Here is a 227,886-nt window from a genome sequence, read left to right as displayed (position 1 = left end):
ACGCGGCCGATCCCGGCCAGCACGTCCGGCCCCGGCTCGACCACGCGCGTCACCGTCTCCGGCCAGCGCTGCCGCACCAGCTCCACCGCGTGCGCGTCGGACGCGAACCGCACCATCCCCGCGCCGCCGCGCACCGCGCCGCCCGCCGCGAGCACCGCCGCGCCCGGGAACGTGCCGCTGCCCGCGATGACGCCGACGACGCCGCGCCGGTACTTGTCGGACTCGGGTCCCGGCTCGGGCGGCCGGACGTCGTCGGGCCGCGCCGCCACCACGTCCGGGTCGGGCAGGTCCGCGCCGAGCCCGATGTCGACCAGCTCCACGACGCCGCAGTGCGCCGCGCCCGGGTCGATGATCAGGCCGGGCTTGTGCGTGCCGAACGTGACGGTCACGTCCGCGTGGACGGCCGTGCCCGCGACCGCGCCGGTGCTGGCGTCCACGCCGCTCGGGACGTCGCAGGCCACGAGCGTCGCGGGCGCCGCCGACGCGCGCCGGGCCAGCGTCGCGTGCGGCTCGCGCAGCCCGCCGGACCCGCCGATGCCGGTCAGCCCGTCGATCACGAGGTCGGCGGTGTCGATCTCGCCGAGCGCGTCGGGGGGCAGGAGCCGTCCGCCCGCCGCGCGCAGCGCCGCCGCCCCGCCCTCGTGCACCGACGACCCCGCCCGCAGCGCCACCACCCGCGCGCCGCGCCGCGCCAGCAGCGCGCCCGCGTAGAGCGTGTCGCCGCCGTTGGCGCCGCCGCCGACGAGCAGCACCACCCGCGCGCCGTAGACCCGCGGCAGCAGCCGGGCGCACACCGCCGCGAGGCCCGCCGCCGCGCGCGCCATCAGCGTGCCGTCCGGCAGCCGCGCCATCAGGGCCTGCTCCGCCGCGCGGACCTTGTCCACCTCGTGCGCGTACCGCATCGCCTACCCCGCTCCCTGTTCCCGCGCCTCGGCGATCACGACCGCCGTGGCGATGCCGCCGTCGTGGCTGAGCGAGACGTGCCAGTCCGTCACGCCGCGTTCGGCCGCCGCCGCCGCGACCGTGCCGGTGACGCGCAGGACGGGCCGGCCGCCGGCCTCCCTGCGGATCTCGGCGTCGGTCCAGCGCAGCCCGCCGGGCGCGCCGAGGGCCTTGGCGAGCGCCTCCTTCGCGGCGAACCTGGCGGCCAGCGACCGGACCGGCAGCACGCGCTCGTCCGCGGTGAACAGGCGCGCGAGCAGGCCGGGCGTCCGCCGCACGGACGCCTCGAACCGCGCGATGTCCGCCACGTCGATGCCCACTCCCACGATCACATACCCAGGGTGCCACGATGATCACGTCCGCCACGGGGTTACTCGGGCGTCACGGTCATCGAGACCGTTCCCGGACGGTCCCGGACGCGCACTGGCCGCGTACCCGCCGGTGCGCTACGGTCGATTTCGCCTGCAATTTTCACCGCAGAGATCGGCAGCGATGAGTTCGTCCCGCGGTCCCACCGTCCGCCAACGGCGGCTCGGCATCGAGCTGCGGCGGTTGCGGGAGGCGCGCTCGCTCACCGGGGACGAGGTCGCCGTCCGGCTGTCGTGGTCGACGGCGAAGGTGAGCCGGCTGGAGAACGCCCGCACCGGGGCGCGCGTCGGGGACGTCGCCGCGCTGCTGGAGCTGTACGGCGTCGCGGGCGCGCAGCGGGACGAGCTGATGACGCTCGCCGAGGACGCCGCCGAGAAGGGCTGGTGGGAGGACTTCCCGTCCATCGGCGCCGACTACGCCCAGCTCATCGCGCTGGAGGCGGACGCGAGCCGGGCGTACTGCTGGGAGAACCTCGTCGTCCCCGGCCTGCTGCAGACCGAGGCGTACGCCCGCGCGGTGATCCGGGGCTGGGAGGTCGTCGCGACGATCCCGCCCGCCGAGCTGGAACGGCTCACACAGGTGCGGATGCTGCGCCAGCAGGTGCTGCGCGGGCCGCGCCCGCTCGCGCTGGACGTCGTGCTGGACGAGTCGGTGCTGCGCCGCCGCATCCACGGGCCCGCGGTGATGGCCGAGCAGATCGAGCACCTGGCGCGGGCCGCGCGCGAGCGGCACGTGTCGCTGCGGGTGCTGCCGCTGGACCGCGACCACCGCATCCTCGGCTCGTCGTTCACGCTCCTGGAATTCGCGGACCAGTATTATGTTCCGTTCCCCGACGTGGTCCACACCGAAAGTCTCACGTTCAGTTACCTGACGAGTGAGGCCGAGACCCATCGTTACCGGCTCGCTTACGAACGCATGAGCGCCGAGGCGCTCGACGCGCGGGACTCGCTCGAAGTGCTGGCCGAAATGACGGAATGGTGGCGCCGGGCGGACTGAGCGGCACAGCTCACATCTTGCCCGCGCAGCGCGGAAGACCTGCGGTCGCCTGATAAAGTTCAAGCACCTAATCCGCCTTTTGGATGTTCCGTTTGCGGGAACGTCCGGCCCGGAATTGAGAATTTCAGCGCGCTGCGCTGTGGCGGATAAATCAGACAAAACCGACGGAGTACTCTCATGGCCCAGACGACCACACAGACGACCATCTGGCGTAAGAGCGTCCGCTGCGGCGGCAGCGCGACCTGTGTCGAGGTGGCCGCCCTCGGCGCCGGCCTGGTCGGCGCGCGCGACAGCAAGCGGGGACCGGACGCGCCGGCCCTCGCGGTGCGGCCCGCGGGCTGGGCGTCCTTCGTGTCCAGCGTCCGCGCGGGCGCCTTCGACCTCTGATCCCGTGCCATCGGACGTCCGGGTGACGACCTCGCCGGGACGCTCCGCCGGGCCCTCGTCCCGCCGCGCCACGAGCCGCGGCGCCCGAGGCCCCGACATTTCAGATCAACCGCATTGATTTCCACTGAACACGGGTACAACCTCCTCCGGCAATGACGCCGCCTTCTTTCGCGCCGAACCGAACGAGGAGATGGGATGCGCGAAGAACAGCCGTCCCCGGTCCGTTGGCTCACGAGCAGTCGTTGTGGGGCAAGTCACACTTGTGTCGCCGTAGCGCGACTTTTTCCTATCCCCGGCGTGGGCGTCCGTGATACGGCGGAGACAGAAACCGCGACGGCCCTCTTCCTCACCCCGAACACCTGGAATACGTTCCTGACCAGCGTCAGGAACGGCGACTACGACCACCGGGCGTAAAAAAGCAGCGCTCCTGTTCCGGCGGCCGTACCACCGGAACAGGAGCGTCCGTCCTATTCGACCGTGACCGACTTCGCCAGGTTGCGGGGCTGGTCCACGTCGTGGCCCTTCGCGGTGGCCAGCTCGCACGCGAACACCTGCAGCGGCACCGTCGTCACGAGCGGCTGCAGCAGCGTCGGCACCGCCGGGACGCTGATCAGCGTGTCGGCGTAGGGCAGCACCGAGTCGTCGCCCTCCTCGGCGATCACGATCGTCCGGGCGCCCCGGGCGCGGATCTCCTGGATGTTCGACACGATCTTGTCGTGCAGCACCTCGCGGGCGCGGGGCGGCACCACCACCACGACCGGCAGGTCCTGCTCGATCAGCGCGATCGGCCCGTGCTTCAGCTCGCCCGCCGCGAAGCCCTCCGCGTGCATGTACGCCAGCTCCTTGAGCTTCAGCGCGCCCTCCATCGCGACCGGGAACCCGACGTGCCGCCCGAGGAACAGGACGCAGTGCTGGTCCGCCAGGGACCGTGCCAGCGCCCGCACCGGCTCCATCGTCTCCAGCACCTTGTCCACCTTGTCCGGCATCTCCGCCAGCAGGTGGACCATGTCGGTGACCTCGTCGCCCCACTTCGTCCCCCGGACCTGCCCGAGGTACAGCGCGATGAGGTAGACCGCGACGAGCTGCGTCAGGAACGCCTTCGTGGACGCCACCGCGATCTCCGGCCCGGCGTGCGTGTACAGCACCCCGTCGCACTCGCGCGGCAGCGTCGACCCGTTCACATTGCAGATTCCGAGCACCCGCGCCCGCTGCTCCCGTGCGTGCCGGACGGCCATCAGCGTGTCCATCGTCTCGCCCGACTGGGAGATCGCGATGACGAGCGTCGACCGGCTGAGGATCGGGTCGCGGTAGCGGAACTCGTGCGCCAGCTCCACCTCGCACGGCAGCCCCGCCCAGTGCTCGATCGCGTACTTGGCGATCAGGCCCGCGTGGTAGGCCGTTCCGCACGCCACGATCACGACCTTGTCGATGTCGCGGAGCGCGGCGTCGGGGATGCGCATCTCGTCCAGCGACAGCCGGCCGCCCGCGCCGATCCGGCCGAGCAGCGTGTCGGCGACCGCGCGCGGCTGCTCGGCGATCTCCTTGAGCATGAAGTAGTCGTAGCCGCCCTTCTCGGCGGCCGACACGTCCCAGTCGACGTGGTACTCGGTGACCTCGGCGGGACGGCCGTCGAAGTCGGTGACCGTCACGCCGTCCGCGCGCAGCTCCACGACCTGGTCCTGGCCCAGCTCGATCGCGTCGCGGGTGTGGGCGATGAACGCGGCCACGTCGCTGGCGAGGAAGTTCTCGCCCTGCCCGACGCCGACGACCAGCGGCGAGTTGCGGCGCGCCCCGACGACCAGGTCCGGCTCGTCGGCCGACATCACGACCAGCGTGAACGCGCCGTCCAGCCGGCGGCACACGGTGCGCAGCGCGGCGGCCAGGCCCGCGCCGGACTTCAGCTCGTCCTCCAGCAGGTGCGCGACGGCCTCGGTGTCGGTCTCGGACCGCAGCTTGTGCCCGGCCTCCTCCAGCTCCGCCCGCAGCGCCGCGAAGTTCTCGATGATGCCGTTGTGGATGACCGCGACGCGCCCCGAGCAGTCGGTGTGGGGGTGCGCGTTGTGGTCGTTCGGCGCACCGTGCGTCGCCCACCGCGTGTGCCCCATCCCGACCGTCCCCGCGGGCGGCGGTTCCTCCTCCAGCGCCTTCCGCAGGTTGACGAGCTTGCCCGCCCGCTTCGCCGTCGCCAGCCCCCCGCCGGTGAGCAGCGCCACGCCGGCCGAGTCGTACCCCCGGTACTCCAGCCGCGCCAGGCCCTCGACCACGACGTCCAGTGCCGGCTGCCCGCCGACGTAGCCCACGATTCCGCACATGACGGCCAGCCTATGCAATCTCCCCGCCACCACCAACGCCCGCCCCCGTCCGGTGCCGGACGGGGACGGCGCCCGCGTCAAGCCAAGGTGAACGGCGGGAAGCGGCCGGGTGAAGCGGGCGTCACTCGGCGCCGGTGATGGTCAGGGAGCGGAGGCGGGTGATGCCGAGGGCCGCGCCGCCGAGGGCGGCGGCGAGCAGGAGCGGGACGGCGGCGGCGAGCTTCACCGTCGCGTCCACCTGGGACGCCGAGGTCAGCGCGTCCGCCACGGCCAGCGCCCACTGCTGCACGGAGGCGGCGCCCGCGCCGGGGGCGAAGTTGCCGAGCAGCGATTCCCAGATCAGTGCGTAGAGCAGGCCGATCGTCACGGCGTTGCGGCTGAAGACCGCCAGTGCCGTGAAGACCGGTGTGTAGGCGCACGCGCCGACCAGCAGGGCCGCGCCGAACGCGGGGGCGACGTTCGCGGTCGTTCCGGTGAGGATCAGGCCCGCCAGCAGGCCCGGGACCACCGCGAACGCCAGGACGAGCGACAGCGCCACGGCCAGTTTGGTGAGCAGGACCGTCCGGCGCGGGATCGGCTTGGTCAGGACGTACATGATCTGCCCGTCGTCGATCTCCGGGCCGATCACGCCGGTGCCCGCGATCAGGGCCAGCAGCGGCAGGATCGTCCCCACCGCGAGCTTCTCCAGCACCTGGACGGACGTGTCCAGATCGTCCCCGCCCGTGGCCCGCAGCACCACCGCGAGGACGAGCAGCAGCAGCGGCAGGGCGAGCAGCAGCAGGGCCCGCCGCCGCCCCAGCATCGCGCGGTACGTCATGGCCGCGATCGTCGCGTTCATCGCTTTTCCACCAGGTAGGAGAAGACGCTTTCGAGGGATTCGTCGGACGGGGCGACCTCCCACAGCCGGACGCCCGCGTCGCGGGCCACCCGGGGCAGGAGCCAGGTGAAGCGGGCGAAGTCGACCGCCTCGACCTCCAGGCCCTCCTTGCCGAGCCGGACGCTGCGGGCCGCGCCGTCGCCGATGATCGACGCCGCGAGCGCCCGGTCGTCCGACGACCGGACGAGGAACAGGTGCGGCCGGTCGGTCATCAGCCGCCGGATCTCGCGGAAGTCCCCGGACGCCGCGTGCCGCCCGGAGACGATCACCTCGATGTGCCCGGCGAGCCGTTCGACCTCCTCCAGGATGTGGGACGAGAACAGGATCGTCCGGCCCTCGGCGGCCATCGCGCGGATGAGGTCCATGAGCTGGAGCCGCTGGCGCGGGTCCATGCCGTTGAACGGCTCGTCCAGCAGCAGCACCGGCGGGTCGTGGACGAGCGCCGACGCCATCTTGATCCGCTGCTTCATGCCCTTGGAATAGGTGCCGATCGCGCGGTCGGCGGCGGGCGCCATCTCCACCCGGCCGAGCGCCCGCTCCGCCGCCGCGCGCGGGTCGGGCAGCTTGTGCAGCTTGGCCATCGCGAGGACGAACTGCCGCCCGGTGAGGAAGTCGTACGCCGTCTCGGGCTCGGGGACGAGCCCGAGCTTGCGGTACACGCCCTGGTTGTGCCAGATCGGCTCGCCGTCCAGCAGGACCGTCCCCGACGACGGCGCGAGGAACCCGCCCATCATGTGGATGAGCGTGGACTTGCCCGCCCCGTTCGGCCCGAGCAGCCCGGTCACCCCCGGCCCGATCGTCATCGTCACGCCGTTGACCGCGACGACGTTCCCGTACCACCGGGAAACACCCGTCAGTTCCAAGACGCTCATGAGAGCCCCGCCTTCCGGAAGCGGCGGTACAGGACGGCGACGGCGCCCCCCACCAGGGCCGCGCAGAGGAGCAGGGCGAGGACGCCGGAGATGAAGCCGTCCGGCACGGCCTCGGCCGTCCGTTCCGCGCCGAGCAGCCGCACCTGCACGATGTCGACCAGGTTGAAGGGGGCGAAGTACCCGGCGTTGCCCGCGAGCGAGAAGTTCGTCCGGAACTCGGCGATGTTCTGCACCAGCAGCACGACCGCGCTGGACAGCAGGAACACCGCGATCACCGCCGCCACCCCGAACCCGCGACGCGGCGTCAGCACCGCCACCGCCATCCCGAGCGCCCCGATGACCAGCGCGAACAGCGCGCAGCCGACCAGCGCCAGCAGGAACTCGCGCAGGTGCGTCAGCGGATGCGGCACCTTCGCGATGAGACCGCCGACGTACAGGACGACCACCGGTACGGCCGTCATCGTCAGCAGCGCCGTGACCATCGCCGCGAACTTGGCGAGGACGAACGGCAGCGGCGCGATCGGCCGCGAGAAGTACAGCGGCACCACATGGAACCGCAGCTCCCGCGACGCGAGCACCGGCGCCTGCGACGCCACGAAGATCGACACGACGACCTGGAGGTAGATCGCGTAGGCGGAGTAGCGCATCAGCACCTCCGCCCGGTCCGTGAGCAGGACGGCCCCGACGTCCATGAACGCGGGCGCGACCATCACCGCCGCGAGCAGGAACGGCATGACCTTCGCCCGCGCGGGCCGCCCGAGCCCCCACACGGCGCGCACATTGTGGACGTACAGGGACCGGACGAGATAACCGCGCCCCAGCCGGGGCCCGTCGTACCGCCGGTACCCGATGTCATGGATCGTGCTGGTGCTCATGAGGTGAACACGTCCTCGATGTGGTGGCGGCGCTGCTCCAGCCGGACGAGGTGCAGCCCGAGGTCGGCGACGCCGTCGCGGATCAGGTCGTAGGTCCGCTCGCCCGCGATGTCCACGACGAGCACCCGCCCCTCCGGACGGACCGCGACGCCCTGCGCGTGCAGGTGCTCGCCGAGCGCGTCCCGGCCGTCCTGCACCTCGACGGTCAGGACGCCGCTCACGGCGGTGAACGACTCCACGGCCTGCGACCGCAGCAGCTTGCCGCCGTCGATGATCACGACGTGGTCGCAGACGCGCTCCAGCTCGCCGAGCAGGTGCGACGTGACGAGCACGCTGATGCCGAACTCCGACCCGATCCGCCGGATCAGCGCGAGCATCTCGTCGCGGCCGGCCGGGTCCAGCCCGTTGGTGGGCTCGTCCAGGAACACGAGCTGCGGGTCGTGCACGAGCGCCTGCGCCAGCTTGACCTTCTGCTTCATGCCGGTCGAGTAGCCGCCGATCGGCCGGTACCGCTCCTCGTACAGCCCGACGTGCCGCAGAACGTCGGCGGCGCGCTCGCGGGCGGCGGGCGGCGGCAGCCCGCACATCCGGGCCATGTGGACGACGAACTCGGTCGCGGACACGTCCGGCGGCAGGCAGTCGTACTCGGGCATGAACCCGACGCGCTCGCGGATGGCCGCGCCCTCGCGGGCGATGTCGAGGCCGAGCACCGACGCCCGGCCCTCGGTCGGCGGCAGCAGCCCGAGCAGGATCTTGATGAGCGTGGACTTGCCCGCGCCGTTGGCCCCGACCAGCCCGACGACGCCCGCCTCGACGGACACGTCGAGACGGTCCAGCGCGGTCACCCGGGGGAACCGCATCGTCAGGCCCTGCGCGGCGATGATCGGCATGGCTCGAACCTAACGCCTCGCACGGCCCCGCTGCGTCCCCCGTTCGGCGGAACGCGGGGTCGCCCGCACGGATGACCGTCCTGCGCCTTCCGGCTGACCCGCGCCGCCCACCGCGCGCCGGGGATACGGCAGGGTATCCCGTGCGCCACGACGTTCTCCGGCGTCTCATGACGCGCCCCGCCCCCGGGAACGCATTCCTCTAATCGAAGGTGGTGAGCATGGCGACGGAAACGCTCAAACGCGGCACGATCGCCGCGGTGGCCGCGGTGACCGCGCTGGCGGCGGGCTGTACCAACGGTTCGGGCACCGGCGAGCCGGCGGCACGCGGCGGCACGCCGTCCGCGTCGTCGGACTGGAAGCCCTCGAAGAGCCAGGTCACGGACGCCGAGGCCAAGCTGAAGGGTCTGAAGATCAAGCCGCAGGGCGGCCACGACGGCTACTCGCGCGCCAAGTTCGGGATCCGCTGGAAGGACACCGACCACAACGGCTGCGACCAGCGCAACGACGTCCTCGCCCGGGACCTGACGAACGTCAAGCGCGACGGGTCGTGCAAGGTGCTGTCGGGACGCCTCAAGGACCCCTACAGCGGCCGGACGATCGAGTTCACCAAGGCCAAGGCGTCCGAGGTGCAGATCGACCACGTCTACCCGCTCGCGCTGGCCTGGCGGATGGGCGCCTCGGGCTGGCCCGCCGACCGGCGGCAGGAGTACGCCAACGACCCGAGCAACCTCCTGGCCGTCTGGGGTCCACCGAACCGGGACAAGAGCGACAAGGGCCCCGGCGAGTGGAAGCCGCAGCAGGCGTACCAGTGCATGTACGGCGTCAAGTACGTCGGCATCGCCGACAAGTACGGCCTGCCCGTCACCCAGGCCGACCACGACGCCCTCAAGGGGTTCCTCGACCGCTGCTGACCCTCACTAGGGTGGAGGTCATGAGCGAGAACGCGGAAGGTCAGGACGAGGAGCGGCCGGCGGTCCGCACGGAGCGGGCCGTCGGCGCGCGCGCCACGGGCGCCGAGGTGACCGGCGCGACCGCGACCGGGGTGGCGCTGCGCGTCGGCACCGGCCTCGGCTCCCTCGCGATCGGCTCGCTGGTGCTCGGCGCGGTCGCGTTCGGCGCGGTCGCGATCGGGCGGCTGACCGTCCGGCGCGCCGTGGTCGGCGCGCTGGAGGCCGGCACCGTCGAGATCGAGCACCTGCGCATCGGCAAACTGGAGATCACCGAACGCTGACGCGGCGGCCGTCAGCCGAGCGCGGCCCGGACCTCTCCGGCCAGCCGCTCGGCGACGTCGCGCGCCTGGTCCTGCGACGGCGCCTCGACCATCACCCGCACCATCGGCTCGGTGCCGCTCGGCCGGATGAGCACGCGCCCGCCGCCGGCCAGCTCGGTCTCGGCCGCGCCCACGGCGGCGGCCAGTTCCGGGGACGTCTTGGCCCGCGCCTTGTCGACGTCCCGCACGTTGACGAGCACCTGCGGCAGCCGCGTCATGACCTTGACCAGCTCGTCCAGCGGACGCCCGCGCCGCGCCACCGCCGACAGCAGGTGCAGCCCGGTGAGGACGCCGTCGCCGGTCGTCGCGTGGTCCAGCATGATCACGTGGCCGGACTGCTCGCCGCCGAACCCGAACCCGCCGTCCTTCATGGCCTCCAAGACGTACCGGTCGCCGACGGCCGTCTCCACGACCGCGATGCCCGCCTCGCGCATCGCGTTCTTGAACCCGAGGTTCGACATGACGGTCGCGACGACCGTGTCGGACTTGAGCCGTCCGGCGTCGCGCAGCTCCAGCGCGAGGACGGCCATGATCTGGTCGCCGTCCACCTCCTCGCCGGACGCGGTCACGGCCAGGCAGCGGTCGGCGTCGCCGTCGTGCGCGATGCCCGCGTCCGCGCCGTGCGCGAGGACGGCCGCCCGCAGCGCCTCCAGGTGCGTGGAGCCGCAGCCCTCGTTGATGTTGAGGCCGTCGGGGGCGGTGCCGATCGTGATGACGTCGGCGCCCGCGCGGCGCAGCGCCTCGGGCGCGACCTCCGACGCGGCGCCGTGCGCGCAGTCCACGACGACGCGCAGCCCGCGCAGCGACACCGGCACGGTCGAGATCAGGTGGGCGACGTATTGTTCGACCGCTCCATGCGCGTCCCGGACGCGTCCGACACCGGCCCCGGTCGGCGGCTCCCACGCCTGGTCCAGGACGGCCTCGACGCGGTCCTCCATCTCGTCGGCGAGCTTGTAGCCGCTGCGGTCGAAGAACTTGATGCCGTTGTCGGGCGCCGGATTGTGCGAGGCCGACAGCATGACGCCGAGGTCGGCGTCCAGCGCGCTCGTGAGGTAGGCGACGGCGGGCGTCGGCAGGACGCCGAGCCGCAGCACGTCCACCCCGGCGGACGCGAGCCCGGCGACGACGGCCGCCTCCAGGAACTCGCCGGACGCGCGGGGGTCGCGCCCCACCACGGCGGTCGGCCGGTGCCCCTCGAACGCGCCCGCCTCCGCCAGGACCCGCGCCGCCGCGACGGACAGGTTCATGGCCAGCGGGGCGGTCAGGTCGCGGTTGGCCAGCCCGCGTACGCCATCGGTCCCGAACAGACGACCCACGATTCAACTCCCGGTGAGACGAAAAGACCGCGCGGGGCCGCCGGAGTCGTACTCCGGCAGCCCCGCGCGATCGAATCCACTGCGCAAGGGTAGTGGTTAGCGCTTGCTGTACTGGGGAGCCTTGCGGGCCTTCTTGAGACCGGCCTTCTTCCGCTCGGGAACGCGCGCGTCCCGGGTGAGGAAGCCGGCCTTCTTCAGCGCCGGGCGGTAGTCGATGTTCGAGAACTGCAGCGCGCGCGAGATGCCGAGGCGCAGCGCGCCGGCCTGGCCGGTGGTGCCGCCGCCGGAGACGCGGACGAGGACGTCGAACTGGTCCTCGAGGCCGAGCAGGACGAACGGCTCGTTCACGATCTGCTGGTGGACCTTGTTCGGGAAGTACTGGTCCAGCGTGCGGCCGTTGATGGTCCACTTGCCGGTGCCCGGCACGATCCGGACGCGGGCGATGGCCTGCTTGCGGCGGCCCGTGCCGGCGGCGGGGCCGGTCGCGACGGGCTGGCCGAGGAGGCCGGAGTCGCCGGTCTCGGGGGTCTCGGTGGTGTACTCCGAGGGGGCTTCCTCGTAGCTGTCGAGGTCGGCGCCCTCGGGCGTTTCGATGCCGGACTGCTCGGTCACGTGCTCTCCTGTTACTGGTCTTCTGGCCGGGGCGGCGGACCCGTGTTCGGGTGCCCCGGCGGCCGCTTTTTCTGTTGTGCTCGGACTGCTAGTGGGCGATCTGCTTGACCTGCGAGATCTCGAAGGGAACGGGCTGCTGGGCCTGGTGCGGGTGCTCCGGGCCGGCGTAGACCTTCACCTTGCGGAACATCTGGCGGCCGAGCGTGTTCTTCGGCAGCATTCCCTTGATCGCCTTTTCGACGGCCTTGCGCGGGTCCTTGTCCAGCAGGTCGCCGTAGGAGATGGACCGCAGGCCGCCCGGGTAGCCCGAGTGGCGGTAGGCGCGCTTCTGCTCGCGCTTGTTCCCCGACAGCGCCACCTTGTCGGCGTTGATGATGACGACGAAGTCGCCGGTGTCCAGGTGCGGCGCGTAGATCGGCTTGTGCTTGCCCCGCAGGAGCTGCGCGGCCTGGCTCGCGAGCCGCCCGAGGACGACGTCGGTGGCGTCGATGACGTGCCACTGACGCTGCACGTCGGCGGGCTTAGGGGTGTACGTGCGCACGGTCGTAGACCTTCGTTTCGTTTGTCGGCTTGCCTTCGATCCTCCGCCCACCCCTTCGCGTGACGGGTGAACGCCTTGCGGCGGCAGTGCCCGCCAGGCCGACCGGTTGCGGAAACCCGGCGAGGCGCGCGCGAGGCCGGACGCCGGAGTGCTGAGGATCATGCGGTGTACCGGCACCGGCCGCGCTTCTTCACCGGTCCTGCGGACAGGCGTCGACACATACCACGGCCTCCCAGGGTATCGGGGGCGCCGGAGAGCGTCAAAACGCACGGCCGCCGTGCAAGAACGGACTTCCCCGACAAAACACCTGACTTTCCTCCGAACTTCGCGGTAGAGTCCCGCCGAACCCTCGGCTGCCGCGGCGCTCCGCCCGGCCCGCCCCCCGGGAGCCTCCGCTGACCTCCTCCCGCCCCCGGACCGGAGTGATCGCCGCGTCCGTCACCAGCGCGGGCCTGGCGCTCGCCGCCGGCGTCGCGCTCGACCGCGTCGTGCTCGCGCCCTCGCCCCGCCCGACCCCCGTGGCGGCCGTGGCGTCCCGGCAGCCGGAGACCCCCGCCGCGCCCGACACGGCCCGTCCGGCGCCGTCCCGCACCGCGCGCCGCGACCTCGGCGAGAACGCTCCCCCGCTGAAGCGGCTGCGGCCGTCGGCGTCGGCCTCCCCCTCGCGCGCGGCCCGTCCGGGCGGCGCCCCGACGCGTCCCGCCGCGCCCAACGCCCGATCGGTCGAAGCGCTCGTGGTCACGCTGACGAACCGGGAACGGGCCAAGGTCGGCTGCCAGGCGCTGCGCCCGGACCCGCACCTCAGGAAGGCCGCCCGCGCGCATTCCGCCGAGATGGCCGCGAACAACTACTTCGACCACGCGTCCCGCAACGGCGACTCGCCGTGGGACCGGATGCGCGAGGCCGGTTACGGCGCGCCGGGCGCGGAGAACATCGCCCGCGGGTACGCCACGGCCGAGGCCGTCGTGCGGGGCTGGATGGGGAGCCCCGGACACCGCGCGAACATCGTCAACTGCGGGCTCCGCGCGATCGGCGTCGGCTTCGCCCCCGGGCCGGGCGGGCCGTGGTGGACGCAGGATTTCGGCTGGTCATGACGGGTGGCAAAGGTCATGTCCCCGGCGTTCGCCCCCGGGTGACGGCGCACGTCGAGTAGGGTCACCGGCATGGGTTACCCGGGTGATCACGGCGTTCCCGGCGGCCGGACGACGGACCGCGGGACGCCCGCGGGGGCGCACGAGTCCGGTCCGCACGGGCCGGAGCAGGCCCCCTTCTTCGGCGCCGGCGACGAGCCGTGGCGTCCGCAGCAGTCCCCCGCGCAGGGCGCGCCGTGGGACGGCGGCGGCACGCCCCCGCTGGGCGCGCCGCCCGTCGCCGACGACCTCGGCACCCCCGTCGCGGGGCAGGCCACGCGGACGTTCACGGCGCCGTCCGGCGGGTTCGCCGGGGGCGTGCCGGAGGCTCCGCAGCCGCCGTCGTACGAGCAGCCGTACCAGCCGTACGAATCCCAGCCGTACGGGCAGGGCGCGTTCGGTCACCCGTCGGACGAGCCCGTCCGCCCCGCGCCGCCGAGCGGCGGCGGGAAGGGCCGGACGCCGCTGGTCGTCGGCGCGTCGGCCGCCGCGTGCCTGGTGCTCGTCGGGGTCGGCTACTTCGGGTCGTCGCTGCTGAAGGACGACAAGAAGCCCACCGTCGAGAAGTCGCCGCAGGCCGCGCCGACCCGCCGGGTGAAGGTCACGCCGCCCGTCCCGCCGCTGGACCCGGTCAAGCTCCGCAGTCGCGCCACCGACCCCAAGCCGCTGACGCTGCGCGAGGTCTTCGCCAAGCGGACGTTCACCGCGGGCGGCCAGAAGTACACCCGGACCGCCTGGACCGCGGGCAAGTGCGCCACGGCCGTCGGCGGCCCCGCGTTCGCCGCCGCGCTGAAGAAGGCGGGGTGCTCGCAGGCGCTCCGCGCGACGTTCACCCGCAAGGACGGCAAGCTCATCGGCACCGTCGGCATCCTCAACCTGCGCACCGAGAAGGCCGCCAGGTACGCCGAGCGGGCGTCCGCCGTGAAGGCCGCGCACCTGGTGGCGCTGCCCGGCGCGGGCCCGACCGCCAAGATCGGCAAGGGCGAGGCGCTCGGAAGCGCGCAGGTCAAGGGCCACTACCTGGTGCTGACCTGGGTGCAGCGGCCCGACGGGAAGAAAATCCCCACAACGTACAACAAAGTCGTCACGACGTTCGGCCAGCAGGTCATCAAGGGCAGTAACCTCGGCTTCGCCCTCGCCTACCGGGAGACCGAAGGCAGACCCTTCAGGAACTGAGCGTTATGAATACCCTTGCTGGCCATGTCTGGATCTGACGACGGACGGAACCCCGCCCGGCCCGACGTCCCGGCCAAGGAACCGGCGGACGGCGCCGGGCCGTCGGCGCCGCCGAGCTTCGGCGCGGCTCCCCCCGCCGACCCGGCCCGGAGCGCCCCGACGTTCAAGCTCGACAAGCCCTGGTGGGCGTCCGACGACACGACCGCCGACGAGCCCGAACCGTCCGCCTTCCCCCCGGCCGCCGAACCGCCGAGCGAGCCCGACGACACCGAACCGCTGCCCGCACAGCAGCCCGTCCGCCCGACCGAGGCCACCGGCCCCCTACGCCTGCCGGACGCCCCCGAACCGCCTCGCCCGCTCGGTGCCACCGGCCCTCAGCGCCCCCAAGAGCCCGAGGACGCCGACGAGCCCTCCCGCCCGACCGAAGCCCCGGGCCGGCTCGGGGCCGCCGGCCCGCTGAGCGCCCAAGAGCCCGCGCGCGACACCGACGCGACATCAGGTTCGGCCGAAAGCACAGGCCCGTTCGGCACCCCCGGAACCGGCCGCCCAACGCGTGACGTCGACGAGCCGCCGCGTCCGGCCGAGGGCACGGGACCGCTGAGCATCCCCAGAACCGGCCAGCCCTCGCGCGACGCCGACGAGCCCGCCCGCGAGATCGGCGAACCGCCGCGCCCCGCCGAGGGCACGGGACCGCTGAGCACCCCCGGCACCGGGCCGCTGCGGGCGTATCAGCCCGCGCGGGACACCGGGGAAAGCCCGTTCAACCGGCCGCCGCGTGCGGGCGAGGGCACCGGGCCGCTGCGGGCGGCCGATCCGCCCGGTGTGACGCTGGCGGCGGCTGCGGCCAAGCCCGTGGTCCCGCCGTCCGGCCAGGACGCGCCGGACGGTCCCGGCGGGCTGCCCCTTCCCGGGCTTCAGCCGGACGACGGGCCGCCCGTCCATCCCGCCGGGCCGATGGCGGCCGGGCCGAAGGGTCCCCGGCGGCGTGGCGCGCTGATCGGGGCGGGCGCCGTCGCGGCCGTGCTCGTCCTCGGCGCCGCCGGATACGCGCTGGCCGGCGGCGACGACGCGAAGAAGGCCGCGCCGACGCCGACCCGTCCGGCGCCCGCCGCGTCGCGCACGCACCACGGCCAGCCGCCGCTGAGCCCGACCGCGCCCGCCGCGCCGTCCCGGATCGACAACGAGCGCACCGACCCCGGCCCGCTGGCGCTCACCGCCGTGTTCCCCACGGCGACCGTGACGCTCGGCGGACGCGGGTACGTCCGCGACCGCTCGTCCGTCAACCACGAGTGCGCGCTGACGGCGCGCGGCGCGATGGCCGCGACGCTCGTCAAGGAGAAGTGCCGGGCGGTCGTGCGGGTCACGTTCGTCGACCGGGCGAAGACGGTGGCGATCACCGCCGGGGTGGCCGTCCTGCCGTCCAAGGCCGCCGCGCTGCGCACCGGACGGGCCGGCGACCCGAGCCGCTACGAGTGGTTCCGCGGGATGCAGGGCAAACGGTCCGGCCAGATCGACCGGGCCGGGGGCTACGCCGCCGCGACGATCCGCGGACGGTACGTCATCTACGCCTACGCGCAGTACCTGAAGGGGCGTCCGGCGTCCGGCGGGCCGAACCTGAAGACCGTGGCGCGGCAGTTCATCGACTACACCGTCCGGCCGGTCGTCGCCCGCGCCTAGCTCAGGCGTCGGCGGCGAGCGTCCGGACCCGGCGGGTCTGCCGCGCCCGCAGCGCGAGCCCGGCCGCGTCCGGGTAGCGGACCTCCTCCAGCGTGAGTCCGTGCGCGGGCGCGACGTTCACCGCCGAGTCCCGGACGCGCGCCGCGAGCACCTGCGCGGGCCAGCCGGTGTCGCGGCGCCCGTCCCCGACCATGAGCAGCGCGCCGACCAGCGCGCGGACCATCGAGTGGCAGAACGCGTCCGCCTCGACGGTCGCGACCGCATATCCCGACGCGTCCCGCTCCCACGCCAGCCGCAGCAGCTCCCGGATCGTCGTCGCGCCCTCGCGGCGGCGGCAGAACGCGGCGAAGTCGTGCTCGCCGCGCAGCAGCGCCGCCGCCTCGTCCATGCGGGCGATGTCCAGCGGACGCTGATGCCACAGGACGTCGTGGCGGCGCAGCGGGTCCACGCCCATCGGGTTGTCGCAGACGCGGTAGGCGTAGCGGCGCGACAGGGCGGAGAACCGCGCGTCGAACCCGTCCGGCGCCGGGGCGACGCGCCAGATCCGCACGTCGGACGGCAGCAGCCCCGCGAGCCGACGCGGCAGCGCGTCGCCGAGCCGCGCGTAAAGGTCCGCGGCCAGGTCGACGTGCGCGACCTGCCCGCGCGCGTGGACGCCCGCGTCGGTGCGTCCCGCGACCGTGAGCGACGGCGGCGGATCGAGGCGCAGCGCGCGTCCCAGCGCCTCCTCGATGACGCCCTGGACCGTCCGCTGCGCGGGCTGACGCGCCCAGCCCGCGAACCCGGCCCCGTCGTACCCGAGGTCGAGCCGCAGCCGCACCGGCGTCCCGTCGTCCATACAAGCCCCTCGAACGGCCAGGCCCGCCGCCCCGGATCGGGACGGCGGGCCTGGCGGCGTCACGTCGCTCAGCTCTGCTCCGCCTTCGGAGCCTCCTCCTCGTCGGTGGCCTCGGGGGCCTCCGACTCGGCGGTGACCGGCGTGGTCTCCTCGACGGCCTCGGGCTCGGCGGGCTTCGTCGCCGTCGCGGCGGCGAGCTGCTCCTGCACCAGCTCGATCACGGCCATCGGGGCGTTGTCGCCCTTGCGCGGCCCGATCTTGGTGATGCGGGTGTAGCCGCCCGGACGGTTCTCGAACCGCGGCGCGATCTCGGTGAACAGCTCGTGCACCACGCCCTTGTCGCGGATGACCTTGGCCACCTGGCGACGGTTGTGCAGGTCGCCCTTCTTGGCCTTGGTGATCAGCCGCTCGGCCAGCGGACGCACCCGGCGAGCCTTGGCCTCGGTCGTGGTGATGCGGCCGTGCTCGAACAGCGCCGTCGCCAGGTTGGCGAGGATGAGCCGCTGGTGCGCGGCGCCGCCGCCGAGGCGGGCGCCCTTGGTGGGCTGAGGCATGGTGTTCCCTTTCTGCACCGGCCGTGTCAGGTACCGGTGTCAGCCGAACCCCCGGGACCGGACGGCCCCGGGGGTGTGCGTTCTCAGTACTGCTCGGTCTCCGCGTACCCGCCGTCGTCGTCGCCGTAGGAGTCGGCGGCGGCCGACGGGTCGAACCCGGGCGGCGAGTCCTTCAGCGAGAGGCCCATGTCGTTGAGCTTCTGCTTGACCTCTTCGATCGACTTGGCGCCGAAATTCCTTATATCGAGAAGGTCCTGCTCGCTGCGGGCCACCAGCTCGCCCACCGAGTGGATGCCCTCGCGCTTCAGGCAGTTGTAGGAGCGGACCGTGAGGTTCAGCTCCTCGATCGGCAGCGCCAGGTCGGCGGCGAGCGCGGCGTCCGTCGGGGACGGCCCCATGTCGATGCCCTCGGCCTCGACGTTCAGCTCGCGCGCGAGCCCGAACAGCTCGACCAGCGTCTTGCCGGCGGACGCGACGGCGTCGCGCGGCAGCAGGGACTGCTTGGTCTCGACGTCCAGGATCAGGCGGTCGAAGTCGGTGCGCTGCTCGACGCGCGTCGCCTCGACCTTGTAGACGACCTTGAGCACCGGCGAGTAGATGGAGTCGATCGGGATGCGGCCGATCTCCTGGCCGGGCTGCTTGTTCTGCACCGAGGAGACGTAGCCGCGACCGCGCTCGACGGTCAGCTCCATCTCCAGCTTCGCCTTGTTGTTCAGCGTGGCGATGTGCAGGTCGGGGTTGTGCACCTCGACGCCCGCGGGCGGCGCGATGTCGGCCGCGGTGACCTCGCCGGGACCCTGCTTGCGCAGGTACATGACGACCGGCTCGTCGTGCTCGGACGAGACGACCAGCTCCTTGAGGTTCAGGATGATGTCGGTGACATCCTCCTTGACCCCCGGGACGGTCGAGAACTCGTGCAGCACGCCCTCGATGCGGATGCTGGTGACCGCCGCGCCCGGGATGGACGACAGCAGCGTGCGCCGCAGCGAGTTGCCGATGGTGTAGCCGAAGCCCGGCTCCAGCGGCTCGATGGTGAACCGGGACCGGTACTCGTCCACCTGCTCTTCGGTGAGGGTGGGACGCTGAGCGATGAGCATGAATGCTCCTTGTTCCCGCGGTGCCCGCTATTTGACGACCGCGTTCGGTGTGAGTTACTGCGTTCCCGCCGGGGCCGGCACGGAACCGGCCCCGGCGGGGAAAACCCCTACTTGGAGTACAGCTCGACGATCAGCTGCTCCTGGACGGGGGCGTCGATCTGCTGCCGCACGGGCAGCGAGTGGACGAGGATCCGCATGCGCTCGGCGTCCTGGCCCAGCCACGCCGGGACGGGACGCTCGCCCGCCTCGGCCTTGGCGACCTGGAACGGCGTGCTCTCCAGGGACTTGGCCTTGACGTCGATGATGTCGGCCTCGTTCACGAGGTAGGACGGGATGTCCACCTTCTTGCCGTTGACCCGGATGTGGCCGTGGCGGATGAGCTGCCGGGCCATGTCGCGGGACTTGGCGAACCCGCCGCGGTACACGACGTTGTCCAGCCGGCGCTCCAGCAGCGACAGCAGGTTCTCACCCGTCTTGCCGCCCTGGCGGTTCGCCTCGACGTAGTAGTTGCTGAACTGCCGCTCCAGCACGCCGTAGATGCGCTTGGCCTTCTGCTTCTCGCGGAGCTGCAGCAGGTACTCGGTCTCCTTGGGACGACCGCGGCCGTGCTCACCCGGCGGGTAGGGCCGGATCTCGATGGGGCACTTCGGCCCCACGCACTTGCTGCCCTTGAGGAACAGCTTCATCTTCTCCCGACGGCACAGCTTGCAGTCGGCACCGGTGTAACGAGCCATGATTCCTAGATCTCCCCTGGCCTCAGACGCGCCGGCGCTTGGGCGGGCGGCAGCCGTTGTGCGGGACGGGCGTGACGTCCTGGATCGAGCCCACCTCCAGGCCGGTCGCCGACAGCGACCGGATGGCGGTCTCGCGGCCCGAGCCCGGGCCCTTGACGAAGACGTCGACCTTGCGCATGCCGTGCTCCATCGCGCGCCGGGCGGCGGCCTCGGCGGCCTGCTGGGCGGCGAACGGCGTGGACTTGCGCGAGCCCTTGAACCCGACGTGGCCGGAGGAGGCCCAGGAGATCACGTTCCCGTTGGGGTCGGTGATCGAGACGATCGTGTTGTTGAACGTGCTCTTGATGTGGGCGTGCCCGTGAGCGACGTTCTTCTTCTCCTTGCGGCGCACCTTCTTGGCGCCGACACGGCTCTTGGGAGGCATCTGCTCTCTCTACGGTTGAGGTCGTCGATCCGGCGGACCCGAATCGGTCCGGGCGGACTACTTCTTGCCGGCCTTCTTCTTCCCGGCCACGGTCTTCTTCTTGCCCTTGCGGGTGCGCGCGTTGGTCTGGGTGCGCTGACCGTGGACGGGCAGGCCGCGCCGGTGCCGGATGCCCTGGTAGCAGCCGATCTCGATCTTGCGGCGGATGTCGGCCTGGACCTCGCGGCGCAGGTCGCCCTCGGTCTTGTAGTTGGCCTCGATCCAGTCGCGGAGCTTCACCAGGTCGTCGTCGGTGAGCTGGTGGACCCGCAGGTCGCCGCTGACCCCGGTGCCCGCGAGCGTCTCGTGCGCCCGCGTGCGGCCGATGCCGAAGATGTAGGTGAGAGCGATCTCCAGCCGCTTGTCGCGCGGGAGATCGACGCCGAGGAGGCGTGCCATCGTGGGCAGTTCCCTTCATTTGCGGAGGTATCTGGCGCATCGCGTCCGCACACACCCTGCCCGGGTGGCGGCCCCGGCCTCCGTCGCCGAGGGTGGTCCCTTCACACGGCCGTGCCGTACGACCTACGGGCCGTACGGCGGACGGGTGAAGACTGCGATGCGTGGTACGTGCGCCGGGGCGATCAGCCCTGGCGCTGCTTGTGGCGCGGGTCGGTGCAGATGACCATGACCCGGCCGTGCCGCCGGATGATCCGGCAGTTCTTGCAGATCTTCTTGACGCTCGGCTTGACCTTCACTGGGTCTCCTCGGAAGTCAGGGTCACCCCCGCGCCGCCACGCGCGGGGAAGGCAACCCCAGTGGGTTCTACTTGTAGCGGTAGACGATGCGACCGCGCGTGAGGTCGTAGGGGCTCAACTCCACGACGACGCGGTCGTCCGGCAGGATCCGGATGTAGTGCATCCGCATCTTGCCGCTGATGTGGGCGAGTACCTTGTGCCCGTTGTCGAGTTCCACCCGGAACATGGCGTTCGGGAGGGACTCGATGACACTGCCCTCGATCTCGATGGCACCTTCTTTTTTCGCCATGTCCTCCGCGCTTCGCTGATCGGCTCTTGGGACGCCGGTCCGACCGCCCGCGACGGGCCCGGACGGGCGTGCGTCGAGGGAAGGGCCGCGACCTGGAGGCGCACCGACGAAGGCGCGGAAACGAAGGAAGGCGGCCGAAAACGAACCGGCACAGGAGTGTACGTCACCGGGCCACCGATTGCGAAACCGACACATGACCCGGCGGCGGAGACCGCTCCCGATACCAGCATACCTCGCTCGCGCGTTGTACCTTTCCAGGAGAGACACGTCCAAGGAGGATCGGCATGCCGAGCTATGACTTCGCGCTGATCCTCAGCCGTCCGTTCTACGAGGAGGAGCTGGACCCCCTCTTCGACCGCACGCGCGGCGACGTCACCGTCTCCATCGTGACCGAGGCGCAGCACGCGGACCGTCCGGGCAACGCCTCGTGCTCCTGGTCGGCCCGGACGCTCGCCGCGGCGATCATGGACGTGGTCGCGCACGTCGAGGAGAGCGCGCCGGGGGTCCGGGTCCTGCGGGTGGAGGCGGACCCGCTGCTGACCATGCGGGACATCGCCGACCGCACGGGACGCTCCATCGACTCGGTACGGCTGTCGATCACCGGGGCGCGCGGGTCCGCGCGCGGCCTCGGCCGGAGCCCGGACGAGCGGTTCCCCGCCGCCGAGATGTCCACCGGCGGGCACCGGCTGTGGCGCTGGTCGAAGGTCGCCGCCTGGTACGGCGTCGAGGACCCGGTGCTGCGCGAGGCCCGGCCGACGGCCCGCGCGATCAACGGCTGGCTGGCGCTGCGGGACGTCGTCCCGGACATCGCGCCCGCCGCCGACGACGTCACGACGGCGCTGTCCGCGGTCGTCCACGTCGCCTGAACCCCGGTCCCCTGAACCCCGGTCGCCTGACCTCGGGTCGCCCGAACCCGGGTCGCCTGACACCGGTTTCAGAGCGCGGCGAGGTCGGCGAGGCGGTAGGCCACGTTGAGCACCGCGTAGACGATCACGCGGGCCGGGTGGCTGCCCGCGGCGGCGTCGTAGCGGCCCGTCCCGGCGATGAGCCGCAGCTCGGGCTCCTCGACCGGGCCGTGGACGCGCGCCTCGGGGTACTCCTCCCACGGCACGCTCTCGGCCTCGGTCACGCGGAACACCGCGACGGTGTCGTCCGCCCGGACGATCCCGACGATGTCGCCGCGCGTCAGCTCGCCGAGCCGCGCGAAGCCCCGGTCGGGCGTGCCGAGCGGGTTCCCGACGATGACGGCGGCGCCGGGACGGCCGGGCGTCGGTCCGGCCGCGTACCAGCCCGCGAGGCCCTGCTCGTCGGCGGGCGGCGCCGCGATGACGCCGCCCGCGCCGCGGCCGACCCCCGCGAGCGGGGCCGACACGCCGATCGCGGGGATCGCGATCGTGCAGGGCAGCGCGTCGCCGAGGGCGCCGGTCAGCGGGACGGGCGCCGTCCGGTCGGCGTGGCCGCCCGTCAGATCGGCGGCCATCGCCGGGAGCAGCGTCTCGCGGCCGAGACGGCAGCCGGGCGGTCCGTGCGGGACGGGCGGGGCGCACCGATCGCGCCCGGTGGGACGGCGGCGCCCCCACGGGCAGCGCCTAGCCACGGAGCCCGCCCCGTGATGTCCGCCCCCGTGATGTCCGACACGGTCTCGTTCCCGCCGGTCGCGCCGGAAGCGGGCCGGTCGCCGTCCAGTGACGCAGCATGTTCCCCCCACCCGGGCGCGGTCGGACGCTCCCGGTCTCCTTCTTGTCCCCGGGGCGAGTCGACAGCCCGGCCAATCGGGGTTAAAGATCGTTCCAGCGCTCCCGCCGGCGACGCCCCCACCCCAGCCGGACTGCACCCGCCGCGGGAACGCCCGACTAGGGGGGTTCTTGATCAATGGCGATCATCGCGCAGCTCAGCGACATCCATCTGGCCGCGGGCCGGGACGGGACCGTGGACGACGGCTCGGGGCCCGTCCGGGCGCTGCGCGCCGCCGTGTCCAGCCTGCTGTCGCTGCCGGCCCGTCCCGACGCGGTCGTTCTCACCGGCGACCTGGCGGACGCGGGACTGCCCGCCGAGTACGCGCGGCTGCACGCGCTGCTGTCGCCGCTGCCGATGCCCGTCTATCCGCTCGCGGGCAACCACGACGTGGTGGACGCGCTGCGGGCCGCGTTCGACGAGCGTCCGGCGGTGGTGGCGAGCGGGTCGCGTCCGGGGGCGCCGCTGCAGTACGCGGTGGACGTGGCGGGCGTCCGGCTGGTGTGCTGCGACACGAGCGTGCAGGGCGGGGCGTCGGGGTGCATGGACGACGAGCGGCTGGAGTGGCTGGACGCGGCGCTCGCCGAGGCGCCCGAAGTGCCGACGATCGTCGCGACGCACCATCCGCCGTATCCGATCGGTATCCGGTTCATCGACGCGATGCGGTTCGAGAACCACGACGTGTTCGCCAAGATCGTGTCGGGGCATCCGCAGGTCGTGCGGGTGATGAGCGGGAACGTTCACCGGGGGTCCGCGGGGTCGTTCGGCGGGGTGGTCTGCACGACGTGCCCGAGCACGTACCGGCAGTTGTTCCTGGACCTGACCCAGCCGGGGCACGCGGCGGTGACCGGGGAGCCCGCAGGGTTCGCGGTGCACCTGATCATGACGGATCCACCGGGCACCGCAACCACGCATTTCGTACCAACCGGGAGCTATCGCCCGTTGATGGACGTTGAATGATCTATCCGCTTTTTAATGTTCACCGTGGAACGCATGACTTTCAGCGGATAATGGCAAGGAATTGGTGATGCGGATGGTCCCGGGCACGATTCCTGAGTAGCTTTGTGCCAGGCAATCGAGACCCCCCGGAGATCGCCGTGGCACTGATGCGTGCGACATTCGAGACCCTGCACGTCTTCGAGGACGAGGAAGCCGGTGACACCCGCATCGGCCTGTACGCGACGGTGCGCGACGCGACCGGAACGACCCTCGCCGAATTCCGCTGGAACCATCGCAACGGTCCCATCGAGGACAACTTCTCCTACGCCCTGGACGGCGATCTGGCCTTACCGAGCGTCGTCCCGTTCGACCTGACCGGGCTCGGGTCGATCACCGTCAAGGCGTACACCGACAACGACGAACAGTGGCCCGACGAAGGGCACCACGAGAACTTCCTCGGCGAGGCGACGCTCTCGATCGACAGCCGCGAGGCCAGTTCGCTCGGGCAGCTCGTGTTCGGCCCGACCACCACCGACAACGGCCACACCGGCATCGTCGTCGTCGCGACCGTGGAACTGGTGCCGACCGCGAATCGCGCGCACGTGCGGCTCGTCTTCAAGGATCTGCTGATCTTCGACGACGAGGAGAGCGACTTCACGCACATGGCCGTCTACGTCCGGGCGTCCGCGCCCGCGCAGAACGGCGCGCCCGCGATCGACACCGAGCTGCTGCGCTGGAACAACAACGGCGACCGCATCTTCGACGAGGCGCTGTTCTCGCTCTCGGTCGGCACCCCGACGACCGTCTTCGACCTGGACCTCGGCGGGCCGACGTCGATCTTCATCGAGGCCTACAGCCACGACGACGACCCGTGGCCGAGCGCCGACAACTACGAGAACTTCCTCGGGCGCGTCCTGGCCGTCGTGGACCCGGCCGACGACACGACGCTCGGCAGCCTGCGCTACGGCCCCACCCAGACCGACGAGACCCACAACGGGTACCTGGTCACGCTCAGCGCCGAGGCGCTGCCGCCGACCGCCGCGCCCGACCTCCAGATCACCGGCGTCGAGGTCACCCAGGTGGTGCAGGCGTTCGACATGCAGGAGATCCCGGACAACGGGCTGCCGCTCATCGCCGGGAAGGCCACGCTGGTCCGCGCCTACATCGACTCCGGGATCGAGCCGGACGAGGCCGGCGGCGGCGCCGTGGCCGGGGTCGACGGGACGCTCACGATGAACGACGGCGCGTTCACGGCCATGGCCGTCGAGAACATCACGGCCCGTCCCATCGCCCAGGTGGACCGCGGCAACATCCACGACACGCTCAACTTCCAGATCCCGGCGAACAAGGTCGTCGCGGGGAAGGCCACGTTCGTCGTGCAGGCGACCGTCGGGACCAACGTGAGCAACCCGTTCCGGCTGGAGGTCGACTTCATCCCGACCGACGTGCTGAACATCTTCGTCATGCGCGTGGCCGTCGGGACGATCGCCGCCCCCACCGCGCAGCAGTACTTCGCCACGATCAACACGCTGCCGCTGCGCTACCCGATCGCCGACGACACGTCCACGAGCATCCTGTTCTGGACCGTCAACGGCGGCCGTCCGCTCAGCGTCAACTACGACCTCAGCAAGGAGAAGGGCCAGAACCAGCTCCTCGACGACCTGCACGACACCTACGAGGACTACGCGTCCCGGGAGAGCCAGCGCCTGTACGCGATGGTCGACGCGACGGTGCCGCTCGGCAACATCGCCGGCGCCTCCCGTCCCGCGCAGAACGTCGGCTTCGGCGCCCAGAACCTGCGGGCCACCTGCGCCCACGAACTCGGCCACCTGTACGGGCTGCGCCACGCCCCGTGCGGCAGTCCGGCCGACGTCGACGGCGACTACCGCCCGACGAACGGGTCGATCGGGCAGGTCGGCGTCGACCCGCGCGGCACGATGCCCACCGCGTTCCGCGCCACCACCGGCGACCTCATGAGCTACTGCGGCGGCGAGGGCCGGTGGCTCGGCTACTACCACTGGCGCAAGCTGTTCGAGGCGATCCGCGACGCGTCCGCGGCGGGCGCGGCGCTCGGGCCGCTCACGGTCCCGCCGCCGCACCCCGAGCACGTGCCCGTCTCCCGTCCGTTCCCCGGGCCGTACGTGCGGATCCGCGGCGCCCTGAAGCGGGACGGCACCGTCCGCTGGGACCCGGCGCTGCGCACGATGACCCCGCCGTCCGCCCCGCCGGCGAACACGCCCTTCACGGTCTCGCTGGAGACCCTGGACGGCCGGGCCCTCGTGAGCGCGCCCGTGACGGCGCAGTTCCCGTTCGACGACTCCGCCGAGGCGCCGTTCGGCACCCGGCTGCCCTACCAGGAGGACGCCCGGCGCCTGGTGCTCCGCCGCGACGGCACCGAGGTCGGCGCGCTGACGGTGCCCCCGCACGCGCCGCACGTCGTCCTGCTGACCCCGAACGACCGCGCCCAGATCGACACGGCCGGCGTGATGCACCTGCGCTGGCGCCAGATCGGCGGCGACCACGACGCCGACCCGGCCGCGACGTACTTCGTCCGCTTCACCAACGCCGACGGCACGGTGCCCGCCCGCCCCGGCGTCAACCTCACCGGCGACTCCTTCGACCTGGACCTGCGCGACCTGCCGGGCCACGAGAACTGCTTCGTCCAGGTGATCGCGACGAACGGCTACCACACGTCCTACATCCAGACGGGCGCGTTCCCGCTTCCCCTGCGTCCCCCGAACATCCTTCCGATCGCCACGGACGGGCCGCTCCTCGTCGTCCAAGGCGACTCGCCCCAGCACGGCCCGCTCACCGGCTCGGCCATCACCTGGACCGTGGACGGATCCCCCTCCCCGTCCACGGGAGGCTCCTTCGACGTCCGGTCACTGGGCCCGGGAATCCACACCATCGACGTCCACGTCACCGACCCCGACGCCCAGACCACCACGCTGCCCCTGGGCACCTACGACGGCGAGACAGGCCAGCACACCCCGCCCCCGCCCGGCCACTGACCCCCAGGCGCGCCGCCCAACGAGCAACAACCCCGACGATCCGTCGGCCGGTCCGCCCCGGGACCGGCCGACGACCGAACTCCGACCGGGCACGACGGCCACGCCGGTGCCGCAGAACCGACGCCGAAGCGGCGCACGGAAGCCGACGAACCGAAGGGATCAGCGGCGCCGCGCCACCGTCGACAGCAGGAGGCCCAGGCCCCACGGCCCCGCCACCCAGATCCACCACGGATACGTCCACACGCCCGCCACCGCCAGCAGCACCCACACGGTGAAGCTGACCCCGCTCACCAGAGCCCAGCCCGACCACGCCAGCCGTCCGCCGCCGCCCCGCACCACGTCCCGGCTCCCGCGCGCCGCCGGAACCCGGTCGTACCGCTGCGCCGCCGGAACCGGATACCCCGGCGCGTCCGGATCCTCCTCGGGCAGGTCGGCCGTCAGCTCCGCCAGCTCCCCGAGCGTCCGCGACGCGTAGACCGCCTCGATCCGCTCGGTCAGCTCGTCGGTCGTCAGCCGCCCGACCGCGCAGTGCTCCCGCAGGCTCGCCGCCACCCGGTCCCGGTCGGCGTCCGACGCCCGCATCTCAGGGTTCGGCACACCGCCACCTCCGCTCAGGACCCCGCGCCGAGTCCCAGCTTGGCGAACCACTCCCGGCCCTCGTCAAGGGCCGTCAGCACCCGCGGCCCCTCCGGCGTCACCGCGAACGTGTGCTCGAAGTGCGCCGACGACCGTCCGTCCGCCGTGACGACCGTCCAGCCGTCGTCCAGTTCCTCGGTCTCCTTGGTGCCGAGGTTCACCATCGGCTCCACCGCGAAGCACATCCCCGGCTCCAGCACCGGGCCGTGCCCGGGCGCGCCGTGGTTCGGGATCAGCGGGTCCATGTGCATCTCGGTCCCGATGCCGTGCCCGCCGTAACCCTCGACGATCCCGTACGGGCCCTGGTCGCGGATGTAGGACTCGATCGCGTGCGACATGTCCGTCAGCCGCGCCCCCACGACGCCCGCCGCCAGACCGTGCCACAGGGACGCCTCGGTGACGTCCAGCAGCGTCCGCAGCTCCGCGTCGATCTCCCCCACCGGGACGGTCACCGCCGCGTCGCCGTGCCAGCCGTCCACGATCGCGCCGCAGTCGATCGCGATGACGTCCCCGTCGCGCAGCACCTTGCCCGCGCGCGGGATGCCGTGGACGATCTCCTCGTTCACCGACGCGCAGATCGTCCCCGTGAACCCGTGGTACCCGAGGAACGACGGCACGCCGCCGTGGTCGCGAATGTGCTGCTCGGCGATCGTGTCCAGGTCCAGCGTGGTGATGCCGGGCTTCACCGCCGCCCGCAGCACCTCCAGCGTCCGCCCGACGAGCAGCCCCGCCGCGCGCATCAGCTCCACCTGCTCGGCGGTCTTCACCTGGATCGCCGGCCTGCGCCGCTTGAACATCATTCCCCTCCCCCTGGACCGGCGGCGGACCGCGCCGGGACCGCCCGGCGCGCCGCGTGCCGCCTCACGCCGCGGGGGACTCCAGCGCCGCCAGCGCGCGCCGGGTGACCTCCTCGACCGTGCCGGTCGCCTCGATCTGGACGAGGATGCCCTCGTCGCCGTAGAACTGCACCAGCGGAGCCGTCTCCCGCTGGTAGACCTCCAGGCGGTGCCGGACGACCTCTTCCTTGTCGTCCTCCCGCTGGAACAGGTGCCCGCCGCAGTCGTCGCAGACGTCGTCGCGCTTGTCGTCGAAGTCGACGTGCCAGATCTTCTGGCAGGACACGCAGGTGCGCCGGCCCGACAGCCGCCGGACGACCTCGTCCTCGTCCACCACCAGTTCGAGGACGACGTCCAGCCGCGCGTCCCACTCGGCGAGCATCTTCTTCAGCGTCTCGGCCTGCGGGACGTTCCGGGGGAAACCGTCCAGCAGGAAGCCGTTCCGGGCGTCGGGCTCGCCGAGCCGGTCCCGGACCATCGCGATCGTCACCTCGTCGGGGACGAGGTCGCCGCGGTCCATGTACTCCTTGGCCCGGCGGCCGAGGTCGGTGCCCTCGCTCACGTTCGCGCGGAAGATGTCACCCGTCGAGATCTTCGGGACCGACAGATGACCTGCGATGAACTGGGCCTGCGTCCCCTTGCCCGCACCCGGGGGGCCCACCAGAACGATGCGCATCTACCGGAGGAAGCCCTCGTAGTTGCGCTGCTGCAGCTGAGATTCGATCTGCTTCACGGTATCCAGTCCGACGCCGACGATGATGAGGATGCTCGTCCCGCCGAAGGGGAAGTCCTGCGTCGCCTTCAACAGGGCGAACGCGACCATCGGGATCAGTGCGACGAGCCCCAGGTACAGCGCACCGGGTGTGGTGATCCGGGTCAGCACATAGTCGAGGTACTCGGCGGTCGGCCGGCCCGGACGAATGCCTGGGATGAACCCACCATACTTCTTCATGTTGTCGGCGACTTCAGTGGGGTTGAACGTGATGGCCACATAGAAGTACGTGAAGAAGATGATGAAGACGAAGAACACCGCCATGTGCCAGGGATTCCCCTGGTCCAGGTACGGGCGGAGGTCCTGGAGCCACTTGGTGTTCGGCCAGAGCTGGGTCGCGAGCAGCGGCAGGTAGAGCAGCGACGAGGCGAAGATCACGGGAATGATGCCCGCCTGGTTGACCTTCAGCGGAATGTAGGTCGACGTCCCGCCGTACATCCGGCGCCCGACCATCCGCTTGGCGTACTGGACGGGAATGCGCCGCTGCGCCTGCTCCACGAACACGACGCCCGTCATGATCGCCAGACCGACGATCACGACCATCGCGAAGACGAAGCCGCCCTTCTGCTGGTAGATGCTCCAGAACTGCTGCGGGAACACCGCCACGACCTGCGTGAAGATCAGGATGGACATGCCGTTGCCGACGCCGCGGTCGGTCACCAGCTCGCCCAGCCACATGATCACCGCGGTGCCGGCCGTCATGCAGACCACGATCGTGATGATCGTGAAGACGTCCGTCTTGTAGAGGATGTTGTCGGCGCCGGAGATCCCCTGGAACAGCTGCCCGGTGCTCGCCATCGCGACGATGCCCGTCGACTGCAGGATCGCCAGGCCCACGGTCAGGTACCGCGTGTACTGGGTGATCTTCGTCGTTCCGGCCTGGCCCTCCTTCTTGAGGGCTTCCAGGCGCGGGATCACGACCGTCAGAAGCTGCAGGATGATGCTCGCGGTGATGTACGGGTAGATACCGAGAGCGAACACCGACAGCTTCAACAGAGCGCCGCCGCTGAACAGGTCCACGAGACCGTAGAGCTGGCTCTGGTCCTTGGCCGTCTTGGCGGTGTCCGCCAGCACCTTGGTGTTCACGCCCGGAGCGGGGAGCATCGCGCCGATCCGGTACACGACGATCATCGCGAGCGTGAACAAGATTTTCTTACGCAGGTCAGGCGTACGGAAAGCCCGAGCGAACGCGGTCAGCACCATTCCTCCTGCGCGACTGACGAATCCATGACAGCCGTGGGGCCGGTTTCAGATCAAGTGGACGGTCGGGGAGACGACGCAGGGTCACCCCCGCCGCTGCGACTCTAGCAGCGAGTGTGACCAGGGCCGCACCCCCGCGCGCACGGACCGGGCGGTCCCTGGCACACGGTGAGCACGGCCCTGGCCTCACGTGAGCGATTTCTTACAGCTCGTCGGCGGACCCTCCGGCCGCGGTGATCTTCTCCTTGGCCGAGCCGGAGAAGGCGTGCGCCTTCACCTGCACGGCGACCGAGATCTCACCGGTGCCGAGGATCTTGACCGGACGGTTCCGGCGCACCGCGCCCTTCGCCGCCAGGTCCTCCGCCGTGACCTCGCCGCCCTGCGGGTACAGCTCGGCGAGCTTGTCCAGGTTCACGACCTGGAACTCGACCCGGTTCGGGTTCTTGAAGCCCTTGAGCTTCGGAACCCGGCGGATCAGCGGCATCTGGCCGCCCTCGAACCCGACGGGGACGGTGCTGCGCGCCTTGGTGCCCTTGGTGCCGCGACCGGCGGTCTTGCCCTTGGACGCCTCGCCGCGGCCCTTGCGGGTCTTCGCGCGGTTGGCGCCGGGGGCCGGACGCAGGTGGTGCACCTTCAGCGGGCCGCCTTCGTTGGCGTCGTTCGCCATGTCAGTCGACCTCCTCGACGGCGACCAGGTGGTTCACCGTCCGGATCATGCCGAGCACCTCGGGGCGGTCCTCGCGGACCACGCTCTGCCCGATCTTCTTCAGGCCGAGGGTGCGCAGCGTGTCACGCTGGTTCTGCTTCTCGCTGATCACGGACTTGGTCTGCGTGATCTTCAGCTTCGCCATCAGCCCGCGACCTCCGCCCGGGGCTCGCTGCCGGCGGCGCGCGCCCGCAGCATCGCGGCGGGGGCCACGTCCTCGATCGGCAGACCGCGCTTGGCCGCGATCTCCTCCGGGCGCTTCAGCGCCTTGAGGCCCGCGACCGTCGCGTGGACGATGTTGATCGCGTTGTCGGTGCCGAGCGACTTGCTCAGCACGTCGTGGATCCCGGCGCACTCCAGGACCGCGCGCACCGGGCCGCCCGCGATGACACCGGTACCGGGGCTGGCCGGACGCAGCAGGACGACGCCCGCCGCGGCCTCCCCCTGGACGGTGTGCGGGATCGTGCCCTGGATGCGCGGCACCTTGAAGAAGTGCTTCTTGGCCTCCTCGACGCCCTTGGCGATCGCCGCGGGCACCTCCTTGGCCTTGCCGTAGCCGACGCCGACCGTGCCGTTGCCGTCACCGACGATCACCAGGGCGGTGAAGCTGAAGCGCCGACCGCCCTTGACGACCTTGGCGACACGGTTGATCGCCACGACCTTCTCGATGTACGACTGACCCTTGTCGGCGCCACCGCGGCGGTCGTCGCGGCGGTCGCGACGGTCGCCACCCTGACCGCCGCCGCGCCTCTGCGCTGCCATCAGTGGTTCCTCTTCTCGTTCGTCGTCGGGGCCGTCACAGCTCCAGGCCCCCCTCGCGCGCACCGTCGGCGACGGCGGCGACGCGCCCGTGGTACTTGTTGCCGCCGCGGTCGAACACGACGGCCGTCACCCCGGCCTCCTTGGCCCGCGCGGCGACGAGCTCGCCGACCTTGCGGGACTTGGCGGTCTTGTCACCGGCGTCGTTGCGCAGGTCCGCCTCCATCGTCGACGCCCAGGCCAGCGTGTGGCCGATGCCGTCGTCGATGACCTGGACGAACACGTGCTTGGTCGAGCGGGTCACGACGAGGCGAGGACGCGCGGCGGTGCCGACGACCTTCTTGCGGACCCGCAGGTGACGGCGCTTGCGGGACTTGGCCCGCGCCGACGTGGGCTTGGCGGCCAGGGCCTTCGTGCCTGCCATGACTACTTACCAGCCTTTCCGACCTTGCGACGGATCTGCTCGCCCTCGTAACGCACGCCCTTGCCCTTGTACGGGTCGGGCTTGCGCAGCTTCCGGATCCGCGCCGCGATCTCGCCGACGAGCTGCTTGTCGATCCCCTCGACGGTGAGCTGGGTCGGCCGCTCGACGGTGAAGGTGATGCCCTCCGGCGCCTCGAACGGGATCGGGTGGCTGTAGCCGAGCGAGAACTCCAGGTTCTTGCCCTTGGCCACCACGCGGTAACCGACGCCCTGGATGACCAGGGTCTTCTTGTACCCCTCGGTGACACCGACGACCATGTTGGCGATCAGCGACCGGGTGAGCCCGTGCAGGGCCCGGACGGTGTTGACGTCGTTCGGCCGGGTGACGGTGACCTGACCGTCCTCCAGCGCGACCTCGATCGGCTCGGCGACGGTGTGCGACAGCGTGCCCTTCGGCCCCTTCACGGAGACCTCGCGGCCGTCGATCTTCACCTCGACGCCGCCGGGCACGGCCACGGGGAGACGTCCAATGCGAGACATGTCTTGACCCTCCCCTCTACCAGACGTAGGCGAGGACTTCGCCGCCCACGCCGCGCTTGCCGGCCTGCCGGTCCGTCATGAGACCGGACGACGTCGAGATGATCGCGACGCCCAGTCCACCGAGGACCTTCGGCAGGTTGTCCTTCTTCGCGTACACCCGAAGACCGGGCTTGGAAACGCGCTTGATGCCCGCGATCGAACGCTCGCGCGTCGGACCGAACTTGAGGTCGATCGTCAGCTTCTTGCCGACCTCGGCGTCCTCCACGCTCCAGCCCGAGATGTAGCCCTCCTGCTGGAGGATCTCGGCGATGTGCGCCTTGATCTTCGAGTACGGCATCGCGACCGAGTCGTGGTACGCCGAGTTCGCGTTGCGCAGACGCGTCAGCATGTCTGCGATCGGGTCGGTCATCGTCATGGCCTGCTGGCCCTCCCTCGCCACGGTTTCCGTTCCGGACCTGTGGCGCGGTCATGGACGCCTTCGTCAGGCGCCCGGTCGGTCATTTCCTGGCCGGAGCCGCGGCCCCCGGAACGCGGGGGCCGGCGGACTACCAGCTCGACTTGGTGATGCCGGGCAGCTCGCCCCGGTGCGCCATCTCGCGGAAGCAGACACGGCACAGGCCGAACTTCCGGTAGACGGAGCGCGGACGCCCGCAGCGCGAGCACCGAGTGTACGCGCGCACGCCGAACTTGGGCTTCCGGGCCGCCTTGGCGATCAGCGACTTCTTCGCCATCTAGTCTCCTTGTTCCGATCCTCGGCCCGCGAAGGGGCTCACGCTTCCTTGAACGGGAAGCCGAGGAGCTTCAGGAGCGCCCGGCCCTCGTCGTTGGTCTTCGCCGTCGTCACCACGGTGATGTCCATGCCGCGCTGACGGTCGACCTTGTCGGGGTCCACCTCGTGGAACATGACCTGCTCGGTCAGCCCGAAGGTGTAGTTCCCGTTGCCGTCGAACTGCTTCGGCGACAGGCCGCGGAAGTCGCGGATGCGGGGCAGCGCCGTGGACAGCAGACGGTCCAGGAACTCCCACATCCGGTCGCCGCGCAGCGTCACGTGGCAGCCGATCGGCATGCCCTCGCGGAGCTTGAACTGGGCGATGGACTTCTTCGCGCGGTTCACCATCGGCTTCTGACCCGTGATCAGGGTCAGGTCGCGGACGGCGCCCTCGATCAGCTTGGCGTCCCTGGCCGCCTCGCCGACCCCCATGTTGACCACGATCTTGGTCAGGCCGGGGATCTGCATCACGTTGGCGTAGCCGAACTGCTCCTGCATCGCCTTCGCGATCTCCTCGCGGTAGCGGAGCTTGAGCCTCGGCTGCGGCACGGGCCGCTCGGTCGCGGTTTCGGTCATCTCAGATCTCCTTGCCACTGCGGCGCGAGATCCGGACCTTGGTGCCGTCGTCGTTGAAGCGGTACCCGGCGCGGACGGGCTTGCCGTCCTCGACCAGGGCCACGTTGCTGACGTGAAGCGGCGCCTCGACGGTCACGCGCCCGCTCTCCTTGCCGGCTCGCTGCGCGTCGGCCTTGATGTTCTTGGTGATGAGGTTCGCGCCCTCGACCACGACGCGCTCACGGCGCGGGTCGACGCGCAGGACCTTGCCCGTCTTGCCCTTGTCCTTGCCGGCGATGACGATGACCTCGTCGCCCTTGCGGATCTTCATCACAGCACCTCCGGCGCGAGCGAGACGATGCGCATGAACTTCTTGTCGCGCAGCTCACGGCCGACCGGGCCGAAGATGCGGGTGCCGCGCGGGTCGCCGCCGTCCTTGATGAGGACGGCCGCGTTCTCGTCGAAGCGGATGTAGGAGCCGTCCGGGCGCCGGCGCTCCTTACGGGTGCGCACGACGACCGCCTTGACGACGTCACCCTTCTTGACGCCAGCGCCGGGAAGGGCGTCCTTCACCGTCGCGACGATGACGTCGCCGACTCCCGCGTAGCGCCGACCCGAGCCGCCGAGAACGCGGATGCAGAGGATCTCCTTCGCACCCGTGTTGTCGGCGACCTTGAGTCGCGACTCCTGCTGGATCACGTTGACTCCTGTTCGTCACACCGGTTCTCCGTGTCGCCACGGAGCCTGGTGGAACCGTTCTGTGGACTGCGGGGGGACGCCCCGCGAAGGGCCTCGCGGCCCGGTGCGCGACCTACTTCGCCTTCTCCAGCAGCTCCGTCACGCGCCAGCGCTTGGTCGCCGACAGCGGACGGGTCTCCATGAGGCGGACGCGGTCGCCGACGCCGTACTCGTTGTTCTCGTCGTGCGCCTTGTACTTCGTCGTCCGACGGATCACCTTGTGGTACCGACGGTGGGTGATGCGGTCCTCGACGGACACGACCACGGTCTTGTCCATCTTGTCGCTCACCACAATGCCCTCGAGCACCTTGCGGGTGGTCCGCTGCTCGGCCGGCTGCTCAGTCATCGCTCTCGCCCTCCGCGGCGTCCTCGGCCACCGTGACGATGCCGAGCTCGCGCTCGCGCATCACGGTGTAGATGCGGGCGATCTCGCGCTTCACCGTACGCAGCCGCCCGTGGCTTTCCAACTGACCGGTCGCGGCCTGGAAGCGGAGGTTGAACAGCTCCTCCTTCGCCTCCTTCAGCTTCGTGACCAGGACGTCCTGGGGCTCGCTCCGCAGCTCGTCGGCGATCAGACCCTTGGACATCAGGCCTCCACCTCCCGCTTCACGATCTTGCACTTCATCGGGAGCTTGTGGATGGCGCGGGTCAGGGCCTCGCGGGCGACCTGCTCGTTCGGGTACGAGATCTCGAAGAGAACGCGCCCCGGCTTGATGTTCGCCACCCACCACTCGACCGAGCCCTTACCGGAACCCATGCGGGTCTCGGCGGGCTTCTTGGTCAGCGGACGGTCCGGGAAGATGTTGATCCACACCTTGCCGCCACGCTTGATGTGCCGGGTCATCGCGATACGAGCGGCCTCGATCTGCCGGTTCGTGACGTACGCCGGCTCGACGGCCTGGATGCCGTACTCGCCGAACGTGACCTTCGTACCGCCCTTGGCCATCCCCCGGCGCTTCGGGTGGTGCTGCTTGCGGTGCTTGACCTTACGAGGGATCAGCATCGGTTACTTCAGCTCCCCTCACCACTCGCAGCGGGAGCACCGGCCTCGGCCGAGGCGGGAGCCTGCTGCTCGGAACTCTGCTGACGCGGGGCGCCGCCGCGCTCGCCGCCACGGCCGCCGCGACCGCCACGGCCGCCGCCGCCACGGCGCTCGCCGCCACCGCGGCGGTCGCGGTCACGGCCGCCGCCCGCGGCGCGCTGCTGCGCGGCCTTGGCCTCGCGCTCGGCGCGCGTCGGCGCGGCCTCGCCCTTGTAGATCCAGACCTTCACGCCGATGCGGCCGAACGTCGTCCGGGCCTCGTAGAAGCCGTAGTCGATGTCGGCGCGCAGCGTGTGCAGCGGGACCTGGCCCTCGCGGTAGAACTCCGACCGCGACATCTCGGCGCCGCCGAGACGGCCGCCGCACTGGACCTTGATGCCCTTGGCGCCGGACTTCATCGCCGACTGGATCGCCTTGCGCATCGCGCGGCGGAACGCCACGCGGCTGGACAGCTGCTCGGCCACGCCCTGCGCGACGAGCTGCGCGTCGATCTCGGGGTTCTTGACCTCGAGGATGTTGAGCCGGACCTGCTTGCCGGTCAGCTTCTCCAGGTCGCCGCGCAGGCGCTCGGCCTCCGCGCCGCGCCGGCCGATGACGATGCCCGGACGCGCCGTGTGGATGTTGACCTCGACACGGTCCCGGGTGCGCTCGATCTCGACCTTGGAGATGCCCGCCCGGTCCATGCCCTTCTGCAGCATGCGCCGGATCTGGACGTCTTCCTTGACGTAGTCCTTGTAGAGCTTCTCGGCGAACCACACGCTCTTGTGGTCGGTGGTGACGCCGAGCCGGAACCCGTGCGGGTTGATCTTCTGACCCACTAGCGGGTCCTCCTCGTCTTCTTGCCGCCGGCCGCCGCTTCTTCACGCGACTCGACCACCACGGTGATGTGGCTGGTCCGCTTGTTGATGCGGTAAGCCCGGCCCTGGGCGCGAGGGCGGAAACGCTTGAGCGTCGGCCCCTCGTCCACCCACGCACGGCTCACGACGAGCGTGCCGGTCTCGAGCTTGAAGTTGTGCTCGGCGTTGGCGATGGCACTCGCCAGCACCTTGCCCACCGGCTCGCTCGCAGCCTGGGGGGCGAACCGCAGCACCGCCTGAGCCTCCGCGGCGGGCAGGCCGCGGATGAGGTCCACCACGCGGCGGGCCTTCCTGGGCGTGACGCGGATGAACCGCGCCTGGGCCCTGGCTTCCATCGCTTCCCTCTCTCCTACGATCTACTGCCCGCTCAGCCGCGACGGCTGCGACGGTCTTCCTTGACGTGGCTGCGGAACGTGCGGGTCGGCGCGAACTCGCCGAGCTTGTGCCCCACCATGGCGTCGGTGATGAACACCGGGACGTGCTTGCGCCCGTCGTGCACGGCGATCGTGTGCCCGATCATGTCCGGGACGATCATGGAGCGCCGCGACCACGTCTTGATGACGTTCTTGGTGCCCTTCTCGTTCTGGGCGTCCACCTTCTTCTGAAGGTGGTCGTCCACGAAGGGGCCCTTCTTGAGGCTACGTGGCATGACTGGCGACTCCTACCGCTTCTTCTTGCTGCGCCGACGGACGATGAGCCGGTCGCTGGCCTTGTTCGCCTGGCGAGTACGGCCTTCCTTCTTGCCGTTGGGGTTGACCGGGTGGCGTCCACCGGAGGTCTTGCCCTCACCACCGCCGTGCGGGTGGTCGATCGGGTTCATGGCGACACCGCGGACGGTCGGGCGCTTGCCCTTCCACCGCATGCGGCCGGCCTTGCCCCAGTTGATGTTCGACTGCTCGGCGTTGCCGACCTCGCCGACCGTGGCGCGGCACCGGACGTCCACCATGCGCATCTCGCCGGACGGCATGCGCAGCGTGGCGTACTTGCCCTCCTTGGCGAGGAGCTGGACGCCCGCGCCCGCGCTGCGGGCGATCTTGGCGCCGCCGCCGGGCCGCAGCTCGATCGCGTGGACGACCGTACCCGTCGGGATGTTGCGCAGCGGGAGGCAGTTGCCGGGCTTGATGTCGCTGCCCGGGCCGTTCTCCACGCGGTCGCCCTGCTTGAGGCCGTGCGGCGCGAGGATGTAGCGCTTCTCGCCGTCCGCGTAGTGCAGGAGCGCGATGCGGGCCGTGCGGTTCGGGTCGTACTCGATGTGCGCGACCTTCGCCGGGACGCCGTCCTTGTCGTGGCGACGGAAGTCGATCAGCCGGTAGGCGCGCTTGTGCCCGCCGCCCTGGTGCCGGGTGGTGATGCGGCCGTGGTTGTTCCGGCCGCCCTTCTTCGGAAGGGGACGCAGCAGCGACTTCTCCGGCTCGCGGCGCGTGATCTCCACGAAGTCGGCCACGCTGGACCCGCGACGACCCGGAGTCGTCGGCTTGTACTTACGGATGCCCATCTTTTTCGTTCATCCCTTATTTCGCTCTTCGGTCGAGCGGGCCGTCAGGCCCCGCCGCCGAAGATGTCGATCGGCTGCTCGCCCTCGGCCAGGCTCACGATGGCGCGCTTGGTGTCCTTGCGCTTGCCGTATCCGAACCGGGTGCGCTTGCGCTTGCCCGGACGGTTGAGCGTGTTGACCCCCGCCACCTTGACGCTGAAGATGGCCTCGACGGCCTGCTTGATCTGCGTCTTGTTGGCGTCGGGACGGACGAGGAAGGTGTACTTGCCCTCGTCCAGCAGCCCGTAGCTCTTCTCCGAGACGACCGGCGCGATGATGATGTCGCGCGGGTCGGCGATCTTGGCCATGGTGACCCGCCTTACTTCTTCGTCGCGCGCGCGATGAACTCGTCGTACGCCTTCTGCGTGAAGACGACGGCGTCGTTCACCATCACGTCGTAGGTGTTGAGCTGGTCGGAGACGAGCAGGTGCACCGACGGCTCGTTGCGCAGGCTCTTCCAGGTGACCTCGTCCTCGCGGTCGAGGACGACCAGGACGCGCCGGACGTCGGTGATGCCGCGCAGCGCGGTCACCGCGGTCTTCGTCTTCGGCGTGTCGCCCTCGACGAGGCCGTCGACGATGTGGACCAGGCCGTTGCGCGCACGGTCCGACAGCGCGCCCCGCAGGGCGGCGGCCTTCATCTTCTTGGGCGTCCGCTGCGAGTAGTCGCGCGGCTGCGGGCCGTGGACGACGCCGCCGCCGGCGAACTGCGGCGCGCGGGTCGAGCCCTGGCGGGCGCGGCCGGTGCCCTTCTGCCGGTAGGGCTTCTTGCCGCCGCCGGAGACCTCGCCGCGGGTCTTGGTCGCGTGGGTGCCCTGGCGGGCCGCGGCCTGCTGGGCCACCACGACCTGGTGGATCAGCGGGACGCTGGTCTTCGCGTCGAAGATCTCCGCGGGCAGCTCGATCTCGATCTTGGTGGTCACTTGCCCGTCCCCTTCACTGCGTCGCGGACGAGGACGAGGCCGCCGTTCGGACCGGGAACCGCACCCTTGATGAGCAGCAGGTTCTTCTCGGTGTCGATGGCGTGGATCGTCAGGTTCTGCACGGTGGTGCGCGCGTTGCCGTGACGACCCGCCATCCGCAGGCCCTTGAAGACGCGGCCGGGGGTCGCGCAGCCGCCGATGGAACCCGGCGAGCGGTGCTTGCGCTGGGTGCCGTGCGACGCGCCGAGGCCCTTGAAGCCGTGGCGCTTCATGACGCCCGCGGTGCCCTTGCCCTTGCTGGTGCCGGTCACGTCGATGCGCTGACCGGTCTCGAAGACGCCGGCGGTGATCTCCTGGCCGAGTTCGAACTCGGTGGTGTCGTCCAGACGCAGTTCGGTGAGGTAGCGGCGCGGAGTCACGCCCGCCTTCTCGAAGTGACCCTTGCGCGGCTTGTTCACCTTGCGGGGGTCGATCTGCCCGTAGCCGATCTGGACGGCCGTGTAGCCGTCCGTCTCCTGCGTACGGATCTGGGTGACGACACACGGCCCGGCCTGGACGACGGTCACCGGAACGATCCGGCCCTCATCGTCGAAGACCTGGGTCATGCCGAGCTTCTCGCCCAGGACGCCCTTCCTCTGCGTACTCATTGTCGGTGCGTCCCTTAGAGCTTGATCTCGATGTCAACGCCGGCCGGAAGGTCGAGGCGCATCAGCGAATCGACCGTCTTGGGCGTCGGGTCGATGATGTCGATCAACCGCTTGTGCGTGCGCATCTCGAAGTGCTCGCGCGAGTCCTTGTACTTGTGCGGCGAGCGGATGACGCAGTACACGTTCTTCTCGGTCGGCAGCGGCACCGGGCCCGCGACCTTGGCGCCCGTCCGCGTCACCGTCTCAACGATCTTCTTCGCGGAGGTGTCGATGACCTCGTGGTCGTAGGCCTTGAGCCGGATGCGGATCTTCTGTCCCGCCATGAGGGCCTCGGTGTCCTTTGCTGGTAGTGCCGCTGTGTTTGCTGGGGTCGTGCCGCGGCGGTCCGGCCTGCTTGCGCGCGGCCGGACCGCCGCGTCCGACGAGGGTGTTACTTGTTGATCTTGGTGACGCGGCCCGCGCCGACCGTCCGGCCGCCCTCACGGATGGCGAACTTCAGGCCCTCTTCCATGGCGACGGGCTGGATGAGCTCGACGCTCATCTCGGTGTTGTCGCCCGGCATGACCATCTCGACGCCCTCGGGCAGGTTCACCACGCCGGTGACGTCCGTGGTCCGGAAGTAGAACTGCGGACGGTAGTTGTTGAAGAACGGCGTGTGGCGCCCGCCCTCGTCCTTGGACAGGATGTAGACCTGCGCCTCGAACGCGGTGTGCGGGGTGTTGGTGCCCGGCTTGATGACGCACTGGCCGCGCTCGACGTCCTCGCGCTTGATGCCGCGCAGGAGCAGACCGACGTTGTCACCGGCCTGGCCCTGGTCGAGGAGCTTGCGGAACATCTCGACACCGGTGACCGTCGTCTTGGACGAGGTCTCCTTGATGCCGATGATCTCGACTTCCTCGTTGACGTTGACGACGCCGCGCTCGATGCGCCCGGTCACGACGGTGCCGCGGCCGGTGATCGAGAAGACGTCCTCGATCGGCATCAGGAACGGCTTGTCGGTGTCGCGGACGGGCTCGGGGACGTTCTCGTCCACGGCGTTCATCAGCTCGAGGATCGACTGGCCCCACTTCTCGTCGCCCTGGAGCGCCTGGAACGCGGAGACGCGCACGACCGGCACGTCGTCGCCCGGGAACTCGTACTCCGAGAGCAGCTCGCGGACCTCGAGCTCGACGAGCTCCAGGATCTCCTCGTCGTCCACCATGTCGCACTTGTTCAGCGCGACGACGATGTAGGGGACGCCGACCTGGCGGGCGAGCAGCACGTGCTCCTTGGTCTGCGGCATCGGGCCGTCGGTCGCCGCGACCACCAGGATGGCGCCGTCCATCTGCGCCGCACCGGTGATCATGTTCTTGATGTAGTCGGCGTGACCCGGGCAGTCGACGTGAGCGTAGTGACGCGACTCGGTCTGGTACTCGACGTGCGCGATGGAGATCGTGATACCGCGCTCGCGCTCCTCCGGCGCCTTGTCGATGTCCTCGAACGGCGTGAAGGGGTTGATGTCCGGGTGCGCGTCGTGCAGCACCTTGGTGATCGCCGCGGTAAGGGTGGTCTTACCGTGGTCGATGTGACCGATGGTGCCGATGTTCACGTGCGGCTTGGTCCGCTCGAACTTGGCCTTCGCCACTGTTGCTCCTTGATGCGATCCTCGGCCGGTCCAAGCCGGCCGCTTCGATGTGTGCTGCCTGGTGATCTGTGACTAGGCCGGGAGCTACTCGCCCCGCGCCTTGGCGATGATCTCCTGCGCGACGTTCCCCGGAACCTCCGCATAGGAGTCGAACTGCATGGTGAACACAGCCCGGCCCTGGGTCTTGCTGCGCAGATCACCCACGTAGCCGAACATCTCGGACAGGGGCACCAGTGCCTTGACGATGCGCATTCCGTGCAGCTCGTCCATGGACTGAACCTGACCGCGCCGGCTGTTGAGGTCGCCGATCACGTCGCCCATGTTGTCCTCGGGCGTCGTGACCTCGACGGCCATCATCGGCTCCAGCAGCGTGGGACCGGCCCGGCGGGCCGCCTCCTTGAACGCCATGGATCCGGCGACCTTGAACGCCATTTCCGACGAGTCGACCTCGTGGTAGGCGCCGTCCAGCAGGGTGACCTTGACGCCGACCAGCGGGTAGCCGGCGAGGACGCCGAACTCCGCGGCCTCCTGGCAGCCCGCGTCCACCGACGGGATGTACTCCCGGGGGATGCGGCCACCGGTCACCTTGTTCTCGAACTCGTAGCCGTCGGACCCGCCGCCCAGCGGTTCGAGGTTGATGATCACGCGGCCGAACTGGCCCGAGCCACCCGTCTGCTTCTTGTGGGTGTACTCGACCTTCTCGACCTTCTTCGTGATCGACTCGCGGTAGGCCACCTGCGGGCGGCCCACGTTCGCGTCGACCTTGAACTCGCGCTTCATCCGGTCGACGAGGATCTCCAGGTGGAGCTCGCCCATGCCCGAGATGACCGTCTGGCCGGTCTCCTCGTCGGTGGCGACGCGGAAGGACGGGTCCTCCTCGGCCAGCCGCTGGATCGCGGTGCCCAGCTTCTGCTGGTCGGCCTTGGTCTTCGGCTCGATCGCGACGTCGATCACCGGCGCCGGGAAGTTCATCGACTCGAGGACGATGGGGTCCTTCTCGTCGCACAGCGTCTCACCGGTGGTGGTCTGCTTGAGACCCATCACCGCGACGATGTCACCGGCGCCGACGTGCGTGATCTCCTCGCGCTTGTTGGCGTGCATCCGGTAGATCTTGCCGATCCGCTCCTTGCGCTCCTTGATGGAGTTCAGCACCGAGGTGCCGGCCTCCAGGACGCCGGAGTAGACGCGGATGAACGTGAGCTTGCCCAGGTGCGGGTCGCTCGCGATCTTGAACGCCAGCGCGGAGAACGGCTCGTCCTCGCTCGGCTTGCGCGAGATCGCCTGCTCCTCGTCGCGGACGGCGTGGCCGACGATGGCCTCGACGTCCAGCGGCGACGGCAGGTAGCGGACGATCGCGTCCAGCAGGGGCTGCACGCCCTTGTTCTTGAACGCGGTGCCGCAGAACACCGGGGTGAGGCTCGCGGCGAGGGTCGCGCGGCGGACGGCCACGTGGAGCTGCTCCTCGGAGAGCTCGGCGCCCTCCAGGTAGGCCTCCATGACCTCGTCGTCGTTCTCGCCGAGGGTCTCGACCAGCTTCTCGCGCCACTCGGCGGCCAGGTCGGCGTAGTCGGCGGGGATGTCGACCTTGTCGTACATCTCGCCGAGCTTCGCCTCGGCGTTCCAGACGAGCGCCTTCATCGACACGAGGTCGATGACGCCCTGGAAGTCCGACTCGGCCCCGATCGGGAGCTGCATGACCAGCGGCGTGGCGTAGAGCCGCGTGCGGATCATGTCGACGCAGCGCATGAAGTCCGCGCCGGTCCGGTCCAGCTTGTTCACGAAGCAGATACGCGGGACTTCGTAGCGGTCGGCCTGGCGCCACACGGTCTCGGACTGCGGCTCGACGCCGGCGACACCGTCGAACACCGCGACGGCACCGTCCAGGACGCGCAGCGAGCGCTCCACTTCGACGGTGAAGTCGACGTGGCCCGGGGTGTCGATGATGTTGATGGTGTGCTCGACGGCCTCGACGGGCCACTTGCAGGTGACGGCGGCGGAGGTGATGGTGATCCCCCGCTCCTGCTCCTGCTCCATCCAGTCGGTCGTGGCCGCACCGTCGTGAACCTCGCCGATCTTGTAGCTCATCCCGGTGTAGTACAGGATGCGCTCAGTCGTCGTGGTCTTGCCCGCGTCGATATGGGCCATGATCCCGATGTTGCGGACCTTGGCCAGGTCTACACCGGTTTTGGTAGCCACTTTCGTCCTCGCGTCCCTCGTGTTCGTGCCGGGGTTACCAGCGGTAGTGGGCGAACGCCTTGTTCGACTCCGCCATCTTGTGCGTGTCCTCGCGCTTCTTCACCGAGGCGCCGAGGCCGTTGCTGGCGTCGAGCAGCTCGTTCATGAGCCGCTCCATCATGGTCTTCTCACGACGCTGCCGGGCGTAGAGCACCAGCCAGCGCAGGGCCAGCGTGGTGCTGCGCGCGGGCCGCACCTCCACCGGGACCTGGTAGGTCGCGCCGCCGACGCGGCGGCTCTTGACCTCGATGGTCGGCTTGACGTTGTCCAGCGCGCGCTTGAGCGTGACGACCGGGTCGTTGCCGGTCTTCTCGCGGGCGCCCTCCAGGGCGTCGTACACGATGCCCTGGGCGATGGACCGCTTGCCGTCCAGCAGCACCTTGTTGATCAGCGCGGTGACCAGCGGCGAGTTGTACACCGGGTCAGCGATCAGCGGGCGCTTGCCAGGTGATCCCTTGCGCGGCATTAGCTCTTCTCCTTCTTGGCGCCGTAGCGGCTGCGCGCCTGCTTGCGGTTGCGGACGCCCTGCGTGTCCAGCGAACCGCGAATGATCTTGTACCGAACGCCCGGGAGGTCCTTCACTCGGCCGCCGCGCACGAGCACGATCGAGTGCTCCTGCAGGTTGTGCCCGACGCCGGGGATGTAGGCCGTGACCTCGATCCCGCTGGTCAGCCGGACACGGGCGACCTTGCGAAGCGCGGAGTTCGGCTTCTTGGGCGTCGTCGTGTAGACGCGCGTGCAGACGCCCCGGCGCTGGGGACTGCCCTTCAGCGCAGGCGTCTTGTTCTTGGTCACCTTGTCCTGGCGGCCCTTTCGGACCAGCTGCTGGATCGTGGGCACCGCGTCTCCGTCTTCCCTCGTACCGAGCCGGTAAGTCTGTGTTCTGCCTGAATCCCGCTCACGCGGGACCCGTCATCACCACCTCGTGGGAGGCTGTGACCTGCCGGTTTCCCGACCTCTCCGACCCACGCGGTCGGGCGTGTCGCTCCGCTTCCGCGCCTTGGAACGCGTTTCCGCGGGAACCCACACGTGGACCGCCCGGCCCGCACGGGGCCAGATCAAGCCGGGGAGTGATGCGCGGCCCTTGGACCTGGTCGAACAACCTTGCCTGAGCGCACGCGGACGACCCGCACGCAGCGGGCACAGGGACAGAGACTACCTACCGCTTCGCGAAAGGTCAAAGTGAACGCCGCACTACCGCAGCGGCACCCTTACGCGCAACCCCATGGCCGCCCAGACGAGTCTGGATACCAGTGTAACCCGGACGCGGCGACGCCGGCGCGATCTCTGCGGATCGCGCCGGCGTCGGCGTGGTTGCGGTGCGGCTCAGAGGAACGCGACGACCGCCACCAGGATGATCACGATGACGGCCGCGACGCCGCCGACGGCGAGGTAGAGCGTCTTGTTGCTCTTGGGCTCGTCACCGCCGCCGGGGTAGCCCTGCTGCTGCCCGTACCCGCCGGGGGCTCCGGGGGCCTGCTGGCCGTAGGGCGGCTGCTGGCCCTGCGGGTACTGGCCAGGGAACTGCTGCTGCTGGTCGCCGTACTGGCCGGGGTAGCCGCCCTGCTGCTGCCCGCCGTACTGCTGGTCCTGCTGCCCGGGCTGCTGGCCGTACTGCTGCTGGGCGTGCTGCTGCTGGTTGTACTGCTGCTGGCCGTAGGGGTCCTGGGCGTACTGCTGCTGCTGCGCGTAGCCCTGCTGCTCCGGCTGGCCGTAGGGGGCCTGCTGACCGTACTGGCCCTGCTGCTGCCCGTACGGGTTCTGCTGGTTCTGCGCGGGCGCGCCCCACTGCTGCTGACTGACGTCCATGCGGGTCGCCTCGGCGGACGGGCCCGTGTCGCCGCCCGGCGCGGACGGGTCGAACGCCTGCGTGGGCTGCGCGTCGTCCCCCGGACGGGCCGGGGCGCCGAACGGCTGCTCGTCCTGCGCGGCGACCGGCGGCGCGCCGAACCCCGACTCGGGCGGCGGCACCATCATCGTGCGCTCGTGGTCTCCCCCGGACTCGCCCTGCGGCGGCTGCGCGGGGGGCCTGCCGGGGCCCTGCGCGACGGGGACGTCCGGCCCTGGCGACCAGTGCAGCGTGGCCTGGTCGTCCACCGGAGGCCGCTGCGGCTCGGGCGCGGGCGCGCCGGCGCCCGGACCCGGGACGATCATCGTCCGCTCGGCGACCGGGTCGCCGGACGCGGGCGGCTCGGCGGCCGGGGGCTCCGGCGCGCCGTACGGCTGCTGCCGCGGCCCGTCGAACGGCGCCGGCGGCTGCCCGAACCCGGGCGCCTGCGGCGGATAGCCGGGCTGCTGCGGCCCGCCGAACGGGGGCTGCGGCGGGAGGCTCTGCTCCTGCGTGGCGTCGTCGCCGTACGCGGGCTCGGGCTGCCCGTAGCCGGGCGCGGGCGGCTGCTGGCCCCCGACGACCGGGATGGACTCGATCATGGTCGGCGGCGCCGCGGGCGGAGCCTGCGGCGGCTGGTAGGCGGGCCGCTGCGGCGGCTCGGGCGCGCGCGGCGCGGCCTCGGGGGCCTGCTGCGCGGGGGGCGCCGGGGGCGCGGGGGGCTGGTTGCCGCCGAGCTGCGGCGCGCCGAAGACGACCGTCCGGTCGCCCATCGGGCGCAGCGCGGGTTCGGGCGCCTGCCGCCCGCCGGGTTCGCCGCCCTCGGTCCGCGGCGTCTCCGGGTCCTCGGGCGACGGCGGTCCCTGCGTGCCGTCCTGCTCGGTCATCGTCGGGCTCCTTAGCGCCGTTCCGGGGACTGTTTTCTCCCGTCCCAAGCCTGCCCCGGCAGTTCGGGATAGTGCAAATTCACCAACCTTATAGACGTAGCACAAGCCGCGACGGTTCGCCCGTGACCCAACAAACCGTCCTCATGCCGGCCTCCGGCGGACGCGCGCCCGCCGGTGCGCCGCGCGCAGCAGGTCCCGCACCGCCGCGTCCGCGGCGGGCCCGGGGTTCGCGACCGCCAGCCAGCCGGGGTAGACGGGATGCGCGATCACGATGTCGTCGCCCGGCGGCGCGCCCGCCCACCGTCGGCGGGTCTCGGCGTCGGCGGCGACGTTCACCCGGAAGGCGCCCGGACGGTCCAGCCGGGAGACCGCGTCGCCCGGATAGTCCTTGGTCACGATGGTCGCGAACGGCTGGGCGCGCGGGACGACGCCGTCCGGCGCGACGTGGAAGAAGACGTCGCCCCAGCTGATCTCGGGCGAACCGTCGCCGGGGCCCGGCCGGACGGTCAGGACGCCCTCCAGCCCGGCGACGAACTCGATGATCTCGTCCATGGTCATGTGCTCTAGCGTTGCATTCAGGTGCTCGTGGAGACTTCGGCGCACACGACCTGGGGTTCTGCCGTGGAAAACCTCAAATCGGACGGTCTGCGAACGATCGACGTCGCCCGGCGCGCCGGGTGCTCCGTCCAGCAGGTGCGCAACCTCGAACGCGACGGCGTCCTGCCGCCCGCGGCCCGCACCGCGTCGGGCCACCGCGTGTACGGCGCGGTCCACGTGCGGTCCGCGCTGGCCTACCGGGCGCTGGCGGCGGGCGCGGGGCCGGTGGACGCCAGGGCGATCGTCCGGGCCGTCCACCGCGATCCCGACGCGGCGGCGGCGCGGCTCGACGCCGTCCACGCCCGGCTGCACGCCGAGCGGACCGGGTTGGCGCGCGCCGCCGAGGCCGCCGCCGCGATCTCCGGCGAGCCGATCCGCGACGTCCGCCCGGCCGACGCGATGACCGTCGCCGAACTCGCCGCCGCGCTCGGCGTCCGCCCGTCGACGCTGCGGCACTGGGACGCCGAAGGGCTCGTCGTCCCCGACCGCGACCCGGCGCGCGGCGCCCGCCGGTACACGCCCGCGCAGGTGCGGGACGCGCGGATCGTCCACCAGCTCCGCCGCGCCGGGTACCGCGTCGCGCCGCTGCGCGTCCTGCTGCCCGAGCTGCGCGGCGGCGGGGCCGCCGGCGACGTCGCCCGCGCGCTGGCCGCCCGGCGCGCCGACGTCGCGGCCCGCTCCCGCGCCCTGCTCGACGGCGCCGCCGCCCTCGCCGCCCTCCTCCCCTGAACACGACGAGGCCCCTCCCGGACAGCGCCGGGAGGGGCCTCGTGCGACGGTGCGACCGTCAGGGACCAGCAGGGACTAGCGGTTGTACTGACCGAAGTCGTACTCCTCCAGCGGGACGGCCTCGCCGGAGCCCTGCCCGAAGGCGTACTCGGCGCCGTCGTCGTAGGACCCGACGGAGTAGACCGCGGCCTTCGCCTCCTCGGTCGGCTCGACCCGGACGTTGCGGTACTGCGGCATGCCGGTACCGGCCGGGATGAGCTTGCCGATGATGACGTTCTCCTTGAGGCCCAGCAGCGGGTCGCTCTTGGCGTGCATCGCGGCCTCGGTGAGCACCCGGGTCGTCTCCTGGAAGGACGCGGCCGACAGCCACGACTCCGTCGCCAGGGACGCCTTGGTGATGCCCATCAGGACCGGACGGCCCGCCGCCGGCGTCCCGCCCTCGGCGACCACCGCGCGGTTGGTCTCTTCGAACAGCGGACGCTCCACCAGGTCGCCGGGCAGCAGCTCGGTGTCGCCCGACTCCAGGATGTTCACGCGCTTGAGCATCTGCCGCACGATGATCTCGATGTGCTTGTCGTGGATCGACACGCCCTGCGAGCGGTAGACCTCCTGCACCTCCTGGACGAGGTGGAGCTGCACCGCGCGGGGGCCGAGGATCCGCAGCACCTCGTGCGGGTTCTGCGCGCCGCGGATGAGCTGCTGGCCGACGTCGACGTGCGCGCCCTCGCGGACGCCCTCCTCCAGCCGCGACCGCATCGGCACCGGGTAGGCGACCTCTTCGGAGCCGTCGTCCGGAACGATGACGATCTTGCGGGTCTTCTCGGTCTCGTCGATCTTGACGCGGCCGGCGACCTCGGAGATCGGCGCGACGCCCTTCGGGATCCGGGCCTCGAACAGCTCGGTCACACGGGGCAGACCGTGCGTGATGTCGCCACCGGCCACACCGCCGGTGTGGAAGGTGCGCATCGTGAGCTGCGTGCCCGGCTCGCCGATCGACTGGGCGGCGATGATGCCAACCGCCTCGCCGACGTCCACGCGCTTGCCGGTGGCCAGCGAACGGCCGTAGCAGGCGGCGCAGACACCGATCTTGGCCTCGCAGACCAGGGCGCTGCGGGTGCGGACCTTCTCCACGCCCGCCGCGACCAGGCGCTCCACGACCGTGTCGGACAGGTCGGTGTCGGCCGGGAACAGGACCGTCCCGTCGACCTCGACGTCCTCGGCGATCGTGCGGCCGACCAGGCTCGTCTCGGTCGTGGCGAGCTTGACCAGCGAGCCGTCCGGCGCGCGCTCGGCGACCTCGAAGGGGATCGTGCGGTCGGTGCCGCAGTCCTCCTCGCGGACGATGACGTCCTGCGCGACGTCCACCAGACGCCGGGTCAGGTACCCCGAGTCGGCGGTGCGCAGCGCGGTGTCGGCCAGGCCCTTGCGGGCGCCGTGCGTCGAGATGAAGTACTCGACCACCGACAGGCCCTCGCGGAACGAGGACTTGATCGGCCGCGGGATCGTCTCGCCCTTCGGGTTGGACACCAGGCCGCGCATGCCGGCGATCTGGCGGAGCTGGAGCGGGTTGCCGCGGGCGCCCGACTGGATCATCATCCAGATCGGGTTGGCCTTCGGGAACGCCTTCTCCATGTCCACCGCGACGTCGCGCGTGGCGTCGTTCCAGATCCCGATGAGCTCCTGCTTGCGCTCGTCGTCGGTGATCAGGCCGCGGTTGAACTCCCGCTGCACCTTGTCCGCGCGCATCTCGTACGAGGTGAGGATCTCCTGCTTGTTCGGCGGGGTCACCACGTCCTCGATGGAGATCGTCACACCGGACCGCGTGGCCCAGTGGAACCCGACCGCCTTCAGGGCGTCCAGTGCGTTCGCCACCTCGACCTTGGGGTAGGTCTCGGCCAGCTCGTTGACGATCGCCGAGAGCTGCTTCTTGCCGACCTCGGCGTTCACGAACGGGAAGTCGGCGGGCAGTGTCTCGTTGAACAGCGCGCGGCCCAGCGTCGTCTCCAGCCGGTAGGGCTGTCCGGGCTCGTAGCCCTCGGGCGCCGTCCACTCGCGCGGCGGCGGGACGTCCTTCAGCCGGATCTGGATCGTGGCCTGCATCGCGAGCTCGTCGCGGTCGTAGGCCATGATCGCCTCGGAGATCGAGCCGAACGCGCGGCCCTCGCCCGTGGCGCCGTCCTTCTGCGTCGTCAGCCAGTACAGGCCGATGACCATGTCCTGGGTGGGCATGGTGACGGGCTTGCCGTCCGACGGCTTCAGGATGTTGTTGGTGGACAGCATCAGGATCCGCGCCTCGGCCTGCGCCTCCGCCGACAGCGGCAGGTGGACGGCCATCTGGTCGCCGTCGAAGTCGGCGTTGAACGCCGTGCAGACGAGCGGGTGGATCTGGATGGCCTTGCCCTCGACGAGCTGCGGCTCGAACGCCTGGATGCCGAGGCGGTGCAGGGTCGGCGCGCGGTTCAGCAGCACCGGGTGCTCGGTGATGACCTCTTCCAGCACGTCCCACACCACCGGACGGGCGCGCTCGACCATCCGCTTGGCGCTCTTGATGTTCTGCGCGTGGTTCAGGTCGACCAGGCGCTTCATCACGAACGGCTTGAACAGCTCCAGCGCCATCTGCTTGGGCAGGCCGCACTGGTGCAGCTTGAGCTGCGGGCCGACGACGATGACCGACCGGCCGGAGTAGTCGACGCGCTTGCCGAGCAGGTTCTGGCGGAACCGGCCCTGCTTGCCCTTCAGCATGTCCGACAGCGACTTCAGCGGACGGTTGCCCGGCCCGGTGACCGGACGTCCGCGGCGGCCGTTGTCGAACAGCGCGTCCACGGCCTCCTGCAGCATCCGCTTCTCGTTGTTCACGATGATCTCGGGCGCGCCGAGGTCGAGAAGGCGCTTGAGGCGGTTGTTGCGGTTGATGACCCGGCGGTACAGGTCGTTGAGGTCGGACGTCGCGAACCGGCCGCCGTCGAGCTGCACCATCGGGCGCAGGTCCGGCGGGATGACCGGGATGCAGTCCAGCACCATGCCGAGCGGGCTGTTGCGCGTGTTGAGGAACGCCGAGACGACCTTGAGCCGCTTCAGCGCGCGGGCCTTCTTCTGCCCCTTGCCGGTGCGGATGATCTCGCGGAGCTTCTCGGCCTCGGCGTCGAGGTCGAAGTTCTGGAGCCGCGCCTGGATGGCGGCGGCGCCCATCCCGCCCTCGAAGTACTTGCCGAACCGGTCCCGCATCTCGCGGTACAGCAGCTCGTCGCCCTCCAGGTCCTGGACCTTGAGGTTCTTGAAGCGGCTCCACACCTCGTCGAGGCGGTCCAGCTCGCGCTGGGCGCGGTCGCGCAGCTGCTTCATCTCGCGCTCGGCGCCGTCGCGCACCTTGCGCTTCTGGTCGGCCTTGGCGCCGGCCTCCTCCAGCTCGGCGAGGTCGCCCTCCAGCTTCTGCTGGCGGGCCTCGACCTGCGCGTCGCGGGCCTGCTCGATCTGCTGGCGCTCCACCGAGATGTGCGCCTCCAGCGTGGGCAGGTCGCGGTCGCGCCGCTCCGCGTCCACGCTGGTGATCATGTAAGCCGCGAAGTAGATGATCTTTTCGAGATCCTTCGGGGCGAGGTCCAGCAGGTACCCCAGGCGCGACGGGACGCCCTTGAAGTACCAGATGTGCGTGACCGGCGCGGCCAGCTCGATGTGGCCCATCCGCTCACGGCGCACCTTGGCCCGGGTCACCTCGACGCCGCAGCGCTCACAGATGATGCCCTTGAACCGGACGCGCTTGTACTTGCCGCAGTAGCACTCCCAGTCGCGGGTCGGGCCGAAGATCTTCTCGCAGAAGAGCCCGTCCTTCTCCGGCTTGAGGGTCCGGTAGTTGATCGTCTCCGGCTTCTTCACCTCACCGTGCGACCACTGGCGGATGTCGTCGGCGGTCGCGAGGCCGATGCGAAGCTCGTCGAAGAAGTTGACGTCAAGCAACGTGATTCCCCTTGATGTTGATCAGACCTCGTCGACGCTCAACGCACCCTCGTTCGGGCGCCGAGACAGGTCGATGCCGAGCTCCTCCGCCGCGCGGAAGACGTCCTCGTCGGTGTCGCGCATCTCGATCGACATGCCGTCGCTGGAGAGCACCTCGACGTTGAGGCACAGCGACTGCATCTCCTTGATGAGGACCTTGAAGGACTCGGGAATGCCGGGCTCGGGGATGTTCTCGCCCTTGACGATCGCCTCGTACACCTTGACGCGACCGAGGACGTCGTCGGACTTGATGGTGAGCAGCTCCTGGAGGGCGTAGGCCGCGCCGTACGCCTCCAGCGCCCACACCTCCATCTCACCGAAGCGCTGGCCGCCGAACTGGGCCTTACCGCCGAGCGGCTGCTGGGTGATCATGGAGTAGGGGCCGGTGGACCGGGCGTGGATCTTGTCGTCCACCAGGTGGAGCAGCTTCAGGATGTAGATGTAGCCGACCGAGATCGGGTCCTTGTACGGCTCGCCGGTGCGGCCGTCGAACAGCCGCGCCTTGCCGCCGGGACCGACCATCCGGTTCCCGTCCCGGTTGGGCAGGGTGCTCTCGATCAGGCCGGTGACGTCGGTCTCCCGGGCGCCGTCGAACACCGGCGTGGCGGTGTTCGTCCACGGCGGGGCCTCGTCCACGCCGAGCTCCTTGAGCTGGCGCTTCCACTCGGCGTCGTCGCCCTCGACCTTCCAGCCGCGCGAGGCGACCCAGCCGAGGTGCGTCTCCAGGACCTGGCCGACGTTCATGCGGCCGGGCACGCCGAGCGGGTTCAGGACGATGTCGACCGGGGTGCCGTCCTCCAGGAACGGCATGTCCTCGACCGGCAGCACCTTGGAGATGACGCCCTTGTTGCCGTGCCGTCCGGCGAGCTTGTCGCCGTCGGTGATCTTGCGCTTCTGCGCCACGTAGACGCGGACCAGCTCGTTGACGCCGGGGGGCAGCTCGTCGCCCTCTTCACGGGAGAACACCCGGACGCCGATGACCTTGCCCTGCTCGCCGTGCGGCACCTTCAGCGACGTGTCGCGGACCTCGCGGGCCTTCTCGCCGAAGATCGCGCGCAGCAGCCGCTCCTCGGGGGTCAGCTCGGTCTCGCCCTTCGGGGTGACCTTGCCGACCAGGATGTCGCCCGGACGGACGTCCGCGCCGATCCGGATGATCCCGCGCTCGTCCAGGTCCGCCAGGACCTCCTCGGAGACGTTCGGGATGTCCCGGGTGATCTCCTCGGGGCCCAGCTTGGTGTCGCGGGCGTCGACCTCGTGCTCCTCGATGTGGATCGAGGACAGGACGTCGTCCTGCACCAGGCGCTGGCTGAGGATGATGGCGTCCTCGTAGTTGTGGCCCTCCCACGGCATGAACGCCACGAGCAGGTTCTTCCCGAGCGCCATCTCGCCGTGGTCGGTGCACGGGCCGTCGGCGACGACCTGGCCCACCTCGACGCGCTGGCCCTCGTCCACGATCGGCTTCTGGTTGAAGCACGTGCCCTGGTTGGACCGCTTGAACTTCGCGACCCGGTACGTCGTCCGCGTGCCGTCGTCGTTCATGACGGTCACGTAGTCGGCCGAGACCTCCTCGACCACGCCGGCCTTCTCGGCGACGATGACGTCGCCGGCGTCCACGGCGGCGCGGTACTCCATGCCGGTGCCGACCAGCGGCGCCTCGCTGCGCAGCAGCGGGACGGACTGGCGCTGCATGTTGGAGCCCATCAGCGCGCGGTTGGCGTCGTCGTGCTCCAGGAACGGGATCATCGCGGTGGCGACCGAGGTCATCTGCCGCGCGGACACGTCCATGTACTGGATCTCCGCCGGGGAGACCAGCTCGACCTCGCCGCCCTTCTTGCGCGCCAGGACCTTGGCCTCGGCGAACGAGCCGTCCTCGTTCATGAGCGAGTTGGCCTGCGCGATGGTGTAGCGGTCCTCCTCGTCGGCGGTCAGGTAGTCCACCTGCTCGGTGACCCGGCCGTCGACGACCTTGCGGTACGGCGTCTCCACGAACCCGAACGGGTTGACGCGGCCGAACGCGGCCAGCGAGCCGATCAGGCCGATGTTCGGGCCTTCCGGCGTCTCGATCGGGCACATGCGGCCGTAGTGCGACGGGTGGACGTCGCGGACCTCCATGCCCGCGCGCTCACGCGACAGACCGCCCGGGCCGAGCGCGGACAGGCGGCGCTTGTGCGTCAGGCCCGCCAGCGGGTTGGTCTGGTCCATGAACTGGGAGAGCTGGCTGGTGCCGAAGAACTCCTTGATGGACGCCACGACCGGCCGGATGTTGATCAGGGTCTGCGGCGTGATCGCCTCGACGTCCTGGGTGGTCATCCGCTCGCGGACGACGCGCTCCATCCGGGCCAGGCCGAGGCGGACCTGGTTCTGGATCAGCTCGCCGACCGTGCGCAGCCGCCGGTTGCCGAAGTGGTCGATGTCGTCGACCTCGATCGGCACGGGGTTGGCGCCGACCGTGCCCTCCTCCTCGCCGGCGTGCAGCCGGACGAGGTACTCGATCGTGGCGACGATGTCGTCCTCGGTGAGCGTGCCCTGGTTCATGTCCAGGTCGAGCCCGAGCTTCTTGTTCACCTTGTAGCGGCCGACCTTGGCGAGGTCGTAGCGCTTGGGGTTGAAGTACAGGTTCTCCAGGAGCGTCTGGGCCGACTCGCGCGTCGGCGGCTCGCCCGGCCGCAGCTTGCGGTAGATGTCGAGCAGCGCGTCGTCCTGGCCGGAGGTGTGGTCCTTCTCCAGCGTGACGTTGATCGACTCGTAGTTGCCGAAGCGCTCGCGGATCCGGGCCTCGTCCCAGCCGAGCGCCTTGAGCAGCACCGTGACGGGCTGCTTGCGCTTGCGGTCGATGCGCACGCCCACGTTGTCGCGCTTGTCGATCTCGAACTCGAGCCAGGCGCCGCGGCTGGGGATGACCTTGCAGCCGTAGATGTCCTTGTCGCTGGCCTTGTCGAGCGCGCGGTCGAAGTAGACACCCGGCGACCGGACGAGCTGGGAGACGACCACCCGCTCGGTGCCGTTGATGATGAAGGTGCCCTTCGAGGTCATGAGCGGGAAGTCGCCCATGAACACCGTCTGGCTCTTGATCTCACCGGTGGTGTTGTTGATGAACTCCGCCGTGACGAACATCGGGGCGGAGTAGGTCATGTCCTTGTCCTTGCACTCCTCGACGGAGTACTTGGGCGGCTCGAAGCGGTGGTCCCGGAACGACAGGGACATGGTCCCGGAGAAGTCCTCGATGGGACTGATCTCCTCGAAGATCTCTTCGAGGCCGGACTGGGTCGGGACGCTTCTGCTTCCTGCCGCCTGGGCCGCCTCGACCCGGGCCTTCCACTTCTCGTTGCCCAGCAGCCAGTCGAACGAGTTGGTCTGCAGAGCAAGGAGGTCCGGGACTTCGAGCGGCTCCTTGATGCGCGCGAAGGAGACGCGGTTCGGACCGGTTGCGGTATTCGAGGCGTTGCGCGAGGCTGCCAAGAGTGGTCCTTCCGAGGGCTCGCGGGTGACGACACGCACGCCAGACGTCCCCGGGCGCGAGACTGCCGACGAAAGCTCCAAAGCGGGCGCAGGCAGGGTTGCTCTCACACGGGGAAAGTCAGAGGGCAGCGCAAAGGAGCAGTGTAGCCGACCGCTACACCGCTTGCAAGTACAGCACCGCAGTATGCATCACGTTGCCTGCGAGCATCGCTTCTCCCGCGCCGCTAGTCAAGAGCGGACTTGGACTTTTCAGGCCCTGACCTGCAGTGAGGAAGGCCATAGTTTACGGGCCCTTCCGCCACTGCCCGGTATCGCCCGGGAACGTGTGAAGCGACCGCCCCCGACGGGGACGGCCGCTTCGGACGCGCGGACCGCTCAGCGGGTCCGTCTCACAGGACGACGAGCTTGGACGCCAGCCAGTGGCCGCCCTTCTTCTCCATCGTGATCCGGATCCGCAGCGGCTCCGGCAGCCGCTGCTGCTTGTCGTTCTTGGTGGTGGTGTTGCGGTTGGCGTAGACGAGGACGTCCACCTTGTCCGCGCCCGTCGTCAGCGCGCCGGACTTCAGCACCGTCGTGGTGGAGACGGCCTGCTGCTCGGTCGCCATCGCGGTGAGCTGCTGGGCGAACTTGTCGAACTGGGTGTGGAGCGTGCCGGTGGTGAGCTGGGACGCGGCCTTGAAGTCGTCCTTCAGCGTCCGGTAGTCGTAGGACGACACGGCCTGCGCGACGCGCGACGCCGCGACCGTCGCGTCCCGGGTGCCCTGCTCGGTCGCCTTCCGGTCCCGGTCCTTCATCGTCAGGACGACGCCGGCGACGGCCAGCGCCACGACGACGACCGCCAGCGCGGCGATGATCTGCGTGCTCCACGACGACACGCGGGCGAGGAACCCGGGCGCGGCGTCCGTTTTCTTGACCGAGGACGTGCCGCGCTCGAACTTCACCTTGGCCGCGGCGCCGCTCTTTTTGCCCTTGGCGGGCTCATTCTTCGCCTCGGCGTCGTCCGCCGCGGCGGCGTCGTCCGCCGTGTCGGCCTTCGCGTCGGCTTTCGCGTCCGTGTCGGCGTCCGCCGCGCCCTCGACACCGGCGTCGGCGTCGGTTTCCGGGTCCGCGTCGGCGTCGGGCTTCGCGCCTGTGCCGACCTTCGCGTCGGCGGCATCGGTCTCCTCGACCGTCGCGGCGGCGGCCTTGGGGGCGGCCTGCTCATCCGGCTTTCCGGCGTCGGCGGCGTCCGCCGGGGCGGGCTCGTCGGTCGCGGCGGTCTTCGGGTCGGCCGTCTCGTCCTCGGCGTCCAGCGGGTCGTCGTCCACCCGGCCGGCGGCCTCGGCGGCGACCTGCGCCAGCCGCGCCGCCTCGCGCGCCCGCTCGGCGGCCTCTTCCGCGAGTTCCGCCACACGGGCGGCCTCCCGCGCGCGCTCGGCGGCCCGGCGCGCCCGCGCGCTCTCCGGCGTCTCCACTGCCTCGTCCGCCACGGTCTCCTCCGGCGTCTCCTCGACGGCCGTGCCCTCGTCGTCCGTTCCGGAGCGCTTGCCCCGCCTGAGCATCGTCACGGAACCATCTCCATGTTCGACACGAGCCAGCGGTCACCGTGCCGGTCGAGGTCCATCAGGAGCCGCCAGTACTGGGGGGCGGCGTTCTTGACCTTCTCGTTGGTGACGGTGGCGTTCATCGACACCATGATCTCGGCGGAGTCGTCGTCGATCGAGACGACCGCGGCCTGCGGGTCGCTGACCGTCGTCCGGGCCTTGGTCTGGGTGAGCCGGTCCAGGAGCGCCTTGGACTGGCCGGCGAGCTGGTCCTTCAGCTTGCCGGTCGTCCCGGCGACGATACGGTCGATGTCGCGCTGGCCGTTCTGGTAGTCCAGCGTGTTGAGGTTGACCCCGAGCTGCCGCGCCGCCTGGACGGCGCGGTCCCGCTGCGTCGCCGAATCGCTGCCGTCCTTCACGCGCAGCCCGACGACCGCGACGTACACCCCGAGCGCGGCGGCCACGAGGATCAGGACCCCGATCGCCGCGAGGCGTGCGGTCAGGACTGGCTGAGCGGCCCTACCAGCAGCCACTTCCATGAGGCCTCCTCCCCCAGCTCACGGACCCCGGCGGTGCGGGGCATGGTGTAGCGCGTCCCGTCGGGCCCGTAGGCCGTTCCGGTGGTCGGATCGTACCCGGCGAACGCGACCGTTCCGTCCGTGTTCGCCGAGGTCGCGGCCTTGTTGCCGGTCGCGTTCTTCGTCCCGCCGGTCGCGCCGCCCGCCGGGAATCCGGCGCCGTCGGTCGCCCCTGCGGGGACCTTCGGGTAGGGCAGCAGGGCGTCCTGCGGGATGTTGCGGGTGCCGCGCACGTCGCTCTGCGAACTCTTCGGGAGCTTGCACCCGGCGTTGAGGTCGGGCTCGCGCACCGAGGTGTCCTGCGGCCAGCGCCGCTTGGCGGTGTAGCCCTTCTCGCAGACGGGCGGGGAGTTGAAGTTCAGCTCCAGGCCCATGTGCTGGGTGCCGTCGCCCGGCATGACGGTCGACGCGCCCGCCAGCGTCACCGGGTACAGGATGAGCAGCGACCGCAGGCCGTTGGCGCGGGACGTGATGATCTGGCCCGTCGTCGTCAGGTTGGCGAGCAGGACGGGCAGCGTCGGGTCCAGGCCGCTGATCAGCTTGTCGGTCTGGGACACCGCGCCCGGGACGGCGTCGATCGTGCCCCGCAGAGCCGGGTCGTCCTTGCGCAGCGCGGCGGTGAGCGTGTTGAGGTTCCTGGCGAAGCCCTCGATGTTGGCGCCCTCGCTGCGCTGGGTGTCGAGGACGGTCCGGCCGTTCTCCAGCAGCTTCTTGGTGTCCGGGTACGCCTGGTTCGCGGTGTCGATGAGGCGGTCGGTGTCGTCCAGGATCTTCTGGAGGTCGGTGGCGGAGCCGGCGAACGCCTTGTCCAGCTCGTCCACGATCGTCCCGAGGTTCTTGGGGTCGACGGAGCTGACGAGCTGGTTCACGTTCCGCAGCAGGTCGGCGGTCGAGACCGGCAGCGCCGTGTTCTCCTTCGGGATCGTGTACGGCCTGCCCTGGTCCAGCGTCGGAACGCCCTTGCGCAGCGCGACCGACGGCTGGAGGTCGATGTACTGCTCGCCGATCGCCGACCGGTTCGCGACGATCGCGCGCAGCCCCTCGCGCGGGATCTCGCGGCCCTTCTGCCGCTCCAGGACGAGCTTGACGCGGATGCCGTCGCGGGTCAGCTCGATCGGCCCGACCCGTCCGACCGGGACGCCCCGGTAGGTGACCTCGGCGTTGGTGAACACGCCGCCGGAGTCGGTGAGGTCGACGTAGGCGGTGTACTGCTTGCCGAGCAGCCCGCGTCCGAAGCCGATGTACTTCACGGCCACGATCGAGACGCCCACGACCGTGATGACGGCGAAGACGAGCAGCTGGAACTTGACGCCGCGCTTGAGGATCACGACAGGCCCCCCATCATCAGGCTGCCGACGTCGCCGCGTCCTGCGGCGCGGGGCTTGCCCGTCTTACCGGTCGGCGACGGGCTGGTCGTCGGGGTGGCGGACGGTGTCGGCGCGGCCCCCTGCCCGGTGGCGGGCGCGTCGGGCAGCGCGCCGACCGGCGACTGCGGCAGCGCCACGTTCGGGACCTTGAGCTGGGACGCCATCTGCTTGCCGCCGAGCGCGGGGTCCAGGTCGGTGCCGCCGAGCAGGTTCTGGGAGATGGAGTCGAAGTCCAGGTCCACGGTGAGCTTGACGTTGCCGTAGTCGCCCTTGACGACGTTCCCGAACGTCGTCGGGAACGGGAAGTTGATCAGCGCTTCCAGGTTCTTGGGCAGCTTGTCGCCCGCCTTGTTGAGGTTCCGGACGGTGACGTCCAGGTCCTTGAGGTTGGCGAGCAGGTCGTCCCGCGACCGGTTGATCACGTTCGTGGTGGTGCGGCTGAGCTTGTCCAGGGCGGTGAGCATCTTGGTGAGGTCCGCGCGGTTCTGGTTGAGGACGGTCAGCGCCGGCCCGGTCTTGTCGATCGTGTCGCGGATCGTGGCGCGCTCGTCCGACAGCTTGGCCGAGAGCCGGTCGATGCTGTCGAGCGCGCGGGTGATCGAGGCGCGGTTGCGGTCGAGCGTCCCGACGAACGTGTCGACCCGCCCGAGGACGGACTTGATCGTGGACTCGCGCCCGTTCATCGCGGCGGTCAGCTCGTGGGTGATCGTGGAGACCTGCTCGATGCCGCCGCCGTTGAGCAGCAGCGACATCGCCGACAGGACCTCTTCGACCTCGGTGCCCCGCGACGTGCGCGCGAGCGGGATGAGGTCGCCGGTCGACAGCCGGTTCGCGCTCGGCTGCTCGTTCGGCGGCGGCGACAGCGAGATGAACTTCTCGCCGAGCAGGCTGGTCTGGTCGACGGACGCGACGGCGTTGTCGGGCAGGTCGGCGTCCCTGCGGATCCGGACGGTGACGAGGGCGTGCCAGCCGCCGTCCCCGCCCGCGAGCTGGACCTTGGACACCTTGCCGACCGACACGTCGTTGACCTTGACCACCGACTGCGGGACGAGGTCCAGCACGTTGGCGAACTCGATCCTGACGGTGATCGGGTGGCCGCCGAGCCCGGGCCCGCCGGGCAGCGGCAGGGACGACACGCCGTTGAACCCGCAGCCGGACAGCGCCGCCGCCGTCCCGGCCGCGAGGACGCCGAGCCTGGTCGCGCGCCGGATCACTGGCCACCTCCGGGGAGAAGCGCGTTGATGTCGCGGGGCTTGCGGACCTGGCTCGTCGCCTTTTTGCCGTTCGGGCCGTAGGCGTCGGGCGGGATCGGCACCGGGTCGTAGTGCGTGGTGAGGGCCGTGATCCACGACAGGTCGAGGCTGAAGCCCGCGAGGGCCTTGCCGATGCCGTTGTAGGGGGTCACGAAGTCCAGGCACTGCTTGGGCGGGGTGCCGACCGAGTAGGCGAGGGAGCAGATCCAGTCCGCGAGGTTGTCGAACTGCTTGAAGTTGTCGCGGGTGTGGATGGTGCCGCTGATCGGGTCGTAGGCGCGGGCGAGGTTGTTGATGGCGAGGGGCGCGTTGGTGAGGGCGTCGGTGAGCGCGTCCTTCTCCTTGACGAGCACGCCGGTGATCTGGGCGAGCTGCCGGACGCTCGTGGACAGGTCCTTGCGGTTGTCCTTCACGAACTTCTGGACGTTGCGCAGCGTCGGCCCGAGCGTGTTCAGCGCCGCGCTCAGCTCCTCCTTCTCCCCCGCGAGCTGCCCGGACACGCCGTTCAGCCGGGTGTTGAACTCCTTGATCTGCCCGTCGCTGGCCTTCATCGCGTCGGTGATGATCCGCAGGTTCTCGATCGTCTTGGCGATGTCGCCGCGGTCGGCGCTGAAGGTGTCCAGCATCTTGGCGGTGTCGGAGATCGTCTGCCGGATGTCGGTGCCCTGGCCGCTGAGGTTGTTGGCGCCGACCTGGAGGAGCCGCGACAGGGACCCGTCCTGGTTGGCGCCCTCGGGGCCGAGGGCCTTGCTGAGGTCGCTGAGGCTGCCGGTGACCTCGTCCACCTCGACGGGGACGACGGTCCGGCTGACCGGCAGCGTCGTGTCGTCGGCGAGGACCGCGCCGCCCTTGTAGACGGGCGTGAGCTGGACGTACCGGTCCGACACCAGCGTCTGGTTGACGATGACCGCCTGGGCGTTCGCCGGGACCTTGTACTTGGCGTCGTACTCCAGGTCGACGCGGACGGCGTCGCCGGTCGGCTTCACGCCGGTGACGCGGCCGACCGAGATGCCGAGGATCCGGACGTCCGCGCCCTTGTAGAGGCCGACGGTGCTGGTGAAGTACGCCGTCAGGTGCCGCTGCTTCGGCTCGCGCAGCAGTACCACCAGGACGGCCGCCAGCACCGCGAGGGCGAGGACGCCGGCCCCGACGCGGAGAATGGTCGCTGAGTTGCGCACTGGAATGACCTGCCTGCTACGGGAGGAACGGCAACGGGTTGTCCTTGTTGCCGGACGGGTTGGGCTGGCTCGGCCCCCGGGTGCCGCCGCCGTTCTGCTGGGGCGCGGGGTCCTTGATGGACGCGGGGATGGGCAGCAGGTTCTGGATGTAGCTGTCGAACCAGCGGCCGGTGCCCGTGACGTCGGTGAACTGCCGGACGTACGGCGCGAAGTACTTCAGCGTCTTGTCCAGGTTGTCCTGGTTCTTCAGCAGGACCGCGCTGACCTTCTGCAGGTTGTCGAGCATCGGCCGGAGCTGGGCGTTGTTGTCGTTGATCAGCCCGTTGACCTGCTGGGAGAACAGGACGGTGTTCACCAGGAGCTGGTGGATCACGTCCCGGCGCGCCTGGACGGCCTGCATCACCTTGTTGGCGTCGGCGATGAGCTTGCTGAGGTCCTGGTTGCGGTCGGCGAGGAGCCCGGAGACGTCCTTGGCGCGTCCGGCCAGCTCGTGGAGCTGGTCGTCGCGGGACGCGACCGTGTTCGACAGCCGCCGCAGCCCCTGCAGGGACGCCTTGATCTCCTCCGGGGAGTTCTGGAACGTCTCCGACAGCGTGTTGAACGACTTCGCGACCTGCTGCGTGTCGATCTTCCCGACGCGCTGGCCCAGCTCGCTGATCGCCGGGACGACCTCGAACGGCGTCGCCGTCCGGTCCAGCGGGATGTTGCGGCCGAGCGTGCCGCCGCCGCGCGGGTCCAGCGCCAGGTAGTGCTGGCCGAGCATCGTCTTGATCTTGATCTCGGCGCGGGTGAGCGCGCCGAGCCGCACGCCGTCGTCCACCCGGAAGGTGACCCTGACGTGGTCGCCCGCGAGGTCGAGCGCGGTGACCTGGCCGACCTTCACGCCCGCGATCCGCACCTCCTCGCCGGACTTCAGCCCGGCCGCCTCGGCGAACGACGCGGTGTGGGTCTTGCCGCCGGTGAAGAACGGGATGTTCTTCAGGTTCATCGCCAGCAGCAGCGCCGCGACGATGACCGCGAACCCGGCGACGGCGATGGGGACGGGATTGCGCGCCCGGAACGGAACCCTCATCACTTGCACCTCGCGTTCTCGTTCATGATCGCGGGCGTCTGGTACACCGGGCCGCCGGGCAGCCGGACGCGGGCGTCGAGACCGCAGATGTACATGTTGAACCAGGAGCCGTACGAGGAGATGTTGATCAGCCCGCGCAGCCGCGACGGCGTCCGCTGCAGGCCCTTGTCGAGGACGCCGCGGTTGTCGGCCAGCGTCGCGGCGAGCTGGTTCAGGCCCGAGATGTCGTTCTTGATGTCCGGGCGGCCGTCCTTGAGCAGGTCGGCGGTCGTCCCGGCGAGGTCGTTCATCGCCGACACCGAGTCGAAGATCGCCTGCCGGTCGTTGGACAGCCCGGCGACGAGCCCGCCGAGGTCGGTGACCATCTGGTTCACCTGCTCGTGCCGGGCGTCGATCGTGCCGAGCACCTCGTTGAGGTTGTCGATGACGCGGCCGATGACGCGGTCGCGGTCGGCGAGCGTGTTCGTCAGCGACGCGACGTGGGTGAGCAGGCTGTTGACCGTCCCGCCCTCGCCCTGGAGGGTCTGGACGATCTGCGTCGCGAGCGTGTTGACGTCCTTCGGCTCCAGCGCCTGGAACAGCGGGCGGAACCCGTTGAACAGGACCGTCAGGTCCAGCGCGGGCTGCGTCTGCGAGACCGGGATCGTTCCGCCCGGGTGCAGGTACTGGTTCGCGGCGCCCGGCCCCTGCGACAGCGACAGGTACCGCTGCCCCATGAGGTTGCGGTAGCGGATCTGCGCCTGCGTGGAGGTCGGCAGGCCGGCGGCGAGCGCGCCGGACTTGTCGACGTCGAACGTCACCTCGGCCTGGTTGCCGCGGAACAGCCGGATCTTCTTGACCTGGCCGACGCGGACGCCGGAGATCCGCACGTCGTCGTTCTTCAGCAGCCCCGCGACGTCGGTGAAGATCGCCTTGTAGCTGCGGGTGCCGGAGAACCGCTGGTTGGTGATCGTCATCGCCAGGACGCCGGTCGCGACCGACGTCAGCACGACGAACACGAGCAGCTTGAGGCCGGAGCTCATGGTCTTCACTTGACGGTCACCACCGATCCCTGCATGAGCGGGCCGAACATCAGCGCCGCGACGTCGGAGACGTCGTCGGCGTCGGTCCGGGTGAGCGGCCCGACGATGTTCTTGATCTTGTTCTTCTCGCTCATCTGCGTGCCCGGGTCGACGAAGACGTTGGAGACCGGACGGTTCCGCGTCGTCGTGGTCGGGCCGTCCTTCGGGTCGGGGTTCTTCCACCACAGGTCGTCCTCGGTCCCGTCCAGGGCGAGGTAGTCGGGGAAGGGGACCTTCGGGTTCGGCAGGTTGTAGCAGCGCGGACCGCGGTAGTCCTTGACCTCCGGCAGGTCCAGCGGGTTCTTGTAGCCGGGGCGCGGCTTCACGATCTCGATCGTCAGGTTGTAGGTCGTGGACCCGTTCGCGCCCGCGACCCGCTCCATCTCCGGACGGATCTTGTCCAGCCCCTCGAACACGCACGGCAGCGACGGCGCGTACTTGGCGATGAGGTCCAGGCCCGCCCGGTTCGCCACGTTGAACCCGATGATCTTCGGGGCGTTGGTCGTCATGAACCGGTTGGCGTGCCCGGCGAACGCCGTCGTCTGCGGCAGGATCTGCTCGATCGTCGCCTTCTTGTCGGTGACCGTCGTGCTGGTGACGTTCAGGTTCCGGAACGTCTGCAGCAGGTCGGGCGCCGCGCGGTTGTAGACGTCGGCGGTGTCGGCGAGGCCGTTGAGGTTGTAGACGAGGTTCCCGAGCTGCGGGTTGATCCGCTTCAGCAGGTCGTCGGCCTTCGCCAGGTCGCGGCCGAGCTGGTCGCCGCGGCCCTGCAGCGCCGTCGCGAGCGCGTTCAGCGTCGCGTTCAGCTCCTCGGGCTTGACGGCCTGCAACAGCGGCAGCAGGTTGTCCAGCACCTGGTCGATCTCGACGGCGGCCTGGGAGCGGTCCTGCCGGATCACCTGGCCGGCGCGCAGCCCGAGCGGCCCCGGCTGCGCCGGGATCTGGAGGTCCACGTACTTCTCGCCGAACAGCGTCTTCGGCAGCAGCCGCGCCTGGACGTTGTCCGGGACGAGCTTGGCCTTGCCCGGGTCGAGCGCGAGGTCGAGCGTCGCGCCCTTGTCGGTCGCGTGCGTCGCGCGGACCTCGCCCACGATCAGCCCGCGCACCTTGACGTCGGAGTGCGGCAGGAGCTGGAGCCCCGCGCGTTCCGCGTCCACCTTCACCCGGACGACCGGGGTCAGCGCCTTGTTGAACAGCGCCACCGTCAGCGCCAGCAGCAGGGCCATCACCAGCAGCATCGCGACACCGAGCAGCCGGTACCGCATCTGCTCGGACAGCCCGCGCGCGCCGGGACCCGCAGCGTGCGTCATCCCGTCACCCCGCAATCCGGACGTCGGTCGAGGTGCCCCAGATCGCCATGCCGAGCAGCAGGTCCACGACGCTGACGACGACGATGCTCGTCCGGACGGCGCGGCCCACGGCCGTCCCGACGCCCGCCGGGCCGCCGCTCGCGGTGAAGCCGAAGTAGCAGTGGATGAGCATCACGAGGATCGCGAAGATGATGATCTTCAAGAACGACCACAGGATGTCCTGGGGCGGGAGGAACAGGTTGAAGTAGTGGTCGTAGGTGCCGGTCGACTGCCCGTACGTCGCCGTCACGACGAACCGCGTCGCGCCGTAGGACGCCAGCAGGCCCACCACGTACAGCGGGACCACCGCGATCATCCCGGCGATCATCCGCGTCGTCACCAGGTACGGCATGGACGGGATGCCCATGACCTCCAGCGCGTCGATCTCGTCGGAGATCCGCATCGCGCCGAGCTGCGCGGTGAAGCCGCAGCCGACCGTCGCCGACAGCGCCAGCGCCGACACCAGCGGCGCGATCTCGCGCGTGTTGAAGTACGACGCGACGAAGCCCGTCAGCGCGGACGTGCCGATCTGGTCCAGCGAGTTGAAGCCCTGGAGACCGACCTGGCTGCCGGTGAAGAACGTCATGAACGCGACGATGACCACCGAGCCGCCGATCACCGCGAGACCGCCGGTGCCGAGGCTGACCTCGGCGAGCAGCCGCAGCACCTCGGTGCGGTAGCGGCGCAGGACGCGGAACGTCCACGCGAACGCGCGCGAGTAGAACGAGACCTGGCGGCCGAGGTCGTCCAGGCTCTCCAGGGGCCCGCTCACCGCGCGGGACAGCGCTTTGCCCGTCTTCGAGGGGGCGGCCATCACATGCCCTTCGACGGAACGAACTGGAAGTACAGCGTGGAGACGATGAAGTTCTCCACGAACAGGAGCATGAAGGTGATGACGACGGTCTGGTTGACCGCGTCGCCGACGCCCTTCGGCCCGCCCTTGGCGTTCAGGCCCTTGTAGGCGGCGACCAGGCCGGCCGTCACGCCGAACAGGAACGCCTTGAACTCCGCCTGCAGCAGGTCGGGGAGCTGGGCCATCGCGTTGAACGACGCCAGGTACGCGCCGGGCGTCCCGTTCTGCAGGACGACGTTGAAGACGTAGCCGCCCATCAGGCCGACCACCGAGACCAGGCCGTTCAGGAACAGCGCGATGAACGCGCACGCGAACACGCGGGGCACGACGAGCCGGTGCAGGGGGTTGATCCCCAGCACCTCCATCGCGTCGATCTCCTCGCGGATCTTGCGGGCGCCGATGTCGGCGCACATCGCCGACCCGGCGGCCCCCGCGACCAGCAGCGAGGTCACCAGCGGGCTGGCCTCGCGGACGATCGCGACGACCGCCGTCGCACCCGTGTAGGACTGCGCGCCGAGCTGCCGGATCAGCCCGCCGACCTGCAGCGACAGGACACCGCCGAAGGGGATCGCGACCAGCATGGTCGGGACCACCGTCACGCTGACGATGAACCAGGACTGCTGGATGAACTCACGCCACTGGAACGGCCACTGGAACATCGCCCGGAAGGTGTCGAGCACCAGGGCGAAGAAACGACCGGGTTCCTTGATGGCGACATTGGTCGCACCGTCGGAGAACTTGCGGAGGGCGGCCGAGCCGCCGCCCCCCTTGCGTGCCTCTGCCTGGTTCGCGCCGATACCAGGAGTGGACATCAGTACTGAGCACCTCCAGGGTGCCCCGGCTGTCCTCCGTGCATCGCAGCCGCCTGCTGCGACGCCACGTACCGCGGCCACTCCTCGACCCAGTTGCGGCCGAGGTCGTCGACGAACGAGCCCGGCGGCGGCGTCACCCCGTGCGCGGCGCACCACGCGCCGGGCGCGTGCTGGGCGGCGCGGATCCGGCCGTCACTCGGCATGAGCTGCGGCTGGATCGGGGGCAGCGTGCCGACGTCCAGGCCCATCTTCGACTCGGCTTCGAGCTCGGAGACGTCCTTCTCCTCCGACATGCCGATCGGACCGGCCCGGCGGGCGTTGAGGAACTGGCGGACGACCGGCTCCTCACTGGACAGCAGCATCTCGCGCGGCCCGAACATCACCAGTTCGCGCCGGTAGAGCATGCCGATGTTGTCGGGGATCGTCCGCGCCGTGTTGATGTCGTGCGTGACGATCAGGAACGTCGCGTTGATCTGCGCGTTCAGGTCGATGAAGAGCTGGTTCAGCAGCGCCGTGCGGACCGGGTCGAGACCGGAGTCCGGCTCGTCCACCAGCAGGATCTCGGGGTCCAGGACGAGCGCGCGGGCCAGGCCGGCGCGCTTCTTCATACCGCCGGAGATCTCACCGGGAAGCTTGTTCTCCGAGCCCAGAAGACCGACCATGTCCATCTTCTCCATCACCACGCGACGGATGTCGGACTCGGACTTCTTCGTGTGCTCGCGCAGCGGGAACGCGATGTTGTCGTACAGGTTCATCGAACCGAACAGCGCGCCGTCCTGGAACAGGACGCCGAACAGCTTCCGCGTCTCGTAGAGCTGGTGCTCGGGCAGGTACGGCAGGTCGCGGTCGCCGATCCAGATGTGCCCGCGGTCGGGCTTCAGCAGTCCCACCAGGGACTTCAGGAAGACCGACTTGCCCGTTCCGGACGGGCCGAGGAGAACGGAGATCTCTCCTGCGGGAACGGTCAGGGACACGTCCTGCCAGATCGTCTGGCGGCCGAAGGCCTTCGTCAGTCCTTCGACTCTGATTTCGACGCCCACTCGTCACCTTTCGTCCAGGCCGGGGGTAGGTCCGGAGCCACAATGCGCGCACCGGGGGGCCGCGCGGTCATCGTCCGTCACACCTGGTATCCGCACCGTTGCTACTACCGGGTAGCTGTGGCGGGTGCCACTACCGTAGCGGGCTCCTCCAAAAAGGGAAGAGGCCGGAGGCGCGGAACCGCGAACAGAACGTACGTTGTGCGGAAATCGTTACTTACGTGAGACTTGATTCAAGAACCTGCACCTCAAGCGGGGGTGGGGCGGCGGGGAGCGTGGCGGGGGTGGCCGCTGTGTCTCCTGGGACGCTACGCCGAGTGTGACGTACCGGACAACGCGCCCGCTGACACTGTTTGACCTCCGGATTTATCACCGACGTACAGAGTTCGCCCGGATCGGGGCCGGTCTCCTGCTCATCGGTGAGGGTCCGGGTCACGCATTATGGCCGGACGCGACGCTCCGCGTCGAGGGATTCCCGGAACGCGACGAGGGCGGCCGTCCCACCGCCTGGTGGGACGACCGCCCTCGTCAGAAGACGTGCTCGGAGCCGAGCCGCACGGCTCCGGAAGTCTCCGGGAGAAGCGCCTTACTTGACGGTGACCGTCGCGCCGGCCTTCTCCAGGGCCTCCTTGGCCTTGTCGGCCGTCTCCTTGTTGACCTTCTCCAGCAGCGGCTTCGGCGCGCCGTCGACCAGGTCCTTGGCCTCCTTGAGGCCGAGGCTCGTGAGGCCGCGGACCTCCTTGATGACCTGGATCTTCTTGTCGCCGGCGGCCTCGAGGATGACGTCGAACTCGTCCTGCTCGGGCGCGGCCTCGGCGGCCGGGCCGGCGGCGCCGGGGGCGGCGGCCACGGCGGCGACCGGGGCGGCGGCCTTGACGTCGAAGACCTCCTCGAACTGCTTCACGAAGTCCGAGAGCTCCAGGAGGGTCATCTCCTTGAAGGTCTCCAGGAGCTCGTCGGTGCTGAGCTTCGCCATGATTGTTCCTCCGGTTGAGGGATGGGCGTCTGAAATGTGTCGTACCGCGGGACGGACCTACTCGGCGGGCGCCGCTTCGGCGTCGGCCGGAGCCGCGTCGACGGCCTCGGCGGTCTCGCCGGCGGCCTCGCGCTTGACGCGCAGGGCCTCGACGAGCTGCGCGGTCTGGGTCGGCAGCGCGTTGAAGGTGGCCGCGGCCTTCGCCATCGAGCCCTTCATCGCACCGGCCAGCTTCGCGAGGAGCACCTCGCGGGACTCCAGGTCCGCGAGCTGGCCGACCTCGCCGGCGTTCATCGACTTGCCGTCGATGTAGCCGCCCTTGATCACCAGCAGCGGGTTCGCCTTCGCGAAGTCGCGCAGGCCCTTGGCGGCCTCGACCACGTCACCGGTCACGAACGCGATCGCCGAGGGTCCTTCGAGCAGCGCCCGGAACTCCTCGTCGACCCCCGCGTCCGCGGCGGCGCGCTTGGTCAGCGTGTTCTTCACGACGGCGAACTTCGCGTTCGCGCCGAGGTTGGTGCGCAGCTCCTTGAGCTGCGCCACCGTGAGCCCGCGGTATTCGGTCAGCACGGCGCCGTTCGAGCCCTCGAACTCGCTCTTGAGCTCGGCGATCGCCGTGGCCTTCTCGGCCTTGGCCATGTGGCCTCCTTCCGATTACCTGGGTGGTGGCGGGCCGCGAACGAACACGGCACGCCGACCTGGTGGGAAGCCGCCGGGGCGAAATCTCCCGGAAAACAGGAACGCCCCGGCGCAGGCGCGCGGGGCGTCGGACACGACACATCGGTCATGCGAAGCTCACATCACACCTACGCGGGCCGCCCGAAATCTCGTTCGGGTCCTTCGGCCGCCCTCACGGGCGACGACCGGCGGTCTTCGGCACCACACAGACTACGTGCGAAACCTCCCGATGCCAACTTCGTTTGGTCATGCCCCCACGTCGACGCCCTCCAGCCGGGCAGAGCGCGCGGTGCCCGCAGCGCGCGCAGATGGGCGCGGTGCGCGCGGACGGGCGCGGTGCGCGTGGGGAATGCGGAAGGGCCCGCGGCCTGGTGGCCGCGGGCCCTTCGCGGGTCGTCGGGTCAGGCGCCGGGGCTGCCGGGGAGCTTCACGGTGCCCACCTCGGACGCGGGCGGCGGCGTCACGTCGACCGGCTTGTTGTAGCCGGAGTACGTCGCCGTCGTCGTCATCGGGCCCGCCGACGTGCTGAGGCGGCTGACCATCTTGCGCGGCAGGTCGTCCGAGCCGACCCACAGGTCGAACGTCAACGTCGAGGCGCCGAGCTTCTGGTACTGCTGCTCCAGCTTCGCGCGGGTCTGCGCGTCGAGCTTGCCGAGCGCGGCGGTGACCGGGACGGTGCCGGTGAAGTGGCGGGTCGGAACGCCGTCGACGGTCTCGGTGCCCACCTCGCGGACGTCCTGCGACGCCGTCAGCATCTTCGTCTGCTCGGCCGGGCTCTGCTGCTTGGCCTGGTCCATCAGGCCGGACAGGTTCAGGCCGGACGTCGCGCTCAGATCCGACAGCGCGATCTTCGACCAGGGCTTGCCGCCGTTGGTCGCGGCGAGCGCCGGCATCTTGAGGTACATCGCCTGGGCGTCCAGGATCGCCTCGAAGCCCGGGACGCGGGTGCCCTGCACCGCCGTCGGCTCGGTGGTGAGGTGCATCGCCACCGACGGACGGATCCGCACGGCCGCCGACATCTTCATGCTGACGCCGCCCTGACCGTCCACGTCGATCTTCATCGTGTACGTGTCGGTGCGGCCGGCGCGCTCGGCGGTGCGGCCGAGGATCTCCGCCGCCGTGAGCCTGAGGTTCTTGCCCGCCTCCCCCGCCTTGTCGCCCGCCGAGCCCAGGCATCCGGTCAGGGACAGGGCGAGGCCGGTGACCGCGGCTGCGCTCACGACGAGACGACGCGACTTCACAGTTCTTCCTCCAGGGGGTGGGGAGCCAAGGGCGTTTCCGCCAGTTCGTCCCTGTTCAGACGCGGCGGACACCGATTCGGTTCGCCGGCACGCGCCCCTGGCTCAACCCGTTCACACCCCTGACCAAAACGTGATCTCGCGCGTCAGTGCCCGTTGAGCAGACCCTCCAGCGTCAGCGCGCCGACCTGGTCCGCCGGCGGCGGGTTCACCGACACCTTCTTGCCGTAGTCGCTGTAGAGCACCTGCGCCGTCCCGTTCCCGCCCGAACGGCCGAAGCCCTTCGTCACGACCTTGCGCGGCAGGCCCGAACCGTCCACCCACAGGTCGAACGTGAGCTTCTTGTCCGCCGCGCCCTGCGGAAGGTACTTGCGGGCGTTCTCCTGCTGCTGCGCGTCCAGCCGCTTCAGCGCCTCGCCGACCGTCACCGTGCCGGTGTAATGGACGGTCTTCACCCCGTCCACCGTCTCCTCGCCCACCCGGCGCGCGTCCTTGGAACCGGTGAACATCTTCGTCTGCTCCGCCGGGTCGATCTGCTGGAGCTGCCCGATCAGGCCCTTCACGTCGAAGCCCGTCCGCTGCTGCACCTGCGCCACGTCGATCTTCAGCCACGGCTTGCCGTCCGCCACGAACCGCGCCGCCTGCGGGATCTTCGCGTACAGCGTGTTCCCCGTGAAGATCGCCTGCGCGGACGCCCCCGAAGCCGCACCGCCGAAGCCCAGCCCGTCCAGCTTCGCGCTGAACGCGAGCTGCGGACGCAGCCGGAACCAGCCCGTCCCCTTGATCTCACCGCCGCCGTCCCCGTCCCGGACGGTCAGCGCCGCCTTGAACGAGTCCGCCTTGACCGTCTTCTGCGAAGTCCGCAGCAAGGCCTCGTTCGCACTCAGCTTCAGCGCGCCGGTCGTCCCGCCGCCGTCGGCGTTGCAGCCCGTCAGCGCGAGCGCGGCGCCCAGCGCCGCGCCGCCCGCCGCCACCGCGACTCGTCGTCTCATCTCGGGTCCCTCCTCGGTCGCCTGTCCGATCGGAATCCAGTCTCGTCCCGAGCGCACCCGCCCGACATCCCCCACCGGGACGAAAGAACCGGCCCCGGGTCCGCCTCGCGGCGTACCCCGCACTGCAACGTTCTGCCGACCCCCGAGACGACGAAAGGCGCCTCCCCGCCCGGGGAAGCGCCCTTCGAGAAAGCCGGATCAGGCCTCGACCAGCTCCGCCACGACGTTGCGCACCGCGTTCGGGTCCACCGGGATGCCCGGGCCCATCGACGTGGTCAGCGTCGCCTTCTTGACGTACCGGCCCTTGGCCGCCGACGGCTTGAGCCGCTGGATCTCCTCGATCGCCGCCGCGTAGTTCTCCAGAAGCTGACGCTCGGAGAACGACGCCTTGCCGATGATGAAGTGCAGGTTCGCGTGCCGGTCCACCCGGAACTCGATCTTCCCGCCCTTGATGTCGGTGACGGCCTTGGCCACGTCCATCGTCACCGTGCCGGTCTTCGGGTTCGGCATCAGACCGCGCGGGCCGAGCACGCGGCCCAGCCGACCGACCTTGCCCATCTGGTCCGGCGTCGCGACGACCGCGTCGAAGTCCAGGAAGCCGCCCTGGATCCGCTCGATCAGGTCGTCGGAGCCGACGATGTCCGCCCCGGCCTCACGGGCCTCCTCCGCCTTCGCGCCACCGGCGAAGACCAGCACGCGCGCGGTCTTGCCGGTGCCGTTCGGCAGGTTGACGGTGCCGCGGACCATCTGGTCGGCCTTGCGGGGGTCGACGCCCAGCCGCAGGGCCACCTCGACGGTCGCGTCGAACTTGGTGGCGGCCGTCTCCTTCGCCAGCTGCACCGCCTCCAGCGGGCTGTACAGCTTGTCGCGGTCGATGCGCTCGTCCGCCGAGCGGTACGCCTTGCTGCGCTTCATGTTCTCTCCTTCGTGGTGCGGACCGCGCAGGGCCCTCCCACTGTCGTCCGTCCCCGGCGGGGACGGGTCACTTGACCTCGATGCCCATCGAGCGGGCGGTGCCCGCCACGATCTTCTCCGCCGCCTCGATCGTGGTGGCGTTGAGGTCGGGCATCTTGGTGGTGGCGATCTCGCGGATCTGGTCCGCGGTCACCGAGCCGACCTTCGTCTTGTGGGGCTCGCCCGAGCCCTTCTCCACCCCGGCGGCCTTGAGGATGAGCTGCGCCGCGGGCGGGGTCTTGGTGACGAAGGAGAACGAGCGGTCCTCGTAGATCGTGATCTCGACGGGGATCACGTTGCCGCGCTGGGCCTCGGTCGCGGCGTTGTACTGCTTGCAGAAGTCCATGATGTTGACGCCGTGCGGACCGAGGGCGGTACCGACCGGCGGCGCCGGGGTCGCCGCGCCCGCATTGAGCTGGACTTTGACGATTGCGGCGATTTTCTTCTTCTTCGGGGGCATGTGCCCTCCTCTGTCCCAATTTCTTCGGTTCCGACTCCCGGACGTCCGGGCAACGGCATGGCAGGGACTCGTCCATGACGTAGGAACCGCTGATGTGGCGATCCGGCTGATCCCCGCGGACGCGGGGCACGCGCGGGAGTCGCAGCACCCGCGTTCAACTGAACCGGACCATCCCCGCAGACGCGGGGCCGACGAGCAAGTCTAGGCGAAGCGAAACGCCCCCGCGTACGCGAGGGCGTTCCCGGACGATGTCAGATCTTCGAGACCTGGTTGAACGACAGCTCGACCGGCGTCTCCCTGCCGAAAATCGATACCAGGACTTTGAGTTTCTGCTGCTCGGCGTTGATTTCGTTGACCGTGGCGGGCAGCGTAGCGAACGGACCGTCCATGACGGTGACCGACTCGCCGACCTCGAAGTCCACGGCGGGCGCGGCCTTGGCCGCCTTCTCCGGCCGGACGGCGCCTTCCTCGGGCTCGGGCGCCAGCAGGTTGGCGACCTCGTCCAGGCTCAGTGGCGACGGCTTGTTCAGCAACCCCACGAACCCGGTGACGCCGGGCGTGTTCCGCACGGCGGCCCACGACTCGTCGGTCAGCTCCATCCGGACCAGGATGTACCCCGGCAGGACCTTCTCGTTGACCTTCTGCCGCTTGCCGCCCTTGATCTCGGTGACCTCGTGCTGGGGCACCTCGATCTGGAAGATGTAGTCCTCCATGTTCAGGGTCTGCGTCCGGGTCTCGATGTTGGTCTTGACCCGGTTCTCGTACCCCGCGTAGGAGTGGACGACGTACCAGTCGCCCGGCTGGAGGCGCATCTCCGCCTTGAACTCGGCGTAGGGGTCGACCGGAGGGGCCGGGGGCTCCTCCTCGTCGGCGCCGTCGTCCGCGCCGGCCTCGTCCAGGGACTCCGCGGGGACGTCGGCGGCGGGCTCGGCCTCGCCGAGCGGGGCGGCGGCGGGCTCGTCAGCCGGCGCCTGCTCCGCCGCAGCCGCCAGGGCCTCGTCGGCGGCCTCGTCGCGGGGCTGTGAGGGCTCGGACACGGTGACTGACTCTCTCTCCTCGTACGGGCATGGACTTTCGGGTGGCACGGCGCGTCCACGCGCCGGTGCCTGCGGACCGCGGACCGGGCCGCCGGTGTCGTGGCTCAGGTGAAGAGCCAGAACACGCCCTTCTGCAGAGCCCAGTCGAGGACGGCGACGAGCGCGACCATGAACAGCACGAACACCAGGGAGACCGTGGTGTAGGTGATCAGCTCGCGCCGCGTCGGCCAGATGACCTTGCGCAGTTCGCCGACCACCTGGCGCACGAACAGCGGCGGAGTGGTCCGCTTGGGAGCGGACTTCCCCTTGCCCTCGTCCTTCGCCGCGGCGTCGCCGCGCGTGTCAGTCGCCATTGTGCCGCCGTTCACCTCGTAGGTCGTGTGATCGTGGGAACCCGGCCCCGCCGGAGGCTCACCGCCATTGTCCAACGACCACGTGGTCGACGCGCATTCCCGCGCCGGACGGCCCGGTGTGTCGAGGGACGCGCGCACCGCACCTCGCAGGGCAGGAGGGACTCGAACCCCCAACCGCCGGTTTTGGAGACCGGTGCTCTACCAATTGAGCCACTGCCCTTCGCCCTCCCCCGGAGAGGAGATCCCAATCCGCGGACCGGGCCGTACCGGACACAGTGTACGGGCCGAGTGGACATGGCCGTATTCCGCGACGCGGTACCGGGAACGTGAGTCTACGGTGCGCGGCCCTCCACGTCGAACCGGAACCCGCCGCGCCGCGCCCCGGGACGGCCCGGCGCACCCGCCGTGACCAGCGGGAGCCGTGGAACGTGCCGGGTGCGATATCGGGCTGAACGCATCGCCCGCAATCTGTAACGATGGGGGCATGAGCACTGACCGACCTCGCGTCTCGCGACGTATCGCCGCCATCTCCGAGTCCGCCACGCTGGCCGTCGACGCCAAGGCCAAGGCGCTGAAGGCGGCGGGCCGCCCGGTCATCGGGTTCGGCGCCGGCGAGCCGGACTTCCCCACCCCCGAGTACATCGTCGAGGCGGCCGTGACGGCCTGCCGCGTCCCGCGCTTCCACAAGTACACCCCGGCGGGCGGGCTGCCCGAGCTGAAGGCCGCGATCGCGGAGAAGACGGAGCGCGACTCCGGGTACGCGGTGGACGCGTCCCAGGTGCTCGTGACCAACGGCGGCAAGCAGGCGGTGTACGAGGCGTTCGCGGCGCTGCTCGACCCGGGCGACGAGGTCATCGTCCCGACGCCGTACTGGACGACCTATCCCGAGTCGATCCGGCTGGCGGGCGGCGTCCCGGTGGACGTGGTCGCCGACGAGACGACCGGCTACCGCGTCACGGTCGAGCAGCTGGAGGCGGCGCGCACGGAGCGGACGAAGGTGCTGCTGTTCGTGTCGCCGTCCAACCCGACGGGCGCAGTGTACGACCGCGACCAGATCGAGGCGATCGGCCGCTGGGCCGACGAGCACGGCCTGTGGGTCGTGACGGACGAGATCTATGAGCACCTGGTGTACGGCGACGCCGAGTTCCACTCGCTGCCGGTCGTGGTGCCGGAGCTGGCGGACCGGACGCTCGTCCTGAACGGCGTCGCCAAGACGTACGCGATGACGGGCTGGCGCGTGGGCTGGCTGATCGGCCCGAACGACGTGGTGAAGGCGGCGGCGAACCTGCAGTCGCACGCGACGTCGAACGTGGCGAACGTGTCGCAGGCGGCGGCGCTCGCGGCGGTCACCGGGGACCTGTCGGCGGTCGCGGAGATGCGGACGGCGTTCGACCGCCGCCGCCGCACGATCGTCCGGATGCTCAACGACATCGACGGCGTCGTGTGCCCCGAGCCGGAGGGCGCGTTCTACGCCTACCCGTCGGTGAAGGCGCTGCTGGGCCGGGAGATCCGGGGCAGGCGGCCGGAGACGTCGGTGGAGCTGGCGGCGCTGATCCTGGACGAGGCCGAGGTCGCGCTCGTCCCGGGTGAGGCGTTCGGGACGCCGGGCTACTTCCGCCTGTCCTACGCGCTGGGCGACGACGACCTGGTCGAGGGCGTGTCGCGGGTCGCCAAGCTGCTCGCCGAAGCGCGCTGACAAGCACCGGCGGCCACGAGGATCATGGACCGGATCGTCCGGTCCATGATCCTTTTTTGCGTCCCGGCATGGTCGGGACGAGTCACCCGACATGGTCCGGACATGGCCCGGACGGGCGGTTCGCGGTGCCGCGCGCCCGTGTCGCGGCACGATCCGGCAGCATTGCTCCATGGAGGCCACCATCACCTCGGGCCGTCCCGAGCACGACACCAAGGGACGGGACGTCGCCGCCCTCCCGAAAGCCCATCTGCATCTGCACTTCACGGGGTCGATGCGCCATTCGACGCTGGTGGAGCTGGCCGCGCGGCACGGCGTCCACCTGCCGGAGGCGCTGGTCTCGGAGTGGCCGCCGAAGTTGCGCGCGACCGACGAGCGGGGCTGGTTCCGGTTCCAGCGGCTGTACGACATCGCGCGGTCGGTGCTCGTCACCCCCGATGACATGCGCCGACTGCTGCGCGAGACGGCGGAGGACGAGGCCGCCGAGGGTTCGGGCTGGCTGGAGATCCAGGTGGATCCGAGCGGGTTCGCGGCGCGGTTCGGCGGGCTGACGCCGACGGTGGAGCTGGTGCTGGACGCGGCGCGCGAGGCGGGCGCGGCGGCGGGCGTGGGCATCGGCGTGGTGATCGCGGCGAACCGCACGCGGCATCCGCTGGACGCGCGGACGCTGGCGCGGCTGGCCCTGCAGTACGTCGGGAAGGGCGTCGTGGGGTTCGGGCTGTCCAATGACGAGCGGCGCGGCCGGGCCTACGACTTCGAGGGCGCGTTCCGGATCGCGCGGCGCGGCGGGCTGCTGGCGGTGCCGCACGGCGGGGAGCTGCTCGGGCCGGCGAGCGTCCGGGAATGTCTGGAGACGCTCGGTGCGGACCGGATCGGTCACGGGGTGCGCGCGGTCGAGGACCGATCCCTGCTGGGGACGATCGTGGACCGGGAGGTGACGCTGGAGGTGTGTCCGGCGTCGAACGTGGGGCTCGGCGTGGCGGCGACGGCGGCGGACGTGCCGGTGCGGGAGCTGTTCGAGGCGGGCGCGCGGATCGCGCTCGGCGCCGACGACCCGCTGCTGTTCGGGTCGCGGCTGGCTCGGCAGTACACGCTGGTGCGCGCGGAGCACGGGTTCAGCGACGCGGAGCTGGCGGAGCTGGCGCGGCATTCGGTGCGGGGTTCGGCGGCGCCGGACGACGTCCGGTCGCGGCTGCTGTCGGGGATCGACGACTGGCTGGCCCGGGAGCCGGGCCAGCCAGCGGTCTGAGGCGCGTCAGGACGCGGCGGGTTCGACCTCGCGGACGGGCGCGGCCGGCGCCGGGTGCGGTTCGGCGCGCGGCAGCAGGAGGGTGAGCGCGGCGGCGGCGGCCAGGACGGCGGTGGCCGTCCAGAGCGCCGGGTGCAGGCCGTCGGTGAAGGCGGCGGGGCTCGTCACGTCGCCGTTGGCGCTGAACACCGCGCCGAGGACGGCGATCCCGAGGACCGTTCCGAGCTGGCGGAACGTGTTGCTGGCGCCGGACGCGACGCCGCTCAGCCGGTCCGGCGCGAACGCGAGGACGAGCCGCGCGACGGGCGCGAAGAACAGCCCCATACCGATCCCGCAGAGAACGAACCCGGGGACGTATTCGGCGTAGGCGGTGCCGGGTCCGCTGGCGGCGGCCGTCCAGGCGAGTCCGGCGGCCTGGCAGGCGAGGGCGGCGGTGAGGACGGGCCGGGCGCCGAACCGGGCGGCGAGCGGCGCGGTCAGCGGGGCGGCGAGCAGCGGCATCGCGGTCCACGGGAGGGTGCGGACGCCCGCGCCGAGCGGCGACATGTGGTTGACGGCCTGGAGGTACTGGATGAGCAGGAACGTCGCCCCGAAGATCGCGAACGCCATGGCCATCGTGACGACGTTGACGACGGTGAACCCCCGGCTCCGGAACAGCGTGAGCGGCAGCATGGGCGCGTCGGTGCGCAGTTCGCGGACGGCGAACCCGGCGAGCAGGAGCGCGCCGCCGACGAAGCCCGTGAGGACGAGCGGGCTCGTCCAGCCGTGCTCGTTGCCGCGCACGAGCCCGAGGACGACGCCGACGAGGCCCGCCGACAGCAGCACGGTCCCGGGGACGTCGAGCCGGCGGGCGCCGCCGCGGCTCTCGGCGAGGAACGCGGGGGTGAGCGCGAGCAGGACGATCCCGACCGGCACGTTGATCCAGAAGATCCACTGCCAGGACGCGTACTCGGTGACGGCGCCGCCGACGACGGGGCCGAGCGCGACGCCGAGCCCGCTCATGACGCTCCAGCCCGCGAGCGCGAGGCCGCGCCTGGCCGTCGGGACGGCGGCGGCGAGCATGGTGAGCGTGAGCGGGGCGACGATCGCGCCGCCGACGCCCTGGACGGCGCGGGCGGTGATGAGCGCGCCGGTGCCGGGGGCGAGCGCGGCGGCGGCGGACGCGAGCGTGAACAGCGCGAGCCCGGCGGTGAAGACGCGGCGGCGGCCGAGCCGGTCGGCGAGCGCGCTGGCGGGCAGGAGCAGGACGGCGAAGGTCAGCGTGTAGGCGTTGACCGTCCATTCGAGCCCTTCGAGCCCGGCGCCGAGGTCCGCGCCGATGGACGGGAGGGCGTTGGTGACGATGAGGTTGTCGAGCGTCACCATGAACAGGGCGAGTCCGGTGACGATGAAGGTGCGGATCGCGTTGGGGGGTCGCATGCTTCCTCCTTAATTAGTTATCAGTCACTAACTTCGATGGGCCGAAAAAATCACGGGCGCTCCGCGTCGCGGGCCCAGTCGGCGAGCCAGCGCCCGTCGAGCCTGCGGCCCGGCGGGAACGGCACGCCGAACGCCTGGAGGACGTTGCCGAGCATCCCGCGCGCGACGAACTGCATGATCTCGTCCGGGTCCACGCCGGACAGCTCGCCGAACAGCCGCCACAGCGCCGCGAACCGGACGTGCCCGACGGCGCGGATCTCGGCGTCGTCGACCGCCGCCGCGTAGATCTGGAGCTGGAGCCGCAGGAGCGTCTGCTCCTTGGTCAGGATCTCCTGGTAGGCGTCGATCATCGCCTCGATCGCCGCGCGCCCGTGCCGGCCGCCGACCGCGTCGCGCATCCGCTGCTCGATCGCGCCGAAGCAGCGGTCGGCGGCGGCGGTGAACAGCGCGTGCTTGGTCGGGAAGAGGCGGAACAGGTACGGCTGCGAGACGCCCACGCGCTTGGCGATGGCGGCCGTCGTGGTGCCCTCGAAGCCGGTGCGCGAGAACTCGGCGACGGCCGCCTCGATCACCTGCTCGCGGCGCTCGGCGGCGCTCATCCGGGGGCTCATGGCGGCTAAGTTAGTGACCAATAACTAACTTGTCAACGTCACGCCGACGAGCACCGGTTCGTTGACCAGCTCGACGCCGAACGCCGCGCGCACCCCGTCCCGCACCTCGCGGGCCAGGGCCAGCAGGTCTTCGGTCGTTCCGTCGCCCGGATTCGTCAGCGCGAGCGTGTGCTTGGACGAGATGCGCGCCGGACCGTTCCCGTGCCCCTTGGCGAACCCCGCCCGGTCGATCAGCCAGGCCGCCGACGTCTTCACGCGCGGCGTCCCGTCCGGCGCGGGCGCCTCGGGATAGCGCGGGAACGCGACGTCCGGGCCGAGCCGCGCCGCGACGCGCCGCTCCAGCTCCGCCAGCGCGTCCGGGCCGAGGACCGGGTTGGTGAAGAACGAGCCGGCGCTGCGCGAGTCCGGATCGGCGGGGTCCACGACCATGCCCTTGCCGCGCCGCAGCTCCAGCACCGCGTCCCGGGCCTCCTTCAGCGGGACGCGCTCCCCCGGCGGCACGCCGAGCGACCGCGCCAGCTCCGCGTACGCGATCGGCTGCGAGTCGTCGCCCTCGCGCAGCAGGTACCCGACCTCCAGGACGACGTACCGATCCGAGCCCTTGAAAACGCTGTGCCGGTAGGTGAAACGGCACTGCTCGCGGTCGAGCGTGACGGTCTCGTTCGTTTCCCGGTCGTACGCGCGCACCCACTGGATGGTCTCGGCGACGTCCTGGCCGTACGCGCCGACGTTCTGGATCGGTGTCGCGCCGACGCGGCCGGGGATGCCCGCCAGGCACTCCACGCCGGCCAGCCCGTCGGCGACGCAGCGCGCGACGAACGGGTCCCACTCCTCGCCGGCCTGCGCCGCGACGACGACCCGTCCGCCCTCGACCGCGCGCCGCTCGGTGCCGCGCGTGCCGACGTGGACGACCGTCCCGGGGAACCCTTCGTCCGCGACGACGACGTTGCTGCCGCCGCCGAGCACCAGGACCGGCTCGCCCGCCTCGTCCGCCGCCGCGACGGCCTCGACCACCTCGGCCTCGGTCGTGGCCTCCACGAACCGGCGCGCCGGGCCGCCCAGCCTGAGCGTCGTGTATCCGGCCAGGTTCACGTCTTCGGCGAACACCGCCACGTCGTCCGTCCCCTTCTCTCGGCGGGCCGTCACGCGAGGCGGACGACGGCCTTCGCGCGGGTCAGCACCTTCTGGCCCTCGGAACGGGCGGTGAGGGCCACGACGACGCGGTTGCCGTCCAGCTTCTCCTCGACCTTCCCGCTGATCTCCAGCGTCGCGCCGCCCTCGTCCGGCACGACCACCGGCGAGGAGAACCGGACGCCGTAGTCCAGCACCGCGCCCGGATCGCCCGCCCAGTCGGTGACGAACCGTCCGCCCTGCGCCATCGTGTACATGCCGTGCGCGATGACGTCCGGGAGCCCGACCGCCTTGGCGTGGCTCTCCCGCCAGTGGATGGGGTTGAAGTCGCCGGACGCGCCCGCGTACATGACGAGGTTCGCGCGGTCCACCGCGAACGTCCGCGCCGGGATCTCCTGGCCCGGCTCGACGTCGTCGTACTTCACCTGCGCGGCCATCAGGCGCCCCGTTCCACGATCGTGTTGAACGTCCGGCAGATCGGCTCGCCGCCGGTCGTCTCCACGACGGTCTCCACGGTGATCTTCTCGTTGCCGCCGATCGCCTTGATGTCGGTGATCGTCGTGGTCGTCGTGATGACGTCGCCCGCGCGGAGCGGACGCGTGTACTCGAACCGCTGCTCGCCGTGGACGATCATCGCGTAGTTCAGCCCGAGCGCGGGGTCCACCAGCGCGGGGTCGCCGAGGGTGACGACGATCGGGAACGTCGGCGGCGCGATGACGTCGGGATGCCCCGCCGCCTTGGCCGCCTCGGGGTCGCGGTAGATCGGGTTCGGGTCGCCGATCGCGTCCGCGAACTCCCGGATCTTCACGCGGCTGACCTCGTACGGCTCGGAGGGCGGGAAGCTTCGTCCGATGAAGTCCCGGTTCAGTGCCATGCCGTTCGTCCTCCCGCCCGACCCGGGCGCCGAGCGCCCGCCAACCGCTCTGCCAGGGACCCTAACAGAACGGCGTTCAGCCCGCCCCCGGCGTGTGCGGGGACGGGCTGAGCGTACGCCGGGCGAACGCCGACCGCGTCAGCGCGTCTCGCGGTGCGCGCGGTGGCAGCGGCAGTTCGGGCAGTACTTCTTCAGCTCCATGCGGTCCGGGTCGTTGCGCCGGTTCTTCCGCGTGATGTAGTTGCGGTGCTTGCACTCCTGGCAGGCCAGCGTGATCTTCGGCCGTACGTCGGTGGCAGCCACGATGGAGTGCCTTTCTGCTAGGGACAGGGACGTGACGTCGGCCGCCCTGCTCGGGCGACCGGTCGGAGCAACCAGGCCCGCCCGCCCCCGTTCGATGCCGGGGGCGAGAGGCCAAGGTAGTAGCGAGGGCCGGACTTGAACCGGCGACACAGCGATTATGAGCCGCTTGCTCTGCCTGACTGAGCTACCCCGCCGAGATGGTCAGCGTGACCGGGCGCCAGGATACCCGATGTCCGCCGCGACCCTGGAATCCGTGTTGCGCGAGACGACCCGGTTCCGGACGATCCGACCGACCCCAGGATACCGCCTGCGGGGATGACCTGCGAATCGCACGATCTCTCGCTGCGGAACGGGAAAGGCCAGCCTCCGCGCGGAAACTGGCCTCTGACCTGGGGAGCCCCTTTACGGAATCGAACCGTAGACCTTCTCCTTACCATGGAGACGCTCTGCCGACTGAGCTAAAGGGGCCTGTCGTCCTGCGGCCTCGCGGTCGCGGCGACGGGTGTAACCATACACGGCCGCGCACGCGGGTGCGACTTCACTTTCGCGGGGTGCCGCCGAGATAGATGACGGTGGCGTCGTCATGCGTCTTCCCTCGCCGTCCGGGCAGGTCATGGGCCTGTTCGGCGGCGCGGGTCCGCCGGATCAACTCGCCCGGCCCGTGCTCCTCCACAAGATCGAGAAGCCCCCGCCAGCTCATCGTCCCGAACCGCTCAACGAGCCGCGACGCACCATCCGACAGCAGCGCCGCTCTCTTCACGTTCACCGCCGTCCCGGTGAGCGCGTGCCGCGCGGCCTCCGGCCTGGCGGCGGCCACCCAGAACCCGCCGACGCTGTTGCGCGACCTGCGGACGGTCTCCACGTCGTAGGCCGGCAGCCGGTCGACCCGGTCGTCCCGGACGACCGTGACGTCCCCGTCGTCCAGGACGATCGGCGAATCGGCCAGCACCAGCCAGTCCAGGCGCCCTTCGTCCCACCGCACCATCGCAACGGTGGCCGACGGACTGTCCGGATTCTCCAGGTCACACCCCGCATGCAGCCCCCTGACACGGCGAATGGCCTCTTCGAGAACATCCGCAAGCCCCTCACCGTCCTGCACGGCAAGCCGCGCCGCGAGCACACCGCCGAGCCGCCGCACCAACCAGCCCGGCCCATGCACGCACCCGGTGGTGACCTTCGGATGCTGGGTGGCACCGTCGAGCACGACGGCCCAACCGTCCCCCACCGCCGCGAAGTCCTCATTGACCAGCCCGGGCGTCGCCTCAGTGGCCAGACGCACGTCCACCCCGCCCATCACGCCGGAACGGACCCCTCAAGCGGATGGTGCTCCTTGCCGGTGTTGCCGCACATGCGACAGGGCTCGTCCACCCGCACCCAGCTCAGCGCCCCGGCACCGTCCCGCTCGGGCTTCTCCGGACGCCACCACCCGGACCCACCGCAGAACCGGCACGCCCACCCGTCCTGATCGCACCAGGCACACGACTCGTCACCACACCGGTCACGCCTACCACTCACCGCCAATTCCCCCGCCCCTCCACAGCCGCTCGCACACCAGGCCACGGCCCTGTCCACGCCGACCGACCCTCACCCCGTTCGCCCACGCTCCCCCTCACACCCACAGATCCCCAGCATCCCGCAGACTTCCACCACCGTCCACGCCCTGCAAACACCAAACGCCGCACCGACAATCCCATTCCAACAAAGCCGCACTCCGACCACGACGCACACCTCTCCTTACCCAGAAGCAACCTCCCGCCGTGTTGCATATCCGGACAGGCCGACCGGCCCAGAAAGGAAACCCCACCTGGGCGCACACGTGAGCGGCTTCCGCAAAGAGATCACCGACGCCGTCACCATCCGCCAGCCCCCGACCTCTGCCCAGCATGTTCAACGCTTCCCCGGCGAATCAGCAAACCTGGAATGGTACCCGGCCAAAGACTGGACGCCGGCGAGACTCAACAACTACGATCTCGAAAGACCCGCGCTGTGTCAGCGTGAGGTACCCACAACACGGACATGCGCTCGTGTAAGCCATCAACGCACCATGCCCGGAAGCGAAATACTCGACACCGGCCACGGCGACCGGGCAAGCTCACGCGATGACCAGGATCGATGACACGCCGCACGCGTGGGACGAGCGCACCCAGCTCACCACATTTCTCGACTACGCACGTGACACCGCTCGCGCCAAGTGCCAGGGCGTCTCCGCAGAGAACGCACGCAAGGCGATCCTGCCGACCTCACCGCTGATGACCATGAGTGGAGTCGTCAGCCATCTCCACTGGGTCGAATACTACTGGTTCCAGGTGGTCTTCCTCGGCGAAGAAGACCGGGGCCCGTGGACCGAGGATGACCCTGACCGCGAGATGCGAATCGCCGTCGACGTCCCGCTCACGCAGTTGCTCAACGAATACGCCGAGCAGAGCACCCGTTACCGCGAACTGGTCGCCGGCCACAACCTCGACAAGCGGGCCCGGCGAGCCGTCCGCAACGGCCTTCACATCGATCTGCGATGGATTCTCTTGCACCTCACCGAGGAGACCGCCCGCCACAACGGCCACCTGGACATCCTGCGCGAAATGCTCGACGGCACGACCGGCGACTAAGTCCGATACCGTCGATCAATGGGCCGAACCCACCCGAAAAGCATGATCACAGCCGTCAGGCGGTGAGGAGGGCCACGGTCCCGCACCCTTCCAGCCCAGCTTGCGACGTCCCGCACTAGCGGAGCTCCTGTAGCAACGCGCCCCGAGCCATGTTCGTCCAGCCATCGGCGGAGGCTAGGGCCGGCTCACGTCCGGGATGCTTGCGTGCGAGTGAGAGTCCAGCCCGCAAGAACGGTGCTCGTCTTCATGCCGCTGCAGAAGCTGCTCCCACGTGTTGATCTCGGGATACCAGCCGGTGAGGTAGTGCGGAGCAACAACGCGCTGGCGCGCAAGCTGGACGGCAGGTCGGCGGCGGCTTCCACTGTCGCGCGCAAGCGGGCCGTCTTCTACAACCCTTTCGAGGTGGCCCGTTCGCTTCCGGAGCCGGGAGCGCGGCGGACGGACGACCGATCGACGCACGCCGAACGCGGGCGTCTCGCTGCGGCTCAACGCCGGTGTTCCGGCGACCGACGTCGCCGACGAAGCCGGACATGGCCTGAAGGTGTTGCCGGAGATCTACGCCAAGCGCATCGAAGGGCAGAAGCCCCGGACGCACAGGCGGATCGATGACGCGCTCGACAACTGATCCGACTCATCCCGTGGGGACTCCGGCTCGCGCCGGAGTCCCTTCGTCTTTTCCGGCCCGACCTGCCAAGACACGCGCGGATCGATTCCGCGTATATTCCGGGACCGGTGACAAACGGCTGCGCCCGGCTGTCCGTCGGTGTCTCGGACAGCACGACGGCCCCTGACCGTTGTGCATGGTCAGAGGCCGTTTTCGCTGGTGTGGCGGGTGCAGGGTTCGAACCTGCGTAGGCTAAGCCGACGGATTTACAGTCCGCTCCCATTGGCCACTCGGGCAACCCGCCGTGGCGTCGCTTTCGCGACGGCACTGGAAAGGATAGCGGACGGCGCGGGTGGTCGTGACATCAGGTGTGGACGCGGAGGAGGACGGGCCAGGTCTGGGGGCCCACGACGCCGTCCTGGTGGACTTTGCCCCACTTCTGGACGGCGCGGACGGCCTTCTCGGTGGCGTCGTCGAAGCGGCCCGTGAGCTTGATGTCGGGGTGGGAGCGGGCCTGGAGGAGGGCCTGTAGCGTCTCTACGTGCTCGCCGCGGGCGCCTTTGGCGAGTTCGGGGAGCTTCTTCACCATCGACTCCGTCCAGTTGGCGTCGTAGGAGGGGCGGCCGAAGCCGGCGATCACGCCGGCGGCGCGGACGCGGCGGCGCACCGCGTTGCCCGTGTTGGCCTCGATCGTTTGGAGGCGTCCGCCGCCTAGGTTCTTTTCGACGACGCCCACGTGGTCCACGGCGTCGATCGAGTTGGACGTGCCCCAGTCGAAGAACACGATGTCGCCGGGCTTGGCGTCGCGGACGTTGTCGGTCGTTCCGGCGTGCCAGGCGCCGGCCTTGCGGAAGTCCTCGGCGTGGAAGACGGTGTAGGCGCGGTCGCCGCCGGGCAGGACGGCGTCGGCGTTGCCCGAGCGGCGCGCCCAGTACGTGATCGCCATGTCGCACCAGGACGCCGTCAGGTACTCCTTGCCGTGCCGGGCCGCGTAGGAGCGCGTGATCGCGTTCGGACGCCCCTTCAGGCCGAGGGACTTGCGGGCCTCGGCGAGCATGGACGAGTGGGTCGCGTCCTGGCGGGCGCTCAGGATGTCGCGTTCGTCGGGCTCGGTGGACCGGTGCGCGTCCGGGTGGGCGTCCACTTTGTCCAGATGCTTCACTTCCTTGCGCTTTGTCTGCCTCATCGGGCCTCCGGGGTCGCTTCGGGGGACTGATCAACCAGCGCGGCAAGCCGTTCGTCACCAGGCGTGCCCTCCCGGCCGCCACCGCACACGCACCCCGGAGGTGACGGCTCGCTACCCTGAGCGGATGTGTCGCGGCGCACGCCGGACCGAACGTTCCACAGCTAGGAGACCCCGTTGGCGGACAGCAGCTTCGACATCGTGAGCAAGCTCGACCGGCAGGAGGTCGACAACGCCCTCAACCAGGCGGCCAAGGAGGTCGCGAACCGGTTCGACTTCCGCAACGTCGACGCCGGGATCAAGTGGTCGGGCGAGGCGATCGACATCCAGGCGAACTCCGAGGAGCGCGCCAAGGCCGTCCTGGACGTCCTGCGCGACAAGCTCGTCAAGCGCGGCATCTCGCTGAAGGCGATCGACCCGGGCGAGCCGAAGGCGCAGGGGAAGATCTACAAGCTCGGCGTCGCGCTCAAGGAGGGCATCTCCCAGGAGGACGCCAAGAAGATCGGCAAGATCATCCGGGACGAGGGGCCGAAGGGCGTCAAGGCCCAGATCCAGGGCGACGAGCTGCGCGTGTCGGCCAAGAAGAAGGACGACCTCCAGGGCGTCATCGCCCTGCTCAAGGGCAAGGATTTGGACGTCGCCCTCCAGTTCGTCAACTACCGCTGAGCGGCGTCCCCCGGCCGTCGCAGGCGGGGCATTCCGCGCCGCGGTGCAGGCCCGAACCCCGGCAGAGCGGGCAGAACCTGGTCCGCTCGGGGGTGCGGAGCATCTCGTCCCACGCCGCCCGGATCGACGCGGGCTCGCCGCCGTAGGGGACGCTGCCGCCGTACATGCCCGTCCCGCTGGAGGCGACCTCGCCGCCTCGCGGGGACTGGGGCGACGGGATGTGCCGGTGCCGGTCGCCGCGCTCCATGACTCGCCTCCTCGGGGAACCGCTCACGAGCCTGGAGCAGCGCGGTCCGGCGGTCAACCCGATCGGGAGAACAGCGCGGGACGTGTTCTTGTCACTCAGGTGAGCGTACGGGCCGCCGGCGTCGTCGGCGGCGGCCCGCCCGCCCGGGGAGCGCGCCGGTCCCTCCCCCGCAGAAGGTCCGGCGCGCTCGTTGTCTCTGACGCGGACGGACGCGCGATGGTTCGGATCGTTCCGGTCAGCGGTGCCCGGCCATGCGCTCCAGCCGGGCGATGCGCTCGGCGGTCGGCGGGTGCGTGGAGAACAGGCGGCCGATGCCCGCGCCCCGGAACGGGTTGGCGATCATCAGCGAGCTGGTGGTGGCGAGCTGCGGGTCCTGCGGGAGCGGCAGTGCCCGGGTGCCCGCCTCGATCTTGCGGAGCGCCGACGCCAGAGCCAGCGGGTCCCCGGTGAGCCGCGCGCCGGACGCGTCGGCCTGGTACTCGCGGGTGCGGCTGACGGCCATCTGGACGACGGCGGCGGCGACCGGCCCGAGCACGAGCATGAGCAGCGCGCCGAGGACGCCGGGCCCGTCGTCGTCCTCGGACCGTCCGATCGGCAGGAAGATCGCGAGCTGCGACAGGTAGGTGATGACGGTCGCGATCCCGGCCGCCACCGACGCGATCAGAATGTCCCGGTTGTAGACGTGTGACAGTTCGTGCCCGAGGACGGCGCGCAGTTCCCGCTCGTCCAGCATCCGCAGGATGCCGCGCGTGCAGCACACGGCGGCGTTGCGCGGGTTGCGTCCGGTCGCGAACGCGTTGGGCTGCGCGGTCTCGGAGATGTACAGGCGCGGCATGGGTCGGCGCGCGGCGACCGACAGCTCCCGGACGAGCCGGTACAGCACCGGCGCCTCGACCTCGCCGACCGGATGGGCGCGCATCGAGCGCAGCGCGATCCGGTCGCTGAAGAAGTAGGCGGCGCCGTTGACGCCGAGGGCGAGGAGCAGGGCGAGGAACAGTCCGGGGCCGCGTCCGAACGCCCATCCCGCCACCAGCATCAACGCCGACAGTGAGGCGATCAGCGCCGCCGTCTTGACGCCGTTGAACCGCACGTCCCCGACCTCCCCGCAGCGAGTTCCGACCCACTCGGACAACGGGTTGACCAGGTGAAATGTTCCCGTATCAGGTGACGGAGGTCACTGCCTGCAACACCAGCTGCGGCGCGACCGACAGCACGACGGCCCCGGCGGCGGCGGCCCCGACGGCGAACCGGACGGGCAGTCCCGGCACGGCGGTGGCGTACGGCCGTCCGGTCGGCTCGGCGAACAGCAGCACGGCCCAGCGCAGGTAGTAGAACAGTCCGATCACGGTGTTGAGCGCCATGATCACGGCGAGCCAGGTCGCCCCGCCCGCGACGGTCGAGCGGAACACGACGACCTTGGCGAACAGCCCCATCACGCCGGGCGGCAGGCCCGCGAGGCAGATGAGGAAGAACGCGAGTGCGGCGGCGACGGCGGGGCTGCGGCGGCCGAGGCCCCGGAAGTCGTCCAGGGCGTCCGCGCCGCCGACCGCGCCCGCCCGGCGGCGGAACCCGACGACGACCGCGAACGCGCCGAGGTTCATCACCGCGTACAGCGCGACGTAGGCGGTGGTGGCGGCGACGGCCTCGGGCAGCCGGTGCGCGCCGGACGCCAGCGGCGCGAGCATGTACCCCGACTGCGCGACCGACGACCAGGCCAGCAGCCGGATCGCGGTGCCCTGCCGGAGCGCGAGCAGGTTGCCGAGCGTCATGGTCAGCGCGGCCATGATCCCGACGAGCGGCCCCCAGACGTGCCCGTAGGCGGGGAAGCCGAGCGCGAGGACGATCACGAGCCCGGCGAACCCGGCGGCCTTGGAGATCACCGACAGGAACGCGGCGACGGGCAGCGGGGCGCCCTGGTAGACGTCCGGCGCCCAGAAGTGGAACGGGACGGCCGCGACCTTGAACCCGAACCCGGCGAGCACCAGCATGATCCCGACGCCCGCGACGGGGTCCAGGTCGGACGGCAGCTTGGCGAGCGCGGGCGCGATGCGATCCAGGTGCATCGCGCCGGTCGCGCCGTAGACGAGGCTGATGCCGAACAGCATCACGGCCGACGACACGACCGACACGAGGAACAGCTTGACCGCGGCCTCGGACGCGACGCCGTCGTAGCGGCGCAGCGCGACCAGCGCGAACACCGGCAGCGACAGCGTCTCCAGCGCGACGACGAGCAGCACGAGGTCGCGCGCGGCGACGAGCGTGACGGCGCCGGTGACGGCCGACAGCAGCAGGAAGTGGTACTCCCCCGCCGGGATCCGCGAGTCGGTGATCTCGCGCAGCGACAGCAGGACGACGACCACGGCGGCGGTGAGGACGACGCCCTGGAACAGCAGCGTGAAGTCGTCCGCGACGTAGGAGCAGGACGCGGGGCCGGAGCCGCGCAGCCCGCCGGGCACGCAGAACGTGGCACGCCGCTCCCCGGCCGCGAGCGCAATCACCGCGACGAGCGCCGCGCCGAACGCCGACCCCGTCACGAGGCCGAGCACGCGGCGCGCGACGCCGAACGCGTCCGCGACGAGGACGGCCAGCGCGGCGGCGGCGAGGATCAGCGGCGGCGCGACGGCCGCGTAGTCGATGCCCTGGATCATGGGCGTCAGCCACCTCCAAGCAGCGCGCGCACCGGGCCGGTGGTCACGTCCAGCAGGGTCTTCGGCCAGAGCCCGACCAGCAGGGTCCCGGCGACGAGCGGCGCCCACGCGGCGTACTCGACCGCGGAGATCCGCGCCGCGCCGACGGGGACGGGCTCGCGCGGCGTCCCGTGGGTGAGCGTGCTCAGAAGGCGCAGGAAGTACGCGGCGGTGAGGACGGCCCCGAGCCCGGCGACGGCCATGAACGCCACGAACGTCCCGCGCGGCAGGGCGGCGTGCGGCCGGTAGGCGCCGAGCAGCGCGAGCATCTCGCCCCAGAACCCGGCGAGGCCTGGCAGGCCGAGGCTGGCGACGGCGGCGAAGGTGAGCGTCCCGGCCAGGCGCGGCGCGGACGACAGCAGCCCGCCGCCCAGCTCGCGCAGGTCCCCGGTGCCGTACCGCTCCTTGACCGATCCGGCGACGAAGAACAGCAGCCCGGTGATGAGGCCGTGCGCGATGTTGCCGAACAGGGCCGCGTTGACGCCGACGGGCGTGAGCGTCGCGATGCCGAGCAGCACGAACCCCATGTGCCCGACGGACGAGAACGCGATCAGCCGCTTGAGGTCGGTCTGCGCGAGGCAGGCCAGCGCCCCGTACACGATGCCGATGACCGCGAACAGGCCGAGCCACGGCGCCCAGTAGGCCGCGCCGTGCGGGACGGACGGCAGCGCCACGCGGATGATGCCGTACGTGCCCATCTTCAGCAGCGCCCCCGCGAGCAGCACCGACCCCACGGTCGGGGCCTCGGTGTGCGCGTCGGGGAGCCAGGTGTGCAGCGGCCACATCGGCGTCTTGACCGCGAACCCGAGGCCCATGAGCAGGAACGCGCCGATCTGGACGCCGCGGCTCAGCCCCGCGCCGTGCCGGGCGGCGAGCACCGTCATGTCGAGCGTCCCGGCCTTGACGCCGACGAGCAGCATCCCGACCAGCAGCAGGCCCGACCCGAACAGCGTGTAGAGGATGAACTTGCGCGCGGCGTCGGCGCGTCCGGGCCCGCCCCAGATCGCGATGACCGCGTACATCGGGACGAGGACGACCTCGAAGAACACGAAGAACAGGACGAGGTCGAGCGCGGTGAACGTCCCGAGCATCCCGACTTCGAGGACGAGCAGGAGCCCGGTGAGCAGCCGCGTCCGTCCCCCGGCGGGCGCGTGCCGCGCGAGGTGAACGAAGCACAGGAAGGTCAGCAGCGCGGTCAGCACGACGAGCGGGAGCGAGATGCCGTCCACGCCGAGGTGGAACCGCAGCCCGATCGAGGACGCCCAGGACCGGTTCACGCCGAGCTGCGTCCGCGATCCCGCGCCGTAGTCGAACACGGCGGCCGTGCAGACCGCGACGAGCAGCGTCGCGCCGGACACGGCCGCGCCGAACCGGACGACGGCCGCGTCGCCGGGCAGGAACCGGCCCGCCGGGACGAGCAGCGCGAGCGCGCCGAGCAGCGGCAGCGCCGTCAGCAGCACCAGGATCACAGGAAGACCACCACCACGGCGACGATGACGACGACCCCGGCGAGGACGCCGGTGAGATAGGACTGCGGGTCGCCGCCCCCGGGCCGCCGGACGACGTCGGCGAGCCGGCGGGTGAGGCGGGCGGTGCCGGTGACCGCGCCGTCGACGTCCTGGCGGTCCACGACGGCGACGCCGTGCGCGAGCCGCCGGACGGGCCGGACGACCGCCGCCGCGTACAGCTCGTCCACGAGGAACGCGCGGGCGAGCACGGGCCGGACGCGGCCGAGGACGCGCGCCGGGTCGGCCGCCGGGTCGCGCTTCCACACCAGGTAGGTCGCGGCGGCGCCCGCGGCGAGCAGCGCGACGCCGAGCAGGGCCGACACCGGGTGCGGGCGCAGCTCGTCCGCGCCGAGGCCGAAGAACCCGAGGATCGCGGCGGGAACGGCGAGCGCGGCGATCGTCCAGGACATGACGCGCGGCGCCTCGCGCGGCTCGCCCGTCCCCCGGTAGTCGCCGAAGAAGGTCAGCAGCCAGGCGCGCATGGCGTACGCGGCGGTGAGCGCGACCGTCAGCAGCAGTGCCAGATAGATCAGCCACGCGATGCCGGTGGGGATGGCGGGGATCGTCCAGGTCTCGCTCACGATGGTGATCGGTCCCGGCTTCACGTGCGGGGAGAGGGCGGCGCCGCCTTCCCCGAGGCCGGAGATCGCGTCGTGCGGCCCGGGCGCCGGAAGGTGGCCGCCGTGCGTGGCGGCGTGCTGGGCGCCCTCGATGACGGCGTCCTTGCTGAACCAGCCGCTGACCGGCGGGACGCCCGCGAGCGCCGCGAACCCGACCGTCATCGCGGCGAACGTCAGCGGCATCCGGGTGCGCAGCCCGCCGTGCCCGGCGAGCAGGTTGGTGCCGGTCACGAAGATCACGCAGCCCGCCGCGAGGAACAGCACCGCCTTGAACGCGCCGTGCGCGACGAGGTGGAAGATCGCCGCCGACTTCGCGCCGACCGCCAGGCCCGCCGCCATCACGGCGAGCTGGCTGATCGTGGAGTAGGCGAGGACGCGTTTCAGGTCGTCCTGGGCGAGGGCCGCGAGCGCCGCGCCGACCATCGACACGACCGCGAGGACGCCGAGCACCGCCAGCGCCGCCGGAGCCGCCAGGTACAGCGGGTACAGGCGCGCGACGACGTAGATCCCGGCCGCGACCATCGTGGCCGCGTGGATGAGCGCGCTGATCGGCGTGGGGCCGGCCATCGCGTCCGGGAGCCAGGTGTGCAGCGGGAACTGGGCGCTCTTGCCCGCTACGCCCGCGAGCAGCAGCAGCGCCGCCGCGACGAGCGTGCCGTGCGGCAGGACGTCCAGCCGCCGCAGCAGCGTCGGGATGTCGAACGTGGACGCGCCGACACCGAGCACGAGGATCCCGATGAGGAACCCGACGTCGCCGAGCCGCGTCACCAGGAACGCCTTCACGGCCGCGCGGGAGTTCGCGCGGTCCTCCCAGTGGTGGCCGATGAGGAAGTACGAGCAGACGCCCATGATCTCCCAGCCGACGTACAGCAGCAGGAGGTCGCGGGAGAACACCACGAGCAGCATCGCGGCGGTGAACAGCGACACGAACGCGGCGTAGGACGAGTAGCGCGGGTCCTTCGCCATGTACGCGACGGAGTAGAGCTGCACCGCGAGCGCGACCGCGCAGACGAGGACGCCGAGCAGCGCGGCCAGCCCGTCCACCTGGAACGCGACGCGGATCGGGACGGCGCCGGTGTCCACGACGGTCAGCGCGCCCGAGCGGGGATGCGGCGAGCGCCAGAGCGTCAGCCCGACGATCGCGGCGAGGACGAACGCGGCGCCCGCCGGGACGCAGGCGAGCAGCGCGGGGCCGTTGCGGAGCCCGAACCGGGCGGCGGCGGGCGGGGTGGCGCCCTCCTGGACCGCGTCGGGGTCGGCACCGGCTTCCGCGTCGGTGACGACAGTGTGGCCTTCTGGTGCGGCGGTCGCGGGCGCGCCGCCGAGCAGCCGCGTCACCCGGGGGCCGGCGAGCAGCCCGGCGACGGCGGCGGCGAACGGCAGCAGAACGATCAGCGCGGCGAGGACGATCACCGGCCCGCCTCCACGGTCTCGGCGGGCTCGGCGGCGGGCTCGGCGGTGTCGTCGGCGGTGTTCTCGCGCAGCGTGGTCAGCTCGTCCACGTCCACCGTGCTGCGGTTGCGGTAGACGAGCAGGACGATCGCGAGCCCCAGCCCGATCTCCGCCGCCGCGATGACGATCGTGAACAGCGTGAGGACCTGGCCGCCGTGCAGCCGGTCCCGCCACCAGACGTCGAACGCGACGAGGTTGAGGTTCACCGCGTTCAGCATCAGCTCGACGGCCATCAGCACGAGGATCGCGTTGCGCCGGGCGAGCACCCCGTACACGCCGACGGAGAACAGCAGCGCCGACAGCACGGCGGGATAGACGATGTGCATCAGTCGCCGTCCTTCGGGCCGATGTCCGTCCGGGACAGGACGATCGCGCCGACGAGCGCCGCGAGCAGGAGCACCGACGCGACCTCGAACGGCAGCACCCACGTCCGGAACAGGCTGGAGCCGAGCGCGTCCGCGCTGCCGCCGCCCGCGTGGACGTCCTTGCGGTCGTAGCCGAAGCCGAGGATCACCGTGGTGACGAGCAGCGCGGCGGTCGCGACGGCGACGACCAGCGCGACCCAGCGGTTCTCGGAGTCCAGCCCGTCGCCGGGGCCGATCGGCGCGCGCGTCAGCATGATCCCGAACAGCAGCAGCACGACGACCGCGCCGACGTAGACCAGCACCTGCACCCACGCGACGAACTCGGCGGTCAGCACCAGGTAGGAGCCCGCGAGCCCGCCGAACGCGACGACCAGCCACAGCGCGGCGTGGACGATCTGCCGCGTCGTCACGCACAGCACGCCCCCGCCGAGCGCGACGGCGCCGAGCAGCACGAGCACCACGTCCTGGCCCGTCACGTCTTCCTCCCGCGCGCGGCGGCCTTCTCGGCGGCGGCGATCTCCTTGGGCGGCTCGCCGGACGGGTCGTGCGCCTGCGGCGGCGGGACGGTCCACATCCACTCGCGCAGCCGCTCCTTCTCGTGCGTCAGCTCGGCGATGTCGTACTCGGCGTACTCGAACTCCGGCGACCAGAACAGCGCGTCGAACGGGCACACCTCGACGCAGATCCCGCAGTACATGCACAGCGAGAAGTCGATGGCGAACCGGTCGAGGACGTTGCGGCTGCGCGCCCGTCCGCCGCCCTCGGCGGGCAGCGTCTCCTTGTGGGAGTCGATGTAGATGCACCAGTCCGGGCACTCGCGCGCGCAGAGCATGCAGACCGTGCAGTTCTCCTCGAACAGCGCGATCACGCCCCGGCTCCGGGGCGGCAGATCGGGCTGCACCTCCGGGTACTGGCGCGTGATGGTGCGCCGCGTCATCGTCCGCAACGTGACGGCCAGCCCCTTGGCCAGCCCGCCTCCTGGTAGCCGTCCCACGGTGGACATGATGGCGTACCCGGGGGTGCCCCGGTGCGCGCCGGGGGTGGGTACCGGCGGTCCCGCGCGTCTCACGGGCACCGTCCGCGCAGGTGGAACCGCGTTCGGTGCACCCCGACAAATCGGCCCATGAGGTGCATTCAGCCCAGCGCGACGCGCAGCACGCCGGTCAGCGCGAGCTGCGCGAGCGCCAGCGGGACGAGCCAGGCCCACGCGAGCTTCTGGAGCTGGTCCTCGCGCATCCGGGGGTAGCTGACGCGCAGCCAGATCACGACGAACGCCAGCGCGAACACCTTGACCAGCAGCCACAACCAGCCGAGTTCGGCGTCCAGGAACGGGCCGCGCCAGCCGCCGAGGAACAGCACGGCCGTCAGCGCCGACAGCACCACGATCCCGGCGTACTCGGCGAGCAGGAAGAACGCGAACCGCAGCCCGCCGTACTCGGTGTACGGGCCGAGGATGATCTCCGAGTCCGCCAGCGGCATGTCGAACGGCGGACGCCGCAGCTCCGCCAGGCCCGCGACGAAGAACACCACGAGCCCGATCGCCTGCCACGGCAGCCAGTACCAGTGCCACGCCTCGACGATCCCCGACAGCGACAGCGTCCCGGCCGCCATCGCCGCCGACGACGCCGCGAACACCATCGGCAGCTCGTACGACATGAGCTGCGCCGCGATCCGCATCCCGCCGAGCAGCGAGTACTTGTTCGCGCTCGACCAGCCCGCCATGATCGCGCCGATCACGCCGATCCCCATCACCGCGAGCGCGAAGAACAGACCGAGCCCGAGGTCCAGGACGACCTGGCCGTCCGGCCCGACCGGGATCACCAGCAGCACCAGCAGGTACGGGACGATCGCGACCGCCGGGGCGAGCTTGAAGACCGTCCGGTCGGCGGCGGCCGGGACGACGTCCTCCTTCTGCGCGAACTTCACGCCGTCGGCGACGAGCTGCGCCCAGCCGTGGAACCCGCCCGCGTACATCGGGCCGAGGCGGCCCTGCATGTGCGCCATCACCTTGTGCTCGGCCTGCCCGACCAGCAGCGGCAGCACGCCGAACGCGGCGGCGACGGCCGCGAGCTTGAGCACGATCTCCAGCAGGTCAGGCATGGGGACCCCAGTCGTCGGGCACGCCCGGCGGGCGCACGCGGCGGCGGCTCGGCGCGCCGTGGCCGGACTCGCCGGGCTCCTTGGCGCCCGGCCACGCCTTGGCGACGCGGGACGCGAGCACGAAGTCCTTGCGCAGCGGGTTCCCCTCGAACCCGTCCGGCAGCAGCAGCGGGACGAGGTGGGGATGGCCCTCGAACTCGATCCCGAACATCTCGAACGTCTCGCGCTCGTGCCATGCCGCGCCCCGGTACACGCCGGTCGCGGTGGGCAGCGCCGGGTAGGCGCGCGGGACGCGGGTGCGGACGAGCAGGTGGTGGCGCTCCTGCAGCGAGTACACGTGCGCGACGACGGCGAAGCCCTCTTCCATCTCGTCCACGCCGGTCAGCCAGTCGAAGAAGCCGCAGGACAGCTCGTCGCGGGCGAACGTCAGCGCGTCGATCCAGCGGTCGGCGGGCACCCCGACCGACAGGCCGCCGTGGGTCGCCTCGGTGGTGACGTCGTCGGCGAAGCGGTCGGTCCAGACGACGGCCAGCGGGTGCGGCGGCTCCGGCGGCTCGGCGGGCTCCTCCGGCTCGTCGGTCACGGGTTCCCCCGCTCGTCGTCGGCGAGGCCGGGGATGATCGTCGGGTCGTGGGCCTCGTCGGTCTCGTCGGCGACGACGGCGAGCGGCGTGGTCACGTCGTCCGGCCCGGCCGGCTCGGGCGGCGGCGCGACGAGCGGACGGCGCAGCACCGTCGCCTCCAGCGCGCGCGGCGCGGGCGCGGGCGCGACCGGCTCGCCGTCCCCGGTGTAGCGCTCGCCGAGCGACTCGGCCGCGATCTTCTCCTGGAGCTTGACGATCCCGTGCAGCAGCGCCTCGGGACGCGGCGGGCAGCCCGGCACGTACACGTCCACCGGGATGATCTGGTCCACGCCCTTGGTGACGCAGTAGGAGTCCCAGTACGGGCCGCCGCAGTTGGAGCACGCGCCGAACGAGATCACGTACTTCGGCTCGGGCATCTGCTCGTACAGCCGCTTGATCGCGGGCGCCATCTTGTCGCTGACCGTCCCCGAGACGACCATGAGGTCGGCCTGCCGGGGACCGGGCGCGAACGGGATCACGCCGAGCCGGATGAAGTCGTGCCGGCTCATGGACGTCGCGATGAACTCGATCGCGCAGCACGCCAGCCCGAAATTGAACACCCAGAGCGAGTAGCGGCGGCCCCAGTTGAGGACGAACCGCATGGGCTTCGGGGCGATCCGCGACAACGGCCCGATGCCGGGGGGCGGCAGGTCGACGGCGCTCACGACGGCGCGCTCCTACGGACGGTAGCGTTCACGCGCGCCATTGTTGCAGCACCCGGGGACCGGGCCCACGGGCCGGGCCGCCGGTCACACCCAGGACAGGACGCCCTTGCGGCCCGCGTAGAGCAGCCCGGCGGCGAGGAAGCCCAGGAAGACGAACATCTCGCCGAGCGTCGTCCCCCCGAATCCGGGCGCCGAGAACACCGTCGCCCAGGGGAACAGGAACACCGCGTCCACGGCGAAGACCACGTAGAGGTAGGCGAACACGTAGTAACGGACATAGGACTGCGCCCAGTGGTCGCCGACCGGGTCGACGCCGCACTCGTAGGTCGTCAGCTTCTCGGCCGTCGGCAGCGCCGGGCGGAGCAGCCGGTTCGCGGCCAGCCCGCCGCCGACGAGCGCGCCGCCGATCACGGCCAGCGCCGCGAAGATGGCGTAGCCGTCGAAATAGTCGCCCACCTGTGACCTCCCGGAGTGCCTGCGTGCAGAAGTATCTCGAACATCACGAGGTTGTCGCGAAGCGGGACACCCCTGAACCCGGCGAACACAGGACGCGTCTTTTGATGCAGACTAGACATGCATTTTGGGGTCAGATGACCTGGAAGGACGTGACCGGATGAGCAACCCGCCGCCTCCCCCCGGCTGGGAACCGCCGGGCGGCTCCTCATGGCCGCCGCCCCCGCCACCGGCCGGGGGCCCGCAGAATCCCGGCGCGCCCGGCGGACCGCCGCCCGGCCAGGGATTCGGCGGCGGCCCGCCGCCCGGTCCCGGCTTCGGCGGCCCCGGCACCCCGCCGCCGTTCTACGGTCCCGGCGGCCCCCCGCCGCCCGGCCCGCCGGCCAAGCGCGGCATGGGCGGCGGCGCGATCGCCGCCATCGTCGTCGGCGCGCTCGTGGTGATCGTCGCGCTCGCGGTGGTCGTCGTGGTGATCGTGGCGGCCGGCGGCAAGTCGCCGAAGGAGCAGCTCACCGCCGCCGCCGACAAGGTCGCCGCCGCGCGCGCCCTCACCTACAAGGGCAGCATCACCAGCGGCTCCGACACGCTCCAGGGCGAGCTGACCGTCACCAAGGGCGGCCGGGCGACCGGCCCGATCACCTGGGACGGCTCGCAGGTCACCCTGCTGGCGGCCGACGACAAGACCTTCGTCAAGGCCGACTCGTCCTACTGGAAGGACAAGATCACCAGCACCAGCGACCCGTCCTGGTTCCTCAGCGGGCAGCAGTGGGGCAGGCTCGGCTCGTCCGACCTCACGCTGAACTTCAAGACGTCGCTGACCCCGACCGTCATCGCCGACAAGCTGCGCGAGGCCGCGCGGCTGAACCGCAAGCCGGTGAAGACGACGAACGGGGGCCGCAAGGCGCTGAAGTTCACGACCGGGTCGGCGACGCTGTACCTGACCGACAGCGACGACCCCGAGCTGATCCGCTACGAGAGCCTGTTCCCGCGCGTCCAGGCCGACGTCCAGGTCGCCGACAACTCGGTGATCAGCGACCTGCGGCAGGAGATGAGCCAGCTCGGCGACTCCTTCGACGTGTCGTCGCGGCCGTCGATCGCGCAGTGGAAGAAGGGGAACTGCAACAGCACCTCCGGGTGCCTGGTCGAGGCGCAGGTCCGTCCCCCGGCGGGGCTGGACGGCCCGACCGAGATCCAGCTGCGGTTCAACATCACCGCCTTCACCCTCACCGGCAGGGACCTCGGCAACTGCACCGCCAAGGTCACCGTCAGCGGCGACTCGCCGGTGTGGACGCGCTGCGAGGTCGTCAGCTCCGCCTGGACGGACTGGGCGAAGAAGGGCGGCACCTTCTACAAGCACGTCGAGTACAAGGTCGCCGGCGTGTCCAGCTCCGACATCCAGACCATGCAAACGAACCTGGACCAGGAGTAACGCGCGACACGAGTGCCGGACGGCCCGGGGCACCCCGGATCGTCCGGCATTCTTGTGCCCGCACAGTGTCCGTCCCGAGGAAGGAGCGCGATCCATGACGGCAGGGCGCGCCGGATGACGACCGTCCCTCCTCCGCCGTCCGACGGCTCCTGGACCCTCCCGCCCGACGATCTCCCGAACGAGCGTTCGCCCTACGCGCGCCCCGCGCCGACGCAGAACCGACCGTTCCACGGCCAGCCGCCGCACGAGCAGCCGACCCAAAGTCAGCCGCCGGACGAGTGGTCCGGGCACAGCCGGGCGCCCTACGGTCAGCCGCCGGACGCGTGGGCCAGGCACGGTCAGGCGCCCCACGGGCAGCCGCCGGACGCGTGGGCCGGACACGGCCAGGCGCCCTACGGGCAGCCGCCGCACGAGCAGGCGGGGTTCGGGGGGCCGCCGGTCGAGCTGCCGCCGCTGCCGTACCGGCCGGGCGGACGGCCCCGGAAGGCGCGCCGGCGGCTGGTGCTCGGCGTGGTCGTCCTCGCCGTCGCGGCGGGCGGCGCCGGGGCGGGAGCGCTGCTGGTCTCGTCCGACGGGAAGCCCGCGCGGCGCGCGGCGCCGCCCGCGCGCGTCCCGGCCGCCTGGCTGCCCGCGGCGCGGCAGGCGGCGGCGCTGGACGCCGTCCGGTTCGACGCGACGCTCACGCGCGGCGGCGAGCCCGTCCGGATCCGGCTCGGCGTGACGCGGCGGGGCTCGGCGACCGGCACGATCACGGCCGCCGGGACGACCGCCGACCTCGTCTCCGTCGCGGGCGCGACGTACCTCAAGGCCGGGGAGAGCTTCTGGCGCGCGCAGCCGGGCGCCGCGCGTCCCGACGACTACGCGGGCCGCTGGACGAAGGCGCCCGCGTCCGTCTTCGGGGTGGACGTCCGGAACGTCCTCGCGCCGCGCGCCCTCGCCGCCGCCCTCGCCGGGAACCCGCGCGTCACGTCAGCGACCGCGCCGGGCGGCGTCCCCGCGTATCAGGTGCGGACGCGCCGCGCCGACTACCTGATCGCCCGCACCGCCCCGTTCGGGCTGCTCGCCGTCCGGGCGGCCGGGCACGGCGACCCGCTGTTCGCCGCGACGCCGCGCGACGACGCCCCGGCCGTCCGCCAAGAGGTCCGCACGCGCGTGGCGGCGCTCGGCGGCGCGGTCGACCCGGCGCTGCGCTTCGCGACCGGCACGCTTTCCTTCCTCGACTGCGACCAGAATGTCAACGGCTGCACGGTGAGCGTCCCGGCCCAGCTGAGCGCCCCCGGGACCGTCCCGCCGGACGCGCGTGCCCTGCTGCGCGCCACCGTCACCGCCGACGGCGCCGCGCTCGGCTCCTGCGCGGCGTCGGCGCCCGTCCCCCGCGACCGGTCGCTGGTGCTGCGCTGCACCGTCACGAGCCCCGGCTGGCGGACCTGGATGCGGCGCGCGATGGACACGCCCGGCCGTCACCCGTACGCGGCGAACGCCCGCGTGCTCGGCCTCGCCGTCGCCCCCGGCGACGTCGCGCGCCTGCTCACGGCGGTCGACGCCGAGCGCTAGCCCGCTGAGCGAACGGGGGCCGGTGACGGGTCGTCAGTGGCGGCTTATCTATAGTTCGGTGCGTGATTTTCCCGCTCGCGGGGACTGTCGCGGGTTGGACGAGGCCGGGCGGGAACCGCCCGACCGCCGGGTGACGCTTCGTCCCTCCGGCCCTCCCGTTCCCCGCTGAGACCACCGGTCCCCCGACATACCATGAAGGCAAGCCTAAGCAGCGTCCGTTCCCCGGGTGCCTCCCCTGGGACGGACGCCGCGCGTCGAGGAGGTCTTCCTCTGTGACCAAGCAGGTCGAGCAGCTCGACCGCGTCATCATCCGCTTCGCCGGCGACTCCGGCGACGGCATGCAACTGACCGGCGATCGCTTCACCCAGGAGACGGCCGCGTTCGGCAACGACTTGTCGACGCTGCCGAACTTCCCGGCCGAGATCCGCGCCCCCGCCGGGACCCTGCCCGGCGTGTCCAGTTTCCAGCTCCACTTCGCCGACCACGACATCCTCACGCCGGGCGACGCCCCGGACGTCCTGGTCGCCATGAACCCTGCCGCCCTCAAGGCCAACCTCGGGGACCTCCCCCGCGGGGCGGACCTCATCGTCAACACCGACGAGTTCACCAGGCGCAACCTCGCCAAGGTCGGCTACGCGGCCGACCCGGTGGAGGACGGCACGCTGGAGGAGTACCGCGTCCACGCGCTGCCGCTGACCTCGATGACGGTGACCGCCCTCACCGGCTACGAGATCTCCAAGAAGGACGCCGAGCGCGCGAAGAACATGTTCGCGCTCGGCCTTCTGTCGTGGCTGTACCACCGTCCCACCGAGGGGACGCTCGCCTTTCTCGAACGGAAGTTCGCGAAGAAGCCCGAGATCATGAAGGCGAACGTGGCGGCGTTCCAGGCGGGCTGGAACTACGGCGAGACGACCGAGGCGTTCTCCGTCCAGTACCAGGTCAAGCCCGCCGAGCACGCGCCCGGCCTGTACCGGAACATCACCGGGAACGTGGCGCTGGCGTACGGGATCGTCGCGGCGGGGCAGCGCAGCGGGCTGCCGGTGTACCTCGGGTCGTACCCGATCACGCCGGCGTCCGACATCCTGCACGAGCTGTCCAAGCACAAGCGGTTCGGCGTCAGAACGTTCCAGGCCGAGGACGAGATCGCGGCCGTCGGCGCGGCGCTCGGCGCCTCGTTCGGCGGGTCGCTCGGCGTGACGACGACGTCCGGTCCGGGCATCGCGCTGAAGTCCGAGACGATCGGGCTGGCGGTGGCGACCGAGCTGCCGCTGCTGGTCATCGACGTGCAGCGGTCCGGGCCGTCCACCGGGATGCCCACCAAGACCGAGCAGGCGGACCTGCTCCAGGCGATGCACGGCCGCAACGGCGAGGCGCCCGTCCCGGTGATCGCGCCGCGGTCCCCGTCGGACTGCTTCGACGCGGCGCTGGAGGCGGCCCGGATCGCGGTGAAGTACCGCACACCGGTCATCCTGTTGTCGGACGGCTATCTCGCCAACGGCTCCGAGCCGTGGAAGCTGCCCGAGGTGGACACGCTCCCGGTGATCGAGCCCGGTTTCGCCGCGCCCGGCCAGGAGGACTTCCAGCCGTTCGCGCGCGACCCGGAGACGCTGGCGCGGCCGTGGGCCGTCCCCGGCACGCCCGGTCTTGAGCACCGCATCGGCGGCCTGGAGAAGGCGGACGGTTCGGGCAACATCTCCTACGACCCGGCCAACCACGACCGCATGACGCGGCTGCGGCAGGCCAAGGTCGACGGGATCGCCGCCGACATCGAACCGCTCGCGGTGGACGACCCGTCCGGCGCGGCGCGGGTGCTCGTCCTCGGCTGGGGCGGGACGTTCGGTGCCATCTCCGCCGCCGTCCGGGAGGTCCGCGCGGCGGGCGGGCTCGTCGCGCAGGCGCATCTGCGGCATCTCAACCCGTTCCCGGCCAACCTCGAACCGGTCCTGCGGTCCTACGACCGGGTCGTGGTGCCCGAGATCAACCTGGGCCAGCTCGCGCTGCTGCTGCGCGGGCGGTTCCTCATCGACGTCATCAGCTACAACCAGGTGCGCGGCCTGCCCTTCAAGTCCGAGGAGCTGGCCGGTGTGCTGCGGGATGTGATCGACCGTGACTGAGCTTCTGAACGGGAACGGCGCGCTGTCGCTCGTGCCCAAGGCCGACGGCAAGCAGAGCCTTCGCGATTTCAAGACCGACCAGGAAGTCCGCTGGTGCCCGGGGTGCGGGGATTACGCGATCCTCGCGGCCGTCCAGTCGTTCCTGCCCGAGCTGGGGCTGCGCCGGGAGAACATCACGTTCGTGTCCGGCATCGGGTGCTCGTCGCGGTTCCCGTATTACATGAACACCTATGGGTTCCACTCGATCCACGGGCGGGCGCCGGCGATCGCGACGGGGCTGGCGACGTCCCGTCCCGACCTGTCGGTGTGGGTCGTCACCGGGGACGGCGACGCGCTGTCCATCGGTGGCAACCACCTCATCCACGCGCTGCGCCGCAACGTCAACCTGAAGATCCTGCTGTTCAACAACCGGATCTACGGGCTGACCAAGGGCCAGTACTCGCCCACGTCCGAGACCGGCAAGATCACCAAGTCGACGCCGATGGGCTCGCTGGACGCGCCGTTCAACCCGCTGTCGCTGGCGATCGGCGCGGAGGGCACGTTCGTCGCCCGGACGATCGACTCCGACCGCAAGCACCTCCAGTCGGTGCTGCGGGCGGCGGCGCAGCACCGGGGCACCGCGCTGGTGGAGATCTACCAGAACTGCAACATCTTCAACGACGGCGCGTTCGACCCGCTGAAGGACCCGGCCGTCCGCGACGACATCACGGTGCGGCTGGAGCACGGACAGCCGATCGTGTTCGGGGCGGAGGGGCAGAAGGCGCTGCGCCGGACGCCGTCCGGGTCGTTCGAGGTCGTGGCCACCGCCGACGTGGATCCGGCGGAGATCGCCGTCCACGACGCGCACCACCCCGACCCGTCGCAGGCGTTCGCCCTGTCGCGGCTGGACTCGCCGGCGTTCGAGCACACGCCGATCGGGATCTTCCGCGACGTGGACCGTCCGTCCTACGACGAGCTGCTCCGCGAGCAGGTGGACGAGGCCGTGGAGCGGCAGGGCCCGGGCGACCTGGCCGAGTTGCTGCGCAGCGGCGACACCTGGCGCATCTAGCACGGACGCGAGGGCTCCATCCCGCACCGGGATGGAGCCTTTCGCGCCTCGGACGCGCACCTGGGAGAATTGCAGACGGCCGTCCAGGTGTGGTTGTGTCCCCAGAACAAACGGACAGGCGTGACGTAGCACACCCGCGAGCGACAGCCGGGGAACGCGTTCTCACGCGGGGCGGGTTCTGCGAGCCCGCGGGAGAACGCGAGCGCGCAGGCTGCACCGCAGCGAGCTCTGCGAGCGAGGATGCCGCGTGCGCGCCCGGCGGGGGTTCCAGGGGGCTCGCTACCCCTGGGCGACGCTGTTCCAGGGGGGTCGCTCCCCCTGGGTTATACGGAGGTGATGATGCGGGTCGGTTCGCGGCGGAGCAGGCGGGTGGGCACGCCGAAGGCGGCTCCCGCGCCGGAACGGTCCCTTCCCGCGGACCCGTCGCCCCCGGCGGACGACCCGTCCCCGGCCGACGAGGCGGCGCGGCGCCGGGAGCGGTCGGTGCAGCGCCAGCGCGCGGCGGCCGACCTCAAGCGCGCCCGCGCGGGCGCGCGCCCGCCGCGGACGAGCCGGGAGAGCGCGCAGCGGGCGGCGCGCGAGCACCGGTCGGCGCTGCTCGTGATGGTCGTGACGCTGGTCCTGCTCATCGCGGCGGTCGCGGTGACGGGCGGGATCCTCGTGGCGCGGATGCAGACCAAGCCGATCGTGCTGGCGTCCCCGCTGCTGATCTATCCGGTGACGCAGACGACGGCGGGCCAGTGCCCGGCCGGGACGCAGGGCATGACGGGCCAGTCGGCGGCGGGCCTGACGTGCTACCGGCTCGCGCAGGGCATCACGATCCGGCGGGTGTCGGACCTGCACGTCCAGAAGGGCCGGACGGGTCAGGCGTACGACGTCGCGCTGACGCTGCGCTCGGCGGACCGGACGGCGTTCGGGCGGCTGACGCGCGGGATGGTCGGCCGTGATCTGGCGTTCGTCGTCAACGGGCAGCTGGTGACGGCGCCGCGCGTGGACATGCCGATCACCGGCGGCAAGGTCGTCATCACGGGCCCGGTGGACCGCGCGGCGGCGGCGCTGCTGGCGCGGCAGCTGAAGGGCAGTTGATCAGCTGTCCCGGACGGCCTGGATCTCCAGCTCGACCTTGAGGCTTTCGCCGACGGCCGCGATGCCCGCCTCCAGGATCTGGTTGTAGCGGATGCCGTAGTCGGCGCGGCGCAGCGTGGTCGTGGCGCGGAACGCGGCCCGGACGCCGCCCCACGGGTCGGGTCCGGCGCCGAGGTAGGCGAGGTCCAGGTCGGCCGGGCGGGTGACGCCGTTGAGCGTGAGCCGTCCGCGGACGGTCCAGCGGTCGGTTCCGGCGGGGGTCAGGCCGTCGCCCGTGTAGTCGATGTACGGGTGCTCGGCGACGTTGAGGAAGTCGGCGGAGCGCAGGTGGTCGTCGCGGAGCTTGGTGCCGGTGTCGATGCTCGCCGCCTCGATGCGGGCGCGGACGGTGGAGTGCTCGACGGGGTCGGTGATCTCGACGCGTCCGGCGAACGTCCCGAACCGTCCGCGGACGCTGGACAGGCCGAGATGGCGGGCGACGGCGGCGACGGTCGAGTGGTCGGGGTCGATCGTCCAGGCGCCGGGGGCGGGGAGGTCGGCGCCCGCGCGGGCGAGCGTGATCGTCCCGAGGTCGGCGCCGGACGCGGTGACGATCACGGTGCGGGCGGCGGGCGCGTGGCCGGGGGCGGTGACGATCGCGGTGTAGGTCCCGCCGGGCGGGGCGGGGACGGCCGCGTCGCCGTCGGCGGTGGCGCGGACGCGGGCGGCCTGGCGTCCGGCGCGGTCGGTGAGGGTCAGGACGGCGTGCGGCACGGGCCAGCCGTCGCGGGTGCGGACGGCCGCGCGGAGTTCGGCGTCCATGCTCAATCCTCCGGGTGGGCGAGGCGGACGTCGTGCGCGTCGACTCCGGCGCCGTCCAGGGTCAGCGCGGTCGCGACCGGCGGGTAGCCCGCGGCGATCACGGTGTACTGGCCGCCGGTGAGGTCGGTGAACGCGTACGCGCCGTCGGGGCCGGTGCGGGCGCGGGCGACGACGTTCCCGGCGCCGTCCAGCAGGGTCACGCCGGCGTCGGCGAGCGGCGCGCCGGACGGGCCGCGCACGGTGCCGCGCAGGTGCGCGCCGTCGGGCAGGTCGACGTCGCGGCGGGTCCGGCCGTCGCCGCGCACCTCGACGGGGAGCGCGACGGGCCGGTGCCCGTCGGCGCTGACGGCGAGGGTGTAGGCGCCGGCGGCGAGGTCCGCGCAGGCGTAGCCGCCGTCCGGGCCGGTGCGGGCGGTGCCGACGACCTCGCCGCGCGCGTCGGTGATGACGACGGTCGCGTCCGGGACGGGGGTTCCGTCACGGCCCCGGACGGTTCCGGCGAGGCCGCCGCCGCCCGCGAGCAGGAGGTCGAACACGACCGGGCGGTCGCCGACGGCCAGGGTCGCGGCCTGCGGTTCGTGCCCGGGCGTCGCGGCGATCAGCACGTAGGTGCCGGGGGCGGGGGTGGGCAGGGAGTAGGCGCCGTCCGGTCCGGTGACGGCGCGGCCGAGCTGGCGTCCACCGATGTCGATGAGGGTGAGCGCGACGTCCGGGATGGGCGTTCCGTCCGCGCTCTGGACCGTCCCGGCGATGGGCGCGCCGTCCGGCGGCACGGCGGGCTGCGGCGTGGGGGCCTGCTTCGCGGCGCCGCGCAGCGGCAGTTCCTTCAGCCCGACGACGGCGAGGAACCCGACGAGCACGATCGGTACGCCGACGAGGAACACCGTCTCCAGCGCGTCGGTGAACGAGTGGACGACGAGCCCGTGGAACGGTTCGGGCAGGTGGCGGATCGCGGCGGGCGAGCCCAGGCTGGTGCCGCCGGACGGCGGGGCGATGTGCAGGGAGCGCAGGCCGTCGGCCAGCTCGTCGCGGAGCCGGTTGTTGAGGATCGCGCCGAACGCCGCGACGCCCATCGAGCCGCCGAGGTTGCGGAAGAAGGAGACGCCGGACGTCGTGGCGGCCAGATCCTTGAGCCCGGCGGCGTTCTGCGCGGCGAGGATGAGGATCTGGAGCGTCAGGCCGAGGCCCGCGCCGAGCAGCGCCACGTCCGCGCCGATGACGACCTTGCTGGTACCGACGTGCAGCCGCGACAGCAGGAACATCGCCCCGGCGACGAACACGAGCCCGACGACGGGGAACGCCTTCCACCGGCCGAGGCGCGTCACGATCTGCCCGGAGAAGGTGGACGTGACGAACATCCCGAGCACCATCGGCAGCGTCATCAGCCCGGACTTGGTCGGGCTCATGCCCTTGACGATCTGGAAGTACTGCGGCAGGTAGATCATCGCGCCGAACATCGCGGACCCGACGGCCAGGGACGCGATCGAGGCCAGCACGAACGTCCGGTTGCGGAACAGGCGCGGCGGCAGGATCGGGTCGCGGGCGACGCGCTCGGCGACCACCGCGAGGACCGCGAGGACGGCCGCGCCGCCGAGCAGCCCGTACGTCCAGGCCGACCGCCAGGCGAACTGGTCGCCGCCGAGGGACAGGACGAGCACGAGCAGCGCCGCGCCGCCGGTGATGGTGAACGCGCCGAGGACGTCCACGCGGGTGTCGCGGCGGACCTTCGGCAGCTTCAGCACGCGCTGGATGACGAGGAACGCGACGACCGCGAGCGGCACGCAGACGTAGAAGCACCAGCGCCAGCCGAGGCCGTCGGCGTCCACGATGAACCCGCCGAGCAGCGGCCCTGCGACGGTCGAGACGCCGAACACCGCGCCCATGTACCCGGCGTACCGGCCGCGCTGGCGGGGCGGGACGACGTCGCCGAGGATGACCTGCGCGAGGGCGGTCAGGCCGCCGACGCCGAGGCCCTGGACGGCGCGGGCGCCGATCAGCTCGCCGATGTTCTGCGCGAGCCCGGCGCAGACGGACGCGACGACGAAGATCACCAGGGCCGTCTGGAACGTCAGCTTGCGTCCGAAGATGTCGGAGAGCTTGCCCCACAGCGGCGTGGACGCCGTCATGGTCAGCAGCGACGCGCTGGCCACCAGGGCGAGCTGGTCCTGCCCGCCGAGGTCGCCGACGATCGTCGGCAGGGCCGTGCCGACGACGGACGTCGAGATCATCGCGGTCAGCATCGCCATCATCAGCCCGGAGAGGATCTCCAGGACGCGGCGGTGCGAGTACTCCGGCGCGGCGTCCGGTGCCGTCGGCCGCTCGGTGTCCAGCTGCGTCACGCGTTGTCCCCCGCTCAGTTATCTGCGTTCTGCACATATGTTATGTAGTCGGTTGTTTACTTGCAAGCGGGGAGATAATCGTCACGTGACACGCACCGTCGACCAGGCGAATCCGCCGCGTCCGCGCCGGGACCGGGAGGCCACGCGCCGCCGGATCCTCGACGCCGCGCGCGACCTTTTCGGGACGCAGGGCTATGACACGGTGACCCTGCGGATGATCGGCGCGGCGGCGGACGCCAACCCCGCGCTCGTCAACCGGTACTTCGGCACCAAGGCGCAGCTGTTCGCCGAGGTCATCGCGGACGAGTCGACGCTCCCCCAGGCCATCGCGGGCGACCCCGCCGGGCTGCCGCGCCGGCTGGCCGAGCACGTCGTCCGGCAGACGCGCAGCCGTCCGCAGTCGCGCTTCCCGCGCATCGTGGACCGCTCGATCGGCGACCCGGAGGTCCAGCGCGTTCTGAGCGGGTACCTGACCGAGCGGGTGATCGAACCGCTCGCCGCGCAGCTCTCCGGGCCGGACGCGCGGGCGCGGGCGACGCTGGCGGCCGTCCTCATCATGGGCGGGGCGCCGGCGCGGCGGCTCATCGGCCTCGACGCGCTCCAGGACGACCCGGCGGATCTGACCCGGCGGCTCACCGCGATGTTCACCGCCGCGCTTTTCTGACGGCCTGGGACGAACCGGGCGCCGGGTCCTCCTTTCGTCGCTTCCGAGGTCAGCCGTGCGTCGTACATCGGCGCCCGGCCTACCGTTCCGGTCGCAAGCGAAGTCCCGACCGGAGGCCGATGGGGGCGGAGCTGCGGCGCGCCTAGTCTGCTGTCCATGAGCTTCGGGGCGCGCGTCGTGCGGACGCGATGGCGGCAGGCCGGGCGGGCGACGCGATGGGGCGCGCTCGCCGCCGTCGCCGTGCTGCTCGCGGCGTCCGGGCTGGCGTTCGGCGCGGCGGGCGGGGACCCGCCGGTCCGGCGGCTCGCGCAGCGCATCGCGGTCGTGGACGGGCCGCGCGACGACCAGCGCGTCACGCTCGACGCGACCTTCTACACGCCCGCGCGGCGCGGCCGGTTCCCCGCCGTGCTGCTCGGCCACGGGTTCGGCGGCACCAAGGACGACGTGCGCGGCGAGGCCGAACGGCTCGCCCGCGCCGGGTACGCGGTGCTGACCTGGTCGGCGCGCGGGTTCGGCGCGTCCACCGGCGAGATCGCGCTGAACTCGCCGGACTACGAGGTCAAGGACGCGCGGCGGCTCATCGACTGGCTCGCCGCCCGGCCCGAGGTGCGGCTCGACCGTCCCGGCGACCCGCGCGTCGGGATGACCGGCGAGTCCTACGGCGGGGCGATCGCGCTGCTCACCGCCGCGTTCGACCCGCGCGTGGACGCCCTCGCGCCGCGCATCACCTGGAACGACCTCGCGGGCGCGCTGTTCCCGGACTTCGCGGCGGGCGGGGACGCGTCCGCCGGAGTCTTCAAGAAGATGTGGGCCGGGCTGTTCTTCACCAGCGGCGCCGGGGGCGGCGCGTGCGGGCGGTTCCTGCCGTCGCTGTGCGCGCAGTACCAGAAGGCGGCCGAGTCGGGGCGGGCCGATCCGGAGGTGGTCGCGACGCTGCGCCGGTCGAGCCCGGCGGCCTATCCGGGGCGGATCCGGGTGCCGACGCTGCTCGTCCAGGGCCAGACCGACTCGCTGTTCCCGCTCGACCAGGCCGACGCCAACGCCCGCCAGATCGCCGCGACCGGCGCTCCCGTGTCGGTGCTCTGGTACCTCGGCGGGCACGACGGCGGCGACCCGGAGACCTCCTGGGTCGAAGGCGGCGTCCGGGACTTCTTCGACCACTGGCTGCGCGGCGGCTCCGGTCATACGGACGGGTTCACGGTCACGCGGACGGGCGGGATCGACTCGTCCACCGCGCGGACCGTCGTGGAGGCCGCGTCCGCGTCCCGCTACCCGGGCCTGCGCGCCGCGCCGCGCACGCTGCCGCTGGCCGGGCGCGTCCAGACGATCCGGAACCCGGCGGGCGGCTCCCCCGCGTCGATCTCCGCGCTGCCCGGCCTCGGGGCGCTCGGCGCGCTGGACGGCCTCGGCGGCGGCGCGCTGTCGGGCCGCCTCCCGGTGGACATGCCGGGGCAGACCGCGACGTTCGACACCGCCCCGCTGCCGTCGCCGGTGCGGATCACCGGGTCCGCGACCGTCCGGCTGCGGGTGACCGGGCCGCGCGACGCCCCGCTGTTCGCCAAGCTCTACGACGTCGCGCCGTCCGGGGCGGCGTCCCCGGCCTGGCGGATCGCGGCGCCCTTCCGGGTGCCGGGCGGCGACGGGGCCCGCGAGGCGACCGTGACGCTGCCCGCGATGGACCACCCGTTCGAGCGGGGGCACCGGCTGCGCGTGGTGATCGCGACGACCGACATGGGCTTCGCGACGCCGTCCGCGCCCGCCGCGTACGAGGTGGCGGCGGTGTCGCCGCTGACCGTCCCGACCGTGCCCGCGCTGCGCGCCCCGGCGCCCGGCGTCCCTGCGTGGGTGTGGGTGCTGCCCGGCGCGGCGGCCGTCCTCGCCGCCGGGGTGCTGCTGACGGGCCGGGTGCGGCGCCGCGCGTCGTTCGACCCGGCGCTGGCGGACGTCCCGCTGGAGATCACCGGGCTCACCAAGGCGTACAAGAACGGGCACCTGGCCGTCGCGGACCTGTCCTTCCGCGTCGAGAAGGGCCAGGTCCTCGGGCTGCTCGGCCCGAACGGCGCGGGGAAGACGACGAGCCTGCGGATGCTGATGGGCCTGATCCGTCCCGACGCGGGCGAGATCCGGATCTTCGGCCACCGCGTGGCGCCGGGCGCGCCGGTGCTGTCGCGGCTGGGCTCGTTCGTGGAGGGGCCGGGCTTCCTGCCGCACCTGACCGGCCGCGACAACCTGGACCTGTACTGGCGCGCGACGGGCCGTCCGGCCTCCGACGCGCACCTGGACGAGGCGCTAGAAATCGCCGGCCTCGGCCCCGCGCTGGACCGGGCCGTCCGCACCTACTCGCAGGGGATGCGGCAGCGGCTGGCCATCGCGCAGGCGATGCTGGGCCTGCCGGACCTGCTCGTCCTGGACGAGCCGACCAACGGCCTGGACCCGCCGCAGATCCGCGAGATGCGCGAGGTGCTCCAGCGCTACGCGGCGGCGGGCCGCACGGTGATCGTGTCGAGCCACCTGCTGGCCGAGGTCGAGCAGACGTGCACGCACGCGGTCGTCATGACGGCGGGCCGCCGGGTCGCGGCGGGCCCGGTCGCCGAGCTGACCGGCACGGGCCGCCGCCTGGAGGATGCCTTCCTGGAGATCATCGGGGAGGCCCGATGAGCACGGCAGCCCATGGTTCCGTCCTAACCGACCGCCAGGAGGCGAAATGACCGACGTCGCGGTCCCGAACGCGGCCGAGGACACGCCGCGCCCCGGCTCGCCCGGCCGGGACGGCAGCGCCCCGGGCTACGACCCGCGCCGAACGCTGCCGCTGCGGGTGGAGGCCGTCCGGCAGTTCCGGCGGCGGCGCACGCTGGTGACGTTCGGGATCCTGCTCGTCCTGCCGTGGATCCTCGTGCTGGCGTTCAAGCTGGGCGGCGACCCGGGCCCCGACAACAATGCCCCCGGCCTGGTGGACGTAGCGACAACAAGCGCCCTGAACTTCGCCCTCTTCGCCCTGTTCGTCTCCTCAGGCTTCCTGCTGGTAGTAGCGGTGGCCCTGTTCTGCGGCGACACCGTGGCAAGCGAGGCGGGCTGGTCATCCCTGCGCTACCTCCTCGCGGCCCCAGTCCCCCGAGTCCGCCTCCTCCGCCAGAAGTTCGCCATAGCCCTGAGCTACGCGACAGCCGCCGTCATCACCCTCCCCGCAATGTCCCTGCTGGCCGGCACGGTCGCCTTCGGCTGGGGCCCGGTCACCCTCCTGACCGGCCGCACCCTGGCCACCGCCCCGGCCCTGAACCGGATGGCCCTGATCGTCGCCTACGCCCTGATCAGCCAACTGGTAGTAGCGGCCCTGGCCTTCCTGCTCTCAGTGACAACAGACTCACCCCTGGGGGCAGTAGGCGGCGCGGTAGGGCTGGTGATCGTCAGCAACATCCTCGACGCGGTCACCGCCCTGGGCTCCTGGCGCGACTTCCTCCCCACCCACTGGATGTACGCGTGGATGGACGTCCTGCAACCCGACATCGTCTGGACGGGCATGGCGAAGGGCGCGTCCCTCTCCCTGACCTACGCCCTGATCTTCCTGGCCCTCGCCGTCCGCCGCTTCCGCACCCGCGACATCACCTCCTGACCGACGAGCCGACCTGCGGCGGCCGAAGACCGCACCCGCCGAGACGCGTCACTCGTCGCGAGCGACGGTGTACTCGTACAAGGTCGTGATGAGCTGACCGGCCACCATCCAGCGGATCTCCGGGTCGCCGTACCGCACGGTGGTGCGCTCGACGGCCCGCGGCCCCCACGGCGTCCTCCGGTACAACATCCCGCCGACCCCGGCCAGCGAGAACCGCCGCGCCCGGACCAGCACATGCCCGCGCCGAAAGTGCGGACACAACCGCACCGGCCCCGCCACGCACTCCGGACACAACGGAGGCTGCACCGTGTGGATGGGCGCGGGCCACGGCCCGAACGCGTACTCGTCCGCCGACAACAACCACACGGCGTCCCTGCGGCACGGCGCACCGCACACCTGGCACAGCACCTCGCGCATCGCACGGCGCTGCCGCACGGGATGGACGGCCTTGAACAGCGGAGTCCCCTGCCCCGGACTAGTGATGTTCCGACCCCACAACACGCCGTCCACATCACGGTCGGCACGCGTCTCGTCCGCGTACCCGATCCCCCGCCCCCGGACGACCACCTGACGCGGCAGCGCCTCCTCCGACGACCACGCCGTGATCCACGGCACCAGCCCCCACCGCCCGGCGGCCACGCCTTGGCCGGACGGCTCTCGAACAGTCATGGCATGCGTCTCCCTGCGTCAGCCCGGCCCTGGCGGAATCACGCGCAACCCGGAGATCGGCACGCAAAGTCACCACGCGCGGACAGTCTGTTGGTCTGTTGACAGAGTTATGGAAGCACGATGACCTCAACTCTGTAAACAGACCAACAGCGCCACATAGGATCAGATGCATGAGCGACGTGACGGACAGCCGCTCGCGACAGGTCCGCATTGCGGACGACCTTCGCGCGCAGATCAGTTCCGGGGAGCTCCGGCCCGGTGATCGACTTCCCGGCCTGCCGGAACTCGCCGACCACTACGACGTCAGCCTCGTCACCGTGCGACTCGCCCTGGGCAGGCTGCGCCAGGAGGGTCTCGTGACGAGCCGCCAAGGCAAAGGGAACTTCGTGAGAGAGCGACCAACGACGCGCCGTTACGGGATCGAGCGCTACAGCCGCTCGGTCTGGGCGGGGCAGGAGCCCAAGGCACTGCTGGACGCGGAAGGCGGCAAGCAAGACAAGACTGTCCAGCAGGACACCGAGACCGCCACCGTCCCCGCTCCCGACTTCGTCGCGGACCGGCTGCCGGGCGTCGCCGCCGGTGACCAAGTCCACGTCCGCCGCCGGATCACACGACTCGACGGAACGATCAACCAGGCCGTGGACAGCTACTTCACGCTGGAGACCGGCGAGAAGTCGTCCGCTCTCGTCGCGGGCGAGGGCAAGGGCGGCCACATCGCGCGCATCAACGCCGTCTCCCCGGTCTTGGACGTCCAGGAAGAGATCCAGGCGCGGATGCCGACCGGCCCGGAAGCAGCCCGTCTTGAGATCCCCGATGGCACGCCCGTGGTCGAAGTCTTCCGCACCTACCACACGGCGGAGGGACCCCTCGATGTCACGCACTTCGTCATCAGGGCGGACATGGTGACCTTCGACTACCGCTTCCCGATCCCCGACTGACCGCCACACCCGGGGCACGGCCACCACACGGCCGTGCCCGCCCGAAGCGGAAGCCGTGACGACGTTCGCCAGGCGCGCACGGCGGGGTATCCCGAACCTATGAACCCCCGGACCATCCGCCCCGCCGCCACGGTCACCACCGCCGAGCCCGGCGAGCCGTGGAGGTGGATCACTTATGCGGCCGAACAGGGCCACCAGGGCAGCAGTCGGCTGCTGCACGTCGGGCCGGTCCAGGCGCCGCCCGACGTTGCGAAGGCGTTCGACCTCCCGGACGGCGGCGAGGCCCTGCTGCGCAGCCAGGTCCTCCTGCTCGACGGCGAACCGGCCGAACTCGCCGACTGCTATTACCCGCTCGATCTCGCCGAGGGCACACCGATGATGGAGCGCCGCAAGATCCGTGGCGGCACGGCCGGCCTGCTGGCCGAGATGGGCTATCCGCCACGGAAGACCATCGACCTCGTGTCAGCGCGCGTTCCGACGCAACGCGAGTACAAGGCACTGGAACTCCCCAGCGACCTTCCCGTCCTCCGGACGTTCCGCGTCGTGCTGAGCGATGACGACCGACCGATCGAGGCCACCGTCATGGCGAACGCGGGCCACCTCTATCAACTCCAATACGAGATCCCGTAACGCTCGCCGGGTGAGCGCTGGTTTCGGACCTTTCGGTGAGAGATCCGTCGCCGCCCGGCAGCAGGAATCGACGTGCCTCGTGTGGTCCGATCGGCAGTGTTCTCACAGCGCATGGAAGGGGCATGTTCATGATGAGTCCACGGCCTCGCATCACCCGGCGGGCAATGCAGCGCTACAGGCAGGAGACCCGCGAGCGTCAGGGCGGCGGCGGCCCGTTCGACGTCGAGATCCGCGAGTTCGGTATGACACCACGCGTCGAATCGACCATCTACCGAACCGAGGCTCCGCCGGAAGTCGCCGCCCTTCTCGGCGCCGGTGACGTCGTCGTCCGTGCGCGGCGAATGTTCGCGGACGACGTTCCGCTTCAGATCGCGTCCAGCTACATCCCTGCGGATATCGCAGAAGGCACGGTCTTGGAGCAGCAGAACACCGGCGCCGGGGGCCTGATCAGCCGGATGGCCGAACTCGGGTACACGCAGGTGCGGATGGCCGAGCACATCACCGTGCGCCCGCCGACGACTGACGAGGCCGACTTCTTCACGATGTCGTCCGACGAGCGCGTCTTCGTCATCCGGCACGTCGGCTACACAGCCGAGGGCCGTGCGGTGGAAGCCGCCTTACAGACGCTGCCGACCCACCACTGGGAACTCGACTACGAATGGGACGTCGAGCCCGGCACCTGAAGGCCGCGCAGCCCCAGAGCCGGATGGACAGCCGAGGGCACGACGGGCCAGCCGATCGTGCAGTTGCCCGTGAAGGCCGGGTCGGCATGGGTGGGCGTGACGGGGCCACCCGGCCGTTGCCGGGATTTCCTAGGGTGGAGGGCGGTCGAGCACGGGAGGTAGGGCGCATGGCGGAGCACCGGATCATTCCGCGGCTGGGCGAGTTTCTGCGGGCCCGGCGGGCGCTGGTGCGGTCCGAGCAGCACGGGATGCCCGCCGGGACGCGGCGCACGCCGGGGCTGCGGCGGGAGGAGGTCGCGATGCTGGCGGGTGTCAGCACCGACTACTACGTCCGGCTGGAGCAGGGACGGGAGAAGCGTCCGTCCGCGCAGGTCGTCGAGGCGCTGGCGCGTGCGCTGCTGCTGGAGGACGAGGCCGCCGCGTACCTGCGCGGTCTCGCGCAGCCCGGCCCGGCCCGGCGGACGCGGCGGGCCGCGCGCCGCGAGTACGCCGCGCCGGGGCTCGTCGCGCTGCTGGACGCCTGGTCCGCCACGCCCGCGCGAACACCGACCCCGACGATCCGCGCCTGACCTAACTGGTCGGTGAACTGTCTCAGTCCGAAACGAGCTAGGAGACCCGCTCATGCCGAAGACGGCCACCGCCGACAAGGTGGAACTGTCGGAACTGCTGGACTTCGTCCGTCCGCGCCACCGGGGGCTGCTCGCCACCGTCCGCTCCGACGGACGCCCGCAGCTCTCCCCGGTGACCTGCGGCCTGACCGCGACAGGCCAGATCGTCGTGTCCACCTACCCCGAGCGCGCCAAGATCGTGAACGCCCGACGCGAGCCGAACGTGTCGATCTGCGTGCTGTCCGACGACTGGAACGGCCCGTACGTCCAGGTGGACGGCCGCGCCGAGGTGATCGACATGCCCGAGGCCCTGGACGGCCTGGTCGAGTACTACCGCGCGATTTCCGGCGAGCACCCCGACTAGGACGACTACCGAGCCGCCATGCGCCGCCAGAACAAGTCTCTGCTCCGCATCCACATCGACCGCTGGGGCCCGGTCGCCACCGGCGGTTTCCCCGCCCACCTGACGAACAACTGACACTGGCCCACACGGCGGACGGCCTCACAGCCCACCGGACGAGCGACTGACACCCGCACACAACCGACGACCTCTCCGCCCGCCTGACGGGCGGCCGACGCTCGGCGGGCGGCCGGTGCCCGCCGCGCGGTCGGTGCCCGGCGCGCGGTCGGTGCCCGGCGCGCGGTCGGTTATCCACAGGGCGCGCTACGGCGTGACCCGGCCTGCCGGGCGCCGGTAGCGTGGCGCCCGTCATGAGCATTTCCGCGAGCAGCCGCCGAGGGTCGCGCCTTTTGCGCGTCCTCGGGGTCGTGCTGCTCCTGGCCGGGCTCATGGCGATGCACGGCTTCCAGGTGACCGTCAACACGATGGACGCGTCGGGGCCGATGACCGTCCACGCGACCCACGCGCAGCACGAGAAGCCGTCCCCGGCGCAGGAGCACCGGCACGACCATCCCGCCGGGGAAGTCTGCCTTTGGCTGCTCGTGGCGCTGTTCGCGTTCGTCCTCGCCGCCCTCGGCCGGTGCGCGCTGGAGCGCGTCGGCCGATCGCCGGCGCGCGGCCCCAAGCCCCGGGCGGACGTGCGCGGGCGGGCGCCGCCCACCCGCACGATCTTCCAGTTGGCCGTCCTGCGGCTGTAGGAGGACGCGGTTCGCCACCGCGCCCCCGATCAGCCCTGCACGGACAACGGAAGGTTCCACTCATGAAGCGCGTTCTGACGACTGCCCTCGTCCCGCTGCTCGCGGCGGCCACCCTGACGGCCTGCGGCGACGGCGACAAGCCGTCCGCCCACCCGTCCGGCCACATGCAGGGGCACATGTCCCCGGCGACGACGGCGGCCCACAACGCCCAGGACGTCATGTTCGCCCAGATGATGATCCCCCACCATCGGCAGGCGGTGGAGATGGCCGGGCTGGCCGCGCGCCGCGCGTCGTCGCCGAAGGTCAAGGACCTGGCGTCCCGCATCGCCGCGGCCCAGGACCCGGAGATCGCCAAGATGTCGGGCTGGCTGACGGCCTGGAAGGAGCCCACGTCCATGCCGTCCATGAACCACGGCTCGATGGACGGCATGATGAGCGACCGGGACATGAAGGCCCTCGGCGAACTCACCGGCAAGGAGTTCGACCGGAAGTTCCTCACGATGATGATCGAGCACCACCGGGGCGCGGTCGTCATGGCCCAGACGGAACAGCGTTCCGGCTCCAACCCGGCCGCCCGAGCCCTGGCCGCCTCGATCGTCACCACGCAGACCGCCGAGATCGCGACGATGCGCGACTTGCTCAAGGCAAGGTAAAGCCCTCCCTGAGGGCGTCCCGCCCGGGGCGCCCTCAGGGAACGTGACCAACATCACATTTATCCGGTGACGGGCGGGACAATCTGAGCCGAATGCCAGGTTTTAGGGGACCCAAGCAACACCCAAGGTGACTCCATCAACACCCAAAGCAACAGTCTTGCCGGCAAAATCGGTCGAACGCAATGAGGGCGTCGCATAGGCTCGGCGAACCGTACGAAAAGTCGCGCTCATCGAAGGGAAGGGAACGCGACATCGTCTCGATCGGCGGATTAACTTCCGGCACGACGGGGGAGATGATCACCATGGCACGGCAGCAGCTCATCAAGCGCCCGAAACCGCCACGTCAACCGAGCCCGATCGACCTACGGACCCCCTCGGGGCGGATCCTGCCGTACTGATCCAGTCTTCCGCCTCCACGGGCACCCGCACGCGACCCGGGGCCTCTCCACGCCCACGCCGGAGAGGCCCCGACACGTCTCTGCCGCGCGATCTGACCACCCAGCCGAGATCGCTTGCTTTCAAGACCCGCAGCCTCCTCGCACAGATGCAAATTGCATCGTCCGCGCTCAGGCACAGACTCAAGCGGCCCAAGGCGCGAACGCCAGAACCACATTCTTCGGGGCGCTCAGCCCAGCCCGCACGATCGCCCGGCACGATCGCCCGGCGTCGCGCCTCGGCACGCCCGCTCGGCACGCCCGCTCGGCACGCCCGCTCGGCACGGCGGCAGCGCCGCCGCCCAACGCGTCTCAGCTCGGCCGTCGGGCTGCTCGGTCCGCGGCAGTCGCCAGCTGCCGTTTCCTGGCGTGCCGGCGCAGCCCTGCGCGACTCGTTCAATGTTGTCGTCCGGTTGGCTGCGTCGATAGAGGCGCGGCGGACCGCAGGGCTTGGCCGTTCGGGTCGCCTGTCCGGCAGGCCGTGGACGTGCGGGGGCGGCTGGTTGGCCGTGCGGCCTGGGATTGGTCAGGGTCGGTCGCGGGGCGGGGTGATCTCGGTCGTCCAGTCGAGGCCCAGGGCGGTGCCCGCTGCGAGCAGGGCTTCGGGGGTGCGGCCGGCGGCGCGCAGGGTGATGTCCGCGGCGCCCTCGTCGTGGGCGAGGATCACGTCCGGGCCGCCGTAGAGCGTCGTGTGGGCGCCCAGTTCACGCCACGGGCCCGCGAAGCCCATCGCGGGGAACGTCGTTCGGAGGCGGGTTGCGGCCTCGGGGGGTAGTTCCGCTACCTCGACCGAGGGGCGCAGGGCGAACGGTAGGCGCATTGCGGCCAGCTGGACGTAGAACTCCGTGACCGAGTCCGCTTGTAGCCACCACTCGTCGGATCCGTCGCTGACCAGGAGACGTGGGTCGGCCAGCGCCGCGTCCGACGCCGCGTAGCCCCACTCGTTGCAGTACTGGTACTCGGCCATGAGCACGCAGACGCGCAGGTCGCCGTCCGGGTCGGTTAGATCGGTGTCGTCCGGCAGGCCCGCCGAAACGCCGTAGCCGGACGGGTCCGGACGCACTGTCGGCGGCCATACCGGGTGCGTCCAGTACAACCGGGCCTCGTGGGTGAAGGAGTTGAAAGGCAGGTCCCACCACTCGTCCACGGCCTTGGGGATCGGGAGCGTCACGTCGACGCCTTCCATGTCCTCTTCGTCGTCGGCGTCCAGGACGTCGCCGTGCAGCTTGCGGACGTAGAGCCGGTGCTCGTCGGTGTCCTCGCGGCGCCACGCCGGCGGTCCGGACGGCGCCGTGAACCCCCACTCCTCCTGGAACGCGCGGAGCAGGTCCCAGCGCGGAGCGGTGTCGGCGAGGTGGGCGGCGAACACTTCGGGAGGCATGAAGGGCCGCTCGTCCCAGCGGGGCATGACGGCGCGGAGCCGTCCGGCGAACGCCCCATAGTCGACGATCTCGGTCATGCGGGGAGCTTAGGGTCTGCCTCATCCGCCACGCGAGACCCGCTCGCGGGAGGCCGCCGAGCGGGAGCCGGACGCGCGGATCCGGCCGTCAGGCGCGGGCGGCGGACGCTCCCTGCACGCGGCCGGCCCGAGCGGACGGCGCCCGGGACGCGGGCGACAGCGGCTCGGCCCCGGCCGCCGCGAGCGACGCCTCGTCCGGCGTGATGAGGCGGACGTTCCCGCCGAGCCCGGCGAGCTGCTCCTCCAGCGGCGGATCGGGCAGCGGAGCGATGACCAGGACGTCGTCGTACCCGGCGGCGAAGTCGGCGTTCGCGCTGGTCCGGACGCCGCCGTCCACATAACGGACACCCGAGATCGTCACCGGCGGCCACACCCCGGGCACCGCGCAGCTGGCCGCGACGGCGTCCACGAGCGACACCCCGGACGTCCGGTCGAACACGACGGGCAGCCCCGCGCTCGCCTCGACCGCGACGATCCGCAGATCCCGGTCCGGCCACGCATGGGACGGCAGCCGCGCCTCGATCACCGCCCGCCGCTCCTCCTCGGAGACCGTGTCGGCCTTCAGCGCGTACTCGGCGACGGCGCGCCGCAGGTCACCCGGCTCGGGATGCTCGCGCTGCAACCGCACGACGGTCTCCCACACCTCGGCGATCGCGACCGGCGGCGTCAGCTCGTGGTTCGGCGCGTCCGGGTCGGCCTGCCGCGCGTACAACTCGTCCAGCGACAGCCCGCTGCCGAGCTGCGCGCCGACGGTCGAGCCGGCGGACGTGCCGACGACGAGGTCCGCGTCCGTCCAGTCCTGCCCGGCCTCGGCGAGCCCGGCGAGCAGCCCGGTCGTCCACGCGATCCCCGCGACGCCCCCGCCGCCGAGCACCAGTGCCTTCGTCATCACGCCCTCCCGGTTCCCTGATCGCCACCCACGATCATGCCGGACGCCCGCGTCCGTCGTTCCGCCAGGTACCCGGCGGGCGCCGTCCCGGTTCGGTGGGTGAAGGTCGCCCGGTAGGCGGTCGGGGTGATGCCCAGGTGGCGGGCGAAGCGGGCGCGCAGGGAGTCGCCGGAGCCCAGGCCGGACGTCCGGGCGATCTCTTCGATCGGCAGGTCCGTCGTTTCCAGGAGTTCTCGGGCTCGGTCCACCCGGCGGGCCAGGAGCCACTGGAGGGGGCTTTGGCCGGTTTCGGTGCGGAAGCGGCGGGTCAGGGTCCGTTCGCTGACGCAGGCGTGCGCGGCCAGGTCGGCGATCGTCAGGGGGTCGGCCAGGTGGGTCAGTGCCCAGGCTTGGACGTCGGCGAGAGTTCGGCCCGTTACGGGGGCGGACGGGATGAACTGGGCCTGGCCGCCGGAGCGGACGGGGGCGACGACGACCCGGCGGGCGCTCTCGTTGGCGACCGCCGCGCCGTGGTCGCCGCGCAGCAGGTGCAGACAGAGGTCGATGCCGGCGGCGAGGCCGGCCGAGGTGAGGATGTCGCCGTCGTCCACGAACAGGACGGACGGGTCCAACCGCACCGACGGGTACAAGGACGCGAACTCGTCCGCGCGGCGCCAGTAGGTCGTGGCGGGACGGCCGTCCAGAAGGCCGGCGGCGGCCAGGACGAACGCGCCGGTGCAAATCGAGACCAGGCGGCGGCCCGAGGACGCGGCGCGTTGCAGGGCAGCGGTGATCGAAGGGTCCAAGGGGCCGCGTTGTCTGGTGCCGGGGACGATGATCGTGTCCGCCGTGTCCAGGATGTCCAGGCCGTGGGGGATGTCGAGGCGGTAGCCGACGCTCGTTGCGACCGGCCCCGGTACGGCCGTGCAGTGCAGCACCTCGTAGAGCGGACGGCCGTCCCGCGTCGCCTCGCCCAGCACCTGCGCCGGGATCGCCACGTCGAACGGCACCACCGGCGGGACGATCAGAACGCCGACACGGTGCATGGCTGGATCCTCCGGAAGGTTGGCATTCGAGCCACTGTCCTGGATACCACCGCGCACAGCAGAGTGGAACCATGTTCCGTCTCCACCGCGCGTGGCCCGTGGCGGCCGTCGCGTTCGTCGCGCTCGTCGGGGCCGCCGGGTTCCGCGCCGCCCCGGGCGTGCTGATGGTCCCGCTGCAGGACGAGTTCGGCTGGTCGCGCGCCACGACGTCCCTCGCCGTGTCGGTGAACCTCGTCCTGTACGGGCTGACCGCGCCGTTCGCCGCCGCGCTCATGGACAGGTTCGGCGTCCGGAAGGTCACCGCCGCCGCGCTCGTGCTCATCGCGGCGGGCAGCGGCCTGACGGTCGGCATGTCCGCGAGCTGGCAGCTCATCCTGTGCTGGGGCGTGCTGATCGGCCTCGGCACCGGCTCGATGGCGATGGTCTTCGCCGCGACCGTCACGGGACGCTGGTTCGTCAAGCACCGCGGCCTGGTCATCGGCGTCCTGACGGCGGGCGGCTCGACCGGCCAGCTCGTCTTCCTCCCCGTCCTCGCAGCGCTCGCCCACGACCACGGCTGGCGGACGGCCACGCTGGTCGTCACCGGCGCGGCGCTCGCCGTCGTCCCGCTCGTCCTGCTGGTGATGCGCGAGCGCCCCGCCGACGTCGGCCTGCTCCCCTACGGCGCGACCGAGCCCCCGGACGAGCCGCACAACGGCGAGAACGCGGCCCGCGTCGCCCTCCGCACGCTGAACAAGGCCGCAAGGACGAAACCGTTCTGGCTGCTGGCGGGCGGCTTCTTCATCTGCGGCGCGTCCACGAACGGCCTGGTCGGGACGCACTTCATCCCCGCCGCCCACGACCACGGGATGCCGGAGACGACGGCCGCGAACCTGCTCGCGCTCGTCGGGATCTTCGACATCGTCGGGACGGTCGCGTCCGGCTGGCTCACCGACCGCGTCGACGCGCGGATCCTGCTCGGCTGGTACTACGCGCTGCGCGGCCTGTCGCTGCTGGTCCTGCCGATGCTGTTCGCGAACGAGCCGCACCCGAGCATGCTCGTCTTCATCGTCTTCTACGGCCTGGACTGGGTCGCGACCGTCCCGCCCACGATCGCGCTGGCCCGCAAGGCGTTCGGCCCGAAAGACGGGACGATCGTCTTCGGCTGGGTCTTCGCCGCGCACCAGCTCGGCGCGGCGACCGCGGCGGCGGCGGCCGGCGCGCTCCGCACGTCCCTCGGGACGTACACGCTCGCCTGGTGGGGCGCGGGCGTGCTGTGCCTGATCGCGGCGGTGCTGTCCGTCTCGATCGGGCGGGCGCGCCCGCGCCCGGCGGTCGTCCCGGCGGTCGAGGCCCCCGTGACCTGACCGCCGCGGATCAACTCCAGCGGACCGGCAGTTCCGCCAGGCCCGGCATCGTGGAGCGCTTCCAGCGGGGAGCGGCGCCGGCGGGCCGCAACCGGGGGAAGCGCTCGGTGAGCGCCCGCAGCGCCGCCTCCAGCTCGACGCGCGCCAGGTGCTCGCCGGGGCAGCGGTGCGGGCCGTGGCCGAAGGTGAGGTGCGGGTTCGGCGTGCGCGCGAGGTCCAGCCGCTCCGGGTCGGGAAAGCGGGACGGGTCGCGGTTGGCGGCGGCCCGCGCCACGAGGACGGACGTCCCCGCAGCCACCGACACCCCACCGATCGACGCGTCCTCGACCGCACCGCGCGCCATCCCGTCGCGGGCGTCGGACGGGATCCAGCGCAGCAGCTCGTCGACAGCCGTCGGGACGAGCCCCGGATCGCCGACGAGCGCGTCCCACAGCTCGGGAGCCCGCAGCAGCGTGAAGACCATGTTGCCGATCATGTTGGTGGTCGTCTCGAACCCCGCGATCAGCATGGCCGCCGCGAGCATCACCCGGTCCGCGACGGACACCGGCCCGGGACCGACCGCGAGCACCGACAGCAGGTCCGAGCCCGGATCAACGGCCCGCGACGCGAGCTTCCCGGCCATGTACCGCCCCAGTTCGTCCAAAGCGACGGCGACGGACTCGCGCTCGGCCTCGGACGCGCCCGGACGCAGCGCCAGCATCGCCGCCGCCCAGTCCCCGAACCGCGTCCGCTCGTCCGCGGGAATGTCGAGGATCTCGCAGATGACCGCCACCGGAAGCGGCACCGCGAGATCCCGCACGAGATCCGCGGGCTCCCCTGAAGAAGCCATTCCGGCGACCAATTCAGCAGCGATGTCACTGATCCGCCCCCGGAGCGCGGCGGCCCGCTCACGCGTGAAGAACGGCTGGATCAGCGCGCGCTGCGCGGCGTGCGCGGCGCCCTCGACATCGGTCAGGAATCGCTGGTCGCGCAGCCCGTCGGCGGCCGTCGTGGCGGCCTCGCGGGAGAACACCGACGGCCGCGCCAGCACCCGGCAGACGTCCCGGTAACGCGTGACGAGAAGCAGCTCCTCGCCCTCGGGCGTGAGAATCCGCGCCACCGGATCGTTCTCCCGCAGCCACGCGTAATGGGGATGGACGTCGAGCCCGGGGCATTTCTCGTAGCCGCCGCCGAACGGATACGGATGAGGCACGCGCATTCTCCCTCCAAAGAGAACCGCGCATAACGGTACGGACGGCATGTCACCGGGCGTGTCACCCGGACGCGTTACGATGTTCCGTCGTATTGGCGGTCTTTGTTCCGAGCCGGGAAGGGAGCCCATGCGCGTCTCGGTCCTCGGCGAACTGCGGCTGACCGACGACGAAGGCCGCCCGCTCGACCTCGGCGAGGGCAGCCGCAGGCGCCGCAACCTGCGCGCGCTGATCTGCGTGCTCGCGCTGGAGGACCGGCCCGTCCCGTCGTCGCGGCTGAAGGCCCTGCTGTGGGACGACCCCGACCGCGACCACACGTCCGTGCTGACCAACCTCGTCGCGCAGGCCCGGCGCGTCCTGCCGCCCGGCCGCCTCGTCACCGAGACCGGGACGGCCGGCGCCCGCCTCTACCGTCTGACCCGAAGCACGGTCGACGCCGACGACTTCGTGAGCGAGGCCGAACGCGGCGACGCGGCGCGCGACAAGGGACGGCTCGCCACCGCCGCCGTCCACTACCGCCGCGCGATGGCGCCCTGGCAGGGCGTCACCCCCGAGCAGACCCTGCACGACCTGCCCGACACCGAGGGCGCCCGCGTCCGTGCCGAACCGCTGCGCGCGCTGCGGGTCAGGGTCGCCGAGGCGCTGGTCGCGACGCAGCTCGACCTCGGCCGCCACTCCGACGAGCTGGTCGCCGAGATCGGCGAGCACCTCGCCTTCGACCCGGCCAACGAGAACCTGCACCGGGACCGGCTCGTCGCGCTGTACCGGCTCGGCCGCCGCACCGACGCGCTGCGCGCCTACCAGAGCGCCGCCGCCGCGATCGAGACCGAACTCGGCGTCCCGCCCGGCCCGGCGCTGCGCCGCGTCCACGAGCAGATCGCCGCGGGCACGCTCCCGCGCGCCGAGCGGGACGAACCGCGCGCCCGTCCCGTCCTGCGCGCCGGCGGGCTCAGCTACCGGGGCGTCACCGACTACACGCTCGGCGGCAAGGACAACACCGAGGAGGAGCGCGCGTTCGTCGACAAGATCGTCGCCGACACCGGCACGGACGCGACGCTCATCACCAAGGACAACCGCGACTGCGTGCTGCGCATGGTCCGGACGCTCGCCGGGCTCGGCGTCCGCCAGTTCCTCGACCTCGGGTCCGGGCTGCCCGAGCAGATCAGCCCGAGCGTCCACCAGACGGCCCGGACGGCCGCCGACGAGCCCCCGCGCGTCGTGTACGTCGACAACGACCCGGTCGTCGCGATCACGAGCCGCGCCATGTACTCCGGCGCGGGCGTCGCGTTCCACGAACTGGACCTGATGGACGTCGAGGCCGTCCTGGACGCCGCGGGCCGCTGCCTGGACTTCGCCGAGCCGATCGGCCTGATCGCCGCGAACACCCTCCAGTACGTCGGGGACGCCGACGACGACCTCGGCACCGCGCAGATCACCGAGCTGGTCACGGCGTACGTGGACGCGCTCGCGACCGGCAGCTACCTCGCCCTGACCCACATCACCGGCGACGGCATCGACCCCCGCCTGCGCCCGTACATCGACTCGACCGAGCCGGACGCGGCGCTCCCCCAGCACCTGCGCACGACCGAGCAGATCGAGCGGCTGCTCGTCGGCCTCCCGCTGCTGCCGCCCGGCCTGACCGACGTCGGCGCGTGGCGGCCCGAGCGTCCGTTCGTCCCGCGCGACCTGCGGATCATCGGCGGGATCGGCGCGAAGGTTTGAGGTGACAGTTCCGGTGACAGCGGCGGCCTAGCGTCGCCCGCATGCTGGAAAGCCGAGGGGGCCGGGCGTCCGCCGCCCGCGTCTGGAACTACTGGCTCGGGGGCAAGGACCACTACCACGCCGACCGGGACCTCGCGGCGGCGCTCGACGCCCTCGACCCCGCGCTCGCGCGGACGGCCCGCGAGCAGCGCGCGTTCCTCGGCCGCGCCCTCGACCGCCTGGCCGGGCCGGGCGGGATGCGGCAGTTCCTGGACGTCTCGGTCGGCCTGCCCGCGCCCGGCGCCACGCACGCGGTCGTCCGGCGGCGCGCGCCCGGCGCCCGCGTCGTCTACGCGGGCGGCGACCCGGTCGTGCTCAGCCACACCCGCGCGCTGGTCTCCGGCGTCGCGGTCGCGGACGGCGACGTCGCCGACCCGGCGGCCCTGCTCGCCGAGGCGGAGAGCCTGCTTGACCTGGACCGGCCGGTGGCGCTCGTGCTCGGCAGCGTCCTGGAGCACGTGCCGGACGACGAACAGGCGCGGACGATCGTCAAGGAGTTCGTCCACGCCCTCGCGCCGGGCAGCCACGTCGTCCTCGCGCACCTGACGGCCGAGCGCGGCGCCGCCGACCGCATCGCGCGGTGCTGGAACGACACCGCCCGGCCCCGCCTGACACCGCGCTGCACCGACCAGGTGCGCAATCTGTTCGACGGCCTCGACGTGCTGGACCCCGGCATCGTGCCGTGCGCCGCGCTGCGACCGCGGTCGGCCGTCGTCACGCGCCTGTGCGGGGTGGGCCGCGTCCGCTGACGGACCGACGGCCCCCGCACTTCCCCGGACCGCCCCGGCGTCGCCCTCTCCCCTCCCATGGGCGGCGCCGGGGCCGGTCCCTACTGGTCGCCCGGGACGGTCACGTGCTCGTCCGCCTGCACCTGCGGCTGCTCGCCCGTCCCGGCGCGGCGCGCGTCGGCGCGGCCCTGCCGGGTGCCGCGCTGGAACGAGCCCATGATGCGCAGGACGTCCTCGGGCGACCGCGTGTCGACCTCGGGCTCCGGCTCGGGCTCGGGATCGGCCTGCTCGGTGCGCAGCTGCTCCACGATGCTGGCCTGCGGCTGGCGGATGGGGAGGCCGTGCGTCGTCCGGACGTCCTCCTCCTCGGCCTCGGGCTCGGCCGGACGCGGCTCGGGCGCGGGCGGCGCGGCCTCGACGGGGGCGGGCGGCGTCTCCTGCGGGCCGGTGTCGCCGCTGTGCGCGACGCGCAGCGCGGGCGGCGCGGGCTCGGCCGTCCGCAGCAGGGCCAGGCTGCCGTTCTGGCGCACCGGGCCCTCGTCCGGACGCGGGATCTCGCGGCGCGGCAGGCCGCCGGTCGGCGCCGGGGGCTCGGCCTCGAACAGCGCGTTCGGCAGCAGCACCACGGCCATGATCCCGCCGAACGCCGAGCCCTTCAGCGTCACCGTGATCCCGTGCCGCCGGGCGATGAGGCCGACCACCAGCAGGCCGAGCCGGCTGCTGGACGCCGCGTCGAACGGCGGCGGGTCGGCGATGAGCCGGTTCACCGCTTCGAGCTGGTCGGGCCGCAGCCCGAGGCCCTTGTCCTCGATCATGATCGCGAGGCCGTTGGCCGTCGCCTGCGAGGTGACCTCGACGGTCGTGTCCGGCTCGGAGAAGCTGAGCGCGTTCTCGATCAGCTCGGCGAGGAGGCTGGTGACGTCCAGCGCGCGCCCGCTCAGCCAGCGGTCGTCCAGCCGGGGGACGTTGACGCGCTGGTAGTTCTCGACCTGGCCGATCGCGAGGCGGATGACGTCCATCAGCACCATCGGACGGCGCGCGCCCCGGTGCGCCTGGCCGCCCGACAGCAGCAGGATGTTGCCGGTGTGGCGGCGGATCCGGGTCGCGACCTCGTCGATCTTGAGGATGTCGCCGAAGACCTCGGGGTCCAGGTCGCGGCGCCGCTCGACGCGGTCCAGGACGTGGTGCTGCTGCACCGACAGCGCCTGGGTGCGCAGCGCCTGGTTCCGCAGCACCTCGCGGAAGCCGCGCCGCTGCTCGGCCTGCCCGACCGCCGCCGCGATGGCGATCTCCTGCACCCGGTTGATCTCCTGGCCGACCTGCCCGATCTCGTCGTCGCCGAACTGCAGCGGCGGCGCCTCGGCCGCGACGTCGACCTTCTCACCGCGGCTGAGGCGTTCGACGACGTCCGGCAGCCGCCGCTCCGACAGCTCCTGCGCGGCGATCTTGAGCCGGCGCAGCTGGCGGACCAGCAGCCGGGACGTGGTGACCGCGAGCACGATGGACGCGACGACCGCGCCGAGGCCGAGACCGGCGATGAGGATCAGCCGCAGGATGACGCCGTACCCGATGGGCTGGGCGCGCTTGACGACCGCGTCACCGCCCTCGTCCACGAGGTTGTCGAGCTGGGTCAGGACGGGCCGCGTCGTGGTCTCCCACTGCGCCGGGGTGACCGTCGGCGGCCGGGACACCGACCGCGACTGCGCGACGATCCGGTCCTCCAGCGTCCGCAGCCGCGCGAACGCGGCGCCGGACGCGAACGCGTCGTAGCGGGCCTGGTCGGACGGGTGGAGCTGCCCGTAGGCGTCCTCCAGCGCGTACCGCGACAGCCCGACGGCCTGCGCGAACTGCGTGGCCTCGGGCCCGGACATGTGGCGGGCGGTCAGCAGGCCCTCGGCCAGCGCGTCCTCGCGGGACAGCAGCTCGCGGGCGCGGGTGAGGGCGATGAGCGAGCGGCCGTCGGCGGAGATGTCGGGGTCGTCCAGTTCCGCGTTCGCCATGTTGATGAGGAACCCGGCGTCGATCGCGTCGTTGTACGGCTTGGCCGCGGCGGCGGCGTCGATCGTGCCGCTGTCGATCGCGTTGCGGATGGCGGTGAGCGCCTGGAGGCGCTGGCTGGTCAGCTCGATGTGCCGCTGGATCTTGTCGCCGGGGGCGTCCTTGGCGGTGCGGCGCCAGCGCGCGATGGCCTGGTCGGTGCGGGCGCGCTGCTCCGACAGGTCCGGCGGGACGGCGTTGCGGTGCCGCGCGGCCAGGTAGACCAGCGACGCCCGGCGCTCGTCCTGCAGCACGTTGATCAGGGTCTTGGTCGGACGCCCGGCGGTCTGGTCGCGTTCGGACGTCTGCAGGAGGTTCCAGCCGTCACCGACGGTCACCCACGCGGCGAAGCCCCACAGGGCGGTCAGCGACAGCAGGACGGCGGTGATCTTCAGCCGCATGCGGATCTTGCGATTTTCGGGGGGCTTGCGGAAGCGCATCAACCAGTCCTAGCAGGCGGATCACAGAAAGTGAGGGAGCCGATACGGAATGACGACCCCGCTGGGGCGGACGCGGGACGGATCATCATCAAGCATCCGATTGCACGCGCAGCACCCTAGCAACGCCCGGTCCGGAATCCGGGTCGAACACTCGGCACGGTTTTGGATCGTGCCGAATCACACCGGGCGGTCACTTTCGGTGATCATGGCGGGGACGGGTCAGAGGCGGTCCCAGTAATCATGGTCCGCGCCGTAGAAAGCGCTGCTGAACGCGATCTGGCGGCGCAAATACTCCGCTTCCTGCGCGCACTCGGGCGGAAGTGTCGCGAGCAGGGCGTCGCACGCGGCGGTCAGGTCGGCGACCTTCTCCTTGATCCAGGTCTCGTCCGCGCCGAGGAGCTGGGCGTTCAGGTCGCCCCAGGTCTGGTCGCGGCCGAGCGTGGCGCGGTCGTTGAACAGCCGGAGAATTTTCTGCACACAGTCGCTGGCCGCGCGCAGCGTGCCGAGGTTGCCGGTGACGGCTCGTCCCGCGTCGGTCGCCCAGTGCGCGACGTTCACCCAGGTGCTGCCGAAGTTCTCGGCGTTGTCGAGGTAGCGCTCCAGCGTGACGGGCGGCGTCCCGGTCGCGGCGAGTTCCGCGGTCCAGTCCTGCTCGCGGCCCATGGCGAGGATCATGCGGCGCAGCTCGTCCCGCCAGGCCGCGCGCCAGGTCTCGTCCACGCCGGGCAGGAGGTCGTCGCGCAGGTCGGCGAGGAACCGGGCGAGCGCGTCGCCGTCGGACGGTGTGCCGCCGTCGGCGATGCGCAGGCAGCGGCGCTCGATCGCGCGGACCTCGTCGGCGGTGGACGCCTCGTGGTCGATGAGCCAGTCCACCGCGAAGATCCACAGCGAGGTGCGGGCGGGTGCGCGGAGTTCCTCGGCCGTCCGCCACGGCGCGCCCCACGCGACGGCCTTCGCCAGCTTCACCGCCAGCCCCGGACCCATCGGCGGGTCCGGGAACAGGTCGGGGTATTCGGCCATGCAGCGGCGGAGGTCGGCCGCTATCTCGTCCGTCATCGGGGGGTCAGGACCAGTTCGACGGGCTCGCGCGGCTGCAGCGTGAGGGACAGCTTCGGGGCGACCGGCCCGGCGAGCGCGACATCGAACCGCCGCAGCATTCCCGCGACGATCAGCGCCGCCTCCTGGTGGAAGAACGCCTCGCCGAGGCACTGGTGCGCGCCGTTGCCGAACGGCATGTAGGCCAGCGGGTGCCGCGCCCGGACCTGCTCGCGGGTGAACCGGTCGGGGTCGAACCGCAGCGGGTCCGGCCAGAACTCCTCCAGCCGGTGCGTGAGGTACGGCGTGATGACGAGCGTGGAGCCGGCGGGGATCTCGACGCCGTCGATGACGTCGTCCTTCGTCGCCATGCGCGGCACCGCCCAGCCGACGGAGTAGATGCGCAGCACCTCGCGCAGCACCATCTGCGTGTACGCCAGCTCGCGGACGTGCTCGCGGCGCAGCGGACCGTCGCCGACGACGGCGTCCACCTCCGCGCGGACGCGTTCGTACACGTCCTGGTGCTCGATGAGCGACACCCAGATCCAGGTGAGCGCGATGGCGCTGCTCTCGCTGCCCGCGACGAACAGCGCGACGATGTCCTCGCAGATCTGGTCGTCGGTGAGCGGCTGCCCGTCCGCGCCGGTGCCGCGCATGAGCTTGGTGACGATGTCGGCGCCGTCGCGCTGCTCCCGCCGCGCCTGGGCGAGGACGGGCCGCAGGATCTCGTTGACGGTCCGGGTCGCGCGCTTGAACGGCCGGTCGCCCGGCATCGGGATCGCGTGCGGGACGAACGGCATCGCCATCCGCCACAGCAGGCTGCCCATCGCGGTCGCGACGGCTTCGCCGAGCCGGTCGCCCTCGCCGTCGGGGATGAGGCTGCCGAAGAACACCGGGTCCACGACGCGCTGGACGACGCGCGTCATCTCGATGCCCGCGTCGATCGGCTGCCCGGCGCGCGCCGCGAGGTCGTCCACCGCGCCGGTGATCGAGTCGATCATCTGGTCGCTCATCGACTTCAGGTAGCCGGCGGAGAACGCCGTCTGCAGGATCTCGCGGCTGGCGTGCCACTGCGCGCCCTCGCCGCCGATGCCCTTGCCGGTGAGGCGGCCGAGCGCGGACCACATCGCGGCGCCGCGCGGGTAGTCGGCGGCGTGCGTCCGCAGGATGTGCTGCAGGTGGTCGGGGTGCGTGACGAGGAACGGCCGGAACGGTCCGAGGTTGAGGCGGACGATCTGGCCGCGCGCCCGGTCGCCGAGCCCGTCGAGCAGGCCGAGCGGCCCGGCGCGGCGGACCTGGCCGACGACGCGGCGCAGCGGGACGGAGTGGAGACGATCGGCGGGCCCGGCTTCGACGGTTGCGGTCATGACGGCTTCCTCACACGGTCCGATGCGGCGGATCCCCGGCCTGCGCGGCGCGGGCGCTGATTGAACGTGACTGGGGTCGAAACGGCCGGACGGCCTCCTGCTGTCGGCGATCTTGCTCGAACTATTACACACGGTCCATTTCTCGCCAAGCCCTTGCCTTGGGCCGGACCGGAAAGCGCCGGTTCGCGGGGCAAACGGTTCCGCTTGCGCACCCGCGACGACCTGCCGGACCATGGAAAGGGCGGAAAAACCAGCCCGTTCGGACGTGGTACTCGCCACAGTGCCGCCTTGAACCGTGTCGGCGGACGCTGGCGAAGACGCTGGTCAGGACGGGTTTCGGTCACTGACCTGGCGTCCCGTGCGGCGCGCGGCGAGCAGGGGGCGCAGGAGGAACGGCCGTCCCGCGCGTCCCGCGCGCGTCACCATCCGGAAACGGTGCGTAGGCCCCGGGTGAATTCCAACGAGCGCCGACAGAACGCCAATTTCAAACGATCAAGCTCGTCCCGGCCCCGGCCGCCACAGAAAGGAAAAATGTTATTCGCGGCAGAGCCGGATTCGATCCCGTGGGCGGAGGTGTGAGGCCGAGCCGGACGGGGGACGTACGCCTACGGGCGCCCCCACCAGCACGGATCGTGATTAGCGGCACGAAACCAGTCATATCTCACCACTCTTCAACAAAGCGGACAGATGTGCTTCAGGTCCGCCCGCCGCGTTACAGCGATGATCGTCACACCGGCGAATGCCGCGAACTCGGGGAGCGGCCCACAGATGGGCCCGCCGGAGCAGTTCGCGGGCCGCCGGACGCCGGACGCCGGGACGCCGCCGGTAGGCGCCGAACCCCGGGCCGAGGAGGACGACTTCCCCCGGGTCGGCCCGCGGGAACGTCCGGCCGCGAACCCAGGTGAAGGAACGGCCCGCCCGCCACCGCGAGGACGACGAACGCTCCATCACCGGTCCCGCCCCGCGCGAACGCGTTGGACGCCGACCCGACGACCCCGGCCGCTCGCCCGTCGACGCGACACGGACGCCTCGTCCCCCTGGGCCGGCACCGCGAGATGGTCGCGGTGCGAAGCGGCGGGAGCCGAGGGCGTGCGGGGGCATTGCCGGAGGGGGACGCCCGACCCCCCGCGTCCGATCTTTTTAGCACATAGTGCGCAACGATGAGCGCGTTTTCCTTTGCCTGTAATCGCCGTTCGGTGCCGCAGTCGTAAAAGGACAGGCCGAGCCCGGACTAGGCGAGGACGCACTGTGCGAAAACGATGTGTGAAAGAACCGCCGGATCGCGCTGGTTCGGCTTTCTCGGCCGACCGCTCCTGCCAACAGCGGCTACTCCGGGCACATCGACTCGCTTTCCATCCCCCCATGCCCCAGGAGAACGCAGATGAACAAACGTGCGCTACGTCTGCTCACCTCGATCGCGCTGGCCTTCACCGCGCTCGCGACGTCCCCGGCCGCGTCCGCCGAGTTCGCCGCGCCCTCGGGTCCGAGCGTGACGCCCAGCCCGATCCCGCGCGACGACCCGAGCCGCGGTCTCGTCCACCAAGGTCTGCTGCCGGATCAGAACAACCTCTGTCACGGCAGCCTGCGGCTGCGCACGAGCGGCTGCACCCACGGTCCGGACCCGGCGCCGCCGGGCATGAACGTCAAACGCCGGGTCAAGCCGCTGGCCACGGCATCGGCCGCCGCCGCTGAATGCGTCGGAGACGGCACCAGCGGAAACCGTGTCCAGGTCATGTACGTCCACCCGCCGGGCGTCGACCGGTTCGCCAATTATCAGGCGTCGTTCAAGCAGTGGGCGCTGGACATGGACACCATCTACAACGAAAGCGCCAAGGAGACCGGCGGCACCCGACACATCCGCTTCGTGCAGGACGCCGCCTGCATGCCCGTGGTGCTGAATGTGACGATCAGCGCTAACGCGCTCGCCAACTTCGACGCGACCATCAACGCGCTGCGCGGCCTTAACTACAATCGCACCGATCGTTCCTATTCGCTGCTGACCGAGTCCACGGTGTACTGCGGAATCGGGCAGTTCGACGGCGACGATCGCAAGGGCAGCGGCAACCGCAGCAACGTCGGGCCGTCGTTCGCCCGCGTCGACAGCGGCTGCTGGGGCGGCAGCGTCATGGCCCATGAACTCGGGCACAACCTCGGCGCGGTCAACAACAACGCGCCGAACGCCAGCGGCGGCGCGCACTGCACCGATGAGTACGACGTCATGTGCTACTCCGACGCACCCCGCTATCCGGCGATGCGCTACATCTGCGGCGACCGGGCTCATGAGAACCGGCTCGACTGCAAGCACGACGACTACTTCAGCACCAACCCGCCGGCGGGCAGTTACCTGGCCACCCACTGGAATGTGGCCGACAGCACCTTCCTCACGTCCGGCGGGCCGCAGCCTCCCGCACGTGTGGGCCCGATCGTCGGGGTGCCCAGCAAGCGCTGCCTCGAAGCGCCCAGCCCGGCCGACCTGACCCAGATCGTCCTCAACGACTGCAACGAGGGAACCGGACAGAAATGGACGGTCGACACCGACGGGACCATCCGGGCCCAGGGCAAGTGTCTTGACGTCCGCGCGGGATCGAGTGCCGCGGGCACCGTCGTCGAGCTGTACTCCTGCGGCGGTGGAGCCAATCAGCAGTGGACGTACGACCCCGCCACCAAGAACCTGAAGTCCCTGGGCCAGTGCCTGGACGCCAGCGGCGGAGCGACCGGCAACGGAACCGAACTCATCATCTGGCCGTGCCACACGGGCACCAACCAGCAATGGAATCTGCCGTCCTGACGCGAGAGGTCGCCCTCCGCCTTCTGGGGCGGAGGGCGACCGCGGAGTTCTCATGATCCTGCACAAACTCTTGTGGGCGCCCCTGCTCGTGCTGAGCCTGCCGTCACCGGCATGGGCGCACGGCTCCACCATCGACTACGCCATCGTCGGCGACGGCGCCGGACACGTTCGGGTCGCCGCCCTGTGGGCCGAGGACGGCCACCTGGTCGACGAGCCGGTCGTCCTTTTCATCACCGCGCAGCACAGTGGCCCCCATCCGCAACGCATCGGCCCGCGCCGGATCAAGGCACTCGCCGACCGGCCCGGCATCTACGAGACGAACGAAGCGCTGTCCCCCGGCCGGTGGGAGATCCTCGCCGAGTCGATCGAGCCCGCCCCCGGTCACGGCGAGGCAGTTCTGCAGGTAGGGACGTCGACCGGCTATCCCAAGGACTTCCCACCACGAGCCGAAACGACCCACCACCGGCGATGGCTCGCCCTCGGCGGACTTGGCCTCGCGGCCATCGTGCTGATCTCACTCCCGCTCATACGGCGCTCTAGACGGACATCGACTGACGTCCACAACGAGACCTCAACCCCCTTGGACTGAGCCAGGCGACTCCTCCGCTCCCCGCACTACGATCCGCCCGTGCCCCGCAACCCCAGAAGCCCGCGACACCTGAAGGTCGGCGACGACACCTACATCTGGACGCTGACGCACGACCACGACCCGAAGACCCCGCGAACCTGCCGCAACGTCCTCAGGATCCGCCACCAAGAAGCGACCGGCAGACTCGTCCTCGTCTTCCGAGAAGCCCCCGGCCGAATCGTCACCGGCGCCCACACACCGTCCGGCTACGTAGCCACCGAAGAAGCCCACCTGAACCTGCACCAGCCAGGCGCCGTGCGAGCGCTCCTGGACGAAGCACGAGCCCAAGGCTGGAACCCCATCACCGCCACGACCACAGAACAAGACGGCTGGCCACTCCTCGCCCCGGCCGCCACCCGCCTGGCAATCACTCGCACACGCTGACCACCAGCCCAGGCGACCCGTTCCCAAAGCGCCACCAGCCCCGCCCACAAGGCGCCTGACGCGTCAGCACCGCCCACGCCGGGTCCGCCAGTCGGCGCAACGTTCGACATAGGCGGGCAGATGCCGGGCCACGAAGGCAGCAGACGACCAATCATCGTCACCGACCTCGGCCTCCAGCGAGTAGACGTAGACCCAGGCGCTACGGCCGTCCAAGAGCAGAACCGGCCTGCGGTCATACTCGGGACCCTCAAAAGCATCCAAGATGCGCCACTCAGCCAAGGTGAGACCCGAGAGCAGAACACCGTGGACGGTCCCAGCCGCCGAAACGAGCCCGGGATAGATGCGCCCCGGCAGAGCGGCGGCACGCCAACCCGCGAGAGCTGCGGGTTCGAGCCCAGGAACGCGGCCGATCAGGGCCTTCAGGACGTCGGGAAACTGCAAGGTCCCATAGACGAACAGCGCCTCAGGCTCCGCCGACAGCCCATCCGGCCGACCAGAGCGCGACGGTCCCGGTCGGGGTGCGGAACGCGGCATGGGGCACCTCCACCGTCACCCTAGTGCTCTGACCGGGAAGGTTCACTAGGTCGGTCGTCGTGACGGTCGGCTGCCCGGTGACGTTCGACCCGAGCGTCGGAGGCGCGGTCGCCAAGCCTGGAACGCGCCCGCGCCCGCACCCGCACCCGCACCCGCACAGAAAAGGGCACCCGCCGAGACGGACGCCCCCAGCAGGACGGCTCAGGAGGCGAGCGGCTCGATCTCCCCCGCGAAGACGATCACTTGGTCGATGAGGCCCCGCCGCAGATGAACGACATCCGTTCCCGCCAGACGCGGACCTCCGTCAGGCGTGGTGAAGGCCCACCGATACCGGGCCCATTCGTCAGGCATGTCCACCTCTGAGCTGCGCACCATCGTGCCGGTCCCCGCCGGGTGACGTCGGATGTCCAACACGAACCGCGCGACCGCCCCGATCCCCTCGCTACGCCCCAACGGCCCCCAGAAGATCACGTCCGAGGTCAGGGCCTGGGAGAGCAGGGTGGTCACATAGCTGTCGTCCGAGGCATTGAACGCAGAGATGAACATGTCGATCGCAGAGCGCGCGGTCTCTTCCTGCATACCCAACTACTACCAGCCGTTTCACGCCCGCTCGCCCCACAAGCCGCCTTCCGACCAAGGCGAACCTCCCTGGCCCCAGCACTAGCCGGGCGGACCGCCCCTTCTCGGCGAAAAGCGGGCGCCGTCGTGACGGCGGCAGATGCGAAGAACCCCCGGCACGCGGAGGCGCACCAGGGGCTTCGGGGGAAACGAGCCTACGCGCGTCCGTCCTTCACACGCGCGACCAGCGCGGCGAACGCTTCGGGGGTGAGGCTGAGGTGACCGGCGTCCGGGGCCTTGCTGTCACGCAGGCCCACCACGCGGGGGAAGCGAGCCAGCTCGACGCAGTTCCTGTCACCCGTGTTGGCGCTGCGGCTGGACTTACGCCATGTGATCACTGTTGCCCTCGATCATCTCTTGGAGTCTGGCACGGGAAGCCTCCGGCGAGAGTGCGTCCGCGCTCGTTCGGTCGAACTTGACGACGAGTCTACGCAGGTGGTCGTTTTCGGTCACCAAGGTTCCACGCGCCGGAGTCTCGACAAAGCCCACTTCCCTCTCCGGCGTCGAGAACAGGTAGAAGTCACTGGCGAGTCCGACATGCAACCCGGCATCCATCGGGACCATGCGGAGCGTGACGTTGGAGAGATCGGCAACCTCCAGAAGTCTCTCCAACTGTCCATGCCGAAGGCGTGCGGGGATGAGCCGGGGGGCGACCTCGGAGATCAGGACGGACACGTACGGGGGGTCGTCACGCGTAAGGATCGCCTGCCTCTCAATCCTCAGCACGACCTGCTCCGTTACGTCCGGGGCACCTCCCTTCTCGAAGATCTCTCGCGCGTACTCCGGCGTCTGCAACAGGCCCGGGATGAACGCGACACTGTTGATTCGGATGACGCTCGCCATCGCTTCGTACTCGACGACCGTGAGGAACTCGGCGGGGGCCTCCATCGTGTTCGCAAAGTGGTGGAGGGCTTCCAGCAGCCCGCCCGTTCTCCACTCCGTGTCGAGAATGCGCAGTGCGTCCACCGGCGGGTGGTTCCGCTGCGCCTCCCAATTCGAGACTGTCTTGTGGTCGACGTTGACGATCCTGCCCACTGCGGCCTGTGACAGCCCGGCACGTTTGCGTTGTACCCGCAGCTGGACGGCCAGAGTTGCCCACAGCCCCGACATGGGGTCTACGGACTCTGCGGCACTGGACACGTGTCCTCCATCTCTCTCGAATCTCTCGCGAGACGTGGCAAAGCTAACCCCGAGCACGCGAGCCTGTCCCCAGAACACCCCAAAGAAAAGGTCGGCGACGGAACCGAACCCGGAACAATCCGGGCACGACTTCCGGAAAGGGTCAATATGGGTCAGCCCAAAGGTGTCGTCACAGCCGTCGAGATAACCATTGCGATGGCCGTAGCAGACGGCGCGGTGATAGCGGGACTACTGGCGTACCTGTCGGCCCCGTACGTCCGCCGCTGGACGCGCAACCACAGGAGGACGCGATGAGCCGTCCCAGACAGCGCCAGGACCACGACCGGACCGACCCGCACGACCCGCGACCGGGCGACCAGGAGCCCAAAAACCGCTGGACGCAGCCCTACAAGACGCCGGACGGCACCTGGATCTGCCGCCTGCGCCACCCGCTGACCCACACCCAAGAAAAAGCCGGCCTCCTCTACATGGTCGTAGCGATCGACGAGGACGGCCTGACCGCCCTCATGCGCCACGAGGACGAGAAGGCCACCCGCCTGGAAGCACGAGGACCGACCCAGTGACCCCGAACCACACGTGCACGCCGTGGTGCTTCTACTGGCCCTGGACCTGCGCCAACGCAACGCCGGCAACAACAGAAGCAACAGACCCGCCAACCACAAAGAACAAGGAGCCGCGCGAACCGTTCGGGGAGGGCGGTTCGCCCGAACTCATCACCCCATAAGTTCCACAACACACCCAAAGACCCGCACACCAAAACCACACACCCACCTCAACCCACGGACCACCAACCACAACATCCGAAGCAAACCCAACCCGAGAACTGGAGCCCCAAAATCATGACCAAGAACCCCGAAGAACCCCAGCAGCCGACCCTCTACACCCCCGCCGAAGTCGCGAACTTCTTCCGCGTCGACCCCAAGACCGTCACCCGCTGGGCCAGAACCGGAACCCTCAACCCCGTCACCCTGCCCTCCGGCCACCGCCGCTACCACGCCTCGGAAATCCACCGCCTCCTCCAGACCGGCAACGCCCCCGACCCCCACGACCTGCCCGCCGACGACGGCACCGACACCGCGCCCGCCTCCAACCCCCGCGCCAACGCCATCCTCAACGCCGTCATCCGCGACTACTTCGACGGCGACCCCATCGCCCTCATCAAAGCCGTCCGCGACGGCCTCACCTGACCACCACCGAACACCAAAGAGCCCGGCATCCCGAGGGGGGATGCCGGGCTCCTACCTTGTCCGGACAAACCGCCCCGGCCAACGACTCCCTTACCCACCGCATGACCGAACGCCGTCTTGGCTAAGACGGGGATCCCAGGACCCCCGCACCAACCTCGACCGCCATGACGCCCGTCCGCACGAGTGCCGCTAGGCGATAAACCTCGCCTACAGCCACACTGGCTGCGGCGCGCCCGCATCCTGATCACCCCGTTCGGTCCCGTCTCGCGCCGCCGCGCCCGCCCCATCCGCGAGCGGTACACGCGCGCACTTAGGTAGATGGGCCAGACCTCGCGCGTTCGGGGGAGCCGCCCAGCCATTCGCCGACGCTGTCCCGGCGAGGTAGCCGGGCCTGCTGGCGCCAAAGGGCGCCTCCCTTGGATTCCGGGCCCAGAGCGCATGTTCGCGAGGACAGTCCTTTCTTGCAACGCCCGTTCGCACGGGCGAGGTCTCCGGATCGTCGTTGACCGGTCTCTCCGTTGGGCTGCCGGAAGGGTTGCCGTGCTGGTACTGGATGGGCCGGTTTCGGCCGGGAGAGTTGTTTGCGTCCGGGAGCCGGGGCAGTGCGTCTAACCTCCCGGATAACGGTTCGTGGCGTTGCCGTCACTGGTGATCGTTTAGGTCGAGGGGGCGAGGTGTCGGGGGATCTGGTGCAGTTGGCCGGGGAAGTGACGCAGTACGTGACGACGGCGGCGAGCGCGTACGGGGGCGCGGTGCTGGCGCGCACGCAGGACCAGGCGGCCGATGCGACGGTGGGATTCGGGAGGCGGCTGGCGCAGCGGATCTTCGGTGTCCGCGCAGAGGGCGAGGATGTTCCCGAGGCGCTGGCCGACGTGATCGCCGATCCCGATGACGGCGACAATCAGGCCGCGTTGCGCAAGGCGATCCGCAAGGCGTTGACCGCTGATACCGAGCTGGCTGAGCAGGTCGCGGCAATGCTGGCCGAGGCGCCGAACGGGCTCCAGGTCGGTGACGGGTCCAACGTGGTGGCCGGGAGCCGGATCGATGGGGACAACATTCAGATCGGTTCGGTGGGCCGTGACACCCACATCACCCGGCCCGGCGACCGGCACGGTTGACCAGGGAGAGTCGAGGCGCGATGGGCGACGCGGAGGGCCACCGGGTCGATAGTTCGGTAATCGGTGGTCACAACATTCAGATCGGCTCCGCCGCTGGTGATGTGACGGTGGTGCTGGAGCGGTCACGGTTTCGGCTGGAGTTGCTGGCACCGTCGCCGGTCCCGGAACGGATCCCGCGCTCGCAGCGGACCCCGTCGCATTTGCTGGACGTGCGGCGTCAGGTGGTGCCATATCGGCCTCGCCCCACTCTGGAACAGGCGTTGCACACGTGGCGCGATGACGACGAGCCGGTGTCGGTGAGGTTGGCATCGGGGCCGGGCGGGGCAGGCAAGACCCGGCTGGCCGGATGGCTCGCCACCCGGAGCCATGACGACGGATGGACAGTGTTGCTGGCATCCGACACGTCCACTACGTTGCCGCCAGCTGCCGCGACTCATGCTCTCGCCGAGGACGGGCGTCCACTGCTGGCGGTGGTGGATTACGCCGAGCGGTGGCCGTTGGAGTCGTTGACCGAGTTGGTGGAGACCCTGGCTGCCCAGCACCGCGTCACAGGGGTGCGAGTACGAGTGCTTCTGCTGGCCCGCCCGCAGCGCGAGTTTTGGGAAGGGGTGGCCGCGCAACTGGAGCGGGCGTGGGTCGATCTCGCTCAGCCGATTGCCGTGGAAGCCTTCATCACCGGCCCTGAGGAGTTGAGCGAAGCGTTCACCAGCGCCGCAGGCGCATTCCAGGCCGCGTTGGAGTTGCCCGTGGGACCAGTTCCGGTCCCGCGTGGTCTGTCGCCCGAGGGCGGGATATCCCCGTTGACGGTGCACATGGCGGCACTTGCGGCTGTTTGCGCGACCGCTGAGGGTGAGGCGGTCCCCCAGAGCGAGGACCTGTCGGGCTTCTTGCTGGCGCACGAACGCCGCTACTGGAAGGACCCACCCGGAGCGCGGGTGATGAGCACCATGGTGATGGTCGCGACCCTGTTCGGCCCCACGTCGGCCGGCGAGCAGGCACGCCAATGGCTGATCCGCGCCCGCCTAGCGGCCGACGACACCGAAGCCGAACACCTACTGACCGCCCACCACCGTCTCTATCCCCCGCTCCCCGACCCTGCACCGGATATGACGAGCGTCAGCCAAGCACGGCCGGCCCCAGATACGGCACGGGTGGAACTACTGACGCCATTGAAACCCGACCGATTCGCCGAAGACTTCCTCGCCGCCCACCTCATCGAACCTCGTGCAGCCGTCCTGCTCGCCGAATTGCTCACCGACCCGGCCACCGCATCAGCGCAGCGGCAGGCGTTCTTGGTCCTGTCGGCCGCCGCCGCCCGGCACACCACCGCCCGCAGAGCCTTGTTCGCGGTACTGGAGGCAGGCCCGATCCCAACGGCGTGGTTGAGCCCCACACTGATCAGCACAGTGATCAGTCATGCTCCCGACCACCTCGCTGCCCGGGTCGAAACGGCCATCCCGGATCACCACACCAACCTGCTCCGTCCCGCCCGTGACCTGAGCCAACATCTCCTACAACGCCTCGCCCCCACCGCATCCTTCGCCGACTGCGCCCATCGCCTCCACAACCTCGGCGTCCGACTGGCGGCGGTGGGCGAACTGCGGGCGGCGCTGGAACCGGTCCGCGAGGCGGTGAAGATCTATCGCGCGCTGGCCGAGGCCGAGCCCGCCGCCTACCTGCCCGCTCTCGCCATGAGCTTGAACAACCTGGGCGTCCGGCTGGCGGAGGTGGGTGAGCAGCGGGATGCGCTTGAACTGGCCCGCGAGGCGGTGAAAATCTATCGCGCGCTGGCCGAGGCCGAGCCTGCCGCCTACCTACCCACCCTCGCCATGAGCTTGAACAACCTCGGCGTCCGGCTGGCGGTGGTGGGTGAGCAGCGGGATGCGCTTCAACCGGTCCGCGAGGCAGTCGAGATTCGCCGTCGTCTGGCCGAAGCCGAACCCGCCGCCTACCTGCCCACCCTCGCCCTGAGCTTGAACAACCTCGGTAACTGTCTGGCAGCGGTGGGTGAGCAGCGGGACGCGCTTGAACTGGCCCGCGAGGCAGTCGAGATTCGCCGTCGTCTGGCCGAAGCCGAACCCGCCGCCTACCTGCCCACCCTCGCCATGAGCTTGAACAACCTCAGCGTCCGGCTGGCGGAGGCAGGTGAGCAGCGGGACGCGCTTCAACCGGTCCGCGAGGCAGTCGAGATTCGCCGTCGTCTGGCCGAAGCCGAACCCGCCGCCTACCTACCCGCCCTCGCCGCCAGCTTGAACAACCTCGGTAACTGTCTGGCAGCGGTGGGTGGACAGCGGGATGCGCTGCAACCGGCCCGCGAGGCGGTGAAGATCTATCGCGCGCTGGCCGAAGCGGAGCCCGCCGCCTACCTACCCGACCTCGCCATGAGTTTGAACAATTTCGGTAACCGTCTGGCGGAGGCGGGTGAGCAGCGGGATGCGCTTGAACTGGTCCGCGAGGCGGTGAAGATTCGCCGTCGTCTGGCCGAAGCCGAACCCGCCGCCTACCTACCCGACCTCGCCTCTTCTCTGTGGGCCGCTGCCTGGATCAGAAACGCTCACGCCGTCGAACTCGAAAAGGCAGTCACCGCCGTAGATGAAGCCATCGCCATCTACCGGAAGTTGGCTGAGCAGGCCCCCGCAACTTTCAACGATATACTTGCCGCGACAGAACAGACGAGAGCCGAGATACTCAATCAACTCAAATCAACACCGTAGCAAGCGAAGCTGCCACAGCACCGATACACCAGGGGAGTGCAGCAATATAGACACACACGGCTCCCCCACAGAGGTGACCGGCCTGACGCAGGACAGTGGGCCATTAGCCAGGGTGATCAAAGGTCGTTTTCGGAACCGCGCCTCGCCAGGCCTGCCGTACCAACAGCCCAAATCGAATTTATTGTCAAGTTGACAACACGGATTCGATTTCCGTCGCCCACTCCACAACGTTAAAGCCCCAAGTCAAGAACCCGACCTCAGGCACTGGGCTTTATGATCAGGATGTGTGGGCGTACGACGGTCTCGCGACCCGGGGTTCCGAGCCCATCCGTCCCCGGGCATCGGTGACGACCGGGCAGAACATTCCAGTTCCGACGGGCCGGTCACCATGTGACCCGTGACGCGACGCTCGTCAGGTGAGTTGCTGGGCTTTGACGGTGAATTCGGCGTAGCCGTCGTTGTTGATTGAGCGGTGGTCGATGGCTATGCGGACGCGGCCGTCTGCGAGGTTGGGCCTGAGGATGACTGCGTCCAGGTAGGCCGGGACCGGGAGCTCGGTGTCCAGGTCTGGTTCTTCGTCGTTGTCGAACCAGAAGAGCGGCGTTTTGTCGATGATCGAATGTTGTTGGCCGTTCGCGTCTGTGAAGACGACCTCGATGATGTAGGGGTAGCCGTCTACGTCTACCCATCGGGTTGCGTGGGCGATCAGCTTTGGCGCGGATTCTTCGTGGGGCTGGTCAGCCATCGGTGGGGGCAACTCCTATGGGGCAGGACATTCCGGTGCCGCCCAAGCCACAATAGCCGTTTGGGTTCTTCGCGTCGGAGAGGTACTGCTGGTGGTAGTCCTCGGCGAAGTAGAAGGTGGGGGCGTCGGTGATTTCGGTGGTGATTTCGCCGTAGCCGGCGGAGGTCAGGACGGGCTGGTAGGCGTCTCGGGACTTTTCGGCGGCGGCGCGTTGGTCCTCGGAGTGGACGAAGATCGCCGAGCGGTACTGGGTGCCTACGTCGTTGCCCTGGCGCATGCCTTGCGTGGGGTCGTGGTTTTCCCAGAAGACTTTCAGGAGGGTTTCGTAGGAGATCTGTGACGGGTCGAAGACCACTCGGACAGTCTCAGTGTGGCCTGTGCGGCCTGAGCAGACCTCTTCGTAGGTGGGGTTCGGGGTGTAGCCGCCTTCGTAGCCGACCGCCGTGGAGATCACGCCTGGGGTTTGCCAGAAGACTCGCTCTGCGCCCCAGAAGCAGCCCATCGCGAACTCGGCCACCTGGGCGCCGGGCGGGTAGGGCGGGGTCAGGGGTGCGTTGAGCACCTCGTGGCGGGACGGGACGGGCAGCGCGTCGGCGCGGCCGGGCAGCGCCTCGTGGGGCGCGACCATCTCGCTCTTCGCGAAACCGAACATGGTCACAGGCTAACTCGCGCGGTGGGCCATCACGTGGGCGCACGGGGTATCGACTTCGTCCGGATATGCCCGTCTTTCTACATACGCGGACGGGACGAAGCCCGCCTTCGACAGTGCCGTCTCGATCTCGGCGCGGGTGTGGAGGTGGAAGGTCATCTCCACGCCGTGGAACGTCGACGTGAGCGAGCCGGAGCCCGAGAGGTACGAGAGCAGGACTACGCCGGACGGCTTCACGACGCGTCCGAACTCCTCGAACACCGCCCGCAGCTCTCGCGCCGGGAGGTGGATCACCGCGGACAGGCAGACGATTCCGCCCCACGCTTGGGACGGGACGTCCAGCCGCCGCAGGTCCCCTACGTGGAACCCGACGCCGGGGTGCGCTGCGGAGGCGATCTCCACCATTCGGCGTGATGAATCGACGCCTAGGGATGTCGCTCCCAGGGAACTCAGGCGGCGGGCGGCTTGGCCGGGGCCGCAGCCCAGGTCCGCGACTGGGCCTAGCTCACCCGCCTCGGCGGCGACCAGGTCGACCAGGGCGCGGTCCAGGGGACGGCGGTCCAGAGCGTCCAGGTGACGTGCCGCGTAGGCGTCGGCGATCGCGTCGTACTCGTCCATCGCCCCCCTGTCGCGCCTGCCCCGGAAGGCCGCATCGTAGTGCCGGGACGGTCCAGGTCGGCTGATAGCTTGAGGTTTGTGGTTGATCGTCGCGGAATGTCCTTTGGCATCGCGGCGTACGTGCTGTGGGGTCTGTTCCCGCTCTACTGGCCGCTGCTGAAGCCCGCCGGCGCGGCCGAGATCCTCGCCCACCGGATCATGTGGTCGCTGGTGGCGGTCGTCGCGATCCTGGCCGTCCGCCGCAATTGGAGCTGGATCCGCACGCTCGGCGGACGCCGCGCGGGGCTGCTCGCCATAGCCGCCGTGACGATCAGCGCCAACTGGGGCGTCTACATCTACGCGGTCAACACCGGCCACACGATCGAGGCCGCGCTCGGCTACTTCATCAACCCGCTGATCAGCGTCATGTTCGGCGTCGTGATCTTCCGGGAGCGGCTCCGCGCCGCCCAGTGGACGGCCGTCGCGCTCGGCGCCCTCGCCGTCCTCGTGCTCACCGCCGACTACGGCCGGCCGCCGTGGATCGCGCTGATCCTCGCCTGCTCGTTCGCGACGTACGGGCTGATGAAGAAGGTCGTCTCGATGCCGTCCGCCGAGACGCTGGCGGTCGAGACGGCGATCACGTTCCTGCCCGCGCTGGCGTTCACGACCGTCCTGGAGGTTCGGGGGGACGCGGCGTTCGGTCACCACGGCGTCGGCAACACCCTGCTGCTGGCGGGCAGCGGCATCGTCACGGCGATCCCGCTGCTGCTGTTCAACGCCGCCGCCGTCCGAATCCCGATGTCCGCGCTCGGAATGCTCCAGTACCTCACTCCGGTGCTCCAGTTCCTCATCGGCCTGCTGGTCAGGCACGAGGAGATGCCGCCGAGCCGCTGGGCGGGCTTCCTGCTCGTGTGGGCGGCGCTCGTGCTGCTCACCGGGGACGGCGTCCGCGTGAGCCGCCGCACGCGCCGCGCCGTCGCCGATCCGGTTTCCTGATCCCTGGAGATACCTCCGCACCGGAGGCTAAAGTCCCCTTCGTCATCCCCCCGAAGGAGTTCGATGCGTCCTCTGGTCGTGACCGCGCTGGGGGCCGCCGTGGTGGCCGCCGGCCTCGCGGCGCCGTCCGCCGCCGTGTCCGTCACCGGCCCGCCCGAGCGCACCGCGCCCGGCCGCCACACGGAGATCACGGTGCCGGGCTGCGGCGAGCGCGACCGCGCGGCGTCCCCGGCGTTCACCGCGCCGGTGCGGCTGGACGACGAGGGATCGGGCGTCGCGACCGTCCGGCGGGCGGTGCGGCCGGGCCGCTACCCGGTCACGGCGCGGTGCGGGACGCGGACGGTCACCGGAATGATCGACGTCTCCCGGACGCGCGCCTGGCAGGGCCTGCTGCCGCCGTCGCTGGACGGCCATCCCGACTGATCGCCGGAACTCCTCTCCCCCACCGCCCCGGAAAGCCGAGAACATGCGGTCCCACACCGTTCCTGGCGCATTAAAAAATGTCACACCATGACGAAAGCGGGCCTGACGAGAGTAGTCGGCGAAGGCGCACGCGAATAGTCAAGTGGCGCAGATCACCAGCGGAGCAAAAATCCTTCCGGAGCGCAAGGCTTGATTGCACTTTTCCGTCATGTGATACTCCCGAAAACTGGTACACAGAGCCTCATATCGTACGGAAAGCCCACCCGGCGCACCGTGCGGTTGCCACCCCTGAGCCTTACCCCCAGCTCACGAACGAGGTGCCGTCGAAATATGTCCGGAGTGGCCGCGTGACCATCGGCGAGCAGACGACGACAGCGGGACCCCTTGCCGACGCGGCGGCCGACCTGGTCGCCGGGCTCCTGGAACACCCCTGGGGACAGGTGTCCCCCTCGGTCTACGAGACCGGACGGCTCGTGGCGCACGTCCCCTGGCTCACCGGGCACGCCGAGCGCGTCGCGTTCCTCCTCGCCGCCCAGCGGCCGGACGGCACCTGGGGCGCGCCCGACGACGGCTACGCGCTCGTCCCCACGCTCAGCGCCACCGACGCACTCCTGTCCGTCCTGCGCACCGACGGCCCCCGGGAGAACCTGGTCGGCGCCGCCGCGCTCGCGCTGCACGCGCTGTTCACCCGGCTGTCCGCACCGTCCTTCCCGTCCCGGCCGCTGCCCGACATGCCGGCGATCGAGCTGATCGCGCCCTACCTCGCCGAGCGCGTCGACGACCATCTCGCCGCGCTCGCCCACCGTCCGGTCCCGGGCCTCCAGGCGTACGCGGGACGGCGCCTGGCCCTGCCCGCCGCGCTGGACGGCCGGACGCTCGCCCGCGTCCGGCAGCTCCTGGAGTCCGGCGCGACCGTCCCGAAGAAGCTCCTGCACGCCGTCGAGGTGGCCGGGGACGCGGCGCCCAAGTTGCCCGGGATCGTCCCCGAGGTCACCGGGACGATCGGCGCGTCCCCCGCCGCGACCGCCGCCTGGCTCGGCCCCGAACCGCCCGCCGACCCGAGCAGCCCGGCCCGCTGGCACCTGGAGGCCGCGACCGCGCAGCACGGCGGGCCCGTCCCGGTCGGCTTCCCGCTGACGGTCTTCGAGCGCGCGTGGGTGCTGGCGTGGCTGCTGCGCGCGGGCGTCCGCGTCGACGTCCCGCCGCTGCTGGTGCTCAGCCTGACCGCGCCGCTCGGGCCGTTCGGCACCGCCGCCGCCGAGGGACTGCCCGCCGACGCCGACACCACCGCGGGCGTCCTGTACGCGCTGGCGCTGGTCGGCGCGCCGCCCCGGCCCGACCCGCTGTTCGCCTACGAGCTGGACGACCACTTCTGCACCTGGCAGGGCGAGGACGGCGCGTCCCCCACGACCAACGCCCACGTCCTGGAGGCGTTCGGACAGTACGTCGCCGCGACGGGCGACCCCGACGATCGGTACCGCGCCGTCATCGCGAAGGTCGCGCGTTGGCTGCGATCCCGCCAGAACCCGGACGGCAGCTGGACCGACCGCTGGCACGCCTCCCCCTACTACGCCACCGCGTGCTGCGCCATCGCGCTCGCCCGCTTCGACCCGGACGGCTCGGCCGACGCGGTCGCGGCGGCCCGCCGCTGGATCCTCGGCACGCAGCGTCCGGACGGCTCGTGGGGCTGCTGGGAGGGGACGGCCGAGGAGAGCGCCTACGCCGTCCAGACCCTGCTGCTCACCCCCGGCGGCGGCGCCGCGGCGGCGGAACGTGCCACCGACCTCCTGCGGACGGCCCCGGACGAGGGTCCCGCGATGTGGCACGACAAGGACCTCTACCGTCCGACGGCGATCATCCGAGCGGGAGTGATCGCGGCTCTGCAACTGCTTTCCGAAAAACGATCCGATTCCGTGCTGTGAACCCCATCACAGGCGGAATTCGCCGCCTCTACGACGTAGACGATTCACTTGAGCGGATATGGCCGTGTTGCTAGTGTTCTAGCCCGTATGGAAGCGCGGTCGGCTCCCCAGGTACCGCCTGCCATCATCCGGACGTCACGGTCCTGCTTTCCCAGCCAAACCGGTTGCGGACCAAACCCTCTACGTTGTTGGGGCGCTTGCTCATGGGCTTCCGCTGCCCGTGCCCGTTCCCGGGCACGGTGATCAGGGGCGATCTCCCCGGGGAACGGTCCGCGCGCGTCCGGGCGCCCGTCGGACGCCGCGAACCCAGAACGGGGGACCCCTCACCCGTGTCCGATCCGACCACGCCGTCCGGGCTGCCCGTCCGGGTCCCCCAGGCGAACCTTGCTCCCACGCTCCGCACCGAAGACACCCGTCCCGGCACCCCGCCGGACGACGAACCGGACGAAACGTCCCGCCCGCCCGAAGAGGTCCAGCGGATCATGGGCGCCTACCAGCGCGGAACCCGGCGCGGGCGGAGCGCGGCGGCCGGGCGCACGAGCGCGCGATCCACTGAAGGCGAGGACGAGTAATGCAGAAGGCTGGCTCATCGGCCGATCTAGGGTGGCTGCTGGACGACCTGATCGGCCGGGTCCCCCACTCCCAGCACGCGGTCGTCCTGTCGGCCGACGGGCTGCTGATGGCCTCCTCGGCGGGGATGACCCAGGACGACGGCGAGCACCTGGCCGCCGTCGCCGCCGGCATCCAGAGCCTCGCCAAGGGCGCGGGCACCCGGTTCGGCGGCGGCGCGGTACGGCAGACGATCGTCGAGATGCAGTCGGCGTTCCTGCTGGTGTCGGTGGCGGGCAAGGGCGCGTGCCTGGCCGTCCTCAGCGACGACGAGGCGGACGTCGGGCTCATCGCCTACGAGATGGCGATGCTCGTCACGAGCATGGGCCACCACCTCAGCACCCCGACGCGCTCGGAGTCGGCCGAACAGGGACGGACGCTCACATGAACGAGGACCAGCCGGAGCGCTGGCCGCAGGAGCCGCGCCGGCCCTGGTGGGAGGACCCGGGCAACCAGGGCACGCTGCTCGACGACCAGTCCGGGCCGATGGTCCGCCCGTACGTCATGACGAGCGGGCGCCTCGAACCGGCGCGCGGCAAGTTCGACCTGATCACGCTCGTCGTCGCGGCGATCCCCGAGCCCGACGGGCACCTCGGGCTCGGGCCCGAGCATGTGGCGATCCTGCGGCTCACCCAGTCGGTGATGTCGGTCGCGGAACTGACCGGGCACCTCGACCTGCCGGTGGCGACCGTCCGGGTCATGCTGGGCGACCTGCTCGACCAGGGCCTGATCAGCATGCAGGAACCCGAACCCGAAGCGGACATGCACGACATCCGGCTCTACAAGGCGGTGATTGATGGCCTCCGGGCTCTCTGACGGCCGGCGACTTCCCACCGCCGTCAAGATTGTGATCGCGGGCGGCTTCGGCGTCGGCAAGACGACGATGGTCGGCACGGTCTCGGAGACCACGCCGCTGCGCACCGAGGAGGTCCTCACCGACGAGAGCGTCGGCGTGGACGACGTCTCGGGCGTCGAGCGCAAGAAGACCACGACCGTCGCGATGGACTTCGGCCGCATCACGATGCGGGACGAGTACGTCCTCTACCTGTTCGGCACGCCCGGCCAGGAGCGGTTCTGGTTCATGTGGGACGAGGTCGCGCTCGGCGCGCTCGGCGCGGTCGTCCTCGCCGACACGCGGCGGCTCGCGGACTGCTTCCCCTCAGTCGACTACTTCGAGCGGCGCGGCACGCCGTTCGTCGTGGCGGTGAACTGCTTCGAGGGCGTCCAGGCGTTCGACCTGGAGGAGATCAAGGCCGCTTTGAACCTCGGCCGCGACGTGCCGGTCATGCTGTGCGACGCGCGGCGGCTGGAGTCGTGCAAGACCGTCCTCATCGACCTGATCCTGCACGCGATGAAGGTGCGCGGCCTGACGCCCGAACCGCAGCAGGCGTGAGAGGGACGGCCAGCAGGGGCGCCGCAGCCGCGAACGCCCAGACGGCCGTCCAGGACGTGGCGCCGAGCAGCGCCGGAACGACCAGCGGCGTAATGAACGCCGCACCGAACACGGTGGTGCCCTCCAGGCCGAGCGCCGTCCCGGCCCGGTCGGCGCCCGCGGTGACGGCGATCTCGGTGTAGGCGACGCCGTGCCACGCGTTGGCCAGCAGCCCGGCGGTCGCGAGGGCGGCGACGGTCAGCGGGAGCGGCGCGTGCGTCGTCGCCGTCGCCGCCGCCATCGCGAGGGCGGTGAGCAGGCCGATGACGCGGATCGCGGTGCGGCGGTCGGCGCCCCGGTCGCTGCGGCGGCCCGTCCAGATGCGCGCGGCGCCGCCGCCAATCTGGGCCGTCAGCACGACGGCGGCGGCGACGGCCGCGTCCGCGTGGCGCGCGTCGTGCAGGAAGACGGCCGTGAACGCGAGCACGGCGAACTGCGGGACGGTCAGCAGCCCGCTGGCGAGCGCGACGCGCCACACGTCGGGGTCGCCGAGCGGTGACCTGCCCGCGCGCCGCTGCGGCGTTGTGCGCTCGCGGTCCGGTTCGTGCAGCCAGCGCGCGGTGGCCGCCGCGCTGAGCAGGAAGAAGCCCGTCAGGACGGCGTAGACCGCGCGAAAGCCGCTTGCCGCTGCAAGCGGGGGCAGGAGCGCGACGCCGACCGCGCCGCCCGCCGGGATCGCCGTCTGCCGGATGCTCATGGCGAGACCGCGCCGGTCGTCGGCGAACCACGTCATGACGGCGCGCCCGGACGAGCCGTTGACGCTCCCGCCGAGCGCCCCCGCCGCGAACAGGCACGCCGCGAGGGTCGCGGTTCCCGTCCCGTCCGCCGGGGCGGCGCCGACGGCCATCCCCGCCATCAGCGCGGCCGTGGACAGCAGCCCGGTGAGCAGGATCCTGCGGTCCCCGAACCGGTCCGTGAGCAGCCCCCAGACGAGGTCGCCCGCCGCGACGCCGAGCCCGAGACACCCGACGACGAACCCGAGCGCCCCCGTGGACAGCCCGTACCCGGCGCGCAGCTCGACGCCCGTCACCGGCAGCCCGGAGAACATCGCGGAAAAGCTCGCCTGCGCCGCGACCCCGATCCCCAGCACGACCCACCGGTGCCGCGTCCCCACCCGTGGCGCACTGACCGTCGCCATGCCGCGCTCCTCTCGCCGATAACCGGTTGAACCGGTTACCGACGATGGCAGGGCTCGGCATAACCCGTCAAGCCGGTTACTCTTGGGGCATGGGCTTCCTGTTCGTCAGCGGCAACCTCGGGCTGGACTTCGCCGGAACCGTGGGGGCGCGCCGCGACCGCCGCGTCGAGATGCTGCCGTCCCCCGCCGACCTGGCCCGCTGGACGGTGGAAGCCGGCCTGCTGGACACCGCCCCCTCAGCCGCCCCCGCCGACCTCGCCAGCGCCCGGGCGCTACGCGAAGCGATCTACGCCCTGGCCACCCAAGCCCGCACCGGCGAGCCCCTGGACGCGGCGAACCTGGACGCCCTCAACACCGCCGCCGCACTCCCACCCCCGACCGTCCGCCTGGACCCGTCCGGCCTCACCCGATCCGGGTCGGTCACCAACGCCCTGTCGGCGGTGGCCCGAGCCACGATCACCCTGCTGGGCGACCCCGACACGGCACGCCTCCGCGAATGCGAAGCAGAAACTTGCACCCGCCTCTTCATCGACGCGTCCCGCCACAAGGCCCGCCGCTGGTGCGACATGCGCCGCTGCGGCAACCGAGCCAAAGCCGCCGCCTACAGAACCCGCCACCACCCCTGACCCCACCCCGCCGCCCGCCGAGACCGCCGTCGGCCGAAAGACAGGGCCAGCTCAGTCGGTGACGGCGACGAACTCGGGCTGGTCCAGCAACCGCAGCCAGGACCCGTCGGGCTGACGACGGACGACCTGCGCACGAGCCCCCGCCCCGTCCTTCGGCGCAGTGGACGTGAGCGCGATGCCGTCACTGACCAGCGTCGGCAACGGCTGCTCGGGCTGGAACTGCGGACGCCGCTCCAGCACCTTCTCCCACAGCGCCCGGATCGCCTCCCGCCCGACCGTCTGACTCCCCGGCGGATAGGCCATCACGGCGTCCTCTTCGTACAGCGCCGCGACACCCTCGGCGTCTCCCGCGTTGGACCGCTCCACGAACAGCCGCGTGATGTCCTCCGGACTCATCGCCTTCTCGTACTCCGCCATGCTCTCCTCCTTCGAACCGATCTCCTTCCACCTTCTCCGCCCGCCGCCCATAAGTCCAACAACGGTTGTCAATACCGTCCAGAAGAAGGACTTATGGCAGGTGATGGTCAGGTGGTCGGGGGGATGTGGGTGGAGCCGGACGGGGTGAGCTTCTGGAGTGTGTAGCGCGGGGAGCGGCTGGGGCGGGCGGAGTCGGTGAGGTGGAAGACCGCGCGGCGGCGGACGACTTCGGTGCGGAGGTCGGCCGGGTTGACGAGTTCGACGCGCTGCGCTTCGGGGCCCCAGGCGAAGCGGACGCATTCGACGTAGGCGCGGTCGCCGGTCGTCTGCCCGCGCAGAAGGGCGTAGGCCGCCTCGGTCGCGGGGATGACCGGCGCCTCGACGATCGTGATGTCGAGGCGCACTGCGGCCGGGGCGACCGGTCCCGCGTCGATGTGCAGGACGAGGCGCAGCCGCTCCCCCGGCGCGAAGGGGCCGTTCGCGTCCTGGAGCGCGGTCAGGGGGAGCTGGTAGAGCCTTCCGGCGGTGAGGGCGCCCGCGGGGTTCGGGTCGGTCAGGTCGCGCGGGATCTCGTCCAGGTCGATCTTCTGGAGCGTCAGCGTGACGGTCGGGGTGCCGGGCGGCGGTTCGTCCCAGTCGTAGCGCACGGCCAGCGTGCTCGTCGCGTTGCACTCGCGCCGGTCGGCCGACAGCGTGACGGTGCGCTGCGGGGTGGTGCCGACGCCGGGGAACTGCACCGGGACGGCGGCGTGCGCGGACGGGGAGGCGAGGCGCCGGTTGTACTCGGGGTCCTCGAAGTGGACGTAGCGCGGGACCAGCGGCAAGGACGGCGCGTTCGGGTCGGCCACGCGGAGCGGGAAGCGCAGCTCGTGGCCGTAGCCGTCGTGGTACTTCTCGGCGCCGGGCTGGTGCGGGGCGAACCGCGCGGTGGCGCGCGCGAGGACGGACGCCCCGGGCGGCAGGGCCGCGATCAGCGCGCGGGCGCGGGCGTCCGGGTCGCCGGGAAGGGCGAACTGGCGGATCGCGAACGCCGTCGTGTCGATGGTGTCGGCGTCCGGTAGGGCCACGCCGACGGCGCCGAGCTGAGCGCGCAGGGACGGGGTGAGGACGACCGTCGGCGCGGTGACGTCCTGGAGGGCCGTGACCTGGCCGGCGGCGACGAGGTCCAGGGTCAGAATCCAGTCGGCGATGCCGGACGCCGGAGTTTCCGCCTCCTGCCCGCCGACCAGGGGCACACTGCCGTCGATCCGGTAGACGAAGGTCAGGACGCCGTCCCACGCCACGTCGAGGGTGTACCGCTCGCCCACGGCGAGCTGCATCCGTAGCCGCTGGGCGGTCTGCCGGTAGGTCGGGTTCTCCGGCGGGTCGGCGAAGGCGGCGCGGAACGCCTCGTCGGCGGGCGACGGCGTGACCAGCGCGAGCCGGTCGGGGTCGAAGTGGCCGGCCCAGGTGCGCAGCGCGACCGCCTGCCGTCCGTCGGCGTTGGCGGGCAGCGGCACCGGACGCGGCGCGCGGTGCTGGACCGGCACCCCGCCGGAGAGCAGGCCGAGGCCGCGCGGACGCGGGTGCTCGCCGGTCGGGACGACGCCGCTCTGGCGCAGGAGCTGGTTGCGCAGCGTCACGAAGACGCCGGGACGGACGCCGGTCACCAGGTAGCGCAGTCCGCCGGGCAGGACGGGCTGCCAGTGGTCCAGCGCCGGGGCGCCGGGAAAGGCGAGCGGAGGCTCGTCGAACAGGGCCCCGGTCAGCGCGGGCAGCGGCGGGTCGGGCGGTGCGGGGAGCAGGCTGCGGACGGCGGGCGCACGGAAGCGGCGCGGCAGTCCGCCGGTGGGCCGGTCGGTGTGCAGCGCGGAGCGGAACTGCACCGTCCGCTGGACGGTCTGCCACCAGAGCGTCCGGCCCGCCGCGCCGGGAAGCGCCGGGCCGACGACGCCCTGCTCGTCCTCGGTGTAGCGGACGCCGACGTGCAGCGCGCTCAGCCCCCACGGCCACGCGGGCAGATCGGCACGAGGACGCCGGGTCAGGTAGAGCGGCTGCACCCCGACCGTCTGCGGCGGCGCCAGCTCGAAGTCGCGGGCATCGGCGGGCAGCGCCGCGATGTTGCACTGGCCTTCGCGGTAGCGCAGAACGGCGAGGGCGGGCCGGATGCCGAACAGTCGCCGGGCGAGCGGCGCCGCGCTCGTCACCCGGACCAGGGCGAAGGCGTAGCCGGTGGTCAGCGCCGCCTCGCCGAGATCGTCGGGCCGGGTGTTGTCGCTGATGATCCGGTAGCGCAGCACCGCGATCGGCGACTCCGGCGCCAGCAGGCGCTGGGACTGCGCGGCCCAGCTCTGGGCCTGGGCGCGCAGGCGGCCCTCGTCGGCCAGGTCCGGGTCGTCGGGCTGTACGCTCCACATCCGGGTCGCGACCGGCTGGAGCCGTGCGGTGCCGGGCGCCAGGCAGAGCAGCTCGGCCACCAGGAGCCGGGGCGCCAGCGGAGACGGCCCGCCCGCCGGGACCACGGGGGCCGGACGCCACTGGAGTCCCAGGTACGGGCTGACCACGAGGTTCAGCGGACGCGCGTCGAGCGCGCCGGGGATGAGCGTGGCCGCCGGACGGCGGCGCGGCCCGTCGGCGGGACCCTGGCCGAGCAGCCCGCTGCTGGCGATGAGCGCGGCGGCCAAAGTCCAGCCATAGGGCGGCTTGCCAGCGGGCGTCGGGGTGCTCACCGACTGGGTCAGCAGCAGCGAGCCCTCGCGCCAGACCGGGTCGGCGTACGGCGCGGGCTCCGGCAGGTCGGGCAGCCCGGACGGCCGGGGCGGGTAGAAGGGACGGCGCGGGTCGAAGGCCCGGCGCAGCGCGGCCGGGCGGCTGAGCCGCGCCGGGGTCTCGGGCAGCGCCGCGAGGACGCTCTGGAGCAGGTCGTCCTGCGGTTCGGGGGGCGGGTTCTGCGCGCGGAACCAGCTCTCCTCCAAAGCCACCGGGTCGAGCCGGGCGAAGGCGCGGCCGACCGCCGTGTCCAGGCTCGCGAAGGTGACGGGCAGCGGCGTGCCGTCCGCCCAGCCGCACAGGGCGAGGGCCAGCGCGGGCAGCGCCGTGGCGGGGGCGTCGGCGCGCAGCCGGGAGATGAGCAGCACCGGGTCGGTCTGGAGCGGGCTCGGCTGCTTTCCGGCGGGCGGACGGGCCAGGTCGCGCGAGGTGTCCTGCAACCGTCCGAGGAACGGCATGTTCAGCAGCAGCCAGCGCGGGTCGGCCGGGTCGCTCGGCGCGTAGTCCGCCGGGCTGCCGAGCAGCGCGCCCTGGCTGCCGGTCGGGAGGTACTGCAACGTCGTGGCCGCGCTGGTCGGGACGGGCGTGAGCCCGACCAGGTGGTGCCCGCTCGCCTCGATGAGCAGCGTGTCGCGGGGCAGCGCGTCGAGCGCCGCGCCCGAATCGGCCAGCAGCGCCGACAGACCGGCGGTCAGATAGCCGCCGCCGACGCTCCCGAGCGGGCTGACGCCGGTGACGGGGTCGGTGGTCTGGAGCCCGGCCAGGCTCCGCAAAAACTGCGCGGCGCGCTGGGGCGTGAGCAGCCGCACCTCCTGGACGGACGTCCACCGGGTCTCGCGGCCGAGCGTCCCGCCGCTCCCGTCCGCCGCCGGGGTCACCTCGACGAGCTGGTGCTCGACCAGGGCCAACGGCTGCCAGCTCTGACCAGGGGCGAAGGTGAACAGCAGCGGGCCGTCGGCGCCGGTCAGCAGGGACGCGGGCAGCTCGTGCTGGTTCAGCAGCACCCGGACGGTGTGGCGCAGATGGGTCAGCGGCGGGGCTCCGGCGACGCGGGCGGCGGGCAGGGTGATGCGCGCGTTGGCCGCGTCGTAGCCGAGCTGCTGCGGCCACGAGACCAGGTCGGCAACCGTGAGCGTCCCGTTGAGCAGGAACCGCTCCCGCCACCGCGCGCCGTCCAGGCGCGAGGTGTACCCGACCACGAGGTCACCGGCCGAGGACCCGTACAGCAGCGCCGCGTCGGCGGTCCGGGACGGGACGGGATCCTGCAACGACCGGCCCCAGTGCGCGACGAGCAGGGCCTCCACGAAGGCGCCGGTAAGCGGAAGAAGGGGCACGTCGTCCGGCCGGGCGGCGGCGCGGAACGTCACCGTGGCGAAGCCGGGGGCGGCGCGGTCGCCCACCCCGGGCGTCAAGGCGTCGGCGAGGCGCATGCCGGGCAGGAACTGGAGACCTTCCGGATGCGCGGCGCTGTAGCCATGCCACCCGAACTGGAGCGTGGTGTCACCGGCCAGGGCGGCGGGCGAGCCGTCGGGGAGGGCCACGGCGAGCGCGAGGTCGTCGAACAGGGTCGCGCCGTCGAGCGTGAAGCCCCCGGCCATCAGGTCGAAGGTCAGCGCGGCGGCCAGCGCCTGCCCCCGCGTCGTCACCGGCGCGGCGGACGGTCCCGAGGCGAACCGCGCGGCGACCTCCTCGGCGGCGAGGGCGCGGTCGTAGAGCGCGACCATGCGGTAGGTGCCGAGCCAGGCCCGTCCGCCGGTGATCTCGTCGCCGAGGGCCAGCTCGAACCGGTCGTCCCAGGCGGCCAGGCTCCCGCCGACGGTGTGCTCGGCCTTGAGCTGCCCGTTGACGTAGATCCGGGTGCGGCCGTCGGCGGCGCGGGTGAAGGCCAGATGGGTCGGGGCGCCGCCGAGCGAGGCGGCCGGGGTCGCCAGGTCGGGGGCGCCGGTCGCGTCCGTGGCGTCGGTGCGCAGCCACAGGTCCAGGCTGGACGAGTCGGGCGGCGACTTGCGCTGCTGGAGCGCGACGTTGCGGTGCGCGCCGTCGGACGAGACCGTGAGGATGTCGAACTGCCCGTTCGCCAGAACGCCGGTGACGGGCTTCACCCACGCCTCGACGCTGATCTCGTCGCTCGCCTTCACCGCCGCCGTGAGCTTGGCGGCGGCGACGCCCGAGCGGATCAGCGTCGGCTTGGTGAGGGTCAGGCCGTCGGCGCCCCAGCTCATGCCCTGGGTCGCGGCGGCGGTCAGGTGCAGCGGCGCGCCGATGCCGGACGAGTCGTGGACGGTCGCGCCGCCGCCCTCGTCGAAGCGGTAGAGGGCCCGCAACCCGGTCGGCGGCCTGCCGACCCGGACGGCGAGGGTGAGGGTCAGGGTGTGCGCGCCGCCCGCCGTGTCGAGGCCGAGCGCGACCCGCTGCGGCACGATCGGGTCCTGGGCGGACGCGCCGGGCAGGGTGAAGGGCGGCGTCACGGGGTCGGGGAAGGCCAGCGCGGGCAGCGCGACCGTCCACTCGACCTGGAACAGGTGGAACGACAACCGCACCTGCCCGGCGGTCAGGCCGCCGCCGGCGAGCGCGAGAGCGCCGACCCGCAGGCGCGGCGCGTCCCCGGCCTCCCCGGCGGAGACGGCCAGCGGCCATTCCAGCGCGGAGCCCTCCGGCCCGACGGCGCTCAGGCTCAGCGACGTCCCGGCGCCCGTGAACGTCAGCCGCACGCAGTTGCTCAGATCGGTCTGCTCGGCGGCGGAACCGGCCACCGGGAGCTGCAACCGCCCGATGACCTCGACCGTCGTCACACCGTCGCCCGCGAACAGCACGCGGTCGAGCACCAGCGGGAAGAAGCGCAGGCCGAACAGGTCGAGGCCCGGCGCGGGCGCGTCCGGATCGTCGTCGGACGGACGCAGCCGCCACTCATATCCGGTGCGGTGCTCGTAGTCGCTGCTGCGCGCCTCCGGGTCGTTCCCGTCCAGGTCCAGGTCGACGGCTTCGGACGAGCGGGCGGACGCCTTGGTGAACCCCGCGCCCGCGACGGGCAGGTCGCGGAACCACAGCCGCCAGGACGCCGTCCCGTGGCCGAGGACGAGCGGGACGCGGGTGGTGGTCAGTCTCACGTCGCCCGCGGTGGGGTGGCTCAGCGGCGTCCGGATCAGGTTCGACGCGGGGGCGCTCGCGCCGCGCACCAGCCCGCGCTGGTCGGCGAGGCCGCCGTCGACGGCGCGGGCGGCCATGCTCCCGGCCGTCAGCCGGTACGTGCCGGGCGGCGCGTCGGCGGGCAGGCGGCGCAGCCCGGCGGCCCCGTCGGCGAAGTCGCCGTCGATCCCGCGCAGCGCCGCCTCGCCGGTCAGCGTCAGCGGGGCGCTCTGCGCCGGGTCGGCGTTGTCCAGGCGCAGCTCGCCGGGGTAGCCGTCCAGGGCGAAGGTCGCGCGGACGGGCCAGTCGCGCGGGCCGGCCAGGAAGCGCAGCACGATACTCCCGTCCCGGCGGTCGAAGGCGCTCACGCCGTCGGCGGCGGCGAGGCTCGCGCGCTCGGCGAAGCGCCGCCAGTGCGCGGCGTAGTCCGCGCGGGTGAGCGGACGCGGCGGAGCGGGGCGCGGGGTGTCGGGCAGCGGCGAGCTGTCCCGCGGGTCCGTGGGGATCCTGGGAAGCTGGGCCAGCGCCTGGACCTCGTCGGTGTAGGGCAGGTCGTGCCGGTACTGGACGGCGAGGCCGAGCGCCGGGTCGCTCAGCGGCGGGTCGCCGTCGGGACGCGGGTCGAGGACCAGACCGGGCAGCGAGAGCGCCGCCAGCGGCAGGTCGTACAGCTTGTCGGCGTCCGTGCCGAGCCATTCGCGGGCGGGCGCGAACGCGCCGCCGTAGCGCGGCCACGCGGCGGCGCCGTCGGCGGCGAAGCGCCAGGCGTCGGGCAGGTCGAGGCCGTCCCGGCGGGTCACCGGCAGCTCGAACGGGACGAGCTGCCGTCCGGCGATCGGCACGTTCGGCGGGTCGATGCTCTGGGTGAGCGCCAAAGCCTGCACCATCGGCAGCGTCGGATGGCGGCGCCAGACCAGGGGCGGCGCCGCGCCGAACGTGCCGGGCGCGAGGACGCCGCCGGTCACCAGGGCGCGCAGCACGTCCGGGTCGACGTCGTACTGGAACGCCCAGGCGCCCAGCGCGGCCGAGGGCGCGGGGGTGCCGCGCCAGGCGAGGCCGATCGCATCGAAGGCGAGCCGTACCAGCGGCGCGAACAGCTCGCGCCCGGTCACGGTGTGCAGGGGGACGGTCGTCAGGCCGCCGATCCAGTCGTCCAGGTCGGGCAGGGCGTCGGCCGCGGTGGGCGCCCGGGTGCTCAGCCAGAGCAGGCCGTTGAGCGCGACCTCGGGCGCGTCCAGCGTCAGGTCGGCCGACTGGAGCCGGTACGCGGCGCCGACCGGGGCGAGCACCCAGGTTCCGGTCATGTGCCGGGCCGCCGCGAGGGTGAGGCTCCAGGGCTGCTCGCCGGGCGCCCGGCCGAGCCCGGCGGCGTCGTCGTTGCCGTAGCTGACGGCGCCGCGCAGCAGGTTCTCGGGCGCCGGGACGGGCTGCGTCCGGGCCACGCCCGCGTCGAGGTAGATCTGCTCCGACAGGTTGGGCAGCGGGAGCTGGGCCCAGCCGTCGTCCAGGGGCGTGAAACCCCACAGCACCGACGGGGCGACGGGCGCGGCGGGCCCCGCCTCCGGCCGCGTCCAGGACGGTTCGGGCTCCCGCAGCACGGCGCGGAGCCGCCGCGCGGCCTCGTTCGGGTCGAACGCCAGCGTGGTGGCGGCGAGCGTGACCCGCTCGCTCCAGCCGTCGCCGTCGCGGACGGCGCGGTAGCCGAACGTGCCGGGGGTTCCGGTTGGCGGGTCGCCGGCCGCCAGCTCCACCCGCAGGTTCGCGCCGTCGACGGTGACCCGCGCGTCCGCGGGGGTGATCCGGGCGAGCGTGTCGGGCTGGACGGCCGGGTCGTAGGGCTGCCGGTCGCTCAGCAGCAGGCTGAACGTCTCGCCGGGGAAGCCGATCGGACGCGTCCCGGGCTGCTCCCGCCAGGGCGCGATCTCCCAGAACAGGCGCGGGACGGTGAGCGGGTCGGCGAGTTCCAGCGTGGCCCAGTGCGGTGCGGGCTCCGGCCGGACCAGCCCGTTCAGCGGGTTGTCGGGGTTGAGGTACCGGTTGAACCGCCGCCAGGACGCGAGGAGCGCGGCCTGCTCGTCGTCGGTCAGCCGCTCGGTCTCGATCGTCATCCGGAAGCCGCGCACCGTCGGCCCCGGATCGGGGACGAGCCGGGCGAGCTGGAACACCGCGCCGACCGGCGCGGCGTCCCAGAGCAGGCGGATCCGCCCGAAGACCGACAGCCCCCCAGAGTGGACGGCCAGCGCGCCGAGCAGCCGGGCGGCGCCGGTCCGCTGCCCGGGCGCCGCCGCGGTCAGGCCGAGCGCGGTGTACAACCGCTGGACGGCGCCGGCCTGGGGCGTCATCGGGTCGAGGACGATCTCTCCGCCGAGGCAGGTGAGAACCGGCAGATTGCCGACGATCCCGGTGGGCCACCCGTCGGCGGGGGCCTGGAGCAGCAGCAGGCTGGCGGTGCCGGCGCTGATCGCCGCGCGGATCGCGGCGGGCGGGAGATGCCCGTCGGGCTTGGTCCCGCTGCGCTTCCACACGTACTGCGGCGTGGCGCCGTTCGTCGGGGCGACGGTGACGCTGGTGACGTACACGAGCGCCAGCAGGGAGCCCGGCAGCAGCACGTTGTTCTCGCCGACCGCCTTGCGCGGCGTGGTGTCGACGAACAGCGTGCGGAAGGCGAAGTCGGCGACCGGGTCGGCCAGCCGGATCACCTCGGCCTCGGCCGTCCAGAAGGGGCCCGCGATCTTCAGCTTCGGCAGGTCGGGAAGTTTCGCCATCTGCTCCTCCTGGTCCGCTCGCGGCCGTCACACGTCGGCGGGTTCGATCGGACGCGGGTCGCTCGGTGCGGCGCTGCCGCGCCGGGCGCGGATCACCAGGGACCGGCCGCGCATGCCGCCGTCCTGGCTGGTGCGGTGCAGCCGCCCGAGGGCGAGCTGGTCGGGCCGTCCGGGATAGGCCTCCGCCAGCGCGGCCGGATCGTCGGCGCGCATCATGCCGTGATGGCGCATCAGCACCGCGCCGAGCAGCAGCCTGTCGGCCACGACGCCGGTCAGAGCGGCCTGGACGGGACGGACCGCGACGGCGAACGGGACGGTCACCGACGGCGGCGGGTCGCCCGCATCGCGCACGGCCGCGATCAGCTTCTCGACGGCGTCCGCGAACGCGGGGAAGCGGGCCCAGCGGCGCAGCGCGGCGATGTCGTCGCCGCTCATCGCGCCGGTCCAGGTGATGGCCGTGAACCGGGTGCCGGACGCGTCGCGCGCGAGCGCCACGCCGTTCTGGAGCTCGTCGGGGATCTGCTCGGGCCCGACGGGGATCTCCACGCGGACGACGGCGTCGCCGTCCGCGCCCGCGGCCCCGGCGATGATCTGCTCGATGGCGCCGGTGAAGGCGCTGTCGCCGGGGAGCCGCCGCAGGTCCGGCGCCGCCGCGTCCGAGGGGCCCTGCCAGACCAGGGTCAGCGTCGGCGCGGGCAGGAAGTCGATGAGCGCCCCGAACCGGTCCGGCAGGTCCGTGACGGCGGCACTGACCGGCTCGGTGGCGTACCAGCCGTCGAACAGGTCCCGGATCTTGGCGGCGTCCGGTTCGCGCACCAGCCGGACCAGGGCGTCGCGATCGCCCTTGGTCATCACTCCGGCGAGCAGCAGCCGTCCGTGCGCGTCGATGTCGACCCGGTTGCGCGTGTCGAGCGGAAGTTCACCGGTGTCGTAGCCGGTGGTGAGCTGCGCCTCGCTCACCTGCACGAGATCGACCGCCAGCGGGAAGTCGCCGAGCGCGTCGGACGGCGGCGCGAGCGTCGTCCGCGCCACCAGGTGGCGCTTGCCGAGCTGGCGGTGGGTGAACGTCCGCGTGACCGGGTCGTAGAAGCACTCGGCCTGCACCTCGATGTTGCCGCTGAACAGCTCGACGATCTGGTAGACGACCTCGGGGTCGGGCAGGGCGCCCGGCGTGCGCGCGGTGGCGGCCCCTGCGGCGTCGGGCGCCTCGGCGGGCCAGCGCCGCTGCGCCTCGTCCGGCAGGCTGTCCCAGAACCGGCGCAACGGGATCGTGACGGTGCGGACGCGGGTGTCCTGCCGGAACCGGCCGCCGACGCGCAGCGGGAGCGGCGGGAACGGCGGCAGCCGCCGCCACACGACGTCCGTTCCGCTGACGGTGGCGCTCGGCAGCGGCGAGCGGTAGGTCAGGTCGCGCTGGGCGACGACGTTGACCGGCGACACCGTGCCGTCGGTCTGGGCGATCACCAGCAGGCGGTGCTCGTAGTAGAACGGCAGGGCCCGCCACTGGAAGGCCAGGACGCCCTGGGAGAAGTCGCCGACGCGCTCGGGCAGGTCGAGGCCGCGCAGCTCGTCGGGGTCCGCCGCGCCGTCCAGGACGAGGTGGTCCGGCGCGGCGGGCAGGGCGTCCGGGACGGGCGGGTACACGTCCTCGACCGCGCGGACGGGCAGCTCGCGCTGGTGCTCGGCGGCGAAGTCGCGCACCCACGCGTACCAGTCCGGGTAGCCGAAGCGGCGCAGCAGGCTGACGGCGACCTGCCGGAACGCGAGCCGCCGGAGCAGGGTCAGGTTGCGCTCGGCGAGGCTCTGCTCGGGGTGCCGGGCGACGATCACCTCCCAGATCGCGCCGGGCGCGGGCGGACGCGCCGGGGTCGCCGGCTCGTCCAGCCGCCGCGAGCCGAGGACGAGCGGGGCGTCGACGGCCTGCGTGCGGTCGAGCACCACGTCCAGCCCGCCCGCCGCGGGATCCACGTGAACGACCGGAAGGTCCGCCTCGGTGGCCGCGCGGCCGGGGAACAGCGTGGGCGAGCGGCGCAGGCTCTGCCACAGCAGGTCGTAGCGGCCGTACGGCTGGAGGTAGTAGCGCAGCGTGTGCGCCCAGCGGTCCTCGATCAGCTGCGTGTAGGTCAGGCGGCCGTCGGCGTCGGGCGTGGCCTGCGCGGGCGAACCGGCGCGCGGGTAGGCCGTGGCGGTCCAGGGGCCGGCGCCGGTCGCGCCGAGGCCGTCGCGGCCCACGTCCACGGCGCCGCTCCCGTCGAAGAACCGCGCCGTCCAGGCGAGGACGTCGGGCAGCGCCTTGGCGATCCCGGCTGCGTCGACGGGGACGGTGACCTTGCCCGAGTCGGGCACCTTGGGGTCGTTGCTGTTCAGCGTCTCCAGGTAGTACTTGAGCCGCAGCCACTGGACCTGCTCGGGGACGCCGGGCCCGGCGAACGCGGCGGCCAGCGCGTCGGTCGCGACGGTGAAGTGGTGGGTGCGGTCGTCGGTCGGGCCGAAGTCCTCGACGCGGACCGTCCCGGCCAGGTTCTCCGCCGCCGCCAGGTCGGCGGCGGCGAGCGAGGGGCGCAGCAGCGCCATCTGGTCGGCGCCGAGCAGGGTGCGGGCGGTGAGCAGCTTGCGGCCGGGGTCGTAGTCCAGCAGCGGCGCGATCGCCGGGTCGAACGGCGCAGGATCGGCGGTCAGCCGGGCCTGCGGACGGACCTCGATCGTCGCGGGAAGCGTGGCGCCGCGCAGCAGCAGGGCCGCCGCGCCGTTGAGCGGCAGCCGGATCGTCCGGGCGATCGGCGTGGGACGCGGTTCCAGCTCCTGCTGCCCGGCGCCGCCGTCGGGCCGGGTGACCAGGCTGCACGGCGCGGTGACGGTGAAGCGCACCTCGACGTCGGCGTTGGAGCGTCCGGCGACGTCGACCGCGCGGTAGCGCAGCCGCTGCCGGACGGCCGGACGCAGGCTGAGCTGGACGAGCGCCAGCAGGTCGTCGCCCGCCGCCGGACGCTCGCCGAGCTGGATGCTGCGTCCGGGCTGGAACAGCAGCTCGACGTGCAGGTGCCGCCGCACGGCGGCGAAGGCCGCGGCGTCGGGGTCCTCAGAGGTGCTCTCCAGGAGCGCGAAAAGTTCCTTGAGCAGGTCCAGCAGCTCCGGGCCGCGCACGGCGCCGGTGCCGGGGTCGTGGAGGCTGAACGTCACCGACAGGCCGAGGCGCTGCAGCGCGCCCCAGCCGTAGCGGTCGGCGCCCGGCGGGCAGCTGGCCAGGAAATCGGCCAGGTCGTTGGGCAGCGTCGGCGGGCTGAGCTGGAGGGCGGCGGCGTAGCCGTCGGTGACCCGGCCCTGCGGGTCGACGCCCGCGCCCGGACGCAGCGCGCGCAGCCGCTCCACCAGGCGTCCCAGCAGCGGATGCACCGGCGTCTCGCGCCTGCCGCCGGGCTGGGTGACGCCTTGCCATTCGGGCCATTCCAGGTAGGAGTCCTGCCAGGAGTACCAGGGCCCGCGCTCGTCCCGCACGCCCTGCGCGGACGGGTCGGGCGGACGCCGCCGCTGGATCGCCCCGGGGTACCACGCCTCCCACTGGCCGGTGTTGAGCGTGTCGCCGGGCACCAGCGGCAGGTCGTCCGCCGGGAGCATCTGGACCTCCTGCCGCAGCCGCAGCTCGGCGGCGAGCCGGGCGGCGTCGGCGAAGGCGTCGGTGGTGGCCGCGTCGATGTCCAGCTCGTACAGCCGGTATCCGGCGTTCAGCTCCAGGGGGTAGGCGGCGTCGCCGCTCGGGCCCTGGTTCCAGCGGAACCGGATCGCCCGGATGCCCAGGGGGTGCGGCCGGAACCCGACGCCCGCGCCGATGTCGCCGGTGAACACGAACGCCTGTGCGCCGCCGGGCAGCGGCATGGGCGCGTGCGCGAGGCCCGGCTCGGCGCGTTCGTCCTCGGGCCGGACGACCGGGAAGCCGGTCGGGCGCGGCAGCCACTCCAGCTCGGCCGGACGGCGCTCCTCACGCGGATTGCCCGAACGCTCGACGCGGTCGGTCGGCGCGGGCGCGGCGGGCGGCGCGGCGACCGCCTCGGCGGCGAGCAGGAGCTGCACCGGCGCCAGGGCCGACGGCACGTCCCGGTCGGAGACGGTCTGGAAGAACACCCGCCACGCCTCGGGCCGCCAGGCGCCGGCGGGCAGCACGCCCGCGTCCCGCAGCGCGGCCACCGGGACCACCGCCGCCCGCGCGCCGGGCGGCCCGAAGACGTGGTCGAGGTCGATCGTGATGTCGGTGGGCAGCGGGCGGGCGTTGGACGTCGGCAGCCCGGCGGTCCGCCCGCGCTGGGTGGTGCTGTCCAGACCGTAGGAGCCGATCGGGACGGTGCTCTCCCGGCGGAAGACCAGCCGGTAGGTGCGGATCGGGACCGCCGGACCGTCCTGGCGCGCCGCCTCGCTCCATTCGACGTGGACTTGGCGCGGCTCCATCACCTGCGGCGTCACCGCGCCGGACGGGGCCAGGTCGGACGGGGCGATGCCGTAGGCGACGGTGAGGTCGCCGTCCACCGGCACCGCCGGGGGCGTGGTCGGGTAGCGGGTCGCGACGAGGGTCAGCGGGCGTCCGGCGTTCCCGGCGAAGTCGACCGGCGTGACGGTGTAGACGTAGCCGCGTCCCTCGCGCGGCAGCGCGGCGCGGTCGGCGGCGGTGTCGGGGAAGTGGTCGACCACCTGGAAGCGCGGCTGGAGCTGCGACAGGGTGTCGGTCGGCGTGACCGCGCCCGCCGCGGCGACGTCGGTGGTGTGGCGGTGCAGCACCTTGACCGGTTTGACGGTGGTGGTGCGCTCGGCCTCGTCGCCGTCCAGCGCGCGCCGCCGCACCAGGTAGTGGGCCAGGTGGTGGTCGGGGTCGTTCTGGACGCGGCTGACCCCCGGCCCCGCCGGACGCCGCCAGCTCAGCTCCCAGGCCAGCGCCACGGTGCTCGCGTCGGTGTACTGGCGCACCTGCTCGAACTCGGGCGGGAACAGGTCGAACCGGGCCTCGGCGACGTTGAACGTCCGCACGTCCTCGGCGGTGGCGCCGGGCCCGGTGGCCTCGGGCAGTTCGCGCTGACTGATGGACGGCTGGGCGTCCAGTCCGGCGGCCACCTGGTCGAGCCAGGCCGGACGGCGGTCGGCGCGCACCGCGAACACCAGGCCCATCTGGAAGGCGAGCGACCCGGCGGCCAGCGCGGCGCGCGCGGCCGGGTCGGGCTCGGCGTGGAAGGCGCGCAGGTCGGCGATGATGTCGTGGATGATCACGCCGCGGAGCTGGTGCGCCTGTTGGTCGGCCTGGACGGCGCCGACCGTCGCGGGGTCGCCGTCGTCCTGCGCGGCGCCGTCGGCGGCGTAGATCGTCGTGCTCGGATCGAACGCGGCCTCCAACAGCTGTTCGTAGAGCTGCTGCGGGTCGCGCTTGAGGTAGGGCGACCCGCCGAACTGCTCGTACGCGCCGCGCACGGCCGCCTCGAAGGAGCTGTCGGAGGGGTTCTGCACGCGGGGGTCGCTGACCGGCGGACGGTAGCCGGGCAGCGGACCGGGATCGCCGACGGGGTGCGCGACCGCGGCGTCCCCCGCGCCGGTGTAGGTCTGCCTGAAGGCGTTGCCGAGGTGCTGGGCCAGGCTGAGCCCGTCCTGCAGCGGCGCGGGGTCGCTCGCCTGGCCGGTGGTCGGGTTCACCACGCGGCGCTCGGCCGTGCCGCCGGTGTACAGCCGCGCGGCCCAGTTCACCGCCCAGGTGATCGGGTCGCCCGCGGTGACCGCGCCGGTCACGTCGACGAACTGCGGCGTGGGCAGGGGCGTGAAGTGCCGCAGAGTGTAGCTCTCGCCGGCCGCCGGTTTCGGGACGCGCAGGGAGAAGTCCGCGCCGACCGCGGTGCCGTCGGCGGGCGGCGGCGGGAGGAAGCCGAGTTCGGGCTCGGCGATCGGGTAACCGTCCTCGTCCAGGACCAGCCGTCCCTGCGCGTCCCGCCGCAACCGCTCGGCCTGCGGCAGCAGGACGAAGTAGGTCTGGCGGTCGGCGTCCCAGCTCGGCGCGTCGCGCAGCACGAACAGGACGTATCCCGGCACGTGGAACACGTCGGGCTCGGCCGCCCGCGCGCCGAGCACGGCCGCCAGGGCGCGCGGCGGCAGCGCGGCGCGGCGCGCGCCCAGCGCGGACGCGAACTGCGGTGCGGCGTCCAGCGCGCCGGTGCCCGGGACCGGCTCGACCTCGGTGGCCTCCAGCCCCAGCGACAGGAACTGCTTGGTCCGGTCCAGGGCCGCCTGGACGTTCCCCTCCTGGAAGGCGATCCGGACGGTGGCCTGAAGGCTGTGACCGCAGCAGGAGACGCCGACGGTGCCGGTGCCGCGCACGCCGGGGATGCTCAGCCCCTTGACGCCGATCTCCAGCCCCGCGCTGAAGGTGATCTCCAGGCTGAACCGGAACGACAGCCGGATCGTGGTGAACACCAGCGGGATCTTGATCCAGAACTCGATGGCGAAGGAGACCTGCACCTCCAGCCCGATCGCGCCGTAGACGGCCGAGTCGTTCAGCGGGTCGCGGAAGTCGACCACGCCGATGTAGCGGGCGCCGAACGCCACCCGCGCGGTGGCGCTGATCCGCATCCCGACGAGCCCGAGGTCCACGCCCGCGCTGAGTTCGAGCCGTCCGCGCGCCAGGAAGCTCGTGCCGAGCACCATCTCGGTGGTGGAGACGCGGAAGATGAACCCGCCCTCGACCTCGACGGCCAGCGGACCGAGCGTGGTGTGCCAGCGCATCATGTTGGGCCAGCCCAGCTCGTAGTGGAACAGGCCAGGCTCGATCAGCAGGGTGGCCGAGAAGCGGCTGTTGCCGATCGCGTCCCGGACGAAGTCGGGCAGCGGCGGGTGGACGCCGGGCTTGCCGCCCTCCGGCTTGGAGATGTGGGCCAGGAACCGCTTCTGGCGCGGCGACAGCAGCACGAAGCCGCTCAGGATGGGGTTCTCGCGGGCGCCGTCCTTGTTGTCGACGTAGTCGGCGTAGTTGGTGTTGAACCAGCCGCGCACCGCCATGAAGAACGTCAGGTCGCTGCGGAACGCGATGATCGCGTCGACGAGGAAGACGCAGGCGAGGTCGGCCTCGGCGAACGCCTCGTAGCGCAGCGGCGACGCCGAGGCGGACGTCTGCGAGATCATCGCGCGCAGGACGATCGTCCAGCGCGGGTCCTCGCCCGCATCCTCCAGGTCCACCGCCCAGCGGTCGCGCCGGGACAGGTCGCCCTGGGTGCGCGAGAGGCCCTCCAGGGTCTTGAGCAGCTTCTTCACGTCGTTCTCGGCGTCGGCGGCCTTGATCGACGCGATGGTGAAGCGGTAGCCGAAGCCCATCCCGATCTCGCGCAGGTAGATCTGGATGACCGGGATCATGAAGCTGACCTGGCGGATCTCCAGGTAGAGGAACCAGGCCCGCAGCCACGGCGAGCCGGGGCCGCGGCGCACGCGCAGGAAGCCGAAGCTCGCCGCGATGGTGGGCAGCCCATGGATCTGGACCACGCCCTCGCCGACCAGCCCGGCCTGGTCGGGCTCGTCCACGAAGTCGACCACGCCGCTGAGCCGGAACGCCGCGCCGAGGGCGAGGTTCACCGGCAGGCGCGTGAAGTGGATCCGCGGGACGAACTCGCCCGGCGCCGGGAGGCCGATGAACAGCTCGTGGTAGTCGGGCCGCGAGTCCGGCGTGTCGCCGGGGCCCTGCGCGAACCGGAGCTGGCCGGTCACCTGCATGGCCCCGTCGCCGTCGAAGAACTCGCACTGCGGGACGAAGCCGACCGCGCGCAGCTCCATCTCGAAGCAGCCGAGGAAGCTGAACGTCACCGGCTTGGGCAGCTCGACCAGGAACTTCACGTGCTTGCCGATCACCCGGGCGTCGCCGGTGAGCGGGCACTGCACGAGGTCGATGCGGATCTTGCCGAGCAGGCCCAGCGGCCCGTCGGCGTCGTCGCCGGGGGCGAGGACGAACCGGGCGGAGCCGGTGACGGTGAAGTACAGGTGGAAGGCGCCGTCGTCGACGAACCGCAGGCCGAGCGCGTCCACCGAGAACTGGAAGCGCGTGCCCTTGCAGTCGAGCAGCTTGACGCCGCGCAGGTTCGCGGCGCCCTGCACGAGCGTCAGGTTGCCGCCGTCGCGCTGCGCGAACTGCAGGGCGATGTCGGCCGTGGCGTCGCCCATGAGGTCGGGTGGGAGCGGGCCCGAGCCCGCGAGGGTGAAGTCGGCGATGCGGTTCTCGCGGATCACGAAGCCGCTGTCGGTGAAGCGGAAGCGCGTGCGCAGGCCGTTCAGCCGGGCGGGCCGGTCGGTGACGGTCGCGGCGAGGTTCACCCCCTTCGGGGTGAGCGCGAAGTCCCGCACGCTGAAGGTGATCGGCTCCTCGCTGGCCCGCGTGAAGTCCAGTTCCAGCACGGCTCCGTCGGGCTGCTGGAGCTGGTAGTGGTAGTTCTTCGTGGCGATCGTGAAGTAGTGGAACGTCTTGTCGGCCAAGGGTTTCCCCTTGAACCGCCAGCGCAGCCCGAACAGGTCGGGGAACTCGCGCTCCGCCGCCGGGGAGCGCAGCTCGATCCCCTGCTCGTGGTCGACCTTGAGCGCGAACGTGGCCAGGCTGAAGGTGAGACGGCACAGTAAGTCGAAGCTGAGGCTCAGGACGCGCACCCGGACGCCGATGTCGAAGCCGACCTCGCCCTGCGGCAGAGTGATCGCCAGGTCGGTGAGCGGCGTGTCGGTGTAGAGCTGGAGGAACTGGGAGTCCGCGCCCTGGCCCTGCTTGAGGAACGGCAGGGTGAATCCCCCGCCGCCCGCGTCGACGTTGACGCTCAGCTTGGCCGTCCAGCCGTCGTGGAGGTCCGCCGAATCGAAGGCCACGGGCGTGCAGAGGGCGGCCGGGTCGTTCAGGTCGAGCGGCGGGATCGGCGTGGTGAGTTCGCGGAAGAAGCCGGGCAGCCGCGGGGCGCCGAGCGCGACGTCGAGCAGGACCAGGCTGCGCGGCCCGTCCGGCGGCTTCAGCGCGACGCTGAACAGGGGCTTGTCGGGCGGCTGCGGCGGCTCGTCGTTGTGCAGCTCGCGGTCGCCGTCGCGTCCCCAGGCGAAGGTACTGCCCGCCGTCACCGGGTCGGCCCCGGCCAGGGTGACGACGAACGCCGCGCGACCGAGGCCCGCGCCCTGGCGCATCAGCAGCAGCGAGAAGCGGCTGGCCGCCGGGACGGCGACGCTGAGCCCGGGGAGCGCGAACGCGGCGCCGGACGCCGCCTGCCAGTCCAGGCGCGCCTCGTCGAGCCCGTCGGCGCCGATGATCAGGCGCAGGGTGACGTCCTGCTCACCCGCCGGGCTGCGGTCGCCCAGGTTGGGGACGAACTGGCCGAGCAGCTTGTTGAGCGCGCCCTCCTTCCACTGCAGCACCAGGCACGCCTTGCCGCCCTCCTGGTGGAAGCCGACCGTCGCGTTGTCGATCACCACGCCGGTGTCGGCGATCTGCACCGGGTACGGGAGCGCGGCGGTGAACGGCGTGTCGGAGCGGATGCCGTCCTTGCTCGCGGTCCCGCTGAGCTTCGGGATCGTGAACTCGACGAACGGGCGTCCGGGATCGGGCTCGTAGCGGGCGTCACCGCCGTTCGTCACCTTGCGCATGGGCCGCAGCAGCTCCGGGCCGAACCGCAGCGCCACGGGCGCGTCGGACACGCGCAGCACCGCCTGCGGGACGAAGTCGATCTCCAGGCCCACCCCGTCGGGCTCGGCGGCGCCGCCCGCGTCGCGCAGCAGGACCACGCTGACGGCGTCGAACCCGGGCAGCGCCAGCACGAGATCCCGCTCCAGGAGCAGGCGGCTCACCAGGTTGACCTTGCCGGGCTCGACCGTCGTCTGCGGCGGCTCGATCCAGATGTGCGCGAGGACGTCGGGATCGGCCGGCCTCGGAAGGAAGGGCGGCCATTTCTCGCCCAGGTAGTCCTTCAGGGTCACGAAAATGGTCACGACGAGCACACTCCCCACGCGGTGCGCGAGTCGACGTCCGCGAAGAGGTCGTACCTCTCCTGCTCTTTTTCGGCGAGCTTCGTCTCCAGGATCGGCAGGTCCACGGGGGTGATGCCGGCCGGCAGGGTGACCCCGCTGCCCGGCGTGCCCCAGGAGATGTTCCAGACGTTGAGCGCCCTGTTGATGTCGGCGATCTTCTGCTGGTCGGCGGCGCCGAGGCGGAAGGCGTCGCTCCAGAGCCGCACCCGGTACTGCCGGACCAGCGGGTCGGGCTCGTCGACCTCGCCGACGAAGGCCACCGAATGCTCGATGTCGGTGTAGAGACTGCGCCGGGCGAAATTGGCCGACCCGATCATCGCCCAGTTGTCGTCGACGATGGTGGTCTTCGAGTGGACCACCACGTCGCGGGAGAACATCGCCACCTGGGTGCGCTGCCCGGAACTCAGCCCTTTCAGCAGCCCCTGGGACAGCGCCACCAACCCGTACGGCGGATAGACCGGATCGGTCGGGTCGGCGACGCCCGCGACCAGGAGCACCTTGAGATCGGCGTTGGCCTTGATGGCGTCCCGCAGCCTGCCCATCAGCTCGACCGACCAGAACGACTGGTCCTCGATGTAGATATAGCGCTCGGCCGCCTTGATCGCCTTGAACCAGGCGGTGCGGATCTCGAACAGGCCGGCCGGGGCGAACGAGATCTTCTCGTTCTCGGGCATCCGGTTGGTGCTCGTGTAGTTGAACTGGGGCAGGGTGCGCAGCGATTGGACGTGGTGTTTGCCCACCGGCGTGGTCGACAGGGTCCGCGCGGCCAGGGCGGGCGCGCCGGGCGTGTGGCTGTCGAGATTGGTGAAGGCGAGGCGGAACGGGCGCACCTTTCGGCCCCTGACCTCGTTCCACATATCGCGGAAGAAGTCGTGCATGGCCTGCACCGCCGGGCCCTCGACCTTCGCCTGCACATCGTGCCACTGCTTGGCGGGGTGCGGCGCGGAGCCGTGGCGGTCGCCCACGAAGTCGAGCCCGCCCGTGTAGCCGACGGCGCTGCCGCCGTTCCCGACGAGGACGAGCTTGGCATGTGCCGCGCCCGCGGTATGGGTCAGGATGTTCACCCAGGTCTTCTCGGCGAGGGCCGGTTCGGTGCGCAATTCCTGGATGGCGGCCAGGGTGGCGATGTTGACGTCGCGGATCCAGCCCAACCCGTGCTGCACCGCCTTCGTCTGGACGAAATTGTCGGCCATCATCGCGAACGAGACCCAGCCGAGGATCCGGACGTCGACACCGGCCTTCGCCTTGGCCTTGAGCAGGTCGACCATGTGCGCCGCAGCCGCGGGCCCGTCGAGCGAGAAGGGCTTCTCCAACTCGACCGTCGGCAGGTAGGTGCCCGACGAGCCGGGCGCGGGGAGGATCTTGCCGCCCATCAGATGGAGGTGCCAGCCGGCGATGTAGACGAACTGGCCGCCGTTCTCGCTCGGCGTGCCGAGGCCCAGGGTGGCGAGCTGCGCCTTGAGATCGTCGAAGTAGGTCGTGCCGTCGATCAGCGGAGTGACCCGGCAGCCCGCGAAGGTGGCCGGCAGCGGCTCCGAAGGGGGAACGGCGTCCTCCGGCTGAACGAAGTATTTCTTCAGCAGCGCATCGATGTCGGCCACCAGAAAGCCTCCCGAGGCTCTGTCCGCGATTCCCCGCCACAATTCGGCATTCTGGCGGCATAAGACGGCGACCGGTCACGGGCCACGACCGACAGTCAAGATCAGAAATGGTGAGGACGAAAACAGTGGGGCAACTATCACACGGGCGCCGCGACCCGGACAACGATTCGGCCTGATCCGGACGGCGACCATCTTCTGCCGCGCGGCGCACGCCATCGTGACCGTCGGGCCGCTTGTTTTCGCACGGCCTTCGCGTCGACGCCCCTTACCGGCGCAGGATTTCGCCCACCGTTCAGCAAATACGACAAATATGTACACAAAAGAAAAAGCGCCCCCGGTGGGAACGGGGACGCCGGGTGGAGCGGGAGGTCAGTTCTTGCGGACGATCACGTAGTCGCAGAGGGCGAGGAGGGCGTCGCGGGCGGGGATGTCGGGGAGGGAGAGCAGGTCGGCGCGGGCGTCGTCGGACCAGCGGCGCAGGTCCGAGCGGGCCGCCTCCAGGGCGGGGTGGGCGCGCAGGAGGGCCAGGGCCTCGGCGTGGAGCTTGTCGTCCGTCAGGTCCTGCGTGAGGAGGTAGCGCAGGCGCTCGTCGTCGGGGCCCGCGCCGACGCCCGCGAGGACGTGGTGGACGGGCAGCGTCCGGATCCCCTCGCGCAGGTCCGTCCCGGGCGTCTTGCCGGACTCCTCGCCGTCGGAGGCGACGTCGAGGATGTCGTCGGAGAGCTGGAACGCGACGCCGATCTTCTCGCACGCCGACGTGAGCGTGTCCACGACGGCCGGGGACGCGCCCGCGAGCAGGGACCCCAGATGGCCGGAGACGGCGATCAGCGAGCCCGTCTTGTCCGCGATGACTTGAAGGTAGTGCTTCAGGGGATCGGTCTCGGCGGGGCCGACCGTCTCCTGGATCTGGCCCTGGACGAGCCGGGCGAACGCCCGCGCCTGGATCCGGACGGCGTCCGGCCCGAGGTCGGCGAGCAGGTCGGACGCCCGGGCGAACAGGTAGTCGCCGGTGAGGATCGCGACCGTGTTCGTCCAGCGGATGTTGGCCGACTCCTCGCCGCGCCGGACGGTCGCCTCGTCCATCACGTCGTCGTGGTAGAGCGTCGCGAGGTGCGTCAGCTCGACCACGACGGCGGCGGGCACCACGCCGGGCGCGGACGGGTCGCCGAACTCGGCGGCCAGCAGCACGAGCATCGCCCGGAACCGCTTGCCGCCGGCCTCGACGAGGTGGCGGGAGGCCTGGGTGAGCAGCGGGTCCTCGCTGTGGACCGCGTCGCGGAGCAGGTCCTCGACGGCGGTGAGCCGCTCCCGCGTCGCGGCGGCGAGCGCCGCGTCGATCGGCAGGCCGAACGGCCCGGCCCCCAGGGTGGACGGATCCCCAGCAGACGCGCTACTCACCCAGAACCCTCCTCAGCGCTGCATCACCGGACGAACATCTGTGTCGCGGCATGTCCCGCCATATCCAGAACCGGCTGCGGGAGCACACCCAGGACAACAGTAGCCGCCAGGCCGAGGGCGACCGCAGTCGCGGTCGCCGGGGCGGCCACCACCGTGGGGCCGTCCGCCTCGGGCTCGCTGAAGAACATGACGACGATCACGCGGACGTAGAAGAACGCTGCGACCGCCGAGGACAGCACGCCGACGACCACCAGCGGCGTCGCCCCGCCCTCCACGGCCGCCTTGAACACGGCGAACTTCCCGGTGAACCCGCTGGTCAGCGGGATTCCGGCGAAGGCGAGCAGGAAGAACGCGAACACGCCCGCCAGCAGCGGGGACCGCCGGCCGAGGCCCGCCCAGCGGGACAGGTGCCCGGCCTCGCCGCCCGCGTCCCGGACCATCGTGATCACGGCGAACGCGCCGATCGACGCGAAGCCGTACGCCGCGAGGTAGAACAGCGTGCCGGACAGGCCGTCCGGGGACGTCGCGACGACGCCCGTCAGCAGGAACCCCGCGTGCGCGATGGACGAGTACGCCAGCATCCGCTTGATGTCGGTCTGGGTGATCGCGACGACCGCGCCGCCGATCATGGTGAGGATCGCCACGCCCCACAGCGCGGGCCGCCAGTCCCAGCGCAGGTTCTCCAGCGCGACGTAGTAGACGCGCAGGATCCCGCCCGTCGCCGCGACGACGACGCAGGACGCCATCAGCGCGGTGATCGGCGTCGGGGCGCCCTGGTAGACGTCCGGCTTCCACATGTGGAACGGGACGGCGCCGAGCTTGAACAGCAGCCCGACCGACAGCAGCGCGACGCCGCCGAGCAGCAGGGTCTCGCTGCCGACGTTCCGGCCGAGCGCGGCGCCGATCGCCGACAGCCGCACCGATCCGGCGTACCCGTAGAGCAGCGCGGTGCCGTAGAGGAAGAACGCCGAGGAGAACGCGCCGAGCAGGAAGTACTTGACCGCCGCCTCCTGCGACAGCAGCCGGCGCCGCCGCGCGAGCCCGCACAGCAGGTAGAGCGGCAGCGACATGACCTCCAGCGCGACGAACATCGTCAGCAGGTCGGACGCGGCCGGGAACATGACCATCCCGCCGACCGCGAACATCAGCAGCGGGAACACCTCGGTCTGGGTGATCCCGGCGGCGGCGGTCTCCTGCTCGGCCTCGCTGCCGGGCAGCGCGGACGCCTGCGCGGTGAAGCTGGACGCCCGCCGCTCGGCGATGAGCAGCAGCGCGAGGACGGCGAGGACGAGGATCGTCCCCTGGAGGAACAGCGTCGGCTGGTCCACGCCGAGCGCGCCCTCGGCGGCGACGTGGAAGGGCTTGTCGTGGAAGCCGAGCCAGATCGTCCAGACGAACGCGGCGATCAGCCCCGCGAACGCCAGCGGCACCTGCACGAGGTACCGGTGCTTGCGCGCGACGAACGCCTCGACGAGCACGCCGAGCGTCGCGACGCCGAGCACGACGAGCAGCGGCGCGATCTGGCCGTACTCGATGTGGGGGGACGGGATGTCCGAGGCCCCCCGCGCGAGGACCGCGCCCACCTGACGGGTGGAACTCATGGCCGGGCTCCGTTCTCGGCGACCTTTTCGGCGACGTGGATCTTCGCGGCCGGATCCGGCCGGTCCAGCCGGGCCAGCGTGTGGTGGACGGACGGGTTGATGATGTTGAGCACCGGCTGCGGGTAGACGCCCATCGCGATGATCACCGCGATGATCGGCCCGACGGCCCACTTCTCGCGCGCCGTGAGGTCGAGGATCCCCTCGTTGCCCTCACGGACCGGCCCGCCCATCGTCCGCTGGTACATCCACAGGATGTAGATCGCGGCGAGGACGACCCCGAACGTCGCGATGATCGCCGGGACGCGGTGCCGGGTGAACGTCCCGGCCAGCACCATGAACTCCGACACGAACGGCGACAGGCCCGGCATCGACAGCCCGGCGAGGCCCGCGACCAGGAACAGCCCGGCGAGCACCGGCGCCTTCTTCTGGACGCCGCCGAAGTCGGAGATCCGCGCCGACCGCCGCCGGACGATCATGAACCCGACCAGCAGGAACAGCGCCCCGGTCGCGAACCCGTGGTTGATCATGTAGAGCGCGGCGCCGGACTGGCCCGCCGTCGTCATCGCGAACACGCCGAGCACGATGAACCCGAAGTGCGACACCGACGTGTAGGCGACGAGCCGCTTGAGGTCCACCTGCCCGATCGCGAGGACCGCGCCGTAGATCACGCTGACGACCGCGAGCGCGAGCACCACCGGCGTCGCCCACTTGGCGGCGCCGGGGAACAGCTCCAGGCAGAACCGCAGCATCCCGTAGGTGCCGACCTTGTCCAGGACGCCGACGATGAGCACCAGCGCCCCGGCCGGGGACTGCTGCGCCGCGTCCGGCAGCCAGGTGTGGACGGGCACCATCGGCGCCTTGATCGCGAACGCGACGAAGAAGCCGAGGAACAGCCACTTGGCGGTCGTCGGGTCGACGTGCATCGTGTTCAGCTCGGTGAACAGGAACGTCCCGTGCCCGAGGCCGCCCTCGCTGACCGGCTTGGCCGACAGCGGGAACAGCCAGATCACCGCGACGAGCATCAGCAGCCCGCCGAGCAGCGAGTACAGCAGGAACTTCACGGCCGCGTACGACCGCTGCGGCCCGCCGTAGAACCCGATGATGAAGTACACCGGGATGAGCATCGCCTCGAAGAAGACGTAGAAGAGGAAGACGTCGGTCGCCGCGAAGACGCCGATCATCGCCGCCTCCAGCGCCAGGATCAGCGCGAAGTACGTCTTCACCGAGCCCTTGGGCGCCGTGCCGTCCACCCCGCCGGACCGCTCGGCGTCGCTCCAGGACGCGAGGATGACGAGCGGGACGAGCGCCACCGACAGCAGGATCAGGGTGAGCGCGATGCCGTCCGCCCCGAGCGCCCAGTGGACGCCGAACTGCTTGATCCACCAGTACTTCTCGGTGAACTGGAACCGCGCGCCGTCGCTGTCGAACCCGGTCGCCATGACGATCGCGAGGACCCCCACGACCGCCGAGATCCCGAACGCGGCCTGCTTGGCGAGCGTCGGCCGATCGCGGGGCAGCAGGGCCACCGCGACCGCGCCGACGAGCGGCAGCGCGATGAGCACGCTCAGCCAGGGAAAGTCGTTCACGTGACGTTCACCACCAGGAGCGCCGCCAGAATGACGGCCGCGCCGAGATACATGGAAAGGGCGTAGGAGCGGGCGAACCCGGTCTGGAGGCGCCGGACGCGGCCGGACGTGCCGCCGATCCCGGCCGCGATGCCGTTGACGAGCCCGTCCACGCCCCGGCCGTCGAACCAGACCGCGAGCCGGGTCAGCCACTGGCCGGGCCGCATCAGCAGCGACTCGTTGATCGCGTCGCCGTACAGGTCGCGGCGGGCCGCGACGGTGAGGAACGAGCCCTTGGGCGCCTCGCGCGGCACCTTGCGGGCGCCGTACTGCCACCAGGCGAGCGCGACGCCCGCGAGCATGAGGACGAACGTCCCGACGCCCGCGAGCGAGAGCGCCTTGAAGTCGTGCTCGGACTCGCCGACGACCGGGGCGAGGAAGTCGCCGAAGCCGCCGAGGACGAGCCAGCCGCCCGCGAACACCGACCCGAAGGCCAGGATCACCAGCGGGATCGTCATGATCTTCGGGGACTCGTGCGGGTGGACGCCGTCCGCCCAGCGCTTCTCGCCGAAGAACGTCATGAACATCACGCGCGACATGTAGTACGCGGTGATGCCCGCGCCGACGAGCGCGCACGTGCCGAGGATCGCCCCGGACGTCCCGCCCTTGTCGTACGCGGCCTCGATGATGCCGTCCTTGGTGAACCAGCCGGACAGGCCCGGCACGCCGATGATCGCGAAGTAGCCGAGCCCGAACGTCGCGCCGGTGATCGACATCTTCTTGAACAGGCCGCCGTAGTGGCGCATGTTCACGTCGTCGTTCATGCCGTGCATGACCGATCCGGCGCCGAGGAACAGGCCCGCCTTGAAGAAGCCGTGCGCGATGAGGTGCGCGATGGCGAACACGTAGCCCGGTCTCCCGAGCCCGGCCGCCAGGGTCATGTAGCCGATCTGCGACATCGTGGACCCGGCGAGGGCCTTCTTGATGTCGTCCTTGCCGGTACCGATGATCGCACCGGCGATCAGCGTGGCCGCGCCGACGATCGTCACGACCAGCCGCGCCGTCTCCGACATCTCGAAGATCGGCCCGGACCGGACGATCAGGTACACGCCCGCCGTCACCATCGTCGCGGCGTGGATGAGCGCCGAGACCGGCGTCGGGCCCTCCATCGCGTCCAGCAGCCAGGACTGGAGCGGGAGCTGCGCGGACTTGCCGCACGCGCCGACGAGCAGCAGCAGCCCCATCGCCGTCGCGGTGCCGGTGGAGAGCTGCGCGGCCAGGCCGTGGTGCTCGCCGCCGGTGCCGAGGATCTGGTCGAACCCGACCGTCCCGAACGTCCCGAACATCAGGAAGATCGCGATGAGGAGCCCGAAGTCGCCGACGCGGTTCACCACGAACGCCTTCTTCGCGGCCGTCGCGGCGGTCGGCTTGTGCTGCCAGAACCCGATGAGCAGGTAGGACGCGAGACCCACGCCCTCCCAGCCCATGAACATGATCACGTAGTTGTCGCCGAGGACGAGCAGCAGCATCGCCGCGACGAACAGGTTGAGGTAGGCGAAGAACCGCCGCCGGTCCGGGTCGTGCTCCATGTAGCCGATGGAGTAGACGTGGATCAGCGACCCGACGCCGGTGATCAGCAGGACGAAGCTGATGGACAGCGGGTCCACCAGCAGGTCCGCGTCCACCTTGATCCCGCCCGCGCGGAACAGCTCCCACAGGTGCAGCGTGCGGTGCCGTTCCTCCGCGTCGTAGCCGAGCATCTGGACGAGCGCCGCGACGCCCACCCCGAACGACGCGACCGTCGCGAACGTGCCGAGCCAGTGCCCCCACTTGTCGGTCCGGCGCCCGCCGAGCAGCAGCAGCGCCGACCCGGCGAGGGGCAGGGCGATGAGGAGCCAGGCAGCGGCCTGGACGCCTTCCGCTTTCATCCCTGGCCTCTCAGTACTTCAGCAGGTTCGCGTCGTCGACCGACGAGGACCTGCGCGTCCGGAAGATGGTCATGAGGATCGCCAGGCCCACCACGACCTCGGCCGCCGCCACGACCATCACGAAGAACGCGATGATCTGGCCGTCGAGGTTGCCGTGCATCCGAGCGAAGGTGACGAACGCGAGGTTCGTGGCGTTGAGCATCAGCTCGACGCACATGAACAGCACGATCGCGTTGCGGCGGACGAGCACGCCGAGCCCGCCGATCGTGAACAGCACCGCCGACAGCGCAAGGTAGTGACCCGGACTCATGCGGTTCCTTCCGTGTCGGTGCCGCGGTAGACCTGGCGCGAGCCCTCGCCGGCGCCGTGGGCCTCGGCGGTGGACTGCCGGACGGCCTCCACGTCCGTCGCGACGGCCTCCCGCTCGGAGAGGCCGTCGAGGTCGGGGTGGCGCTCGGCCGTGTCGGCGCGGGCGGTGAGGACGGGGCTGACCGACAGCTCCGACGGGGTGCCGTCCGGCAGCAGCGCGGGCATGTCGACCGCGTTGTGCCGGGCGTAGGTGCCCGAGATCGGCAGCGGCCCGGGGTCGCGGCCGGACAGGAACCGGCGCTGCGACAGTTCGCGCTGCGTCGGCTTCGGGGTCGTCCGCTCGCGGTGCGCGAGGACCATCGCGCCGAGCGCGGCGGTGATGAGCAGCGCGCTCGTCGCCTCGAAGGCGAACACATAGCGGGTGAACAGCAGCCGGGCCAGGCCGAGGACGTTGCCGTCGGCGTTGGCGCGGGCCAGGCCCGCCGCGTCCCCGACGGCCGCGTTGCCGAGCCCGGCGGCCAGCAGGACGACGAACCCGATCGCCGCGATCGCCGCCCACAACCGCTGTCCCCGGATCGTCTCCACCAGCGAGTCGGTGGACGTGACGCCGACGAGCATCAGCACGAACAGGAACAGCATCAGCACCGCGCCGGTGTACACGATGACCTGCACGAACGCCAGGAACGGCGCCCCTTCGATCGCGTACAGCGCGGCGAGGCAGAGCATCACGACGGCCAGCAGCAGCGCCGAGTGCACGGCCCGCCGCATGAAGATCATCCCGAGCGCGGCCAGCGTGGACACGATCGCGAGCAGCCAGAAGAAGAACGGCTCCCCCGACTGCGCGTCCGCGACGTGGCCCGCGAGAATCTGGGCGCTCACCGGGCCTCACCGCCCTCGTCGGGCTGGAGGCCGAGCCGGTAGTAGTCCTCCTCGGTGGAGCCGAGCCGCATGGCGTGCGGCGGCGTCTCCATGCCCTCGCGCAGCGGCGCGAGGAGCATGTCCTTGGTGTAGATCAGGCTCTCGCGGCTGTCGTCGGCCAGTTCGTACTCGTTGGTCATCGTCAGCGCCCGCGTCGGGCACGCCTCGATGCACAGCCCGCACAGGATGCAGCGCAGGTAGTTGATCTGGTAGACGCGGCCGTACCGCTCGCCCGGGGAGTAGCGCTCGTCCTCGGTGTTGTCGGCCCCCTCCACGAAGATCGCGTCCGCGGGGCACGCCCACGCGCACAGTTCACAGCCGACGCACTTCTCCAGGCCGTCCGGCCAGCGGTTGAGCTGGTGGCGGCCGTGGAAGCGCGGCGCGGTCGGCTTCTTCACCTCGGGGTACTGGACGGTCTCGCTTTTGGTGAACATCTGGTGGAACGAGACCCCGAACCCCTTCACGGGGTTCAGGAAGTCAGTGAAGCCCACTGCCGACCTCCTCACGAGCGGTTGCGGTCCCCCGGCCGGACGGTCCGGGGCGGCCGTGGTAGTGCGGCGCGTCGAGCGGCGGGACGGGGAACCCGCCCGCGTCCGGCGGCGCCTGCGGACTCTCCGCGGTGTCCTCGTCGCTCCCGTCGGACCGGCCGCGCAGCGCGTCCCACAGCAGCGAGAGCACGAGGACCACGACCGCGACGCCCACCGCGTACAGCAGGATCGTCCGGATGTCGCGGCCCTCGTTCTGCAGCGCCTTCACCGTCGCGACGATGAGGATCCAGCCGATGGAGATCGGCATGAGGACCTTCCAGCCGAGCTTCATGAGCTGGTCGTAGCGGACGCGGGGCAGCGAGCCGCGCAGCCAGATGAAGAAGAAGATGAACAGCCACAGCTTGACGAGGAACCACAGCACCGGCCACCACCCGGTGTTCGCCCCGGCCCACACGGTGGAGATCGGGGCGGGCGCGCGCCAGCCGCCGAGGAACAGCGTGGTGGCGAGCGCGGACAGGGTGGCGAGGTTGATGTACTCGGCGAGGAAGAACATCGCGAACTTCAGCGACGAGTACTCGGTGTGGAACCCGCCGACCAGTTCGCCCTCGCCCTCGGGGAGGTCGAACGGGATGCGGTTGGACTCGCCCATCATCGTGATGACGTAGATGACGAACGACGGCAGCAGCAGCACCGCGAACCAGCGGTCGTGCTGCGCGGCGACGATCCCGCTGGTCGACATCGTCCCGGCGAACAGGAACACCGCGACGAACGACAGCCCCATCGCGATCTCGTAGGAGATCACCTGTGCGGACGAGCGGAGCCCGCCGAGCAGCGAGTAGGGCGACATCGACGACCAGCCGGCGAGCACGATCCCGTAGACGCCCATCGAGGACATCGCGAGGACGAGCAGCACCGCGACCGGCAGGTCCGTGCCCTGCAGCGCCATGTGGTGCCCGAACACCGACACCGTCGGCCCGAACGGGATGATGATGAACGACACGAACGCCGGGACGGCCGACATGATCGGCGCGAGGACGAACACCACCTTGTCCACGCCGCGCGGGACGATGTCCTCCTTCAGCGCCAGCTTGACGCCGTCCGCGAGCCCCTGGAGCAGGCCGAACGGCCCGGCCCTGTTGGGGCCGACGCGCAGCTGCATCCGGCCGATGACGCGGCGCTCGACCCACATCGACAGCAGGACCGTCAGCACCAGGAACACGAAGATCGCGAGGACCTTGCCGCCGATCAGCCACCACGGGTCGTGCCCGAAGCCGGGCAGCGTCGGGTCCGGCGCCCTGTCCAGCGCCGCCTCCGCCAACACGCTCATGCCGAGCCTCCCGAGGAGATCGTGACCACGCTTGCGGCGGTCGCCCCCACGTCCCTGTGCAGGACGCAGTCCGCCGAGTTCGTCGGGAGCCACACCACCCGGTCGGGCAGGTCCGGGGTGATCTCCAGCGGGAGCGTCACCGCGCCGCGCGGGCCGGTGACGGTGACGGCGGCGCCCGTGCCGGAACCCGCGCCGATCTCGGCGGCGGTGGCGGCCGAGAGGCGGGCGACGGCGGGCTTGGCGGTGCCCGCGAGGTACGGCTCGCCGTCCTGGAGGCGGCCCCGGTCCAGCAGCAGCCGCCACGTCGCGACGACCGCCTCGCCGGCCGCGGGCTGCGGGACGATCCGCGCCCCGACGTTCGGCGGCTCGGGCCGGTCGCCCCGGTAGGCGCCGAGTTCGGCCAGCTCGCGGCGGGCGGCCTCGGGTCCGGGCAGGCCCAGGTGGACGTCCATCTCCCCGGCGAGCGCGTCCAGCACCCGCAGGTCCGACAGCCGTCCGGACTGGCGCAGGACCGTGTCGAAGGACCGTCCCCGGCCCTCCCAGTCCACGAACGTGCCCGCCTTCTCCGCGACCGCCGCGACCGGCAGCACGACGTCGGCGCGGTCGGTGACGGCGCTCGGCCGCTGCTCCAGGCTGACGACGAACGGCGTCGCGTCCAGCGCGGCGAGGACGGCGTCCGGGTCCGGCAGGTCGTAGGGGTCCACCCCGCCGACCAGCAGCGCGCCGAGCCCGCCCGCCGCCGCCTCGGCGACGATCGCGTTCGCGTCGCGGCCCGGCGCGTCCGGCAGGGCCGCCACGCCCCACACCCGCGCGACCTCGGCGCGGGCGGCGGGATCGGCGACCGGCCGGCCGATCGGCAGCAGGCCGGGCAGCGCGCCCGCCTCCAGCGCCCCGCGCTCGCCCGCGCGGCGCGGCACCCAGGCCGTCCGCGCGCCGGTGATCGCGGCGAGCCGCGCCACCGTGGACAGCGCGCCGGGGCTCGCCGCCAGCCGCTCCCCGGCGAGGATCACCGCGCCGGGCTCGGCCAGCAGGTCGCGGATCTCGGCCCGGTCGGCGAGCCCGCCGAGCACCTCGGCCTCCCCGCCCGGGACGGCCGGAACGAGCGTCCCGCCGACCTTCGCCAGCCCGCGCGTCGCGAACGGCGCCACCGCGAACACCTTCAGGCCGTGCTTGCGGAACGCCTTGCGCAGCCGCAGGAAGACGATCGGGGACTCCTCCTCCGGCTCGAACCCGGCGAGCAGCACGACCGGCGCCTTCTCCAGGTCGTCGTAGGAGACCTCGATCGGACGGCCCGCCACCGACGAGGCGAGGAACGCCGTCTCCTCCGCCGAGTGCGGACGCGCCCGGAAGTCCACGTCGTTGGTGCCGAGCGCGATCCGGGCGAACTTGGAGTACGCGTAGGCGTCTTCGAGCGTGACGCGTCCGCCCGTCAGGACCCCGGCCCGGCCGCGCCCCGCCGCGAGCCCGCGCGCCGCGATCTCCAGCGCCTCCGGCCAGGACGCGACCTCCAGCTCACCGCGCTCGTTGCGGACGAGCGGATGCGTCAGCCGCTCCGGACGGGTCTGGTAGGTGAACGCCCACCGGCCCTTGTCGCAGTTCCACTCCTCGTTCACGCGCGGGTCGTCGCCCGCCAGCCGCCGCGTGACCTTCCCGCGCCGGTGGTCGGTGCGCAGCGCGCAGCCGGACGCGCAGTGCTCGCACGCGCTCGGCGTCGAGACCAGGTCGAACGGCCGCGACCGGAACCGGTACGCCGCGCCGGTCAGCGCGCCGACCGGGCAGATCTGGACCGTGTTGCCGGAGAAGTAGGACTGGAACGGCTTGTCCTCGGCCGCGCCGACCTGCTCCTTGGCGCCGCGCTCGAACAGGTCGATGAACGCGTCCCCGGCGATCTGGTCGGAGAACCGCGTGCAGCGCGCGCACTGGATGCAGCGCTCGCGGTCCAGCAGGACCTGCGGCGACAGCGGGATCGGCTTGGGGAACGTCCGCTTGGCCTCGACGAACCGGGACTCGCCGCGCCCGTTGGACATCGCCTGGTTCTGCAGCGGGCACTCGCCGCCCTTGTCGCAGATCGGGCAGTCCAGCGGGTGGTTGATCAGCAGCAGCTCCATCACGCCGTGCTGCGCCTTGTCGGCGACGGCCGAGGTGAGCTGCGTCTTCACCACCATGCCCGGCATGACGGCCGTCGTGCAGGACGCCTGCGGCTTCGGCATGCCGCGCCCGTTGCCCGCGTCCGGGATCTCGACCAGGCACTGGCGGCACGCGCCGACCGGGTCGAGCAGCGGGTGGTCGCAGAACCGGGGGATCTGGATGCCGAGCAGCTCGGCCGCCCGGATGATCAGCGTGCCCTTCGGCACCTCGATCTCGAACCCGTCGATGGTGCAGGACACCATCTCCACGGCCTCGACCGCGCGATCAGAGTTGGTGACAGTCATCGGTTACCTGCCCAGAGCGTGGACTTGGCCGGGTCGAACGGGCAGCCGCCCTGCTCGAAGTGCGCGATGTACTCGTCCCGGAACAGCTTGATGGACGAGACCACCGGGCTCGTCGCGCCGTCGCCGAGGGCGCAGAACGACCGGCCGAGGATGTTGTCGGACAGGTCGAGCAGGGTGTCGAGGTCGTCCTCGGACCCCTGCCCGGCCTCCAGCCGCTTGAGCATCTGCTTGTACCAGTAGGTGCCCTCGCGGCACGGCGTGCACTTCCCGCACGACTCGTGCGCGTAGAACTCCGACCACCGCAGCACCGCGCGGACGACGCAGACGGTCTCGTCGAAGATCTGGAGCGCGCGGGTGCCGAGCATCGACCCGGCCGCGCCGACGGACTCGAAGTCCAGCGGGACGTCCAGGTGCTCGTCGGTGAACAGCGGCGTGGACGACCCGCCGGGCGTCCAGAACTTCAGCCGGTGCCCGTCCCGGACGCCGCCCGCCATCGCCAGCAGCTCCCGCAGCGTGATCCCGAGCGGCGCCTCGTACTGGCCGGGCCGCGTGACGTGCCCCGACAGCGAGAAGATCCCGAAGCCCTGCGACTTCTCCGTCCCCATCGACGCGAACCAGTCCGCGCCGTTGGCGACGATCGAGGGAACCGACGCGATCGACTCGACGTTGTTGATGACGGTGGGCCCGCCGTACAGGCCCGCCACCGCCGGGAAGGGGGGCTTGAGCCTGGGTTGTCCGCGGAATCCCTCCAGCGAGTCGAGCAGCGCCGTCTCCTCGCCGCAGATGTACGCCCCGGCGCCGGTGTGGACGACCAGCTCCAGGTCGTAGCCCGACCCGAGGATGTTCGTGCCGATGTAACCGGCCTCGTAGGCTTCGGCGACCGCGCGCTGCAACCGGCGGATCACGTGCAGGACCTCGCCGCGCACGTAGATGAACGCGTGGTTCGACTTGATCGCGTAGGCGCTGATGATCACGCCCTCGACCAGGACGTGCGGGTTCGCCAGCATCAGCGGGATGTCCTTGCACGTCCCCGGCTCGGACTCGTCGGCGTTCACCACGAGGTAGCGCGGGTTCGGGCTGCTCGGCGGCAGGAAGCCCCACTTCATGCCGGTCGGGAACCCGGCGCCGCCGCGTCCGCGCAGGCCCGAGTCCTTGACGGCCTGGACGATCGCGTCCGGCTCCAGCGTCAGCGCCCTGCGCAGCGCCTGGTAACCGCCCTCCCGCTCGTACCCGGCGCGGGTGAACGAGTCCGGCTGGTTCCAGTTCTTCGTGAGGATGGGAGTCAGCGTGGTCACTGGTTGCGTCCCTCCTGGCTCCCCGGCTTCACCGAGCCGCCGATGGGCTTGCCGGGCTCGTTCGGCGGCGGGTCGGTGACCTCGCCGGGCGTCGGCGGCTCGGCGTCCACCGGACCGGCCGGGACGGGCGGCGCCGCCCAGCCGTTGTCGCGCGCGACCTCCAGCCCCCGCAGCGACTGCGGCCCGGCCTGGACGCCCTCGTGCGCCCGGCCGTCGGGGAAGCCCGCGAGCACCCGCGACGCCTCCTTCCACGTGCAGACCCGGCCAGGCCCGCGCGACGGCGCGACCTCCCGGCCCGCGCGCAGGTCGTCCACCAGCGCCTTGGCCTTCTCCGGCGTCATGTCGTCGAAGAACTCCCAGTTCACCGTCATGACCGGCGCGAAGTCGCAGGCGGCGTTGCACTCGATGCGCTCCAGCGAGACGGTGCCGTCCGGCGTCGCCTCGTCATGGCCGACGCCGACGTGCTCGCTCAGCTCCGCCCAGATCTGGTCGCCGCCCATCACCGCGCACAGCGTGTTGATGCAGACGCCGACGTGGTACTCCCCGACCGGCTTGCGCTTGTACTGCGTGTAGAACGTCGCCACGCCCGTCACCTGCGCGGCCGTGATGCCGAGCAGGTCCGCGCACAGGTCGATGCCGCGCTGGGTGATGTGCCCGTCCACCGACTGGACGAGGTGCAGCATCGGCAGCAGCGCCGACCGCGCCTTCGGGTAGCGGGCGATGATCTCCTTGGCGTCCCGCTCCAGCGCCTCGCGGGTCTCCAGGTCGTACGGCGCCGTCCCGCCGTAGGGCGGTTCGAGCTGCATCGGCTCGCCGTGGTGCTGGCCCGGCTCCTCGCCGACCGGCGGCCCCAGGTGCTCGGTCATCGGTCCACTCCCCCCATCACCGGGTCGATCGAGGCGACCGCGGCGATGACGTCGGCGATCATGCCGCCCTCGGCCATCGCGGGCGTCGCCTGAAGGTTCGTGAACGACGGGTCGCGGAAGTGGACCCGGTACGGCCGCGTCCCGCCGTCGCTCACCACATGGACGCCGAGTTCGCCGCGCGGCGACTCGATCGCCGCGTACGCCTGCCCGGCCGGCACCCGGAAGCCCTCGGTCACCAGCTTGAAGTGGTGGATCAGCGCTTCCATCGACGTGCCCATGATGTGCGCGATGTGCCGGGGCGAGTTGCCCATGCCGTCGACGCCGATCGCGAGCTTGGCGGGCCAGCCGATCTTCTTGTCCTCGATCATCACCGGGCCCTGGACCGTCCGCAGCCGCTCCACGCACTGCTCGACGATCTTCAGCGACTCCTCCATCTCGGCCATCCGCACCAGGTAGCGGCCGTACACGTCGGCCGACTCCTGCGTCGGGACGTCGAAGTCGTAGGTCTCGTACCCGCAGTACGGCTGCGACTTGCGCAGGTCCCACGGGAGGCCGGTCGCGCGCAGGACGGGGCCGGTGATCCCGAGCGCCATGCACCCGGTAAGGTCGAGGTACGCGACGTCCCTGGTCCGGGCCAGGAAGACGGGGTTCTCGTCCATCAGCTTGCGGAGCGCCTTGATGCGCTTCGGCATCCGGTCCAGGTACTCGCGGACCTTCCCGAGCGCGCCGCTCGGCAGGTCCTGGGCAACGCCGCCCGGGCGCACGTACGCCATGTTCATGCGCAGCCCCGAGATCTCCTCGAACAGGTCGAGGGTGTACTCGCGCTCGATGAACCCGTTGAGCATGACCGTCGTCGCGCCCAGTTCCAGGCCGAACGTGGCGATCGCGACCAGGTGGGAGGAGATGCGGTTGAGCTCCATCATCATCACGCGGATGATCTGCGCCCGCTCCGGCACCTGGTCGGTGACCCCGAGCAGCTTCTCCACGCCCAGGCAGTACGCCGTCTCGTTGAACAGCGGGGCGAGGTAGTCCATGCGGGTGCAGAACGTCACGCCCTGCGTCCAGGTGCGGAACTCCATGTTCTTCTCGATGCCGGTGTGCAGGTACCCGATGCCCACCCGGCAGTCGTTGACGGTCTCGCCGTCCAGCGTCAGCACCAGCCGCAGCACCCCGTGCGTGGACGGGTGCTGCGGGCCCATGTTGACGACGAGGCGCTCGTCGGAGCCGTCCTCCGCGCCCGCGACGACCCGGTCCCAGTCCTGGCCGTTGACGTCGAACACGCGCCCCTCGGCCGCCTCGTCGGCGGCGTACGCGTCGTATTCGGTGTACTTCGTGGAACTCATACGTAAGACCTCCGCTCATCCGGCGGGGGGATCTCCGCGCCGCGGTACTCGACGGGGATCCCGCCGAGCGGATAGTCCTTGCGCTGCGGGTGGCCCACCCAGTCGTCCGGCATCTCGATGCGGGTGAGCGCCGGGTGGCCGTCGAACACGATCCCGAAGAAGTCGTAGGTCTCGCGCTCGTGCCAGTTGTTCGTGGGGTAGACGTCCACCAGCGACGGGACGTGGGGGTCCGCGTCGGGGCACGTCACCTCCAGCCGCACCCGGCGGTTGTGGGTGATCGACAGCAGGTGGTAGACGGCGTGCAGCTCGGCGCCCTCGTCCTCGGGGAAGTGCACGCCCGACACGCCGCTGCACAGCTCGAACCGCAGGTCCGGACGGTCGCGCATCTCGCGCGCCACCGCCTTCAGGTGCTCGCGCCGGAGGTGGAACGTCAGCTCGCCCCGGTCCACCACGACGCGCTCGACGGCCGCGCCGAAGTCGGGCAGCGCCGCCGCCAGCGCGTCGGCGACGGCGTCGAACGGGCCGGGCTCGGCCGCGCCGTCCGGGCCGCCGTAGGGACGCTCGGCGTGCGCCTTCGGCCGCTGCCGGACGACGAGCCGTCCGTAGCCTGAGGTGTCCCCGGTCGTCCTCGCGCCGAACATGCCCGTCCGCACGACGGGCTGCTCGCGGCGCTCCTCGGGGCTCTGCGCGGGCAGCCGGTCGGCGGCCTGCTCGGCCTTCTGCTCCGGGTTCTCCGACGTCATCGCGCCCCTCCCGGCTGGCCGAGCAGCGGGAGCTGCCGCCGCTTGGCCTCCTCCAGCTCGCGGACCTGGCGCGCGCGCTGCGGCCCGAGCTTGGTGTTCTGGATCTTGTCGTGCAGCTTGAGGATCGCGTCCAGCAGCATCTCCGGCCGCGGCGGGCAGCCGGGCAGGTAGATGTCGACCGGGACGATGTGGTCCACGCCCTGCACGACGGCGTAGTTGTTGAACATGCCGCCCGACGACGCGCACACGCCCATCGCGATGACCCATTTCGGCTCGGTCATCTGGTCGTAGATCTGGCGGAGCACCGGCGCCATCTTCTGGCTGACCCGGCCCGCGACGATCATCAAGTCGGCCTGCCGGGGCGTCGCGGAGGCGCGTTCCATGCCCCACCGCGAGAAGTCGTGCCGGGGGTCGCCCGCCGCCATCATCTCGATCGCGCAGCACGCGAGGCCGAACGTCGCCGGCCACACCGAACTCTTGCGCGCCCATCCGGCGACCTGCTCGACCGTCGTCAGCAGGAAGCCGCTGGGCAGCTTCTCTTCGAGACCCATCTCAGTCCCACTCCAGACCGCCGCGACGCCAGATGTAGGCGTACGCCACCAGGACGGTTGCGATGAACAGCACCATCTCGACCAGACCGAAAATCCCCAGGTGGTCGAAGGCGACCGCCCAGGGATAAAGGAAGATGATCTCGATGTCGAAGACGATGAACAGCATCGCCGTCAGGTAGTACTTGATCGGGAAACGTCCGCCGCCGACCGGCTGCGGAGTCGGCTCGATCCCGCACTCGTAGGCCTCCAGCCGGGCGCGGTTCCACCGCTTGGGCCCGGTCATGGACGCCATCAGCACCGAGCCGGCGGCGAAGAGGAACGCCAGCACTCCCAGCACGATGATCGGAACGTAGAGGTCCACGCCCTACCGCCTCCCCTCGGGTCGTACGACGTTGTACGTGGCGCGCACGGGGCCGCGCGCTCGCGCGCGCGGACGCGCCGGGACGGCGAGACCCGCCGTGCGCCCGTGACGCCGGTCACGGGCACGGGTCGCCACCCTAGCCAAGGTGATCAATAGCACTCCCCTCCGGGGGTCAGGTCATGCGAGGCCGTCCGGCCGTCCCGTGCGTCGCCGTCTCGCTCATGCCGCCGGCGCCAGCTTCCGCATCGCGTTGATGACCCGGTCGGCGGCGTCGCCGCCGCGCGGGTCGGTGAGGTTGGCCAGCAGCTTGAGCGTGAACCGCATCAGCGTCGGGTGCGGCAGGCCGTGCGTCGTCAGGAACTTCATCACCCGCGGGTCGCCGATCGCCTGGACGAAGACGCGGGCGAGCGTGAAGTACCCGCCGTGCTCCTCCTTGAGGATGCGCGGGTACTCGTACAGGGTGCGCTCGCGCTGGGCGCGGGTGCGGCGGGCGAGCGCCTGCACCATGATGTCGGCGGCGAGCCGCCCGGACTCCAGCGCGTAGTCGATGCCCTCGCCGTTGAACGGGTTGATCATGCCGCCCGCGTCGCCGACGAGCAGCATCCCGCGCGTGTAGTGCGGCTGCCGGTTGAAGCCCATCGGCAGCGCGGCGCCGCGCGCCGGGCACGTGGCGTGCTCCTCGTCGAACTGCCACTCCGGCGGCATCTGCGCGGTCCAGCCCTTGAGCATGGCGCGGTAGTCGACGTTCTGGAACGCCTTGCTCGTGTTCAGCAGGCCGAGGCCGACGTTGCAGGTGCCGTCCGCGACGGGGAAGACCCACCCGTAGCCGGGCAGCAGGCGCTGGCCGTCCCAGAGTTCGAGCCACGCCTCCATGTACTCGTCGGTGTGGCGCGGGCTCGCGTAGTAGCGGCGGATCGCGACGCCCATCGGACGGTCCTCGCGGCGCCGCAGCCCCATCGCCAGCGACAGCCGGGTGGAGTTGCCGTCGGCGGCGACGACGAGCGGGGCGTGGAACTCGATCTCCTCGCCGTCGTACTTGGCGGTGACGCCGACGACGCGGTCGGTGCGGTCGTCCAGGATCGGTCCCGTGACGTTGCAGCCCTGGTAGAGCTTGGCGCCGGCGTGGACGGCGTGCTCGGCGAGCAGCTGGTCCAGGTCCTCGCGGGTGCGGACGAGCCCGAAGTCGGGGAAGCTCGCGAGTTCGGGCCAGGCCAGCTCGACGCGGGTGCCGCCGCCGTAGATGCGCAGGCCCTTGTTGCGGCTCCAGCCGTCGCCGTTGATGTCGACACCCATCGAGATCAGGGCGCGGACGGCGCGCGGGGTGAGCCCGTCGCCGCAGATCTTGTCGCGCGGGAACGTCGCCTTCTCCAGCAGGAGGACGTCCAGGCCGGCCTGCGCCAGCCAGTAGGCGGTGGACGATCCGGCGGGTCCTGCCCCGACGACGATCACGTCGGCCTGCCGGGTGGAGTCGGTCACAGCGTTCCTCTTAGCTCGTTCGCTTGTGAAGTACTTCACAAGAATCCGTTGGGGAGTCTATTCCTTCCAGAGCACCGGTGGGTACCTCTGGGTGACGGTGGGTTCGGTTCAGTCCGAAAGTCCGGTGAACGTGCGTCCCGAACCAGGTCAGGACGGGTTCAGCGCGTGGTGGAGGGCCGCGACGCCGAACGTCAGGTCGCGCCAGCGGACCTTCGTCCAGCCCGCGTCGGCGAGCAGCGCGGCGAGCGCCGCCTGATCCGGCCACGCGAGCGTCGATTCGGCCAGGTAACGGTAGGAGTCGGGATTGGAACTGACCCTGGCCAGCAACGGCAGCCCGTACCGAAGGTGCGCCCTGTGGCCCAGCGCGAGCAAGGCGTTCGGCGGGTGACTGACCTCACAGACGAGCAGCCGTCCGCCCGGCCGCGTCACCCGGCGCAGCTCGCGCAGCGCCCGCCCGGTGTCGGCGACGTTGCGCAGCCCGAACGAGATCGTGACGGCGTCGAACGCGCCGTCGGCGAACGGCAGCCGCAGCGCGTCCCCCGCGACGAACCGCAGGTGCGCGACGCCGGCCTTGCGCCGGACGCCGACGCGCAGCATCCCGAGCGAGAAGTCGCACGCGACGGTGTCCGCGCCCGCGTTGGCGAACGGCACCGAGGACGTCCCCGTCCCCGCCGCGAGGTCGAGCACGCGCTCGCCCGGCCGCGCGTCCAGGGCCCGGACGACCTCGCGCCGCCACCGGCGGTCCCGCCCCCCGGTCATGAGGGTGTTGAGGAGGTCGTAGCGCTCGGCGGTGTCGTCGAACATCGCCGCCACGTCGGCGGGCTGTTTGTCCAGAGAGGCGCGGGTCATGGCCCCCACCCTAGAAGCACGCTGCCCGCCGCCCGAGGGGCAGGGTCAGGCGTCTTCCTTGGTGCGGGCGTCGCGGAAGCGGGTGCGCTGGCGGCGGACGCCGGTCTCGACGACCGAGGACATCCGGTCGCGCTGGCGCGACAGCAGGACGAAGCTGACCACGCCGCTGATGAGCAGGGACAGCAGGAGCAGCAGGACGCCGCGCGCGCCGACGAGCGCGAGGACGCCCGCGGTGGCGAGGAAGATCGCGAACCGCGCCAGGGTGTAGAGCAGTACTGGTCGCATGACACGTCGAGCGTACCCGCGCGTGCGCGATGCCCGGCGGCGGGGTCGGCGGACGGGGTATTCGCGGCGGTAAAGCGCCCGCGCGACCGAACGTGAGTCATTTTCGATTCTGATCACGCCCGCACAAGAAAATCTGTCGGCCGTCCACTCGGCGCGCGGACGATGACGAACCGGTGACCGGGAACCGGATGTGCGCGCGCCGCGTTCTCCCTAAGATCATGGACGGCGGGATCGTCCGGTCCTCCGGGTTCGTCGCCCGTCGCCGGACCGCGGCCCCGGACGAATCGGCGCCGGACGGACCGTGTCGCGCACGGAACGGCACCGCCGGACGGCACGCGGATTGGCGTTCGCGCCTTTCCGGCCGGCGGCCCGGCCCGCCGCCGCGCCGTGACGGGCGAGGCGGGAGAGAATGCCGTGACAGCGGTCATCAAAGTGGCGTTCACCCCTTGTCATCACTCCAGCTCGGAAAACTACATAGCGTGATGTTTTCCGAAAACAAGGGAGAAACCGGTCGTGAACCGCCACACTAGAAACAGTCCACCCGCACCGAGAGCGGGACAAAGGGGGAGAGAAAACGTGGAGAGCACGAGCGAACGGCTGCTGACCCCCGGGGAGGTCGCCGCCCTGTTCCGGGTCGACCCGAAGACGGTCACCCGATGGGCCGCGGCCGGTCGGATCAGCAGTATCCGGACGCCCGGCGGCCACCGCCGCTTCCGGGAGTCCGAGGTGCACGCCCTGCTGCGCGGCGACGAACCCGTCGGCGCGGAGCGCTAGGACCCGGGACGGACCCCTGCCGCGCGGCGGGAGGGACGGCCGTCTCCGGATCCGGTCCGGCTCCCGGCGGCCCGCCGGTCACTCCTCGGCCCGGCCCGCCTTCCACTCCTCGAACGTGCGCAGCAGGTCGTCGTCCTCGTCCCGCCACCGGCGCCGCTTCTCCTCCAGCTCGGCCTCGGTCAGCGATCCGGCCAGCAGCCGGTCGTAGTCGGGATCGCCCGGACCGATCTCCACGTACGCCTGGGCGATGATCCGACCCTCGGCCGCGTCGTGCCCGGGTTCGGACAGGACGCCGTGGGGAACCCGCAGCGTGCCGTCGGGCAGCCGGATCACGTACATACCCGATCACCTCCGTACCGATCGTCGCGCCGCGTCAGATTCCGTATCTTCGGTTGAAGAACAACATGACCTCAAGGGCCACCCGGATGTTGCCGGCGAGCATATCCACCAGTGCCGGACGCTGCCGGGACGAGATCGCCGCGAACGCGTCCGCGAAGAACTCGCGGCGGCCGAGCGCGTCGCCCTGGAGGTGGAAGTCGCTCGCCAGGTGCGGGCGGCACAGTTCGTAGAGCGCGCGGAACGCCTGGCCGTCGGACTGCCAGGTGCCCGGCTCGCCGTCGATGTCGTCCAGCGCGTGCCCGACCTCGTGCAGCATCACGTCCGGGGTCGGGGACGGCCGGTCGCCCACGACGATCTTCCCGTCGCCGTACGCGCCCGCGCAGATGTCCCACGTCGCGCGGCCGGACGGCAGCGGGCGTCCGGCCAGGTGCCCCATGTCGTCCAGCCGGGGCACGCCGCCCGCGCCGACGTAGATGCCGTCCAGGCCGCCCGCGAGGATCTCCTTCAGGCCGTCCGGCAGCGCCGCGAGGCTGTCGACCGCGCGGATCACCTCCGCCGGCGGCGGGCCCTGCCGCGCGTCCCACTGCCGGTGCAGCACCTGCTCCAGCACGCCGCAGTGGCGGCGTCCGTCGGCGGCGTGCGGCAGGCCCGGCGGGTGCGGCTCGGCGCGGGGCAGCGCGTGGTCCAGCTCGTAGGCGCGCCACCACTCGGGGCGGCGCGGACGCGCCGGGGCGTCGCGCCGGCCGAACCGGGGCCGGGCGGGCTCGGCCGGGGCGTCGGCGGAGCGGGCGTCGGGCGCGGCGCGCAGGTCGACGCGCGGATCGTCGTCGCGGCCCGCCTTGCGGAACCGGCCGAACCGGTCCCGGGGCTGGCTGCCGCGCGGGCGGGGCGCCCGCGGTTCGGCCCGGCGCGCGGCGCCGTCCGCGCTGCCGTCGGCGGCCCGGCCCGCGTCCGCGCCGCCCGAATCCGGCCCCGCGTCGCGGTTCCCGTCCGGGACGGCCCGGCCGAACTCCCGCCACCGCGCCTCGCGCGGCTTGCGGTGGATGCCTCTGAAGCGCATCGGGCTCCTCGCTCAGGGACCCCCGCTGCCGCCGGGCGTCCGGGCCTCCGAGGCAGGGTAAGCCCACGGCCGACGCCCCGTCACCCCCGCATGTCACGGGTTACCCTCGCATCATGGCGTATGCGCTGGTCGCCCTGGTCATCGTCGGAGCATGGCTGTTCTGCCTCTTCGACGTCATCACGACGGAAGAGGGAGAGGTGCGTCGGCTGCCCAAGTTCGCTTGGTTCGTCGTGACGCTGTTCGGGTTCCTGCCGGGGGCGCTGCTGTGGCTCGCGTTCGGCCGTCCGCGCGTGCGGGCGCGCGTGCTGACGCCGTCGCTCGGCGGCGGCTATGGGCCGAAGGGCCCGGACGACGACCCGGAGTTCCTGCGCGACCTCGACCGCAGGCTCCGGGGCGACGACTGAACCGTCAGGCGTAGGAGTGCATCCCGGAGAACATGTAGTTCACGCCGAAGAAGTTGAACAGCAGCGCCGCGAACGCGATCAGCGACAGGACCGCGGCCTTGCGACCCTTCCAGCCGGCCGTCGCGCGGGCGTGCAGGTAGGCGGCGTAGACGATCCAGGTGACGAAGGACCAGACCTCCTTGGGGTCCCAGCTCCAGTAGCTGCCCCAGGCGTCGTCGGCCCAGATCGCGCCCATGATGATCGCGGCCGTCCAGACCGGGAAGCCGAACATCGTGACGCGCAGCGCGAGCCGGTCCAGGTCCTCGGTGGACGGGACGCGCGACCAGAACCCGCCGGGCGCGTCCACCGCGCGGGCGGCGTCGCGGCGCTCGCGCACCAGGTACAGGATCGTCGCGCAGCCCGCGACGGTGAACGCGCCGGTCGCGGTGATCGCGGCGGTGACGTGGATGGCGATCCAGTACGAGTTCAGCGCCGGTGAGACCGGGCCCGCCGAGTCGTACAGCCAGATGTTGGCGACGCCGAGCGCGATGACGGCGGCGAGCGTGACGAACGCGCCGAGGAAGCGGGCGTTGAAGCGGACGAGCACGACGAGGAAGGCCGTCATCGCGGCGAACGCGATCGCGGTCAGGAACTCGTACATGTTGCCCCACGGCCAGCGGGACACCGCGAGGCCGCGCGTCACGAGGACGGCGAGGTGGGCGAGCCAGCCGAGCGCCGTCAGCGTCACCGCGAGCCTGGCCCAGTCGGTGCGCCGCACCGGCTCGGCCGGAGCCTCGGCCGGTTCCTCGGTGGCGGGGCCGCCCGCGCCGACGAGCACCTTCTTCTCCACGGCGGCCTCGGCGCGGCGCCGGCCGAACCCGAGATCGGCGGCGTAGGAGACCATCGCGACGATGTAGAGCACGACGGTCGTCAGCATGAGCTTGTCGCTCAGGTTCGCGAGGTCGGCACTGTCCACCCCGGTCACTCCTTTGTCTGGGTTTCGGCCGGTTCGGGCTCGCCGCGCAGCGCGGTGACGACGGCGTCGAACTCGGGGGTCGGGTTGCCCAGCGTGAGGCCGCCGACCTCCACCACCGTACGCCCGTCGTCTCCGGCGCTCGCACGGACCCACACCCTGCGGCGCCGGACGGTGAACGACGCGACGAGCCCGGCCACCGCGAGGATCGCGGCGATCAGCGCGGGCAGGCGGCCGGGGTCGCGGTTGACCGAGAGGGTCGTCCACTCCTTGAGGCCGTCGAACGTGACCGTCCCGGCGCCGTCGGGGAGCTTGAAGCTCTCGCCGGGCTCCAGCAGCTTCACGCCGCCCTTGATCGGGTTCAGCGTCTTGCCGAGCCCTTCGAGCTTGTAGACCGACTGCGGGGTGCCCGAGTCCAGCCCGAGGTCGCCCTTGAACGCGGTGATGGTGATGACCGGGCGCAGCGGGGCCGGGAAGCCCGACACGATCTGCTTCTGGTCGGACGACGCCATCGCCGTCGGCCACAGGATCGCGTAGAAGGCGAGTTGCTCGGGCTGCGCGTCCGGGACCTTGATGACGCCCTCGGACGTGAGGTTGCGCGGCTCCAGCGGCAGGAACGGCACCGAGTCCTGGAAGGCGACCTGGCCCTTGGCGTCCCGGACGGTGAACACCGGCGAGTACCCGTGCCCGAGCAGGTACACCTTCGCGCCGCCGACCTTCAGCGGGTGGTTCAGCTTGAGGTCGTAGGGCTTCTCGGGCGCGGACGGGCTCGTCCGGTACCGCAGCCTCCCGGTGAAGTCGGTGGCCTGGCCGCGCTTGTCGCCCTTCAGCTCGTACTTGGCGCGGAAGTCGTCCAGCGTCAGCGAGAACGGCGCCAGCTCGCTCGTGTCGAAGCGGCGGCCGGGCGAGAACTGGTCGTAGTTGTTGAGGCCGTTGGCGAACGTCTTGCCCTCGGTCAGCAGGATGTTGCCCTTGTAGCCGAACAGGTTCCCGACGCCGAGCGCGAACAGCAGGCCGAGCAGCGCCAGGTGGAACACGAGGTTGCCGGTCTCGCCGAGGTAGCCCTTCTCGGCGGCGACGGCGGCGCCGCCGGTGTCCGTCCGGAACCGGCGCCCGCGCAGGACGGCCCGCGCCTTGGTCAGGACGTCCTCGGGGCTCTCGTCCGTCGTGTACGTCGCGGTCTGCGGGAGGCGCGCGAGGTTGCGCGGCGCGGCCGGCGGACGCGCCCGCATCCCCTTGTAATGGTGCACCGCGCGGGGCACCACGCAGCCCGCCAGCGACACGAACAGCAGGATGTAGATCGCCGCGAACCACGGCGCGGAGAACACGTCGAACAGCGACAGCCGGTCGAACAGCGGCCCGAGCGTGTGGTGGTCGTCCAGGTACTTGGTGACGCGCTCGGGCGCCTGCGGACGCTGCGGCAGCGCCGACCCCGGCACCGCGCCGAGCGCCACGAGGAACAGCAGGATCAGCGCCGTCCGCATCGTGGTGAGCTGCCGCCACGCCCAGCGCAGCCAGCCGAGCGGCCCGATCCCCCTCGGCCGCGGCGGCTCGTCCGCCGCCCGCCGCGCGGCCGGACGTTCCAGCCCCGCCTCGGTCTCCGTGTCCGTCATCGGATCACCTCCGCGGATCGTCCATCCCTCAGAGCGCGGGAACAACGGAATCCCGTGGCGGATGAAGCGTACGGATTCACTTTTCGGGCAATTCGTCGCTCGACATCCTCAGTCCGCCCACCGGCGCGCTTTGACGTACTAGATTGCGGCTCATGGCCACGTCCGTGAAGCGGGCGTTCAAATACCGCTTCTATCCGACCGACGCACAGGCGACCGAGCCGTCGCGTACTTTCGGCTGTGTGCGCAAGGTCTATAATATGGCGCTTGCCGCCCGTACCGAAGCGTGGGCACGGAAGCAGCGCATCAGCTACGGCGGCACGTCGGCGATGTTGACGGCGTGGAAGAAGACCGAGGAACTGGCCTACCTCAACGAAGTCTCCGCCGTCCCCCTCCAGCAGGCGCTGCGGCACCTGCAGACGGCCTTCGCCAACTTCTTCGCCAAACGGACCGGGTACCCCCGCTTCAAGTCCAAGAAGAAATCGCACAGATCGGCGGAGTACACCACCAGCGCATTCCGTTACCGCAACGGCGAACTGCGTCTGGCCAAGATGGCCGAGCCGTTGGCGATCGTCTGGTCCCGGCCGCTGCCAGAGAACGCGAAGCCTTCGACGGTCACGGTGTCCCGGGACAGTGCCGGACGCTGGTTCGTGTCCATGCTGTGCCGAGACTCGCAAATCAGGCCGTACCCTGCCACCGGCACGGCCGTCGGCATCGACCTCGGGCTGGACCGTCTGCTGACGCTCTCCACCGGAGAGACGATCGCCAACCCCCGACACGAACGCAAGGACCGCGCCCGCTTGGCCAAGGCTCAGCGCGCGCTGGCGCGCAAGGCCAAGGGGCAAGGCTCCAACCGAGCCAAGGCCCGGCGTGCGGTCGCCAGGATCTATGCGCGGATCGCCGACCGGCGCCGCGACCATCTCCACAAAATCTCGACTCGCCTGGTGCGTGAGAACCAAACGCTGGTGATCGAGGACCTTGCCGTGCGCAACATGATCAAGAACCGGAGCCTGGCGCGAACCATCAGCGACGCGGGGTGGTCGGAGTTCCGGAACATGCTGGAATACAAAGCGTCCTGGCACGGCCGCGAACTGGTGGTCGCCGACCGCTGGTTCCCTTCGTCCAAGCTCTGCTCTGGTTGCGGCGCGAAGCGGGACACGATGCCGCTGAACGTCGGGGCCTGGACGTGCCGGACCTGCGGAGCGCGACATGACCGGGACGTCAACGCAGCCAAGAATCTCCTGGCCGTCGGGCTGACGGCATCCGTCTTTGGAGCTGATGTGAGACCTCAACGGAGCACTCCGGGCAGGCGGTCGGCGACGAAGCAGAAACCCACGCGGCGCGAGCCGTGAGGATCTCCTCCATTGGTAGCGAGAGAAGCCAACTACATCACCGGTTCAAAGCCGTTGATCCACGACTTCAGCTCGATCGTCAGGTCGTTCCACACTCCGGTCACCAGCAGGACGCCGATCACCACGAGCATTCCGCCCCCGATGCGCATCACCAGGGGATAGTGCCGTTTCACCGCGCCGAACGCGCCGAGCGCCCGCCGGTAGGCGAGCGCGGCGGCGAGGAACGGCAGGCCGAGGCCCGCGCAGTAGGCCAGCGACAGCAGCGCGCCGCGTCCGGCGCTGCCCTCGCTGAACGACAGCGTCTGGACGGCCGCGAGCGTCGGGCCGATGCACGGCGTCCAGCCGAGCCCGAACAGCACGCCGAGGACGGGCGCGCCCGCCAGGCCCGCCGCCGGGACGCGGCCGGACTTCACCGTACGCTGCAGCCCGGGCACGAAGCCCATGAACGCGAACCCGAACACGATCGTCACGGCGCCGAGGACGCGGCTGATCGGGTCGGCGTACTCGGCGAGCCAGCGGCCGAGGCCGCCCGCGAGCGTGCCCATCGCGACGAACACGGCGCTGAACCCGGCGACGAACAGCGCGACGCCGAGCGTCAGGCGGCCCCGGCGGCGGTCGGCGAGGTCCGCGCCGGTCATGCCGGTCACGTACGACAGGTAGCCGGGGACGAGCGGCAGCACGCACGGCGAGGCGAACGAGACGAGCCCGGCCACGGCCGCGAGCGGCGCCGCGGCCAGCAGCGACCCGTCGGAGACCGTCTGACCGACGCTCATGGCGTCATTTCTCGGCCGCGACGGCGGTGACGAGCGGCTTGAGCGCGGAGTAGGTCGTCGCGCCGATGACGCGGACGGCCACGCGGCCCCGCCGGTCGAGGATGAGGGTGCTCGGGATCGCGTTCGGCGGGACGTCCCGGAACGCCAGCCCGATCTGCCCGGAGCCGTCGAACACGCTCGGGTAGGTGATCTTGAAGCGGCGGTCGAAGGCGCGGGCGTTCTGCGGCGAGTCCTTGAAGTTGACGCCGAGGAACTCGACCCCGCTCGCCTTGGTCTCGGTGTGGACCTGCTCCAGCGACGGCGCCTCGCCCCGGCACGGCGCGCACCACGACGCCCAGAAGTTCACGACCGTCACCTTGCCGCGCAGCGCGGCGAGCGAGACCGGCTTGCCGTCCAGGGTCGTGCCGGACGCCGACTGCGGGCCCTTCCGTTCCCCGGCCGGGATCTTCTGGACGTTGCCGTCGCCGGAGATGAACCGGTTGCCGCCGGGATCGCCCTTGGCGCCCGTCTCGGCGCAGCCGGCCAGCAGCCCGCACAGCGCGACGGCTCCGGCGGCGACGCGCAAGGGGGAGACTCGGGGGTTCACGGACCCTCCTACTACAGGATGTAGTACTGAATCTAGCGGCGGCGTCACGCCCCGGCGACACCGGGGCCGGTGCCGAGCCCGGCGGCGGGCTCGGCGTAGGCGACCTCGACCAGGCGCGTGTCCTCGAACGTCAGGCTGGTGACGCTCGCCAGATCGCACTCGCGGCGGGTCGGGTGGTGCCAGAGGCGGCGGTGCTCGGCGTGCAGCCGCAGGATCCAGATCGGCAGCTGGTGGCTGACGCACACGGCCTCGTGCCCGCGCGCGGTGTCGCGGGCGCGGATCACCGCCGACCGCATCCGCGCGGCGAGCGTCCGGTACGGCTCGCCCCAGGACGGACGGAACGGGTTCACCAGGTACCGCCAGTGCTCCGGGCGCCGCAGCGACCCGGCGCCCACCCCGAACGTCAGGCCCTCGAAGTGGTTGTCGGCCTCGATGAGGCGGTCGTCCACGGTGACCGGCAGCGCGAACGTCTCGGCGAGCGGCGCGGCGGTCTCCAGGGCGCGCTGCATCGGCGAGGAGAACAGCGCGGTGACGTCGCGTCCCTCGAACCAGCGCGCGGCGGCCTTGGCCATGAGGACGCCGTCCTCGCTGAGCCGGTAGCCGGGCAGCCGCCCGTACAGGACGCCGTCGGGATTGTGGACCTCGCCGTGCCGGAGCAGGTGGACGATCGTGGTGTCAGTCATGGCGCAGCCAGGGTACCCGCGCGGTCAGGGTGCGCCCGCACGCGTCCAGGCGTGCCGGGCGCGGAAGGCGTCGTCGCCGGTCGCGTACGCGCGGAAGGCGCGGCGGACGGCGTCGAGGTCGGCGGTCGTCCGGTACAGGACGCCGTCGCGCTTGTGCTCCAGCTCGTAGGCGTCGCCCTCGGGCGAGGCCTGGACGAAGTGGCGGCCGAAGACGACCAGCGCCGCGAACGGATTGGCCGGGCCGAGGCGGCCGAGCGCGTCGTTCACGAGGTTCAGGTCGGGATCGGTGATGACGAGCCCGTCTCCGGTGTGGAGCTGCATGCCCTCGTGGACGCCGCGCGGGCCGAGGTTGTGGACGAGGCCCCTCCCTCGGTCGTACAGGACGAGCCCGTGCGCGCGGGCCAGCCGGTACGCGGCGTTCGCGACCGCGTCCTCGTGCTCGGGGCCGGCCTGGACGCGGGCGCGCTTTCCGCCGTCGACCTCGATCTCGGCGCCGGGTTCGGCTTTCAGGTCGTCGGCGAACGCGGTGACGGCGGGGTGCGGGGCGAGGCCGTCCAGGTCGGTCGCGGCGGCCTCGCCGGGGGTGACGGGCGCGGACGCGTGCCAGGCGGTCAGCTCGGAACTCATCCGTCCATGATCCCAGGGGCAGGGCACGGTCGGTTCAAACAAAATACGTACGAGTAATAAATACGCGTGGACGTCCTCTAGCGGACAGCCAGCCCGGGAACACCCGACCCTATAATCGCCTGGTCGCAGCGCACAAAAAGAATCGGGGCAGGATGGGCGAGTACGACCGGTACGCACGATGGGCCGACGACAATAAGGCATGGATCGACGCCTACGAAAACCTCCGTCGCTCTCCGAATGGTTTCTCCTTCGTCCGGAAACTCGCCAAGCCTGAACTGGAGGACCGGTACGCGGTCGGCGATTCCTATCTCTTCAGGACGCGCCGCGCCGAGGCCGCCGCCGACGCGGCGCAGTACGACGCGGAATACGAGCCCCGCTGGGAGGATTACGAGGCCGGAATGGGCGCCTACCTCGCGGTCGGCAAGGAATTCCTCGACCAGGCGACCGATCCGGGCAGGGACCTCGGGGCGAAACACGAACTGCTCGCCCGGGACCGGGACGCGGCCTTCCTCATGCACAACGCGGCCGTCCTGTGGCTGGAGCGCAACGAGGGCGCCCCGCGGGGCACGGCGCAGGACTACGAAGAAGTGCTCAAGGCGCTGTGGCTCGACAAGCTGCGCACCTACCACCCCGAATGGGAGGCGGGCGCGCCCACGGCGCGGCAGGCCGCGCTGCGCCGCCATCTGCTCGGCCGCGACGACCAGGACGTCATTCCCGTCTGGGACGACGCGCGGCTGCCCGGCGTGCGCGCGGCGTCGCACGTCACGCTCGGCAAGGTGCTGCTGCGCGGCGACCCGCCGCTTCCGGCCGGCCACCTCGCGCATCCTTCGTCGTGGGGGCTGTTCCTCGTCTCACCGCTGAACGACGCCGACCGGGGCTTCTACGCGCCGGACGCCGAGGACGCCGCCTGGGTCCGGCGGCTGTCCGCCCGCGGCGTGCCGGACACGGTGTTCCGCCACGACCCGGCCCGCTTCCAGGTGTACGAGATCGTGCCCCGGCCGTACGGCGACCCCTCCGTCGCCACGCCCGGCGTGTACCTGAACCGGTCGCAGGCGCACGGGCGCGACGACTTCCTCACGTTCCTCCCGGCCGGCGGCGGGCCGCTGGTGTTCTGCACCAAGGGCGTCGGCAGCGACCCCGCGCTCATCGGCTCCCCGACGGCTCGCGACTACGAGTTCGTCAAGAGCTACGCCACCGCCTTCAAGGATCCGAGGACCATCGCGTATCCGTTCGCCTACACGACGCTGGCCAGCCAGGAGGGGGCACGGGCCGGGAGCTGGCGCAACATCGGCTTCTGCGCCGCCTACAACGGCGACGAGATCGCCATCGTCGACCACCTCAACTTCCAGGCGATGCACCAGGCCGCCGCGCACAACCCGTTGACGCAGAACCATCACGGATTCGTCCAGGCCATCGCCTGCGTGGAGATCAACGCGCTGCCACGGACGCGCGTACGGCTCCCGGCGACGCTGCTGGACGACATCGAGGCGGACGTCATCGGCTACCCGGTCCAGCTCGTCACGGCCTCCCCCGTCGAGACGTGCCTGCGCCTCAGCCGTGAGGGCAACGCGCAGGACTACGTCCTCGGCGACCCGCTGCTCGAGGCGGACGAGTGGCAGCGCTGCTTCACGTCCGTCCCGGTGCCCGCCGCGGTCGCGAAGGCGATCGACGACGACCTCGCCGCGCTCGAGGCCGACATCCGCGCGTACGTGGACAAGAACGACTGGACCACGGTCGTCGGCTATCCCGAGGCCGAACTCGGCACCCGGCTCGCGTTGCTCCGGCGCCGGATGTCCCTGGCCGTCCAGGCGACCTACCTCGCGCTCGCGAGCTGGCAGGTGTTCCTCTCCGCCGGCTGGGCCAGCGACACCTACACCGGCTCGTTCTCCGGACGGAACTTCAACTCCGGGCCGCGCGACTCCAACGAGTGGGGGCCGCTGGACCGGCCGTCCGAGGCGCAGGAGTACGGGAAACCGGCGGGCGAAGGGGAGCTGTGCCTGCACATCGACCTCGCCAATTTGCGGGGACTGCTCACGACGAGCGGAGAACTCCAGAAGGCTCTCCTTCTGTCCGCCGGCACGTACCCCAGCAGGGAAGAGGGCGACGCGGCCTACTACGAAGCCACCGGCCTCTGGGCGGGTTGCGCGCTCGCCGAGCTCAGCATCGCCGTCACGCGGGCGTTGTCGGACGCGACGCGGAAGCTGACCGCGGAGATCTGCCCGACCGCCATGACGAAGCCCGCCGGCGACCGGCCCGCGTACATCGCACGAGAGGTCAACACCGTCATCCGGGACTCCCTGAACAGGGCGCCGCGCAGACCTCTCACGACGGCGCTGTTCCCCTGGTGGGCGTGACGCTTCCCGGATCCGGACGCCGACCGTCGCCCCGGCGGGTACCAGCCGGTCACGTGTAGCGGGCCCGGCGGGTCCCGGCCGGTCACGTGTAGCGGGCGCGGGCGACGAAGGCTTCGATCTGGCGGGCCGCGGCGTCCAGGACGGCGTCCGAGGGCGTCGCGGTCTGCGCGTACCAGTGGGTGAAGGCGGCGACGCAGACGTTCCGGCGGTCGTACGGCATCGAGCAGGTGAGCGTGACGGGCAGGCCGTCGGCCATCGTCGCGAGCGTCGCGGACGTGAAGGGAGCGCCCGCCGCGGTGCCGTTCGGCGACTCGGTCGTGAGCATCGCGCGGACCTTCGTCCCGGTGGACGGCAGCTTCTCGGACGTCCGCACCTGCCAGCCGCAGTCGGGCCGGTCGCGGCGTGCCTTGACGCCCTCGGGAGAGTCGGGGAAGTAGGCGCAGCGGGCGTCCAGGATGGAGCCGTACGACGCGACGTTGAACAGGGACACCATCTGCCGGGTGTTGGCGCCGATGTTGACCGAGCTGTTCGCGGCGCCCTGGAACTTCTCGCAGCGCGCCCCCGCCGGACCGACGACGAGCTGCTTGTCCTGCGTGTAGTAGACGGCGGTCCCGGCCGGGAGCGTGACGTGGCGGGGCAGCCGCACGGTCGCGGGCGGGGTGGACGAACCCGCGGGCTCGGACGGGCCCTCGGCCGTCCGGCATCCGACCGGCTTGACCAGCGCGACCGGCGACGCAGAAACGGAACGCGGTTTCGGATCGTCCTTCCCGGCGGTCACGACGACGACGGCCCCGGCGCCGACGACCGCCGCCGTCCCGACCGTGGCGGCGGCGATCCCGGCGATGCCGCCCATGAAGCCCTTGGCGGTGCCCGCCGCGGCGGCCGTCTTGCCGAGCGCCGCGGCGCCCGCGCCGGCGCCCGCGCTCGCCGCGCCCGCCCCGGCGCCCGCCGCACCGGCCGCGCCGCCGCCCGCCAGCCACGCGGCGAGCGGGAACAACGCGGCCAATGCCGCCGACGCGCCCGCGAGGGTCCGCACGCCGCGCTGCTCCCAGTCGTCTCCGTACGCGGCGCGGGCGGTGCGCTCCAGCTCGTCCACGAACGCAGCGGCGCCCGCCGGACGATCCGCCGGGTCCTTCGCCATGCCCGTGGCGACGAGCGGACGCAACGGCCCGGGCACCCGCTCCACCGGCACCGGCGCGCCCAGATGCGCGGCGCGCAACTCGTCCTGCGTCCCGCCGTGGAAGGGCCGCTCCCCCGTAGCGCACTCCACGAACACGCAGGTGGCGGCGTAGACATCGGTCGCGGGCGTGGCCTGGTGGCGCACCCACTGCTCGGGCGCCATGTACGCGGGCGTCCCCGCACCGCCCGACGCCCGCCCGGCGGGGACCGCGATCCCGAAGTCCACGAGGCGGCTACGGCCGTCCGCCGGAACGACGATGTTCGCAGGCTTGAAGTCCCGATGAACGACCCCGACGGCGTGTGCAGCCGCCAACCCGAGCAACGACCCCTTGAGCACGCTCAACGCGGCCTCGGGCCCGAGCGCGCCATGCTCGACCAGCAACGTCTTCAACGAGACGCCGTCGACCGCCTCCATGACGATCGCCGCACCCGCGTCACTCTCCACCAACCGATACAACCGCGCGATATACGGACTGTCGGCACGCGCGAGCATCCGCGCCTCATGCCGCAGCCGCTCCCGATCGTCCGCCCCGGCGTCCACCGCGAGGTACTTGATCGCCACCGGATGCCCGGACGCGTCGTCCCGCGCCAGAACGACCCGCCCCTGCGCCCCGGCCCCCAGCTCCCGCACCTCAGTGAACCCACCGACCCGCCACCCCGACATCCGCACTCCTCCCAGGGAAACGACCATCCCTAGGACGCGCACGGCCCACCCCATGTTCACCCCGACCCGCACACGAGTGGCGCGGCCGGGCGGGTGTGCGGGGGTCAGTCGTCTCTCAGGGGCCAGGTGCGGAGTTCGGCGGTCTCGCCGGTGAGGGGGTCGATCGGGTCGTCGTCGGACGGGCGGGGCGGCTCGGGGCCGTCGTTGTTCATGCGGATCACGTACTCGACGCGGGCGATGCGGTAGGCCGTGTCGCCGCGCACCGCCACTTCGCGGACGGGGCCCGTGCGCAGGGCGTCGATGGAGGCCCGGAGTTTGGCGCGTTCCCGGACGTCGCGTTCGGCCTCGGTGCGGGCGGTCAGGTCGCGGGCGAGGCGGGTGCGGGCGGCGCTCGGGCTGTGGAAATAGGGGGAGCAGGGTTTCCACAGGGGGCCGACGGCCTTGACGACGACGAAGCGGGGGGCGAGGCGGGCCACGAGCGGGTGGGTGCGCAGGGCGCGGCGCGCGTCGCGGGTGATGTCGGCGGGCACGTGGGTTCCGGCCGGGACGATCTCCCAGCGCTCGCCGAACAGTTCGTCGCTGCCGGGCGGCCAGGCGCGCGGGATGGGCGTGCGGGACAGGTCGCCGTCCGGTTCGGGCAGGTCGTCGGGGTCGGTCGGGCGCGGGGGTTCCAGGCCGGCGGCGCCGCTGCGCACGAAGCGGTCCACGCGGACGGTCCGGAACCGGCGGCCCGCGACCGTCACCTCGTCCCGCCGCTCGCGCTCCAGCAGGGCGGACGCCTCCCAGTACGCCTCGCGGTGCGCCGAGGGCGTCGAGCGGCGCAGGGCCTGGACGCGGAAGCCGAAGCCCATCGCGTCCCTGGCCTCCTGCGGGTAGACGTGCGCGGCCGGGTTGATCAGCCAGCCGCCGCCCGCCTGCTCGGCCACGCCGTACGTCACATGGAACCACCGGACGCTCGGGTACGTCCGCCGCGCCCGCTCCTCGGCCGCCCGCCACGACGGGAGGTCACCGCCGAGAGCGAGATCGTCACTGTCAGTGATGAGAACCATGCCGCCATGTTTACACCGCGCCCCCTCGCCCGTCCGCCGCTTTCCCGGTTCTAGAGACGCCGCGCGACGGCGCGCCGAACATTTCCCCGAAAGAGGCTAATTCTCGGTGACATCTTGGATCTCCCCCTTGCCCGGCACGCCGCGACGGTCTTCGTTGATCTCCGGACGTCCTCATTTCAGGAGATCTCATGGCAGAACTGACCCGGCGGGGATTCCTCGGCACGCTCGCGACCGGAAGCGCGGCGGTGGGCCTCAACGCACTCCCCGCCGGAATGCGCGAAACGCTCGCCCAAACGCCTTCGGGCGGCACGTTGGACGACGTCCGGCACGTCGTCGTCTTCATGCAGGAGAACCGCTCCTTCGACCATTATTTCGGCGCCCTGAACGGCGTGCGCGGATTCGCCGACCGTTCCCGCGTGCGTTTCCCGAACGGCTCGGACGTCTTCGCGCAGACGCGCTCGGGCCCGTCCGGCGGGGCCGTCCTGCGGCCCTGGCACCTCGACACCGCGACGACCGACGCCCAGCGCGTCGCCGACCTCGACCATTCCTGGAGCGGCGGCCACAGCGCGTGGAACGGCGGACGCCACAACAACTGGATCCCCGCCAAGACCGCGCTCACCATGGGCTACTACACGCGCGCCGACATTCCCTACCAGTACGCGCTCGCCGACGCGTTCACCCTCTGTGACGGCTATTTCTGCTCGGTGATCGGCCCGACCAACCCCAACCGCCTCTACCAGTGGACGGGCACGATCGACCCCGGCGGCACGGCGGGCGGCCCGGTCACCGACAACTCCGAGAAGGGCTATTCCTGGACGACCTATCCCGAACGCCTGGACGCGGCGGGCGTCTCCTGGCGCGTCTACCAGCAGCAGGACAACTACGACGACAATCCGCTCGCGTGGTTCAAGCAGTACAAGACGGCCGCGCCGTCGTCGTCGCTGTGGGTCAACGGGATGGCCCGGCGGGGCGCGGACGCGTTCGCCGCCGACGTCGCGGCCGGGACGCTGCCCGCCGTGAGCTGGATCATCGCGCCGACCGCCGAGTCCGAGCACCCGTCCTATCCGCCCGCCTACGGGGCGAACTTCACGGCGCAGCGCGTCCTGAACGCCCTCGCCGCGCACCCGGACGTGTGGGCGAGGACGGTCGTGTTCCTCAACTTCGACGAGAACGACGGCTTCTTCGACCACGTCGCCCCGCCGACCCCGCCGTCCGGCACGGCGGGCGAGTTCGTGAACGGCGCGCCGATCGGGCTCGGCGCGCGCGTCCCGATGCTGGTCATGTCGCCGTGGAGCCGGGGCGGACGGGTGTGCTCGGAGGTGTTCGACCACACGTCCGTCCTGCGGTTCCTGGAGAACTGGACGGGCGTCCGCGAGCCGAACATCTCCGCCTGGCGCCGCACGGTCTGCGGCGACCTGATGAGCGCGTTCGACTTCACGACGGCGACGACGACGTTCCCGTCCCTGCCCGACACGGCCGCGCTCGTCGCCAAGGCCGACCAGCAGGACCCGCTGCCGAACGCGTCCGCGCCGAGCGCCAACACGACGCAGCCGGGCCAGGAGAGCGGCGCCCGGACGCAGCTGCCGCTCGGCTACCGGTTCGCCGTCACGTCCTGGACGGACACCGCCACCGGACGCGTCTGGATGCAGATCGCCAACACCGGCGCGCTCGGCGCCGGATTCACCGCCTACACCGTCAACTACCGCGCCTACCAGGCGTGGCAGTACACGGCCGCCGCGGGCGCGACGATCAAGGACTACTTCAGCGCCCAGACCTACGGCGGCGGCCCCTACGACGTCGACTGGCACGGCCCGGACGGGTTCCTGCGCGGCTTCAGGGGCGACGTCCGCACCTGGTCCGACGCCGCGAAGGCCCACCCGGAGGCGTCCGTCGCGGACGTCCCGGCGACGCGCGCCCTCACACTGACCCTGAGCAACCAGGGCGGCGCGGCCACGACCTTCACCGTGAGCGCGAACGCGTACGGCGGCGGAACGACGCAGCAGGTATCAGTCGCCGCCGGCACCACCCGGACGCTGACGCTGACGACCGCGTCCGGCCGCTACGACTACACGGTCACCGCATCGGTCGGCGACGGCTTCGAGCGCCGCTTCGCCGGGACCGTCCAGTCCTGACCCGAGGCCGTCGGGAGGTCAGGGGGCGGGGTGGGCGTGGCCGTGGCGGACGAGCCACTCCCCCCACCGCGTCGCCTCCTGCTGGCGGCCCGACTCCACGTACAGCTGCATGAGCTGCATGATCGCCTCGATGTCGCCCGCGTCGGCGGCGCGCGACAGCCACGGCTCGGCGGCGTCCGGACGGCCCGTCTCCTTCAGCAGCCGCCCGAGGTTGCGCCACGCGCCCGGCACGCCCGCGTCCGCCGCGCGGGCGAGCAGCGGCTCGGCCTCGGCGTGGCGGCCCTGGTCGAGCAGGTCGCGGGCGAGCGCGTTCATCGCGAGCGCGTGCCCGGCGTCGGACGCGCGCAACAGGTACGGGACGGCCTCCCGGTACCGGCCGTGCCGGTTGAGCAGCGTGCTGAGCGCCCACATCGCGTCGGTGTGCCCGGCGTCGGCGGCGCGGCGCAGCCAGTGCTCGGCGCGCTCGGGGTCGTGCTCGAACGCGTCCGCGCCGACCTTGTACATCGCGGCGACGTCGCCGTGCTCGGCGGCGCGCGCGAACCAGTCGCGGGCGGCGGCGACCCGCCCGGTCTCCTCCAGCAGCGCGCCGAGCCGCAGCATCGCGTCGGCGACGCCCGCGTCGGCGGCGACGCCGAGCCAGTGCTCCGCCTCGTCCGCGCGCCCCGCCCGGTAGTGCTGGACGGCGAGGACGACCATCGCCTCGGTGTCCCCCGCCTCGGCCGCCGCGCGGAACGCCCGCTCGGCGTCCTCGGCGCGCCCGGCCCGCAGGGCGTCCCGGCCCGCCCGCAGCAGCGCGGCGGAATCGGTCTCGTCACTCGACATCGGTCGGCCTTCCGGTGGACGTCACGTTCGGACGTTGTGACGTCACCGTCACGCTCCTGGTTCGCCCCGGTACGCGTCGGCTCAGCCCGCTCCGCGCAACGGCAGGAACTCGACGTTCAGCCGCATCTCCAACGCCTCGGCGAGCCGTTCCAGCATCGGTATCGTGGGCATCGTCCCGCCCTCCTCGAACCGCGCCACGGCGGGCTGCCGCAGCCCGGCGCGCTCCCCGAGCCGCGCCTGACTCAGCCCCAGCTCCTCGCGCCGCGACCGCACGGCCCGGCCCAGCTCGCACCGGATCCGCGCCGCCTCGTAGGCCGCCCCGGCACCCGGCCGGTCCAGGATCTCCGCGCGCTTGTCCGTCCAGGATCTCCGCTCGTCCACGCGGTCACGCTACTGGTTCGCCGTGGTGGGTCAGGGACGTCAGGAGGTGGCCGAAGCCGTTCGGGGCGCGGAAGTCGTGGCGGGCGGACGTGACGACGCCGATCGAGCCGGTCCGCAGGACGCGGTGGCCGGTGGCTTCGAGGGCGGTGACCAGGGCGCGGTCCTCGCCGGTCGGGAGGGGCGGGAAGCCGCCGGCGGCGCGGTAGGCGCGGGCGGTGAAGCCGAGGTTCGCGCCGTGGAGGCCAGGGCCTGCGTAGCGGCGGGCGAACAGCGCGGGGAGCCACGGCGGGTGGCCCGTCCAGTCGGTCACCGTGACCGGGCCGGCGACGGCGTCGTAGCCGCAGGCGGCGTGGCGGAGCTGGACGCGCAGCCAGCAGGGCGGGACGAGCGTGTCCGCGTCCGTCGTCGCGATCCACTCGGCGCCCCGGGCCAGCAGTTCCGCGACGCCCGCCGCCCGCGCCGCGCCGACGTTGCGCGCCGCGATCTCCAGGACGGTCGCCCCGGCGGCGCGGGCGAGCGCGGCCGTCCGGTCGGCGCAGGCGTCGGCGACCACGACGACGGGCGCGCCGGTCGTGCGCAGCGCGGCCAGGCACGCGCCGATCCGCCGCTCCTCGTCGTGGGCGGGGACGACGACCCCGGCGATCACACCAGCCCCTCGGCGGCGGCCGGGGACACGGGACGCCCGACGGTGAACGCCTCGGCGCGGAAGTCCTCCTCGCGGTGCGCGGCGAGCGGGCGCAGCGGCGTCGCGGCCAGCGCGGCGTGGACCTCGTCGCCCGTCTTCGGGTACTCGGGGACGCGGTGCCGCCAGTGGACGGCCAGCAGCGTCCCGCCCGGCTCCAGCGCCGCGACCGCCCGGTCCAGGACGCGCGCGAGATCGTCGTCGCCGAAGTAGTACAGGACCTCGGACAGCACGATCAGGTCGAACCGCCCGTCCGGCCACTCGTCGGGCAGGACGCGCCGCTCCACCCGCGCGCCGGGCGCCCGCGCGGACGCCGCCGCGACCGCCGCCGGGGACAGGTCGCACGCGAGCAGCCGGTCGCAGCGGGCCGCGAGCGCCGCCGTCAGGACGCCCACCGAGCACCCCGCCTCGAACGCCGACGCGTACCGGGGCCGGGGCAGCAGCGCCAGCGTGACGGCGTACTTGCGCCGCTCGTACCACCGCGACGCCATCCCCCACGGGTCGTCCGACGCCGCGTACATCGCGTCGAAGTACGCCGGATCCATCGTCACCGGAACAGCACCTCGTCGTCGCGCGTGAAGTGCTCCACGACGCCGGGCGGGAGGATCGTGCCGAGCTGGCTGGCGAAGCAGCCGATGGCGGCGCGCTTGGCGGCGACGGCGGACGGCGGCAGCGGCACCCGCCACGCCCGCTCCCACGGGACGCGCGGATCGCCCGGACGCGCCCAGTGCCACCCCCAGATCGGGAACCGCAGCACCGGACGGCCGGTCGCGAGCGCGGCCCGTCCCGCCGCCTCATGATCGGGGTGCGCGTCGTGCTCCCAGGGCGCCAGACACAGGTCGAAGCCGTCCAGCAGGCCGGCGAGGCGGGGCGCGAGGTCGGCGTCGCGGACGCCCGCGTCGGGCAGGCCCAGCCGGACGACCTCCCAGTCGCCGCCGAGCCGCCGCAGCGCCGCAGCGCTCTCGGCCCGCCGCCGCGCCGCGAGGTCGGCGGGGTCCAGATGGGGATGGGACGCCTCGCCGTCCGTCACCGCGACGAGCCGCACCGGCACGCCGAGCATCGCGAGCAGCCCGCCCGCGCCGAGCACCTCGTCGTCGGGATGGGCCGCGACGACCACCGCCGACCGCACGCCGGACAGGTCCAGGACGGGCAGGTCGCGCAGCCCCGGCCAGGCGCGCCAGGCGTCCTCGGCCGTGCCGGGCGCGTCGATGCGGTTCACCAGTCACGCCCGTCGACGCGGGCGCCGAGCGCGGCGAGGTCCCGTTCGGCGTGGTGCTGCCGCAGGTAGACGGCCAGGTCGGCGACGCGGCGGCCGTGCGCGGCGTCGTGCGAGAGCGGCCCGGCGCCGAGCGCCCGCCCGACACGGTCCAGGACGTCGGCGGCGACGGCCGCGACGTGGGCGCGCACCCGCAGCGCCCGCGTCTCGGCCGTGCCCTTGCGGTCGTGCGGGTCGGCGTCGATCTCCCCGGCGGCCTCCCGCAGGACGGCCAGCGCCCCGTGCAGCGCGACGTCCACCGCGCCGAGGTGGGCCCGGGCGTGCGGGTCGGACGCGCCGACGAGCCGCCGCGCCACGCCCCGCGCGCCCCCGTACCAGACGGCCGCGACGCCCGCGCCCCCGTGGTGGAAGCCGGGCCGGTCCACGTACGGGCCGACGTACCGGGCCGGGACGCCGTCGAACCGCACGTCCCGGCTGTCGCTCGCGGCCATCCCCGTGGCGGGCCAGGTGCCGGGGACGGGCGTGCCGGGCGTCACCGCGTACAGGTCCCCGCCGACCGTGACCAGGGCGTTCGTGCAGAGCCCGGCGCCCGAGCAGTACGGCTTGACCCCGCTCACCCGGCCGCCGTCCAGCGTCAGAGCGTCCGGCTTCGCCGCCCAGACGCCCCAGACCTCGCCGGGACGCGGGCGGGGCCCGTCCAGTTCGTCCAGGATCGCGAGCGCGTCGAAGTGCCCCTCGCACAGCCGCGCGAGCGACAGGTCCTCCTCGGCCAGCGCGGCGAGCGCCGTCCAGCGCCGGAACGTGCCGCCGCTCCCCGGCACCGGCGGCGCCTCGGCCGTGGCCTCCCGCACCCGCCGCCCCATCCCGTCCCCCATGACACCTCCGCCCGCCCATTACCCGGCAGGAACGAAGGAAACCGGGACGTCAGCGGATCTTGGCGCCGTACACGTGGTCGACGGGCATCCGCAGCAGGACGCGACGGTCCGCCACCATGACGGCGCGGTACTCGTCCCAGTCCGGGTGCTCCCCCGCGGCGCGCCGGTAGTAGTCCACCAGCGCCTCCACCTCCGGGCCGTGCGGATCGGTACCCGGTCCGACGAGCGTCGCGACGCCCTCGGCGGTGGCCCACGACCCGCCGTCGGGGCTCGTGACCTCCAGCGTGGCGCGCGGGTCGCGGCGCAGGTTGGCGGTCTTGGCGCGTCCCTCGGTCATCGAGACGTACAGCACCCCGGACTCGGGGTCGTAGAAGGGCAGGACGGGCGAGAGCTGCGGGCGCCCGTCGGACTTGATCGTCGCGAGGACCCCGAGGCGGCTCGCGGCCAGCAGCGCGCGCGGATCGAACGGCGTGTCGGTCATACTCCGGCCAACCCGCCGCGCCCCGCGATTGTTTCCGTCACTCGTCCCGCAGCGGCCAGGTGCGCAGTTCGGCCGTCTCGCCCGTCAGCGGCTCCTCGGGGTCGTGGTCGGACGGGCGCGACGGCTCGGGACCGTCGTCGTTCATCCGCACGACGTGCTCCACCCGGACGATCCGGTACCGGATCTCGCCGCGCAGGACGATCTCGTGGATCGGCGCGATCTCCAGCGCCTCGGCCGTGCCCAGGATGGCGGAGCGGTCCTCGTCGGACAGGTCCTCGTCGTCCTCCTCGGTCATCCGGCGGAGGATGTCGGCGAGGGTCGTGCGGGCGGCGCGCGGGCAGTTCACGTAGCCGCGGCAGGTGCTCCAGAACCCGTCCATGTTGGTGAGGACGATGAAGCGCGGCGGCAGCCGGACGATCAGCGGGTGCGACTCCAGCGCCCGGCGCGCGTCCCGGATGACCTCGCCGGACGCCCGGCCGGCCGGCGGGACGTGCTCCCACCGCTCGCCGAGCAGTTCGGCGGAGCCCGGCGTCACCGGCGCGGGCAGCGGCGTGCGGCAGAACCGGGCGTGCAGGTCGGGGAGCCGCTGCTCGGGGACGTCGTCGGGATCGGTCGCGCGCGGCGACTCCGGCCCGGGCGGCCCCACCCGCGAGAACCGGTCGACGCGCACGACGCGGAACCGCCGCCCCGCCACCGTCAGCTCGTTCGGCCGCTCGCGCTCCAGCAGCGCCGACGTCTCCCAGTACTCCTCGCGGGCCCACGCCGGCGTCGAGCGCCGCAGGGCGAGGGCGCGGAAGTGGAAGCCCATCCCGTCCCGCGCCTCCTGCGGGTGGTCGTACGCCAGGTCGCTGAGCAGCCACGCGCCGTCGACCTGCTCGGCGAGCGCGTAGGTCGTGCCGGACCAGACGACCTTCGGATAGTTGAGCTGCCCCATCCGCTCGGCCGCGCGCGGCGAGCGCACCACCTCGTCGAGGGTCGGCGGAAGATCACCGTCCAGAGCCGCACCGTCACCGCCCGCGATGAATGTCATGCGGGCATGGTCTCAGCGCGACGTTCCGTCCGTCTCGGTTTCGCGTTTTCGCACGGAAAGGATCATTCGGCGGGGACGGCGGCGGCGCGCAGGGCGGTGAGGGCGGCGCGGATGGCGGGGCGGCGCGCGGCCTCCTCGCGCCACACCGCGTAGACGTGCCGGGTGAGCTGCGGGCGGGTCTCGGCGATGGCGACCTCGCACGGCACGGTCACCCGACCGAGGCGCGGCAGGATCGCGTTCCCGAGGCCCGCGCCGACGAGGACGAGCTGGCTCGGGATCTCGTAGGCCATGTGGGCGATGTTCGGTTCGGCGCCGAGCGACCGCAGCGTGTGGATGAGCCAGTCGCAGCAGATGCTGTCGGCCGACGAGCTGATCCACGGGTCCGCGACGAGGTCCTGGAGCGCGACCGTCGTGCGCGCGGCCAGCGGATGGTCGCCGGGCAGCGCGACGTCCGCGACGTCGTCGAAGATCCGCGCCTTCTGGAGCCCTTCGGGCGTCGGCAGCGGCTCGTTGTTCCAGTCCTGGACGACCGCCATGTCCAGGTCGCCGCGCGCCACGAGCGGCATGCTCTGCGTCGGGTCGAGTTCCTGCACCTGGACGCGCAGGTCCGGGTGGTCCTTGCCGAGGCGGCCGAGCGTCTCGGGGATCAGGCCCCGGACGGCCGTCGCGAACGCCCCGAGCGTCAGCCGTCCGACGACCGCGCCCCGGTGCGCCTCCAGGTCGGCCTGGGCGCGCTCGACCAGCGACAGGATGTGCTCGGCGTGCTCCACGAGGAGTTCGGCGGCGTCGGTCAGCCGGACGCCGCGCCCGTTGCGCTCCAGCAGCTTCTGCCCGGTCTCGCGCTCCAGCTTGGCGAGCTGCTGCGACACCGCCGACGTCGTGACGTGCAGCACGTCGGCCGCCGCGCTCACCGACCCGTAGGTCGCCACCGAGTGCAGGGCGCGCAACCGTTCCAGATCCAACATGAAGCAACTCTAAATCGAATTATTCAGCTATGCCAGAAATATCTAAACACCCAGCACACCGGCCGCAGCGCGCGCCGCGTGCGGGAGGGCGGACAGGATCCGCTCCAGGGCCTCGTCGTCGTGCGCCGCCGACAGGAACCACACCTCGTAGGGCGACGGCGGCAGGTACACGCCGCGCGCCAGCGCCTCCTGGAAGAACGCCGCGTAGACGCGGGCGTCCTGCCGCTGCGCGGCCGTGAAGTCCAGGACGGGGCCCTCCGCGAAGAACACCGAGAACAGATTCCCGGCGGTCTGGACCCGGTGCGGCACGCCCTCCTTGGTCAGCGCGTCGGCGGCGGCGCGCGCGACGATCCCGGCGGACCGGTCGATCGCGGCGTAGACGTCCGCGGTCGCGTTCCGCAGCGTCGCGAGCCCGGCGGCCGTGGCGAGCGGGTTCCCCGACAGCGTGCCCGCCTGGTAGACGGGCCCGGCGGGGGCGAGCCGGTCCATGACGTCCGCGCGGCCCCCGAACGCGGCGGCGGGCAGCCCGCCGCCCATGACCTTGCCGAACGTGACGAGGTCGCCCGCGACGCCCTCGACGCCGTACCAGCCGGACGCCGACGCCCGGAACCCGGTCAGCACCTCGTCGATCACCAGCAGGGCGCCGTTGCGCTCGCAGAGCGACTTCAGCAGCGCGTTGAAGCCGTCCAGCGGCGGGACGACGCCCATGTTGCACGGCACGGCCTCGGTGATGACGCACGCGATCTCGTGCCCGTGCTCGGCGAACGCCAGCTCCACGGCCGGGACGTCGTTGTACGGCAGGACGATCGTCTCGGCGGTCGTCGCGCCCGTCACGCCGGGCGTGTCCGGCAGGGACAGCGTCGCGACGCCCGAGCCCGCCGCCGCGAGCAGCGCGTCCACGTGCCCGTGGTAGCACCCGGCGAACTTCACGACCTTCGAGCGGCCGGTGAACCCGCGCGCGAGCCGGATCGCCGACATCGTCGCCTCGGTGCCGGAGTTGACGAGCCGGACGCGGTCCACGGGCGTCCGCGCGACCATCTCCTCGGCCAGCTCGACCTCGCCCGGCGTCGGCGCCCCGTAGGACGTCCCGCGCGAAGCCGCGTCCGCCACCGCCGCGACGACCTCCGGATGCGCGTGCCCGAGGATCATCGGACCCCACGAGCAGATGAGGTCCACGTAGGTGTTCCCGTCCACGTCGGTGAGGTACGGGCCGCTCGCGGACCGGATGAACCGGGGCGTTCCGCCCACGGCGCGGAAGGCGCGGACCGGCGAGTTCACCCCGCCGGGGACGACCCGCTCCGCTCGCGCGAAGAGCTGCTGGGAACCTTCGGTGTCACTCACGCCGTCCAGTCTCGCAGCGCCCCGGCGCCGTCGCGACGGGACCCCGCCGCGACGTGCCCGGTTGCAGTTCGGTGACGTGCCTTGACCCCGCCCGCTAGGGGCCTATATTCCAGCAACGAGAGTGTCCACCCCGTTCGGGTGGGCCATTATGGAACGCACCGGAATAGGGATAATCGGCGCCCGGCGCGGCGTCGTGGTGCGCACTCGGCGCCGGCCGTAGCGGAGGGATGGCTCGCACGTGGTCAACGGCTGGACGGTTCCCGGCTTCACGCACGCACGGGATCTGGGCGGCGGCGCCGCTGGCCGCGTGGTGCTGGCGGTGGACGACCTCACGCAGACCCAGGTGGCGATCAAGTATCTCGACGCCCGCCTCGACGCCGACGAGGTGTTCCTCTCGCGCTTCCGGATGACCGCGCGGCGGCTGTCCCAGCTGGAGGACCCCAACGTCGTCGACCTGTTCGACCTCGTGGAGACCCCGCAGGGCACCGCGATCGTCATGGACCACGTCGAGGGCGTCACGCTGCGGCGCATCCTCGACGCGCAGGGCCCGACCGGGCCGCTCGCCGCGCTGTCGGTGCTCGGCGGCATGCTGCTCGGGCTCGCCGCCGCGCACGAGAAGGAGATCGTCCACGGCGCGCTGCGGCCGACGAACGTCATCGTGGACGGCCAGGGCAACGCGCTCCTCACCGACTTCGGCATGACGCCGTCCGGCGACGCCGCGCAGGCCGGTCCCGCCTACGCCGCGCCGGAGCTGTGGAACGGCGCCCCGGCGGGCGCGGCCTCGGACCTGTACGCCGCGACGGCCGTGTTCTTCGAGTGCCTGACCGGCGCGCCGCCGTTCACCGGGCGGTCGCTGGCCAAGGCGCACCGCGAGACGCCCGTCCCGGTGGACGCCGTGCCGGGCCCGCTGCGCGACATCATCGCGCTCGGCCTGGCCAAGGACGCCGAGAAGCGCCCCGCGTCCGCCGCCGACTTCCTCGGCGCGGTCGAGGAGGCCGCCGTCGCCGCCTACGGGCCGTCCTGGGAGGCGCAGGGACGCGGCCGGATCACCGAGCTGGCGCAGCAGGCGGCCAAGGCGAAGGCGCCCGCGCCGAGCAAGCCCCGCACGTCCGGCAAGAACCCGGTCACCGCCCCGGCGCGGTCGGGCGGCGGCGGGAAGGCCCGGCCGCTCATCGCGCTCGCCGCCGGGCTCGTCATCGTGGCGGGCATCGCGGGCGCGGTCGTCTCGCTCAACCGGGACAAGGACGCGCCGGCGCCGACGCCCGCGACGTCGGGGAACCCGCAGCCCGTCCCGACCGTGGACCCGGCGCTCGCCGAGGCGTCGTCGCTCGCCGGGCTCGTCCAGCAGAGCGTCGCCAAGCCCGCGGGCGCGACGTTCACGTTCCGCCGCACCGGCGCGGGCGCGGGCGCGACCGCGCAGGGCACGCTCGGGCTGCAGGAGTCGGCGCCCGCGTCGTACTCGATGACGATCGCCGGGACGGGCGGCACCCGCAAGGCCGGGAAGACCATCGTCATCCGCGACACCACGTACCTGCGCGCGGGCGGCAAGTGGCGGCCGGTCCCCTACAACCCGAAGGCGCGCGGCTACGCGGGCCTCGCGGCGCAGGTCCGGCAGGAGACGGCGGTGACGAACGTCCCGGCGCTGCTGCGGTCCAGCACCGCGTTCCGCAAGACCGCGACGGGCTACGAGGGCACCGCGTCGCTGGCCAAGCTCGCGCGGGACCAGGGCGCCGGGGAACTGTTCGCCGAACTCGCCCGCCGGTCCGGCGCCACCGAGATCACCTACACGCTCCAGGTCGACCGGGCGTACCACCCCGTCCGCGTGACGCTCCGGACGCACGGCACCGCCAAGGCCCGCACCCTCGCCTACCAGACCACCTACGCGGGCTGGGGCCGCAAGGTCGCGATCAGCGCCCCGCGCTGACCCCCGGGTCCTCGCAGGCGTCGGACAGGACGGCGAGCAGCCGCAGCGGGTCGGGCAGGCCCCGTCCGTCCGGCGCCCGGACCCACGCGACCTCGCGGCCGTAGGGCAGCAGCGACGGCGGCGCGACGACGTAGCTGTCGCGGCAGTGCCAGCGCAGCCCGGGCGTCTCGGCGACGGTCTCGGGCGAGCAGTCCAGGCTGGAGGACCACCACTCGTCCTCGTCCACGGGCGCGCCGCGCGTCGCGACGAAGAACAGGTACCGCTCGTCGGCGATCGCCGCGACCGGGCCGGAGGCGACCCCGGACGCGTCCAGCGCCGCGAGGGCGAGCGCCCCGGCGGCGGCCGGGACGTCGAACACGTCGAACACGCGGCCGGTCGGGAGGATGACGTTGGCGTCCGGGCGCTTGGCCCACAGCCCGTCGATGACGTCGGCGTCGACGCTGGCCAGCCGCGCCCAGCCCGCCGACACCGGGTGCTCGCCGGGCGCGGGACAGCCCATGCGGTCGCAGGAGCAGGCGCGGTCGGTCCCGGCGGGCGACCCCGGCACGCACGGCCAGCCGGCCGCACCGTACGCCCGCGCGGCGGCGGCCATCCGGTCGGGTTCGCGCTCGCGCTCGCGCGCCCGCTGCCTTCTGTGCCCCGAGATCGCCGGCATCATCCGCCCCCAAGGGATCGCCCGGTGTTCCCCCGATGATGCTCCCGAGGCGCGGGACACGACAGGCCGCATCCCGGAAAACGGCCCTAATTGACTATCCGGCCGTGATCCATGCAGGAAACCTGCGCGCGTTCACAGGCGCGCGGCGACCTCGGCGGCCCAGTACGTGAGGATGATGTCGGCGCCCGCGCGGCGGATCCCGGCCAGCGACTCGTCGATCGCGCGCTCGCGGTCCAGCCAGCCGTTGCGCGCCGCGGCCTCGATCATCGCGTACTCGCCGCTGACCTGGTACGCCGCGACGGGGACGTCCACAGCGTCGCGAACCTGGCGCAGCACGTCCAGGTACGGCCCGGCGGGCTTCACCATCACCATGTCCGCGCCCTCCTCCAGGTCCAGGAGGACTTCCCGCAGCGACTCGGCGGCGTTGGCCGGGTCCTGCTGGTGGGTGGCGCGGTCGCCGAAGACCGGCGCGCACTCGGCGGCGTCGCGGAACGGCCCGTAGAACGCCGACGCGTACTTCACCGAGTACGCCAGGATCGGCAGCTCGGGGTGCCCGGCGCCGTCGAGCGCGGCGCGGATCGCGGCGACCTGGCCGTCCATCATCCCGCTCGGCGCGACGACGTCGACGCCCGCCGCCGCCTGCGCCGCCGCGACGGACGCGTACCGCTCCAGCGTCGCGTCGTTGTCGATCGCGCCGGTCTCGGTGACGATGCCGCAGTGGCCGTGGTCGGTGAACTCGTCCAGGCACAGGTCGGTGATGACGACGGCCGCGTCGCCGAGGTCGGACCTGAGGTCCCGGACGGCCTTCTGCACGATGCCGTCCGGGTCGTCCGCGCCCGAGCCCACCGCGTCCTTCACCGCCGGGATCCCGAACAGGATGAGCCCGCCGACGCCCGCCTCGACCGCCTCGTGCGCGGCCTTGCGCAGGCTGTCGCGGGTGTGCTGGACGACGCCGGGCATCGACGCGATCGGCTGCGGCTCGGTAATGCCCTCCTTGACGAACACGGGCAGCACGAGGTCGGCCGCCGACAGCCGCGTCTCGGCCGCCAGCCGCCGGAGCGCGGGCGTGCGCCGCAGCCGGCGCGGCCGGGCGACGGGGAACTGAGCGGACATGGAGCTTCTCCTCGCCGGTCGGGGGGTCACTTGCGGCGGCGGGCGCCCCGGCGCATCTGGCTCGGCTTGCGCAGCGGGTCGCCGGCCTCGATCTGGGCCGCCCGCCGCTTCGCACCGTACTCCGCGAGCGCCTCGGCGAGGGCCGACACCGACGGACGCTCGGCCATGACGTCCACCCGCAGCCCGTACTCCTCGGCGGTCTTGGCCGTCTGCGGGCCGATCACCGCGATGACGGTCACGTTGTGCGGCTTGCCCGCGATGCCGATGAGGTTCTTCACCGTGGACGACGAGGTGAACAGCACCGCGTCGAACCCGCCGCCCTTGATCGCCTCGCGGATCGGCGCGGGCGGCGGCGCGGCCCGGACGGTCCGGTAGGCGGTGACGTCCTCGCACTCCCAGCCGAGCTGCGTCAGCCGGGCGATGAGCGTGTCGGTGGCGATGTCGGCGCGCGGCAGCAGGACCCGGTTGATGGGGTCCAGGTCCTCGTCGTAGGGCGGCCACACGTCGGCCAGGCCCTCGCTGGACTGCTGCCCGTCCGGCATGAGGTCCGGGTGGACGCCGAACTCCACCAGCGCGGCGGCCGTCTGCTCGCCGACGGCGGCGACCTTGAGGCCCGCGAACGCCCGCGCGTCCAGGCCGTAGTCGGTGAACTTCTCCCGGACGGCCCGGACGGCGTTGGTCGAGGTGAACACGACCCACTCGTACCGTCCGGTGACCAAGCCCTTGACGGCGCGCTCCATCTGCTGCGGGGTGCGCGGCGGCTCGACGGAGATCGTCGGGACCTCGTCCGGCACGGCGCCGTAGCCGCGCAGCCGCCGGGACAGCGACTCGGCCTGCTCCTTGGTGCGCGGGACGAGCACGCGCCACCCGAACAGCGGCTTGGTCTCGAACCACGACAGCTTGTCGCGCCAGTTCACGACGTCGCCCACGATGATCATCGCGGGCGACTCCATGCCCTTGGTGTCGGCGGCGAGCCGGTGCAGCGTGGAGACGACGGTCTCCTGCTCGGTCGTGGTGCCGAGGCTCGTCATCGCGGCCGGGGTCGAGTCCGGCCTACCCGCCGCGACGAGCCCCTTGGCGACCTCGGCGACCGTGCCCTCGGCGCCGAGGATCACGAGCGTGACGCCGGGCGCGGCGAACTTCTCCCAGTCCACGCCGCCCTCGGACGCGTCCACGACCCGCACCTCGCGGTGCTTGCCGTCGGTCAGCGGGATGCCCGCGTAGCCGGGCACGCCGGTCACCGACGAGACGCCCGGGACGACCTCGAACGGCACGTCCGCCTTGCGCAGCGCTGCGGCCTCGGCGGCGAGCCCGCAGCCGAGCCCCGGGTCGCCCCGGTAGAGCCGGACGACGTGCCGTCCCGCCCGGGCGGCCTTCACCGCGAGCTTGGCCGGGTCTCCGGTGGCGGTGTCGACGAACTCGGCGTCCGCGCGGGCGTGCGCGCGGACGTCCGGATGCACGGCGGCGGGGTCGGCGATGACCACGTCGGCGCGGGCCAGCTCGGCGGCGGCGCGCAGCGTCAGCAGGCCGGGATCGCCCGGGCCCATCCCGACGAGCGCGACGTAGCGCTCCTCCTGCGGAGCGTCGTCGGCGGGGTTCTGGTCAGCGGGGCTCATCGTCAAGCTCCCCCATCAACTGGTCGGCCCCCTGGTCGAGGAGCCGGCGCGCGAGTTCGCGCCCCAGCTCGTCCGGCCGGTCCGGGTGGCCGCTTGCGGACAGCCGAATCTGCCGCGCGCCGTCGATGCCGACGACGTTCGCGGTGAGACGCAGCTTTTGTTCTACTTCGGCAGCGTATGTTCCCACGGGCGCCGAACATCCCGCTTCGAGCACGGCGAGCACCGTGCGCTCGGCGGTGACGGCCGCGCGCGACGCCGGGTCGTCCACCGCCGCCAGCAGCTCCACCAGGTCGGCGCGGTCGGCGCGGCACTCCAGCGCCAGCGCGCCCTGGCCGGGCGCGGGCAGCATCTGGTCCGGGTCGAAGACCTCGGCGACGTCGGCCAGCCGCCCGATGCGCTTCAGCCCGGCGTAGGCGAGGACGACCGCGTCCAGCTCGCCGTCGGCGACCTTGCGCAGCCGCGTGTCGGCGTTGCCGCGGATCGGCACGACCTCGATGTCGGAGCGCAGCGCGCGCAGTTGCGCGACCCGGCGCGGCGACCCGGTGCCGACGCGGGCGCCGCGCGGCAGGTCGGCCAGCTTGCACGGACCGCAGAGCGCGTCGCGCGGATCGTCGCGGACGGGGACGGCGGCGAGCGCGATCCCCTCGGCGGGCCCGGTGGGCAGGTCCTTCAGCGAATGCACCGCGAAGTCCACCTCACCGGACAGCAACCGGTCGCGCAGGGCGTTGACGAACACCCCGGTACCGCCGATCTGCGCGAGCAGCGCCTTGGAAACGTCACCCTGCGTCGTTACCCCGACCAGGTCGACCATATGCCCCGTACGCTGCGACAATGCGTCCGCGACCAGCCCGGACTGCGTCATCGCCATCAGGCTCTTGCGGGTCCCGAGCCGCAGCGGCTCCTTCGCCGTGCTCATGGGCTCGTCCCTCCCGTGTCGTTCTTGCTCCAGGGGCGATCGCCGGTCGCCGCCGTCTCCTCGGCCGCCAGGTCGACGCGGGCCACGGCCTCGGGCGCCTTCGGGTCGAGGTCGAACAGCTCGCGCAGCGCCGCCGCGTAGGTGTCGCCGCCGGGCGCCGCCGCCAGTTCCTTCACCTTGACGGTCGGCGCGTGCAGCAGCTTGTCGGTGACCCGCCGGACGGTCTGCGCGATCTCCCGGCGGGCGCGCTCGTCCAGTTCGGGCAGCCGCCCGGCGAGCCGGGCCAGCTCGGTCTCCACGACCTCGGCCGCCTTGGCGCGCAGCGCGACCACGGTCGGCGCGACGGCGGCGGCGCGGGCCGCGCCGAGGAACGCCGCGACCTCGTCGGCGACGATCCGGCGGGCCGCCTCGACGGCCTCCGGGCCGATCGCCCGCGCGGCCTCCTCGGCGTCCCGCAAACGCTCCAAACCGGCCAGCTCCACGCCGGGCAGGTCGCCCGCGGCCTCCTCGACGTCGCGCGGCAGCGCCAGGTCGAGCAGGAAGCGGCGGCGGCCGTCCGCGCCGACGCCGCACGCGGTGAGCTGCTCGACCGTCAGGACGAGCCCGGACGCGCCCGTGCAGGACACGACGAGGTCGGCGGCGGCCAGTGCGCCGTCCAGGGCGTCCAGGTCGATCGCGCGGGCCGGGACGTCCACCGACGCCGCCAGCCGCTCGGCCTTCGCGCGCGTCCGGTTCGCCACGACGATCTCCCGGGCGCCCGCCCGGCCGAGCGTCGCGACGGCCAGGCCGCTCATCGCGCCCGCGCCGACGACCAGCGCCCGCACGCCCGACAGCGGCCCGAGGTGCGCGGCGGCGACGTCCAGGCCGACGCCGACCAGCGACGCGCCCGCCTTGTCGATGCCCGTCTCGTGGTGCGCCCGCTTGCCGACGCGCAGCGCCTGCTGGACGACGTCGTGCAGGACCGACCCGATCGTCCCCTCCGCCTGCGCCAGCCGCAGCGCCGCGCGGAGCTGGCCGAGGATCTGCCCCTCGCCCACCACCATCGACTCCAGGCCGCACGCCACCGCGAACGCGTGCTGGACGGCCCGTTCCTCGTAGTGGACGTACAGGTGCTCGGCGAGGACGTCCAGCGGCACCGACGAGTGCAGCGCCAGCAGCTCCGAGACCGCCGAGACGCCGCCGTGGAACTTGTCCACGACCGCGTAGACCTCGACCCGGTTGCAGGTCGAGACGATCACGGCCTCGGCGACGTGCGGGGACTCGTGCACGGCGTGCAGCAGCTTGACCAGGTCGTCGCCGGACACGGCGGTCTTCTCCAGGACCGGCACCGGGGCGCTCCGATGGCTGAGGCCCACCACCAAGACGCTCATCGGCCGGATCCTCCCGCTGCTGTCACCATGTCTTCCAACGCGCTCACGCGTCCACCGCTTCCACGTAATGGGCGGGACCCGGCGGGCCGTCGCCGTCCGGCAGCTCGGGACCGCCGGCCTTGCGCTGCTCGTGGAAGGCGAGGATCTGCAGTTCGATCGACAGGTCGACCTTACGCACGTCCACGCCGTCCGGGACGGACAGGACGACCGGCGCGAAGTTCAGCACACTGGTCACCCCCGCCGCCACCACCCGGTCGCAGACGCCCTGGGCGGCCCCGGCCGGCGTCGCGATCACGGCGATCGAGACCGAGCGCTCGGCGATGACGTCCTCCAGCCGGTCGACGTGCTCGACGGTCATGCCGGAGATCCGTTCGCCGACGATGGCGTCGTCGGCGTCGAGCAGGCCCGCGACCCGGAAGCCGCGGGAGGCGAATCCGCCGTAACCGGCGAGCGCCCGGCCCAGGTTACCGAGCCCGATGATCGCTACGACCCAATCCTGGGTCAGGCCCAGTTCACGAGAGATCTGGTAGACGAGGTACTCGACCTCGTAGCCGACGCCCCGGGTGCCGTACGACCCGAGGTGGGACAGGTCCTTGCGCAGTTTCGCGGAGTTCACCCCGGCGGCGCCAGCCAGTTCCTCCGACGAGACGGTCGCGACGCCGCGGTCCTGGAGCCCGTGCAGGGCGCGCAGGTACACCGGCAGGCGCGCCACGGTGGCTTCGGGAATGCCGCGCTCGGCGCGGTCGCGGGTGCGGTTCTGGCGAGGTGTCACGGGCCTGCTCTTCGGGGGCTCGACGCTTAGCTCCGGCCCGGGACGGCGGGGGCCGCGGCCTGGCGACCGAGGGCCGGCCCGCCCAGGACCGTCCTCCAGATTAACCCTTGTGAATACGCGCACAAAGTCGCCCCCGGGGCAGAGCGACCCCGCCCCAAGCCAACATCAAGCCCACCAGCGGCGTTTCCGGTCGATGAACGACGTGCCGGGACGGAATCCGGTGTGATCGACGGAACACCGTTCGGTCAGGCGCGCAGGCGTCCGATCGCGGCGCGCAGCCGGGCCTCGTCGACCCGCCAGAAGTCGTGCCGGACGCCGTTGAGGAACGTCACCGGGATCTGGTCGCCGTACTCACGGAGGTCGTCCTCGGACGCGGTGACGTCCCGCTCGTCCCAGGGGACGTCCAGGTCCGCCGCGACCCGCTCGATCACCGCGCGGGCGTCGTCGCAGAGGTGGCAGCCGGGCTTGCCGAGCAGCGTGATCCGAACGTCCGTCACAGCGGGCGGCCCTGCGCGGCCGGGGACGCCACCGGCGGCACCTTCGCCGGGCCGAGCTTCAGGTCGATCACGTTCGTGGCCAGCACGTGGGCGCGCGCGTCGGCGAGGAACCGCAGGACGTGCGGCTGCCGCTGGTGCGCGGTGAACGACGCCTCGTCCCGGAACAGCCGGTAGATGATCCGCTGCGTGGGGGCGTTGGCGACGGTGTGGCAGGCGAGGACGAGCGCGTCCGGCTCGGCGCCCACGCCCCGGACCAGCTCCTCGGCGACGCGGTCGAACGCGTCCTCCCGGCCGTCCAGCAGGGTGTAGACGGTGATCTGGCCGCGCGCGCGGGACAGGTCGGTCCCGGCGGGGACGGCGACCGGCGGCACGTCCAGGCTCGTCGGCGGCGCCGGGTCGGGGAACCGCAGCTCGTTCGGGTCCGGCTCGGGGAAGCGCAGCTCGCCGCGCGGGTCCACGGCCGCCGGGGCCGGCTGCGGCTCGGGCGCCTGCGGCGCGCGGTAGGCCTGCTCCTCGTAGCCCGTGGCCGGTTCCTCGTAGCCGTCCTCGTAGCCCTCGTCGTCCTCGTAGACGGGGATCGTCCGCATCGCGCCGTACCAGACCAGGCCCGCCGCGCCGCCGAGCGCGATCGCCGCCAGCGGGCCGGGCAGCAGCCCGCGCGTCCCGGCGACGACGAGGACGCCCGCCAGCGCGACCAGCGCGACGGGGATCAGCAGCTCGGCCGCCTCCTCGTCGCGGCGGGACGCCAGCAGCGCCGTCACGATCGCGCAGCCGACCAGCGCCAGGACCGCGACGACGTGCGCGCCGTCGATCAGGACCAGCGGCAGCGGGCCGTAGGTCTTGCTCGGCTTGGGCAGCGCGTGGGTGAGCGTCCCGATCGTCGGGTCGAGCAGCGCGATCGGCACGACGATCACGGTGTAGGACGCCGTGAACAGCCAGAAGCTGAAACGGATCTGCACGAACCTGGCGACCAGCTCCACCACGCCGAGCGCGAGCCAGAGCGGCGCCAACAGCGCCGCGCCGATCTCGACGACGCGGAAGAGGATCGGCTTGAAGCCGAACGCGAACCCGGCCGTCATCGCGATGAGCGCCAGGCTGAGCCCGACCAGCGTCACCGACCACGCGATGAGGTAGAGCAGCCGTTCCTTGGAGGCGCGCGAAACCAGCAACCAGGTGGCGACGAGAGCGCCAGCGGTCGCGAGCAGCGCGAGGAGAGCGGAGACCATCGTGGTGCCCATGGTGCCCGATGCGAACGCCGGACGGGTAACCACTCCCTAAGAAACCCCGTGCCGGGGCGGTGGGCTGGGACGGGGCGGAAAGGGCCGACTAGGCTCTGTTCATGCGGTTTTTCTGGCATCGCGGCAAGGGGCACGATCCGGTCCGGGCGGGCGAGGCCGCCGCCGCGGCGGCGGCGGAGCCCAGCCCGCTGCCCGAACCCGACCCGCACGCGGCGGCGTTCTTCGACGTGGACAACACGATGATGCGCGGCGCGTCCATCTACTACTTCGCGCGCGGGCTCGCCGCCCGCAAGCTGTTCACGCTGCGCGACCTCGCGATGTTCGCCTGGGGGCAGGCGGCCTTCCGGGTGCGGGGCGCGGAGAACGCCGAGCACATCGGCAGCGCCAAGGAGGCCGCGCTGGCGTTCGTCGCCGGGCAGCGCGTCGCCGACCTCGTCCGGCTCAGCGAGGAGATCTACGACGAGGTCATGGCCGACCGGATCTGGCACGGCACCCGCCGCCTCGCCCTCCAGCACCTGGACGCGGGCCAGCAGGTCTGGCTCGTCACCGCGACGCCCGTCGAGGTCGCCCGGACGATCGCGCACCGCCTCGGGCTGACCGGCGCGCTCGGCACGGTCGCCGAGTCGTCCGGCGGCGTCTACACCGGACGGCTCGTCGGCAACCTGCTGCACGGCACCGCCAAGGCCGAGGCGCTGCGGGCGCTCGCGCAGCGCGAGGGCCTGGACCTGGCGCGCTGCTCGGCCTACAGCGACTCGATCAACGACCTGCCGATGCTGACCGCCGTCGGCCACCCGCACGCCGTCAACCCCGACGGGGCGCTGCGCGAGCACGCCCGCGAGCACGGCTGGCCGATCCACGACTTCCGCACCGGGCGGAAGGTCACGATGGTCGCGCTGCCCGTCGCGGCGGGCGCGGGAGCGCTCGCGGGCGGCGTCGCGGCGGGCGTCGCGCTGCGCCGTCACTACCGCGACTGACCTACCGGAACGCCGATCCGCGCCGCATCAGCGCGTCGTACACCATCTGCTGGACGACCTCGCGGACGTGGTCGGTCAGCTCGAACACGGTCATCGGGTCGTCGGCGGCGTCCGGGCCGTACTCCTCCAGTTCCACCGGCGGGCCGATCTCGATCAGCCACCGGGACGGCAGCGGCACGAGCCCGCCCAGCCCGAGCAGCGGGAACGTCGGCGTCACCGGGAAGTACGGCAGGCCGAGCAGCCGCGCCAGCGGACGCAGATCCGCGATCTTGGGGTAGATCTCCTCGGCGCCGACGATCGCGACCGGGATGATCGGCGCGCCCGCCTCCAGCGCCGTCCGGACGAACCCGCCGCGCCCGAACCGCTGCAGCCGGTAGCGCTCGGCGAACGGCTTGCCGATGCCCTTGAAGCCTTCGGGGAACACGCCGACCAGCTCGTCCTTGGCGAGCAGGCGCCGCGCGTCGCCGGGGTTCGCGAGCGTGTGGCCCGCCTTGCGCGCCAGGTGGCCGAGGACGGGGATCTGGTAGACGAGGTCCGCGCCGAGCAGCCGCAGCGGCCGTTCCGCGTGGTCGTGGACGGCGACGGTCAGCATCAGCGCGTCCATGGGGAGCGTCCCGGAGTGGTTCGCGACCAGCAGCGCCGCGCCGTCGGCGGGCAGGTGCTCCAGGCCCTCGACGTCGATGCGGAACCAGTGCTCGTACAGGGCGCGAGCGATGGGCAGCAGGACGGACTCGTTGAGGTCGGGGTCGAAGCCGAACTCGTCCACCTCGTAGGCGCCGGCCAGGCGGCGGCGCAGGAACGCGACCGTCCGCCCGACCGGATTAATGGCGGGCTCGGGGGTACGGAGCGGGATGACGGGTGCCACCGCGTCCCGTTCGTGTCGGTGGGCTTCCATGGGACGGCCCCCTCATCAGCGGCCGAGCGTCGCCGTCAGCCGGTCGAACAGGTCCAGCGGTGCGGTCCCGCCCGGCGGGCGCGCGGCGACGAAGTCGGCGAGAGCGGCCTCGGTGGTGTACTCCGGCCGCCAGGCCAGTTCGTCCGCCAGCCGGGACGTGTCCATGACCCGGCCGTAGGTGAGCCAGCGCAGCAGTTCGGGCGAGAACCCCGACATACCCCCAAAACGCCGTCCCATGTCCCCGAGGACCGAGATCGACTGGGCGGGCATCGGAACCGTCGGCCGGTGCGCGCGGCGCAGCGTCTGCGACAGCAGCAGGACGCCGTCGCCCGCGACGTTGTACCAGCCGGGATGATCCTCGACGGCCATCCTGCGCAGCACCTCGACGCCGTCGTCCTCGTGGAGGAACTGGAGCCGGGGGTCGAACCCGAGCACGGTCGGGACGACCGGCAGCGCGAGGTAGCGGGTGAACGGCGAGTCCACCCCGGGGCCGAGGAAGTTGGCGAACCGCAGCACGCTGACCGAGAGGTCGGACCGGCGGCGCTGGAGCCCCCGCACGTAGCCCTCGATCTCGGCGGCGTCCTTGGCGAACCCGTGC

The 227,886-nt window shown here is 71.7% G+C and carries 217 protein-coding genes, 4 tRNA genes and 1 pseudogene (2 of these 222 only partly in view); 57 read left to right on the top strand and 165 right to left on the bottom strand.

Annotation, left to right across the window (positions count from 1 at the left end; all coding sequences use genetic code 11):
* Together GQ466_RS01385 and GQ466_RS01380 are read right to left on the bottom strand one after the other, a co-directional pair.
* On the bottom strand, positions 1-902 hold the 5' portion of the coding sequence (locus GQ466_RS01385; RefSeq protein ID WP_161100942.1) for an NAD(P)H-hydrate dehydratase. 571 nt of this gene lie to the left of the window's left edge; the window shows 902 of its 1,473 coding nt (coding positions 1-902); its start codon is at positions 900-902; its stop codon lies beyond the left edge, outside the window.
* Positions 903-905: 3 nt separating this feature from the next.
* Positions 906-1,274, bottom strand: a complete 369-nt coding sequence (locus GQ466_RS01380; RefSeq protein WP_161100941.1) for a holo-ACP synthase — start codon at positions 1,272-1,274, stop codon at positions 906-908.
* Positions 1,275-1,434: 160 nt separating this feature from the next.
* Here GQ466_RS01380 and GQ466_RS01375 point away from each other — a divergent pair, with 160 nt between their 5' ends.
* The 3 genes from GQ466_RS01375 to GQ466_RS01365 all read left to right on the top strand — a co-directional run bounded on the left by GQ466_RS01375 (position 1,435) and on the right by GQ466_RS01365 (position 3,108).
* The gene (locus tag GQ466_RS01375; RefSeq protein WP_161100940.1) at positions 1,435-2,307 is read left to right on the top strand and encodes a helix-turn-helix domain-containing protein; all 873 of its coding nucleotides are present in this window, start codon (positions 1,435-1,437) and stop codon (positions 2,305-2,307) included.
* Between the two features lie 177 nt (positions 2,308-2,484).
* On the top strand, positions 2,485-2,694 hold the full coding sequence (locus GQ466_RS01370) for a DUF397 domain-containing protein (RefSeq protein ID WP_161100939.1): 210 nt from the start codon (positions 2,485-2,487) through the stop codon (positions 2,692-2,694).
* A 195-nt stretch (positions 2,695-2,889) separates the two neighbouring features.
* Positions 2,890-3,108, top strand: coding sequence for a DUF397 domain-containing protein (locus GQ466_RS01365; protein ID WP_161100938.1), 219 nt, complete (start codon positions 2,890-2,892; stop codon positions 3,106-3,108).
* Between the two features lie 53 nt (positions 3,109-3,161).
* Here GQ466_RS01365 and glmS read toward each other — a convergent pair whose 3' ends face one another.
* The 5 genes from glmS to GQ466_RS01340 form a co-directional block, all read right to left on the bottom strand.
* Positions 3,162-5,006 (bottom strand): glutamine--fructose-6-phosphate transaminase (isomerizing), encoded by a 1,845-nt coding sequence (glmS, locus tag GQ466_RS01360; RefSeq protein WP_161100937.1) that lies wholly within the window; start codon positions 5,004-5,006, stop codon positions 3,162-3,164.
* A 121-nt stretch (positions 5,007-5,127) separates the two neighbouring features.
* On the bottom strand, positions 5,128-5,844 hold the full coding sequence (locus GQ466_RS01355) for an ABC transporter permease (RefSeq protein ID WP_161100936.1): 717 nt from the start codon (positions 5,842-5,844) through the stop codon (positions 5,128-5,130).
* A complete protein-coding gene (locus GQ466_RS01350; protein ID WP_161100935.1) occupies positions 5,841-6,755 on the bottom strand; it encodes an ABC transporter ATP-binding protein in 915 nt (304 codons plus the stop codon). The genes GQ466_RS01355 and GQ466_RS01350 overlap by 4 nt, the downstream gene beginning before the upstream one ends.
* Complete coding sequence (locus tag GQ466_RS01345; RefSeq protein ID WP_161100934.1) at positions 6,752-7,630, bottom strand: ABC transporter permease; 879 nt, start codon at positions 7,628-7,630, stop codon at positions 6,752-6,754. The genes GQ466_RS01350 and GQ466_RS01345 overlap by 4 nt, the downstream gene beginning before the upstream one ends.
* Positions 7,627-8,520 (bottom strand): ABC transporter ATP-binding protein, encoded by an 894-nt coding sequence (locus GQ466_RS01340; RefSeq protein ID WP_202419913.1) that lies wholly within the window; start codon positions 8,518-8,520, stop codon positions 7,627-7,629. Before GQ466_RS01340 ends, GQ466_RS01345 begins: the two co-directional genes overlap by 4 nt.
* 218 nt (positions 8,521-8,738) lie before the next feature.
* Here GQ466_RS01340 and GQ466_RS01335 point away from each other — a divergent pair, with 218 nt between their 5' ends.
* Positions 8,739-9,431, top strand: a complete 693-nt coding sequence (locus GQ466_RS01335) for an HNH endonuclease family protein (protein ID WP_161100933.1) — start codon at positions 8,739-8,741, stop codon at positions 9,429-9,431.
* Positions 9,432-9,451: 20 nt separating this feature from the next.
* Positions 9,452-9,751 (top strand): hypothetical protein, encoded by a 300-nt coding sequence (locus GQ466_RS01330; protein WP_161100932.1) that lies wholly within the window; start codon positions 9,452-9,454, stop codon positions 9,749-9,751.
* Between the two features lie 11 nt (positions 9,752-9,762).
* On the opposite strand, the gene glmM is transcribed toward GQ466_RS01330, so the two are convergent.
* The 3 genes from glmM to rplM form a co-directional block, all read right to left on the bottom strand.
* A complete protein-coding gene (gene glmM, locus GQ466_RS01325) occupies positions 9,763-11,106 on the bottom strand; it encodes a phosphoglucosamine mutase (RefSeq protein WP_161100931.1) in 1,344 nt (447 codons plus the stop codon).
* Positions 11,107-11,202: 96 nt separating this feature from the next.
* Positions 11,203-11,718 (bottom strand): 30S ribosomal protein S9, encoded by a 516-nt coding sequence (gene rpsI / locus GQ466_RS01320; protein WP_161100930.1) that lies wholly within the window; start codon positions 11,716-11,718, stop codon positions 11,203-11,205.
* Between the two features lie 88 nt (positions 11,719-11,806).
* Positions 11,807-12,259 (bottom strand): 50S ribosomal protein L13, encoded by a 453-nt coding sequence (rplM, locus tag GQ466_RS01315; RefSeq protein ID WP_103564357.1) that lies wholly within the window; start codon positions 12,257-12,259, stop codon positions 11,807-11,809.
* A 422-nt stretch (positions 12,260-12,681) separates the two neighbouring features.
* On the opposite strand from rplM, the gene GQ466_RS32560 reads away from it, so the two are divergent.
* From GQ466_RS32560 to GQ466_RS01300, 3 genes are all read left to right on the top strand, one after another.
* The gene (locus tag GQ466_RS32560; protein ID WP_161100929.1) at positions 12,682-13,353 is read left to right on the top strand and encodes a CAP domain-containing protein; all 672 of its coding nucleotides are present in this window, start codon (positions 12,682-12,684) and stop codon (positions 13,351-13,353) included.
* 69 nt (positions 13,354-13,422) lie between these two features.
* Positions 13,423-14,565: a hypothetical protein gene (locus tag GQ466_RS01305; protein WP_161100928.1), complete on the top strand. Its 1,143-nt coding sequence runs from the start codon at positions 13,423-13,425 to the stop codon at positions 14,563-14,565.
* Positions 14,566-14,589: 24 nt separating this feature from the next.
* A complete protein-coding gene (locus GQ466_RS01300; RefSeq protein WP_161100927.1) occupies positions 14,590-16,242 on the top strand; it encodes a hypothetical protein in 1,653 nt (550 codons plus the stop codon).
* Between the two features lies 1 nt (position 16,243).
* On the opposite strand, the gene truA is transcribed toward GQ466_RS01300, so the two are convergent.
* From truA to infA, 8 genes are all read right to left on the bottom strand, one after another.
* Positions 16,244-17,080, bottom strand: coding sequence for a tRNA pseudouridine(38-40) synthase TruA (gene truA, locus GQ466_RS01295; protein ID WP_161100926.1), 837 nt, complete (start codon positions 17,078-17,080; stop codon positions 16,244-16,246).
* 68 nt (positions 17,081-17,148) lie between these two features.
* Positions 17,149-17,634 (bottom strand): 50S ribosomal protein L17, encoded by a 486-nt coding sequence (gene rplQ / locus GQ466_RS01290; protein ID WP_161100925.1) that lies wholly within the window; start codon positions 17,632-17,634, stop codon positions 17,149-17,151.
* An 83-nt stretch (positions 17,635-17,717) separates the two neighbouring features.
* Entirely contained in the window at positions 17,718-18,731 is a 1,014-nt protein-coding gene (locus GQ466_RS01285; protein ID WP_103564363.1) for a DNA-directed RNA polymerase subunit alpha, read from the bottom strand.
* A 107-nt stretch (positions 18,732-18,838) separates the two neighbouring features.
* Entirely contained in the window at positions 18,839-19,465 is a 627-nt protein-coding gene (gene rpsD / locus GQ466_RS01280) for a 30S ribosomal protein S4 (RefSeq protein ID WP_161100924.1), read from the bottom strand.
* Between the two features lie 22 nt (positions 19,466-19,487).
* Positions 19,488-19,889, bottom strand: a complete 402-nt coding sequence (rpsK, locus tag GQ466_RS01275; protein ID WP_018657564.1) for a 30S ribosomal protein S11 — start codon at positions 19,887-19,889, stop codon at positions 19,488-19,490.
* Positions 19,890-19,946: 57 nt separating this feature from the next.
* A complete protein-coding gene (gene rpsM / locus GQ466_RS01270; RefSeq protein WP_161100923.1) occupies positions 19,947-20,327 on the bottom strand; it encodes a 30S ribosomal protein S13 in 381 nt (126 codons plus the stop codon).
* Positions 20,328-20,509: 182 nt separating this feature from the next.
* The gene (rpmJ, locus tag GQ466_RS01265) at positions 20,510-20,623 is read right to left on the bottom strand and encodes a 50S ribosomal protein L36 (RefSeq protein ID WP_019632585.1); all 114 of its coding nucleotides are present in this window, start codon (positions 20,621-20,623) and stop codon (positions 20,510-20,512) included.
* 67 nt (positions 20,624-20,690) lie between these two features.
* On the bottom strand, positions 20,691-20,912 hold the full coding sequence (gene infA, locus GQ466_RS01260; protein ID WP_103564366.1) for a translation initiation factor IF-1: 222 nt from the start codon (positions 20,910-20,912) through the stop codon (positions 20,691-20,693).
* Positions 20,913-21,196: 284 nt separating this feature from the next.
* Between infA and GQ466_RS01255 the strand changes: the two genes are divergently transcribed.
* Positions 21,197-21,778 carry a hypothetical protein gene (locus tag GQ466_RS01255; RefSeq protein WP_161100922.1) on the top strand — a complete coding sequence of 194 codons (582 nt, stop codon included), beginning with the start codon at positions 21,197-21,199 and terminating at the stop codon, positions 21,776-21,778.
* Positions 21,779-21,846: 68 nt separating this feature from the next.
* On the opposite strand, the gene GQ466_RS01250 is transcribed toward GQ466_RS01255, so the two are convergent.
* The gene (locus GQ466_RS01250; RefSeq protein ID WP_161100921.1) at positions 21,847-22,392 is read right to left on the bottom strand and encodes a sortase domain-containing protein; all 546 of its coding nucleotides are present in this window, start codon (positions 22,390-22,392) and stop codon (positions 21,847-21,849) included.
* A gap of 392 nt (positions 22,393-22,784) precedes the next feature.
* Here GQ466_RS01250 and GQ466_RS01245 point away from each other — a divergent pair, with 392 nt between their 5' ends.
* Together GQ466_RS01245 and GQ466_RS01240 are read left to right on the top strand one after the other, a co-directional pair.
* The gene (locus tag GQ466_RS01245; RefSeq protein ID WP_161100920.1) at positions 22,785-23,606 is read left to right on the top strand and encodes a phosphodiesterase; all 822 of its coding nucleotides are present in this window, start codon (positions 22,785-22,787) and stop codon (positions 23,604-23,606) included.
* 137 nt (positions 23,607-23,743) lie between these two features.
* A complete protein-coding gene (locus tag GQ466_RS01240; protein ID WP_161100919.1) occupies positions 23,744-26,596 on the top strand; it encodes a hypothetical protein in 2,853 nt (950 codons plus the stop codon).
* Between the two features lie 159 nt (positions 26,597-26,755).
* Here the strand turns inward: GQ466_RS01240 and GQ466_RS01235 are convergent, their stop codons facing one another.
* The 31 genes from GQ466_RS01235 to GQ466_RS01085 all read right to left on the bottom strand — a co-directional run bounded on the left by GQ466_RS01235 (position 26,756) and on the right by GQ466_RS01085 (position 46,664).
* Complete coding sequence (locus GQ466_RS01235) at positions 26,756-27,193, bottom strand: DUF1707 SHOCT-like domain-containing protein (protein WP_337193269.1); 438 nt, start codon at positions 27,191-27,193, stop codon at positions 26,756-26,758.
* A gap of 14 nt (positions 27,194-27,207) precedes the next feature.
* On the bottom strand, positions 27,208-28,029 hold the full coding sequence (gene map / locus GQ466_RS01230; RefSeq protein WP_161102321.1) for a type I methionyl aminopeptidase: 822 nt from the start codon (positions 28,027-28,029) through the stop codon (positions 27,208-27,210).
* 64 nt (positions 28,030-28,093) lie between these two features.
* Positions 28,094-28,744 (bottom strand): adenylate kinase, encoded by a 651-nt coding sequence (locus GQ466_RS01225; RefSeq protein ID WP_161100918.1) that lies wholly within the window; start codon positions 28,742-28,744, stop codon positions 28,094-28,096.
* On the bottom strand, positions 28,745-30,040 hold the full coding sequence (gene secY / locus GQ466_RS01220; RefSeq protein ID WP_161102320.1) for a preprotein translocase subunit SecY: 1,296 nt from the start codon (positions 30,038-30,040) through the stop codon (positions 28,745-28,747).
* 202 nt (positions 30,041-30,242) lie between these two features.
* Positions 30,243-30,707: a 50S ribosomal protein L15 gene (rplO, locus tag GQ466_RS01215; RefSeq protein WP_161100917.1), complete on the bottom strand. Its 465-nt coding sequence runs from the start codon at positions 30,705-30,707 to the stop codon at positions 30,243-30,245.
* 1 nt (position 30,708) lies between these two features.
* The gene (rpmD, locus tag GQ466_RS01210) at positions 30,709-30,891 is read right to left on the bottom strand and encodes a 50S ribosomal protein L30 (protein ID WP_019632601.1); all 183 of its coding nucleotides are present in this window, start codon (positions 30,889-30,891) and stop codon (positions 30,709-30,711) included.
* The gene (gene rpsE, locus GQ466_RS01205; RefSeq protein WP_378186573.1) at positions 30,891-31,508 is read right to left on the bottom strand and encodes a 30S ribosomal protein S5; all 618 of its coding nucleotides are present in this window, start codon (positions 31,506-31,508) and stop codon (positions 30,891-30,893) included. Before rpsE ends, rpmD begins: the two co-directional genes overlap by 1 nt.
* A 34-nt stretch (positions 31,509-31,542) precedes the next feature.
* Positions 31,543-31,929 carry a 50S ribosomal protein L18 gene (gene rplR, locus GQ466_RS01200; protein ID WP_161100916.1) on the bottom strand — a complete coding sequence of 129 codons (387 nt, stop codon included), beginning with the start codon at positions 31,927-31,929 and terminating at the stop codon, positions 31,543-31,545.
* A 2-nt stretch (positions 31,930-31,931) separates the two neighbouring features.
* Positions 31,932-32,468 carry a 50S ribosomal protein L6 gene (gene rplF / locus GQ466_RS01195; protein WP_161100915.1) on the bottom strand — a complete coding sequence of 179 codons (537 nt, stop codon included), beginning with the start codon at positions 32,466-32,468 and terminating at the stop codon, positions 31,932-31,934.
* 16 nt (positions 32,469-32,484) lie between these two features.
* The gene (gene rpsH / locus GQ466_RS01190) at positions 32,485-32,883 is read right to left on the bottom strand and encodes a 30S ribosomal protein S8 (protein ID WP_161100914.1); all 399 of its coding nucleotides are present in this window, start codon (positions 32,881-32,883) and stop codon (positions 32,485-32,487) included.
* Between the two features lie 130 nt (positions 32,884-33,013).
* Positions 33,014-33,199 carry a type Z 30S ribosomal protein S14 gene (locus tag GQ466_RS01185; RefSeq protein ID WP_018657585.1) on the bottom strand — a complete coding sequence of 62 codons (186 nt, stop codon included), beginning with the start codon at positions 33,197-33,199 and terminating at the stop codon, positions 33,014-33,016.
* Between the two features lie 38 nt (positions 33,200-33,237).
* Complete coding sequence (rplE, locus tag GQ466_RS01180; protein WP_161100913.1) at positions 33,238-33,813, bottom strand: 50S ribosomal protein L5; 576 nt, start codon at positions 33,811-33,813, stop codon at positions 33,238-33,240.
* Between the two features lies 1 nt (position 33,814).
* Positions 33,815-34,123: a 50S ribosomal protein L24 gene (gene rplX / locus GQ466_RS01175; RefSeq protein ID WP_161100912.1), complete on the bottom strand. Its 309-nt coding sequence runs from the start codon at positions 34,121-34,123 to the stop codon at positions 33,815-33,817.
* The gene (rplN, locus tag GQ466_RS01170; protein WP_103564385.1) at positions 34,123-34,491 is read right to left on the bottom strand and encodes a 50S ribosomal protein L14; all 369 of its coding nucleotides are present in this window, start codon (positions 34,489-34,491) and stop codon (positions 34,123-34,125) included. The genes rplX and rplN overlap by 1 nt, the downstream gene beginning before the upstream one ends.
* A 112-nt stretch (positions 34,492-34,603) precedes the next feature.
* Complete coding sequence (gene rpsQ / locus GQ466_RS01165; protein WP_103564386.1) at positions 34,604-34,876, bottom strand: 30S ribosomal protein S17; 273 nt, start codon at positions 34,874-34,876, stop codon at positions 34,604-34,606.
* Positions 34,869-35,117 carry a 50S ribosomal protein L29 gene (rpmC, locus tag GQ466_RS01160; protein ID WP_103564387.1) on the bottom strand — a complete coding sequence of 83 codons (249 nt, stop codon included), beginning with the start codon at positions 35,115-35,117 and terminating at the stop codon, positions 34,869-34,871. Before rpmC ends, rpsQ begins: the two co-directional genes overlap by 8 nt.
* Entirely contained in the window at positions 35,117-35,533 is a 417-nt protein-coding gene (rplP, locus tag GQ466_RS01155; RefSeq protein WP_103564388.1) for a 50S ribosomal protein L16, read from the bottom strand. The genes rpmC and rplP overlap by 1 nt, the downstream gene beginning before the upstream one ends.
* Before the next feature lie 8 nt (positions 35,534-35,541).
* Entirely contained in the window at positions 35,542-36,390 is an 849-nt protein-coding gene (rpsC, locus tag GQ466_RS01150) for a 30S ribosomal protein S3 (RefSeq protein WP_161100911.1), read from the bottom strand.
* A complete protein-coding gene (gene rplV / locus GQ466_RS01145) occupies positions 36,390-36,764 on the bottom strand; it encodes a 50S ribosomal protein L22 (protein ID WP_103564390.1) in 375 nt (124 codons plus the stop codon). The genes rpsC and rplV overlap by 1 nt, the downstream gene beginning before the upstream one ends.
* A 32-nt stretch (positions 36,765-36,796) precedes the next feature.
* On the bottom strand, positions 36,797-37,078 hold the full coding sequence (rpsS, locus tag GQ466_RS01140; RefSeq protein WP_161100910.1) for a 30S ribosomal protein S19: 282 nt from the start codon (positions 37,076-37,078) through the stop codon (positions 36,797-36,799).
* Positions 37,079-37,090: 12 nt separating this feature from the next.
* Positions 37,091-37,924, bottom strand: coding sequence for a 50S ribosomal protein L2 (gene rplB / locus GQ466_RS01135; protein ID WP_161100909.1), 834 nt, complete (start codon positions 37,922-37,924; stop codon positions 37,091-37,093).
* A gap of 44 nt (positions 37,925-37,968) precedes the next feature.
* On the bottom strand, positions 37,969-38,271 hold the full coding sequence (rplW, locus tag GQ466_RS01130) for a 50S ribosomal protein L23 (protein WP_161100908.1): 303 nt from the start codon (positions 38,269-38,271) through the stop codon (positions 37,969-37,971).
* 11 nt (positions 38,272-38,282) lie between these two features.
* On the bottom strand, positions 38,283-38,885 hold the full coding sequence (rplD, locus tag GQ466_RS01125) for a 50S ribosomal protein L4 (protein ID WP_161100907.1): 603 nt from the start codon (positions 38,883-38,885) through the stop codon (positions 38,283-38,285).
* Positions 38,882-39,532 carry a 50S ribosomal protein L3 gene (rplC, locus tag GQ466_RS01120; RefSeq protein ID WP_161100906.1) on the bottom strand — a complete coding sequence of 217 codons (651 nt, stop codon included), beginning with the start codon at positions 39,530-39,532 and terminating at the stop codon, positions 38,882-38,884. Before rplC ends, rplD begins: the two co-directional genes overlap by 4 nt.
* Positions 39,533-39,546: 14 nt before the next feature.
* On the bottom strand, positions 39,547-39,855 hold the full coding sequence (gene rpsJ, locus GQ466_RS01115) for a 30S ribosomal protein S10 (protein WP_018657599.1): 309 nt from the start codon (positions 39,853-39,855) through the stop codon (positions 39,547-39,549).
* 107 nt (positions 39,856-39,962) lie between these two features.
* The gene (gene tuf, locus GQ466_RS01110; RefSeq protein WP_161100905.1) at positions 39,963-41,156 is read right to left on the bottom strand and encodes an elongation factor Tu; all 1,194 of its coding nucleotides are present in this window, start codon (positions 41,154-41,156) and stop codon (positions 39,963-39,965) included.
* Between the two features lie 84 nt (positions 41,157-41,240).
* On the bottom strand, positions 41,241-43,352 hold the full coding sequence (gene fusA, locus GQ466_RS01105; protein WP_161100904.1) for an elongation factor G: 2,112 nt from the start codon (positions 43,350-43,352) through the stop codon (positions 41,241-41,243).
* 34 nt (positions 43,353-43,386) lie between these two features.
* Complete coding sequence (rpsG, locus tag GQ466_RS01100; RefSeq protein WP_161100903.1) at positions 43,387-43,857, bottom strand: 30S ribosomal protein S7; 471 nt, start codon at positions 43,855-43,857, stop codon at positions 43,387-43,389.
* On the bottom strand, positions 43,857-44,231 hold the full coding sequence (gene rpsL, locus GQ466_RS01095; protein WP_019632621.1) for a 30S ribosomal protein S12: 375 nt from the start codon (positions 44,229-44,231) through the stop codon (positions 43,857-43,859). The genes rpsG and rpsL overlap by 1 nt, the downstream gene beginning before the upstream one ends.
* 486 nt (positions 44,232-44,717) lie before the next feature.
* Entirely contained in the window at positions 44,718-46,106 is a 1,389-nt protein-coding gene (locus tag GQ466_RS01090; RefSeq protein ID WP_161100902.1) for a hypothetical protein, read from the bottom strand.
* Between the two features lie 141 nt (positions 46,107-46,247).
* Complete coding sequence (locus GQ466_RS01085) at positions 46,248-46,664, bottom strand: DUF6194 family protein (protein ID WP_161100901.1); 417 nt, start codon at positions 46,662-46,664, stop codon at positions 46,248-46,250.
* 63 nt (positions 46,665-46,727) lie between these two features.
* On the opposite strand from GQ466_RS01085, the gene GQ466_RS01080 reads away from it, so the two are divergent.
* On the top strand, positions 46,728-47,432 hold the full coding sequence (locus GQ466_RS01080; protein ID WP_161100900.1) for a MerR family transcriptional regulator: 705 nt from the start codon (positions 46,728-46,730) through the stop codon (positions 47,430-47,432).
* Between the two features lie 75 nt (positions 47,433-47,507).
* Here GQ466_RS01080 and GQ466_RS01075 read toward each other — a convergent pair whose 3' ends face one another.
* The 22 genes from GQ466_RS01075 to GQ466_RS00970 all read right to left on the bottom strand — a co-directional run bounded on the left by GQ466_RS01075 (position 47,508) and on the right by GQ466_RS00970 (position 73,875).
* A complete protein-coding gene (locus GQ466_RS01075; RefSeq protein ID WP_161100899.1) occupies positions 47,508-51,386 on the bottom strand; it encodes a DNA-directed RNA polymerase subunit beta' in 3,879 nt (1,292 codons plus the stop codon).
* Between the two features lie 21 nt (positions 51,387-51,407).
* Positions 51,408-54,884 (bottom strand): DNA-directed RNA polymerase subunit beta, encoded by a 3,477-nt coding sequence (gene rpoB / locus GQ466_RS01070; RefSeq protein WP_161100898.1) that lies wholly within the window; start codon positions 54,882-54,884, stop codon positions 51,408-51,410.
* Positions 54,885-55,273: 389 nt separating this feature from the next.
* Entirely contained in the window at positions 55,274-56,431 is a 1,158-nt protein-coding gene (locus GQ466_RS01065; protein WP_161100897.1) for a hypothetical protein, read from the bottom strand.
* Complete coding sequence (locus GQ466_RS01060; protein WP_337193268.1) at positions 56,428-56,940, bottom strand: hypothetical protein; 513 nt, start codon at positions 56,938-56,940, stop codon at positions 56,428-56,430. The genes GQ466_RS01065 and GQ466_RS01060 overlap by 4 nt, the downstream gene beginning before the upstream one ends.
* Positions 56,907-58,313 (bottom strand): MCE family protein, encoded by a 1,407-nt coding sequence (locus tag GQ466_RS01055; RefSeq protein ID WP_161100896.1) that lies wholly within the window; start codon positions 58,311-58,313, stop codon positions 56,907-56,909. Before GQ466_RS01055 ends, GQ466_RS01060 begins: the two co-directional genes overlap by 34 nt.
* Positions 58,310-59,566, bottom strand: a complete 1,257-nt coding sequence (locus GQ466_RS01050) for an MCE family protein (RefSeq protein WP_161100895.1) — start codon at positions 59,564-59,566, stop codon at positions 58,310-58,312. Before GQ466_RS01050 ends, GQ466_RS01055 begins: the two co-directional genes overlap by 4 nt.
* Entirely contained in the window at positions 59,563-60,783 is a 1,221-nt protein-coding gene (locus GQ466_RS01045; protein ID WP_337193267.1) for an MCE family protein, read from the bottom strand. Before GQ466_RS01045 ends, GQ466_RS01050 begins: the two co-directional genes overlap by 4 nt.
* A 16-nt stretch (positions 60,784-60,799) precedes the next feature.
* A complete protein-coding gene (locus tag GQ466_RS01040; protein ID WP_161100894.1) occupies positions 60,800-61,855 on the bottom strand; it encodes an MCE family protein in 1,056 nt (351 codons plus the stop codon).
* Positions 61,855-62,877: an MCE family protein gene (locus GQ466_RS01035; protein WP_161100893.1), complete on the bottom strand. Its 1,023-nt coding sequence runs from the start codon at positions 62,875-62,877 to the stop codon at positions 61,855-61,857. The genes GQ466_RS01040 and GQ466_RS01035 overlap by 1 nt, the downstream gene beginning before the upstream one ends.
* Positions 62,878-62,882: 5 nt before the next feature.
* Positions 62,883-64,226 carry an MCE family protein gene (locus GQ466_RS01030; RefSeq protein WP_161100892.1) on the bottom strand — a complete coding sequence of 448 codons (1,344 nt, stop codon included), beginning with the start codon at positions 64,224-64,226 and terminating at the stop codon, positions 62,883-62,885.
* Between the two features lie 4 nt (positions 64,227-64,230).
* The gene (locus GQ466_RS01025; protein ID WP_161100891.1) at positions 64,231-65,079 is read right to left on the bottom strand and encodes an MlaE family ABC transporter permease; all 849 of its coding nucleotides are present in this window, start codon (positions 65,077-65,079) and stop codon (positions 64,231-64,233) included.
* On the bottom strand, positions 65,079-65,930 hold the full coding sequence (locus GQ466_RS01020) for an MlaE family ABC transporter permease (protein ID WP_272917916.1): 852 nt from the start codon (positions 65,928-65,930) through the stop codon (positions 65,079-65,081). Before GQ466_RS01020 ends, GQ466_RS01025 begins: the two co-directional genes overlap by 1 nt.
* The gene (locus GQ466_RS01015; protein ID WP_161100890.1) at positions 65,930-66,970 is read right to left on the bottom strand and encodes an ATP-binding cassette domain-containing protein; all 1,041 of its coding nucleotides are present in this window, start codon (positions 66,968-66,970) and stop codon (positions 65,930-65,932) included. Before GQ466_RS01015 ends, GQ466_RS01020 begins: the two co-directional genes overlap by 1 nt.
* Before the next feature lie 583 nt (positions 66,971-67,553).
* Entirely contained in the window at positions 67,554-67,943 is a 390-nt protein-coding gene (rplL, locus tag GQ466_RS01010; RefSeq protein ID WP_161100889.1) for a 50S ribosomal protein L7/L12, read from the bottom strand.
* A gap of 57 nt (positions 67,944-68,000) precedes the next feature.
* Entirely contained in the window at positions 68,001-68,582 is a 582-nt protein-coding gene (gene rplJ / locus GQ466_RS01005) for a 50S ribosomal protein L10 (RefSeq protein ID WP_161100888.1), read from the bottom strand.
* 440 nt (positions 68,583-69,022) lie between these two features.
* Positions 69,023-69,862: an SCO4651 family lipoprotein gene (locus GQ466_RS01000; protein WP_337193266.1), complete on the bottom strand. Its 840-nt coding sequence runs from the start codon at positions 69,860-69,862 to the stop codon at positions 69,023-69,025.
* 143 nt (positions 69,863-70,005) lie between these two features.
* Entirely contained in the window at positions 70,006-70,851 is an 846-nt protein-coding gene (locus GQ466_RS00995; RefSeq protein WP_161100887.1) for an SCO4651 family lipoprotein, read from the bottom strand.
* Positions 70,852-71,049: 198 nt separating this feature from the next.
* Positions 71,050-71,766 (bottom strand): 50S ribosomal protein L1, encoded by a 717-nt coding sequence (rplA, locus tag GQ466_RS00990; RefSeq protein WP_161100886.1) that lies wholly within the window; start codon positions 71,764-71,766, stop codon positions 71,050-71,052.
* Positions 71,767-71,833: 67 nt separating this feature from the next.
* Positions 71,834-72,265, bottom strand: a complete 432-nt coding sequence (rplK, locus tag GQ466_RS00985; RefSeq protein ID WP_161100885.1) for a 50S ribosomal protein L11 — start codon at positions 72,263-72,265, stop codon at positions 71,834-71,836.
* A 251-nt stretch (positions 72,266-72,516) separates the two neighbouring features.
* Entirely contained in the window at positions 72,517-73,302 is a 786-nt protein-coding gene (gene nusG, locus GQ466_RS00980) for a transcription termination/antitermination protein NusG (protein ID WP_161100884.1), read from the bottom strand.
* A 104-nt stretch (positions 73,303-73,406) separates the two neighbouring features.
* Complete coding sequence (gene secE / locus GQ466_RS00975; protein ID WP_103564416.1) at positions 73,407-73,655, bottom strand: preprotein translocase subunit SecE; 249 nt, start codon at positions 73,653-73,655, stop codon at positions 73,407-73,409.
* Between the two features lie 147 nt (positions 73,656-73,802).
* A tRNA-Trp gene (locus GQ466_RS00970) sits at positions 73,803-73,875 on the bottom strand.
* Between the two features lie 264 nt (positions 73,876-74,139).
* On the opposite strand from GQ466_RS00970, the gene GQ466_RS00965 reads away from it, so the two are divergent.
* On the top strand, positions 74,140-75,351 hold the full coding sequence (locus GQ466_RS00965; protein ID WP_161100883.1) for a pyridoxal phosphate-dependent aminotransferase: 1,212 nt from the start codon (positions 74,140-74,142) through the stop codon (positions 75,349-75,351).
* 169 nt (positions 75,352-75,520) lie between these two features.
* Positions 75,521-76,597: an adenosine deaminase gene (locus GQ466_RS00960; protein ID WP_161100882.1), complete on the top strand. Its 1,077-nt coding sequence runs from the start codon at positions 75,521-75,523 to the stop codon at positions 76,595-76,597.
* 6 nt (positions 76,598-76,603) lie between these two features.
* Here the strand turns inward: GQ466_RS00960 and GQ466_RS00955 are convergent, their stop codons facing one another.
* The 9 genes from GQ466_RS00955 to GQ466_RS00915 form a co-directional block, all read right to left on the bottom strand.
* Positions 76,604-78,016 carry a DHA2 family efflux MFS transporter permease subunit gene (locus tag GQ466_RS00955; RefSeq protein ID WP_161100881.1) on the bottom strand — a complete coding sequence of 471 codons (1,413 nt, stop codon included), beginning with the start codon at positions 78,014-78,016 and terminating at the stop codon, positions 76,604-76,606.
* Between the two features lie 50 nt (positions 78,017-78,066).
* Positions 78,067-78,627, bottom strand: coding sequence for a TetR/AcrR family transcriptional regulator (locus GQ466_RS00950; RefSeq protein ID WP_161100880.1), 561 nt, complete (start codon positions 78,625-78,627; stop codon positions 78,067-78,069).
* Positions 78,628-78,651: 24 nt separating this feature from the next.
* Complete coding sequence (locus GQ466_RS00945) at positions 78,652-79,740, bottom strand: UDP-N-acetylmuramate dehydrogenase (RefSeq protein ID WP_161102315.1); 1,089 nt, start codon at positions 79,738-79,740, stop codon at positions 78,652-78,654.
* 29 nt (positions 79,741-79,769) lie between these two features.
* Entirely contained in the window at positions 79,770-80,195 is a 426-nt protein-coding gene (locus GQ466_RS00940) for a MaoC family dehydratase (RefSeq protein WP_161100879.1), read from the bottom strand.
* The gene (locus tag GQ466_RS00935; RefSeq protein ID WP_161100878.1) at positions 80,195-80,632 is read right to left on the bottom strand and encodes a MaoC family dehydratase N-terminal domain-containing protein; all 438 of its coding nucleotides are present in this window, start codon (positions 80,630-80,632) and stop codon (positions 80,195-80,197) included. The genes GQ466_RS00940 and GQ466_RS00935 overlap by 1 nt, the downstream gene beginning before the upstream one ends.
* A gap of 138 nt (positions 80,633-80,770) precedes the next feature.
* Positions 80,771-80,935: a 50S ribosomal protein L33 gene (gene rpmG / locus GQ466_RS00930; RefSeq protein WP_103564423.1), complete on the bottom strand. Its 165-nt coding sequence runs from the start codon at positions 80,933-80,935 to the stop codon at positions 80,771-80,773.
* A gap of 120 nt (positions 80,936-81,055) precedes the next feature.
* A tRNA-Met gene (locus tag GQ466_RS00925) sits at positions 81,056-81,129 on the bottom strand.
* A gap of 201 nt (positions 81,130-81,330) precedes the next feature.
* Positions 81,331-81,403, bottom strand: a tRNA-Thr gene (locus GQ466_RS00920).
* A gap of 70 nt (positions 81,404-81,473) precedes the next feature.
* Positions 81,474-82,229: a protein phosphatase 2C domain-containing protein gene (locus tag GQ466_RS00915; RefSeq protein WP_161100877.1), complete on the bottom strand. Its 756-nt coding sequence runs from the start codon at positions 82,227-82,229 to the stop codon at positions 81,474-81,476.
* Positions 82,230-82,751: 522 nt separating this feature from the next.
* Here GQ466_RS00915 and GQ466_RS00910 point away from each other — a divergent pair.
* On the top strand, positions 82,752-83,051 hold the full coding sequence (locus GQ466_RS00910; RefSeq protein WP_161100876.1) for a hypothetical protein: 300 nt from the start codon (positions 82,752-82,754) through the stop codon (positions 83,049-83,051).
* Positions 83,035-83,541 carry a DinB family protein gene (locus tag GQ466_RS00905; RefSeq protein WP_161100875.1) on the top strand — a complete coding sequence of 169 codons (507 nt, stop codon included), beginning with the start codon at positions 83,035-83,037 and terminating at the stop codon, positions 83,539-83,541. Before GQ466_RS00910 ends, GQ466_RS00905 begins: the two co-directional genes overlap by 17 nt.
* Before the next feature lie 826 nt (positions 83,542-84,367).
* On the opposite strand, the gene GQ466_RS00900 is transcribed toward GQ466_RS00905, so the two are convergent.
* Both GQ466_RS00900 and GQ466_RS00895 read right to left on the bottom strand, forming a co-directional pair.
* A tRNA-Tyr gene (locus GQ466_RS00900) sits at positions 84,368-84,449 on the bottom strand.
* A gap of 60 nt (positions 84,450-84,509) precedes the next feature.
* Positions 84,510-85,331 (bottom strand): peptidoglycan-binding domain-containing protein, encoded by an 822-nt coding sequence (locus GQ466_RS00895; RefSeq protein WP_202419911.1) that lies wholly within the window; start codon positions 85,329-85,331, stop codon positions 84,510-84,512.
* A gap of 174 nt (positions 85,332-85,505) precedes the next feature.
* Here GQ466_RS00895 and GQ466_RS00890 point away from each other — a divergent pair, with 174 nt between their 5' ends.
* On the top strand, positions 85,506-85,994 hold the full coding sequence (locus GQ466_RS00890; protein WP_161100874.1) for a YajQ family cyclic di-GMP-binding protein: 489 nt from the start codon (positions 85,506-85,508) through the stop codon (positions 85,992-85,994).
* On the opposite strand, the gene GQ466_RS00885 is transcribed toward GQ466_RS00890, so the two are convergent.
* From GQ466_RS00885 to GQ466_RS00830, 12 genes are all read right to left on the bottom strand, one after another.
* Positions 85,981-86,241, bottom strand: a complete 261-nt coding sequence (locus GQ466_RS00885) for a hypothetical protein (protein WP_103564435.1) — start codon at positions 86,239-86,241, stop codon at positions 85,981-85,983. The genes GQ466_RS00890 and GQ466_RS00885 overlap by 14 nt on opposite strands.
* 235 nt (positions 86,242-86,476) lie before the next feature.
* Positions 86,477-87,331, bottom strand: a complete 855-nt coding sequence (gene htpX, locus GQ466_RS00880; protein ID WP_161100873.1) for a zinc metalloprotease HtpX — start codon at positions 87,329-87,331, stop codon at positions 86,477-86,479.
* 70 nt (positions 87,332-87,401) lie between these two features.
* Positions 87,402-88,889 (bottom strand): NADH-quinone oxidoreductase subunit N, encoded by a 1,488-nt coding sequence (locus GQ466_RS00875; RefSeq protein WP_161100872.1) that lies wholly within the window; start codon positions 88,887-88,889, stop codon positions 87,402-87,404.
* 5 nt (positions 88,890-88,894) lie between these two features.
* A complete protein-coding gene (locus GQ466_RS00870; RefSeq protein ID WP_161100871.1) occupies positions 88,895-90,397 on the bottom strand; it encodes an NADH-quinone oxidoreductase subunit M in 1,503 nt (500 codons plus the stop codon).
* Complete coding sequence (locus GQ466_RS00865; RefSeq protein ID WP_161100870.1) at positions 90,394-92,469, bottom strand: proton-conducting transporter transmembrane domain-containing protein; 2,076 nt, start codon at positions 92,467-92,469, stop codon at positions 90,394-90,396. Before GQ466_RS00865 ends, GQ466_RS00870 begins: the two co-directional genes overlap by 4 nt.
* Positions 92,466-92,834, bottom strand: coding sequence for an NADH-quinone oxidoreductase subunit NuoK (gene nuoK, locus GQ466_RS00860; RefSeq protein ID WP_161100869.1), 369 nt, complete (start codon positions 92,832-92,834; stop codon positions 92,466-92,468). The genes GQ466_RS00865 and nuoK (GQ466_RS00860) overlap by 4 nt, the downstream gene beginning before the upstream one ends.
* Entirely contained in the window at positions 92,834-93,349 is a 516-nt protein-coding gene (locus tag GQ466_RS00855) for an NADH-quinone oxidoreductase subunit J (RefSeq protein ID WP_161100868.1), read from the bottom strand. The genes nuoK (GQ466_RS00860) and GQ466_RS00855 overlap by 1 nt, the downstream gene beginning before the upstream one ends.
* Positions 93,346-93,876 carry a 4Fe-4S binding protein gene (locus tag GQ466_RS00850; protein ID WP_237417566.1) on the bottom strand — a complete coding sequence of 177 codons (531 nt, stop codon included), beginning with the start codon at positions 93,874-93,876 and terminating at the stop codon, positions 93,346-93,348. The genes GQ466_RS00855 and GQ466_RS00850 overlap by 4 nt, the downstream gene beginning before the upstream one ends.
* A 131-nt stretch (positions 93,877-94,007) precedes the next feature.
* The gene (locus GQ466_RS00845; RefSeq protein WP_161100867.1) at positions 94,008-94,973 is read right to left on the bottom strand and encodes a complex I subunit 1/NuoH family protein; all 966 of its coding nucleotides are present in this window, start codon (positions 94,971-94,973) and stop codon (positions 94,008-94,010) included.
* The gene (locus tag GQ466_RS00840; protein ID WP_337193264.1) at positions 94,966-95,556 is read right to left on the bottom strand and encodes an NADH-quinone oxidoreductase subunit C; all 591 of its coding nucleotides are present in this window, start codon (positions 95,554-95,556) and stop codon (positions 94,966-94,968) included. The genes GQ466_RS00845 and GQ466_RS00840 overlap by 8 nt, the downstream gene beginning before the upstream one ends.
* On the bottom strand, positions 95,553-96,260 hold the full coding sequence (locus tag GQ466_RS33225) for an NADH-quinone oxidoreductase subunit B (protein ID WP_337193263.1): 708 nt from the start codon (positions 96,258-96,260) through the stop codon (positions 95,553-95,555). Before GQ466_RS33225 ends, GQ466_RS00840 begins: the two co-directional genes overlap by 4 nt.
* Before the next feature lie 84 nt (positions 96,261-96,344).
* Complete coding sequence (locus tag GQ466_RS00830) at positions 96,345-96,716, bottom strand: NADH-quinone oxidoreductase subunit A (RefSeq protein WP_161100866.1); 372 nt, start codon at positions 96,714-96,716, stop codon at positions 96,345-96,347.
* A gap of 157 nt (positions 96,717-96,873) precedes the next feature.
* On the opposite strand from GQ466_RS00830, the gene GQ466_RS00825 reads away from it, so the two are divergent.
* The 5 genes from GQ466_RS00825 to GQ466_RS00805 all read left to right on the top strand — a co-directional run bounded on the left by GQ466_RS00825 (position 96,874) and on the right by GQ466_RS00805 (position 103,944).
* On the top strand, positions 96,874-98,142 hold the full coding sequence (locus GQ466_RS00825) for a hypothetical protein (protein WP_161100865.1): 1,269 nt from the start codon (positions 96,874-96,876) through the stop codon (positions 98,140-98,142).
* 114 nt (positions 98,143-98,256) lie between these two features.
* A complete protein-coding gene (locus GQ466_RS00820) occupies positions 98,257-99,696 on the top strand; it encodes a hypothetical protein (RefSeq protein WP_161100864.1) in 1,440 nt (479 codons plus the stop codon).
* A 272-nt stretch (positions 99,697-99,968) separates the two neighbouring features.
* Entirely contained in the window at positions 99,969-101,810 is a 1,842-nt protein-coding gene (locus GQ466_RS00815; protein ID WP_161100863.1) for a 2-oxoacid:acceptor oxidoreductase subunit alpha, read from the top strand.
* The gene (locus GQ466_RS00810; protein ID WP_337193262.1) at positions 101,803-102,858 is read left to right on the top strand and encodes a 2-oxoacid:ferredoxin oxidoreductase subunit beta; all 1,056 of its coding nucleotides are present in this window, start codon (positions 101,803-101,805) and stop codon (positions 102,856-102,858) included. The genes GQ466_RS00815 and GQ466_RS00810 overlap by 8 nt, the downstream gene beginning before the upstream one ends.
* Before the next feature lie 369 nt (positions 102,859-103,227).
* Positions 103,228-103,944: a SecDF P1 head subdomain-containing protein gene (locus GQ466_RS00805; protein ID WP_337193261.1), complete on the top strand. Its 717-nt coding sequence runs from the start codon at positions 103,228-103,230 to the stop codon at positions 103,942-103,944.
* On the opposite strand, the gene GQ466_RS00800 is transcribed toward GQ466_RS00805, so the two are convergent.
* The gene (locus GQ466_RS00800; protein ID WP_161100861.1) at positions 103,945-104,745 is read right to left on the bottom strand and encodes a YceI family protein; all 801 of its coding nucleotides are present in this window, start codon (positions 104,743-104,745) and stop codon (positions 103,945-103,947) included.
* Positions 104,746-104,747: 2 nt separating this feature from the next.
* Positions 104,748-107,084, bottom strand: a complete 2,337-nt coding sequence (locus tag GQ466_RS32555) for an MFS transporter (RefSeq protein ID WP_337193260.1) — start codon at positions 107,082-107,084, stop codon at positions 104,748-104,750.
* An 85-nt stretch (positions 107,085-107,169) separates the two neighbouring features.
* On the opposite strand from GQ466_RS32555, the gene GQ466_RS00790 reads away from it, so the two are divergent.
* From GQ466_RS00790 to GQ466_RS00780, 3 genes are all read left to right on the top strand, one after another.
* Positions 107,170-107,748, top strand: coding sequence for a TetR/AcrR family transcriptional regulator (locus tag GQ466_RS00790; protein ID WP_337193259.1), 579 nt, complete (start codon positions 107,170-107,172; stop codon positions 107,746-107,748).
* Positions 107,749-107,904: 156 nt separating this feature from the next.
* Entirely contained in the window at positions 107,905-110,406 is a 2,502-nt protein-coding gene (locus GQ466_RS00785; RefSeq protein ID WP_161100859.1) for an alpha/beta fold hydrolase, read from the top strand.
* A 46-nt stretch (positions 110,407-110,452) separates the two neighbouring features.
* Positions 110,453-111,358, top strand: a complete 906-nt coding sequence (locus tag GQ466_RS00780; protein WP_161100858.1) for an ABC transporter permease — start codon at positions 110,453-110,455, stop codon at positions 111,356-111,358.
* Positions 111,359-111,406: 48 nt separating this feature from the next.
* Here the strand turns inward: GQ466_RS00780 and GQ466_RS00775 are convergent, their stop codons facing one another.
* Entirely contained in the window at positions 111,407-112,027 is a 621-nt protein-coding gene (locus GQ466_RS00775) for a hypothetical protein (RefSeq protein WP_161100857.1), read from the bottom strand.
* Positions 112,028-112,197: 170 nt separating this feature from the next.
* Between GQ466_RS00775 and GQ466_RS00770 the strand changes: the two genes are divergently transcribed.
* The 7 genes and pseudogenes from GQ466_RS00770 (at position 112,198) to GQ466_RS00740 (ending at position 116,637) form a co-directional block, all read left to right on the top strand.
* Positions 112,198-112,965, top strand: a complete 768-nt coding sequence (locus GQ466_RS00770; RefSeq protein WP_161100856.1) for a GntR family transcriptional regulator — start codon at positions 112,198-112,200, stop codon at positions 112,963-112,965.
* 99 nt (positions 112,966-113,064) lie between these two features.
* Positions 113,065-113,595 carry a GntR family transcriptional regulator gene (locus GQ466_RS00765; RefSeq protein ID WP_161100855.1) on the top strand — a complete coding sequence of 177 codons (531 nt, stop codon included), beginning with the start codon at positions 113,065-113,067 and terminating at the stop codon, positions 113,593-113,595.
* 164 nt (positions 113,596-113,759) lie between these two features.
* Positions 113,760-114,278, top strand: coding sequence for a UTRA domain-containing protein (locus GQ466_RS00760; protein ID WP_161100854.1), 519 nt, complete (start codon positions 113,760-113,762; stop codon positions 114,276-114,278).
* A 167-nt stretch (positions 114,279-114,445) separates the two neighbouring features.
* Positions 114,446-114,847, top strand: a complete 402-nt coding sequence (locus GQ466_RS00755; protein ID WP_161100853.1) for a helix-turn-helix domain-containing protein — start codon at positions 114,446-114,448, stop codon at positions 114,845-114,847.
* 52 nt (positions 114,848-114,899) lie between these two features.
* Positions 114,900-115,364: pseudogene (locus GQ466_RS00750) on the top strand (PPOX class F420-dependent oxidoreductase).
* Positions 115,365-115,597: 233 nt separating this feature from the next.
* The gene (locus GQ466_RS00745) at positions 115,598-115,984 is read left to right on the top strand and encodes a DUF6153 family protein (RefSeq protein ID WP_161100852.1); all 387 of its coding nucleotides are present in this window, start codon (positions 115,598-115,600) and stop codon (positions 115,982-115,984) included.
* A 62-nt stretch (positions 115,985-116,046) separates the two neighbouring features.
* Positions 116,047-116,637 (top strand): DUF305 domain-containing protein, encoded by a 591-nt coding sequence (locus GQ466_RS00740; RefSeq protein ID WP_161100851.1) that lies wholly within the window; start codon positions 116,047-116,049, stop codon positions 116,635-116,637.
* Positions 116,638-117,597: 960 nt separating this feature from the next.
* Here GQ466_RS00740 and GQ466_RS00735 read toward each other — a convergent pair.
* The 3 genes from GQ466_RS00735 to GQ466_RS00725 form a co-directional block, all read right to left on the bottom strand.
* Complete coding sequence (locus GQ466_RS00735; RefSeq protein ID WP_161100850.1) at positions 117,598-118,530, bottom strand: hypothetical protein; 933 nt, start codon at positions 118,528-118,530, stop codon at positions 117,598-117,600.
* A gap of 88 nt (positions 118,531-118,618) precedes the next feature.
* Entirely contained in the window at positions 118,619-119,419 is an 801-nt protein-coding gene (locus tag GQ466_RS00730; protein ID WP_161100849.1) for a patatin-like phospholipase family protein, read from the bottom strand.
* Complete coding sequence (locus tag GQ466_RS00725) at positions 119,419-120,444, bottom strand: GlxA family transcriptional regulator (RefSeq protein ID WP_161100848.1); 1,026 nt, start codon at positions 120,442-120,444, stop codon at positions 119,419-119,421. Before GQ466_RS00725 ends, GQ466_RS00730 begins: the two co-directional genes overlap by 1 nt.
* A gap of 71 nt (positions 120,445-120,515) precedes the next feature.
* Between GQ466_RS00725 and GQ466_RS00720 the strand changes: the two genes are divergently transcribed.
* Positions 120,516-121,790 carry an MFS transporter gene (locus GQ466_RS00720; RefSeq protein ID WP_161100847.1) on the top strand — a complete coding sequence of 425 codons (1,275 nt, stop codon included), beginning with the start codon at positions 120,516-120,518 and terminating at the stop codon, positions 121,788-121,790.
* A 10-nt stretch (positions 121,791-121,800) separates the two neighbouring features.
* Here the strand turns inward: GQ466_RS00720 and GQ466_RS32550 are convergent, their stop codons facing one another.
* Positions 121,801-122,982: a cytochrome P450 gene (locus GQ466_RS32550; protein WP_161100846.1), complete on the bottom strand. Its 1,182-nt coding sequence runs from the start codon at positions 122,980-122,982 to the stop codon at positions 121,801-121,803.
* A gap of 127 nt (positions 122,983-123,109) precedes the next feature.
* Between GQ466_RS32550 and GQ466_RS00710 the strand changes: the two genes are divergently transcribed.
* Both GQ466_RS00710 and GQ466_RS00705 read left to right on the top strand, forming a co-directional pair.
* Positions 123,110-124,702, top strand: a complete 1,593-nt coding sequence (locus GQ466_RS00710) for an SAM-dependent methyltransferase (RefSeq protein WP_161100845.1) — start codon at positions 123,110-123,112, stop codon at positions 124,700-124,702.
* A gap of 41 nt (positions 124,703-124,743) precedes the next feature.
* Entirely contained in the window at positions 124,744-125,490 is a 747-nt protein-coding gene (locus tag GQ466_RS00705) for an SAM-dependent methyltransferase (RefSeq protein ID WP_161100844.1), read from the top strand.
* 80 nt (positions 125,491-125,570) lie between these two features.
* Here the strand turns inward: GQ466_RS00705 and GQ466_RS00700 are convergent, their stop codons facing one another.
* From GQ466_RS00700 to GQ466_RS00690, 3 genes are all read right to left on the bottom strand, one after another.
* Positions 125,571-127,946 carry a sensor histidine kinase gene (locus tag GQ466_RS00700; RefSeq protein WP_161100843.1) on the bottom strand — a complete coding sequence of 792 codons (2,376 nt, stop codon included), beginning with the start codon at positions 127,944-127,946 and terminating at the stop codon, positions 125,571-125,573.
* A 219-nt stretch (positions 127,947-128,165) separates the two neighbouring features.
* The gene (locus GQ466_RS00695; protein WP_161100842.1) at positions 128,166-129,002 is read right to left on the bottom strand and encodes a terpene synthase family protein; all 837 of its coding nucleotides are present in this window, start codon (positions 129,000-129,002) and stop codon (positions 128,166-128,168) included.
* Positions 128,999-130,348: a cytochrome P450 gene (locus GQ466_RS00690; protein WP_161100841.1), complete on the bottom strand. Its 1,350-nt coding sequence runs from the start codon at positions 130,346-130,348 to the stop codon at positions 128,999-129,001. Before GQ466_RS00690 ends, GQ466_RS00695 begins: the two co-directional genes overlap by 4 nt.
* Before the next feature lie 1,381 nt (positions 130,349-131,729).
* On the opposite strand from GQ466_RS00690, the gene GQ466_RS00685 reads away from it, so the two are divergent.
* From GQ466_RS00685 to GQ466_RS00675, 3 genes are read left to right on the top strand one after another with little or no spacing between them, the layout of a single operon-like run.
* Positions 131,730-133,136 (top strand): ricin-type beta-trefoil lectin domain protein, encoded by a 1,407-nt coding sequence (locus GQ466_RS00685; RefSeq protein WP_161100840.1) that lies wholly within the window; start codon positions 131,730-131,732, stop codon positions 133,134-133,136.
* Between the two features lie 52 nt (positions 133,137-133,188).
* Entirely contained in the window at positions 133,189-133,725 is a 537-nt protein-coding gene (locus GQ466_RS00680; protein ID WP_161100839.1) for a hypothetical protein, read from the top strand.
* A gap of 39 nt (positions 133,726-133,764) precedes the next feature.
* Positions 133,765-134,148 (top strand): hypothetical protein, encoded by a 384-nt coding sequence (locus tag GQ466_RS00675; protein WP_202419909.1) that lies wholly within the window; start codon positions 133,765-133,767, stop codon positions 134,146-134,148.
* A gap of 63 nt (positions 134,149-134,211) precedes the next feature.
* Here GQ466_RS00675 and GQ466_RS00670 read toward each other — a convergent pair whose 3' ends face one another.
* The 4 genes from GQ466_RS00670 to GQ466_RS00655 form a co-directional block, all read right to left on the bottom strand.
* Positions 134,212-134,682, bottom strand: a complete 471-nt coding sequence (locus GQ466_RS00670; RefSeq protein ID WP_161100838.1) for a gamma-glutamylcyclotransferase family protein — start codon at positions 134,680-134,682, stop codon at positions 134,212-134,214.
* A 201-nt stretch (positions 134,683-134,883) separates the two neighbouring features.
* Positions 134,884-135,261 (bottom strand): nuclear transport factor 2 family protein, encoded by a 378-nt coding sequence (locus tag GQ466_RS00665; RefSeq protein WP_161100837.1) that lies wholly within the window; start codon positions 135,259-135,261, stop codon positions 134,884-134,886.
* A 194-nt stretch (positions 135,262-135,455) separates the two neighbouring features.
* Positions 135,456-135,638, bottom strand: a complete 183-nt coding sequence (locus tag GQ466_RS00660; RefSeq protein ID WP_161100836.1) for a DUF397 domain-containing protein — start codon at positions 135,636-135,638, stop codon at positions 135,456-135,458.
* Positions 135,622-136,440, bottom strand: coding sequence for a helix-turn-helix domain-containing protein (locus GQ466_RS00655; RefSeq protein ID WP_161100835.1), 819 nt, complete (start codon positions 136,438-136,440; stop codon positions 135,622-135,624). Before GQ466_RS00655 ends, GQ466_RS00660 begins: the two co-directional genes overlap by 17 nt.
* 290 nt (positions 136,441-136,730) lie before the next feature.
* Here GQ466_RS00655 and GQ466_RS00650 point away from each other — a divergent pair, with 290 nt between their 5' ends.
* The 4 genes from GQ466_RS00650 to GQ466_RS00635 all read left to right on the top strand — a co-directional run bounded on the left by GQ466_RS00650 (position 136,731) and on the right by GQ466_RS00635 (position 141,459).
* Positions 136,731-137,003 carry a hypothetical protein gene (locus GQ466_RS00650; protein WP_161100834.1) on the top strand — a complete coding sequence of 91 codons (273 nt, stop codon included), beginning with the start codon at positions 136,731-136,733 and terminating at the stop codon, positions 137,001-137,003.
* A 276-nt stretch (positions 137,004-137,279) separates the two neighbouring features.
* Complete coding sequence (locus tag GQ466_RS33220) at positions 137,280-137,627, top strand: helix-turn-helix domain-containing protein (protein WP_161100833.1); 348 nt, start codon at positions 137,280-137,282, stop codon at positions 137,625-137,627.
* 674 nt (positions 137,628-138,301) lie between these two features.
* Positions 138,302-138,745 carry a hypothetical protein gene (locus GQ466_RS00640; RefSeq protein ID WP_161100832.1) on the top strand — a complete coding sequence of 148 codons (444 nt, stop codon included), beginning with the start codon at positions 138,302-138,304 and terminating at the stop codon, positions 138,743-138,745.
* Between the two features lie 20 nt (positions 138,746-138,765).
* On the top strand, positions 138,766-141,459 hold the full coding sequence (locus GQ466_RS00635) for a tetratricopeptide repeat protein (RefSeq protein WP_161100831.1): 2,694 nt from the start codon (positions 138,766-138,768) through the stop codon (positions 141,457-141,459).
* 412 nt (positions 141,460-141,871) lie between these two features.
* Here GQ466_RS00635 and GQ466_RS00630 read toward each other — a convergent pair whose 3' ends face one another.
* From GQ466_RS00630 to GQ466_RS00620, 3 genes are read right to left on the bottom strand one after another with little or no spacing between them, the layout of a single operon-like run.
* Positions 141,872-142,204, bottom strand: coding sequence for a hypothetical protein (locus tag GQ466_RS00630; RefSeq protein WP_161100830.1), 333 nt, complete (start codon positions 142,202-142,204; stop codon positions 141,872-141,874).
* Positions 142,197-142,856 carry a peptide-methionine (S)-S-oxide reductase MsrA gene (msrA, locus tag GQ466_RS00625; RefSeq protein WP_161100829.1) on the bottom strand — a complete coding sequence of 220 codons (660 nt, stop codon included), beginning with the start codon at positions 142,854-142,856 and terminating at the stop codon, positions 142,197-142,199. Before msrA ends, GQ466_RS00630 begins: the two co-directional genes overlap by 8 nt.
* Before the next feature lie 9 nt (positions 142,857-142,865).
* Positions 142,866-143,471 (bottom strand): class I SAM-dependent DNA methyltransferase, encoded by a 606-nt coding sequence (locus GQ466_RS00620; protein ID WP_161100828.1) that lies wholly within the window; start codon positions 143,469-143,471, stop codon positions 142,866-142,868.
* Positions 143,472-143,567: 96 nt separating this feature from the next.
* On the opposite strand from GQ466_RS00620, the gene rarD reads away from it, so the two are divergent.
* From rarD to GQ466_RS00585, 7 genes are all read left to right on the top strand, one after another.
* On the top strand, positions 143,568-144,446 hold the full coding sequence (gene rarD / locus GQ466_RS00615; RefSeq protein WP_161100827.1) for an EamA family transporter RarD: 879 nt from the start codon (positions 143,568-143,570) through the stop codon (positions 144,444-144,446).
* Positions 144,447-144,509: 63 nt separating this feature from the next.
* Entirely contained in the window at positions 144,510-144,869 is a 360-nt protein-coding gene (locus GQ466_RS00610) for a hypothetical protein (protein WP_161100826.1), read from the top strand.
* A 347-nt stretch (positions 144,870-145,216) separates the two neighbouring features.
* The gene (locus GQ466_RS00605) at positions 145,217-146,791 is read left to right on the top strand and encodes a prenyltransferase/squalene oxidase repeat-containing protein (protein WP_161100825.1); all 1,575 of its coding nucleotides are present in this window, start codon (positions 145,217-145,219) and stop codon (positions 146,789-146,791) included.
* 329 nt (positions 146,792-147,120) lie between these two features.
* Entirely contained in the window at positions 147,121-147,363 is a 243-nt protein-coding gene (locus GQ466_RS00600; protein WP_202419908.1) for a hypothetical protein, read from the top strand.
* Positions 147,363-147,788, top strand: coding sequence for a roadblock/LC7 domain-containing protein (locus GQ466_RS00595; protein ID WP_161100824.1), 426 nt, complete (start codon positions 147,363-147,365; stop codon positions 147,786-147,788). The genes GQ466_RS00600 and GQ466_RS00595 overlap by 1 nt, the downstream gene beginning before the upstream one ends.
* Positions 147,785-148,216 (top strand): DUF742 domain-containing protein, encoded by a 432-nt coding sequence (locus GQ466_RS00590; protein WP_161100823.1) that lies wholly within the window; start codon positions 147,785-147,787, stop codon positions 148,214-148,216. The genes GQ466_RS00595 and GQ466_RS00590 overlap by 4 nt, the downstream gene beginning before the upstream one ends.
* Complete coding sequence (locus GQ466_RS00585) at positions 148,197-148,793, top strand: GTP-binding protein (RefSeq protein WP_161100822.1); 597 nt, start codon at positions 148,197-148,199, stop codon at positions 148,791-148,793. Before GQ466_RS00590 ends, GQ466_RS00585 begins: the two co-directional genes overlap by 20 nt.
* Here the strand turns inward: GQ466_RS00585 and GQ466_RS00580 are convergent.
* Complete coding sequence (locus GQ466_RS00580; RefSeq protein ID WP_161100821.1) at positions 148,729-149,970, bottom strand: MFS transporter; 1,242 nt, start codon at positions 149,968-149,970, stop codon at positions 148,729-148,731. The two genes, GQ466_RS00585 and GQ466_RS00580, sit on opposite strands and share 65 nt — an antisense overlap.
* Positions 149,971-150,059: 89 nt before the next feature.
* Between GQ466_RS00580 and GQ466_RS00575 the strand changes: the two genes are divergently transcribed.
* A complete protein-coding gene (locus GQ466_RS00575) occupies positions 150,060-150,596 on the top strand; it encodes a CGNR zinc finger domain-containing protein (protein WP_161100820.1) in 537 nt (178 codons plus the stop codon).
* A 51-nt stretch (positions 150,597-150,647) separates the two neighbouring features.
* Here GQ466_RS00575 and GQ466_RS00570 read toward each other — a convergent pair whose 3' ends face one another.
* The 22 genes from GQ466_RS00570 to GQ466_RS00465 all read right to left on the bottom strand — a co-directional run bounded on the left by GQ466_RS00570 (position 150,648) and on the right by GQ466_RS00465 (position 190,987).
* The gene (locus GQ466_RS00570; RefSeq protein WP_161100819.1) at positions 150,648-151,013 is read right to left on the bottom strand and encodes a YybH family protein; all 366 of its coding nucleotides are present in this window, start codon (positions 151,011-151,013) and stop codon (positions 150,648-150,650) included.
* 107 nt (positions 151,014-151,120) lie between these two features.
* Entirely contained in the window at positions 151,121-159,652 is an 8,532-nt protein-coding gene (locus GQ466_RS00565; RefSeq protein ID WP_161100818.1) for a LamG domain-containing protein, read from the bottom strand.
* A gap of 27 nt (positions 159,653-159,679) precedes the next feature.
* Positions 159,680-169,612 carry a hypothetical protein gene (locus GQ466_RS00560; protein ID WP_161100817.1) on the bottom strand — a complete coding sequence of 3,311 codons (9,933 nt, stop codon included), beginning with the start codon at positions 169,610-169,612 and terminating at the stop codon, positions 159,680-159,682.
* On the bottom strand, positions 169,609-171,252 hold the full coding sequence (locus GQ466_RS32545) for a phospholipase D family protein (RefSeq protein WP_161100816.1): 1,644 nt from the start codon (positions 171,250-171,252) through the stop codon (positions 169,609-169,611). Before GQ466_RS32545 ends, GQ466_RS00560 begins: the two co-directional genes overlap by 4 nt.
* Before the next feature lie 369 nt (positions 171,253-171,621).
* Positions 171,622-172,650, bottom strand: coding sequence for a polyprenyl synthetase family protein (locus tag GQ466_RS00550; protein WP_378186582.1), 1,029 nt, complete (start codon positions 172,648-172,650; stop codon positions 171,622-171,624).
* A 23-nt stretch (positions 172,651-172,673) separates the two neighbouring features.
* Entirely contained in the window at positions 172,674-174,251 is a 1,578-nt protein-coding gene (gene nuoN / locus GQ466_RS00545) for an NADH-quinone oxidoreductase subunit NuoN (RefSeq protein ID WP_161100815.1), read from the bottom strand.
* Complete coding sequence (locus GQ466_RS00540; RefSeq protein WP_161100814.1) at positions 174,248-175,837, bottom strand: NADH-quinone oxidoreductase subunit M; 1,590 nt, start codon at positions 175,835-175,837, stop codon at positions 174,248-174,250. Before GQ466_RS00540 ends, nuoN begins: the two co-directional genes overlap by 4 nt.
* Positions 175,834-177,744, bottom strand: a complete 1,911-nt coding sequence (nuoL, locus tag GQ466_RS00535) for an NADH-quinone oxidoreductase subunit L (protein WP_161100813.1) — start codon at positions 177,742-177,744, stop codon at positions 175,834-175,836. Before nuoL ends, GQ466_RS00540 begins: the two co-directional genes overlap by 4 nt.
* 10 nt (positions 177,745-177,754) lie before the next feature.
* Positions 177,755-178,054: an NADH-quinone oxidoreductase subunit NuoK gene (gene nuoK, locus GQ466_RS00530; protein ID WP_103564491.1), complete on the bottom strand. Its 300-nt coding sequence runs from the start codon at positions 178,052-178,054 to the stop codon at positions 177,755-177,757.
* On the bottom strand, positions 178,051-178,932 hold the full coding sequence (locus GQ466_RS00525) for an NADH-quinone oxidoreductase subunit J (protein WP_337193258.1): 882 nt from the start codon (positions 178,930-178,932) through the stop codon (positions 178,051-178,053). Before GQ466_RS00525 ends, nuoK (GQ466_RS00530) begins: the two co-directional genes overlap by 4 nt.
* Positions 178,929-179,462, bottom strand: a complete 534-nt coding sequence (gene nuoI, locus GQ466_RS00520) for an NADH-quinone oxidoreductase subunit NuoI (protein ID WP_161100812.1) — start codon at positions 179,460-179,462, stop codon at positions 178,929-178,931. The genes GQ466_RS00525 and nuoI overlap by 4 nt, the downstream gene beginning before the upstream one ends.
* Positions 179,449-180,786: an NADH-quinone oxidoreductase subunit NuoH gene (gene nuoH / locus GQ466_RS00515; protein ID WP_161100811.1), complete on the bottom strand. Its 1,338-nt coding sequence runs from the start codon at positions 180,784-180,786 to the stop codon at positions 179,449-179,451. The genes nuoI and nuoH overlap by 14 nt, the downstream gene beginning before the upstream one ends.
* Positions 180,783-183,218: an NADH-quinone oxidoreductase subunit G gene (locus tag GQ466_RS00510; protein ID WP_161100810.1), complete on the bottom strand. Its 2,436-nt coding sequence runs from the start codon at positions 183,216-183,218 to the stop codon at positions 180,783-180,785. The genes nuoH and GQ466_RS00510 overlap by 4 nt, the downstream gene beginning before the upstream one ends.
* A complete protein-coding gene (gene nuoF, locus GQ466_RS00505) occupies positions 183,215-184,513 on the bottom strand; it encodes an NADH-quinone oxidoreductase subunit NuoF (RefSeq protein ID WP_161100809.1) in 1,299 nt (432 codons plus the stop codon). Before nuoF ends, GQ466_RS00510 begins: the two co-directional genes overlap by 4 nt.
* A complete protein-coding gene (gene nuoE, locus GQ466_RS00500; protein ID WP_161102305.1) occupies positions 184,510-185,319 on the bottom strand; it encodes an NADH-quinone oxidoreductase subunit NuoE in 810 nt (269 codons plus the stop codon). The genes nuoF and nuoE overlap by 4 nt, the downstream gene beginning before the upstream one ends.
* A gap of 56 nt (positions 185,320-185,375) precedes the next feature.
* Positions 185,376-186,722 carry an NADH-quinone oxidoreductase subunit D gene (locus GQ466_RS00495; RefSeq protein WP_161100808.1) on the bottom strand — a complete coding sequence of 449 codons (1,347 nt, stop codon included), beginning with the start codon at positions 186,720-186,722 and terminating at the stop codon, positions 185,376-185,378.
* On the bottom strand, positions 186,719-187,465 hold the full coding sequence (locus tag GQ466_RS00490) for an NADH-quinone oxidoreductase subunit C (RefSeq protein WP_161100807.1): 747 nt from the start codon (positions 187,463-187,465) through the stop codon (positions 186,719-186,721). The genes GQ466_RS00495 and GQ466_RS00490 overlap by 4 nt, the downstream gene beginning before the upstream one ends.
* Positions 187,462-188,016, bottom strand: a complete 555-nt coding sequence (locus GQ466_RS00485) for a NuoB/complex I 20 kDa subunit family protein (RefSeq protein ID WP_103564499.1) — start codon at positions 188,014-188,016, stop codon at positions 187,462-187,464. Before GQ466_RS00485 ends, GQ466_RS00490 begins: the two co-directional genes overlap by 4 nt.
* Before the next feature lies 1 nt (position 188,017).
* Positions 188,018-188,377 (bottom strand): NADH-quinone oxidoreductase subunit A, encoded by a 360-nt coding sequence (locus tag GQ466_RS00480; RefSeq protein WP_161100806.1) that lies wholly within the window; start codon positions 188,375-188,377, stop codon positions 188,018-188,020.
* Positions 188,378-188,596: 219 nt separating this feature from the next.
* Positions 188,597-189,853 carry a geranylgeranyl reductase family protein gene (locus GQ466_RS00475; protein ID WP_161100805.1) on the bottom strand — a complete coding sequence of 419 codons (1,257 nt, stop codon included), beginning with the start codon at positions 189,851-189,853 and terminating at the stop codon, positions 188,597-188,599.
* 147 nt (positions 189,854-190,000) lie between these two features.
* Positions 190,001-190,702 carry a demethylmenaquinone methyltransferase gene (locus GQ466_RS00470; RefSeq protein WP_161100804.1) on the bottom strand — a complete coding sequence of 234 codons (702 nt, stop codon included), beginning with the start codon at positions 190,700-190,702 and terminating at the stop codon, positions 190,001-190,003.
* A gap of 45 nt (positions 190,703-190,747) precedes the next feature.
* On the bottom strand, positions 190,748-190,987 hold the full coding sequence (locus tag GQ466_RS00465) for a DUF4229 domain-containing protein (protein ID WP_161100803.1): 240 nt from the start codon (positions 190,985-190,987) through the stop codon (positions 190,748-190,750).
* A gap of 576 nt (positions 190,988-191,563) precedes the next feature.
* Here GQ466_RS00465 and GQ466_RS00460 point away from each other — a divergent pair.
* A complete protein-coding gene (locus tag GQ466_RS00460) occupies positions 191,564-191,761 on the top strand; it encodes a BldC family transcriptional regulator (protein WP_103564504.1) in 198 nt (65 codons plus the stop codon).
* 78 nt (positions 191,762-191,839) lie between these two features.
* Here the strand turns inward: GQ466_RS00460 and GQ466_RS00455 are convergent, their stop codons facing one another.
* Together GQ466_RS00455 and GQ466_RS00450 are read right to left on the bottom strand one after the other, a co-directional pair.
* Positions 191,840-192,100 carry a hypothetical protein gene (locus GQ466_RS00455; protein WP_103564505.1) on the bottom strand — a complete coding sequence of 87 codons (261 nt, stop codon included), beginning with the start codon at positions 192,098-192,100 and terminating at the stop codon, positions 191,840-191,842.
* Between the two features lie 34 nt (positions 192,101-192,134).
* Positions 192,135-193,160 (bottom strand): hypothetical protein, encoded by a 1,026-nt coding sequence (locus GQ466_RS00450; protein ID WP_161100802.1) that lies wholly within the window; start codon positions 193,158-193,160, stop codon positions 192,135-192,137.
* 113 nt (positions 193,161-193,273) lie between these two features.
* Between GQ466_RS00450 and GQ466_RS00445 the strand changes: the two genes are divergently transcribed.
* Positions 193,274-193,564 carry a PLDc N-terminal domain-containing protein gene (locus GQ466_RS00445; protein WP_161100801.1) on the top strand — a complete coding sequence of 97 codons (291 nt, stop codon included), beginning with the start codon at positions 193,274-193,276 and terminating at the stop codon, positions 193,562-193,564.
* Positions 193,565-193,568: 4 nt separating this feature from the next.
* Here the strand turns inward: GQ466_RS00445 and ccsB are convergent, their stop codons facing one another.
* Positions 193,569-194,519, bottom strand: coding sequence for a c-type cytochrome biogenesis protein CcsB (gene ccsB / locus GQ466_RS00440; RefSeq protein ID WP_337193257.1), 951 nt, complete (start codon positions 194,517-194,519; stop codon positions 193,569-193,571).
* Between the two features lie 5 nt (positions 194,520-194,524).
* The gene (gene resB / locus GQ466_RS00435; protein ID WP_161100800.1) at positions 194,525-196,129 is read right to left on the bottom strand and encodes a cytochrome c biogenesis protein ResB; all 1,605 of its coding nucleotides are present in this window, start codon (positions 196,127-196,129) and stop codon (positions 194,525-194,527) included.
* Positions 196,130-196,281: 152 nt separating this feature from the next.
* Between resB and GQ466_RS00430 the strand changes: the two genes are divergently transcribed.
* Positions 196,282-197,478, top strand: a complete 1,197-nt coding sequence (locus GQ466_RS00430) for an RNA-guided endonuclease InsQ/TnpB family protein (protein ID WP_161100799.1) — start codon at positions 196,282-196,284, stop codon at positions 197,476-197,478.
* A gap of 32 nt (positions 197,479-197,510) precedes the next feature.
* Here GQ466_RS00430 and GQ466_RS00425 read toward each other — a convergent pair whose 3' ends face one another.
* Genes GQ466_RS00425 through GQ466_RS00410 form a run of 4 tightly spaced genes read right to left on the bottom strand, consistent with a single transcriptional unit; the run spans position 197,511 to position 200,147 of the window.
* Complete coding sequence (locus GQ466_RS00425) at positions 197,511-198,251, bottom strand: cytochrome c biogenesis CcdA family protein (RefSeq protein ID WP_161100798.1); 741 nt, start codon at positions 198,249-198,251, stop codon at positions 197,511-197,513.
* 4 nt (positions 198,252-198,255) lie between these two features.
* Positions 198,256-198,837: a TlpA family protein disulfide reductase gene (locus GQ466_RS00420; protein WP_337193256.1), complete on the bottom strand. Its 582-nt coding sequence runs from the start codon at positions 198,835-198,837 to the stop codon at positions 198,256-198,258.
* Between the two features lie 44 nt (positions 198,838-198,881).
* Complete coding sequence (locus GQ466_RS00415; protein WP_161100797.1) at positions 198,882-199,520, bottom strand: histidine phosphatase family protein; 639 nt, start codon at positions 199,518-199,520, stop codon at positions 198,882-198,884.
* Between the two features lie 24 nt (positions 199,521-199,544).
* The gene (locus tag GQ466_RS00410; protein WP_161100796.1) at positions 199,545-200,147 is read right to left on the bottom strand and encodes a hypothetical protein; all 603 of its coding nucleotides are present in this window, start codon (positions 200,145-200,147) and stop codon (positions 199,545-199,547) included.
* Between the two features lie 152 nt (positions 200,148-200,299).
* On the opposite strand from GQ466_RS00410, the gene GQ466_RS00405 reads away from it, so the two are divergent.
* A complete protein-coding gene (locus GQ466_RS00405) occupies positions 200,300-202,501 on the top strand; it encodes a hypothetical protein (RefSeq protein ID WP_161100795.1) in 2,202 nt (733 codons plus the stop codon).
* An 82-nt stretch (positions 202,502-202,583) separates the two neighbouring features.
* On the opposite strand, the gene GQ466_RS00400 is transcribed toward GQ466_RS00405, so the two are convergent.
* On the bottom strand, positions 202,584-204,344 hold the full coding sequence (locus tag GQ466_RS00400) for a serine/threonine-protein kinase (protein WP_161100794.1): 1,761 nt from the start codon (positions 204,342-204,344) through the stop codon (positions 202,584-202,586).
* A gap of 104 nt (positions 204,345-204,448) precedes the next feature.
* Positions 204,449-205,393 (bottom strand): DUF5954 family protein, encoded by a 945-nt coding sequence (locus GQ466_RS00395; RefSeq protein WP_161100793.1) that lies wholly within the window; start codon positions 205,391-205,393, stop codon positions 204,449-204,451.
* A gap of 188 nt (positions 205,394-205,581) precedes the next feature.
* Between GQ466_RS00395 and GQ466_RS00390 the strand changes: the two genes are divergently transcribed.
* On the top strand, positions 205,582-207,525 hold the full coding sequence (locus GQ466_RS00390; RefSeq protein ID WP_161100792.1) for a phosphocholine-specific phospholipase C: 1,944 nt from the start codon (positions 205,582-205,584) through the stop codon (positions 207,523-207,525).
* Between the two features lie 18 nt (positions 207,526-207,543).
* On the opposite strand, the gene GQ466_RS00385 is transcribed toward GQ466_RS00390, so the two are convergent.
* The 10 genes from GQ466_RS00385 to hemL form a co-directional block, all read right to left on the bottom strand.
* Complete coding sequence (locus GQ466_RS00385; protein WP_161100791.1) at positions 207,544-208,347, bottom strand: tetratricopeptide repeat protein; 804 nt, start codon at positions 208,345-208,347, stop codon at positions 207,544-207,546.
* 81 nt (positions 208,348-208,428) lie between these two features.
* Positions 208,429-208,728 (bottom strand): helix-turn-helix domain-containing protein, encoded by a 300-nt coding sequence (locus tag GQ466_RS00380; protein WP_161100790.1) that lies wholly within the window; start codon positions 208,726-208,728, stop codon positions 208,429-208,431.
* Between the two features lie 4 nt (positions 208,729-208,732).
* A complete protein-coding gene (locus GQ466_RS00375) occupies positions 208,733-209,374 on the bottom strand; it encodes a glycosyltransferase family 2 protein (protein ID WP_337193255.1) in 642 nt (213 codons plus the stop codon).
* Positions 209,371-209,955: a class I SAM-dependent DNA methyltransferase gene (locus GQ466_RS00370; RefSeq protein ID WP_161102300.1), complete on the bottom strand. Its 585-nt coding sequence runs from the start codon at positions 209,953-209,955 to the stop codon at positions 209,371-209,373. The genes GQ466_RS00375 and GQ466_RS00370 overlap by 4 nt, the downstream gene beginning before the upstream one ends.
* A gap of 2 nt (positions 209,956-209,957) precedes the next feature.
* Positions 209,958-210,629, bottom strand: coding sequence for a PIG-L deacetylase family protein (locus tag GQ466_RS00365; protein WP_337193254.1), 672 nt, complete (start codon positions 210,627-210,629; stop codon positions 209,958-209,960).
* Positions 210,626-211,501, bottom strand: a complete 876-nt coding sequence (locus GQ466_RS00360) for an acyl-CoA dehydrogenase family protein (protein ID WP_161100789.1) — start codon at positions 211,499-211,501, stop codon at positions 210,626-210,628. The genes GQ466_RS00365 and GQ466_RS00360 overlap by 4 nt, the downstream gene beginning before the upstream one ends.
* A 49-nt stretch (positions 211,502-211,550) precedes the next feature.
* Positions 211,551-211,982, bottom strand: coding sequence for a PPOX class F420-dependent oxidoreductase (locus tag GQ466_RS00355; protein ID WP_161100788.1), 432 nt, complete (start codon positions 211,980-211,982; stop codon positions 211,551-211,553).
* A gap of 37 nt (positions 211,983-212,019) precedes the next feature.
* Positions 212,020-213,012, bottom strand: coding sequence for a DUF5954 family protein (locus GQ466_RS00350; RefSeq protein ID WP_161100787.1), 993 nt, complete (start codon positions 213,010-213,012; stop codon positions 212,020-212,022).
* A gap of 62 nt (positions 213,013-213,074) precedes the next feature.
* The gene (locus tag GQ466_RS00345) at positions 213,075-213,977 is read right to left on the bottom strand and encodes a LysR family transcriptional regulator (protein ID WP_161100786.1); all 903 of its coding nucleotides are present in this window, start codon (positions 213,975-213,977) and stop codon (positions 213,075-213,077) included.
* A 42-nt stretch (positions 213,978-214,019) separates the two neighbouring features.
* Positions 214,020-215,318 (bottom strand): glutamate-1-semialdehyde 2,1-aminomutase, encoded by a 1,299-nt coding sequence (gene hemL / locus GQ466_RS00340; protein WP_161100785.1) that lies wholly within the window; start codon positions 215,316-215,318, stop codon positions 214,020-214,022.
* 238 nt (positions 215,319-215,556) lie between these two features.
* On the opposite strand from hemL, the gene GQ466_RS00335 reads away from it, so the two are divergent.
* Positions 215,557-217,242: a protein kinase domain-containing protein gene (locus tag GQ466_RS00335; protein WP_161100784.1), complete on the top strand. Its 1,686-nt coding sequence runs from the start codon at positions 215,557-215,559 to the stop codon at positions 217,240-217,242.
* Here the strand turns inward: GQ466_RS00335 and GQ466_RS00330 are convergent.
* The 8 genes from GQ466_RS00330 to GQ466_RS00295 all read right to left on the bottom strand — a co-directional run bounded on the left by GQ466_RS00330 (position 217,226) and on the right by GQ466_RS00295 (position 225,419).
* Positions 217,226-217,897, bottom strand: coding sequence for a bifunctional DNA primase/polymerase (locus GQ466_RS00330; RefSeq protein WP_161102299.1), 672 nt, complete (start codon positions 217,895-217,897; stop codon positions 217,226-217,228). The two genes, GQ466_RS00335 and GQ466_RS00330, sit on opposite strands and share 17 nt — an antisense overlap.
* A gap of 132 nt (positions 217,898-218,029) precedes the next feature.
* The gene (gene hemB, locus GQ466_RS00325; RefSeq protein WP_161100783.1) at positions 218,030-219,010 is read right to left on the bottom strand and encodes a porphobilinogen synthase; all 981 of its coding nucleotides are present in this window, start codon (positions 219,008-219,010) and stop codon (positions 218,030-218,032) included.
* 26 nt (positions 219,011-219,036) lie between these two features.
* Positions 219,037-220,626 (bottom strand): bifunctional uroporphyrinogen-III C-methyltransferase/uroporphyrinogen-III synthase, encoded by a 1,590-nt coding sequence (locus GQ466_RS00320; protein WP_161100782.1) that lies wholly within the window; start codon positions 220,624-220,626, stop codon positions 219,037-219,039.
* Positions 220,613-221,542 (bottom strand): hydroxymethylbilane synthase, encoded by a 930-nt coding sequence (hemC, locus tag GQ466_RS00315; RefSeq protein ID WP_161100781.1) that lies wholly within the window; start codon positions 221,540-221,542, stop codon positions 220,613-220,615. Before hemC ends, GQ466_RS00320 begins: the two co-directional genes overlap by 14 nt.
* On the bottom strand, positions 221,539-222,912 hold the full coding sequence (locus GQ466_RS00310; protein WP_161100780.1) for a glutamyl-tRNA reductase: 1,374 nt from the start codon (positions 222,910-222,912) through the stop codon (positions 221,539-221,541). Before GQ466_RS00310 ends, hemC begins: the two co-directional genes overlap by 4 nt.
* 43 nt (positions 222,913-222,955) lie before the next feature.
* Complete coding sequence (locus GQ466_RS00305; RefSeq protein WP_161100779.1) at positions 222,956-223,684, bottom strand: redox-sensing transcriptional repressor Rex; 729 nt, start codon at positions 223,682-223,684, stop codon at positions 222,956-222,958.
* A gap of 245 nt (positions 223,685-223,929) precedes the next feature.
* Positions 223,930-224,181 (bottom strand): glutaredoxin family protein, encoded by a 252-nt coding sequence (locus GQ466_RS00300; RefSeq protein WP_161100778.1) that lies wholly within the window; start codon positions 224,179-224,181, stop codon positions 223,930-223,932.
* Positions 224,178-225,419, bottom strand: a complete 1,242-nt coding sequence (locus GQ466_RS00295) for a putative quinol monooxygenase (protein ID WP_237417564.1) — start codon at positions 225,417-225,419, stop codon at positions 224,178-224,180. Before GQ466_RS00295 ends, GQ466_RS00300 begins: the two co-directional genes overlap by 4 nt.
* 101 nt (positions 225,420-225,520) lie before the next feature.
* Here GQ466_RS00295 and GQ466_RS00290 point away from each other — a divergent pair, with 101 nt between their 5' ends.
* Positions 225,521-226,393, top strand: a complete 873-nt coding sequence (locus GQ466_RS00290) for an HAD family hydrolase (RefSeq protein WP_161100777.1) — start codon at positions 225,521-225,523, stop codon at positions 226,391-226,393.
* 1 nt (position 226,394) lies between these two features.
* Here GQ466_RS00290 and GQ466_RS00285 read toward each other — a convergent pair whose 3' ends face one another.
* Both GQ466_RS00285 and GQ466_RS00280 read right to left on the bottom strand, forming a co-directional pair.
* Complete coding sequence (locus GQ466_RS00285) at positions 226,395-227,288, bottom strand: lysophospholipid acyltransferase family protein (RefSeq protein ID WP_161100776.1); 894 nt, start codon at positions 227,286-227,288, stop codon at positions 226,395-226,397.
* A 15-nt stretch (positions 227,289-227,303) separates the two neighbouring features.
* On the bottom strand, positions 227,304-227,886 hold the 3' portion of the coding sequence (locus GQ466_RS00280; RefSeq protein WP_161100775.1) for an NAD-dependent epimerase/dehydratase family protein. It continues 455 nt past the right edge of the window; 583 of the gene's 1,038 nt are visible here — the last part of the coding sequence; its start codon lies off the right edge, out of view; its stop codon occupies positions 227,304-227,306.

This window comes from Actinomadura rayongensis, assembly GCF_009831215.1.
Lineage (GTDB): Bacteria > Actinomycetota > Actinomycetes > Streptosporangiales > Streptosporangiaceae > Spirillospora > Spirillospora rayongensis.
Note: the sequence above shows the minus strand (reverse complement) of the source record. Positions and strands in the feature narration are given on the sequence as shown.

Bases quoted from the DNA above. Each gene is read 5' to 3' on its own strand.
- GQ466_RS01375 (WP_161100940.1), top strand. From the start codon at position 1,435: ATGAGTTCGTCCCGCGGTCCCACCGTCCGCCAACGGCGGCTCGGCATC.
- GQ466_RS01370 (WP_161100939.1), top strand. From the start codon at position 2,485: ATGGCCCAGACGACCACACAGACGACCATCTGGCGTAAGAGCGTCCGC.
- GQ466_RS01365 (WP_161100938.1), top strand. From the start codon at position 2,890: ATGCGCGAAGAACAGCCGTCCCCGGTCCGTTGGCTCACGAGCAGTCGT.
- glmS (WP_161100937.1), bottom strand. From the start codon at position 5,006: ATGTGCGGAATCGTGGGCTACGTCGGCGGGCAGCCGGCACTGGACGTC.
- GQ466_RS01355 (WP_161100936.1), bottom strand. From the start codon at position 5,844: ATGAACGCGACGATCGCGGCCATGACGTACCGCGCGATGCTGGGGCGG.
- GQ466_RS01350 (WP_161100935.1), bottom strand. From the start codon at position 6,755: ATGAGCGTCTTGGAACTGACGGGTGTTTCCCGGTGGTACGGGAACGTC.
- GQ466_RS01345 (WP_161100934.1), bottom strand. From the start codon at position 7,630: ATGAGCACCAGCACGATCCATGACATCGGGTACCGGCGGTACGACGGG.
- GQ466_RS01340 (WP_202419913.1), bottom strand. From the start codon at position 8,520: ATGCCGATCATCGCCGCGCAGGGCCTGACGATGCGGTTCCCCCGGGTG.
- GQ466_RS01335 (WP_161100933.1), top strand. From the start codon at position 8,739: ATGGCGACGGAAACGCTCAAACGCGGCACGATCGCCGCGGTGGCCGCG.
- GQ466_RS01330 (WP_161100932.1), top strand. From the start codon at position 9,452: ATGAGCGAGAACGCGGAAGGTCAGGACGAGGAGCGGCCGGCGGTCCGC.
- GQ466_RS01305 (WP_161100928.1), top strand. From the start codon at position 13,423: ATGGGTTACCCGGGTGATCACGGCGTTCCCGGCGGCCGGACGACGGAC.
- GQ466_RS01300 (WP_161100927.1), top strand. From the start codon at position 14,590: ATGTCTGGATCTGACGACGGACGGAACCCCGCCCGGCCCGACGTCCCG.
- truA (WP_161100926.1), bottom strand. From the start codon at position 17,080: ATGGACGACGGGACGCCGGTGCGGCTGCGGCTCGACCTCGGGTACGAC.
- rplQ (WP_161100925.1), bottom strand. From the start codon at position 17,634: ATGCCTCAGCCCACCAAGGGCGCCCGCCTCGGCGGCGGCGCCGCGCAC.
- GQ466_RS01285 (WP_103564363.1), bottom strand. From the start codon at position 18,731: ATGCTCATCGCTCAGCGTCCCACCCTCACCGAAGAGCAGGTGGACGAG.
- rpsD (WP_161100924.1), bottom strand. From the start codon at position 19,465: ATGGCTCGTTACACCGGTGCCGACTGCAAGCTGTGCCGTCGGGAGAAG.
- rpsK (WP_018657564.1), bottom strand. From the start codon at position 19,889: ATGCCTCCCAAGAGCCGTGTCGGCGCCAAGAAGGTGCGCCGCAAGGAG.
- rpsM (WP_161100923.1), bottom strand. From the start codon at position 20,327: ATGGCACGCCTCCTCGGCGTCGATCTCCCGCGCGACAAGCGGCTGGAG.
- infA (WP_103564366.1), bottom strand. From the start codon at position 20,912: ATGGCGAAAAAAGAAGGTGCCATCGAGATCGAGGGCAGTGTCATCGAG.
- GQ466_RS01255 (WP_161100922.1), top strand. From the start codon at position 21,197: ATGCCGAGCTATGACTTCGCGCTGATCCTCAGCCGTCCGTTCTACGAG.
- GQ466_RS01250 (WP_161100921.1), bottom strand. From the start codon at position 22,392: ATGGCCGCCGATCTGACGGGCGGCCACGCCGACCGGACGGCGCCCGTC.
- GQ466_RS01245 (WP_161100920.1), top strand. From the start codon at position 22,785: ATGGCGATCATCGCGCAGCTCAGCGACATCCATCTGGCCGCGGGCCGG.
- map (WP_161102321.1), bottom strand. From the start codon at position 28,029: ATGTTCAAGCGGCGCAGGCCGGCGATCCAGGTGAAGACCGCCGAGCAG.
- GQ466_RS01225 (WP_161100918.1), bottom strand. From the start codon at position 28,744: ATGCGCATCGTTCTGGTGGGCCCCCCGGGTGCGGGCAAGGGGACGCAG.
- rplO (WP_161100917.1), bottom strand. From the start codon at position 30,707: ATGGCGAACGACGCCAACGAAGGCGGCCCGCTGAAGGTGCACCACCTG.
- rpmD (WP_019632601.1), bottom strand. From the start codon at position 30,891: ATGGCGAAGCTGAAGATCACGCAGACCAAGTCCGTGATCAGCGAGAAG.
- rpsE (WP_378186573.1), bottom strand. From the start codon at position 31,508: ATGGCAGCGCAGAGGCGCGGCGGCGGTCAGGGTGGCGACCGTCGCGAC.
- rplR (WP_161100916.1), bottom strand. From the start codon at position 31,929: ATGGCAGGCACGAAGGCCCTGGCCGCCAAGCCCACGTCGGCGCGGGCC.
- rplF (WP_161100915.1), bottom strand. From the start codon at position 32,468: ATGTCTCGCATTGGACGTCTCCCCGTGGCCGTGCCCGGCGGCGTCGAG.
- rpsH (WP_161100914.1), bottom strand. From the start codon at position 32,883: ATGACGATGACCGACCCGATCGCAGACATGCTGACGCGTCTGCGCAAC.
- GQ466_RS01185 (WP_018657585.1), bottom strand. From the start codon at position 33,199: ATGGCGAAGAAGTCGCTGATCGCCAAGGCGGCCCGGAAGCCCAAGTTC.
- rplE (WP_161100913.1), bottom strand. From the start codon at position 33,813: ATGACCGAAACCGCGACCGAGCGGCCCGTGCCGCAGCCGAGGCTCAAG.
- rplX (WP_161100912.1), bottom strand. From the start codon at position 34,123: ATGAAGATCCGCAAGGGCGACGAGGTCATCGTCATCGCCGGCAAGGAC.
- rpsQ (WP_103564386.1), bottom strand. From the start codon at position 34,876: ATGACTGAGCAGCCGGCCGAGCAGCGGACCACCCGCAAGGTGCTCGAG.
- rpmC (WP_103564387.1), bottom strand. From the start codon at position 35,117: ATGTCCAAGGGTCTGATCGCCGACGAGCTGCGGAGCGAGCCCCAGGAC.
- rplP (WP_103564388.1), bottom strand. From the start codon at position 35,533: ATGCTGATCCCTCGTAAGGTCAAGCACCGCAAGCAGCACCACCCGAAG.
- rplV (WP_103564390.1), bottom strand. From the start codon at position 36,764: ATGGAAGCCAGGGCCCAGGCGCGGTTCATCCGCGTCACGCCCAGGAAG.
- rpsS (WP_161100910.1), bottom strand. From the start codon at position 37,078: ATGCCACGTAGCCTCAAGAAGGGCCCCTTCGTGGACGACCACCTTCAG.
- rplB (WP_161100909.1), bottom strand. From the start codon at position 37,924: ATGGGCATCCGTAAGTACAAGCCGACGACTCCGGGTCGTCGCGGGTCC.
- rplW (WP_161100908.1), bottom strand. From the start codon at position 38,271: ATGGCCAAGATCGCCGACCCGCGCGACATCATCATCGCGCCGGTCGTC.
- rplC (WP_161100906.1), bottom strand. From the start codon at position 39,532: ATGAGTACGCAGAGGAAGGGCGTCCTGGGCGAGAAGCTCGGCATGACC.
- rpsJ (WP_018657599.1), bottom strand. From the start codon at position 39,855: ATGGCGGGACAGAAGATCCGCATCCGGCTCAAGGCCTACGACCACGAG.
- rpsG (WP_161100903.1), bottom strand. From the start codon at position 43,857: ATGCCGCGCAAGGGATCACCTGGCAAGCGCCCGCTGATCGCTGACCCG.
- GQ466_RS01090 (WP_161100902.1), bottom strand. From the start codon at position 46,106: ATGACCGAGCAGGACGGCACGCAGGGACCGCCGTCGCCCGAGGACCCG.
- GQ466_RS01085 (WP_161100901.1), bottom strand. From the start codon at position 46,664: ATGACCATGGACGAGATCATCGAGTTCGTCGCCGGGCTGGAGGGCGTC.
- GQ466_RS01040 (WP_161100894.1), bottom strand. From the start codon at position 61,855: ATGAGGGTTCCGTTCCGGGCGCGCAATCCCGTCCCCATCGCCGTCGCC.
- GQ466_RS01035 (WP_161100893.1), bottom strand. From the start codon at position 62,877: ATGAGCTCCGGCCTCAAGCTGCTCGTGTTCGTCGTGCTGACGTCGGTC.
- GQ466_RS01030 (WP_161100892.1), bottom strand. From the start codon at position 64,226: ATGACGCACGCTGCGGGTCCCGGCGCGCGCGGGCTGTCCGAGCAGATG.
- GQ466_RS01025 (WP_161100891.1), bottom strand. From the start codon at position 65,079: ATGGCCGCCCCCTCGAAGACGGGCAAAGCGCTGTCCCGCGCGGTGAGC.
- GQ466_RS01020 (WP_272917916.1), bottom strand. From the start codon at position 65,930: ATGTCCACTCCTGGTATCGGCGCGAACCAGGCAGAGGCACGCAAGGGG.
- rplL (WP_161100889.1), bottom strand. From the start codon at position 67,943: ATGGCGAAGCTCAGCACCGACGAGCTCCTGGAGACCTTCAAGGAGATG.
- rplJ (WP_161100888.1), bottom strand. From the start codon at position 68,582: ATGGCCAAGGCCGAGAAGGCCACGGCGATCGCCGAGCTCAAGAGCGAG.
- GQ466_RS00995 (WP_161100887.1), bottom strand. From the start codon at position 70,851: ATGAGACGACGAGTCGCGGTGGCGGCGGGCGGCGCGGCGCTGGGCGCC.
- rplA (WP_161100886.1), bottom strand. From the start codon at position 71,766: ATGAAGCGCAGCAAGGCGTACCGCTCGGCGGACGAGCGCATCGACCGC.
- rplK (WP_161100885.1), bottom strand. From the start codon at position 72,265: ATGCCCCCGAAGAAGAAGAAAATCGCCGCAATCGTCAAAGTCCAGCTC.
- secE (WP_103564416.1), bottom strand. From the start codon at position 73,655: ATGGCGACTGACACGCGCGGCGACGCCGCGGCGAAGGACGAGGGCAAG.
- GQ466_RS00965 (WP_161100883.1), top strand. From the start codon at position 74,140: ATGAGCACTGACCGACCTCGCGTCTCGCGACGTATCGCCGCCATCTCC.
- GQ466_RS00960 (WP_161100882.1), top strand. From the start codon at position 75,521: ATGGAGGCCACCATCACCTCGGGCCGTCCCGAGCACGACACCAAGGGA.
- GQ466_RS00955 (WP_161100881.1), bottom strand. From the start codon at position 78,016: ATGCGACCCCCCAACGCGATCCGCACCTTCATCGTCACCGGACTCGCC.
- GQ466_RS00950 (WP_161100880.1), bottom strand. From the start codon at position 78,627: ATGAGCCCCCGGATGAGCGCCGCCGAGCGCCGCGAGCAGGTGATCGAG.
- GQ466_RS00940 (WP_161100879.1), bottom strand. From the start codon at position 80,195: ATGGCCGCGCAGGTGAAGTACGACGACGTCGAGCCGGGCCAGGAGATC.
- GQ466_RS00935 (WP_161100878.1), bottom strand. From the start codon at position 80,632: ATGGCACTGAACCGGGACTTCATCGGACGAAGCTTCCCGCCCTCCGAG.
- GQ466_RS00915 (WP_161100877.1), bottom strand. From the start codon at position 82,229: ATGGGCGGGGTGGACGTGCGTCTGGCCACTGAGGCGACGCCCGGGCTG.
- GQ466_RS00905 (WP_161100875.1), top strand. From the start codon at position 83,035: ATGACCAGGATCGATGACACGCCGCACGCGTGGGACGAGCGCACCCAG.
- GQ466_RS00895 (WP_202419911.1), bottom strand. From the start codon at position 85,331: ATGAGGCAGACAAAGCGCAAGGAAGTGAAGCATCTGGACAAAGTGGAC.
- GQ466_RS00885 (WP_103564435.1), bottom strand. From the start codon at position 86,241: ATGGAGCGCGGCGACCGGCACCGGCACATCCCGTCGCCCCAGTCCCCG.
- GQ466_RS00875 (WP_161100872.1), bottom strand. From the start codon at position 88,889: ATGATCCAGGGCATCGACTACGCGGCCGTCGCGCCGCCGCTGATCCTC.
- nuoK (WP_161100869.1), bottom strand. From the start codon at position 92,834: ATGCACATCGTCTATCCCGCCGTGCTGTCGGCGCTGCTGTTCTCCGTC.
- GQ466_RS00850 (WP_237417566.1), bottom strand. From the start codon at position 93,876: ATGTCCACCGTGGGACGGCTACCAGGAGGCGGGCTGGCCAAGGGGCTG.
- GQ466_RS00845 (WP_161100867.1), bottom strand. From the start codon at position 94,973: ATGCCTGACCTGCTGGAGATCGTGCTCAAGCTCGCGGCCGTCGCCGCC.
- GQ466_RS00825 (WP_161100865.1), top strand. From the start codon at position 96,874: ATGAGCAACCCGCCGCCTCCCCCCGGCTGGGAACCGCCGGGCGGCTCC.
- GQ466_RS00820 (WP_161100864.1), top strand. From the start codon at position 98,257: ATGACGACCGTCCCTCCTCCGCCGTCCGACGGCTCCTGGACCCTCCCG.
- GQ466_RS00800 (WP_161100861.1), bottom strand. From the start codon at position 104,745: ATGGACGCCGAACTCCGCGCGGCCGTCCGCACCCGCGACGGCTGGCCC.
- GQ466_RS00785 (WP_161100859.1), top strand. From the start codon at position 107,905: ATGAGCTTCGGGGCGCGCGTCGTGCGGACGCGATGGCGGCAGGCCGGG.
- GQ466_RS00780 (WP_161100858.1), top strand. From the start codon at position 110,453: ATGACCGACGTCGCGGTCCCGAACGCGGCCGAGGACACGCCGCGCCCC.
- GQ466_RS00775 (WP_161100857.1), bottom strand. From the start codon at position 112,027: ATGACTGTTCGAGAGCCGTCCGGCCAAGGCGTGGCCGCCGGGCGGTGG.
- GQ466_RS00770 (WP_161100856.1), top strand. From the start codon at position 112,198: ATGAGCGACGTGACGGACAGCCGCTCGCGACAGGTCCGCATTGCGGAC.
- GQ466_RS00765 (WP_161100855.1), top strand. From the start codon at position 113,065: ATGAACCCCCGGACCATCCGCCCCGCCGCCACGGTCACCACCGCCGAG.
- GQ466_RS00760 (WP_161100854.1), top strand. From the start codon at position 113,760: ATGCAGCGCTACAGGCAGGAGACCCGCGAGCGTCAGGGCGGCGGCGGC.
- GQ466_RS00755 (WP_161100853.1), top strand. From the start codon at position 114,446: ATGGCGGAGCACCGGATCATTCCGCGGCTGGGCGAGTTTCTGCGGGCC.
- GQ466_RS00745 (WP_161100852.1), top strand. From the start codon at position 115,598: ATGAGCATTTCCGCGAGCAGCCGCCGAGGGTCGCGCCTTTTGCGCGTC.
- GQ466_RS00740 (WP_161100851.1), top strand. From the start codon at position 116,047: ATGAAGCGCGTTCTGACGACTGCCCTCGTCCCGCTGCTCGCGGCGGCC.
- GQ466_RS00735 (WP_161100850.1), bottom strand. From the start codon at position 118,530: ATGACCGAGATCGTCGACTATGGGGCGTTCGCCGGACGGCTCCGCGCC.
- GQ466_RS00730 (WP_161100849.1), bottom strand. From the start codon at position 119,419: ATGACGAAGGCACTGGTGCTCGGCGGCGGGGGCGTCGCGGGGATCGCG.
- GQ466_RS00725 (WP_161100848.1), bottom strand. From the start codon at position 120,444: ATGCACCGTGTCGGCGTTCTGATCGTCCCGCCGGTGGTGCCGTTCGAC.
- GQ466_RS00720 (WP_161100847.1), top strand. From the start codon at position 120,516: ATGTTCCGTCTCCACCGCGCGTGGCCCGTGGCGGCCGTCGCGTTCGTC.
- GQ466_RS00710 (WP_161100845.1), top strand. From the start codon at position 123,110: ATGCGCGTCTCGGTCCTCGGCGAACTGCGGCTGACCGACGACGAAGGC.
- GQ466_RS00705 (WP_161100844.1), top strand. From the start codon at position 124,744: ATGCTGGAAAGCCGAGGGGGCCGGGCGTCCGCCGCCCGCGTCTGGAAC.
- GQ466_RS00700 (WP_161100843.1), bottom strand. From the start codon at position 127,946: ATGCGCTTCCGCAAGCCCCCCGAAAATCGCAAGATCCGCATGCGGCTG.
- GQ466_RS00695 (WP_161100842.1), bottom strand. From the start codon at position 129,002: ATGACGGACGAGATAGCGGCCGACCTCCGCCGCTGCATGGCCGAATAC.
- GQ466_RS00690 (WP_161100841.1), bottom strand. From the start codon at position 130,348: ATGACCGCAACCGTCGAAGCCGGGCCCGCCGATCGTCTCCACTCCGTC.
- GQ466_RS00685 (WP_161100840.1), top strand. From the start codon at position 131,730: ATGAACAAACGTGCGCTACGTCTGCTCACCTCGATCGCGCTGGCCTTC.
- GQ466_RS00680 (WP_161100839.1), top strand. From the start codon at position 133,189: ATGATCCTGCACAAACTCTTGTGGGCGCCCCTGCTCGTGCTGAGCCTG.
- GQ466_RS00670 (WP_161100838.1), bottom strand. From the start codon at position 134,682: ATGCCGCGTTCCGCACCCCGACCGGGACCGTCGCGCTCTGGTCGGCCG.
- GQ466_RS00665 (WP_161100837.1), bottom strand. From the start codon at position 135,261: ATGCAGGAAGAGACCGCGCGCTCTGCGATCGACATGTTCATCTCTGCG.
- GQ466_RS00650 (WP_161100834.1), top strand. From the start codon at position 136,731: ATGAGCCGTCCCAGACAGCGCCAGGACCACGACCGGACCGACCCGCAC.
- GQ466_RS33220 (WP_161100833.1), top strand. From the start codon at position 137,280: ATGACCAAGAACCCCGAAGAACCCCAGCAGCCGACCCTCTACACCCCC.
- GQ466_RS00635 (WP_161100831.1), top strand. From the start codon at position 138,766: ATGGGCGACGCGGAGGGCCACCGGGTCGATAGTTCGGTAATCGGTGGT.
- GQ466_RS00630 (WP_161100830.1), bottom strand. From the start codon at position 142,204: ATGGCTGACCAGCCCCACGAAGAATCCGCGCCAAAGCTGATCGCCCAC.
- msrA (WP_161100829.1), bottom strand. From the start codon at position 142,856: ATGTTCGGTTTCGCGAAGAGCGAGATGGTCGCGCCCCACGAGGCGCTG.
- GQ466_RS00620 (WP_161100828.1), bottom strand. From the start codon at position 143,471: ATGGACGAGTACGACGCGATCGCCGACGCCTACGCGGCACGTCACCTG.
- rarD (WP_161100827.1), top strand. From the start codon at position 143,568: ATGTCCTTTGGCATCGCGGCGTACGTGCTGTGGGGTCTGTTCCCGCTC.
- GQ466_RS00610 (WP_161100826.1), top strand. From the start codon at position 144,510: ATGCGTCCTCTGGTCGTGACCGCGCTGGGGGCCGCCGTGGTGGCCGCC.
- GQ466_RS00595 (WP_161100824.1), top strand. From the start codon at position 147,363: ATGCAGAAGGCTGGCTCATCGGCCGATCTAGGGTGGCTGCTGGACGAC.
- GQ466_RS00590 (WP_161100823.1), top strand. From the start codon at position 147,785: ATGAACGAGGACCAGCCGGAGCGCTGGCCGCAGGAGCCGCGCCGGCCC.
- GQ466_RS00585 (WP_161100822.1), top strand. From the start codon at position 148,197: ATGGCCTCCGGGCTCTCTGACGGCCGGCGACTTCCCACCGCCGTCAAG.
- GQ466_RS00580 (WP_161100821.1), bottom strand. From the start codon at position 149,970: ATGGCGACGGTCAGTGCGCCACGGGTGGGGACGCGGCACCGGTGGGTC.
- GQ466_RS00575 (WP_161100820.1), top strand. From the start codon at position 150,060: ATGGGCTTCCTGTTCGTCAGCGGCAACCTCGGGCTGGACTTCGCCGGA.
- GQ466_RS00570 (WP_161100819.1), bottom strand. From the start codon at position 151,013: ATGGCGGAGTACGAGAAGGCGATGAGTCCGGAGGACATCACGCGGCTG.
- GQ466_RS00565 (WP_161100818.1), bottom strand. From the start codon at position 159,652: ATGGCGAAACTTCCCGACCTGCCGAAGCTGAAGATCGCGGGCCCCTTC.
- nuoN (WP_161100815.1), bottom strand. From the start codon at position 174,251: ATGAGTTCCACCCGTCAGGTGGGCGCGGTCCTCGCGCGGGGGGCCTCG.
- nuoL (WP_161100813.1), bottom strand. From the start codon at position 177,744: ATGAAAGCGGAAGGCGTCCAGGCCGCTGCCTGGCTCCTCATCGCCCTG.
- nuoK (WP_103564491.1), bottom strand. From the start codon at position 178,054: ATGAGTCCGGGTCACTACCTTGCGCTGTCGGCGGTGCTGTTCACGATC.
- nuoH (WP_161100811.1), bottom strand. From the start codon at position 180,786: ATGAGCGTGTTGGCGGAGGCGGCGCTGGACAGGGCGCCGGACCCGACG.
- GQ466_RS00510 (WP_161100810.1), bottom strand. From the start codon at position 183,218: ATGACTGTCACCAACTCTGATCGCGCGGTCGAGGCCGTGGAGATGGTG.
- nuoE (WP_161102305.1), bottom strand. From the start codon at position 185,319: ATGCAGCTCGAACCGCCCTACGGCGGGACGGCGCCGTACGACCTGGAG.
- GQ466_RS00495 (WP_161100808.1), bottom strand. From the start codon at position 186,722: ATGAGTTCCACGAAGTACACCGAATACGACGCGTACGCCGCCGACGAG.
- GQ466_RS00490 (WP_161100807.1), bottom strand. From the start codon at position 187,465: ATGACGTCGGAGAACCCGGAGCAGAAGGCCGAGCAGGCCGCCGACCGG.
- GQ466_RS00485 (WP_103564499.1), bottom strand. From the start codon at position 188,016: ATGGGTCTCGAAGAGAAGCTGCCCAGCGGCTTCCTGCTGACGACGGTC.
- GQ466_RS00470 (WP_161100804.1), bottom strand. From the start codon at position 190,702: ATGACCCGCGCCTCTCTGGACAAACAGCCCGCCGACGTGGCGGCGATG.
- GQ466_RS00465 (WP_161100803.1), bottom strand. From the start codon at position 190,987: ATGCGACCAGTACTGCTCTACACCCTGGCGCGGTTCGCGATCTTCCTC.
- GQ466_RS00455 (WP_103564505.1), bottom strand. From the start codon at position 192,100: ATGTACGTGATCCGGCTGCCCGACGGCACGCTGCGGGTTCCCCACGGC.
- GQ466_RS00450 (WP_161100802.1), bottom strand. From the start codon at position 193,160: ATGCGCTTCAGAGGCATCCACCGCAAGCCGCGCGAGGCGCGGTGGCGG.
- GQ466_RS00445 (WP_161100801.1), top strand. From the start codon at position 193,274: ATGGCGTATGCGCTGGTCGCCCTGGTCATCGTCGGAGCATGGCTGTTC.
- resB (WP_161100800.1), bottom strand. From the start codon at position 196,129: ATGACGGACACGGAGACCGAGGCGGGGCTGGAACGTCCGGCCGCGCGG.
- GQ466_RS00430 (WP_161100799.1), top strand. From the start codon at position 196,282: ATGGCCACGTCCGTGAAGCGGGCGTTCAAATACCGCTTCTATCCGACC.
- GQ466_RS00425 (WP_161100798.1), bottom strand. From the start codon at position 198,251: ATGAGCGTCGGTCAGACGGTCTCCGACGGGTCGCTGCTGGCCGCGGCG.
- GQ466_RS00415 (WP_161100797.1), bottom strand. From the start codon at position 199,520: ATGACTGACACCACGATCGTCCACCTGCTCCGGCACGGCGAGGTCCAC.
- GQ466_RS00410 (WP_161100796.1), bottom strand. From the start codon at position 200,147: ATGAGTTCCGAGCTGACCGCCTGGCACGCGTCCGCGCCCGTCACCCCC.
- GQ466_RS00405 (WP_161100795.1), top strand. From the start codon at position 200,300: ATGGGCGAGTACGACCGGTACGCACGATGGGCCGACGACAATAAGGCA.
- GQ466_RS00400 (WP_161100794.1), bottom strand. From the start codon at position 204,344: ATGTCGGGGTGGCGGGTCGGTGGGTTCACTGAGGTGCGGGAGCTGGGG.
- GQ466_RS00395 (WP_161100793.1), bottom strand. From the start codon at position 205,393: ATGGTTCTCATCACTGACAGTGACGATCTCGCTCTCGGCGGTGACCTC.
- GQ466_RS00390 (WP_161100792.1), top strand. From the start codon at position 205,582: ATGGCAGAACTGACCCGGCGGGGATTCCTCGGCACGCTCGCGACCGGA.
- GQ466_RS00385 (WP_161100791.1), bottom strand. From the start codon at position 208,347: ATGTCGAGTGACGAGACCGATTCCGCCGCGCTGCTGCGGGCGGGCCGG.
- GQ466_RS00370 (WP_161102300.1), bottom strand. From the start codon at position 209,955: ATGGATCCGGCGTACTTCGACGCGATGTACGCGGCGTCGGACGACCCG.
- GQ466_RS00360 (WP_161100789.1), bottom strand. From the start codon at position 211,501: ATGGGGGACGGGATGGGGCGGCGGGTGCGGGAGGCCACGGCCGAGGCG.
- GQ466_RS00355 (WP_161100788.1), bottom strand. From the start codon at position 211,982: ATGACCGACACGCCGTTCGATCCGCGCGCGCTGCTGGCCGCGAGCCGC.
- GQ466_RS00350 (WP_161100787.1), bottom strand. From the start codon at position 213,012: ATGACATTCATCGCGGGCGGTGACGGTGCGGCTCTGGACGGTGATCTT.
- GQ466_RS00345 (WP_161100786.1), bottom strand. From the start codon at position 213,977: ATGTTGGATCTGGAACGGTTGCGCGCCCTGCACTCGGTGGCGACCTAC.
- GQ466_RS00330 (WP_161102299.1), bottom strand. From the start codon at position 217,897: ATGCCGGCGATCTCGGGGCACAGAAGGCAGCGGGCGCGCGAGCGCGAG.
- hemB (WP_161100783.1), bottom strand. From the start codon at position 219,010: ATGTCCGCTCAGTTCCCCGTCGCCCGGCCGCGCCGGCTGCGGCGCACG.
- GQ466_RS00320 (WP_161100782.1), bottom strand. From the start codon at position 220,626: ATGAGCCCCGCTGACCAGAACCCCGCCGACGACGCTCCGCAGGAGGAG.
- hemC (WP_161100781.1), bottom strand. From the start codon at position 221,542: ATGAGCACGGCGAAGGAGCCGCTGCGGCTCGGGACCCGCAAGAGCCTG.
- GQ466_RS00310 (WP_161100780.1), bottom strand. From the start codon at position 222,912: ATGAGCGTCTTGGTGGTGGGCCTCAGCCATCGGAGCGCCCCGGTGCCG.
- GQ466_RS00295 (WP_237417564.1), bottom strand. From the start codon at position 225,419: ATGGGCACCACGATGGTCTCCGCTCTCCTCGCGCTGCTCGCGACCGCT.
- GQ466_RS00290 (WP_161100777.1), top strand. From the start codon at position 225,521: ATGCGGTTTTTCTGGCATCGCGGCAAGGGGCACGATCCGGTCCGGGCG.
- GQ466_RS00285 (WP_161100776.1), bottom strand. From the start codon at position 227,288: ATGGAAGCCCACCGACACGAACGGGACGCGGTGGCACCCGTCATCCCG.